The sequence below is a fragment of the Paenibacillus sp. J31R30 genome, from assembly GCF_059692115.1.
In genome coordinates this window covers 1-196,827 of the sequence record NZ_JCAUAV010000011.1, presented here as the reverse complement: position 1 = coordinate 196,827, position 196,827 = coordinate 1, and the positions used below count along the sequence as shown (strand labels likewise).

Sequence of the window (196,827 nt, the reverse complement as noted above, 5' to 3'; positions counted from 1 at the left end):
ATGATGGCGGAAGGGATCCACGCGTTCCCATCTCGAACACGACCGTTAAGCCTTCCAGCGTCGATGGTACTTGAACCGCAGGGTTCTGGGAGAGTAGAACGTTGCCAAGCAACAAGCAAGAGTCTTTCTGGATTTTTTCCAGAAAGACTCTTTTTTTTGTATCTGTAAATGTTGCTTTTTTAACCATACTAATCCTACGAGGAGGGATGACGATGAGGACAACAAGCAGCATGAGATGGATCAATAGGGTATGTCTTTGTTCGTTAGTAACACTGATGATGAATGGTTGCTCAACTAAAATCGATGAAGTGAAGGAGGGGACTAATCCACTTCACTCCTTAAGTCATGTAGGAAGCATGGAGCCTGTGCCTAATCAGGAACAGCAGAAGATGCCGGTCGTTGCGGCAACACCTTCTTTTCAAAAGCCTGCTAAACCACCGATCGTGAAAGGTATTTATGTGTCAGCCTGGTCCGCTGTAGGCAATAAATTCGAGCAATTGATAACATTAGTGGATCAAACGGATTTAAACGCAATGGTGATTGATGTTAAGAACGATTCCGGTCAGGTGACCTATCCCTCAGCGGTTCCTTTGGTCAATGAGATCGGGGCGAATAGCCACGTCATTATACAAGATATGAAAGCGAAGCTGCAGAGATTAAAGCAGAAGCAAATTTATACAATTGCAAGGCTTGTCGTGTTTAAGGATCCTTACTTAAGTAAGAAGAAGAGTACGTACGCTATGAAAAACAAAGACGGAAGTGTCTGGAAGGACCCGAAAGGTATCGCTTGGGTAGATCCTTTTAAAACAGAGGTGTGGGACTACAACATTCAAATAGCGAATGAAGTAGCTGCTCTGGGGTTCGATGAGATCCAATTTGATTATGTGAGGTTCCCTGAGAATGGGCAGAAGGTGGACCGGGAGGTTCAATTCGATAACCCGCAGAAGCTAAGTAAGGCGCTGGATATTGCCACTTTTCTGCATAAGGCAAAGGAACAGATCGGCGGGAAGGCGTATATTTCAGCGGATGTATTTGGATTAACGACGTCGTTACCCAATGATATGGGAATTGGACAAGACTGGGCGATGATCAGTAAGGAGGTTCACTTTATTTCTCCTATGCTGTATCCGTCACACTACACGACCGGGATTTATGGAGTGAAACATCCGGATTTGCAGCCCTACGCGATCATCCATCAAGCCATTAACGATGCCAAATGGAAAAATCAGCAGTTAGCCCATTCGGGAGGTCAGATCGCTCAGATCAGGCCCTGGTATCAGGATTTTACAGCGACATGGGTGAAGCCGCATAAGAAGTATGGTGCCCTCGATGTAAAAGAGCAGATTAAGGCGGCTAGGGAACAAGGGGTTGAGCAGTTCTTGTTATGGAATCCAAGCAGCACATACTCCTATCGTTAACGGAATTGACTTATTCAAGGTGAGGGGGAGCCGTGCGCTCGTCCTTTTCCTTGACACCAAAAATAGGCTTTTGTTAAGATTGCAATCATACGAAAGAATGTGCAAAAGCTTATGAATCAAGCTTTCTTCAGATAGAGGGCTTTAAGGAGGACATGGTACGCTGTGAGAGAAGATAAGTTTGGCAAGGAAGGCTTAACGTTTGACGATGTATTGTTAGTGCCGAGAAAGTCTGAAGTGTTCGGTAAGGAGATCGACGTTTCGACACAACTGGCACCTGGCGTGAAATTAAATATCCCTTTCATCAGCTCCGCGATGGATACGGTGACGGAGTCTGCGCTAGCGATTGCTATGGCCCGAGAAGGCGGTATTGGCATTATTCATAAGAATATGCCGATTGAGCTTCAAGCGGAGCACGTTGATCGGGTAAAAAGGTCCGAGAGCGGCGTTATTACAAACCCATTCTCCTTAACGCCTGAGCATCACGTTTATGACGCAGAAGAGTTGATGGCGAAATATCGGATATCCGGTGTGCCGATTGTGAATGAGAATAATCGTTTAGTCGGTATTTTAACGAATCGTGACTTGCGTTTTGTACATGACTATTCTATCAAAATCAAAGAAGTGATGACGCAGGAAGGCCTTGTGACAGCGCCAGTTGGAACAACGCTTCAACAAGCAGAGGGCATCCTTCAAAAGCATAAGATTGAGAAGCTGCCTTTGGTAGACGAGAATTTTGGTCTAAAAGGGTTAATTACAATTAAAGACATCGAGAAGGCGATTCAATTCCCTAACTCGGCGAAAGACACGCAAGGCCGCTTATTAGTAGGCGCAGCAGTTGGTGTATCCAAAGACGTGCTAGAAAGAGCCGCAGCGCTTGTGACAGCTGGTATTGACGTTATCGTCGTGGATTCTGCTCACGGACATCATATTAATATCGCAGAGACTGTGAAGAAGCTGAGAGCCCAATATCCAGAGCTTCCGATCATCGCTGGAAACGTAGCAACAGGCGATGGTACCCGTGATTTGATTAAAGCGGGAGCTTCTATGGTGAAAGTAGGGATCGGTCCTGGATCGATCTGTACCACACGTATTATTGCGGGGATTGGTGTTCCACAAATTACGGCGATTTATGATTGCGCACAAGCAGCAGCCGAATTTGGTGTTCCGATTATCGCCGATGGCGGTATTAAGTACTCTGGTGATGTGGTTAAAGCGATTGCGGCGGGAGCTAGCGCGGTCATGATTGGTAGTCTTTTTGCAGGGACAGAAGAGAGTCCGGGTGAGTCTGAGATTTTCCAAGGTCGCAGATACAAGGTTTACCGTGGAATGGGCTCCTTAGGTGCGATGAAGGAAGGCAGTAAGGATCGGTACTTCCAAGAGAACGAGAGCAAGCTTGTCCCAGAAGGTATTGAAGGTCGTGTGGCTTACAAAGGGCCAATGGCGGATACGGTGTATCAACTGGTGGGCGGATTACGTTCAGGCATGGGGTATTGTGGTGCACGTAACATTCAAGAACTCATTCATGATACGCAGTTCGTTCGCATTACGGGTGCAGGTTTGAAAGAAAGTCATCCGCATGATATCCAAATCACGAAAGAAGCACCGAATTACTCAATGTAGATGAGAGACTTTTAGCTCCGCTAAAAGGTCCCTATATTTTGTCACAATACGGATAAAATTGGAGGCGTGGGAGTTGAACCCACGTTTTCTTTTTTTTGTCTAATGGGGTGTGTTACAATATATCGTGTCATAACGGTTATCCAAACATTATCTAGGGAGAGTGAAATTGTGAGATTTTTAAGTTTTACAAAGAAAAAGGTTGCTTTGGTGTTAGGTGTTAGCTTAATTGCTCAATCCTTACTTTTACATATACAGCCAACCTATGCGGCGTCGCCTTCTCCTTCGGCAACTCCAAAGCCTGCTGCGGTGACAACACCTGCGCCTAATGCAGGAACAACGACTGCACCCGCACTGAATGAACCTCAAGTAGCAGCGAAATCTGCGTTAATCATGGAGGCAAGCACAGGAGCAGTCCTGTTTCAAATGAATGCAGACGAAGCTTTCCCTCCGGCCAGTATGGCGAAGATGATGACAGAGTATTTGGCGATGGAAAGCATTAAAGAAGGCAAATTCAAATGGGACTCACCTGTGACAGCTAGTAAGAATGCGGCAGATGTTATTGGCTCTGGGCAGTTGATTGCCGAGAATGAAACACTGACGTTCAAGGATATGTTTAATGCGATGTCCATCTACTCGGCGAATGATGCTTCTGTGGCTTTTGCTGAGTTGCTTGGCGGTACAGAAGAGAATTTCGCGAAAATGATGAATGACAAAGCGAAACAGCTGGGTATGTCGGATAAGGCTCATTTCATTAGCGCGACTGGACTTTCACGTGCTGACCTCAAGAATCCGCCTGCTTCTATTGAAGGTGAGACGAAGATGACAGCTCGCGATGCGGCGATTCTTGCTTATAATATTTTGAAGGACCATAAAGAAATCCTTGAGTTTACGAAGATACCTTCCTTGAAGCTGAGAGCGACAGATAAATCGGCGATGATCAACTGGAACTGGATGCTCGAAGGGAATTCAACAAACACCAATTTTAAAAAGTATGCGTATCAAGGTTTGGACGGTTTGAAAACGGGTTCTACGGATGATGCTGGCTACTGCTTCACCGGAACGGCAGAACGTAACGGTATGCGTATGATTACGGTAGTTATGGGGACGAAGACTGAACCAGAGCGTTTCAATGAAACACGTAAGCTGATGGACTATGCTTTTAATAATTTTGAGGTAAAACCATTCTTGAATGCGAAACAAACGATAGATTCTTTGAAAAGTGTGAACATTAAGAAGGGTGTACAACTGGAAGTACCTCTTGTTACGAAAACAGGTCTAACGTTCGTTGCTAGAAAAGGCGCGAAGGATACGGATTTCCAAGTGACGGCTGAGTCTGTTGAAGAGGCTAAACTTGTAGCTCCTATTGCGAAAGGCGACACGCTGGGGAAAGTAAAAGTTAGCTATAATGGTCAAGAAAAAACGGTAGATCTGATTGCAGATGGGGATGTTGAAAAAGGCAGCTGGATTCGCCTCTTGTTCCGCTCCATTAAAAACTTCTTCAGCGATATGTTCAATGGGATTAAAGGCGGCTCTTAGGCCAGAAAATGGGTTGTATATTACCCATCCTTCATGTAAAATTGTTGTTTAGAAGTTTATTATCGAATCGTGTAGGGAACTACACCGAAATTGCATAGAAGCTATAGGAGGAAATAAAGAATGGAAACAGGAACTTCCCGCGTTAAAACAGGTATGGCCGAAATGCAAAAAGGCGGCGTCATTATGGACGTTATGAACGCTGAGCAAGCTAAAATCGCAGAAGCAGCTGGCGCGTCCGCTGTTATGGCGCTTGAGCGCGTACCTGCAGACATTCGTGCTGCTGGTGGCGTATCCCGTATGGCTGACCCAACAATTGTTGAAGATGTGATGAAAGTTGTATCCATTCCAGTCATGGCGAAAGCAAGAATCGGGCACTTCGTTGAAGCTAAGGTTCTTGAATCCCTAGGCGTTGACTATATCGATGAGAGTGAAGTACTTACTCCTGCGGATGAAGTATTCCACATCAACAAGCGTGATTTCACTGTGCCTTTCGTATGTGGTTGCCGCGATCTTGGTGAAGCTTTGCGTCGTATCGGCGAAGGTGCTTCCATGCTTCGTACCAAAGGTGAGCCAGGAACAGGCAACATCGTTGAAGCCGTTCGTCACATGCGTACAATTCAAGGTCAAATTCGTAAAGTTCAAAGCATGTCTTTGGATGAGTTGATGTTCGAAGCGAAAACGCTTGGCGCTCCTTATGAGCTCTTGTTGCAAATTCACCAAACAGGTAAATTGCCTGTTGTAAACTTCGCAGCTGGCGGTGTTGCTACACCTGCTGATGCAGCGCTTATGATGCACCTTGGTTCTGATGGTGTATTCGTTGGATCTGGTATTTTCAAATCCGATAGCCCAGAGAAGTTTGCGAAAGCAATCGTTGAAGCGGTAACGCACTACACGGATTACAAAATGATCGCTGAAATCTCCAAAAACCTAGGTACCCCTATGAAGGGAATCGAAATTTCCAAGCTTCAAGCTTCCGAGCGTATGCAGGAGCGCGGCTGGTAATGACGAAGATTGGGGTTCTCGCGCTGCAAGGCGCGGTAGCGGAGCATATTCGTGGGATTGAAAAGGCGGGCGCAGAAGGTGTTGTTGTCAAACGCACCGAGCAGCTCGCTGAGCTTGATGGCATTATCCTTCCTGGCGGAGAAAGCACGACGATCGGTAAGCTCATGCGTACGTATGGCTTCATCGATGCGCTGCGTGATTTCTCCGCGGCAGGCAAGCCGATCTTCGGCACCTGCGCAGGGTTGATTGTCATCGCGAAAGAGATCACCGGACAGCCGGAAGCTCACCTTGAGCTGATGGACATTACGGTGGCTCGCAACGCGTTCGGTCGTCAACGCGAAAGCTTTGAGACGGACTTGCCGATCAAAGGCATTGACGAGAACGTTCGCGCGGTTTTCATTCGGGCTCCACTTATCGAGAAAGTGGGACCGGATGTGGATGTACTGGCCACGTATGACGGCCAGATCGTCGCCGCGCAGCAAGGGCATCTCCTTGCGGCATCGTTCCATCCAGAGCTGACGGATGATTTCCGTCTGCACAGTTATTTCCTAGACATGGTAAAGCAAAGCCAAGCATAATAAACGGTTCAAGCACCTCGAGTTAACCGGATTGCCGGTATGGGTGCTTGCTTCCATATACAAACCATTTTGCGCTAACGGAGGAATCTCCTTGTTTGATGTAAAGTTACTTCGAAGTGATTTAGCAGCTGTACAAGCTGCCATGCAAAACCGCGGCAAGCAGATCGAGGAGCTTAATGGTTTCACAGAATTAGATGTGAAGCGCAGAGAGCTGCTGCAAGAAACCGAGCAGCTGAAGAACCGCCGCAACACCGTGTCCCAAGAGGTAGCGGGTCGTAAACGATCCGGTGAAAATGCGGATGAGCTGATTCAAGAAATGAAAGTGGTCGGAGACCGCATTAAAGAGCTCGACGACGAGATTCGCGTCTTGGATGAGTCCTTACAACAAGTCCTACTCTCCATCCCGAATATGCCCCATGCAAGCGTTCCTGTGGGCCGTACAGAGGAAGAGAACGTGGAAGTTCGCCGCATCGGTGAGATTCCATCATTTGATTTCGAAGTGAAACCGCATTGGGAAGTGGCACAGGATTTAGGCATCTTGGATTTCGAAGCAGCGGCAAAGGTAACGGGCTCGCGTTTCGTATTCTACAAAGGGCTTGGAGCCCGCTTAGAGCGCGCCTTGATCAACTTCATGATGGACTTGCACAGCGATGAGCATGGCTATGAAGAAATGCTGCCTCCGTATATCGTCAACCGCGATAGTCTGACAGGTACGGGCCAGCTTCCGAAGTTTGAGGAAGATGTGTTTAAGGTGGAGAACTCGGAATATTTCCTTATTCCAACAGCGGAAGTACCGGTCACGAATTACCACCGTGAAGATATTCTAACGAATGAACAGCTACCAGTTAACTTCGTGGCGTTCAGTGCTTGTTTCCGTTCGGAAGCAGGATCCGCTGGTCGCGATACGCGTGGTTTAATCAGACAGCACCAATTCAACAAAATTGAGCTTGTAAAGCTTGTGAAGCCCGAAGACTCCTACGAGGAGTTGGAAAAGCTTACAGGGCATGCTGAGCGCGTTTTACAGCTGTTGAGGCTGCCTTACCGCGTGCTGTCACTCTGCACAGGCGATATTGGCTTCACGTCGGCGAAGACGTATGACCTGGAAGTATGGCTACCTAACAGCGGCGCTTACCGCGAGATCTCTAGCTGCAGTAACTTCGAAGACTTCCAAGCCCGCAGAGCGAACATTCGCTTCCGCCGGGATGCGAAGGCGAAGCCGGAATTCGTACATACACTGAATGGATCAGGCTTAGCTTTGGGCCGGACAGTCGCTGCGATTCTAGAAAATTACCAACAAGCGGATGGTTCAATCGTTGTGCCAGACGTGCTAGTTCCGTACATGAACAACGTGAAAGTCATCACGAAAAAATAAGACTTGCATCGAATTATGTTTATGTGCTACAATGCTTTTTGTCACTGCACAAGGTCGTCTCCCTAATCGGAGACGCCTATCGTGGAGAGGTGGTCGAGTGGTTTAAGGCAGCGGTCTTGAAAACCGCCGAGGTCGCAAGGTCTCCGTGGGTTCGAATCCCACCCTCTCCGTAGCCAAGGTAATACCTAACCAAAAAGTCATGCGATTCTCGAAATCGTGTGGCTTTTTTTGTTTTTATTTTTAGGAGAATAGGCACGTGGGCTTCTTTACAAAATCTACATTTTATTTTAACAAAAAGTGGGTATTTAGTAGGAGATGCTTTTCTTATAATGGGACGAGATCATCCATGATAAGAGGAGTGAAAAATGTGAAATTCAAGCTTAAAAAGTCAATCATATTAGCACTTATTACAGCGATCGTTTTTAACTTCGGGTATCTGCCAGGCGGAACATGGCCACAAGCAGAAGCGGCTGCAGCGAATCATATTGTCATTAGTGAAATATTTGGCGGTGGGGCTCATAATACAGATTCTCCCTACAAGAATGATTTCATTGAGCTTTATAATCCAACAAATAACCCGCAAAGCTTAGATTCATGGAGTGTTCAATTCCTAAAGGCCAATACAGCTGGTCAGGACACTACGACGAGTGTAACGGACAGTGTATATCGAGCAAAGGTATCTCTCACTGGAGATATTCAGCCTCATAGCTATTACTTAATTAAACTTGGCGTAGGACCTTGGACTTTAGGGTATAGCACGGGCTCCGGCAAAGAGATTGAGGGTGCCGATGCGACGGATACTGGCTTAAACATGAATAAGGATGGCGGGGTTGTTGCACTTCTGAGCAGCACAGCAGATTTTGATTTTAGTGCAAGCTCAGGAGGAAATATCGTAGATTTCGTTGGGTATGGAGGAGCGAGTATTTCCAGAGGTACACCTGCACCAGGTGGCAGTGCTCAAAAAAGTATTATTCGCAAAGCGGTAAATCCATCAGATGGAACTTTTTTAAGCACGCTCAGTGCTAACGGCTCAACTCCAGCAGGAAGTGGTCTTAATGCTGGGAATGGCTATGAGGTTGGGAATAATTCTTCAGATTTTGAAGTCACGGCCAATAAATCACAGGTGAATCCGCAAAATAGAGCTTCAAGAATAGAGCCATTTGCGACGGCATCGGCTAATCCTTCGGATAACACAGTTTCCATGGGTTCACTTGTGGCTATCGATTCTTCGAATGCTTCTTTTCAGCTGACAGCTACATATGGGGTACCCAAAGCTACGTTGATACCTAGCACTGATTTTACAATTAGCAATTTGCCAGATGGTTTATCCGTTTCGGCTACTGCTGTTGGAAGTGTCATGACGTTCACGATTACGGGACAAGCAAGTGCTGATGTCGTAGTAGATACGCCTTTGTCCATTACCCTGCTTCCTTCAGCCTTTCAAGGAGGGATCTACGGGCAATCTGATGCCATTACAGGAATAACCCTACTGAAGTTTGGAGGAGTTACCAAGGTAACAGGGACAGTCACAGATGCCACGGTCAAAATGGCTACATCCACGTCCGTATCGACAACAGACAATACCTTTGTCATTACGCTGGGAAATGGCATCGTGAAGAATGGTGCTTTAAGTCAAACCGATTACACGGTAACCGATAGCTCATCTTCGCTAAATGGGTTAACGATCACAGCGGTTGGCGATGGGAACAAAACAGTGACCTTTACAATCGGTGGAACAGCAGCATTGCCGTTTCTAAATGATTGTAATCTTGCGATTACGATGAAGAAAGAAGCTGTAACTGCGGGGGCTAGCGAAGATTCGGATGCGATTTCCGGGATTACTGTCAAGCGACCGGCAGCACCGCTACTTAACGATGCTGCCCGCAAAAATACGATTGTTACAGCACTAAAACAAGCCAATTCCTTTCATTCAGACGTCTATGATAAAAACTATAAGTACTCGGAAATGGCTGCTAAACCGCATAAATTCTTCCGTGGTAACAGCCCGTTATTTTATCAGGATTTAGGAACGATCATCCCTGTCCCGCAAGCTTGGTCAACGTGGAGCGGCGTCAACACGTGGATTGAAGGCGATGCACATACGCGTAATGTCGGCTTCTTCGATCATAATGACGGGCAACCTTATTTTGATCTAAATGATCCGGATGAATCGCTCGTAGCCCCATTCTATTTCGATTTGATCCGTTTTGTTGCAAGTATTTATAATACGAAAGATGATGTTAGCGGTACTAAGGAAACAAGCGCTGCGGATACTCGTCAAGCGGCTAAGGACTTTTTGGAGAAGTATAAATCAACGCTGGCAAGTGTTCAAGGAAACGATATCGAGGACACAGCTAAAATTGATGAAAATTTCTTGCTGTCAAACGGATTTACCAACACCGATTATATGTTGAAAATTTTCTACGGGAATTCGACGAGTGAAGGTCTACTAGATAATCTATCGAATAAAGATGTGCTTGACGTTAACGCGGCTAAGAAGGTCAAAGGACTTACAAAAGTGGTGAATAACAAACGTAACTTCGTAACAATAGCAACTCCGACAAGTTCGACAACGGCTGATGAGAAGCTGCTTGCCGTATCTTCTGCCGAATGGAATGAGATCAAAGACAACTGGTCTGGGTATGTGAACCAAACACGATTATCCCCAGCATCCAAGGACCAATTCTTTGCTATTAAAGATATTGCGCGGGTCATTGAAAAAGGACTTGGCAGCATCGGGGTTAGGCGCTATTTCGTATTAATTGAGGGTGCTACTACAGGAACGGATGACGACTTAGTTCTGGATGTAAAGCAGCAGAAAGCTCCTGCCTTGTTAGGGAACACTTTTGTGAATTTGGATTATTCAGCCTATCAAGGTAAAGACGCTTCCCGAGCGAAAAAAGCTTATGACGAGTTGTCTTCTGTTGATGATCCGTTCGTCGGTGAGTTGAACGGCGCTTCCAAAACGTTTTTGATTCGAAAAATCTCAGCCTTTGATCGAGATTACGATGATAGTAAATTCGTTGATTTTAATGCATACAAAGATTTCTTGAAGGCGTCCGCTATGGCCTATGCTTATGCGCATGCGCGTACTGATCGCAATTTGGGATACAGCTTTGAAGAAAATGCACTTACTGCGTTGAACACAGACTGGAGCACCATCAGAGATACGATAGTCAACCTAGGTGAAGACTATGCAAAGCAAGTGGAGGCTGACTACAATCAATTTAAAGCAGTGAGTGCTGCCAGTTTAATTGATATAGCAGATTTGAGTGCTTTATCGATCGTCGGGGGGACAATCTCACCTTCATTTGACAGCAAACAAACTTCCTATACGATGAGTGTTGGCAATAGCGTATATGCAATGACGGTAGCTCCAACAACCATTGACCCCGCGGCAACGATAACGGTAAACGGGACTTCTTATGTTGGGACATCACCACGCGCGGTGGATTTGGCTGTAGGCAGCAATGCGATCACGATTGTGGTTACAGCGCAGGATTTATCGACGAAGACGTATAAGTTGACGGTATCTCGAGATGGTTCCAGCGGAAGCGGGCTAGGGACAGTCCCAGCGGCACCAGCGGCGCCAAGTACAGTTGAGAAGGGCGACATGACGATCACGACAACGGATGTCAAAAGCACGTTAGACAGCGCTGGGAAGGCAACTGCCTCTGTAACCAGCAAGCAGGTGTCTGATGCTTTAGCTAAGGTAACCGAGGGGCAGACGGACGGCAAAGCTTCTGTCTTAGAAATCAAGACGGTTGTAGACCCCGCGGCGAAGCAAGCTGTGGTCAGTCTGCCAACCGAAGCTTTTGCGCTCATTGTAAGCAGCCCAACAGATACGCTTACGTTGTCAGCAGGACTTGGTCAGATTTCTTTAGACAAACAGGCCATGGGTGCTGTGCAAGGTGCCGCGACGAGCGGTACAGTAGATATTTCGATCCGTAAAGCTGATCTTCAGGCAGCAACGCAAGGTTGGACTCCGGCAGCAAAGGAAGCGCTGGAAGCAGCAGTGAGCGGCCGACCTGTCTTCGACTTTACGATCACAGCAGGCGGCAAAACGGTATCAAACTTCAATGGAGGTACAGTAGAGGTCCAAGTACCATATAAACCGACAGCTAATGAGGATACGAATGCCGTTGTTGCCTACTACATCGCTGATAATGGCGAGCTTGTAAAAGTGACGAACAGCTATTTTGATGCTGCTACAGGCACGTTAATTTTCAAAGTAAGCCACTTTTCACAATACGCAGTAGGGTATTCACCTGTAACGTTCGGTGATACGTCAGGGAGCTTCGCTAAGAGCTATATTACTTATTTAGCCGCACGCAATATTATCAACGGAACAGCAGAAGGCCAATTCTCGCCTAATGCACAAATCAATCGTGCCGATTTCACGTTGATGCTAGCGCGGATGGCTGGCGCGAAGCTAGACGGTTACAATGCGTCCAGTTTCCGCGATGTGAAGGCGGACAGCTATTATGCCCAGTCTGTCCAATGGGCATCCGAGAACGGTCTTACAAGCGGTGTAAGCGAGGGGATCTTCGCACCTGCTGCCAACATCACGCGTGAGCAAATCGTTACGATGATCGTTCGATTCGCAGCAATGCAGAAACTCAGCTTACCGCAAGCGGTGGCTGCCGCACCTTTTGCAGACGGTGCAGAGATTCCTGCCTTCGCTGTAGACGCGGCCAAAGCGTTGCAGCAAGCTGGCATTATTTCCGGGAAATCGGGCAATCGATTTGCGCCGAAGGATGTTGCTTCGCGGGAAGAAGCGGCGAAGATGCTGGGTATGCTTTTGCAGCAAATCGTTAAATAAGCAATCGCGAACAGCACTTACTCTTCAACACGGATTCGATTCGTGCTGGGGAGTAGGTGTTTTTTTACATGGATAAAAGACGAGCGGCTTCCGCATTTTAATCATGTGGAGGTGTTACCTATGAGCAAATCAGATAAGCCTAGCGTGGATCAAGCTGAACTCGTGAAAGAGTGGATGAACGTTATGCCCACCGTGTTGCAACCTGCTGATCAAACAAGGGTATGGGCAGATGAGGGCGATGCGGACGCCATCCGCGTGCACATTTTGACGGCGGGGCATACCGGCTATTCGTTTGATTTTAAAGTGACGTATATGGATGCCAGAGAAGTGAAGGTTGAGCTGACCGATGTGCAGCAAGGAACGACGCATATTGACGAGCGTGGTGATGTCGTACAGTCGTTAATCGATGATTACGTGCGTCATATTCATGAGTGTGCGCAGGCTTTGCAGAAGGTCACCAACGCTTAAGTAAGAAGGAGGACACCGTGATGACGAAGCAAAAGAGTCCGGATAAAAATTTGCAAAATGTGGCCAAAGATCTGGATGCCGATCCAGTCAACGCTCATAATGCGCAGCAGATCCAGCAAAAGGTCAATGATCATCGGCATCAAGATGCTCTAAATCACGAAGGAACAAACTCGTAAAAGAGAGGATGAGGCGCTATGTCTAAACCTAAAAACTATTCTGCTGGCGACAATCTCGTTAATAATGGCAATGTAAAGAACCGAAATAATCCGGGTGGAAATCAGGAGCCTTTATCCGGTTCTAAGAAAGTGAAGAATCAGAATCATCACGGCGGACACGCAGCAGAAGGCCATGGACACGGTGGATAACAGGCAACGAAATTTTTTCATTTAAAATGTTTAAGATTTTGTAAATCGGTCATACTATTATTGTCGGCAAGCAGAGAGGTGTGGTTCCGTTGGAGCAATTAGCGAAAGCGAAACAACCGTTGCAAAGAGGACTTTTCTACCTGTTATAATCAGGCTGGAGGGCGATGTGCTAAAGACACTTACCGTGTTTTATACGCAGATTTAACTTAAGTTTTATGAGTAACAAGGTTCAAAGAAATATCATCAATGCCGACGGAAAAAGAACCCTTAGGGGTTCTTTTTTTCTATGTCTATGGAGTAGTCGGAAGTTTCCTCAAAAGTCGTCTTCAACTGCTGTTTGCGATGCATTAACAATCGGATGCCTCCTATTGCGCAATCCTAGTCTTGTTAGCAGCTAATGGCTGTTTCTGAGCTGAGCTCTGAACGAACAGATAAGAGAGCAGTGCACTGCCGGCACCAAGTACGCCGAGTACAATAAAGCCTTGATTGAGCGAGAAATAGTCGCCGATGATACCCATGAGCACAGGCCCGACGAACATACCAAGACCATAAATCGCTTGGAAAAAGCCCATCGCCGTTGCACGCTTATCCGCAGGCATATGCTTAATGCTCATCCCCATGAGCAGGGTGAATGAAAGTCCGCGACCGAAGCCGGCAAACGCCTGTGTAATCATAAGCAGCCAGAGATGATGGGTGAAAGGTACCGTAAAAGTGAATATCCCCATGAGCAGAAAGCCAGCAACAACCATGCGTTTCTCCCCATAACGGATCGACCAACGCCTTCCGCCGAATAAAGAGGCTAGCGCAACAGGTACATTAGCGAATAACGAGAGCAGAGACAGCGAGAATTTATCCGCCCCAAGCTGCGTGGCATAAACCGGCGTGAAGCCGAAAACCGTAGCAAAGATCAGCACCTGAGATAAAATGGCGAGCAGAGAGACGAACAAGAGCGTGCGATCCGTAGCCACATTTCCGATCCCGCGCAAGGTGATTTTGGGCGCGTCTTTTTCTACTTTTTCGATAAGGAAGAAAGAGCCAATCATGCCCAGTAAACCAAGAATGGCCCCTAGGATGAACACCGACTCCCAACCAAGCTTGTCTGCGGCCCAGCCTGCACTAAGAATGCCAAGCACCTGACCGAGTGAGTTGAAAAAGGAGATCGTTCCGATCGCCTTGGTAGACTCTTCGTGCTTGTAATAGCTCGTGAAAAGCACCGTAAAATCAACCCAAGTCGCTGCGGCAGCCCCTGCTAGTGCGCGGAGGATCAAGATCCAAGTGAAATCGTGTGTGAACCACAGCCCGAGACCTGTAATGGCGGTGAAGAGAAGACCGAAGGTGATGAACAGTCTTCTTTTATGAAATCGATCCGACATAATGCCTACGGGAATGCGGAGCAGCATTTGTGAGATGCCATACATGCCGACAATCCAGCCAGCCAGCTGATGGCTTCCCCCGAGGAATTCCACGTAAGGCGCCATGATGGGAACGCTAGTGTACATCGACATCCAGAAGAGCATCGTGACCGCACAGAAGAGCGGGATGCGATAGGATGGTATAGAGCGAGTTGTTGTCATCGGAGTGAGTGCTCCTTTCGAATATAAAAAGGTGTTACTTCAGCTCGGCTGTATGAACGAATGAAGCCTCCTCTACGAGAGGCAGTAACAGCGCTAAGCCAGCTGCTTCAAATTGACTATACCATGTCATCTAATCTATGCATAGAAGTATAGAGCACACGAAACAGTCGCTAACCGCCCGCAAGCACCTTACCTCAACATACACCGAAAACACAAAAAAACTGCAAATTGATGCAGTTCCTCTATGTGACGGGCGAAGGTCGGTTCGAACACCTGAAGCATAGTATAGCAGCATTGCGTTCAGGTACGATTAACTAGAATCGTCCGATTGCGTCCCTCGTGCTTCGCCTGATACAAAGCCGCGTCCGTAAGCGCGTACAGCGTCTTTATATTGCGGGAATGCTCGGGAAAGCAACCGATACCTGCCGAAACCGTTACACAATTTGTGGCGATTACAGGTGTTAACCGCAGGTTGGCGTGCAAATTCTCTATAACGGAATAGGCGGTTTCTAAGTCTGTTTGCGGCAGCAGCAGGATGAACTCTTCTCCACCGTAACGGCCGCAAACATCCTGTTCTCTTGCTACAGTTCGCATCACGTCCGCCAATCTGCTCAGCGCTTTGTCACCCATTGTATGTCCGAATTTGTCGTTCAGCTTTTTGAAATGATCGATATCGATTATAGCCATTGCAAAAGGAATACCTTGTTCATGCCACGCTTCCATCAATTCGTCCACATGGCGGCGGTTCGCGAGACCCGTTAACTTGTCGGTTAAGGATTCTTTTTTCAAATCTGTTACTTCCCGTTCTAGCGCTTCCTTATAAAACGTGATCGTTTTTTTGATTTGGTCGGTTTCCGTATACCAGGAAGAAACACTGTCGAGCGTTTCGCTCTTCGCGGCATTGTCGATGAGCGACTCGGAGTAGGCTGCCAACTGCCGCAGCGGCCGCAGCAGCTTCCCAATTACAAACCATGCGAGCAGGATAATGACGGCTGCCATAGGCAGCACGATTAAACCAATTTGCTTTACTGCCTTTACGGCGGAAGCTTTTACGGCTGCAACTGGGGTTTGCGAGGCAACTCCCCAACCAGTAGACGGTACGATGGCGTAGCCTGCGAGTACTTCCGTTCCTTGTGTATCCGAAACACGTTTGCTGCCGCTTTTACCTTGAAGCAGTTCATGAACGATTTCGCTCTGTGAAGCGTCGTCACTAATTCGGTCTATATTCGGATGATAGAGTACATGTCCTTCCTGATCCGTTGCCCAGTAATAAGACCCGTCTTCCGACCAGCTTTCACCGGCAATTCGCGACAAAACATTATTGTCCTCCAAATAAATCGAACCGACCAAATTGCCGCAGAATCTCATCTTCTCGTCAAATACCGGAACCGACATGGCGACCACAAGTCGTCCTGTTGCTGCAACCATCGGAGTCGTAATGAAAGGCTCCCTTAAATTATAAGGCATACTGGGTAGAGCTGACTTTTTGCCAATGACATTCACATCCGGATAGCTGGCGACAAAAACTCCCGTCTCGTCGATGTAGACGGTCGAATTAAAGAAATGGTTATGTTCCGTGATCGAGAACACGTCCTTAATCAACTGCGGATTGTCGACACTGGTGGAAATAGCGCTCGATTTCGCTCTAAGATACCGCTTCATTTCTTCGAGCGCCTCATTGTCGGCATTCGCCATTTTCTTCGCGAAAGCCTCATTAGTTTGCAATACTTTTCGTTCCATCTGCTTGTATACAACGTTGTAGCTGAAAGCGATCATACCGCTGGCGGTCAGTATAACGAGAACAGCAGCAAGCGAAATGAGCCAGCCGCGCAGTGAAAAAGTGTTCATATCCTCACCTCTGATAGTCTGACTAGCCTCTCGGATTCAGCCAATCCGGAATGACTTGATGCGCTCCGAGACCAGTTTGGCGCTATTGTTCAGTGAATCGCTCAAATGGCTGATTTCATCCATAGCCGCTGCTTGCTGCTCCGTTTCTGCGCTGATCGTCATGGATACATCGGAAACCAGCCGCGATACGTCGGCAATAACCGTAATCAGCGCAGATAATTGCTCGCGCTTCTCGCTAACGAGGCCTAACTGCTTGACCGCGCTGCTGTTTGACTCATGAATGTTCGCGATTGAATGGCTGATTCCATCCAAAACCGCGATTGAATTAACCGCAGCTTCCGTTTGACCCGCGGTTGACAGCTTTGCGACTGCGATCCATTGCTGCGCTTTGTTGGTATCGTCGCGCAGTGACGTTACGATGGCATCCATGCTGCGGCAAATTTGAAGTGCAGTTGCAGCCATCTTACGGACTTCGGCTAAAGCCCCGCTGGATCGCTCTCCCAGTGCAAGTTGGGCTGCAAGCGAAGCAAAAGTCAAGAACTCCTTGCTTATCTGCTCCACATCAGCCACTTTGCTGCTAAACGACTCGACTAGGTTTGCTGCAGCGAGCAGACTATCCTTACGCTGCTCGGTATCCCTTACGAACGTTTCAACCGCCTTCAATTCCTCATGTTGGAGAGCAAGCGCTTCTGCTGAGACTTGTGTACACCGCTCCATCTCGGCGGCCATTTGAGCAAAAGCTGCGGACAGCTCGCCTGACAATTGCACACTCCGAACGGAATGCTCGTTCTGGCCGTTGCCGCTTTCCACGACACGGGTAATGGAGTAGGCGGCTTCATTAATGGATAATGAAGTTTCGCGGGTTGTCTCTGCAAGCACATTGGAGGCGGTAGACACACGCGAAAAGGCGGCCTTGATGTCCTTCAAACTTTCCCCGATGTTGTCCATCATCTTATTGTAGCTCGTTGTCAAACGTCCGATTTCATCCTTGGAACGATATTGCGACCGGTGGGTAAGATCACCTTGCGCTGCCTTCTCCATGATCTGCATAAGCCGGGTAATCGGCGTCAGAAGCAGCGAGGAGGAAAACCAGATGACCAGGCTGGCTGCGACGGCTAGAAAAAGCGAAAGCCATAGCACTTTTCTTTGGAGATCGTACACGAACGCATAGGCCTCTGATTCATTTTGTACCGTAATGACAGCCCAGCGGTCTGAAGCTCCCGGCAGCTTGACCGGTGTGTACGCCGCAACGAATTGCTTACGATTGCTGTCCTCGAAGCTGCCAGTGCCGGTTTCACCCTGCAGGACGTGTTTCGTCAGTTCGCTCAATGCTGGGTCCAGCTTGATGGGCTGCACTTCCGTTATTTCATTGCCTTTATCGTCCTTTACATTTTGGCCGTTCTGGTCTTTCTTCCAGATTACTTTCGTTGACGACTTAAAGTTGTACATTTCCTGTACGAGCATTTTGTCTGGGTGTGCGACAACAGTGCCTTCCCCATCAATAATAAAGCTAAAGCTCCCTTTGCCGAGCGAATTCCGTTCCACTAATGCTTGAAGCTCGTCCACAAGAATATCTGCGCCTATAAAACCAACCGTCTCTCCCGAGCGGCTTGTGATCGGCACAAAAATTGAAGTTATTGGCGCATTGCTGAACACAGAATAGTACGCTTTGCTCACGAAGCTCGGATGCCTCTCCTGTAATTGCTTGAACCACCACCGATCCCTGCGGTTCGTGAGAACCCCTTCTGAACGTGCTGTTTGCATCCCTTCCATATCCTGAATATACAGCAGCTCATATTGCGGATTTCGCAGCACCGCCCGTTCCAACGCCGATTTCTGCGCCTCCGTGTTAAAAGCGGCCACTTCCGGCTCATCCGCAATTTCATTAATGACGTCGAACGAGCCTTTGATATAAGAAGCGACATTGGATGAGAGAGAGGCGGCGAAAGCCCGATTCTTCTCTTCAATGGTCGCAGCATATTGTTTCGTCACAAACAGATAATGAAACAAAGTTGTAAAGAGCATAGGGACAACCACTAAAGTTAAAGTGATAAGGATGAACTTGCTCTTGAGTGATTTCATTATTCGATTCCCCCTTGACAGATTTGAAAAAAATAATGCAATCGTTCAACCCCCTATTCGACAAACTTCGCCAAATGTCCTTTTGATTTAAGTCCAGCCGTACGGCGCCCGACCCTAGCTTCACAAACGCAAAAAAGAACCGCACAATAGTACGGTTCTAGAGTCTTTATCCATGGCGCGCCCGATACGATTCGAACGTACGACCTACAGTTTAGGAAACTGTTGCTCTATCCTGCTGAGCTACGGGCGCATAGTATCGTCATTCTAACACGAGATGTTTTCGGGGTGCAACCATTTTAACCCAAGGACAAACATTACGCGTCTCTAAGCCTTCCCGCGTAATTTTCGGAAAAATTGCGTCAGCATCGTCGAGCACTCCTCTTGCAGAACACCACTAACCACATCGACACGGTGATTAAACCGGTCCTCCTGCAGCAAGTTCATCAACGTCCCCGCACAGCCTGCCTTCGGATCCACCGTACCGTAAATGACCTGCGGAATGCGCGCTTGCACGATCGCACCTGCACACATAGGACAAGGCTCCAGCGTCACATAGAGCTGGCAGTCCAACAAGCGCCATGCCTGCAAATGCTCGCTTGCTTGTTTAATTGCAATCATCTCCGCATGCGCGAGAGGATCTAAAGTTGTTTCCCGCAAATTGTAGCCGCGGCCAATGATTTGACCTTGATGGACGACGATCGCGCCAATCGGAACTTCGCGGATGGCTTCGGCTTTCAGCGCCTCTCCAATCGCTTCTCTCATCCAAGGGATATGTTCATCCATATGTTCATCCACAGGGGGACACCTCGCAATAATAGTTTATCCACATGTGTATAAAAGTCCGAACAAATATTCGTTGTTAACAAGCTGTGGATAACAATGTGGATAACTTATAAACCTGTGGATATTCAATCCACTACACATTCATACAATAAAAACATCGCCTATGCAAGGATTTTAGTTGAAAGAAATATCTAGGCTACGTATAATGGTGATATCAGTGGGACTTTTTGGGTCTTTCAGACCATAAACGATGAGCTTACATACAATGACACGGCAGGGTTCGACAATAGCAAACTTGTTGAAAAGCAAGGACGCAAAGCTGAGGGTCTACGGTTCTAATGAGCTATGGCAGCCTGGTTACCGAAAATCGATGTTTTTTTGATTAAGGTGATAGGCTGCTCCTTTAGGTGGGGGCAGTCTATTTTGTGCGGAGAAGTTCTGTAGAATCCATTGATAGAGGGAGGGTGTTGGTACACATGGCGATGAAGCAGGATGCGTTGAAGCGGTATGGGAGTAAAGAAGGATACGATGCGGAAGTATTGATTGATTGTAAGGCTGTTCTGTCCAAGGATGATTTCGTGTCTACAGGTATTCTTACCTATGCCCAAGGAGACATCATGGAGATCGAGTTCCCCGAATATGATGTTTTTCAGCTTGGAGACAAGGCGAAAATGACGTTATACACCAAATCGGGTCTATTCGTCCTTCAAACGACAGTCGTAGCGAAAGAACCTGGTTCACTCATTGTGATCAATCCACCTGAGAATCGAAAGAAGTTTTCGGAGAAACGGGAGTTCCCGCGGGTGACTGTGAAAAACATAGGTCAGATTATGGGTTTCCAGAATATCAAACAAAAAGAACTGCATGTCCTTGAAAATCCCATTGAACTATCCATTAAAAATATCTCGATGAATGGAATTGGGTTTACCATCAACGATAATTCCATGATCGATGGTATTCTTCATAAGAAGTGCTTGCTTCAAGTCGAGTTGGATTTAGGTTTTGAACTGCCGTGCAAGTTGGAAATTATACGGAAAGAAAAGCTGGAAGACAGCTACTATTACGGCGCCAGCTTCGAAAGCTATCCTGAGGAACAAAGCAATGCGCTGCGCGGGTTCATCCTACGTAATCAGATTGAAACCTACTTCGAGCAGAAGCGGGATGACGAGTTCAAAAAAGCAATGGAAAAAAAGACTGCAGCCAATCAATAGCTTGCAGGCTTTTTTTTGCCCTCCAAGTACTATATAATAAGAAGGATGATTTTCGAAAATTAAGGAGTTGTAACGACAATGGCTTTGAAAGCAGGTATCGTCGGTCTACCGAACGTAGGAAAATCGACATTGTTTAATGCAATTACACAGGCGGGGGCAGAATCTGCGAATTATCCGTTCTGTACGATCGATCCGAATGTTGGGGTAGTAGAAGTACCAGACGAGAGATTGCAGAAGCTGGTGGAAATCGTTGTGCCTAAGAGCATCGTTCCGACAGCCTTCGAATTCGTTGACATTGCGGGTTTGGTTAAAGGTGCGAGCAAAGGCGAGGGCCTTGGTAATAAATTTCTAGCACACATCCGTGAAGTCGATGCGATTGTGCATGTTGTACGTTGTTTTGAGGATGATAATATTACACACGTTTCTGGGAAAGTCGATCCGATTGGCGACATCGAGACGATTAATCTTGAATTGATTTTGGCAGATATTGAGTCGGTTGATAAAAAGATCGAGCGTTCGCGCAAAAACCTCAAAGGCGGCGACAAGAAAGTGGTAGCTGAAGTTGAGTGTTTGGAACGTATCAAAGAAGCCTTATATAATGATATGCCAGCACGCAGCTTGGATTTAACAGACGACGAGCGTCTTCTAGTTCGCGATCTGCATTTACTGACGATGAAGCCAGTGCTCTACGCGGCAAACGTGAGTGAAGATGAGGTTGCAACTGCGGACGACAATGCATACGTTAAAATTGTGAAGGAATTCGCTGAGAAAGAAAACAACGAAGTTGTTTCTATTAGTGCGAAGGTTGAATCCGAAATCGCTGAGCTGGAAGACGAAGAAAAAGCCATGTTCCTGGAAGAGCTGGGACTTCAAGAGTCCGGCTTGAATAGATTGATCAAAGCAGCGTATAGAAAGTTAGGCTTATACACGTATTTCACAGCTGGTGTTCAAGAGGTTAGAGCATGGACGATCCGTAAAGGAACGAAAGCTCCTCAAGCAGCAGGCGTTATTCATACGGATTTTGAACGTGGATTTATTCGTGCAGAGGTTGTTTCTTATAACGATTTGGCTGCTGCTGGATCCATGGCGGGTGCGAAAGAAAAAGGCCAAGTGCGCCTCGAAGGTAAAGAGTACGTGGTGAATGACGGCGACGTTATGCATTTCCGCTTCAATGTTTAATTGATAATAAAAACAAGAAAGGAGTGATCCCCTATGTTGGATCGACTTCAGTCCATTGTGGACCGCTATGAGAAATTAAGCGAGTTATTGTGTGACCCGGATGTAACGAGTGATACGAAGAAACTAAGAGAATATTCCAAAGAGCAATCTGATCTTCAGGAGTCTTACGATGCTTATAATGAATATAAGAGCGTGAGCGAACAGCTGGCTGATGCGAAAGTGATGCAGAATGAGAAGCTGGACGATGAGATGCGTGAAATGGTCAAAATGGAGATCGAAGAGCTTAGCGAGCAATCCGCTAAACTGGAAGAACATCTCCGCATCCTGATGATGCCGAAAGACCCTAACGATGACAAGAACGTCATCGTGGAAATTCGCGGAGCGGCAGGCGGCGATGAAGCAGCGCTGTTCGCAGGCGATCTTTACCGGATGTATACGCGTTACGCGGATGCGCAAGGCTGGAGAACAGAGATTCTCGATGCTTCCGTGAATGATTTGGGCGGATTTAAAGAGATTATTTTCATGATTACGGGTAAAGGTGCTTACAGTAAGCTCAAGTTTGAGAGCGGGGCACATCGTGTTCAACGTATCCCAGTAACAGAATCCGGCGGGCGGATTCATACCTCAACGTCAACGGTTGTGGTTATGCCAGAAGCGGAAGATGTGGAAATTATCATTCATGATGCCGATATTCGTGTTGATACGTTCTGTTCCAGTGGAGCGGGCGGTCAGTCGGTTAATACAACGAAATCCGCTGTGCGTGTTACACACGTACCAACGGGTATTGTGGCGACGTGTCAGGATGGTAAATCCCAGAACTCCAATAAAGAACAAGCGCTTCGCGTACTGCGCGCGCGTATTTCAGATAAAATGCGTGAAGAAGAAGAAGCGAAATATGCTGGCGAGCGTAAAAGCAAAGTCGGAACGGGCGACCGTTCAGAGCGTATTCGTACCTACAACTTCCCGCAAAGCCGGATTACCGATCATCGTATCGGCTTGACGTTACACCGCTTGGAAACCGTGTTAAACGGTGATATGGCGGAAATTGTGTCAGCATTAACGATTGCTGCACAATCCGATGCCTTAGAGGCGATGTAATGACGACTGCGAACATGACTGTGAGAGAAGCCTTTGTGAAGGCTTCTTCTTTTTTAGCAGAGCAAGGCGTCGCAGAGGCTTCGTCTTGCACGGAACTGCTGCTGCAGCACCTCTTAGGCGGCTGCACGCGCACGGAATTGCTGTTCCGCTGGTGGCAGGAACAGATGCCTGAAGAGCTGGTCGCCACATGGGACCAGCTAGTTGCAAGGAAGGCCGCGGGTGAGCCGGTGCAGTACATCACCGGTGAGCAGGATTTCTTCGGCCTTCCATTTGCTGTGGGGCCGGCCGTGCTAATCCCCCGGCCGGAGACCGAGCTGCTCGTGGAGGCGTTGCTCCACGAGGGCTCGCGTCTGTTCCCGCAAGGCGCTCCGCTCCTTGCGGATGTGGGCACCGGGAGCGGCATCATCCCGGTGACGATCGCGCACGCGCGCCCTGCGTGGCGCGTGGCAGCCAGCGACATCTCCGCGGCAGCGCTGGAGATGGCCTGCAAGAACGCGCAGCGCCATGACGTGGCTGCGCGGATCGAGTGGCTCGAGGGTGACCTCCTCGAGCCTTATATTGAGCGCGGGCTCGCGCCGGATATCGTGGTGTCGAACCCACCGTATATCCCTGATGGCGACCTGCCGGCGCTGATGCCCGAGGTGCGGCTATTCGAGCCGCACACAGCTCTGTTCGGCGGTGTCGAGGGACTCGACCTGTACCGCCGTATGGTCTCGCAGCTGCACCGGCTGCCGCGAATCCCGACCGTGGTCGGGTTCGAGGTGGGCATCGGGCAGGCGGAGGCGGTTGCGGCGTTGTTGCGCGCCGCAGCTAACTGGACGGAGATCCGCTTCGTGCAGGATCTCCAAGGGATCGATCGCCACGTGATCGCGATCCGCTCTCCCGAGTAGCCGATTGCTTCACCGATCGGCTGCTTTTCTTTCCGCTTATTTCCTCGGCGGACCAACTCTATCATTTTGCAAAAAATCATAGATTCATAGGTTTAGCCCCACCCACTATTGTCCATACTGGCTAGTAGATGACGGGAAAGGGGCTACTCTCCATGGTTAAGAGAACGGAGCGCCACTCAGTTAAGAGTCTATTATTCATTGCTTTTGCACTTATCCTTATGATTATGTGTTGGGAATCCAATCGTACGAACGCGGCGGTAATTTCGCCTACTATACCAGAGGAATCTATTCGTTTGCGCATTCTAGCAAATTCGGATTCTGCGCAAGACCAAGCTTTGAAACGTGAGATTCGTGATGCGATAATTGCTCGTATGGCGGAATGGGTCGTAGGACCGCATTCTTTGGACGAGGCTAGAGCAGTTGTGAATGCGCACTTACCAGAATTCGATCAACTCGTTGGAGAGATGATTGCATCACGCGGCTACAACTATCCGCATACAGTTGAGCTTGGGGTTGTCCCTTTTCCAACGAAAATGTACGGAAATGACGTCTACCCAGCAGGGGATTATGAAGCTTTGCGAGTTGTGATTGGTTCTGGAGAAGGCCAGAATTGGTGGTGCGTGCTGTTCCCGCCATTATGTTTTGTAGATTCTGTATCTGGAGAAGCAGTTGCTTCGGCTGCAGTCGTCGTAGCCAAAACAACGGATGAGAACGGCAAGGAAAAGCAGCCCGTGAAAGAAAGTAAAGCTAGTGAAACACCGTCTGCAAAGAAGAAAGACGCAGTGGCAAGTAAAGATAAAGCTGCATCGACGGAGAAAGTGGCAAAGAAAGACGCTAAAGTTGAGGTAGCAGCAGCTTCAGCTTCCACGACCGAAGAACCAGCTCAACCGAAAGTGAAGTTCTTTATTTGGGAAATGTTCAAAGCGATCTTTTCGTGGTTCAGCTAAATTCAAAAACCTGCAATTATACATCTTTATCTGATATTTTACGGCTACCTATTTCATTTCATATATGTAAGGATGAGAGTGATTGTGACAATCTACTGGAACGTGAATCAAGGCGAAGAGCGCGCGATAGCGCAGGATATAGATGAGGCGGCGAGCCTCTTGCAGCAGGGGGGAACAGTCGCCTTTCCGACCGAAACGGTGTATGGACTTGGTGCGGATGCGACCAATACCGCAGCGGTTAAGCAGATTTTTGCCGCAAAGGGGAGACCCTCCGACAATCCTCTGATTGTTCATATAGCTGATGCGAAGCAGCTCCCAGGCCTTGTTCAGCCAGATTGCATCACAAGCCATCACCAAACACTGATGAAGGCTTTCTGGCCCGGGCCATTAACCATTGTGCTACCTGTTATTGCAGGTAGCCTTTCGCCGTTAGTTACGGCTGGTCTGCAAACTGTTGGCATCCGAATACCGGATCATCCAGTTGCACTTAAGCTTCTGCGTGAAGCGGGACTTCCTATTGCAGCGCCAAGCGCGAATAGCTCGGGTAGACCGAGCCCGACAATGGCATCGCATGTACGTGATGATTTGGATGGCAAAATTGGCGGAATCGTAGACGGTGGTGCAACAGGTGTTGGTGTCGAGTCCACAGTTATTCAGCTTGTAGACGGCGTGTTACATGTGCTGAGGCCGGGTGGGGTGACTGCGGAACAGCTGCAAGCGGTTTTGCCTGACATGCGTATTCATGCCGCTGAGCCGACAGAGGTAGAAGCTGCCGATACGCCTCGCGCGCCGGGTATGAAGTATGCGCATTATGCGCCGAAGGGCTATATGCGCATTGTGCAGGGGGATGACGAGCAGGAAGTCTCCGCTTGGATTCAACGCGATATTGATGCTGCGAAGTTACGGGGGGAATCGACGGGTATTCTCACTTTCGAAGAAAGAGTACGGGGGTATCGCGCAGATCTCGTTCTCGCGTGCGGCTCATTATCTGAGCCAGATACGATTGCTCGGGAGCTATATGCCGCTCTGCGGGCTTTTGATCAGGAAGGCATAAGCTATATTGTTGCAGAAGGTGTTCCAGATTCAGGCATTGGCCGCGCGATTATGAATCGACTGTTGAAAGCAGCGGGTCATGAGCGGATCCGTCTCTAACATATAAGATTTTATAAGTTTCACGCCCTAAATTGTCTTATATTTCTGGTTAAACACTGTGAGAAGTCCAAGCAGGACGGCGTAGCCGTTTATTGTGACTAGCATGATTCCCAGTTTGTCCGCATATCTTGAGAAAGAATCGTGGACAAGGGGGATCGTGCTATGCTCGCATCTGGGGTACAAGTTGGGCAACTCATGACAATTGGAATAATGGCGATTGCTTTGGGCCTAGATGCTTTTTCGTTAGGAATTGGCATAGGAATGAAGGGCATTCGTTTGTTGGATATTTTGAAAATCAGCATTGTGATCGGCATTTTCCACGTGCTTATGCCACTTATGGGCATGTTTATGGGACAGTATGTCTCGCTCCTTCTGGGGAACGTTGCGACAGCTGCAGGGGGATGTTTACTTATTTTGCTCGGCGCGCATATGGTGTATAGCTCGATACGAGGGGAAGAAGCAACGGCTTTCGATCATCGAACGTTATGGGGGCTTATCATTTTCGCCCTTAGTGTTAGTATAGATTCGTTCTCTGTGGGCGTTTCTCTGGGGATGTTTGCTACGGACATCGTGCTTACAGTGCTCATCTTCGGTCTGTTTGGCGGATTGCTTTCGATAGCTGGCCTATTGCTAGGCAGACGGGTTAGCGGTTGGGTTGGGGAATATGGCGAGGCATTCGGCGGACTCATCCTATTAGGGTTTGGGATCAAGTTTTTACTATGATACAATATGGGGAGTTAGCTTTTGAAATAATAAGGTTTAAAATGCTTATATCGGGAGGATTTCATGTTGCGAATTCTATTTGTCTGTACAGGAAATACGTGCCGCAGTCCGTTAGCTGAAGGTTTGCTGCGTATGAGGGTGCATCAAGAGGGGCTTGCGGCGGAGGTTCGTTCAGCAGGTGTATCTGCGATGACGGGTGGTCCGATCTCGAGAAACAGCCAGTCGCTTCTTCACGAAGCGGGCTTTAAGGAATCTATCAATTCTCTAGCGATTGGCGCGGCGGATGTGGATTGGGCTGATCTGATCTTGACGATGACGACGGGGCATAAGCGTACAGTCATTCAACGTTATCCTCATGCGGTCGAGAAGACGTATACGCTCAAAGAGTATGTGGAAGACGATGCTCGTATTCTGAAGGCGATTGAAGAACGGGAGCAGCTTGCGACAGAGCTTCAGCTCAAACAGGCGCTATCTCAGACCGTATCCGTGGAAGAAAGAAGCCGCATGTATACGCTGGAAAATTCGATCCCCGATTACGATATTTCGGATCCCTATGGCGGGTCGCTGGCCGATTACCGGTACACTGCCGAGGAAATTGGTCGGAGCTTAGATAAATTGGTGAGAAAATTACGCTAAAATCAACAGCAAGCCTATAACTCTGTCTTCACTTGCATGAGATAGGTCAATATAGCTTTACACATCGCTGGGAATGCGATAAAATACAAGTAACAAGCAAGACTCAATGTAACTGGCGACGAGTGGGATTAACCACAATGGAGCATTGAGCTATACGGCCGGTCGCCTGGGCAAAAGAGCAACGCGCGTTTTCTAGCGTGTGCGCTCTTTTTTTCGTTTTTGGTGAGCTTTGGGATATAATAGGATGGTCGAATTCGAACAAGTCAAAAGGAGCGTTCTATTCATGAAAATTGCTTTAGGTGCTGATCATGCAGGCTATCGTTTGAAAGATGTTATCATTCCTTTTATTGAATCATTAGGTCATCAAGTGATTGATTTCGGATGCAGCTGCGGCGACTCCGTCGATTACCCAGATTATGCACTTCAAGTTTGCGAAAAAGTCGTTTCGGGAGACGCAGATAAAGGGATTCTGCTTTGTGGAACTGGCATTGGGATGTCCATTGCTGCCAATAAAGTTCCGGGAATCCGCTGTGCACTTGTGCACGATCTTTTCTCAGCGAAAGCGACGCGTGAACATAATGATACGAACGTGCTAGCGATGGGTGAGCGTGTAGTTGGTCCTGGCGTAGCGGAAGAAATCGTGAAAATTTGGCTGGAAACCGAGTTCTCAGAAGGTGTCCGCCACAAGAATCGTATTAACAAAGTACAGAGCATCGAAGATCGTTTCACGGTACATCCCTAGAGATGAGGGAGCCACAATGACAGATTCTATGTATGAACCTATAGCAGAAGCTTTGGAAGCGAACCTGCGTGAGCTGATTACAGTTGGCAGCCTGCGTCCCGGCAACATCTTGGTGATCGGCACGAGCACGAGTGAAATTCTCGGGCATCGGATTGGTACATCGGGTACGCTGGATGCGGCGAAGCCGATTTTTGAGACGGTTGCGCGTATCTGCGGCGAGTTCGGGCTGCATGCGGCTTATCAATGCTGCGAGCATCTGAATCGTGCGCTGGTTGTGGAGGAAGAGCTGCTGACGCTAGCGCCGCAGCTTGAGCCCGTCTCCGTGATTCCCGTGCCGAAGGCCGGGGGCTCCATGGCTTCCTACGCGTACAGACACCTCGCGAAACCGGTCGTTGTTGAGACGATTCAGGCGCATGCGGGCATCGATATTGGCTCCACGCTGATCGGCATGCATCTGCGCAGAGTCGCTGTTCCCGCAAGGCCGCCAGTTCGCCATATTGGCCAGGCTTATGTCACGATGGCATTCACTCGGCCGAAGCTGATCGGTGGTACTAGAGCTGTGTACTCCGCTGAGCTGGCGGATCAACTTTATCAACAAGCTGCACCTGATGCAGATTGCTAATATTTTATCTAACATCCTTAGGAGGAATTCCCTATGACAAACTTTTTGAGCAAACAAGATCCGAAAATCGTAGAAGCTATGAACCTTGAGCTAGGCCGTCAACGCGACAAAATTGAGCTAATCGCTTCCGAGAACATCGTGAGCCAAGCAGTCCTTGAAGCTATGGGTACTGTACTTACGAACAAATACGCGGAAGGCTACCCAGGCAAAAGATACTATGGTGGCTGTGAGTACGTAGACATCGTGGAAGACATCGCTCGTGACCGCGCGAAAGAGCTTTTCGGTGCTGAGCACGCGAACGTTCAACCTCACTCCGGTGCACAAGCGAACATGGCTGTTTACTTAGCTGCGCTAAACCCTGGTGACACGGTTCTTGGTATGAACCTTGCGCATGGTGGCCACTTAACACATGGTAGCCCTGTAAATGCTTCCGGTATTCTTTACAACTTCGTAGCTTACGGTGTAAGCGAAAAAGATTTCCGCATCGACTATGACGATGTTCGCAAAGCAGCTTTCAAACATAAGCCTCGCATGCTAGTAGCTGGTGCAAGTGCGTACCCGCGTACGATTGATTTCGAAGCTTTAGCATCTATCGCTAACGATGTAGGCGCATTGTTCTTCGTCGATATGGCGCATATCGCTGGTCTAGTTGCGGCTGGCTTGCACCCGAACCCAGTGCCACATGCACATTTCGTAACAACCACAACACACAAAACACTTCGCGGTCCTCGCGGCGGTATGATTCTTACGAAAAAAGCTTGGGCTGCAGCGATTGATAAAGCGGTATTCCCTGGTTCCCAAGGCGGACCTTTGATGCACACGATCGCAGCTAAAGCTGTTTCCTTCGGTGAAGCTCTTCAACCGGATTTCAAAGTGTACGGTCAAAACGTGATCAACAACGCTCAAGCTTTGGCAACAGCTCTTACAGCTGAAGGTATCAACCTAGTTTCCGGCGGTACGGATAACCACTTGATGTTGGTTGACTTGCGTAACCTGAACATCTCAGGTAAAGACGCAGAGCACGTTCTTGATGAAATCGGTATTACAGCGAACAAAAACGCGATTCCTTTCGACCCAACTAGCCCGTTCATCACAAGCGGTATTCGTTTGGGTACTCCAGCTGTGACTTCCCGTGGCATGGACGAAGAAGCGATGAAAACCATCGCGAAAGTCATTGCTCTTACGTTGAAAAACCCGAAAGACGAAGCTACGCTTGAAAAAGCTCGTGGCATGGTATCTGATCTAACGGCGCAATTCCCGCTTTACCCAGGATTGACTTACTAATTGTTAGAGATAAGGCCAGCTCATTGGAGCTGGTCTTTTTTTTTGAAATATCAGAATTTATAAGTTTTTGGGGTAAGCGAAGCTTGCCTCTTATTTATGTTCGGTTCACAGATAGCAAAAATGCAAAAGAGCATCCTTTTCAGAGGAATTGACTTGATCGTTTTAAATACATGCAAAAAGGCATCTTTTGGGGTCGAAAAGGTCAAAACAGAGCTGTAAATACAGAAATTGATGCCTTTTTGCATCAATTTTAGCCGAAATCGTGTATTTGATAGAGAGAAGTTGCACTTTTGCATTTCACAGTAGATGGAGAGTAGGCTGGTTACAGTTTGCAGCTTGGTTGGCGATAAAAACGACCTCTCTCGGGGTCCCCGCAAATTAATATCTAAACTCTGACCACTCTAGACAACGTGAACGACCATACATCCCCAAAACTTCAAACCATCTTACGAAAATATGAAACCTTTCAGTGTGTCGTACCCCTTACACTGATTCTGTACCAATGTAAACCCTTACACAGCTAGGAGAGGTGCGCATGAATTTTCAAGAATTGCTTCGGCCGGTGCCGGCCCAAGCGAAGTTCGAGCTAGAAGGATGGCATGTTTGGTGTGGATCGATGACACGAGATGAGGAGGGGAGGTATTACTTGTTCTACTCGCGTTGGCCTGAACGCGCTGGTTTTGAAGCCTGGGTCACGCATTCCGAAATCGCCTATGCGGTCGCCGACAATCCAATGGGACCGTTCCACCATGTGGATACGCTCTGGACCTGTAGAGATGGCGCAGCGAGCTGGGACAGGGATGTAGCGCACAATCCCGCGATTTTGCGCCACGGTAATCGTTATTATCTGTATTACATGGGGACGCATGGCCCCGATTTTGATCTCGACCAACCTGCCAATGAGGCAACATGGTGGACGTATCGCAACCACCAACGTATCGGTGTTGCTGTGGCTGACCATCCTGAAGGTCCATGGACGCGTGGGGCGTCGCCCGTGCTCGATGTCTCCCCAGGAGAGTGGGACGGACTCATGACGAGCAACCCTACGGTGTGTGAGACCGCTGACGGCCGTATCCTGATGATGTACAAAGGTGTGGCTGAGGGGCATCCTCCGAAGGGCGGTGCTGTTAACGCAGGTGTTGCCTTTGCCGATCATCCGCGGGGACCGTTCCGCAAGCAGCCAGAGCCGACGGTGACGAACCCAACGAATGATTGGGCGGTAGAGGACCCTTGCGTATGGTGTAAGGGCAATGGGTACTATGCACTGATGAAGGATTTTCAAGGTTATTTTACGAAATCTGAACGTGGCTCTGTGGCCTTATTTGAATCATCAGACGGAATTTCGTGGCGGCCATCGCGGCATGTACTGGCTTTTGATCTGCAAATTCCCTGGGCTCATCAGGTCGCACAATCCGTCCTCAGACTGGAACGCCCCCAGCTGTGGTTCGACGATAGCGGGGACCCTGCTGTCTTGCTGTGTGCCGTTCTTGAACGAGAGGGGAGTCGAACGTACAACATCCAAATTCCATTAGGAGGAGATTAATGATGAATTTGAAATGGCTTAGTCCGCTTCGCACGGTATTACCCGTATGCTTGTTGGCCACTGCGACGCTATCGACAATTTCACCCACCCCTGCTTCGGCGACTGCACCTGCTGGCTACACGTTATTTTATGCCGATGAATTTGACGACACCGCGATCAATGAGAACGACTGGATGTACCGCGACGCAGGGCCCTACTCACTGGGCTACAATCGCAAAGAGAACGTACGTGAATCGGGCGGCTCTTTGCACATTGATTTTAAACGTGAGCAGATTAATGGCACGTGGTACAACACTTGTGGGGGCTTAGTTTCGAAGAAGCTGTTCGGCTATGGCTACTATGAGACTAGAGCGAAGCTGTTTAATAGCACGACAGGGCTGCATTCTTCCTTCTGGAGTATGGGACTCAGCAATCATATCGCCGCTAATAACATAACCGGATTGACGGCCGAAATTGCTGCAGGTAATTTGCCATTTTATAATCAGGCAACGGAGATCGATGGCTTCGAGCATGACTCCGCCAATGGCTACTATGATACGGGGACGATCACGTATATTCCAGGCTACGGCTCGCCGCGTCAGCAAGTGAGCGTTACACCTGACGCGTGGCATGTCTATGGGTATGAATGGACGCCGACGGCAATTAAGTTCTACCTTGACGGTACAGTCGTCAATACGATCAATACCACAACGACACCGATGCCATTTGCGCCAGCGAATTTTTGGATGACAGCGTTGGGCTACAGGACAGTCTCGGACTACACGAAGCTGCCAGGTGAAAGTGAGTTCGATTACTTCCGTTTTTACGCAAAGAGCTACCCTAACGCCAACCTTCTGGGCAATCCTCAGATGGAGTTTACGGTAAAGGACACATCCAAGGGCTATACCGATCAAGATACGCCGAACTGGATTGAAACCTATGATAAAGATGCCAGCTTCATGACGACGACGGATGCGCATACAGGCACGCGTTCCTTAAAGCACGCGAAGGCCAGCAATTATCTGGTTACGACGAAGCAGAATCTCAACGGTATCGCCAATGGTACGTATCAGCTCAGCGCATGGGTGAAGAGCTCCGGTGGCCAGTCGCAGGCGATGATGCGTGTGCTGAACTACGGCGGAGCGGAGATGAATATGACGGTTCCCACAACCAGCACGTGGACGCAAATCACGTTGAATAACATCCCCGTGACCAATGGTCAGGCAACGATTGCCTTTACGTCCAATGCCACTTCGACACAGTGGATGCTCGTTGATGATGTGAACTTTAGCGAGGTGTCCGCTACGACGGTGTATGAAGCGGAGTCCTTACCCGTCACAACATCCTCTGGCGACTCTCAAGCGAATTACGCAGATGCACCTGCTAGCGCAGGATCATTCAATAATTTGAATGGCAACGGCGTAGGTGATTACGTGCAATACACAGTGAATGTACCGCAGACAGGAACGTATACCGTGTACGTTGGCAATCGCAAAGCGTTCAATAAAGGGATTTATCAGCTCGCAGTTAACGGCACAAATTTGGGTTCGACGGTAGACCAGTATGCCGCAACTTCTGGGTATACAGAGTCTAACCTAGGCACGGTCACGATTGGTACAGCTGGCAACCAGACATTCCGCTTCACAGTGACAGGCAAAAACGCGTCCGCCAGCACCTACAATCTCGCTTATGACTACATCACACTCGTCAAAAACTGATCAAGCCAAGCCGTCTCCCTCTCGGGAGGCGGCTTTCGCATTTCCGAAGATTTTAGACCATCTGCCAAAGATATGAAAAGGATTGGACGTTCCACAGCGCTACAATAAAGGTATAACCAACAGAGAGAGGAGAGGCAGCTCATGCATCGAACGATGAACCTGCTGCGAAGATACGGTGTGATGTATGCCCTATTAATTCCGGGCTTGCTGTACTTTGCGGTATTCAAATATGTGCCGATGGTGTACATCGCCGCTGCATTTAAGAACTATAACGTCCTGCAAGGACTATGGGAAAGCCCGTGGGTCGGCTGGCAGAACTTTCAGCTATTTTTCGATGGCGTGTATTTCAAGCAAATTATCGGAAATACCATTCTGATCTCGTTTTACAAGCTCATATTTTCGTTTCCAGCGCCGATTATACTCGCTTTAATGCTCAATGCCGTCACTTCAACGGGGTTCAAAAGAACCATCCAAACCCTGACCTACTTGCCTCACTTTCTGTCTTGGGTCATCATCTACGGCTTATTGGTGGCTTTCCTAGCACCTGGAACAGGGCTCGTTAACCAGTTGTTAACTGCCTTCCACTTAGACCGCATATCCTTCTTAACAGAGTCGGGTTTAATTCGATCGCTGATCGTCACAACGGACATCTGGCAGTCGGTGGGCTGGGGAGCCATCATTTACTTGGCAGCACTCACCGGTATTGATCCGAGCCTATACGAAGCGGCGACGATGGATGGCGCATCCCAGTCCCGGCAGTTGTGGCATATTACACTACCTGGTATTCGCAACGTCATCATCCTAATGCTTGTCTTGCGGCTTAGCGCCATACTCGATGTCGGTTTTGATCAAATCTTCATCATGCTCAATCCGCTCAATCAAGAGAAGGCCGACGTTATCGAGACATGGGTGTATAGGGTCGGTTTACAAGAGGGACGCATTGGACTTGCTACCGCTGTCGGGTTGTTTAAATCGGTGATCGGCTTCGTGCTTGTACTTGGTGCGAATCGGATTGCCAAAAAATTCGACGGACAAATCTGGTAGAAGGAGGAATCATCCATGCGTCACATGACTACCGGCGACCGACTCGCCCAAGGCATTAACTATTTGCTGCTCAGCCTGCTCGCTGCTTCCTGTGTATTGCCGTTCCTGTATGTCATCAGCGTCTCGCTGACACCGATATCCGAGTTCATTAAGAAAGACGGGCTGGTCATTATCCCGACGCATACCACATTGACTGCTTACCGAGAGATTATGCAAGGGGGCCGATTACTCGACGCCTACCAAGTTACCCTCTTTCGTGTCATTGTCGGTACGCTGCTGAACTTGGTGTTCACCGTCATTACAGCACTTCCGCTCTCCCGCAAAGCGTTGCCTGGTCGAAGCCCGTTCCTGCTTTTCATCGTATTCACCATGCTGTTCAACGGCGGTATTATTCCGGGCTACTTGCTCGTGAAAAATATAGGACTACTCAACTCGGAATGGTCACTCATCATCCCTGGATTAATCAATGCGTTCTATCTCATGATTGTAAAAAGCTTCTTCGAACAGCTGCCTGAGGCCATTGACGAGGCTGCTCGAATCGATGGAGCGGGTGAAATCTCCATTCTAGTCCGGATCGTTATCCCGCTTTCGGTTCCGATTATTGCGACGATTGGTCTTTTCTACGCCGTCTGGCACTGGAACAGTTATTTCGATGCCCTGCTCTATATCAACTCCCCAGAGAATCAGCCTGTACAGCTATTTCTAAGGCAGATCTTACTCGCCTCTGTGGCGATTAGTGGTGATGCAGCTGAAGCAGCTAACTCAGTGAACCCGATTTCGGTCCAAATGGCGTCCGTCGCCATAACAACTTTGCCCATTTTGGTCGTGTATCCGTTCATCCAGAAGCATTTTACCCGAGGTGTTCTACTTGGCTCTGTTAAGGGTTAATGAGTGGTCAATTCGAATGATATCTAGAGTCAACTCTTGATATAGCATGTATAATAGACTAAAGGGAGAGGTTCAAGATGAAAAAGAATCACGCAAGTGCGCTGCTTAGTATGACTGTGCTATTAGGTGTTATTGCTTCTGGCTGCAGCAAGGCCGAGAATACGGCTTCACCTAGCGCTAGTGTTGCTCCCACTACTGGAGCGACGCAAACGGCTAAGCCGCAGGAAGCTGACAAGAAGTATAAAGTTAGCTTTTACAACACGGTGGGTTATCGTTTAACAACACCAATGCCAGCGAAAGAGCAGGATCCGATCCGTCAAATGATCGAGAAAGATAACAATATGGATCTCGACATGATCATGGGCGGCGAGAACTGGAAGGATAAGCTCAACCTGCTGATCTCCTCCAATCAAATTCCTGACATCGTCTCCTTCCCAGACCGTGCCTCAGCGATTAAATACTACGATCAAGGCTTACTGGCCGATCTTGATGATTTGTTGAAGGAGTTCCCAGAGCTCCCGAAAGCATTCGATCCTTCGCGCCTCGAGCCTATGAAATACAAAGGACATACAATTGGTTTACCAGCTTCCGAAGCTGTTGGCGGTGTTAACGGTTGGTGGATCAACAATACTTGGCTCCAAAAGCTGAAGTTGTCTGTTCCTACGAATCCACAAGAGTTGCTCAATGTTATGAAAGCGTTCACTTTCAACGATCCAGACGGCAATGGCAAGAACGATACGTATGGCTACGTCGCGATGCTGCCGAAGGACGGCTCACTGGGTTACAGTACGAGTGGTGCGCAAGGCTTCCAGCAGATTTTCTGGATGTTTGGTGTGCAGCCTAACTTCGTGGATGTCAAAGACGGTAAGGTTGTTGTCTACAACACCGATGCGAAGACGAAGGAAGCGCTTACGTTCATCAAAGAAATGATCGATGCCAAAGTTGTCGACCCTGACTGGGTAACGATTGACGATGGACTCAAACGTGATAACAAGATGTACCAAGGCAAGGTTGGTATTATGATCGAAGACTGGCGCCGTTCGGAGCCTGCAGAAACGAAGAAAATGCAGGACGCTGGAGGCAGCGTGCCGGATTGGAAGCAAATCGCGCCTCCAAAGGGGCCGTATGGAGATCAAATTCTTGATGTGAAGCCATTCCAACAGTCGCTCATCGGGCTTTCGAAGGAAGCTTTGAAGGATGCTGGCAAAGCGAAGCGTGCTATGCAGTTCATTCAGTACTTGTACACCAATAAAGACGCTTATCCGTTCCTGGCTTATGGTATTAAAGATAAGTCATTTACTGTGACAAATGGTACCCCGAAGCTTATTGATAGATCCACCTACAACGAGAAGGAAATTGAGTGGCGCTATAATTATGCCTTCGTTCGCAAAGCGACGGACAGCGTATACTTCGACTTCCAGAAGCCTGATATCACGAACGCGAACCAGAAGATTAACACGAGCTATTTGAAAGAAAACAACGTAAATCCACGGGTGTTCGATGACCCAGCAGACCCAATGGCACAAGATCGCCTCAAGTATGCCAATGAGATGATGCTCAAATTCGTAACGGGCAAAGAGCCATTGACGAACTGGGACACTTACGTGAAGACACTACAGGACAAATTCAAACTGAACGATGCAATCGCGAATTATACGAAGCAGCTTCAGGGTGACGGTGTTATCAAATAAATAAATCGGGAAAAAGGGGAGATGCCTCCTCTTTTTCCACATTGTATAAGCTTCGAGGGGTGCGCACATGCGAGATTGGATCAAGAAATGGTTTCATAACATCTCCTTCCGACTGTTTCTGGTCTGTTTCGTCTTCGTGCTTAGCTCGGAGGCTATTCTAAGCGGCTTATCCTACCGCTATATTAAGAATGAAATTACGTCGAGTCAGCTCAACCAAGCGACACAGTTGCTGCATAAGGAAGAGGAATATATCGATCTTTACTTTCTTCTTGTGCAAAATACAATCGGTCAACTCTCCACTTCAGCTGCTTCGTGGCGCAACGATCTGACGGCTGCGCAAGCTGCCTTAGAGAATGCGTATCGGGAGAACTCGGTCATGCTGACAGACGTGTACGTGATTCGCAAGGATTTGTCCATTCTGGGTGGAAATCCTGTCACCAAGGTCATTAACGACCCTAGAGAAGACCGTGATCCCCTGTATAAAATGGCCTACAGTAACGCTTACGGGGCTGTGACGGTCAGCCAGCCGTACCAAAATTTCTTCTCTGGTTGGACGGTTACCTTTACCAAGGCGATAACCATTGCAGGAGAGCCGATGGCTGTGGCTGTTGATTTGAATCTGATTGCCATGCAGGAGCGTTTGCAGAAAATCGGTGGCGGCAGCAATGATTTGCAGTTAGGCATTATGGACAAAGAGGGACGTGTCGTCCTTGAGCCGGCAGGCAGCCGACTATTTAGTGTTGTCGAGCATCGCTTGCGATTCGACGGCCGGGATGGTCGGGAGCTTGTGGAGTCCAAGGACGATGTCTTTAAAGAGAATATGAATGGAACCGCCGTGACCATTATGAAGAGCATTAATCCGCGAACCAAATGGATTGTATTCGCCTTCTATGACGGAACGACGCTGCAAACCTCGCTCAAGCGCATGGAGACATTTTTCATAGGCTTGCTGCTGCTTGGCTTCTTGCTCAGTGCGTTAACGGCTGGGTTCGTAGCCCGTATGATTAGAACGCCCGTGTATTATCTTATTCGCAAAATAAGCCAAGTTCGTCACGGGGATTTGAACGTGAACATATCAAGCACACGCCGTGATGAGTTCGGCAAGCTGGCTGAAACGTTCGACGAAATGCTGCGTCAAATTAGGACTTTAATCGAGCACGTGAACCGTGGCGAGCGTAAGAAGAAAGAGTTGGAGATCGAGGTGCTCCAGTCTCAAATCAACCCTCATTTTCTGTACAACACGCTAGGGTCTATCTCTAATGTGGTCGCATTTGGCCGCTATCACGAGGTGGATAACATCATTGAGGCACTGATTTCGATTCTGGAATACGGGATTACGGAGTTCTCAGATCGAGTTAGCTTGGAGCAGGAGCTTCGGAATGTGAAGGATTATTTATATATCCAGAAAATCCGATACGATTGTGAATTTGAGCTGATCGAGGAGATCGATCCGATCACCTTACAGCTTCCTGTGCTGCGCATGGCGCTTCAGCCGATTGTGGAGAATAGCATTTTTCACGGGTACGCAGGCGGACGTAAATCAGGGGCAATCCGGTTATCCGCTGCTCGTCGGGACGGCAATCTCGTCATTGAGGTTGAGGATGAAGGCGTCGGCATGACGGCTGACAAAGCCACGGAGCTTCTGTTGGCGGATCCTGTGGAGAAAAATTTCGATCACCGTAAACGAATTGGCTTGTACAACATTCATCAACGAATACGTTTGAACTACGGGGAGCCTTATGGGCTTAGTGTATGGAGCGAACCAGGGCGTGGAACATGTGTAACACTTACATTCCCAGACGATACGTCACAAGAGCACGTGAAGCAGGAGGAACGAGGAAGGGGGGAGGCGCAATGAGAGAGGTGACTTGCCTCATTGTGGATGATGAACCGCCGATGGTGAAGCGGTTAGAGACGTATTTCGAGCGATGGACGGAGCGGCGGATGCCTTTTCGACTGGTTGGTCGTGCCTATTCAGGCGTTGAAGCCCTCGAGCAGGCTGAACAGCTGCGCCCTGATCTGATTATCACGGATATCGTGATGCCAGGGATGGATGGAATTGAGCTCGTGCGACAGCTTCGGGAACGTTTGCCTGGCGTGGAAGTCATCATCCTAAGCGCCTATTCCGACTTCGCTTATGCCAAACAAGCGATTGCCATGGGTGTGTTTGAATATCTGGTCAAGGTGCCTCTGCGTGAAGAGGATGTACGCACGGCTTTATCCAAAGCGCGTGACAACGTAATCGCTCGCGAGGAGAAGGAGCGGCGGCTGCAAAGTCTCAGCGGCTCGGTGAAGGAGAACTCGTATCGACTGCGTAAGCATCTCCTGGAAGAGCTGCTGCGCGGGGAAGTATCCGATCCTGTTATGGATCGCCGAAGCGCGGAGCTGGTGCCAGGCTTTGAGCCGCGGCAATATGGCTGTTTAACTGTTCGTTTTGATAACTACGAGGTGTTCTGCTCGGAGTACTCGCCAGCTGACCGCAACATGCTGAAGTACGGCATGCTGAATATCATTGAAGAAGTGCTGCAGGAAAAAGGGAGCTGTTTCGCTTGTGAGTTGCAGCAGGGCGTCATCGTTGCTCTTGCTACGATTCGGGCGGGCAGCGAACAATCGTTCGATCGAATCTGCTACGAGCTCGGGGAGAGTATTCGCGACGCGATTAAGACGTATTTGCGGATATCGGTATCCGTTGGCGTTAGCCGTATGCATCATGGTTGGGGGCATGCTTCAGCCGCTTATGACGAGGCCAAAGGTGCGCTTGCGGACACCTTCTATGCCAGCTTTGGCACGGTGGTTACGCCAAATCGGCGGATAGGCTACACCGAGAGCGACTGGCGTGAGCTGACAGAACGCTTCGAGCTTACGCTCGAGCGGATGAATACAAAGTCGAACGGTGAAGCGCTCACGCCGTTGCTTCATGTGCTGCACAGTCATCGCGTTATCCCAAGCAAGCTGCTCAGCTATGTCGAGGGCTGGTGTACGCGGCTTCGGCAGCGGCTGCTTCCTGCGGGGCATGCCGATTTAGCGGCTATGGCTGTATTTACGGATTGCACGCATCTGCATCAGCTCGTTGAACGGCTGCGCATCGAGTGGGAAAGGCTTCATGCACACGCAGAAGGGAGCGGTCTTCGCCCCGAAATGGTCAAAGCGATGCGTTTCGTTGAGGATCACCTAAAGGAATCGATTTCCCTCGGCGTCGTAGCGGAGCATATTCATTTGAATCCATCTTATGTGAGCGAGCTTTTCAAAAAAGAATTAGGGATCAATTTCACCGACTACGTCTCCAAACGCAGGATTGAGAGGGCTATTGAGCTGCTGCGCAAGAGTGATTATTCCAATTTAGAGCTGGCAGAGGCTGTTGGCGTTCATAATGAGAAGTATTTTTGTACCTTGTTCAAAAAAATAACCGGGACCTCTCCACAGAAGTTTGTAGCGGCAAGCTGGAGGGATTGACGAGGAGAGAGTTGCTTTGCTATCGAAGAAGGAAGCTCGAGATCAATTCGAAGAGTCGATTTATCATAATCCACCTGCCGCTTATAGGAGCGCTCCGTTCTGGTCATGGAACGACAAGCTGGAGCCAGAGGAGCTGCGCAGGCAGATTGGCGAGATGAAGCGGGCAGGGTTAGGCGGCTTCTTCATGCATACAAGGCAAGGGTTGCTTACAACGTACATGGGAGAAGCGTTTTTGGATGCGGTTGAGATTGCGGTGGAAGAGGCGAAGACCCAAGGGCTTGAAGCTTGGTGCTACGATGAGAACGGTTGGCCTAGTGGAACGGCGAATGGTGTTGTTCCGGCACTGGGATATGCGTTTCAGCAGAAGTCGTTGGAGGGTGTTCAGGTTAGGAATGGACACGATGAGAAAACCCTTCAACATCTCATAAAGCTGAGGCAGGAACCGGACTTTATGTACCTGCTTGTACGCCGAGAGAAGGATGCGAAATGGCGGGTGCAGGAGGCTTTTTCTGTCGAGCAGGCAGATGGGAGTTCTGTTGAAGACTGGGATGTAGGCATGGCCGTGATGTGCCGCGTCAATCCTTACTATATTGATATCCTTTCTGGAAAAGCGATCGAGGCGTTCCTTCAGGCATGCCACGAGGCTTATTTCCAGCGTCTGGGGGACCGCTTCGGCGAGGGCGGTATGCCTGGTATTTTCACAGATGAGTTTAAATTCTCAGGCATTCCTTGGTCGATTGAATTGGACGCCGATTATATCGAACGCTACGGGGAATCGTTGGCGAATGCCGTAGGATGGGTGTTGGCCGAGGTAGAAGAAGGCAATTCAGCCATGTTGGAAGCCGCCTATCGAGCGCGCTATCGGTTCTGGCATCTCGTGAGCGAACGATTCCAAACGTCTGTTCGTATCGTCGCTGATTGGTGCGAAGCGCATGGCTGGCAGCTGACAGGCCACTTCATGGGCGAAGATACCCTCATGGATCAAATGCAGTATACGGCTGGCGTGATGCCGCTGTATGAGCGGATGCATATGCCGGGCATTGATATGCTGGGGCGGACGCCGCGCAGTGTGCTGCTGCCTAAGCAGGCTGCCTCGGTAGCGCGGCAGTTAGGCAAGCCGTTCGTGATCACCGAAACCTTCGGTTGCTGTGGCTGGAACTTAAGCTTTCGCGAGATGAAAAAGATCGCCGAATGGCAGTTTGTCCTAGGCGTGAATCGACTGTGCCCGCATCTGCAATCGTACTCGATTCGCGGGGTTCGGAAGCGGGACTATCCGCCTTCGCTCTATATCCAGCAGCCATGGTGGGATGTCTATGGCAAGTTTAATGATTACTTTGCCAGGCTTACTTATCTATTGACCCTAGGTAAGGCTGTGCCGGGGGTTCTCGTGCTGCACCCGATGCGCTCGGCTTGGCTGCTGCAAAACGGGAAAGACAAAGCAGCTCTTGCGTATTTGCAGGATCGAATGGACGGGTTGGCAGAGCAATTACTGGCGCTTCAACGCGATTTCGATTACGGGGATGAAGTGCTGATGCGTGAGTACGGCAGCACCTCCTCGGACGGATTGCTACAGGTGGGCGAACAGCAATACGACACGGTAATCATCAGTGATGTGCTTACACTGGAATCTTCGACATTTACATTGTTAAAGCTGTTTGCAGAGGCTGGGGGAAAGGTCATCCTGGCGGGCGAAGCGCCTCGTTATTTGGTAGGTGTACGGAGCGATGAGCTGGCGTCTTGGTTCTTGAGCGATTGTGTGGTTCGTATTTCGGCATCCGAGGAGTTGGGTGAACAGGTTCATATACGTAAGGATTGGATACCTATAGAGGGTACCTCATCGGAAGCGCTGAGCAAACTCTATGTGCAGGAACGGCGAATGCCAGGTGTGACACTGCTGTATGCCGTGCATACAGGTGATACCGAGATGATCGAGTTGGAGATTCCTGTGTCGGATCGGCGAGTGTGGATTGAGCTGGATTTGGAAAATGGAGAAAAGGCTGAAGCTGATACACGCACGCTGTCGGTTAGCCTGAAGTTGGCACCAGGTGATTCGAGGTTCTTCATAGTGTGGGACAGCTTGGCTGCGCCGGAACAAGAATCAACTCCCACCAGACAATCGCATGCAGTTGCACCCTCACCCTCACCAATTGAGAAAACATGCTCAATCATAGAAGTGAACATGGAGGCTCCATGGGACTATGAGCTATCGGCACCTAATGTCCTGACATTGGATTATGCCGCTTATCGTTTGGACGGTGGCGAGTGGTCATCACCAACCTATGTGCTGAACATTCAGGAGAATTGTATCGCGTTGCAGCGACCAGTGCACATTGAGCTGGAGTTTATGTTCGAGACGGATGCCGAGCTTATGCGGCATACCGATCTTTCGCAGTGGAAGTTAGCTGTAGAACGTCCAGAGCACTGGGAGCTGGAAGTCAACGGGCAGCGGATTCGAGCCGAGGACACAGATGGTTGGTATGGTGGTGACCGCAGCTTTCCGACGCTGAGGATCGGTGACTATGTGCGGGAGGGTCGGAATCATATCCGCATGTCGGGAGCCTTTTACTGTAACGAGGATGTCTATCGGTTCTTCGGCGTGGCGGGTGCCAACTTGGCTCCGATTCGTAATAAGCTCACCTTCGATGTTGAAATCGAAAGCATCTATGTATTGGGCCCATTCGCTGTGAAACCGAATAGTGACTGGGAGCGGGCCGAGCGAGAGGCGTTGTGGACGGAAGGTCCATTTACGTTGACCACATTGCCGAAGCAGCTTCATTTGACGGATGTCACAAAGCAGGGACTGGTGTTCTACGCCGGTCGTATTAACGTAGGCAAAATCATCACCTTACCCGAGCATGTGTTGAAACGTATTCGTGATGAGGGCAGCAGGCTCGTCCTACAGTGGGATGGGATGCGTTGTCCAGCAATGAACATCTCAGCGAATGGCGGTTCCTCTCATACCATTCTATGGGGAGCCCATCAGCTAGACCTAACAGATGAAATAAAAGGCGATTCATTGTTGCTTCAAATCGAACTATTGACCAGCGGTCGAAATACATTCGGGCCACACCATCATCTAAAAGGTGAAGTGACCTTCGTCGGCCCGACTAGCTTTACCGACAAAATCGGTTGGGTTGACGCTGGCGCCGACAAGATTTGGACCGATCGCTACTGCTTTGTCAGCTGTGGGCTGATCGGGCTGCAACTCGCGCTCGTTTGATACAAGATAAACTCGAATAAACCCTTGGAAGGGCACGTTCTCAGATGGAGAGTGCGGCTCGCGAGGGTTTTTTGCTGTGATTTTACACCCTTTGCAAAACAGTCCAACTTGTTGGGTTCTACAGCAGATAAGTTGGATAACATATGATATAATGGACGAGGTTTGTCTGACCTACAAGCTTATACATAGGAGGAACATATGGGTAAAGTACATATTTGCGATCATCCGCTTATCCAGCATAAGCTTACTTATATTCGGGATGAGAACACGACAACGAAGGATTTCAGAGCGCTTGTCGATGAAGTTGCTACATTAATGGTTTATGAAATTACAAGAGATTTGCCTCTACAGCGAGTGCAAGTGAAAACCCCGGTTACAACAGCAGATTGCCATGTTATTTCGGGCAGAATGTTAGGACTGATCCCTATTTTGCGTGCAGGCTTAGGTATGGTTGATGGCGTGCTAAAGCTGATGCCAGCTGCAAAAGTAGGACATGTTGGTCTCTATCGTGATCCGGATACGCTTCAACCTGTTGAGTATTATGTGAAGCTGCCTACCGATGTATTGGAGCGGGATTTACTTGTTATTGACCCCATGCTCGCAACAGGCGGATCTGCCAACGCAGCGATTGAAGTGCTGAAACGCAGAGGCTGTACACGTATTAAGCTCATGTGCCTCATTGCTGCACCAGAGGGCGTAGCTTCTGTGCAAAAAGAACATCCTGACGTCGATATCTACGTCGCAGCCGTTGACGATCATTTGAACGATCATGGCTACATTGTGCCTGGTCTCGGGGATGCTGGGGATCGACTATACGGCACGGATTAATTTTTGAACAAAAGTAACGCTTACGAAGTCAGTTTTCCTGAAAGAAAACTTGAAGGAACTTAAGGGGAGAAGAAACCGATGAAACGTCTAAAAGTGATTACGATCTTCGGCACAAGACCTGAAGCTATCAAAATGGCTCCGCTCATTCTCGAACTGGAGAAGCACCCTGAGCAGATTGAATCCTTGGTTTGCGTAACTGCGCAGCATCGCCAAATGCTGGACCAAGTGCTTGATATTTTCAAAATCACACCAAACTTTGATCTTAACGTGATGAAGGATCGCCAAACATTGAATGAGATCACCATGCGCGTGCTGCAAGGCTTGGAGCCTGTGTTCCAAGAAGCAAAGCCAGATCTAATTCTTGTACATGGGGATACACTGACAACGTTCCTCGCGAGCTATGCAGCATTTATGCAGCAGATTCAAGTAGGTCACGTGGAAGCGGGTCTTCGTACGTGGAACAAATTGTCGCCATATCCAGAGGAAATGAACCGTCAATTAACAGGCGTTATCGCTGATCTGCATTTTGCACCTACACAGCAATCGGCAGATAACCTGCGCAAAGAAAATAAATCAGAGTCCCAAATTTATGTAACGGGCAATACGGTTACGGATGTATTTAAATATACGGTACAACAAAAATTTGATCATCCTGTATTGGAGTGGGCGGCTGGTCGCAAGTTGATTCTAATGACGGCGCATCGTCGGGAAGCTCAAGGTGAGCCTCATCGCCAAATTTTCCGTGCGGTGAAGCGTATTGCTGATGAGTTCGAGGATATTGCCATCGTTTATCCGGTGCATCCGAGCCCAGCGGTTAAAGAGCCGGCACATGAGATTCTTGGAAATCACCCACGCATTAAGCTAGTTGAGCCTTTCGACGTGTTCGAGTTCCATAACTTCTATCCGCATGCGCATATGATTCTAACGGACTCCGGTGGTCTGCAAGAAGAAGCACCTTCCTTTGGCGTGCCTGTTCTGGTTCTACGTGATACAACAGAGCGTCCAGAAGGCATTCAAGCAGGGACTTTGGAGCTAGTTGGAACAGATGAAGAAGTCGTCTATACACGTGCTCGTGCGCTGTTAACCGATCCAGATTTGTACAATAAAATGAGCCAAGCTGCGAACCCTTACGGAGATGGAAAAGCGTCAGAACGTATTGTTCAAGCGATTCTCCATCACTTCGGTAGGACTACGGAGCGCCCAGAAGCATTCTAACCGTGACAAAATCATGACAAACGCTACAGCGTACAGTTGGACTGTTCGGTTTGAAAATGCGCAAACCCTAGAGCCGCAAGGCTCTAAGGAGTTTTGTGAGATGTGACAAATGAAGTTCCGTCAATTGACAAAGTTAGCATGGCTTCGATACAATGAATGAGGATTCGTAGCAGATGAGCTACGAGACGCGTTTTCCCATGTGGAAAACACCCAGGAGGGTGCAATGAAACGGCCAAATTCCAATGATAATCCTTGGCGGGCAGTAGCGTTAACTAGTGCAATTGGCATAGACCTTGTCGTATGTTTGGCAGCTGGATATTTCTTCGGTGATTGGTTAAGTGGCGCACTAGGTGGACAGATCTGGTTGTTAGTCGGGTTTTTACTTGGGCTTGTAACCGGCATCATGAGCATTTACTTCATGATTAAGCGGTACGGAGGGCTATGATGGACGACTTTTCAGCCACTCTGAAAACGGTTCAAAATGTATTTCTTTTCTTTTTATCCTTTTGTTTGGCTGCATGGGCGCTTCTTGTCGATTACCGGATTTACGTTGCAGGGATAATGCTTGGAGCTTGTGCGAGTATGATCAATGCAAGGTTCTTAGCCTGGAAAATTAACAAGCTGGCAGCAGCTGCGATAGAGCAGAAAGGGCGCAAGGTAACCCTTGGTTTTCTGACAAGGGCAGCAGTCGCTGGGTTTGTCGGTTTGGTTGCCGTCAGGTATCCCGAACATGTTGCATTAACTACGACGATTGTTGGATACTTTTTTGCTCAATTGGCAACACTCGTACTGGGTATTCTTTCTATTAAGAAGTCTAAGAAGTAATTCCACGATGTAACTTCCACGGATGAAAGGGGTGAAAATGGAAAATATGGAACATAAGGTACCAGAGTTTGAGTGGTTAGGCATTCATTTCGATGCATCAGCATTGATGATGATCGGAATTACCACAGTTATCGTGCTTATTCTTGCAATTGCAGGCGCTAGCCGAGCATCCGTAACGAATCCTTCGAAACTTCAAAACTTCATGGAATGGACGATTGAGTTTGTAGAAGGCATTATTGGAAGCACGATCGGTTCCAAGCATGGCAAAGGATTTATTGCACTTGGTCTTACGCTCATCATGTATATCTTTATCGGCAACATGCTCGGACTTCCTTTCTCAATCGTAACGGAAGATCACGTATCTTGGTGGAAATCACCTACAGCTGATATCGCTGTTACAGGAGCCTTAACGATTATCGTTATCTTCATAAGTCACTACTTAGGGATAACGCGCAACACAAAGCATTACTTCGCGCATTACTTTGAGTTCAAAGGGGCAATGTTGATCCTTCATTTAATTGAAGTTGTATCCAAGCCACTTACGCTTGCGTTCCGTCTTTACGGTAACATTTATGCAGGTGAAATCATGATATCTGTCATTGTTGGAGCAGGTTGGTTTGGAATTGCGCCTCTCTTCGTATGGCAGGGCTTCAGTGTGTTCGTTGGTGCGATTCAAGCCTTCGTATTCACGATGCTGACCATGGTTTATATCTCACAAACATTGATTCACGAAGAAAAGCACTAAGCATTAGACTTACCTCGGGAAGTCTCGAGTCACTTATACAACAACAAAAACTTAAGAGTTTAAGGGAGGATTTTATCAATGGGAGCAATAGCATTAGTAGCAGCAGGTATCGTATTCGGTTTGGGAGCACTAGGTGCAGGTATTGGTAACGGTTTGATCGTAGGTCGCGCTTTGGAAGGTATTTCCCGTCAACCAGAACTTCGTGGTACGCTTCAAACAACAATGTTTATCGGGGTAGGTCTAGTTGAGGCAATGCCGGTCGTTGCATTGGTTCTTGCGTTCATCTTTATGGGAAAAGCTTAAGAAATCGTTTGGCGTTGATGGCCGTAGTCGCCACCACGCCTTCGTTTTGCCCACGTTATCAGAAGGGAGTGACGTTACTTGCATATTGAATGGTCCACATTTTTTATACAACTTATCGCGTTTTTGATTCTGTATGTGTTGCTTTCCAAATTTGCGTTCGGTCCTCTGTTTGGCATGATGGAAAAACGCAGACAATTGGTGAAAGATCAAATACAAACAGCTGAAGCAAGCCGTAAGCAAGCTGATCAATTGTTAGAGGAACAAAAGCAAGCGCTGCAACAAACTCGTAAGGAAGCTTACGATATTATTGAGCAAGCGAAGCATACTGGTTCCAAGCAAGCGGATGATATTATTCATGCTGCTAGTGCAGAAGCTTCACGTCTGAAAGACGAAGCCTTGAAAGATATCGAGAATGAGAAGAACAAAGCGGTTGCCGCTCTTCGCAGCCAAGTTGGCGCGATGTCCGTTCTGATCGCATCCAAAATTATTGAGAAACAAATCGACGAAAAGTCACAAGAAGAACTTGTTGAGCATTACCTCAAAGAGGTAGGAGGCAACGTATGAGTGACATCGTCGTAGCGAAGCGTTATGCCAAAGCTTTATTCGAAGTAGCGAAGGAAAAGAATATCATTTCCCAAGTTGAAGAAGAGCTTAAATCTGTAGCTAGTGCGATTAGGGATAATGCAGACTTGCAGAAGTTCCTGAACCATCCGAACATCGGGAATACCGCTAAGACGGACCTGCTGAAGCAGATTTTCGAAGGCAAAGTTTCCGAACCGGTGTGGAACACGCTGCTTGTCTTGATTGATAAAGGTAGACAGTCCATTGTTTCTGCTTTGGCGAATGATTATGCCAAAGTTGCGAATGAGGCCCTCGGTCAAGCGAGTGCGACTGTATACTCTGCATACGTACTTTCGGATGCACAACAAGCTGAGATTGCTTCACATTTCAGTAAAGTTACTGGTAAGACGATCCGTGTTTCGTCTGTGGTTGAGCCTAAGCTGCTCGGCGGCATTCAAGTACGTATCGGTGATCGTTTATATGATGGAAGCTTGGCAGGCAAACTTGATCGTTTGGCCAAAGCGTTAGTTTAATATAAGCACTGTAAGAATAGGGGTGAAGTTCGTTGAGTATCAAACCTGAAGAAATCAGCTCATTGATTAAACAACAGATTGAAAACTATAATTCCGATATCCAAGTAGTTGATGTAGGTACAGTCATTCAAGTAGGTGACGGTATTGCTCGTGCTCACGGCTTGGAAAACGTTATGGCAGGCGAGCTGCTTGAGTTCCCAAGCGGCGTACTAGGCTATGCTTTTAACCTTGAGGAAAGCAACGTAGGTATCGTTATTCTTGGACCTTACAGAGATATTCGTGAAGGCGACCAAGTTAAACGCACAGGCCGTATCATGGAGGTTCCAGTTGGTGAAGAACTTCTAGGCCGTGTAGTTAACTCCTTGGGTCAACCTGTCGATGGCAGAGGTCCAATCAACACAACAGCGTTCCGCCCTGTAGAGAACATGGCTCCAGGCGTAATGGCTCGTAAATCCGTACATGAACCAATGCAAACAGGTATTAAAGCGATTGACGCTATGGTACCAGTTGGCCGTGGTCAACGTGAGTTGATCATTGGTGACCGTCAAACAGGTAAAACGGCGATTGCGATCGACGCAATCATCAACCAAAAAGGCAATGGCGTAAAATGTATCTACGTTGCTATCGGTCAAAAACAATCCACAGTTGTAGGTGTTGTTGAAACCCTTCGTGCTGCTGGTGCGCTTGACTACACAATCGTAGTAACAGCTTCCGCTTCCGAGCCTTCACCGATGCTATGGTTAGCTCCATACTCCGGTTGTGCTATGGCTGAGTACTTCATGTACAAAGGCGAGCACGTTCTTATCGTATACGATGACTTGTCCAAACAAGCTGCCGCATACCGTGAGTTGTCTCTCTTGCTTCGTCGTCCACCAGGTCGTGAAGCTTATCCAGGGGACGTATTCTACTTGCACTCCCGTTTGCTAGAGCGTGCTGCGAAATTGAACGATGAGCTTGGCGGAGGTTCCATTACGGCACTTCCATTCATCGAGACACAAGCAGGCGATATCTCTGCATACATTCCAACGAACGTAATTTCCATCACCGATGGTCAAATCTTCTTGGAATCCGATTTGTTCTACTCCGGTCAGCGCCCAGCGGTTAACGTTGGTAACTCTGTATCCCGTGTAGGGGGCTCCGCTCAAACGAAAGCGATGAAAAAAGTTGCGGGTACACTTCGTGTTGACTTGGCACAATATCGTGAGCTTGCTGCGTTTGCTGCATTCGGATCCGATTTGGATAGAGCGACTAAAGCTCGTTTGGATCGTGGGGTTCGTACGCTTGAAATCTTGAAACAAGGCGTTCACCAACCAATGTCTTTGGAGAAGCAAGTTGCTTCCCTTTACACGGTTGTAAAAGGCCATGTGGATGATATTCCAGTTCAAGACGTAACGCGTTTCGAAGCACAATTCTTGGCTTTCTTGGAATCCAACCGTCCTGAAATTCTGCATAGCATTCGTGACACGAAAGATATTACTGCGGATAACGATAAAGCATTGGTTGATGCAATCAATACATTTAAAAAGAGCTTTGCAGTTTCAGAATAATTCATGATGGCAGAGCTTCATGCTCAAAGTGAAGCTCTTGCTACCATGTGAATCCTGGGCAGGCGGACGCCTGAATTCAGGTCTTCGAATGAAGGCTTTTCTAAGCCTCAAAAGAGAGGTGAGCAGGTATGGCAAAAGGAATGCGCGAGATTAAGCGCCAAATTAAATCCACACAAAGCACGAAGCAAATCACGAGAGCAATGGAAATGGTTGCAGCAGCTAACTTACGTAGAGCACAGCAATCAGCGGAAGCGGCACGTCCGTACTCCGAGAAGTTGAAGGAAGTGGTTGCAAGCATTGCAGCTGGCACCAAAGGCGTGAAGCACCCGATGCTACAATCACGTGAAGTGAAGAAAACGGCCTATTTGGTCATTACTTCCGACCGTGGTCTCGCTGGTGGTTACAATGCCAACGTGTTGCGTAAAGCAATGACTGAAATTCGTGAAAATCATAAATCAACAGCTGAGTACTCCGTCTTCGTAATCGGACGTAAAGGAAGCAATTTCTTCTCGAAACGAAATATTCCGATTGTTGAAGAAGTAACCGGTGTTCCGGATACGCCAAAATTCTCGGATATTAAGCCTGTTGCAACTGCAGCGGTGGCTAATTTCGTTAACGGCACGTATGACCAGCTGTTCCTGATTTACAACAAGTTCCAAAATGCAATTACCCAAATTCCAACCATGATTCGTCTACTTCCTATGGAAGATGTATCCGGCGTGGCTGCAGCTAGCTATGAGTATGAGCCGTCACCGGAAGGCGTTCTGGAAGTACTGCTCCCTAAATATGCTGAGACGCTTATTTACAGTGCTGTTCTGGAAGGTAAAGCAAGTGAGTTTGGCGCGAGAATGACAGCGATGAACTCAGCAACGAAGAATGCAACGAAGATGATCAGCAGCTACACATTGGCTTACAACCGTGCGCGCCAAGCTTCGATTACGCAAGAGATTTCGGAAATCGTAGCTGGAGCTAACGCGAACGCATAATGTCCACATAAGAATTTATATGTTTTCGACGAGTCGGAAAATTAAATTCTTATTGGGGAATAAACCATCCGCTTAACGCGGTCGAACATCTTCGAAAAGACCTCGATAGAGGTTTATCTCATAAACGGTCTCGATGGAGACACAAGCTTTACTTAGGAGGGAAACCATGAGCAAAGGGCGCGTTGTGAATATTACAGGGCCTGTCGTCGACATTGAGTTCGAACGCGGACAACTCCCTGAAATTCTGAATGCTATCAAAATTGAAAGAACCGAAGGTGGACAATCATCCACTATGACGGTTGAAGCGGCTGTTCACCTTGGTGACAACCTCGTACGTTGCGTAGCAATGTCCTCAACAGACGGACTTGTACGTGGTGCCGTAGCAACAGATACTGGCGCAGCGATTACTGTACCTGTTGGTGCAGCAACACTGGGTCGTGTATTTAACGTATTGGGCGATCCGATCGATGGTAACGAAACGGTTGACCGTACATTTACTAGCCCGATCCACAAAGAAGCTCCAGCTTTCGACAACTTGTCGACAAAATCAGAGATTCTTGAAACAGGTATTAAAGTTATTGACTTGATGGCTCCTTATGCAAAAGGTGGTAAAATTGGTCTCTTCGGTGGTGCCGGCGTAGGTAAAACGGTAACGATGCAAGAGCTAATTCACAACATTGCACAAGAGCACGGCGGTATCTCCGTATTTGCAGGCGTTGGTGAGCGTACTCGTGAAGGTAATGACCTTTACCACGAGATGAAAGACTCCGGCGTTATCGCAAAAACAGCGATGGTATTCGGTCAAATGAATGAGCCTCCAGGCGCGCGTCTTCGCGTAGCTTTGTCCGGTTTGACAATGGCTGAGTATTTCCGTGACGAAGAAGGAAGAGACGTTCTTCTTTTCATCGATAACATCTTCCGTTTCACACAAGCAGGTTCCGAGGTTTCCGCTTTGTTAGGCCGTATGCCTTCCGCGGTAGGTTACCAACCAACTCTAGCTACAGAAATGGGTCAATTGCAAGAGCGTATTACCTCCACGAAAAAAGGTTCCGTTACTTCCATTCAAGCGATTTACGTTCCTGCCGATGACTATACGGATCCGGCTCCAGCAACGGCTTTCGCTCACTTGGACGCAACAACGAACTTGGAGCGTAGTATCGCGGCTGCAGGTATTTTCCCTGCAGTAGATCCACTAGCATCATCTTCCCGTGTTTTGACACCAGAAATCGTTGGTGAAGAGCACTATAAAGTAGCACAAGGCGTTAAACAAATTCTTCAACGTTACAAAGAGCTTCTGGATATCATCGCGATCTTGGGTATGGATGAGTTGTCTGATGAGGACAAATTGGTCGTTACTCGTGCGCGTCGTCTTCGTCTGTTCTTGTCTCAGCCGCTTCACGTTGCTGAGCCGTTCAACGGATTCCCAGGGTTGTATGTACCAATGAAGGATACCGTGCGCAGCTTCAAAGAAGTTCTTGAAGGTAAGCACGACAATCTTCCTGAAGTTGCTTTCCACAACGTGGGAACAATTGAAGATGCGATTGCGAAAGCTAAAACGCTGTAAGTTGCATTTGCATATTCGCTAAGTTAGCTTAGGAAGGAGAATCCAAGTGAGTACATTCCTACTGGAAATTGTAACACCGGAACGTAAAGTGTACGCTGAACAAGTGGACATGGTTAGCGTGAAGGGTGCTGAAGGGGAGCTTGGAATTCTGCCGAATCACATTCCATTGGTCACTCCACTCAGAATTGCTCCGATTACTGTGAAGAAAACGGGCTCTAAAGACGAAGTCATCGCAGTGAACGGCGGTTTCATGGAAGTGCGCAAGGATAAGGTGGTTATTTTGGCGGAAAGCGCCGAGCTACCTGAACAAATCGATATCGATCGTGCGAGAGCAGCGAAAGAGCGTGCGGAGAAACGTCTTGCAGAAATTAAGCAAGATAACGTAGATTTCAAACGTGCTGAAGCTTCTTTACAAAGAGCATTGAATCGTATCGGTGTGTCCGGGAAATAAATACGTGGTTAAAAGCGGGGGAACTTCGGTTCTTCCGCTTTTTTGTGTTTAAGCGGCGACAAAAAAGCTGCCCCTCTCTAATGAGAGGAGCAGCTTCATAGCATTCATTTTAAGCGTGATGCCAAATGGTGGATTCCCCTGTTTTCGGGCAAGGAGGAAAGGTTTCGCCTGCTGTTAGTTGAATGCTTTGCCCGTCGGCATCGCGATAGCGACCTGTTTCGGTAACTTTGTCATTGGTTCTATGTTGGTGATTAGCATTTGATGCATTTGCCATAAAAATCAGTCCTTTCGATGATCAAAATAGGGTTTGCGACCAGAGCCTCAATGCCCAATGAATAGTATTACCCACCTATGTGTAATGCTACTCATACATGGGAAGAATTAATGTCGACGCCTAAACCCCTTTTTGTTATACTAATATAGGTGATTATTACCAAAACAACTGAAATCGTAAGGAATGCAAATATGAAATGGAGGCGGTTACATTCACATGATGTATACAAATAACTATGTAATCGTAGCGGTTTTTCTAGGGTTAGGTATTTTCCTCCCCATAGCAGCGCTGACGATTGGCAAATGGTTAAGACCGAGTAAACCCATCGATGAGAAGTACACGACGTATGAGAGTGGTAATGAGCCTGTAGGTGAGGGGCAAATCCGGTTTAACATTCGATATTATTTGTTTGCTTTGATGTTTGTCATCTTTGATGTGGAGACCGTATTCCTTTATCCATGGGCTGTGGCATTTAATCAGCTTGGGTTGTTTGCTTTAATAGAAATGTGTATTTTTGTAGCCTTGCTTGCCATAGGATTAATATACGCTTGGAAGAAGAAGGTGCTGCAATGGACTTCAATTTAGAGTCGATCTCTCCCGAAGAACGGGAAGAAATAAATCGCAATGTATTTATGACAACGCTGGAGCAGGTTAAAGCTTGGGCTCGCAGTAATTCGCTTTGGCCATTGACGTTTGGCTTGGCTTGTTGCGCGATTGAAATGATGGGAACTGGCGCATCTCACTATGATTTAGACCGATTCGGAGTCATGTTCCGTACGTCACCTAGACAATCAGATGTCATGATTGTGGCAGGGACAGTTACGAAGAAAATGGCTCCTTTGTTACGCCGTCTTTACGAGCAAATGCCTGAACCGAAGTGGGTTATCGCGATGGGGTCCTGTGCAACTGCAGGTGGACCGTACGTGAAATCGTATTCGGTTGTTAAAGGTGTCGACCAAATCGTACCTGTGGACGTGTATATCCCAGGTTGTCCGCCTAATCCGGCCGCACTTATCTATGGCATCAACAAGCTTCAGGAGAAGATTCGCTATGAAGCGAAGACTGGGAAGCAGGTGATCAATCGATGAGCGAGGAGAAAAAGCCGGAAGAAACCACGGTTCCGACTCCTCCTGTTGGTGAGGATGGGAAAGAGGAAGGTCAAGCAGGAAGCGCTGCTGAAGGCAGTGTAGAGAGCAAAGATGAAGTGAAAGCGGAAGCTGAAGCGGAGAGTATCGTTGAAAGCAAGACGGAAGATGCGGAAACGAATGCCGTAGGAAACACCGAGAGCAAGGCGGAAGCCACTGAGCCGCCGCAGACGGAGGCAGCTCCAGCGGCGAGCACGCCAGCCACGGACGCGGCAGCCGAGCGCGCCGCCGCAAGAGCCGCGCGCCTCGCGGCGCGCGCAGCCACAGAGGCGGGCGAGCCTGCGCCCGCCGCACCAGCAACGTCAGCGTCCGCAGACGCTGGCTCAGATGAAGAGAAGGCGGCCAAAGCCCAGGCCGCCGCAGAAGCCCGTGCCGCGCGTGCCGCAGCACGCGGGGCAAAGACTGAATCGGCGGAGCCAGCCGCGCCGAAGGAGCCTTCACCGAACCAGCCGCTGCTGGACAGGTTGGTCGCGATCTTGAAGGCCGAGGCAGGCGAAGAGGCCGTGGTTGATGCCTTCATCAACGAAAGGGACGCGCATCGCCCATACGTGATTATTCACAGCTCACGCTGGCCGCAGGCCGCGCTGACGCTGAGAGATCACCAAGAGCTGCGCTGCAATTATATGCGCAATCTCTCCGGTGTGGATCAAGAAACGCACCTCGAGGTGGCGTATCATCTGCTATCCCTCACACACAAGCATGAGTTTTGTGTGAAGGTGAAGACAGACCGCGAGCAAGCAAGCATACCTTCGGTAGCTGATGTTTGGCCGACGGCCAACTGGAACGAGCGTGAAGCCTTTGACCTTTTCGGCATCGATTTCCCTGGCCACCCGAATTTAGTACGGATCATGATGCCTGATGATTGGGTGGGTCATCCACTGCGCAAAGACTACGAACCGCTTGACCCGGAGGTGTAGCACGTGTTACGGACAGAAGAGCTCCTGTTAAACGTTGGTCCTCAGCATCCTAGTACCCACGGCGTTTTCCGCGTGATCGTCAAGCTGGATGGTGAAATTATTAGAGAAGCAATACCCGTTATGGGCTACTTACATAGAGGAACAGAGAAATTGGCTGAGAACCTCAGCTATACCCAGATCATCCCGTACACCGACCGCATGGATTATGTATCGGCGATGACGACCAACTACGTGTTAGTTAACGCGGTAGAGAAAATGATGCAATTAGAAGTTCCAGAACGTGCTGAATTCCTCCGATTAATCGTGATGGAGCTGCAGCGAATTGCGTCTCACATGGTGTGGTGGGGAACGTACCTGCTGGATATCGGGGCGATGAGCCCGTTCTTGTATGCGTTCCGTGACCGCGAAATTATTATCGATCTTTTCAACGAATTGTGTGGCGCACGTTTGACGTACAACTACATGCGTGTAGGCGGCGTGAAATGGGACGCACCAGAGGGCTGGATTGAGAAAGTACGGAAATTCGTTCCGTATATGTACGGCAAGTTAGAAGAGTATCACACGTTAGTCACCGGAAATGAGATCTTCCTTTCACGGATTAAGGGTGTAGGTAAATATGATGCCGAGACAGCTATTGCATATGGCCTTAGCGGGGCGAACCTGCGTTGTACGGGTGTAGATTGGGATATTCGCAAAACGCAGCCTTACAGCCTGTATAGCCGCTTCCAGTTCGATGTGCCTGTGCGTAATGGCGGGGATTGTTATGACCGTTACTTGATTCGTATGGAAGAAATGAAACAGTCCCTTCGTATCTTGGAACAAGCCTTAGACGTGTTCCCTGAAGGTGGCGAAACCATGGGCAAGGTGCCGAGAGTCATTCGACCGCCAGAAGGCGAAATCTATGCAGCCATCGAGTCTCCGCGCGGAGAAATTGGTTGTCATATTATTTCCCGAGGTAAACAAGAGCCTTACCGCTTGAAATTCCGCAGACCTTCCTTCGTGAATCTGCAAATATTGCCCAAGCTGCTGGTCGGCGAGTCGATGACCAATCTAATCACGATTTTGGGCGGCATCGATATTGTCGTTGGGGAGGTGGATGCCTAATGGTCAATCTTTTGGAGGAGAGTCTGACATGGACGAACTTCTTCGTATTCCTTTTTTGGGGCATCGTCATGCTGTTCCTCGTTCTCGGTTTCGTTACTTATGCGATCTACTTCGAGCGCAAAGTGATCGGCTGGATGCAGTTGCGGATTGGGCCGAACCGAACAGGGCCATTCGGGTTGCTGCAGAGCGTCGCTGACGTTTTTAAGCTTCTCATTAAGGAAGATACGATTCCTAAGAAAGCTGAGCGTGAGCTTTTCATTCTCGCACCGATTATTACCTTTATTCCGTCTTTTACGATCATTGCGACGATTCCTTTCTCGGATAGGATGTTCAATGCAAATTTGAACGTGGGATTGCTTTATTACGTAGCTTTAACTGGAATCTCAACCATTGGGATTATCCTTGGCGGTTGGGCATCCAACAATAAATACGCGTTGCTGGGCGGCATGCGATCCGCAGCTCAAATGATTAGTTACGAAGTTCCGTTAGTTATTTCGGTCGTTGGTGTGGTTATGATGACGGGCAGCCTGAATCTGCACACCATTGTTGATACTCAGACGGGCGGCTTCTGGCACTGGAATTTCATTCCGCAGATCCTAGGTTTCATCATTTTCGTGATTGCGGGCGTGTCCGAGCTTAATCGTACGCCGTTTGACTTACCTGAAGCAGAATCCGAGCTCGTTGCGGGCTACCATGTGGAATACAGCGGTTTCCGCTTCGCTTTTTTCATGCTATCCGAGTATGTGTACGTCTTCGTCATTGCTTCACTCGTCAGTCTGCTTTTCCTTGGTGGATGGCATGCGCCATTCGGGTTCCTTGATTTCATTCCAGGCGTCCTCTGGTTCCTGCTGAAATTCTCATCGGTCGTGTTCTTCCTCTTCTGGCTGCGGGCGACACTGCCACGGGTTCGAATCGATCAGTTGATGGGCTTTGGCTGGAAAGTACTGCTTCCACTAGCGCTGGTCAACATGCTAGTGACAGCGATTATCATGACCATCTTCTAAGCAAGGTTTAAGTTCATGCGCACGAAGTCAGTTTTCCTCCGGAAAACGTTAAGGAGTTGAAACACATGAAGGGCATTATGAAAGGTTTAGGCTTCACGTTCAAGCACTTGACTGAGAAGAAAGTAACGTACGCATACCCTGATGTTCCGATTAAAATGCCGGATCGCTTTCGTGGTATTCAATATTTTGATCCCGAGAAATGCATTGTGTGCAATCAATGTGCGCGTGTATGTCCGACGGAGTGTATTACGTTAACTGGAAAAGCGAACCCAGACCCTGAGAAAAAGGGGAAGGTCATTGATACGTATGACATCAACTTCGAAATTTGTATTCTGTGCGATCTTTGCACAGAGGTGTGTCCGACGGAAGCGATCGTGATGACGAACAATTTTGAGTTGAGCAGCTACAGTCGGGATGATTTGTTCAAAAATATGGAGTGGCTGAGCAACAACACACAAAACATTCGTCAAGAGAACAATTCTGCGATGCCTAAAGGGGGCGCGAAGAAAGATGTTTAGTGGACTCGGCGATTTCCTATCCAGCGGTACGAGCTGGGCGTTCTTCATCTTCGCGTTGCTCGCCATCGGCGGGGCAATCTTTATGATCTCTTTTACAAAAGTCGTGCACATGGTTATTGCGGTTGCCCTTACGTTCATTAGCTTGGCTGGCCTATATGTCATCCTTGAAGCGGAGTTTGTCGCTTTCGTGCAAGTCCTGATTTATGCAGGGGCGATCTCGATTCTGATGATTTTCGGTATTATGATGACAAAGCATAGACAAGGTGAAGACGAGGGACCCAAGCGTCCTTGGCATGAAGGCTTGGCTATTCTTGGCGCTGTGGGATTGTTCGGCGTTTTGTTCTATGCGATTCAGAAATCGACCTTCGTCTCTTCGGGGGCATTGGATGCTGGCAAGGATAACACACTCGAAATCGGGAAGCTGCTCTATAACGTGCATGTCATTCCCTTCGAAATCATGTCCGTGCTGCTGACGGTAGCGTTCATTGGTGCTATCGTAGTTGCGAAAAGAGAGGAGGATTAGCGTTGGGTAACTTAATTACTCCTTATCTTACATTGGCGGCGATCCTATTCTGCATTGGACTTTACGGTGCACTAACGAAGAAAAACGGGGTCATTGTCTTGCTCTCCATCGAGCTTATGCTCAATGCGGTGAACTTGAACTTGATTGCTTTCTCCAAGCTAGGGGATCATCCCGCATTAACGGGGCAAATTTTCTCCCTCTTTAACATTACGATTGCAGCTGCTGAGGCGGCTGTGGGGATTGCCATATTGATCACGATTTACCGGAATAAAGGTACAGTTGAAGTTACGGATTTGGATTCTATGAAGCGCTAGGAGGCTAACAAGGCTATGGTATCGGACTATTCACAGTACGCCTGGCTCATTCCATTGTTTCCGTTGCTTGCTTTTCTAGCGCTTACGGCGATGGGACGTCAACTTAAGGATTTAGGGATTTACATTAGTATTTTTGCGATGCTGTTATCCTTCATTGTCGCTTTGCTCATTTTCGTAGAGCGTATTGGCGGCAAGGTGGAAGACTATACGTGGGATAAAATGAACTGGCTGCAGGTGGGCGATTTCACGCTGAAAATGGGCTTTGAGGTAACGAACCTTAACTCCCTGATGCTTGTCATTGTCACACTCGTATCGTTGCTGGTTAACATTTATTCTAAGGGATATATGAAAGGCGACGAGCGCATTCACGTGTTTTTTGGGTATATTGCGCTGTTCTCCTTCTCCATGTTAGGTCTTGTTATCTCCGAAAATATGTTGGAACTCTACATCTTCTGGGAGCTTGTAGGGGTATGTTCCTTCTTGCTCGTCGGATTCTGGTACTTCAAGCCAGAGGCGAAGGCTGCCGCCAAAAAGGCATTCATCGTCACCCGTATCGGGGATGTAGGCTTATTTATCGCGATCCTGCTGTTGTATCTATACATGCCAGGGCATGCGCTTGATTTCACATCGATACATAATGCCTTCACAACGGGCAAAATCGACCCTACGATCGTCACGTGGATCGCTGTTCTGATTTTCATCGGAGCGATGGGTAAATCCGGGCAATTCCCGCTGCACACTTGGTTGCCTGATGCGATGGAAGGGCCAACGCCGATTTCGGCGCTCATCCACGCTGCAACGATGGTTGCTGCTGGGGTGTACCTCGTGGCACGGACGTTTGATATTTTCCACGCCTCACCGGATGCACTGATGGTGGTTGCCTATGTCGGAGGATTTACGGCAATTTTCGCAGCAACAATCGGTATTGCGCAGAACGATATTAAACGAATTCTCGCTTACTCGACCGTGAGTCAACTCGGCTACATGATGATGGCGCTGGGGATTGGTGTTTCGATTACGTCGGGCATGTTCCACTTGTTTACACACGCCTTCTTCAAAGCCCTGCTCTTCTTGGGCGCTGGTAGTGTGATTCATGCGGTTCATACGCAAAACATTAATGAAATGGGCGGCTTATCCCGCAAAATGAAAATTACGACTTGGACCTTCGCGATCGGAACGCTGGCGTTAGCTGGTATCTTCCCATTCGCAGGCTTCTGGTCGAAAGACATGATTCTAACCGAAGCCTACGAGCATAACCAGCTTCTGTTCTGGGTCGGTGTGATTGCGGCGTTCTTTACCGCTTTCTATATGTCACGCCTGTTCTTCCTTGTGTTTATGGGCTCGTCTAGAGCGAAAGAGCATGCTGTGGAGGATCACGATGATCACGGGCATGGGGATGATCACGCACATGAGCCGCATGAATCGCCGGCGTCCATGACGACGCCACTCATTATTCTTGCTGCGCTTGCTGTCGTTGCAGGCTTCGTGAATACGCCATTCAACGAATGGCTGGGGCACTGGCTGACAGGGCATGAGCATGAAGAGACGGCCAATTGGACGGTTATTATTTTGTCCACATTAGCGGGCTTGCTCGGCATTGGCTTGGGTTACCTGATCTATCTCAAACGCACCATCCCTCGGGACATCGTTTCGAGTAAAGTGCCTTGGCTGTACACGTTGCTTAATCGCAAATATTTCATCGATGAAATCTACGAGACGATCGTGGTCAAACCGCTTCGCGGTCTAGGGTTCATTTTGGAATTGATTGATATTTACATCATTGACGGGATTGTACGCTTAGTTGCTTTCACCGTGGTTAGTCTTGGACGCTTAGGCTCCCGACTCCAAAATGGTCAACTGCAGTCTTACGGGGTCATCATGCTACTAGGGATGCTGATTCTGGCACTTGCCATTGCAGGAAGGAGGTTCATACATGCCGGCTAACTTACCCATTCTTAGTATGATTGCCTTCTCACCTCTGCTTGGTGTGCTCGTGCTGCTCTTCATTCGAGGAGATCGTGGACGTCTGATCAAAACGGTAGGTATCGTTACCACGCTGATTCCGCTTATTTTGGCGGCATGGCTGTATGTGGACTATAACTATCAAGGGGATCCGCTTCAGTATAAGGAACAGCTCAATTGGATCAAAGTCCCATTAAACCACGAGGGTATTCAGCAAATTACACAATTCTTCTTCGAATTTAAATATTCGTTGGCTGTAGATGGCATTTCGTTGCCTCTCGTCTTTCTAACAGCGCTGATCTCGTCGATGGCTGCATTAGCGTCCGTTTACATCAAGAAGCGTTGGAAAACGTATTTCATTTTATTCCTTTTGCTAGAAACAGGTATGTTCGGTGTATTCATGGCGCAGGATCTCTTCTTGTTCTTCCTGTTCTTCGAAATTACACTGGTGCCAATGTTCTTCTTAATCGGAATTTGGGGCTATATGAACCGAGAGCAAGCGGCTAATCGCTTCTTGCTGTATAACGGACTTGGCTCCGCGATCATGCTGATTGCGTTTCTTATTCTGGTTACGACTGCTGGATTTAACCAAGATCCTTCGCAGACAGAAGCTATCATTTACTATAGCGGTGATATTCATACGATTGCACATAACCTGCTTCAGGCTCCTGAAGCTTATGTGAATCAAGCGAACACGCCGTTCTTTATGAGTCAAGCGATGAAATGGACCGTGTTTATCATGCTCTTGGTTGCTTTCGGGATCAAGCTGCCGATCTTCCCGTTCCATACGTGGATGCTGAAAGTACATACAGAGGCTCCGCCTGCAGTTGTAATGATTCACTCCGGGATTTTGCTCAAAATGGGGGCCTACGGCCTCATCCGTTTCGGGATTCTGTTCTTCCCGGCGGAAGCCCAGCAATGGGCGTGGGTGCTCGCGCTCCTCGGTGTCATTAACATCGTGTACGGTGCGCTTCTCGCGATGGTCCAAAAGGACTTCAAACTCGTACTGGCCTACTCGAGTATCAGCCACATGGGCATCGTCCTGTTGGGACTTGCTGCGTTCAACATTGCAGGTCTGCAAGGCGCCGTGTTCCAATTGATCTCACACGGTCTGATCTCAGCCCTGATGTTCTTGCTCGTCGGCAGCATCTACGAGCGAACCGAAACCACACAGCTCGATCGCTTGGGCGGTCTCGCTAAGAATATCCCATTCATCAGCGGTATTCTGCTGATTGGGGGAATGGCATCGCTCGGATTGCCTGGCTTATCCGGCTTCATCAGTGAGTTCCTCGCGTTCGTCGGACTCTTTGAAACACACCGCGTGTACGCGATCGTCGGTACACTGGGTATTATCTTCGCAGCGGTTTACGTGCTGCGCGGGGTACTGAACATCACGTTCGGCCCGAAGCAGCCGAGCTTACTGCAGCAAGGGATGCGTGACGCGCGGCTCATCGAGGCTGTGCCGATGATTACCTTGGTCGCGTTCATTCTCTTGCTGGGCGTGTACCCAAGCGTGCTGAGTCAGCCGCTTCAACAAACCATTGGCAGCTTGGATCAATTGATCCATAGCGTAGCCGGGAAGATAGGAGGTTAGTCCAGTGGAACAGATTAGACTCCATGCTGCTGATTTGATGTATCTGCTCCCTGAGCTTGCGCTGGTTGCTACCGCGATCATCCTATCTCTCTTGGATTTGGTCCTGCCGAACCGATTCAGTCGCTCGATTATCGGATGGTTGACCTTAGTCGGCATCGCGATTTCCGCCGTCTTCGTTGTCCTGCAGTTGAATCCAGACGAGGCGATTCAGCTTCTGAATCAAAGCTACCGCGTCGATGATTTCTCAAACTTACTTAAATTATGTACCCTCGTTGGCACTGGACTCATCGTTTTCATGAGCTTAGGCTTCGTGAAAGAGGATAGCATCCCGCATGTCGGAGAGTACTACTACTTCTATTTGCCTGCTGCGTTAGGGGCCATGATCATGTCATCCTCGGGTGATTTGATTACACTCTATGTAGGCTTGGAACTGCTCAGCATCACCTCTTACTTGATGGTTGCCATGAAGAAGAGAGATAGCAAGTCTAATGAAGGATCATTCAAGTATTTGGTGATGGGCGGTATTTCATCCGCTATTATCCTGTACGGCATGTCATTCCTGTATGGAATGGTTGGTTCTGCTAATCTGCAAGAGATTGGCACAGCCCTCCCGTCGTTGGTAGCTTCCTATGAGCCATTGCTCTACGTGGCGTTCTTCCTGCTATTAGCAGGCTTCGGCTTCAAGATCGCCGCTGCGCCATTCCACAGCTGGGCACCGGATGTATATGAGGGTGCGCCAACTCCGGTAACGGCTTTCTTGGCTGTCGTGTCCAAAGCGGCTGGCTTTGCCATCCTGTTCCGTGTCTTCTATGTCTTGTTCGGATTTAGCAGCTTCGAAGGAAGCCAATTGCAATCCGACGTGTTTCTCGCGATATCCGTTATGGCGGCGATTGCGATGGTGGTGGGGAATTTCATTGCCCTGAAGCAAACGAATATGAAAAGGCTACTCGCCTATTCGGGTATTGCGAATGCCGGCTACCTGCTCGTTCCAATCGGAACGTACTTCTCGGCCACGCATTATGCCAATTTCTCGGAATTCATTTTCTACTTAATTGCGTATATGTTTATGAATATCGGAGCTTTCGCTGTGCTGATGATTATCGAACAGGCTGAAGGTCACACCGAGGCCAAAGGCTTCGCAGGCTTGTACTACCGTGCACCTTTAACAGCCGTGGCGATGGTATTGATCATTCTTTCCTTAGCTGGTATTCCTGTATCAGGCGGATTCTTCGGTAAGCTTTACATTATTTTAGGAACGATGCAGACGCAGCAATACTGGCTTGGTGCCTTAATGATCGCAACCAGCGTGGTCTCGTTCTACTACTATTTCAGTATCGTCCGTCAAATGTTCATGCGCAGCGATTATGAGCCGGCAGCGATCAAAGTGTCCGTACCATTAGGCATAACCGTTTGGCTATGTACCCTAATCAGCGTGGCGCTAGGCGCGGTTCCGCACTTGGTGCTGAAAGCCATTGAGAGCGTCTTTACTTTGACAAAGGATTTCATCATCATGTAAATGTCTTACGAGAAGGCCCTTCCTACTTAAGTGTAGGAAGGGCTTTTCTAATTTCCAATCCCACTGCTTAACGGACATAGGGGTAGTTTTTTGCCGATAACGCTGTCCGTTACCAATGGAACTTGCCTATTTCCCTGGAAATAAAAGACTCGAGGGTCCATTATAGCTCGGCAGGCGGACAATTCCCAAAAAATATTTTTAAAAAATTTCGTCAGATCTGAACTTTTTGCGAAGATAAACCGTTATAGGTATCGAGAAGAAGTTTAATGTGGTATAGATATATAAGTAAATGACAAAAGAGATTTAATATGGGATAAAGGACCTGATGTGATGAAAAGTTTTCGATACTTAGGCTCCATGATAATGCTGCTGCTCGTCCTAGGACTAACAGCATTCGTGACCAACGTAGAGGCAGCGTACGCGGTGTCTTCGGATCCGATGAGGGTGAAACAAACCTATTTGGATATGATTCGCGTTGATCAAGCGTGGGCGGCGGCAGGAGATTCTCGTTCGCCGATTATAGTCGCCGTTGTGGATACAGGCGTTGATCTTGGGCATCCAGATTTAATTGGCAATTTGGTTGATGGTGTGAACTTGCTGCAGGCTTCAAAAAAGCCTTTTGATGATAATGGACATGGAACGAACGTAGCGGGCTTAATTGCCGCTGCGATTAATAACGATAAAGGTATTGCGGGAATCGCTCCCAATGCCAAGATTATGCCGATTAAGGCGCTAGAAGCAGATGGAACAGGCGGCGAAGCTAAGCTGGGAGAAGGGATTAAATATGCCGTCGATCACGGAGCGAAAATCGTTGTGCTTTCTTTAGGGTTGAATAAATATTCGGATTACTTGGCAGGTGTTGTGCAGTACGCTGAGGACCGTAATGTATTGCTTGTCGCAGCTGTTGGTAATGAAAGCACAAGTGTGAAATACCCCGCGGCCTATCCGACGGTATTATCCGTTGGCGGGGTGAGTCTGAATAAACTTGCTGATCCGCGGTCGAATTACGGCCCAGAGCTAGATGTTATGGCACCTTGGGATGTATACACGACCGCTCTTGGCGGGGGATATCAGTACCAAGATGGAAGCTCGATGGCTGCGCCTCAAGTAGCAGCCGCAGCAGCGCTAGTCTGGGGTAAATACCCAGGGATGACGGCGTATCAGGTGCGATCGCAGATCGAACAAACGGCGCAGGACTTGATGGCCAAAGGATGGGACGCTAAGACGGGTTATGGCTTATTGAACATCGAGAAAGCACTGACCGAGCCGTATAAGCAAGATCGGTTTGAGCCGAATGATCTAGCTAGTCAGGCAGCATCACTTCCAAATCATACGATGGTCAGAGCGAACCTTAGCTCGGGGCAGGATCAAGACTGGTATATAATTGATGCGGTTTACGACGGGTCCATCCAATTAGCTGTGCTTGCTGAAGATAGCGGCGCAGGAATTCGCGTGAATTTCGATTCGGGGCAGAGCTTTGTCGCGGCCAGTGGTGCAGATGCTAAGCCGTTCACGGTGGCTGTGACCAAAGGGCGCACGTATGTGCAGCTGGAGAACGTGGATCGAACACGGAAGACAGCTATGAATTACACACTCCGGACGGATTTTGTGATTTATACGGATCCTTTTGAGGATAATGATCGGCAGTATAAGGCTTTTACATTGCCAGAGCGCAGTCAGACTGTACGAGGTACTTTTCATGAAAAAGGAGATCTCGATTGGTTCGCACTAACGCTAGAACACTCGGGCACGATGCGCCTTCGACTATCAACGGATACAGGTCGGATTGATCCCATGCTTCTTTTCCAGAAAGAAGGAGAGAAGGGGGCGACGATCGATCAAGCTGGTGATGGTGGGATAGAGGTTAGCTCTCAAATGGAGGTCCTTCCTGGACAGTACTATATTCGTGTGAGTAATGTGAAGGACTATGCCGGACCGATTACGGGTGAATATACGTTAGAGATTGAGTATGATCCTAAATTAATTGACCCGAACGAACCGAATGACAAATCGTATCAAGCTACGTTTGCTGCGATGAATGCAGGGTATGAGGGTGTTTTTAACAAAAATGATGACGTCGATTGGTTTGAATTCCGGTTGACTTCAGATAGCTTGGCGCAAGTGCGATTAACGAATATTCCTACATCACGTACGTTATATGCCACCTTGTATAATAATTCCCTTCAGGAGCAAGGTACCTATCGTAGTGAGTCTGGTTCGAGTCAGCTCAATTTCGAGAAGCCTTTGCCTGAAGGAACGTATTATATTAAGCTCCAGGCCAACCAGTGGTTCATGAGTCAGATGTATCGCTTACAGTTGAATAGTTATGGGCTTGTCAGCGGGTATGTCGATATTGCCGGACATTGGGCGCAGGAGGCCATTAGCCAGCTTACCGAGCAAGGCATGATTAGCGGGTATGGCAACTATCGTTTTGCTCCTAATCAGTCGATTACAAGGGCAGAAGCCGCTACCGTGCTGTCACATGCTTTGCGTTTAACGAAACGCAAGGACTTACGATTTAGCGATGTAGCTGCTTCGCATTGGGCTTATGCCGACATTGCCAAAACGGTTCAGGCGTCGATCGTAGAAGGCTACCCGGATGGGACTTTTGATCCCGACGGAAAGTTGACCCGGATGGAAATGACACAAATGCTTGCACGCAGTATGAATATGACAGGGAAGCTGCGCGGCAATACGCCTTTTAGCGATGTGAGTGAATCTTACTGGGGCGTGGGCATTCTCAAACAGATGGCAGCCGATGGTTGGATCAGCGGATTTCCCGATGGTACCTTCCATCCGGAAGATCAAGCAACACGGGCAGAATTTGTGACTTTGCTGGCCAAAGTCGTCAACCGGTAAATCGAAGAGGAGTGACCTATGAACGAGACGGACAAATGGAGTGAAATGGCGCAATATGCGTCGTGGATGAACATGGCTAGTATAGCTGTCTATATTCTTTGTATCGGATTAGCGTGGTGGTCGCTGCAAGCGTTCCGCTTTGATGTTTTGCTGAGAAGGCCCAAAGGCGCACAAGCCATTATGCTGCAAATATTACTTTCGATCGGACTTGGGCAGTTGGTTGCAGGCTTTTTCATTCAGTATTTAGGTCTTTCATTGAGTTTCAGTAAGATGTTTTAATACGATTTCCCGAATAATGCAGAAGTTTGTTGTCAACAATGGATAATAGAACGGAATGAAAAACGCAAGAGGCTTCGAACTCTATGTAGGGCATCTCTGACTGCCAAAAGAACACAGTTGTATCTATGTGGCTCCAAATGATAAACTTAGGAAATGTGCAAAACCTGTCTTTTAAAATAAGTGCGCGGAGGGACCATGATGAGCAAAATTATCGTCCGCGGTGGCCGAAAGCTAGCTGGCAATGTAAAAATCAACGGAGCAAAAAATGCGGTACTGCCGATTATTGCGGCTTCCATTCTGGGGTCGGAAGGTGAAAGCGTCATCCACGATGCGCCTCCCCTTGACGATGTACTAGTCATTAATAAAGTATTACAAAGCTTAGGAATTGAAGTCGAATATAACCGTCAGGTGATTCGAGTTAAAGCTGGGCAGATTAATACCTGTGAAGCTTCCTATGATCTAGTCCGTAAAATGAGAGCCTCTTTCCTCGTGATGGGTCCTTTGTTAGCTAGGTTGGGTCAAGCGAGAATTTCGCTTCCAGGCGGTTGTGCGATTGGCACAAGACCGATTGACCAGCATCTCAAAGGCTTTGAAGCGATGGGTGCCGATATTGAACTGGGTCAAGGCTATATCGAAGCGAAAGTGAAAGGGCGCCTGAAGGGTGCCAAAATTTATTTGGATGTCGCCAGTGTAGGCGCAACCGAGAACATTATGATGGCTGCAACGCTTGCGGAAGGCACAACAACCATTGAAAATGCGGCAAAAGAACCGGAAATTGTTGATTTGGCCAATTATCTGAATGCGATGGGCGCTGTCATCCGCGGTGCGGGAACGGGTGTTATCCGCATTGAGGGTGTTGAGAAGCTTCGCGGCGCCGTACATACGGTGATTCCGGATCGCGTAGAAGCCGGAACTTATATGATCGCTGCGGCTATTACGGGTAGCGAACTGTATATGGAAGGCGCGATTGGTGATCATCTTCGTCCTGTCATTTCGAAGATGCAGGAAATGGGCGTGACGATCGAAGAAGATGAGAACGGCATTCGTGTTCGTGCTACAGGTCCACTGCGTGCAGTGGACGTGAAGACGTTGCCGTATCCGGGCTTCCCAACTGATATGCAGTCGCAAATGATGGCGCTGCTGATGGTGGCAGACGGAACGAGTCTTGTAACCGAAACCGTGTTCGAGAACCGGTTTATGCATGTGGATGAATTCGCGAATATGAACGCAAACATTAAAGTGGATGGACGTACAGCGATCGTAAGCGGTAACTCGAAGCTGCGTGGTGCGAAGGTATGTGCAACAGACCTGCGTGCGGGTGCGGCGCTCATTCTCGCGGCATTAGCGGCTGAGGGTGAAACCGAGATCACGGGTGTTCACCATATCGATCGTGGATATGTCGACATTACGGACGTTCTGCGTGAGCTAGGTGCCGACATTTATCGCTCGGTCCCACAAGAGATTGAACAGGAAGTGGCGGAGCTTGGATTTTTCAATATCCAGCCAACGCTAGCGTAATAGAAGAAGAACCATCGGGGAACGACCCTGATGGTTCTTTTTGTTTGGAGAGAAGTTCATACGGCAATTTAGCTACTTTGGTGGACTGACTCTCTCACACTCACTCTCACTCTCACTCTCACTCTCGCTCAAGCTCTCACTTGTACAGTCTAGCTCGCGTTTACTCTACTTTTATTTTTGCTCACGCCTTATTTCTACCAGTACTTACCTCTGCGCTTGCTCTTACTCTCTCTGCCTTCTTAGTACTTCTCAGACTCTTCTCAAGTTCTATTCTAGCAACCCCTCTCATAAGCTAAGACATACCAAAATTCCTGCTAGTAAACGCGCTTATGGAGGCTGCTCAGACATATGTTCAAAAAGAAACGCGTGCTCAGAAAAGAGGTCATCCTGTGGATGGCTGTTTGCTTATCTTCCATGTTGTGTGTCACTATCATTGTGCCTGGATTGCTAGTCAAGAAGATTCCGACCGACGAGGTATACCCCATCCCAATTACAGATTCAACTTTGCAAGAGACTAGTACCGAGCAAGGTCTGATGATCCCCGTGTATTTGACGAAACAGGCGACCGTTCAAACCGTTCCACTAGAGCAATATGTGAGAGGTGTGCTAGCTGCTGAAATGCCTGTTGATTTCGAACTAGAGGCACTCAAGGCGCAAGCAATGGCAGCTAGAACCTATGTTGTGCGTAGAGTTATAGAAAAGGATTACAGCAACATGCCGGTGAACGACGCGCTGGTGACGGATACGACAGCTCATCAGGCCTATTTAACGGATCAAGCGCTCAGAGAGAAGTGGGACAAGTCCAAGTACGAAGTGAATATGGCCAAGATTGATAGAGCCGTCAATGAGACCAAAGACAAAATATTGACCTATGGGCACGTTCCGATCAATGCGACTTTTTTCTCAACAAGCAATGGCTATACCGAGAATTCGGAAGAGTACTGGCCTTTCAAAAGTCCGTATTTGCGCAGCGTACCTAGTCCTTGGGATATCAAACTTTCCTCTCGCTATCAAGAAAGTGTTACGATCAGCTATAAGACTATGCTTCAGAAGCTAGGTGTGGCGAGCATTGCGACGACGGATACGAGCGCCAAAGGCATGAAAGTACTCTCTTGGTCTACCGGACATCGCATTAAAAGTATGACAATAGGAGGCAAGATTTTCTCTGGACGTGAGGTGAGAGAGAAACTAGGCCTAGCATCCTCTCAATTCGCTTGGAAATGGGCAGGCTCTCAAATTACGATTACCACTTACGGTTATGGCCACGGTGTGGGTCTCAGTCAGTGGGGGGCCAACGGTATGGCGAAGGAAGGGAAAACAGCCGAGGAGATCGTAACCTATTATTACACAGGCATCTCTATCGAAAATGCAGCTTCTTTTCTCCACAAATCATAACCTTGTAATGTTTCTATAAAAATATCTTTCTGGAAGTATAAAACCTTGGAATGTGTCAAGAATGGTTGATGAGGTGATAACCATGAGTGATAATAACAAAGGTTTTCAGAAAGAAGAAGCTCCTAAAACTGTTCAAGGAGCACAAGGTCCAACATCTGCATGGAAGAGGTTGCTTGCTAAGAAATGGGTATTCCCAGCGACGTATGTGGCAGCAGCAGCAATTATCTTAACCTTAATGTGGGTGTACCAGGGGGCAGGAACGAAAACAGTCAGCGAAGAAGATCTGGGTATTAAGGTTAGCAGTACAGAACAAACCGATAATCCGAGAGCACCACATGATGGGGCTGTCGCGGTTAACGGAACCACGGAAGCAATGCAATGGCCTGTCAAAGACAGAGCTGCTGTCGAAGTGGCGATTCCTTACTATGACACAAATGCATCCAATGATGTGAAAGCAGCGGCTATGATCGAATATCTCGATCAACTGACTCCGCACACGGCCATCGACTTAAAGGCAAAAGATGGTGCAGCCTTTGATGTTCTAGCAGCACTTGGTGGTAAAGTTACTGCTGTCGAGCAAAGCCCTGTTGTAGGTAAGCTGGTTGAGATTACACACAGCAACGGCCTGATCAGTATTTACCAAAGCTTATCAGACGTGAAGGTAACGAAAGGCGCTGAAGTGAAAAAAGGCGACATCATTGCCAAAGCAGGCAGCAACGATTTCGAGAAGGAAGATGGCGTGCATTTACACTTTGAAGTGCGTCAAGTTAGCGATAATGCAGCCGTTAACCCAGAGAGCCTCTTGAATGTGAAGCAATAAAATATAAGTGAAGGGCAGCGGGTACATACCTGCTGCTTTTTCCTATTTTTCATCCGATTTGGACCCGTATTAGCGGTAAAAGCTCAAATTGCCCCATTATTTTGAAAATAAATATGGGAAATGAGCTTGTCAGGCTTGGTTACGTAGAATATCTAGTCATGCCCCTCATATACTTTACCAAACTATCTCGAGTAGGGAGGCGAGGGGAGTGCACGATTACATCAAAGAGCGAACCATTAAGATTGGTACCTGTATCGTCGAGACCAAGAATACGGTTCGCACCATTGCTAAGGAATTCGGCGTTTCCAAAAGCACGGTGCATAAGGATTTGACGGAAAGACTACCGGAAATCAACCCAGACCTGGCCAATCAGGTGAAGCACATTTTGGAGTATCACAAGTCAATTCGGCACCTTAGGGGAGGAGAAGCGACGAAAATTAAGTATCGTAAGACCCGTAATCCTAAGCTTTCCGAAGTTTTGGTTACGGTTAAGTCCTAAGATACCCTTCATCCCGAGATGTTTCCTATGTTTCCTATAACTGGACGTGTCGAAATTTCACGGAAAAAGAGGAAAACATGCATTTATAGCGAATTTAGCTTATAATTAGAACTGTATATCAGAGCGCCGATTCTTCACGGGATGGACGGTAGGTTTAGGGAGGATTAATTAGAAATGTTCAGCAAGGATATTGGAATAGATCTCGGCACGGCAAATGTGCTTATTCATGTTAAAGGTCGCGGAGTTGTGCTTGATGAGCCATCCGTAGTTGCTATTGAAAGCGATACGAAACGCGTGCTGGCTGTAGGCGAGGAAGCCTTCCGCATGGTAGGTAGAACGCCTGGCAACATCATTGCCATTCGTCCATTGAAGGACGGTGTTATCGCAGATTTTGATATTACGGAAATGATGTTAAAGCATTTCATCGCGAAAATTGGGGGCAAGAATTGGTATTCTCACCCGAGAATACTGATCTGCGCCCCTACCAACATTACCTCGGTCGAGCAGAAAGCGATTCGCGAAGCCGCTGAGCGCAGCGGTGCTCGTGAGGTATTCATGGAAGAAGAACCGAAGGCAGCAGCAATTGGCGCCGGGATGGACATCTTCCAGCCTAGCGGTAATATGGTTGTTGATATTGGCGGAGGGACGACGGATGTTGCCGTGTTATCCATGGGCGACATCGTCACCTCCTCTTCCATCAAGATTGCTGGCGATAAGTTCGACACAGCGATCATGAAGTATATCAAAAATAAGTACAAGCTGCTTATCGGTGAACGGACAAGCGAAGATATCAAGTTGAAAATCGGAACGGTATATCCACATGGGCGCGATCAAGAGATGGATATTCGCGGAAGAGATATGGTATCCGGACTTCCTTTGACCATTACAATCCACTCCAGCGAGGTACAGGAAGCGCTATGGGATCCGGTTTCCTCCATCGTCACTGCGGCGAAGAGCGTGCTTGAGCGGACACCTCCAGAGTTATCTGCGGATATTATTGACCGTGGTGTTATTCTGACAGGCGGCGGCGCATTGCTGCATGGTCTTGATCAATTGCTTGCGGATGAGTTGAAAGTACCTGTATTAATCGCAGAAGATCCAATGTCCTGTGTAGTTAAAGGGACAGGAATTATGCTTGATAATTTAGATAAAGTAACCAAACGCAAATTTTAGTTAGATATACTATCTAAGAGGTGACTTGATGTTAAGAGGACTGTATACCGCGGCCGCAGGGATGATTTCTGAGCAACGCAGACACGATACCATAACCAATAACATTGCCAACTTGAATTCCCCAGGCTTTAAACAGGGTAATGCCTTGTCGCGTTCGTTTCCAGAAATGCTGATCTCTACGATTCGCGGTGGACAAGGTGCCTCACCAGCACCTCTTGGGAAGATGAGCTTAGGTGTGTTCTCCGAGGAGAGTATCTCTGTCCACACACAAGGTGATCTGCAGGAGACGCAGAATCCCTTCGACTTCGCACTCGTCTCTAACATTCAGCTGCCGGGAGTCACATTTGATGCAACAGGCAAATATGTAAACGAAGACGGCGAGCGGACGTTCCAACCGCAGGCGTTATTTACTGTCTTGAATCCGAATGGTGAACAGCGTTACTCCTTAAACGGGAAGTTTACTGTCGATGCAGCAGGACAACTTGTGAATGCGAATGGTGAACAAGTGTTGGGTCGAGATGGACAACCCTTGGTCTTGTTGGATGGAGCCGGGCAACCGATTTCCAATTTCAAAGTAACGGCTAAGGGTGAGTTCATGGACAGCGATGGACTTCCGATATTGGATGCGGCAGGAGCGCCGATTGGCTTGATGCTTTCGCGGGCAGAGAATCCGAATCTCTTGCTCCGCGAGGGGAACGGGTTAATGCGCATTAATCCGGGGGATGAAGCGACGATCACGCAAGTAGCGGCAGGCGATCAAGTTGAAGTACGTCAGGGCTTTGTCGAACGTTCGAACGTGGATTCCGCGCAATCCATGGTGGACATGATGTCGGCGCTGCGCGCCTATGAAGCGAATCAGAAGGTCATTCAATCGTATGATAAAAGTATGGATAAAGCAGCAAACGAAGTAGGACGCGTCTAAATCTAGCTTAGCGAAGGGGCCAACCATGAACAATTCCATGATCAACTCATCGGTATCCATGCACAGCTTACAGCAAAAGCTGGATATTCTCTCCAATAACATAGCAAACGTAAATACGAACGGCTTCAAGAAGAAGGAAGCCTCCTTCGAGGATGTCTTGACGAACGTTCAAGCGCAGCCCGAAGGCTTCCGTCAACAAGGACGCTTCTCGCCGCTCGGCTTTAACCAAGGATGGGGCTCTAGGCTCGTGCAAATTCAAACGAATTTGTCGCAAGGGCCTGTACAGTCGACGGGTAATCTAACAGACTTCGCCATCCAAGGCGATGGTTTGTTCGAAGTTGCTGTCAGCAAGGTGGACGAGAACGGTAATCAAGTGTTTCAACCAGCTTGGACCCGTAATGGGGCATTTAGCTTAACGCCGGATGGAGCTGGCGGGACAGTCCTCACGACCAAAGAAGGTCACTTCATCTCAGGTACGGACGGCAATCCGATTCACGTACCAGTTGGTTTCCGACCAGCCGTTGGGAAAGAGGGTACAATCCAAGGCTACAATGAACAGGATCCATCAGCAGCACCCGTGACATTAGGTCAAATCAAGCTTGTTCGTGTGGTACGTCCACAGCTGCTTCAAGATGTGGGGGATAACCTATATACGCTGCCAGCGGGGATTACCGCGGGTGAGAAGGCGAACATCTTGCAGGACGTGAACGGCGTGGCTGCGACAGAAGCGACTCGCGTTAACTTGCTGCAAGGATTCTTAGAGCAATCGAATGTGACACTCTCGGATGAAATGACAGACCTGGTTATTGTTCAACGCGCGCTTCAGCTGAATTCCCGGGCTATCACATCGTCCGATCAGATGATGAATATGGCTAACAATTTACGTGCTTGATCGTAGAAAGGTAGGGATAGGCTCGATGACGGATAAGCCTGCTCCAGTCAAGAAGAAACAGCCAAGGCCGAGATGGCAGAAGATCCTTTGGCTTATTTTCAAAATCATACGTATTCCTGTGCTCTGTGTTATAGCTATCTATGTTGGATTATGGGTGGGTTACACGAAGCTGGGACAACAGCCATCATCAGAAATCTTACATATTAGCACATGGCGGCATTTATACGATCTCGTTTTTGCAAATTAATTCGAACTCCCGCATGGGAGTTTTATTTTTATCCAAGCAGCGGTATAATGGATAAAGGCTTTATCTACCAAATCTTGAAATTTCGGATCGGATACTTAGGCGCAGGAGGAGTACCTTGAATATACCGAACATGCTCACGATCAGCAGGTTTGTACTAATCCCCGTGTACCTCGTGCTTTTTTTTAATGGCTATATCCGAACCTCCTTCATTATCTTACTTGTAGCTGGATTGACGGATATCTTAGATGGCTATATCGCTAGAACGCGTAAATTAATCACCCCTATGGGTGTCATGTTAGACCCGCTGGCCGATAAGTGTATGATGATTGCGGTTATCCTCTCCTTGCTCATCTCAGAGATGATTCCTTGGCAAGCAGCAGCGGCTATGTTCATACGTGACGCAGGTATGATTATTGGCTCTGCCTTTTTTCATTTCAGAGGGAAACTGACCGTTCCAGCGAACGTTATGGGGAAGTTAACGACGGTTCTCTACTATTTCGCCATCCTTTTCATTGTGTTTGAATTTACCTTTGCTATCTCGTATTTATGGTATGTGATCGGGGTCTCCTTCTTAACATCATTTATTTATATTTTCCAGTTCCTTCTATTAAATCGAGGAGCTAGAGCGAAATAACCATCACAGGCACAACGAAAAAAGAGCCTATGTAGGGGTCTGTGATACAGACCTTTACATAAGCTCCCCTTATATGAACCTTCAACTCTGCAGGATATGAAGGGACCTCCCTATTGTAAGTAATTCCCTTGTATTTTATACAAGTATTCGAAAGGAGCACGAACGCACGATGCTAGATATTAACCAAATTCAAGAGATCATTCCTCACCGCCCGCCTTTTCTGCTCGTTGACCGCATTTTGGAAGTCGAAGAAGGGGTTAGAGCTGTTGGGATCAAGAATGTTACCATCAATGACCCTTTCTTCGCAGGACACTTTCCCGGTTATCCGGTGATGCCAGGCGTTCTGATTGTTGAAGCCCTCGCGCAGGTTGGCGCTGTAGCCGTCTTGTCGATGCCTGAGTATAAAGGCAAAATCGGTCTATTCGCAGGCGCAGACGGCATTCGCTGGCGTCAACAGGTCGTGCCAGGAGATACACTTACGCTAGAAATGACCATCACACGGGTCAAAGGCAGCATTGTCAAAGGTCAAGCAGTGGCTAAGGTTGGTGACAAAGTGGTAGTCGAAGGTGAGCTTATGTTCGCCCTTGCTAATAAATAGCTCGTACTTATAAAGGAGATGACCTGACGACGATGACGCGTGTACAAACAGAGTATCAATTATGGCTCCAAGATCCAGCTGTCGATGAGCAAACGAAGCAAGAACTCCAAGCTATTCGGGAAGATGAGAGAGAAATCGAGGATCGCTTTTATAAAGATCTTGAATTTGGGACAGGCGGTCTCCGTGGGGTCATTGGCGCAGGTACGAATCGTATCAATGTGTACACTGTCGGACGCGCAAGCCAGGGCTTAGCTCAGTATGTAAATGGAACAGGTGCAGCTAACCCTGCAATCGTTCTTGCTTACGACTCTCGTCACATGTCTCCTGAGTTCGCTTTGGAATCCGCGCTTGTTTTCGCAGGTAATGGGATTAAAGCGTATCTATTCAAGACGCTGCACGCGACACCTCAGCTTTCATTTGCCGTCAGATACTTAGGCGCGACTGCGGGTGTTGTTGTCACAGCGAGTCACAATCCGCCAGAATATAACGGCTATAAAGTGTACGGGGCAGACGGTGGGCAGTTGGTGCCTGAGTTTGCAGAGCAAGTCATTGCTCACGTACAAAGCATCGATACCTTTGATAAAGTAAAGAAGCTGTCCCAGCAAGAAGCGGAAGCGCAAGGGTTGTTAGCTTGGTTAGGCGAAGATGTGGATCAGGCTTACATAGAGGCTGTTACGGCCGTTAGTCAAAATCCAAACGTCATTAAGGAAATCAGTGATGATTTCCGTGTGATTTTCACACCGCTGCACGGCGCAGGGAATATCCCTGTACGCGAGGTATTGAAAGCCGTAGGCTTCGAACAAGTGCGCGTAGTAGCGGAGCAAGAGCTGCCTGATGCGCAGTTCTCCACCGTGAAATCACCGAATCCGGAAGAGCGCGAAGCGTTCACGCTAGCCATTGCACAAGCGAAGGCATGGAATGCTGACATTATTATCGGAACCGATCCTGATGCTGATCGCATGGGGGCCGTCGTGAAGGATGCGAACGGTGAATATGTTGTCTTAACGGGTAATCAATCCGGTGCGATTATCGTGAACTATCTATTGGGAAGTATGAAAGAGCGTGGAACACTCCCTGCGAACGGCGTTGTGATCAAAACGATCGTAACCAGCGAGATGGGCGCAGTTATAGCAAATCATTACGGCATTCCAACACTGAATACGTTAACGGGCTTTAAGTATATCGGTGAAAAAATGTCGCAATTCGAACAAACGGGCGAGCATACGTACCTGTTTGGCTATGAAGAGAGCTACGGCTACCTGGCTGGCAGCTATGCAAGGGACAAGGATGCGGTCATCGCAGCCATGTTAATCGCGGAAGCTGCGGCTTACTATAAGAAGCAAGGCAAAACTCTATATGAGGTGCTTCAGGAGCTATACGAATCCTTTGGTTTCTTTTTGGAAAAACTGGAATCAAGAACACTCAAAGGGAAAGACGGCGTGGAACAAATTGGCCGCATGATGGAAGCTTGGAGAACGAATCCGCCAACTGAGATCAGCGGTACACGCGTAAGCTCCGCCCTGGACTACGCACAAGGCATTCACGGCTTACCTCGCGAGAACGTACTCAAGTTCAAACTAGAAGACGGTTCATGGTTCTGCTTGCGTCCATCCGGTACAGAGCCGAAAATTAAATTCTATTTCGCAGTGCAAGGGACAACAGGGCCTGAGGCTGCACAGCAGTTAGATGGAATCATTCAATACGTACTTAATCGTGTAGACGGATAGTGCAATAGGTGTACAAGACCTCTTCAGAACCTAAGTGAGGGATAGATCGTCTAATGAATGGCTGGATATGAAATCTACCATGCATTGGGCGTTTTCCCCACGTTTGGGGGCGGAGAGGTTTTCGAATGTATACGGGATCATAAAGTGAATAAAAGTAGATGCTCTAAGGAGTGGAAAAACGAGTGAATTTGTATCAAACCTGGAATAACCCGTTAAGAAATATTTTGTGGTGCATCGTGATCTTAGGGATGCTATGCTCCTTGCCGCTTGCCTACGCGCGTCACCAAACCGAGACCTCAGCGAATCAAGTTGAATTTGTTTTTGACTATCGCGACTTACTGGATATTTCGGATGTGCAGACGAATCCGCAGAGCTTTGTGAACGCAGAGCTGAAGAACATGAAAGCCGCGGGCATAAGCTCTATGGCTGTTTATGAAAGTACATTAGGGGAGTTCAAGGAGAGCCGTCGCATTGAGATGTATAGCTCGCGTGACGCGGCCATGCTGACCCAAACACTTGGCGATCCGAGTGAGAATTTCACCTATGTGCTATTCGCGGATAGCCAGACTCAGCAGAAGCTTGAACCGCTGATCCAGAAAACGTTTGCAGATCTTAAGGTTGGTGTGAAGCCGTGGAGCTTCAAGAATCGGAATGGTCTTATCATTCAGATGAGTATGGATGACGCCTCCATTAAAGCGATGGATCCTGATCCGATTACGCTGCAAATGTTGAAAGATCAAGGCTTCCAAATCGTCGTGCGATTAGCGAATCGCAGACCGTTCAACACTAATGAGATGGATGCCATGTTGAAGAAATTCCATGATCTTGGTGTGAAGCGAATCATCGTGGATGGGAATGAAGTCCCTGGGTATACCGAAGAGAATACAGAAGTTAATTTGAATAAAATGGCCGATTTGCTCCATAAGAATGGTATCGGACTCGCGGCTATTGAGTTGTTGAAGGAACCGCAAAAAGGGTTCAGCACATTAGCTAAACAAACGAATTACAACGTCGTGCGCCTGCACTCTTTTACAGAGAAGGATGGCGAGAAACTGACAGAGCCGCTCAAGAAATCGGAGCTTGCTGACCGTATTCAAGGGGTGTCTGACCGACTTGTACTAGCCGTGAAAGATCGGAATATCCGTATGGTGTTTCTGAATGCCAAACCGGTGAAAAGCTTAGATAAAGGCAAAGTTGTTGATCCGCTTTCGTCCTATTATGCAGCCCTGCAGGGCAAAGATGGCGCGATTCCGCGTATTCAAGACGTAGGCTTTACGCTAGGGCCAGCAGAGGCATTCGATGTACAAACAACAGGTTGGCAGAAGATTGCTCGTTTCCTCTTACTGTTAGGCGGACTTAGCTTGATTGTGTGGATGATTTCGTTCTTCTTGCCAGAATTGACGATTGTTTTCTTCGTTCTGGGCTTGCTTGGTTTAGTTGCCTTACATACGCTTTCGGCTAATCTGTATGCGCAAGGACTTGCGTTGGCGACTGCCATTAGCGCACCTAGCGTTGCGGTTATGCTGGCAATTCGATCGGTACGCTCAGGTGTTGCAGCGAAGTGGAAGTCAGGACTGGCTTACGGGTTATGGCAGCTGCTTCGAACATCGCTTGTATCATGTTTAGGTATTGTTTATGTCGTAGCGCTGCTGAATCATGTAACGTATTCCTTGGTGTTGCAGCAATTTAGAGGTGTTGGGATGCTGCATTTGCTTCCAATTGGCATTGTTGGTCTGTATCTCTTGTTCTTTAGTGAGAATAATACGTATAAGGAAAAGATCGCGAATATTCGAAAATTGCTTTCTTCCTATATAAGCGTGTTGTGGATCGTGATTGCAGGCGTAGCACTTGCTGCTGTCTTCTACTACTTGTCTCGTACGGGGAATGAAGGACAAGCTTCTTCTATTGAGAAGTTATTCCGTTCTTTCTTGGAAAATACATTAGGCGTGCGTCCGCGGACAAAAGAATTCTTGGTGGCACATCCAATCTTCTTACTGGGTGCGTACTTATCAGTTCGCTACCGCCATGCTGTTTATTTACTCTTCATCGGCGTTGTTGGCCAGCTTTCTTTAGTGGATACGTTTGCTCATCTGCATACGCCGCTGCACATCTCCCTGATCCGTATCTCTTACGGACTCGTGCTAGGTGCTTTGATCGGACTAGTCCTTATTGCAGCTTGGGAAATACTCGCAAGGAGTTGGAAACGATGGGTACAGCCCCAATTGTCAAAATAGCGTTATCCGGCTACTACGGCTTCGATAATAGCGGGGATGAGGCTGTGCTGCAGTCGATTTTGTTCGCTTTGAAAGAGCAAGGCGAGGCGCAGGGCGTTCAGATTGAACCTATCGTGCTTTCGGCTAATCCTGAGAAGACCACTGAGATGTATGGCGTGAAGGCTTATCATCGGATGAAGCCAGGCTCGCTTTTGAAAGCTTTACGTGAGTCTGATGGTCTAATCAGCGGCGGTGGCAGCTTATTACAGGATGCTACCAGCTCGAAGACGATCCCGTATTACTTGGCTGTTTTGAAAATTGCCCAGTGGCTCGGGAAGCCAACGTTTATTTATTCGCAAGGCATCGGGCCGGTGAGCCGGCCGATGTTCTTTGGCTGGATCCGCAGCGTGTTCAAGCGCTGCGCGATCGTGTCGGTCCGCGATACAGAGTCCGCGGACTTGTTGGGTAAGATGCGTCTCCCGCGGGAGCGCATCACGGTCGTGCCCGATCCGGTGATGGGCCTGCCCCTCCGGGAGGGTGTTGAAGGCGGTGGCGTGCCGGATGGTGGCACGCCTAGTACTAGTGCGGTGCGGACGATCGGCGTGTCCGTCCGCTTCTGGAACGAGGACCGCTCGGAGCTGGAAGCTCTCGCGCGGTCGTTGCAAGAGCTGCTCGCAGCACGCACGGATGTGCAGCTGCGGTTCTTGCCCTTCCACCTCCCCTCGGATGAGGTGGCGTCGCAGTTCGTGATCGACCGCTTGGGCGATCACGGCGGGCGTGCGGCGATGGTGCGTGGCATCACGCATCCGCAGGATATGCTCGCGCAGGTCGCGGGATGCGACCTGCTGATCGGGATGAGGCTGCATTCTTTGATTTATGCAGCCTCGCAGTTCGTGCCTATGGTAGGCATCTCGTACGATCCGAAGATCGACCAGTTCCTCCATAGGCTTGGCATGAAAGCCGCCGCATCGACAGCTCGCTTCGATGCGCAGGAGTTTACGAAGGAGGCGTTGGGCCTCCTCGATGCTCGCGAGCAGTGGGCGGCGTCAAGCCGCGCCGCCATTGAGCAGCTGAAAGCGCAGGCGCAGCTGCCCGCGCAGCGGATTATTTCCTTTTACAAAAGGAAATAATGTTCCTGCTTGCATCCACATTCCACCAACTAGCAACCAAAACGTAACCTACAACGTCAATAATAAGGAAGAGATAAGATGAGCTCGACTTCAGTAACGAATGGGCCAGCAGCACTGGCGTCCTTACAAGCTATACCGAAGGTGCGTATCTACGGCGTACCGATCTCCAAAATGAGTATGAAACAAACCGTCGATTACTTAGCCAAAGTGATCGAATCGAAACAGCCGCATCAGGTTATCACCGCCAATCCCATTATGGTCATGGCCGCGCAGGATGATCCTTCTTATTTGAAAATGATGCAACGCGCGGAGTTGATTGTTCCGGATGGAACGGGGGTCGTATGGGCTGCCGCTCGTGTTGGCCAACCTGTCGCTGAGAGAGTGCCAGGCTATGATTTGATTCATGAGCTCATGAAGGTCGGGGAGAAGAAGGATTGGAAGGTCTATTTACTTGGGGCTTCTGATGAAGTCATTCAAGCTGCGGCTGAGAAAATCCGCACGACATACCCGAAGATCAACCTCGTTGGAGTCCGTGACGGCTATTTCGGTGATGCCGAGGATGCGGAAGTGATAAGGGTGATTAAAGCTGCTGCGCCAGACCTGCTTCTAGTAGGAAGAGCCGCGGCGAATCAAGAGCCTTGGATCGGGAAATACAAAGAACAATTGGGTGTGCCGGTCATGATGGGAGTCGGGGGAAGTTTTGATGTGCTTTCGGGCAAGCTAAAACGAGCACCCGTTTTTTTTCAAAAATTACGTCTGGAATGGTTCTACCGCCTTCTTCAAGAGCCTTGGCGCTATAAGAGAATGCTTCTACTCCCGAAATTCGCAGTGAAAGTGATGCGTGACAAAGAGAACGTCACTAAATGATGAAAATATCTATGAAAATTGGCTGAAAACGGTCAATTCAGATGAATTTAGCAGTAGTATTTGCGACGGAATGGGAGTATAATTCATTTCGGCGGTTACCAGCCTGCCACCCATGACAAGAGGAGCTGTGAAGAAGACATGTATGGATTATATGCGATAGGGTTTATTGCTGCGTGCGTTATGGCGCTGTTGCTGACACCCCTGGTCAAAAAATTTGCCTTCTTGGTAGGAGCTGTTGATGCCCCGAACCATCGGAAGGTTCATACGCGAATTATGCCGCGTCTAGGAGGATTAGCGATTTTCCTTGCGTTCGTCGGAGCTTATTTCGTCGTCTCTCCAGCACTTGATACCGTGAACTCAGATGCTGCTTATGGACTTTTGCTCGGAGGCTTTGTGATTGTTCTCACAGGAGCCCTAGATGATCGCTTTCAACTATCACCCAAATGGAAACTGTTAGGCCAGCTCATCGCTGCCTGTATCGTTGTTTCCTTTGGACTCAAAATAGATTTGGTTAATATACCTTTCGGAGAAACCAATTTGCCGATTGGCTGGTTGAGTATCCCGATTACGATCTTATGGATTGTTGGCGTATCGAATGCGATTAACTTGATTGATGGCCTTGATGGCTTGTCAGCGGGTGTATCGGGTATCGCAACAACTACTATTCTCGTACTTGCCCTAATGATGGGTAATGTCACTGTTATTTTGCTTTGTTTGATTTTGCTAGGAAGTATCTCAGGCTTCATGTTCTTTAACTTCCATCCGGCCAAAATCTTCATGGGCGACTCCGGCGCCTTGTTCCTGGGCTTCGCCCTTGCAACGCTATCGATTCTCGGCTTTAAGCAAGCGGCCGTCGTTTCACTTTTAATTCCGATTATGATTCTAGGTGTGCCATTATCTGATACTTTCTTCGCAATGCTTCGCCGTTATGTGAATAAACTGCCGATCTCGGCACCGGACAAAAGCCACTTGCATCACTGTCTATTGCAAATGGGCTTCAGCCATCGTACAAGCGTCCTGATCATTTATGGAATTGCTGCGATCTTCGGTGGCAGCGCGGTAGTCTGCTCGGTGTTTATTTCCCAAGACTCCACATGGGGACTGATCATGATAATAGTAGCATTGTTCCTCGTTATGCTTGTAGGAGCAGAGGCGATTGGTATTATTAGCAAAAGCCGTAAGCCAGTAATCAACTTCCTGCAAAGGCTAATTGGTAAGCAAGTGCAGAGTGATCGCGTAGGTAAATAAACCATTTTTAGAATAGAGAGACCCCCATCTAAGTGATGGGGGTCTTTTTTGCTGAAAAATGTCAATATTGGTTGAATTGTAGAAGTTTTCAAGAAGGATGACTAAACAAAATGGATGCATTTGCCGATAACATATACATATCTATGTACAAGCTAAGTCAGCTTTAGAAAAAGGAGAGGTAGAAACATGTTTAAGATGCGCTTTTTTGCTTGGACGATGATTGCGGCCTTATTATTGACACTTATTCCATTTGCCGGTCCAGTTCAAGCCGCTGCGACGTTTTTTGTTCCGGATGATACGAATATTTCCCGAACTTCAAATGTAGATGAAAAAGAAACGGATTTAACAAAAATCACAGCATTAAAGCGGGAGAATGTATTTGTTACAACCAACAAAGAACTCACGATTAATGGTTCCTATCAGTTTGTTGCCAAAGACACAATGACCGTTAAAGTAGAGCAATTGCTATACGCGCAAGGTAAGTGGAACACAGATACCAATCGCACGACAACTAAGGGTGTTACCGCAAGCACCTCTAACCGATTCTCGGCAACGGCACTGCCGCTGTACTCGGGTTATAACCGAATTACATTCACAGGTATACAAGGTGGAATCAATAAGACAGATACCTTCTATGTGCTATATGATGAAGTGCCATACCTTGGGTATCTGAAAGTCACTTCTGGCTCTAACCCTTCAGCTAACCTGAATCAGGGTACCAGCATGGTTGTGGATACGGAACAGATTATTCTAGAAGGTAAAGCCCTGAATGCAACAAATGTATCCGTAAATGGTTACCAAGCTTCGATTCTGGATGATGGTACCTTTTTTGCGCCGGCGATTAAATTGAATCCAGGTACGAATACATTGAATATCATTATTTCGAATCCTAGTAATGAGTTGAAAGTTAGTAGAACAATTTATTACTTTAATGCTACGAAGCCTTATAACAAAATTGAAGTTGTTCATGAAGATGATTGGAACAGTTCAATTTTGAATACCGTTCCGATATTAACCGCTGATCATTCTCCTACCGCTGAGCAAGCAAGCCTTAATGTTGAAATGCTAGTGCCTTACAGTGCACAAGATTTTAAAACCAACGCTTCTGTTAAAATTAATGCGACTAACATTGGTGTCGATAAGGTTAATAGTACGCTTGTAGTTCCTGGAAGTGATGGGGTTACACCTGCGTACAAAATAGTAGATTTTACAACGAATTTATTTAATTTCCAACCAAGTACAAGTGGGGTTGGTTATGCCCAATTGCAGTCTGTATCTTTGGATGTTTATTATGATACCTTCCGAGGAGTTGCTAATAATTCATTTAAATATTTTCCGAATGATGTAGTTATTAATAATGTCTATCTTCTCACCGACAGCAGAGTAGGTTTGGCTCCTGTTGGAGGAGATCTATACAATATTGATCAAACATATACCAAAGTTCCGCTTGATCAAGCTGAGATTCAGAAGCCTGATTTCTACATCTTGGTAGAAACCAATAGAGATATTGAAGTAGTTGGTGGGGTTTCGAATACACCAGACCAGGGCAGCTCTCAGCTTTCTGGAAAACTTCTTCCAATTGGCATCGCGCCGCTTTCCATTGAGTATGTGGGTAATTATTACACCGATATTACTGATCCACTTGCACCAGTGGCTAGTCCAAACAAGAAAGTATATAAGGTTACTGGATTCCCGACCGGTAGTCAGTCCATATCACTCCAATATGCAGGCGCTATTTCTGATTACAAAGCGTCACTGACGTATGTTTCCAAAAACTTTATTTCCATTGAGAATTTAATTGATGGCCAAACGATTGAAATTGACTCACGCACGCTTCCAACTAATGGTGAAAACCTTTTAATCAAGGGTGCCTACGTAGGTTTTGACTATTTAACTGATCACGAGCTCTTTTTAAATGGACAACTGGTGACTCCGTTTGCTCTTGATGGATCCAATCGTTTTAATAATCTTCAGCTGCAGATTGGCGATACAAGACTATCACCACCGCTTCCCTCACTCTCTGTAGGGGAAAATAGATTAGTCTTTACTGGGACTTATACGAATGGTACGAGTGTCAGTGAAATCTCCAAAGAAATTCGGATTTACGTCGTAGACAAAAATGTGCCAGTCATTGAAAGGTTCCAACCTTCTGCATTACCAATTGGAGGCCGTGTTGCTTTCCAAGCGATGCCTATGTCTGACACGCTACTTTCACAAATTTTCTTTACAAGTCCGGATATGTTATTTGTTACGGAGAAAGGCAAATTTGTGACAAGTCGGAAAAGCTATGATTTGTCCTTTAAAGTCGGAGGCATTAATAGCATCGTAGTGAAAAGAGGAAGCGATCCGATTTTAACTTTGGATCCAGCAAGTATTCCAGACCCAGCTACTCCTTCTATTATTTCCAAGGCAGCCGTTGGCACTACACCTGCTTACGATTTGAGTGGGAGTAAAGATAATCTCGTCGTACGTTTAAATAACTTGATTTTCGACGCACCAGGCAGCCACGTATACACATTAGAATTAACGAATAAGACAGGCGCTAAGGTTAACCAAAGAGTAGAAGTAGAACGCGTATTAGAACCGTTCCGCATTCTATCTCCAGTAGCAACTGTTGGCAGCCGCATTGTTGTGAACAAGAACTTTGTACAATTTGATGTAGAAGCTGAAGGGGCAACAGAAGTAACGATTAATGGTGTTAAAGCAACGAAAAGACCAGATTTGAGCGATCGTTTCATCTATAACTTCATTGGTCTTAAACCGGATAAAGAAACAGCTATAAAGCTCGTGATTACACGTCCAGGGGGAGCACTGAATCAAACTGTAAATGTGTTCTACGCGAGTGCAATTCAAGAAGACACGGAGTTTATGGAAGCTATTAAAACCAAACATAGTGTCTTCAATAAAGGGCTTGAGCTTTCGTTTCCGAAAGGAACGATTCTGAAAGCCGATAGTCCTGCTAATGGTGTTACACAATTCTATGATAAAACCAATTTGCTCTTCGGTATTGCTGATCCAACAGATGGTGTTGTCGAGAGAAGGAACGATTACGGAAATATCATCAATCGCGATATCGATGCACGGACAGATGCCAGAGCGCCGTTAGGTCAGTCTGTTATTCGAATTCCTGACATTTTGGTTCAACGCTATATCTCCGAAATCAATAGAAGAAACTTCAGTCGTGTTTCTCCTGTCTACTGGATTTCAGGCGGTGTGGGTGAAGAAGGCGTTGTAGGTGCTGCTAATTACAAGCCTGCTACAGACGGTCTTACGCCTTACTCGGTTGAAGGGACATTTACATTGTTCCCATCCACGCGCAAAGTTGTTCCTACGAACAGAGGCGAGCTCACGCTGAAGTATGATCAAAGCGTAGTTGAGGCTGTAGGTACAACTGTAACGGTATTCTTCTTTAATGATAAGGGAGAATGGGTAAACCTAGGCGGGGAAGTTGATGCTAAAAACAACACAATCACAGTTCCGTTCGATGACTTCGGATACTATATGGTTACGAAATTAAAGTATGGATTCCCGGATGTAACGAATCATCCATGGGCTCGAAATGTACTTGAAGCACTTTTCTCTAAAGGTATAATGCCTAACCTACGTTTCGATACGTTTGGTACAGACGATTTAACAACGCGTGGCGAGTTTGCAACTATGCTTGTGAAGTCCTTGAACATTCCATTGAACTATGATAACAATCAAACATTCTTTGAAATTGGCCCTGGCGCACGTTCTTTGACATGGGATTACGCTCATATTGAGACCGCGGCACGGGTAGGTATTATTGCAGGTCTTGATAATCGTTTCTTCGGAGCTGATCTCAAGGTAACTCGTGAGCAAGCGGCTACGATGATCGCTCGAGCACTAGAGCTTAAGTTGGCTATTAATGATGCTAAGCTCGCGGCAAGCTTGTCTAAGCTGTATACAGACTCATCCCAGTTTTCCTACTATGCGATTCCTGCGATTGACGCTGTGAGTAAAGCAGGCATAATGGTAGGCAAGCCTAATGAGTTGGTAGCTGGTGAGAAGAAGCAAACCGTACGTTTTGATGCAACTGCCAATTTAACGCGCGCAGAGGCTGGTCAGATCGCTGTACGATTGCTGCAGAAGTATTCTAAAATGTTCCCGACGAACCTTAACTAAGGCTAGAACTAAGAGGTCTACCCAAGTAGAAATATAATTCTACTAGAGGGTAGGCCTTTTAGTTTTATTAGAATAGTCAGTATGTATTAGTGCTCATTTATGTAATCTTAAGTCAATCTTAAGCATTTCATAAGATTCAGGACATACTTCCTTTACAAATACGTCGTAAGCTATGAAGTATACTTTGTAAAAGTGAATTGAAGTAGATACTTCTCCTTATGGAAAATACTTAACAATGAAAAGATGTATATAGTATCGTATACTAAGTTTGTAGCAGAGGAGATAGACTGTAAGCTACACACGAAATGAAGAAGTAAAAACACTAAAAATGAACGAGTTGAAAATATTTTAAAGAACATCGCAACTTTTTGAAACATTATGCGTTTAATACTTTGAAACACCCAATGAATTAACAAACGTTATAGATTGGATGATTCACGCAAAAAAGTTCTTTACGATCTAGAATGATCAATGTATAATGTAAATTGGTCTAGGTTCCTATTTTATTTCATTACAGTTTACTAGTTTCAAATGTAGCTTGGATAGCTACAAGCGAACCTTAGTTATATTATGCTCTAACTCTGGAGGGGGGGTGAACAATAAGATGAGTGAATCGAGCTGGAATAAAGAACGAAATAACTTAAAAAATAAAACTCACGATATTCAAGGAGGAGAAAAAAAGGTTATGAAAAAAAGTTTAAAAGTAATCGCAACAGCAACTCTAGCATTCTCAATGTTCGCATCGGTGGCAATGGCTGCTGAAACAACTGGCACTACTACTACTCCTACAGCTACTACAACTGCAACAGCAGTTAAAACTTCCAAAGATTTTAAAGATCTTGCTGGTTTAGATGCAGGCTTGCTTGCTAAAATCGACGCTATGCTTGCTAAGAAGTATTTCGAAGGTACAGCTGATGATTCATTCGGTATCAAAGAAAACATGACTCGCGCACAATTCGCGAAAGTTCTTGTTCTAGTTGCTGGAATCAAAGTTGACGATACAGTTAAAACTTCCAGCTTTGAAGATGTAAAAGCTGACGATAAAGCTAACGGTTGGGCAATTCCTTTCATCGAAGCTGCTAAAAAAGCAGGTCTAGTTGACGGTAAAACTGACAAAACTTTTGATCCAGCTGCTAACGTAACTCTTGGTGAGTTCGCTACTGCACTTCTTAAAGGTCTTGGAGTTAAACCAGACACAACAGGTACTCCTTGGTACGCTGACGCAATCAAACAAGCAGTTGCACAAAAATTGCTTCCAGAAGGTACTGATGGTTCCAAATCAGCTACTCGTGCTGACCTAGTTGTTGGTGCTTTCACAGCTGACGCTGCTATCGCTAACGTTGGTAAAGTTTCCGTAACTGAAGCTAAAGCAACTGGTGTACAACAAGTAACAGTTAACTTCAGCAAAGCAGTTGACGATACTAAAGCGAAAATCGAATTGAAAAAAGGCAACTTAGCAGTAGCTACAACTGCAAAATTTGCAGATGATAAGAAATCAGTAGTATTGACTTTGACTAGCGTTAAAGTTACAGAAGGCAGCTACACAGCTACGCTTTCCGGTCTTGATGCAGCTGCAGTTGAAAAAACAACAGCAACATTCACAGCAGAAAACGAAAAAGTTGCAAAACTTAGCTTCGTAAATTCAAATGACAAAGTACCACAAGTAGCTGGCCTTGTACTTTCCATCAAAGCAGAAAACCAATACGGTGAGAATGCTTCCCTAAATGCTGGAAACTACTCAGTTTATGGAGTTCCGACTGCTGCAGCTCCATCAATTATTCGTAATGCAGATACAGGTTTGCTTGATCTTACAGTTAACACGTCTAACACTACAACGTTCCCAACTGAAATTGGTGTTCTACCAATCACTGTAAGCTTGAATCAATCATCTGTTTCCGTTTCCAAAACATTCAAAATCGGTATTTCCCAACAAGTTTCTAAAGTTGAAATTAAAGATGCAGCTTACCCAACTGGTAAAACAGCTCTTTCAGCTGAAGCTGATAAAGCAACTTATGATCTTGTAAGATATGACCAATATGGCTTTAAAATGGTTGCAGAAGCAGCAACTTCAATCGTTCCAGTTATTACACCAAGCGACCTAAATATCCTTACAAAAACAGTTGTTGCTGGAAACAAATTAGAAGTAGCTGTTGCAACTGGTAAAAAAGTTGACAAAACAGGTGACTACACTGTTACTTACTATGAAGGTGGAGCATCTGCTACAGCGAAACTTTCTCTTAAAGCAGGTACTGTACCTACTAAATTAGAATTCGGTACTTACACAGGTGTAATTGCTGAGAACGATACAGCTGCTAAGTATATCCCAGTTGTAGCATATGATGCTGAAGGCAAACAATTAAGCGCTCAAGACATCGTTGACAATGCAAGCAGCATCAACTTTACTGTATCAGGAGCAACTGTTGCTGATTCAGCAACTGATGCAACTGTTACTGATAACGGTATCGTGAAATACGGAGAGAACAAAGGTAAACTTAAACTAGGATCCATCATTGCAAAAGAGAGAGGCGTTGTATACCTATACATGTCTATCTACAATGCAAACGTTCAAACACAAGCTCAACTTCCTTTGACAGTAGTTGCTTCACGTACTCCTGAAAGTGTAGTGCTTTCTGGTAGTGAGCCAACGAAAAAAGCTTTGGGTAGCACTGTTGGTACTGCTTCAACAACTTTCAAAGTTCTAGTTAAGGACCAATATGGTGAAACTTTGGATACTGTAAACGCTGCTGCAATTGCTGCTAACTACACAGTAAACTTCAAAGTGGATGGGACTACTGCTAACGTAACTCTTAATGGCGCTGCTGTAGCTGCAGGAACTATTCCTCTTACTGATCTAGTAAACGGATTAAACGATAAAGAAATCAAGTTTGTTACCGCTGGAGCGACAGCAGGTAAAACATATGTTGAGATCTCCATCAAAAAAGATACTGCTGAAGTATCCCCTGCTTTCAAGAGAACTTTAGAAGTTATTACAAGTACTGATTTGACTTACAAAGCTAACACTTTGGCAGATCTTTATGCAATTACTGTAAATGACACTTCTAAACTAACAGCTCCATTCAACGAAAATGCTAACAGCAAATTTGCTAGAGGCGTAGCTCTTACTATCACTGATAAAGCTGGCGATACAGTAGCTGTTCCAGATGCTCTTAAAGCAGTTAAAACTGCTTACACATCTGATGCAAGTGTTGCGACAGTTTCCACAGCTGGTAAAGTACTAGGTCAAAAAGCTGGAACTACAACTGTAACAGCAGTAGTTTATAAAGCTAACGGAGAAACTCAAGATTTCACTTATACAGCAAATGTTAAAGCAGATGTACCAGTTGTTGCTACTTTGACAGCTAGTGCAAACGTGGCTTACAACGCTGCAAAAGAAGTTGAGTATCTACTTGGTGTTAAAGTTGTAGATAACTACGCTATTGAGTACAAATATGATGATAAAGGTACAACAACTGGCGCTACTCCAATGGCTGATGATGTAAACTATATCAAAGGTTACAATGTATTCTTCGGAGTTCAATACATTATCTCCAACGTTAAAGGTGGCGGTACTGTAGTTTACAACGCTACAACTAACAAATTTGATATTACAGGAACTGTTAATGAGTTTGTTGTAAAAGCAATCTCCAGCAATGGTAAAACTACAACAACTCTTGTAACTAACTAATTTTGTAATATTCTAATGATGGATGAAAGAGACCCTTCGGGGTCTTTTTCTTTTATTAAATAAAGGAGTTAAATTATGCGAGCCACCAAAAGTGTTATTATTGCATGTGCGTGTATATTAGTAGTTTTATCAATAATTACTACATCTCAAGCCGAAGCCCCATCACCTGGTACAACCGACCCGCTGATCACGCAAAGCTACTTCGAGCAGAACACCTTAAGCGAAGTCAAGGTGAAGGAGATCGTGGCCTCCGCGATCGCTGCTAGCGGGAGCAACGGAGGCACGGGCACTACCCCTACGACTGCGGCGAACATGAAAGTTGTCCAATTGCAGAATGGACAAACTTTATATGCCGGCGCAGGCGCAGAGTTTATCGTGCGAACAGGCAAGGTGCTGGCCGTGAGCAACGATGAGAACGGCATCCCGGATGTTACGGGAGGCAAAGACTTGGCAGCGGGGACGGAAGTCGCGCTGAATCATCTTTTGATTTTCCCGACAGAAGGCCGTGGTATTAAGCCTTCGCCGAAGAATGACACGTCTATTTATGTCATGGTACGCGGTGCATTTTTGATTTTGAATGCAGACGGTAGTAAGGTTACGCAGTAAGTGTTTACTATATTATTTTAACCAAACTGACAACTGCCTATGCGTTTCGTCTCGGTTTCGATCAGTATGGACATTAACAGCTCTAATTCCTTTTAAGGAGTTGGAGCTGTTTCTATGTTGAAACGTGAGAGCAAACTGTAATGCTTTGATTTATGCAATTGGAAAATACATTGTAATGAATGATTTATAGATTCATAGTATACTCAATTTGTAGCCGAGATGATACACGAATCAGTACACGAAGTGCTGCAAGGAAATGAAATCAACTACAGACACCTGGGAGGAATTACACATATGAAAAAAAGTTTAAAAGTATTAGCGTCCGCAACTCTAGCATTCTCAATGTTTGCATCGGTGGCAATGGCTGCTGAAACAACTGGCACTACTACGACTCCTACAGCTAGCACAACTGCAACAACAGTTAAGACTTCAAAAGACTTTAAAGATCTTGCTGGATTGGATGCAGGTTTGCTTGCTAAAATCGACGCTATGCTTGCTAAGAAATATTTTGAAGGAACAGCTGAAGATTCATTCGGTATCAAAGAAAACATGACTCGCGCACAATTCGCGAAAATTCTTGTTCTAGTTGCTGGAATTAAAGTTGACGATACAGTAAAAACTTCCAGCTTTGAAGATGTAAAAGCTGACGATAAAGCTAACGGTTGGGCAATTCCTTTCATCGAAGCTGCTAAAAAAGCAGGTCTAGTTGATGGTAAAACGGATAAAACTTTTGACCCAAGCGCTAACGTAACATTTGGTGAGTTCGCAACTGCACTTCTTAAAGGTCTTGGAATTAAACCAGATACAACAGGTACTCCTTGGTATGCTGACGCGGTTAAAAAAGCGGTTGAGCAAAAATTATTTGCAGAAGGTACTGACGGTTCCAAATTTGCTACTCGTGCTGATCTAGTAGTGGGTGCTTATGCAGCTGATGCAGCTATGGCAAACGTCGGCAAAGTATCAGTAACTGAAGCAAAAGCAACTGGCGTACAACAAGTAACAGTTAACTTCAGCAAAGCAGTTGACGATACGAAAGCGAAAATTGCTTTGACAAAAGGTAACGTTGCGGTTGCAACAACAGCAAAATTTGCTGACGACAAAAAATCCGTAGTTTTGACATTAACTAACGTTAAAGTTACAGAAGGCAGCTACACAGCTACGCTTTCCGGTCTTGATGCAGCTGCAGTTGAGAAAACAACAGCAACTTTCACAGCTGAGAACGAAAAAGTTACAAAACTTAGCTTCGTAAATGCAAGTGATAAAATTCCACAAGTAGCTGACCTAGTTCTTTCCATTAAAGCTGAGAACCAATATGGTGAAAATGCATCTTTGAATGGTAGTAACTACTCCGTATTCCCTGCTTCTACTGGCACACTAACACGTAACGCTGACACAGGTTACCTTGACTTGAAAGTAGATACTCACGACAGCGCACTTTATCCAACTGAAATTGGTGTCCTTCCAGTTACGGTTAGCTTAAATCAATCTGCTGTATCTGTATCCAAAACATTTAAAATTGGAACACAACAGCTAGTTTCTAAAGTAGAGCTTAAAGATGCAGCTTATGCAAATGGTAAAACTGCACTATCTACTGATGGCGATCAAGTTACGTTTGATATCACAAGATATGACCAATATGGTTATAAAATGGTAGCAGATGCTCCAACAACTAGTACGCCTGTTGTTACACCTAATGATATGAACGTTCTTGATAAATCTGTTGCTGATAACAAAGTAGTTGTAAAAGTAGCTGCAGGTAAAAAAGTTGATAAAACGGGTGAATACACTGTAACTTACTATGATGGTGGTGCTTCAGCAACTGCAAAACTATCCTTGAAAGCAGCAAGCGCGCCTACTAAATTAGAGTTTGGTACTTTCACTGGAACAATTGCAGAAGGTGATACAGTTGCTAAATACATTCCAATCGTAGCTTATGATGCTGAAGGTAAACAACTTTCTACACAAGATATCGTTGATAACGCTGCTAGCATTAGCTTCACAGTATCTGGCGCTACAGTTGCAACTACTTCAGATGTAACTAATGGTATTGTTAAGTATGGTGAGCATAAAGGACAATTGAAATTGGGTGCTGTAAGTGCAAAAGAGAGAGGCGTCGTGTACTTGTACATGTCCATCTATAACGGTAATGTTCAAACTCAAGCTCAATTACCAATAACAGTTGTAGCTCAACGTACACCTGAAAGTGTAGTTCTTTCTGGAACAACAGAACCAGCTAAAAAAGCTTTGAATACGGCAACTACAACTTACAAAGTATTAGTTAAAGACCAATATGGTGAGACTTTAGATACAACAACAGCTGGATATAAAGTTACTGCTAATGTTGAAGGAGCTACTTCTGCAATTACTATGGGCGATGTAGCAGTTACTGATGGAGCAACATTTACTGACCTTAAAGGTAAAGTGAATGATAAAGAGATTAAATTTACTGCGGGCTCCACTGTAGGTAAAACAACTCTTAAATTTACAATCACTAAAGACGGCGCTGAGGTTTCTCCGTCATTCAAGAGAACTGTAGAAGTTATCGAAAACAAAGATTTGACTTACTCCGCTAACACGCTATCCGATTTGTTCGCTATTCAAACAAACGATAAAGCGAAAACTGGCATCTTCGCTGATGGAACTCAAAGCAAATTTGCTAAAGCGGTAGCTGTTACTGTTAAGGACAAAACGGGCGATACTGTTGCAGTTCCAGACGCATTGAAAGCAGTCAAAACTGCATATGTTGCGGATTCTAACATTGCAACTGTGACACCTGATGGTAAAGTACTTGGTCAAAGAGTGGGTACAACTACTGTTACTGCTGTTATTAACAAAGCTAATGGCGAAACTCAAGACTTCACTTATACTGTAAATGTAAAAACTGAAGCACCTTTAGTTGCAACATTGACTGCTGATGCGTATGTTGATTATGACGGAGCAAAAGATATCGAACAATTAATTAATGCTAAAGTTGTTGATAACTATGGTGTTGAATACAAATACGTGACTGGTACAACTAATGTAAACAACATCAAGAATTACAACGATTTCTTCGGTGTTCAGTACATTATCTCTAATGTACAAGGTGGCGGTACTGCGAAAGTAGATGCAGGTAAGATTGTAGTTGATGGAACTGTGAGCGAGTTCGTTCTGAAAGCTGTTTCCAGCAATGGCAAAACAACAACAACTCTTGTATCAGTAACACCTTAATATTTCGTAATAACGAACGAGAAAGAGACCCTTCGGGGTCTTTTTTTCATAAATATCTACTCCATAATTTTACCCGAATTGACAACTTTCTATTCGTGTTACCTGTACGATTCTAGCCATACTAATCATTGTACCCAACAGAGAATGGGCAGCTGTTAAAGCGTGCATGATGACAACTAAAACTCTGAGGAGGCGTTTGGTTATGGCAAGAAGTAAAGTGGTTCCAGAGTCGAAAAAGGCATTGGATATACTAAAGTATGAGATTGCTGCTGAATTGGGCTTGCCAGTAGGTAAGCAAATGTCATCGATGAATGCTGATACGGAGTTTGCGACAGAACTTGGATCAATCCAGGCCTCATCAATGAAAGAAGACTACTGGGGACATATCACATCTAGAGATGCAGGTGCTGTGGGCGGTCGGATTACGCAGCGTCTGATTCAACGAGCCGAAGAAACGTTATTTACTCTGTAATCATTTATTAATAATAAAATGAACAAAGAGGTCAGCTACCGCTGACCTCTTTGTTCATTCTGTAGTTAAAATTCAAGTCGGAATATCCAATAAAAAATGAAAATATAAATTGACATTAGACGACAAATGAAGTAGGATGGTTTATTGAAGGTCAATATTCAATTTAACCTTTTCCTATTGGGGAAGGGTCATTTTAATGTTGTCTTTATTCATGATTTATAATATTTACCTAGTGCGGAATTCAAAGATCTTATCAGCGCATGAGCGCAAAAGAGGGATTCCGTTTGGCGTGAAAAGCTGCCGCTAAAGCCGGGCCCATTTTTTTTTATTATAGAGGCATCGAGTAGAAGCTTTTCAAACATACTAAATGTAATGTAGGAGGATGAATAATATGGCTCAAGTTCGTGGACGTCGTTTATTTACATCCGAATCCGTAACAGAAGGTCATCCAGATAAAATTTGTGACCAAATTTCTGACTCGGTTTTGGATGCATTTCTAGCTAATGATCCGAATGCTCGTGTAGCATGTGAGGTATCTGTAGCAACTGGTTTGGTATTGGTAATTGGTGAAATCACTTCGAAGTCTGAATATGTAGATATTCAAGCGATCGCAAGACAAACAATTAAAGACATTGGTTACACACGCGCGAAGTACGGTTTTGACTCCCAAACGTGTGCGGTTCTCGTTTCGTTGAACGAGCAATCTCCTGATATTGCACAAGGTGTGGATAGAGCTCTTGAAGCAAGAGAAGGTTCCATGTCTGATGAAGAAATCGAAGCAATTGGTGCTGGTGACCAAGGCTTGATGTTCGGTTTTGCTGTAAATGAGACGCCTGAGCTTATGCCTCTTCCGATCTCCATTTCTCACCAATTGGCTCGTCGTTTGACAGAAGTTCGTAAGAATGGCACTCTTCCATACCTGCGTCCAGATGGTAAAACACAAGTAACTGTTGAGTATATCGACGATAAACCTGTTCGTGTAGATGCCATTGTTGTATCCACACAGCATGATGAGAATACAACTTTGGAGCAAATCCAAAAAGATATTAAAGAGCATGTTATTACGCCTATCGTTCCAGCTCACTTGTTGGATGAGAACACAAACTATTTCATTAACCCAACAGGTCGTTTCGTTATCGGTGGACCTCAAGGGGATGCTGGTTTGACTGGTCGTAAAATTATCGTTGATACGTACGGTGGTTATGCTCGTCATGGCGGCGGTGCGTTCTCTGGTAAGGATCCAACAAAAGTTGACCGTTCCGGTGCTTACGCGGCGCGTTATGTTGCGAAGAACATCGTAGCAGCTGGTCTTGCTGAGAAATGTGAAGTTCAATTGGCTTACGCAATTGGTGTTGCTCGTCCGGTTTCCATTGCTGTGGATACGTTCGGTACGGCTAAAGTAAGTGAAGAGAAGCTTGTTGAGCTGATTCACTCCAACTTTGACCTTCGCCCAGCGGGTATCATTAAAGAGCTTGATCTTCGTCGTCCTATCTACCGTCAAACAGCGGCTTATGGCCACTTCGGTCGTAACGATCTTGATGTTCCTTGGGAGCGTACAGATAAAGCAGAAACATTGAAAGCACAAGCGTTAGAGCTTAAGCATTAGAATAGATTGAAGCCGTCCTTTTTGGGCGGCTTTTTGTTTGTAGTGGAAAATAAATTAACTTTAGTGATTTCATGTGATTGCAACTGCAATTTAGCTATGGTAGTATATGTCTATGTCATCTAATGCTATTACATAGGGAATTATGTTATGATGAATACTAGATATGTTCTGTTTTATTAGAAGAAGGGGGAGCGATATGTTAGATAATGATTTGAAAGACGCACTTACCGCTATACTTAAAGCAGAATTATCACCAGTAATTGAGAGGCTTGATGGCATTGATTCTCGATTAGATGGGGTAGACGCTCGACTAAATAGCATTGATTCTCGATTAGATGGAGTAGACGTTCGACTAAATAGCATTGATTCTCGATTAGATAGGCTAGAATTCGAACAAACCCAAATCAAACAAGCCGTACTAGAAACCAATGAGATCGTGAAGCGTCTGGAGGTTGTTCAAGAACAACAACACAGGATTATTGAGCTTCTCTCAGCGCGTTCGATTGAACAAGAGGCCAAACTAAAGAAAATTATTTGATCATATATTTTATATAAAAAAGCATCTCAAGCAGAGAGCAGACCCGGGGAGGGTTATGCTCTTTTTAGTTTTTGACGCTTATTTGGTGACATATGAATACAACATGGGGAATATCGTAACTTTTTCCATAGTTTAAGAGTCTATATAGTTATCGCATAAATGATAGACACTAGACTTAGATGACAAAGAGGAGTGGAACAGCAACGTGAAGGTACAGAAGCAAGTAGGAATAGCTGCGGTGGCTTGCGCTATGGTGTGGCAGTTAGTAGCGGGGATAACGGTGAACGCGGCGGGCACGAAGTTGACGTTGAGCTCACAAGAGACGATTACATCAGGCGCAATCATGAAAAATTACGTATGGACAACAACACGAAGCAATAAGGAAGTATCGGTGAACGCCAATGTGATCGAGGTTGATCTGACTAACCCGAACGTGAAGATAGACGCAATGGCAGGAACGAATAATCAGTTCACAAAGAATCAGAGCGTGCTTGGCATGGTAAAGGATACAGGTGCTGTAGCTGGCGTGAACGGTGACTTTTACAATACGCAGGCAGAAGGTGTACCAGAAGGCGCACAAATTACGAATGGTCAGGTGATGTCAACGCCGGCGAAGATCTCAGGTATGTACTCATTTGCCATTACCAAGACCAATCAGCCTATCATTGATATTTTTGATTTTCAGGGTAAAGTTACGGCTAAGGATGGCACACAGTTCGAGCTTGGCGGCGTGAACAAAACGTTCTACTGGGATGATAATGACGTTCCAATGATTGCGGATGGCTTATTCCTCTATACAAGTGCTTGGGCGATGACACAGCGCGCTGTGGATGGCACACACGTACCAACTGAGGCGCTCATCCAAAATGATATCGTCAAGGAAATCCAGATCGATACGAATGTGAAAATGATTGCTCCTGCAGATGGATATATCCTAAGAGGCTCAGGTTTAGCAAGGGAATTTATCGTCAATCACCTCAAGGTTGGGGATAAAATTACGACGAAATATGACATGGTACCACACGATGCGTCTAAGACGTATGATTGGAAGAACTTTAAAATGCTCATCGGCGGCAGTACTTTGCTAGTGGATGAGGCGAAGCCGAGCTATTTTACGCGGAATATTAATGATTTTAACGGATATAGTCCACTTTCACGGACAGCTGTTGGTTACTCGAAAGACTTAAAGAAAGCTTATATTATTACTTCTGACCGCAACGGTGCTAGTGCCGGTATGACGCTCCCAGAGCTGCAGCAATTCATGATTGATGCGGGTGTCTGGAGGGGAATGGTACTTGACGGCGGCGGTTCGACACAGATGGTTTCTAGGCCGCTAGGTGACGTGGATCCGAAGCTTTGGAACAAAACACAGAACGGCAATCAACGCGCCGTCGTAAATGGATTGGGTGTGTATTCTACAGCGCCGAAGGGTGAGTTGAAAGGTCTTATTTTAAAAGGACAATCCTTATTATTCATGAATGAATCCAGCACTTATCAATTTAAAGCTTATGATGATTTTTATAACCCTATAGCAACAACAGGCATTATTCCTCAGTGGAGCAGCACGATGGCCAATGGCTCGTTCAAAGATAACGTTTATACACCGACTATGCCTGGGAAAACGCAAATTGTCGCTAGATCAGGCAATGGATCCGCAACGATGGATGTCGAGATTGTCGGGCGTGATCAGATTACGTCGATGGCTTTTAGCTCCGGGACATTTTCGCTGACAGAAGGCGGCGATTTCAAGCTTCCAATTACCGTTACAACACGTAGTGGAGCAACGCGAGAACTACCCGCGGCATCTGCCACATGGGAGCTTAGCGGAGTGAAAGGGACGATTACTAACGGCGTTCTGCACGTAGATAGTACTGCAGGGGCGCAAACGGCTCAGGTCATTGCACGATACGATGGGTATAGTACAATGGTTACTCTTCCGGTAGGGCAGGAGAAGGTATGGTACGATTTAGATAAGTTCGCTGTGATGACAACAGGGGATAAATATCCGGCAGAAGTCGTTTCAACTGTAAATATTGCACAAAACAACGGAAATAAGAACTTGGAGATCTCTTATGATTTCTCGAAGGGACTAGGTACGAAAGCGGCCTATGCGAAGTTTAATAATGGGAACGGTGCGCCAATTGAGGGTGAACCTGAATTTATTACTGCTAAAGTCCTAGGCGATGGCAGCTTCAATTGGGTTCGTGCAGAGGTCATTGATGCTGATGGCAAGCTGAACTATGTGAGTTTTACAGAAAACATGAACTGGACAGGCTGGCGCAAGGTGACGGCCGATGTTTCAGATCTGAAGGCCCCTCTTCTAGTCAAAAGCATTTATGTCGCAAATCCCGCTAACGGACAGGATGAAAGAGCCGCTAAAGGGAAAATTAATATTGACGATATTTCATTTATTTATAAGGGGCAGCTACCTGCATTGCCGAAAAATGCAATTAAACTTACTGTAAATAAAAAGCAGGCAACCTTGAATAGTAAAGCGATGACTTTAGAGCAAGCACCGACAATCGTGAAGGACAATACGTTGGTTCCAATTCGTTTCGTCACAGAAGCTTTAGGTGGAGCGGTGAAGTGGGACGATAAAGAACGTAAGGTAACCGTTATTCGTGGTGATAAACTAATTGACCTGTGGATTGATCAACCGGATCTGCTTGTAAACGGCTTGCGAGTCACTGCAGAGGTGTCGCCAGCGATCATGAATAATGTGACCATGGTCCCATTACGACTGATTTCGGAGAGATTAGGCTTCAAAGTAGGCTGGGATCCCCAGAATTACGGAATTTCTATTGAATAAATAGTACTAGAAGTACACGGCAAACGGGAAGAACTATGCTACAATATGGGGTAGACAACTTACTACTATATGGTTTTATCAAAAAGGAGCTCGTTTCATGTGCAACCAGACGCTATAGACCAGGTCATTACCAATGCCATTAACGTCATGGAGAGCAGCAAGTATCAATTGTTTGAAATTGCTGAGTCATCACGCTTAGAGAAGGAGTCACTTGCTCGAGAGCTGAATGACATTAAGCATGAGACGGGTGTCACGATTGATCTCGTGGATATGTTAGAGAAAGAATACAAGAGGTCGCGGATCCGGCTGACGGAAGTTAGTCGTGATTTCAACAAGTATCGTGAAGAAGATATCAAGATTGCTTATGAAGCCGCTATCGCTTTTCAATTACAGCTAACCGTTGCGCGGGAAAAAGAGAATAATCTCAAGATCCGCCGCAATGACTTGCAGGTTCGCATGAAAAATGTGGACAAGCAGGTGGAACGCGCCGAAACGATCGTCTCTCAGATGAATGTGGCATTAGAATACTTATCAGGGGATCTCAATCAGTTAACACGTATAATTGAGTCTGCTAAGAATCGACAACTGCTGGGGCTGAAGATTATTTTGGCTCAAGAAGAAGAACGCAAACGAATCGCTCGAGAAATTCATGACGGCATGGCTCAAACCTTGGCGAACGTCGTGCTTCGGACTGAAATTGCCCATCGCATGCTCATGAAGGAAGATATTTCGGCGGTGAAGGATGAGTTAATCGATTTAAAGGGACAAGTCAGAAATGGCCTTGAGGAGGTTCGGAAGATTATCTTCAACCTCCGGCCAATGGCGCTCGATGATTTAGGGATTGTACCTACATTACGGAAATATGTGCAGGATTTCGAAGATAAATATCGAATCCACACACAATTCAACTTGGTTGGAAAAGAGACACGCATACCGTCCGGGTTAGAAATCGCGATTTTCCGATTGGTGCAGGAAGCTTTATCGAATGTAAACAAGCATGCCAAAGCAACCTTCTTGTCTGTTGAACTCACGTTAGAACCAGATCAAGTACAAATCTATGTTGTAGATAACGGAATTGGCTTTAATGTGCCGTTAACAGAACAAAGAATAGCCAAGGGAAATAACTTTGGTTTACTGGGAATGCGAGAGCGTGTAGAGCTGCTAGAAGGTACGATGGTTCTGGAGTCCGAGAAAGATTCAGGAACAAAAATTACGATGCTCATCCCTATCGGCGGCGTTGGAGAGAACAAGGAGGATAACTAGAATGGACAACACGGCGAGTCATAAACGCAATGTACATATTGTCATTGCAGACGATCATCAGCTATTTCGTGAAGGTGTAAAACGAATCATTAATATGGAAGATGATATGGAAGTTATCGGTGAGTGTGGCGATGGCATCCAAGTCATTGAATTGTGTAATCAAATCACACCAGATATTGTGCTCATGGACATTAATATGCCCCTTGAGAACGGTGTAATCGCAACAGAACGTTTGAAGCTAATCTTTCCTGATATCAAAGTCATCATTCTCTCTATTCATGATGATGAAAGCTATGTGTTTGAAACATTGCGTAAAGGGGCTTCAGGCTACTTGTTGAAGGATATGGAAGCGGAGTCGCTTATTAATGCGATTCGTTCTGTTGTTGCAGGACATGCCTACATTCATCCTAAAGTAACGGGCAAGCTTATTAATCAACTAAGACGTATGACGTATCTGGATGACGCTGGTGTAGTTGGAACAGGCACAGGCGTAAAGGATTCCGCGCTGAAATACATACATAATGCGAACAGCCCACTGACCAAGAGGGAAGCAGAAGTGCTTCGTCTTATGGCAGAAGGCAAAAGCAATAAGCTGATCGGTGAATTCCTGTATATCAGTGAGAAAACAGTGAAAAACCACGTAAGTAGTATTCTTCAAAAAATGGAAGTCGATGACCGTACACAAGCGGTAATTATTGCAATCAAAAATGGTTGGGTAACGCTGTAATTTCCACACTGTTCCCATTCCGCACTAAGAGGAACCCCCCTTTGCTCTGCCGCATACACTGCAGGTAAGGGAGGGACCCGCTATGTGGATTGGATTGCTTTGTATCTTCGGTTGCTATGGCGTGAGCATTGTCATGCTGCATCTCTTATTGGGTGCCCGTAAGGGGACCAAAAAGAAACCGGCTACTATTTTACTTGTTACCAAAAATAATCAAAATCAGATTGAGTGGGTTATTCGCTCGTTGTTTTTCTTTTCGCGTGTAAAAGGCAACCAAGTCAGAGCAACCATCATAGATGAGGGTTCGTCCGACGATACACGGGAGATTATTGAGCGATTATCTCAGACGTATGCGTTGGAGTTACGTTTACAGTCCGATTATGATGCGGTTGATCACTTTCTGAGTCAGCATGACGAAGATCCTGTTGTGCTTGTTCATCTCAGTAACAGGGAGGATCTAGTGAAGATCCCTGTTATTTGATGGTAAACGCTTTCAATAACGTATGATAAGAAGAGAGTACGGTGAGGAATGAAGGTTCAGATCTATGCGGTTCGCAAGGCAAATGTGTGGGAATGGCGATTTACAGTACACGCCCAGACAGATATTCAATATTGGTTCGAGCAACACGCAGCCGACGCCGGCCTCGTATTGTTCGAACCTTTTATTTCTTTAGGGCAGGGAGTACGACTGGTTGAGAGGTTAAGTAAGGAGCCAGGTGTAGCGGATAGTAAGGAAAGTGAGAGTAATTTACTAGAGAAGGTTAAGCGCGAGGCAATGGCGATAGGAATGACGAATGTGGCTGAGCTACGTTCGGATAGGGTGGGCTTAGGAAGTTGCCGTAGCGGGAATGTTCACAGCGTTAAGCTGTTGGCTAGCATATATATTAACCTTGTTGAAGCTTGCAGAGGGCGTTCCTTGCTGGTAGATGAGCTTCAGCAGCTAATTGAAGCATCTGGTGTAGCGTTAGCTGGGTTGGAGGCGTTGTGGCCGGCATACCTGCAGCTTGCCTACCTCAACGGCGATGTGGTGCTCACGAACGGCTTGAACATTCGAGAAAAGCGTGACTGGCGACGGTTGCTCAGGAAGGTTTCGGATTACGCGTGTAAACGCTGCGGAAGCGGGGCGGAGCGAATGTTCTGGTCGCCATGCTTGCATTGCGGACAAGCGTGTCCTTACTGTGAGGAGTGTCTCACAATGGGGCGGGTTCGCTCCTGTTCCTTGCTTGTTCTAGGAGGCTCAGCTGAAATGATCTCTGAGGGGGACGGCGTTGAAGAGTTACAAACATACATAGCACCCTGGGGGCTAAGTGATGCGCAAACCAAAGCTTCCCTTGAAGGGCTGAGCTATATTCAAGGAAAGCAAACCAGTGACCCAGGGAAGTTCCTCATCTGGGCCGTCACAGGTGCCGGGAAGACGGAGATGATCTTCCCGTTCATTCACTACACCGCCGCCCGTGGCGGGCGTGTCCTGATTGCAACACCACGCAAGGACGTGGTATTAGAGCTAGAACCGCGCATCCAGCGGGCGTTCGCTAACTACAGCGTGGTCACGCTGTATGGAGGCAGCGAGCAGCGCTGGGAGCAAGGGCAGATCACCATCGCAACCACGCATCAGCTGTTGCGCTTTCATCAAGCCTTTGACCTCGTCATCATCGATGAAATCGATGCCTTCCCGTATCACAACAACCCGATGCTCAGCCACGCTGCTGAGAACGTATGCAAGCCTAGCGGTACGAATATCTTGCTGTCGGCAACGCCTCCTGTGCTCATTAGGCGAGCTGCTGAGCGAGGGCGCTTACCGCATGTACGCGTACCCGTACGTTTTCATAAACATCCCCTGCCTGTCCCTCTGTTAATTTCTACTCCAACAGTAAGAAAATTCATCGCTGCACAAACCATTCCGTTGTCGATTCAATCCCGCTTGGAAGTTTCCATTGAACGTGGTGCGCAAGTTTTTATCTTTGTCCCCAATATCCAGCTCGTGGAGCCGATGGTCGAGCTATTGAGAAATAAGTTAAAACGTGATGAAACCATTGTTCGTGTGGAGGGAACCTCCTCCAAGGACCTGTCGCGTACCGAGAAGGTGCAGCTTTTCCGCAATCGGAAAATCCGTGTGCTGGTCACGACGACCATCCTTGAGCGAGGGGTGACCGTGCCCCAATCGGATGTTTTTATTTTGGACGCAGACTCAGGGTTATTCGACGAAGCTGCACTCGTCCAGATGGCGGGGCGTGCCGGGAGGTCGAAGGATGACCCGCATGGGAAGGTGTATTTTGCTGCTGCCGAAATCTCAAAATCCCAGAAAGAAGCCGTTAGGCAGATCCGTACAATGAATCGCATAGCCCGTAAACAGGGTTTTCTGCAAGGAGGCGTGTAATGAGCAAGTGGTGGAGACAAATGGAGAATGCGTTATTTTCGCTGTTAAGTCCCAAGAGAGATGCTTGTTTATTGTGTAAACAAATGTCCAGCTTAGAGAATGGCGAGCTAGGGCTTTGTCACACGTGCTACACACGAATTCCATGGATTCGTAAGGTAGTTTGTACATCCTGCGGAAGAGGTGAGTACTGTCCAGATTGTCGCCGGAAGCCGCATGCCCATTTCTCTAGAAATCGGAGTGCCGTCCGATATGATGAAGTGATGAAAGAGCTATTAGCCAGGTATAAATATCGAGGGGATGAACGCTTGAAGGCAGTTCTCGGCCATATGCTTGTTCACGCTTTTCAGCTGCTGCAGCTAGAGAGGGCGGCAACGCAGCTAATAGGAGCGGGTGAGGTGCGAGAGTACATCACTTACGTACCAGTTAGCGAACGGCGTATGCAAGAGCGTGGATTCAATCAAGCGGAGCAAATGGCTATAGAGCTGGGGAGGCGAGTCGGCTTTCCGGTCGTACGCTTGCTGAATCGTTCTAAGCATACCGATAAGCAAAGCTTTAAGAAACGTAGTGAGAGGCTAGACGATCTTGCACATGTATTTGAAGTCGCTGCCAATTTCGAGCGTGATATGGGTGGTCGAGGTGGAACGATAATCATTTACATCGTGGATGATGTGTACACAACAGGAAGTACAATGAGTCAATGTGCAATGGCTTTAAAAGAGGGTATGTCGATTCCTGTCGAAATTTATGGACTCACATGGGCGAGGTAATAGCAGTTTAGTCTTATTTTCACAAAAATAAGGATAGGCAAAAGCTGTCGAATTGCGGTAAACTGGAATTAAAAAGTGGAAACTGGGAATACTAAAAGGAGGCCATACGATGGGTATGAATGTGGCAAATTGTCCGCGTTGCGGAAAAATATTTGTGAAAGGCTTCGTAGAGCTTTGTCCGAATTGCTTGAAAGAGCAGGAATTACAATATGAGAAGTGTTTGAAATATCTGCGCGAGAACAAGGGTGTCAACATTACGGAATTAAGCGAAGCAACGGGCGTAACAATTAAGCAAATCACCAAGTTTGTTCGGGACGGGCGAATCTCCATTTATAATGCTCCGAATATGTCCTATCCGTGTGAGGTTTGTGGAACTCTCATTCGTGAGAACACGATTTGTGAATTATGTCGCCAGAAACTTGTGAAAGATGTCAGTAATCATGCAGCGGATCAACGGCGGGATGAAGAACGTAGACAGCAAGAGAATAAGGTGACCTTTAACATACATGAACGACTGAAAAATAAGCGTTAATTCGAAATAGGTCTACAGAGATATAAAGTTTCATATAGAAGATGCCGATAATAGTACTAACGATTATCGGTTTTTTATTTTTCCAGGTCAGTGAACATAGGAGTGTATCGGAATGAAAATAAATGAGAATAGCCGCATCGGCGCTGTGAATCCGTATAAGAAATCAGGAGAAGCGACTTCTGCGCAGTCAGTTGGTAAGAAGGGCAAAGTGAAGGATCAGGTTGAGATCTCTGCGGAAGCCAAGGAACTTCTAGGAGCTTCAGGGGCTGCTCGTACGGAAGAGCAAAGCCTCAGAATCGAATCATTGAAGAATTCAGTTTCATCTGGGACCTATCACGTAGATGCTAAGAAAATTGCAGAGAAGCTTCTTCCCTATTTGAAATAACTGTTTATAGATTTTTAAGGATTAGGAGATCGCCATGTCTATTCAACCGTTGATTACGATATTGGAACAGCTTCTTGAGGCGCATGAATCGCTGTTGGAGCTTTCCAGAGAGAAGACTCAGGAACTAGTCAGCAATAACGTAAATCAGCTTAATGTGATTGTTAATAAAGAGAGCAAGCTTGTAAGGCATATTAGCGAGCTGGATAAGCAGCGGTTACATGAAACCGGCAAGTACTTAATTTCGCGTGGCTATAACCCAAATCCTCAGGTAACGGTGAGTGACTTGATTAGGCTGATTTTCAAAGCGGAAGAGAAGCAAGCCCTTTTACACGCACATAAGCAGCTTATGGTTGTCTTGGTGAAGTTGAAAGAGATCAACACATCCAATCAACAATTGATTCAGCAATCACTTTCGTTTATAGATTATACGATTGATCTTGTGATGGGACCCTCTGAAGATGATGTCGTTTATCGGAATCCTGCCCAGCAGAAAAGTGATAAGCGAGCAGGGCTGTTTGACAGAAGGGCGTAGCTTCAAATTGTATCTGATTATGAACATCTAGGGGGAATAGCTGTGGGATCTACATTCTCTGGCATTGAAATTTCAAAGCGAAGTTTATTTGCACAACAAACGGCCTTACAGACGACTGGACATAACGTAGCGAATGCGAATACGCAAGGATATACGAGACAAAGAGTAAATATGGTTGCATCTCTCCCTTATGAACCTGCGAGCATGACAAGAAGCGCAGTTCCAGGTCAATTGGGACAGGGTGTTGAATTCGACCAAATCAAGCGAGTTCGCGAAAAGTTTCTGGATACGCAATTTTATGACGAGAACAAGACCTTAGGCGAGTGGACCATTCGCAGAGATACGTTAGAGAAGTTGGAAGCTATCGTGAGCGAGCCTTCTGATACAGGGATCAGGCAAGTGGTGGAGGGCTTTTGGAGTGCTTGGCAGGATGTCAGTAAGGAACCTGATAACTTGACAGCTCGTGCCGCGCTTAAGGAAAAAGCGTTAGCCATGACGGATGCTTTCAATCATACAGGGAAGCAATTGGATGATTTATCAGCGAATCTGACAAATAATATATCCGTTAAGGTTTCTGAAGCCAATACGATGTTGAAGCAAGTTGCCAATTTGAATAACGAAATATTTAAAATAGAAGGATTAGGCAATAACGCCAATGATCTAAGAGATCAGAGGGATCTATTAGTAGATAATTTGTCCAAAATAGTTAATATAACCGCAGTTGATACAACAGGCGGATATACGTTGAGAATGGGAAGCGTTGAGCTGGTTAATGGAATCAATGTAACGACCCCGCTTGATGCCAGTTCAGTTGCTGCTAATTTGCAATCCAATGATTTGCAGAGCGGCGAAATCTATGGAATGCTTGCTTCCCGAGATCAATATTTAGATAGTTATAAATTTCAATTCAATTCTATGGTGAAGGCTCTTGTCCAAGGTCCAGTAACGATAACTTTACCTGCAGGTGCAGTGATCCCCGCTGGCGCAACACTTACCGGCGCGACACCAGGAAGCACCTTAGCGGCTGATACGAAAGTAACGGTTAGCGGAATTAACGGTCTACACGCATTGGGATATACCTTGGAAGATCCTCCGAAAAGCGGAATCCCTTTCTTTACTTTAAAAGATGGCGCTACGGAGTTTAATGCAAACAGTCTCACTGTAAATCCAGAAATCGTCAAAAAAGTGGCTAATATTGCTGCTTCTTCTCGTACTTATGTGGATACAGATGGCAGTACCAAAGTAGTAAGAGGGAATAACGATATCGCGTTAGCATTAGCATCGTTCCAGAATCAGAAGTTTGACTTTGATCCAAGCTCTAACGGAACGCCGCTTTTGACTAGCGGTACATTCGACGAGTTTCTCCGTGCCATTGTAGGTCAATTAGGCGTACAGTCTCAAGAAGCAACGAGGCAAACAACGAACCAACAAGCACTAGTGGATCAGGTTGACTCGAGAAGACAGTCTGTTAGCGGTGTGTCTTTGGATGAAGAGATGGCGGACATGATTAAATATCAACACGCCTATAACGCTGCGGCTAGATCATTAACCACATTTGATGAAATGTTAGATAAAGTAATTAACAGTATGGGCACAGTCGGTAGATAATAATTAATTTGTATAAGGTGGGGATTCAATGCCAACTAGAATCACGCAAACGATGATTAATACCCAGATGGTTCGCAATTTGGGGACGAATCTCAATCGTATGGATAACCTGCAGAATCAGCTAGCAACAGGCAGAAGAATAAATAAACCTTCGGATGATCCGGTAGGACTAAGTTTTGCTATGAGGTACCGCAGTGAACTGTCCGCGAATGATCAATACCAAGCGAATGTGGAGTCGGCTACATCTTGGTTGGATTATACAGATTCAACGTTAGGCAAGACTAATGAGGTCCTGCAGCGAGTACGGGAGCTTACTGTATCTGCAGCTAATGGATCGAACCCTCAAACAGCAGAAGACGCTATTAATAGCGAGATCAAGCAGTTATACAGTCAACTCGTCGAGTTGGGCAATAGTGAATTTAATGGTAAGCATGTATTCAATGGTCAGTTGACAGATTTAGCGCCGTATACGGAGGACAATGCTGCAATAACCGATGCGGATAGCTCATCCATTCAATATGAAATTGGTGCAGGTGTACGGATTTCCGTAAATATTACAGGCGATCAAGTGTTTGGCAAATCAACAGATGCGGACAATGCATTTAAAATTATGCAAGATTTAATGACCGCAATGGGGACGAGTGATTTTAAGGGGATCAGTGATGGTCTAGCTCGCCTGGATACCAGAATGGAAAGCTTCTTATCTGTTCGCGCTGATGTAGGCGCCAAGATGAACCGTGTGGATTTATCGAATGAACGCCTGAAGGATATCAACACTAATCTCCAGACACTGCAAACTAGAGTAGAAGATGTAGATGTTGCTGAAGCAATGACGAACCTTAAAACTTCGCAGAATGTTTACGAAGCCTCCTTGTCGATAGGTTCTCAGATTATACGTCCAAGTCTAGTTGATTTTCTCAAATAAGGCGGTGTAGGTCATGTCGTCCGTACCATCGATTAGACTTGATATCCAGTCTGGCCAAATTGGCATAGATGCTCAGCGTGGGCAGTGGGATATTCGTCAGCCTAAAGCGGACATGGAGATGCATACCACTCCGCTAACCATGGAAATACGCTCCCCTCAAGGGGAACTGCACATTGATCAGAGTCGTGCTTGGGACGCGTTAGGGATGGGAAGCCACACGACTTTTATGAATCGGATTTACAGCGAGTCGAAGAATATAGCTCTACAGGGAATCGCAAGCATTGTAGAGAAAGGGAATCGACTGGCGGCTATTGAAAAGGGTGGTAACCCAATTGCCGATATGGCAGCAGAGCGGGCTTTTGAACCAAGCAGCATGAACTATCTAGGTGAGGCTTCTTATGATAATGTCGATCTTGATTATACGGCGAACAAGGTTGAGATCAATGTGAATCCAGGCAGTGTTGACATTCAGATCACGCCGCATCAAGCTGAAATATCTTACACACCTGGCAAGGTCTCGATCTATATGAAGCAATATCCGAAGGTTGAGATGATTCCTCCAGAGATCGACATGAAAGTATGATTGCTCAACAAAGTAGGGTATAGTTTGAACTGTAGATTGCCTAATCTATAGTTTTTTTGTTTATTCCAAACCACTAATCCGTATAGGAGTTGCCACTCATGAATATAACCACGTTGCAGTTCGGTGAAATAACCATCGCCGAGCAGGAGGTTTTCACATTCCCGCAGGGGATTCCAGGGTTTGAGCAGTTTATTAGTTATATCTTCATTCAACCCGATATGGAGTCGCCGTTTATCTTCTTACAGTGTGTGGATGATGGGAATGTAGCACTGTTATTAACGAATCCATTCGAGTTCTTCCCCGATTATGATCTGGAATTATCAGATAGTGTCGTTACTGAGCTGGGGATTGGAGGCAAGGAGGATGTGGCAGTTTGGTCAGTTGTGTCCGTAGGGGAAAAACTTGAAGAAGCGACTTTAAACTTATTAGCACCTATCATTGTGAATGTGAATACGAGGTTAGGGAAGCAGGTCATTCTACATGGCTCTTCCTACAACGCCAAACATAAATTGATGCAATCGGTTCCATCCGATGACAAATAAGGGGTGACAGGCATGCTTGTTCTAACTCGTAAAAAAGGTGAAGCTATTATGATTGGTGATAATATTGAACTTATCGTATTGGGTACGGAAGGGGACACAGTTCGATTAGGTATTTCAGCTCCCAAAAGTGTTGAAGTATTCCGAAAAGAAATCTACCTATCGATCCAGCAAGCTAACAAGGATGCCCTTGGCAGTGCATCAAATTATAACGGTCTCAATGAAATGTTCAAAAAAACGAGAAAAACAGAGTAAATAGGCTAACAATAGGCGAGAAAAAACGATATTAGAGTCATTATGAAACCAAATGTCGGAATTTCGCGAAAATAGGACTTCAGAAATAGTCGCCCCCTGTCGATATTAATAGTATGAGCGATTCCAAGGGCGGCCGACCTGGAAGAAACGCTAATCCACATGGATGTGGAATTCATATATTCAGGGAGGAATTACCAATGAGAATTAATCACAACGTAACAGCACAGAACACACACCGTCAATTATCCACTAACACAGCTAACCAATCTAAATCTATCGAGAAATTGTCTTCCGGTCTTCGTATCAACCGTGCAGGTGACGACGCAGCTGGTCTTGCAATCTCCGAAAAAATGCGCGGTCAAATCCGTGGTCTAGATCAAGCTTCCCGTAACGCGCAAGATGGTATCTCCATGATCCAAACAGCTGAGGGTGCATTGAACGAAACTCACGACATTCTTCAACGTATGCGTGAATTGGCTGTACAATCTTCAAACGGTACGAACACTGATGCTGACCGTAAAAGCATTCAATCAGAAGTAAACCAACTATCGGATGAAATCAACCGTATTGGTAACACAACTGAGTTCAATACACAAAAACTAATCAATGGTGCAAAAGACAAAACAGAAGCAACTGCTGCTGTTAAAGATGGCGCATCCATTGCAAAAATTGGCGCACTTGCCGACAAATTTACTGTTAGAACTACAGCAACTGCAGGTACTGGTGTAGGCGCAGCTGTTAGTGCAGCAGTAACAATTCATGATGGTACTGTTGGTAGCTACACAAGTGGTAAAGTAACAACAGGTGGAGCAGGTACTGAATTATCCGCTGCTGTTACACCTACAACAAATGAACTTACGGTTCAAATTGGTAATACAGTACGTACAGTAACATTTGCTGGTGGTGCAGACAACAATGCATTAGCAGCAAACATGCAAGCTGCACTTCGCACAGCTTTCCAAGCAACAGCAGCTGGTGCAGGTGGCGGAGCTGGGAATACTGGTGGACCAACAACTGATGCAGCTAATATTTCCGTAGCGATGGTAGGGAATAATCTTGTAATTACAGATGGTGCTTTAGACAAAGGTGCTAACAGTAAAATTAGCATCGTAGGTGGTAACGCAGCTACTGCTCTATTTAATGGAACTACTGGAGCAGGTGCAGACGTAGCTGCCAATGGTAATGCTGCTAACAATCAATTGGTTGTTAACTACACGAAAGACGGCGGAGCAACAACTAAATCAGTAACAGTAACATTAGCTAATGGTACTTATAACTCCCCTGATCTACTAGCGACAGAAATCGATTCGAAATTTGATGCAGCAGCAGCAGCAGATGCTGACGCTACAACAGTTGCAGGTGATGTTACATTCTCATCAACTGCAGCACTTGGAAGCTCGATCCAAATTGGCACTGCTGCTACAAGTGCAGGTAAAGGTAATGGAGTAACTTCCATCACTGGTGTAGCTGCTGGACTTTCTGGATTATCAAGCGCTACTCTAACAGCCGGTTTAGCAAAAAATGATACACTATCTGTCAATGTAGATGGTAACACTTACGCTGTGGCTCTGGCTGCTGGCGACTACACTGATAAAGACATTTTAGCAAGTGCCTTGAAAACAGGTATTAACACTCAAATCCAAGCATGGAATACTGCGAATTCCACACTCCCTCAAAGAGAGCTTGTTGATATCAAAGCACTTGCAGTAGCGGATACAGATCGTGTTCGCTTCGAAGTTACAAGTGGTAAACAAGGCGCAGCTAGCCAAATTACATTTGGTGCAGTAGCAGGAAGCTCAGGAGCTTCAGATCTTGGGTTTAATACAACTTCCGCTACAGGTGCTGACGGTAAAGATGCTTCCGTTAGCTTCCAAATCGGTGCTAACAGTGGTCAAGCTATGAATGTAGCTATTGCCGATATGCGTTCCAAAGCACTTGGATTGACTTCTAGTTCAAACGCAGCTGGACAAACAGATACACTATTGGATGGTAGCGTAGCTGATGTTACTTACGGAGCAAGCACAGTTAAAAATGGTTCTTCCACTGAGTATGTTCTTGACGTAAGCACAGCAGCATCTGCATCTAAAGCTATCACAATCATTAACAATGCAATCGAAGTTGTTTCCCAACAACGTAGTAACTTAGGTGCTGTTCAAAACCGTTTGGATCACACAATCAACAACTTGAACACATCTTCCGAAAACTTGACTTCCGCTGAATCCCGTATTCGTGACGTAGATATGGCGAAAGAAATGATGAACCAATCCAAAAACAGTATCCTTGCACAAGCAGCTCAAGCGATGCTTGCACAAGCAAACCAACAACCACAAGGCGTTCTTCAATTGCTTCGTGGCTAATCTTAGCCCTACGGAAGGGGACTCTAGACTCTCTAGAGTCTCCTTTTTTTATTCGTGAAACATTGAAAGGGTGAACAGTAGATGGATATTGCAGGTATATCTATGGTGATGAGCCAATCCAACTTAATGCAAGATGCGAGCCTATCCGTGATGAGAATTGCCATGGATACGGCGCAAATACAGGCAACGAATATGACGGAAATGTTAAGTCAGTCAAGTGCCATTCAGCGGTCCGTGCAGCCTCATCTTGGGGGTAGTGTGGACATTAGAGTGTAGAGTATCTTTATTTACTTAAAAGATTGATCACAATACGTTTACTGACTGTAGCAGGGCTTCTTTTTTATGAGAAGTCTTTTTTGCTATTCATAAAAGACAAGTTTCGACCGATAAACACAATATATGATTTCTACAGGGACACAGCTATGCGTGCTGTTAGTTTTATAGATGATGGAGGTATGGTCTGATGACGACAATCAATCGAATTAGCGGTATGGCTTCGGGGCTTGATACAGATGCACTCGTGAAGAAAATGATGGATGCTGAGAGTGTTAAGTTAAACAAGATGAAGCAAAATCAGCAAAAATATACCTGGCAAAGTGATGGTTATCGTCAATGGAATAGTGACTTGTTCGCTTTTAGAAGTAATACGCTTTTTAATATGAAGCTCTCAAGCACGTATAGTACATTTTCAATAACCACTACGAATACAGATTCAATGAGTGGAGTAGCTACAGCTGATGCGATTGAGGGAACTTATAGTTATGAAGTTTCGAAACTTGCCCAATCCGCAACTATGAAATCGAATCTCGTTGTTGATCAAAATGCAACTTTAACAAATACACCAACGAATCTGACGCTTAAGGTGACAAACCAAGCTGGCAAACAAATCACGGCAACGGTTGCAATTAGTGCGACAGATAAAATGGCTGACGTTCTTACGAAGATTAACGGGGCGAAAGATGCTTCTGGCAATAGTCTAGAGGTGAAGGCGATCTATGACGCTACACTCAAACAGTTTATTTTGAAAACGAAAGAAACTGGCGCTAACACAAAAATAGCGATTTCTGCGGATCAGGCTGGATTTTTAGATACAAAGCTCGGTTTTGCTGGGTCAGCTGCGGCTGATTATAAGAATGGTTATAACGGAAGTGCTGGTTCCTATGCGACAACTACGGCAACCAGTGGTTTGTCGAACGCCAATCTTGCTCAAGATGCGGTAGTTAAATTTAACGGTACTGAGGTAACTTCAGCCAACAATACGGTAAAAATAATGGGAGTCAATTACACGCTCAAGAATGTTACGACGACCGCCCAATCGGCTACTATTACGAAGGATATTGATGCAGAAGTAAAGAACATCAAAGATTTTGTAAGTAAATACAACGAAATGTTAGATAAACTCAACAAAGCAATTAACGAAACTGTCTACAAGGATTTTCAGCCTCTGTCCGACGAACAAAGAGCAGCAATGTCAGAAGATCAGGTTAAAGCATGGGAAAGTAAAGCCAAGAGTGGATTGTTTCGTAATGACAGCAGCTTAAAAGAATTGGTTAGTACTATGCGAAATCATATGACTTCTAGGGTTGATACTGGGAGTCAGTACAATTCGCTTTCCTCCATCGGTATCGCTTCAAGTAACTATTCGGATAAAGGAAAGCTTTATATCGATGAGACGAAACTACGCGCAGCGATTCAAGCAGATCCAGAAGCTGTTAAAAACTTATTCTCCCAACCTTATGCAGCGACAGACAGTGCAAAAACAGGATTGCTTGTCCGTGTATTTGATGATTTCCAAACAGCCTTTACGAAAATTAAGGATAAAGCCGGAAGTGCTGGAAGCAGCCAATATGATGAAAGTGTAATCGGGAAGCTTATGCAAAAGACTTTAAAGGATATTAACAGCGAGTCAGATCGCCTTACCGGGAAAGAAAAATCCTATTATGCGAAGTTTACAGCTATGGAAAAATATCTAACGGCTTACAATTCTCAAAGTAATTACCTTTCACAATCCTTATCTTCAAATAACGGCTAAACGTTAGATAGATCTTCATAATAGAACGTTTCCCACCGATATTAGTAATAACTATTATTTTAGGAGGTCTTTGCTTTGAGTATGAACCCATCGATTGGAAATGTTCCAAAGCCTAGCGTAAACATAGCTCCTGCAGCACCTAAAGTTTCGAGCAATGACGGCATTCAAAGTGTTCATGATTTAAAGCAAGCGCAAGCGCAAGGGCAGAATATTCCTATCAGTGAGCAACAGCTTGTAAAGGCTATCGAGCGAGCGATTAAAGCGGTAGAAGGTACTTCTACAACGCTTGATTTCTCAATTCACGAACAGACCAAGCATATTATTGTTAGAGTATTAGATAAAAGCAACGGCGAACTTATTCGAGAAATCCCGAATGAGAAATCGCTTGATTTCCTAGCTAGAGTTTGGGAAATGGCTGGAGCTATGGTAGATGAGCGCAGGTAATAAGCGAATAAGACAAGAATTTAGGGGGGTATTTGCATGATTTCGGCGCAGCAGAATAAATATATGCAAAATTCAATTCAAACAGCGAGCCCAGCTCAGCTGCTCATCATGTTATCAGATGGTGCCATCCGATATTGTAAGCAAGCCATTGAGGCACTCTCTCAGAAGAATTACCAAGATGCTAATAACTATTTGATGAGAGTTCAAGACATCATCCAAGAGTTTATTATCACTTTGGATAAGAAGGCGCCTGTAGCAGACGAGCTGTTACGCTTGTATGACTATTTCCTATTCCGCCTAGTCGAAGCGAATACGAAGAAGCAAGTGGAATCCGCCGAGGAAGTTTTAGGCTATCTAGTGGAACTGAAAGAAACGTGGGTTCAAGCAGCGAAGCTTTCTTTAGCATCGAAACATGGATAAGCTTATCCAAACGTTACAGCAGATAACGCAAGCAATCATCGCAGAGCTGGATCGGATGGATGATGAGCAGTTTGCAAGTTTTGTCGAGGAGAGGCAACTCATTATTGACCAACTTCAATCAATGAATCAGAGTTTTAATGATCAGCAAAAACTGATCATTAAGGACATTCTCCAATATGATGACGTGATTGTGAGACGCATGCAGCAATTAAAGGATGAAGCCAAAAGCGGAATCGATAAAATAGAACGAGCTCGTGTGCATAACAATGCGTATGAGCAACCTTATACCCAAGAAAGCTACTTCTTCGACAAGAAGAAGTAGCCTATCCACAGAAACCTTCTGCCGCGGCAGAAGGTTTTTTCTTTATCCCCTGTTTTCTTCAGCCGCCTCAGCAATCCGTGGATAAACAATCTGATCTGGCCCCAGCATGTGAATAAATGAACCCTTTCACCTCGAGTTATCCATATTTCTCTCATCACAGCCTGTGGACAATGTGCATAAACCTGTTGATAAGTTTGTTAATAAAGTGTAAATAATCCCGTCATGACAGGATTCTACAAATTCTGCAGTTATCCACGGCATGTATATACTTGAATTTTCTAAATATTCTTTCTTATTGAAAGTTAGAAATTGACAGGTCAAGCAGATTGGTGTTATAGTCAAAAAGAAAGGGCTTACATTTTGTTGAACTCTTTTTATATTTTTTAAAACGAAAGGATTGTGTACGTTATGCAAGGTAAAGTGAAATGGTTTAACGCAGAAAAAGGCTATGGTTTCATCGAGCGTGAAGATGGCGGGGATGTATTCGTTCATTTCTCAGCGATTCAGTCCGAAGGCTTCAAAACGCTGGACGAAGGTCAAGCTGTTGAGTTTGACATCGTAGAAGGCGCACGCGGACCACAAGCTGCAAACGTAAGCAGACTATAATTACTTGGCACGCGTTGTGCCATCGCATACACCTACGAACAAAGTCACCCTAGGGACTAACCTGGGGTGTTTTTTTATTTGATATCAAAAAAGTTTAGCTCGGAATTTAAAGGAATTATGAAGATGGGGTGGAATGTAGTATAATGTAAGAAGGAAGGGAGATGTTTAACTATGGAAATTAGCATTCGCGGAGAACACCTTGAAGTTACTGAAGCCCTCGGAGACTACGTCGACAAGAAGTTGAATAGACTAGAGAGGTATTTTGAAGCTCCCCTTACATCCGATGTACAAGTAAAGCTAAGTGTGGTTAAAGGTCTTCAGGCCATCGAAGTCAGCATTCCCCTAACAGGTGTGCTACTGAGAGCAGAAGAACGCAACAACGACATGTACGCATCCATTGATTTGGTTGTGGACAAATTAGAGCGCCAAATTCGCAAGCACAAGACCAAAACGAATCGTAAAATTCGCCAAGAAGGCGGCAAACGTGATTTGTTCAAGGTAGAGGTCGCAGCAGCTTCCTATATGGAAGAAGAAGAGGACTTCGAACTCGTACGTAACAAACGCTTCAATTTGAAGCCGATGGACGTGGAAGAAGCGATTCTCCAGATGAATATGGTGGGTCATAACTTCTTTGTTTTCTCGAATATGGAAACAGACACGGTCAACGTCGTGTACAAACGGGACGATGGCAAGTACGGCCTTATCGAACCAGCGATGTAATGCATAAACAAATTGCCTAATAAATTTATCACCATTCCTATACAAAATGATCAAGTGAGCTTAATTCGATAACATCGGGTTAAGCTTTTTCCTATAGTGAACAAAGTCGTTAATACCTCTATGCATGTTAGTAGCATCTCCATTTCATACTAAGAAATACGGGAAAGCATGGTTTCTAAGTCCTATTTATATAGGTTTTATAAGGAAGAGATAGCACGTTTGTTGCGACAAGACTGTCATAAGTGGTACAATTTAAGGATACGAACGCAATGGAAAGGGGTTCACCGATGCTAGGACTAGTGAAGAAAATTTTTGGTGATTCCAATGAACGGGAGATTAAACGGATGCTCAAGGCCGTTGACTACATCAACGAGCTTGAAGCCAGCATTAAACCGCTGACCGATGAAGAGTTAAAAGGGAAAACAATCGAGTTCAGAGAACGTCTTGAAAAAGGCGAAGAAATCGATGATTTACTGCCTGAAGCTTTTGCAGTAGTCAGAGAAGCAGGTATCCGTGTACTAGGAAAACGCCATTATGACGTTCAACTCATCGGAGGTATGGTGCTGCATGAAGGCCGTATCGCGGAGATGAGAACAGGGGAAGGGAAAACACTTGTTGGAACACTTCCTGTTTATTTGAATGCTTTGTTAGGTAAAGGCGTACACGTTGTTACTGTCAATGACTATTTGGCACAGCGGGATAGCGGCGAAATGGGTCAAATTTATGAGTTCCTCGGCTTAACCGTTGGGGTTAACTTGCATGACTTGTCACACGAAGAGAAGCAAGCAGCTTATGCTTGTGATATTACTTATGGAACGAATAACGAATACGGGTTTGACTACCTGCGTGACAATATGGTGCTGTACAAAGAGCAGATGGTTCAACGTCCGCTGTACTATGCGGTTATCGATGAGGTGGATTCCATCTTAGTCGATGAGGCAAGAACGCCGTTGATTATTTCCGGACAAGCCGCGAAATCGACGGATATGTACTTTACGGCTGACCGTTTTGTAGCGAAGCTGAAAGAAGAAGAGGATTACACGATCGACATCAAAGTACGTGCTGTAGCGCTAACTGAAGAAGGCGTAGCGAAAGCAGAGCGTGCATTTGGTATCGAGAACTTATTCGATCATCAAAATGTCAATATCAACCACCACATCACGCAAGCGCTCAAAGCTCGTTTCATTATGAAACGTGACGTAGATTACGTCGTTCAAGAAGAAGAAGTTATGATCGTTGATGAATTTACTGGCCGTATTATGACAGGCCGTCGCTATAGTGATGGGCTGCACCAAGCCATTGAGGCCAAAGAGCAGCTGAAAGTTCAGAATGAGAGCATGACACTTGCAACAATTACGTTCCAGAACTATTTCCGTATGTACCGCAAGCTAGCGGGGATGACGGGAACAGCGAAGACGGAAGAAGAAGAGTTGAAGAAAATTTACGGCCTTGAAGTTATTATCGTACCGACGAACCGCCCGATGATTCGTAAGGATCTGCCAGATGTGGTGTATAAGTCAGAGAACGGTAAGTTCAGAGCCGTTGTTGAACAAATCCTTGAGCGTCATAAGCTGAACCAACCGGTGCTTGTCGGTACAGTTTCCATTGAGAACTCCGAGAGGCTCTCCGAGATGCTTAAGAAGAAAGGTGTTCAGCACAAAGTATTGAATGCCAAGTACCATGCGGAAGAAGCGGAAATCGTTTCACGTGCGGGTCAACCAGGTTCGGTTACCATTGCAACGAACATGGCAGGCCGCGGTACCGACATTATGCTCGGTCAAGGTGTACATGAAGCAGGCGGCTTGCATATCATAGGTACAGAGCGTCATGAGAGCAGACGGATCGATAATCAGCTGCGTGGACGTGCAGGACGTCAGGGTGACCCTGGTTCCTCCCAATTCTACCTTTCACTTGAAGATGAGTTAATGAAACGATTCGGCGCCGAAAATATTATGGCGATGATGGATCGTCTGGGGATGGAAGAAGATCAGCCAATTGAAAGTAAATTGATCTCCCGTGCCGTAGAATCTGCGCAAAAACGCGTTGAGGGCAACAACTTCGACGTGCGTAAAGTCGTTCTTCAATATGACGATGTTATGAATCAACAACGTGAGATTATATATAAACAGCGCCGCGAGCTGCTGGAGTCCGAGAATATCCGTGAGGTTATTGAAGGCATGATCAGTGCCGTGATCGAGCGTATCGTAAAAGCGCACTGTCCTGAAGAAACGATTCCGGAAGAGTGGGAACTGCAAGAAGTTGCGAACTTTGTAAATAACAACTTGCTGCATGACGATGCTCAGATTACAGATCAAGATCTGTGGGGCAAAGAGCAAGAAGAAGTCATTGAGCAAATCAAAGCGCTTGTCAGCAAACGTTATGATGAGCGTGAGACGGAAATTGGCGCAGAGTTCATGCGTGAATTTGAAAAAGTTGTAGCGCTTCGTGCGGTAGACAGCAAATGGATGGATCACATCGATGCGATGGATCAGCTGCGCCAAGGTATCCACCTACGGGCATACGGCGGTACAGATCCGCTTCGTGAGTATCAATTCGAAGGCTTCGAAATGTTCCAAGAGATGATCGACAACATTCGTGAAGAAGTCTCGATGTACATCATGAAAGCACACGTACAGAGCAACCTCGAGCGCCAAGCGGTGGCAGAGGGTCAGGCTGTTGACACGAAGAATGAAGCAGGCGGTAAGAAACCATTGGTACGCGATGAAGAGCAACGTATCGGACGCAATGATCCATGTCCATGCGGCAGCGGCAAGAAATTCAAGCAATGCCATGGGCAAGGCATGTAGGGCAATCTAACAACCTTGTCTACGTACAAGCAAGAAGAATAAACGAGGTGTAAGACATGCTAGAACCAGAAGTGAAACAAGACTTAAGAGAAACAGCAAAGCGACTAACCGAATTACGGGGGTCTCTTTGACTTAGATCATAAGCTAGAAGCAATTGGGGACTATGAGGAAAAAATGGGCGCACCGGACTTCTGGGACGATAATGAACGTGCCCAGAAGACGATCGCTGAGCTCAACGTGATCAAGAGTGTCGTGGAGGAGTTCCAAGGCTTCACGAACGCGTTCGAGGATATTCAGGTCATGGTCGAACTCGAAGAAGAAGAGAGCGACGCGGGTCTTGTTAAAGACATCGAAACAGGCATCGCGGCGCTCGTCAAGAAGCTCGAGTCCTTCGAGCTTGGCTTGCTGCTCAATCAGCCGTACGATCGGCTGAATGCCATCCTGGAGCTGCATCCAGGCGCCGGCGGCACCGAGTCGCAGGACTGGGCAGAGATGCTGCTGCGCATGTACCGCCGCTGGGCGGAGAAGCGGGGCTACAAAGTCGAGGTGCTCGACTATTTGCCCGGCGACGAAGCCGGCGTGAAGAGTGTCACGCTGCAGATCACTGGCTTCAACGCCTACGGCTATTTGAAGGCAGAGAAGGGCGTGCACCGTCTCGTCCGAATCTCGCCGTTCGACGCCTCTGGCCGTCGTCACACCTCCTTTGCGTCGTGTGACGTCATGCCAGAGATCGAAGACGACACCGACGTAGGCGAGATCCGCTCCGAGGATCTCAAGATCGATACGTACCGCGCGAGCGGCGCCGGCGGTCAGCACATCAACACCACGGACTCGGCTGTGCGGATTACGCACATTCCGACTGGGGTCGTGGTGAGCTGTCAGCAAGAGCGCTCGCAGATTAAGAACCGCGAGAAAGCGATGAAGATGCTTCGTTCCAAGCTCTACGAGCGGAAGATCGAAGAGCAAATGAAGCATCTCGCCGAGATTCGCGGCGAGCAGTCGGATATTGCTTGGGGCAGCCAGATTCGCTCCTACGTTTTCCATCCGTACAGCATGGTGAAGGATCACAGAACCGCTGCCGAAACAGGGAACATTGGAGCTGTCATGGATGGCGATCTGGATACGTTCATTGATGCGTATCTGCGTCATCAAATACGCAAGCCAGAGTAATAGGACTACAACACCACACGAAATCATGTCTGCCCATGTGCCAGTGAGTTGATTTGGCGGGCTGTGCATGTATCACGTCATAAACGTTGATCCTACACCTAATGGGTGTAGGATTTTTCATGTAATTGAACGAAGGAGGACCACTCGTGTCCAGAAGAGAACCGCGAATTAAGATCGGAAGTCCTAGCCACACCGCATTCGAATACATACTGCTGATAGTCGGATCGCTGATCATGGCGGCTAGTTTTAATAGCTTTTTGAACCCGAACCAAATCGCAACAGGCGGGGTTTCGGGGATCTCCACCATTTTGCAGGAAGTCACCAAAATAAACCCTGCGTACACACAGTGGGCGCTCAATATTCCGATTTTACTATTAGCCATATGGTTGTTAGGGAAGAAATTCGGCATTAAAGCCATTGTCGGATCGGTCATTTTCCCGTTCTGTGTACTTATCACCAGCCATCTTGGCGTTCCTACACATAATCCACTGCTAGCTGCTGTATATGGCGGGATCGGTGTGGGTTTGGGATTAGGTATCGTGTTCAAAGGACGTGGATCCACAGGCGGGTTGGGCTTGGCTGCTCAAATGCTGCATAAATATTCAGGCCTAAGCCTCGGATTTTCAGTCGCCATTTTCGACGGACTCGTCATTATCAGCTCAGCGCTGGTGTTTACCCCAGAGAACGCGTTGTACGGGATGATCGGCTTATTTGTCACCACCAAAACCATTGATATCGTACAGCTCGGCTTCAACTATGCCAAAGTGGCCTTTATTATTTCGGATCATACGGATGCTATTCGGAAGGCGATTTTGTACGATTTGGATCGGGGCTTAACGGAACTCAGTGGTTCAGGTGGATTTACGGGAGAATCGCGGACGGTGATGATGGTGGTCGTGAAACAGAACGAAGTCAGTCGATTGAAAACACTGGTGCAATCTGTGGACCCGCAAGCTTTCGTAATTTTGAGTGAAACGAATGAAGTGTTGGGTGAAGGATTTAAACGCCACGCTTAGTGGAAGGTTGGAGTATCAAAGAAAGCCTCCTGTTAGGACTCAGGTTTCTGCTATCAATTGTGGAGAAGCCAGAGAGTAACGGGAGGTTTTTTACCTATTTGTGGATAACTTGTTGGCAATCTGTGTATAAACATTAAACTTGTCCACAGCATGTAGGTAATTATGTGAATAACTATGACTCTAATAACATAATTTGCCTTCTTGCTAGAGATTTTGGGATAATGGTTATCGTGCAGGGTGTATGGCGATGGATAACTACAATTTATAAACAAGGTCACTCAGCATTGAAATTCTCGGTATAAATCATTTTCTCATACACGTATTACACAGAAATGATGCATAATGTGCATAAGAGTGAATATAGTCAGATTATTCTGTGAATATAAACACAGTCGATTTCTGTCTGTCAAAGCCTTGAAATGTCTTGTTATTTTGCGAATTGAGATCCAAAGAACCAACAAAAAAATTCATTGAATTATTATGTATACGAATGTATAATAATACATATATTTTCGGAACATCGGGAGGGCATGGATATGAGTCAGAGCATTAGAGCGGCTATTATTGGAGCTACAGGGTATGGTGGTGCGGAATTGATTCGTCTTTTGCAGGCGCATCCACTTGTACATATTACATCCGTGATTTCAACATCGAATGCAGGAGCGCCGCTTGCGGAGCATTTTCCACATTTGCAGGAAGTGGTTGTGGATATCCTCGATGTCCTTGATGTTAACCTTATCGCAGGGAAAGCGGACGTTGTGTTCTTGGCCACACCAGCGGGTGTCAGCGCGGAGCTGTCGCCGAAGCTGCTCGCAGCAGGCCTGAAGGTTATTGATATTTCAGGGGATTTGAGATTAAAGTCGGCTAGCGACTATGAAAAATGGTACAAAAAACCGGCTGCTTCCGAAGAGGCACTGGCACGTTCGATTTACGGTCTATCCGAAGTGTTCGGGGACGAAGTGAAGGGCAGCGATCTAATCGCGAACCCAGGTTGTTACCCTACAGCGACATTGCTAGGTCTTATTCCTGCGGTTGAAGCGGGATGGATCGATCCATCTACGATTATTATTGATGCGAAATCCGGTGTATCTGGTGCAGGTCGAGGTTTGAGCCTGAGCGCACACTACTCCGAAGTGAATGAGAATTTATCGGCTTACAAAATAAATAAGCACCAACACATCCCGGAAATCGAGCAAGCGCTAAGCCGCATTGCAGGGAAACCGGTTGTGACGACGTTTACGACACACCTTGTGCCGATGACGCGCGGAATTATGGCAACGATGTATGCAACGCTAACTGGTGAGCATACAGCTGAAGAGTTCATCGAGAAGTATCGTCAGTACTATGAAGGCCGCAAATTCGTTCGGATTCGCCCGCTAGGGAAATATCCTTCAACGAAGGAAGTAACAGGTTCGAATTTCTGTGATATTGGCTTCGCTGTGGATGAGCGTACAGGGCGTGTTACGATCGTGTCGGTTATAGACAATGTCGTGAAGGGTGCTGCAGGCCAAGCGATTCAGAATTTAAATATTATGCAAGGCTGGGACGAGACGACAGGTTTGTTGTTCGCACCGGTATATCCATAACTAGAAGATGAGGATAGGTGAGTAGACGACCATGTCGGACCAAGTAAGCTTTACAGTTGTGCCAGAGGGCACTGTAACAACACCGAAGGGCTTTCGTGCAGGCGGACTGCACTGCGGATTGAAGAAGACGGAGCGCTATGATCTTGGCGCGATCCTGTGTGATGTACCCGCATCAGCGGCAGGCGTATACACGCTGAACGCGTTCCAAGCGGCACCGCTGCGCGTGACGCAAGAAAGCATCGCCCACAGCGGCAAGCTGCAGGCGATGATCGTGAACAGTGGCAACGCGAACGCGTGCACTGGACAGCAAGGCGAAGACGACGCTCGCGCTATGCGCGCGGCAAGTGCGAAGGCACTTGGCGTGGAAGAGTACCACGTCGGCGTAACGAGCACTGGCGTTATCGGCGAGCTACTGCCGATGGGTAAAGTACTGAGCGGCATCGAGCAGCTGCCAGCAAAGTTAAAGCTAGACGGCGGCGAAGACTTCTGCCAGTCGATCCTGACGACGGATCTCGTGCAGAAGATGACGTGTGTCCGTGTGGTGGTTGGCGGCAAAGAGGTTCACATTGCCGGAGCGGCAAAGGGGTCGGGGATGATTCACCCGAACATGGCGACGATGCTCGGTTTCATGACAACCGACGTCGCGATCGAGAGCGAATACCTGCAGCTGTTGCTAAGCAGGATTACAGATAATACGTTCAACATGATCACCGTTGACGGAGATACAAGCACCAACGACATGGTCGTGGTGATGGCAAGCGGGCTTGCCGGCGGAGACTCCCTGCATCCGGGGCACCCGGATTGGGATGCTTTCGCGGCAGGGTTCCAGTACGTTGGCGAATACCTCGCCAAAGCGATTGCGCGTGACGGCGAAGGCGCGACGAAGCTGATCGAGACGACAGTAATCGGCGCGGAGAGCGACGAAGCGGCTCGTAAGATCGTCAAGTCGATCATCGGATCTAGCCTTGTGAAGTCTGCTGTATACGGCGCTGACGCGAACTGGGGCCGGATCATTGCAGCTGTCGGATACTCCGGGCAGCCGGTGAATGTGAACACGGTCGATATTCGCCTAGGCGATATTGCGGTGTTGGAGCAATCGCGTCCTGTGAAGTTCGACGAGGAAGCGGCACTTGCTTATTTGAAAACAGATACGATTCAAATTCATGTGAATTTACATATGGGCGAAGGCAAAGCAACGGGTTGGGGCTGCGATTTGACCTATGATTATGTGCGAATTAATGCGGCTTATCGGACGTAAGGGGGAAAAAGAGCAGTGAAGAACAATTGCTTTGTTATGAAATGCGGAGGCAGCACGCTTGCGGCGCTGCCTAGTAGTTTTTTTGACGATATGCGTCAGCTTCAGGAAGAGGGCATCGTAACGGTTATCGTGCATGGCGGCGGTCCTGCTATTTCTGAAACGTTAGGGAAGCTTGGGATTGAATCCGGCTTCGTAAACGGTTTGCGCGTCACGAATGAAGCGGTACTCGACGTGGTCGAGATGGTGCTGTCCGGCCAAATCAACAAAGAAATCGTCCGCCGTATTCAATTAACAGGTGCGAAAGCGCTTGGATTGTCCGGTGTGGATGGACATTTGATCGAAGCGAAGCCAGTCGCGAACAGCCATGAAGTTGGTCTTGTAGGCGATGTGACGAAAGTCAATGCAGAGCTGATTCAAGGGATTGTCAGCATGGGCTACATTCCGGTTATCGCACCAGTTGGTCTGGGCGCAGATGGCGGACAGCGGTACAACATCAACGCCGATACGGCGGCAGGTGCTGTAGCTTCTCACCTTGGTGTGGAACAAATGGTCGTTGTGACTGATGTGCCCGGCATTATGAAGGTCGTGGATGGCGAGAAGCAAGTGCTTCCTGTCGTCAGCGTAGCGCAGATTGAAGAAATGATCACAAGTGGCGACATCTATGGCGGCATGATCCCGAAAGTTCGTGCAGCGATTGCTTGTATACAAGGGCAAGTGCAAGAAGTTGTTATCGTGAACGGTGCGGAACCGAACGTGTTAAGCAAAGTGCTGAAGGGCGATGGCATCGGCACGCGCATTGTACGGTAATTTTAATAACCCCATAAGGAGGGAATGTACATGACAGAACAAGGGAAAAGCTCGTTATTTCCAACTTACGCCAGATATCCGATTACGCTAGTGAAGGGTGAGGGCAGCCGACTGTGGGATGACACAGGCAAGGAATACATCGACATGATGAGCGGGATTGCTGTTGCAGCCCTTGGGCATGCACCAAAGGTTGTGAAAGAGAAATTGATCGAGCAGTTGGATCAGCTGTGGCATGTGGGCAACTTATTCCATATTCCGAATCAGGAAAAATTGGCTGGTTTATTAACAGACAACAGCTGTGCGGATGCTGTGTTTTTCTGTTCCACAGGCGCAGAAGCGAATGAGGCTGCGATCAAAATCGCCCGTCGCTACTCGCAAAAAGTGCTAAACAACGGTAAGTACGAGATCATCACGTTCAACATGTCCTTCCATGGGCGTACGATTGCTACATTAACAGCTACTGGCCAGGACAAAGTAAAGGAAGGCTTCCTTCCGCTTCCAGAAGGCTTTGTCTATGCTGATTATAACGATATCGAGTCTGTGCGCCGTCTCGTGAATGATAAGACTTGTGCAGTTATGCTCGAGTTCGTGCAAGGGGAAGGCGGCGTATTGCCAGCTGATCCGGAATTCGTGAAGCAATTGGCTGAGCTATGCAAAGAGCATAATTTACTCCTGATCGCGGATGAAATTCAGACAGGTGTAGGTCGTACGGGCAAGCTTTTTGCCTATGAGCATTATGGTGTAGAGCCGGATATTTTCACATTAGCCAAAGGTCTTGGCGGTGGATTCCCGATCGGTGCAATGTTGGCAAAAGGGTACTTGGCGGAAGCTTTCAGCGCAGGCAGTCACGGTTCGACTTTCGGTGGTACACCGATTGCAACTGCAGCGGCCCATGCGACGTTAAGCACCATTATCGACAATCAATTGACGGAACGTGCAGCTGAGCTAGGCGAGTACACGGTGAAGAAGTTAGAAAGCAAGCTGGCGGGCAATCCGCTGGTGAAGAGTATCCGTGGCATTGGCCTTCTCATTGGTATTGAATGTACACAGCCAAGTGCCGAAATCATTACCGAGATTCACAAGCAAGGCGTGTTGGTCATTCCAGCAGGCCCGAACGTAATTCGTTTGGTGCCAGCGTTAACGATACCGCAAGAAGATTTGGATCAAGCGTTAGAAGTCGTGTGCGGTGTCCTCTCCCAGAAGGCATCCACCATCAGTGGCGTCTAACCGAAGTTTAATGAAGAGAGGTTGGATCACATGAATAGCATGGTCAAGGAAGAACTGGCTGCCCAGTTAAAGGGCAAGGATTTTCTTGCTTTGGTTGATTATACAGCGGAAGAAATCGAATATTTGATTCACTATGGCATCGAGCTGAAGCGCAAGCAGAAGGCAAGAGAGCCGCATGCCGTACTAGCGGGCAAAACGCTGGGCATGATTTTTGAGAAATCCTCGACGCGTACGCGTGTGTCCTTTGAAGTGGGGATGTACCAACTGGGAGGCCAAGCGCTTTTCCTGAGCAAAAATGATTTGCAGCTGGGCCGCGGAGAGACGGTATGGGATACCGCTCAAACCTTGTCCCGTTACTTGGACGGAATCATGATTCGTACTTACGAGCACCGTAAGGTGATCGATTTGGCTCGCGGAGCGACGGTGCCTGTCATTAACGGCTTAACCGATCATGCGCACCCATGCCAAGTGATGGCGGATTATCAAACTGTTTTGGAGAAAAAAGGCCGCTTAAAAGGTATCAAAGTCGCCTATATCGGCGATGGCAACAACATGGTGCACTCCCTGATGATGGGAGCTAGCAAACTCGGAATGGATTTCGCAATTGCTTCGCCAGAAGGCTATGATGCGGATAAAGAAGTGATTCGCCAATCCAAGGAAAATGCGGCTGAAACAGGCGGAAGCCTGCTTGTAACCCGTGATCCTCGCGAAGCGGTTGAAAATGCGGACATTATCTACACGGATGTATGGGCGAGCATGGGTCAAGAAGCAGAGCAGCAGGAGCGGGAAATCGCCTTCAAAAACTATCAAGTAAATGAAGCTTTGGTGAAATATGCGAAGCAGGATTACCTATTCATGCACTGCTTGCCTGCACACCGCGGGGAAGAAGTGAGCGAGGGCGTAATCGACGGCGGGCATTCCATCATTTTCGACCAAGCTGAGAATCGTCTTCATGCGCAAAAGGCTATTATGGCCGCGACAATGATATAATTTAAATTTATTATAGTGAGAGTAGAAACGGAGCGAATAGTAGACATGGCTAAGGAAAAAATCGTACTCGCTTATTCAGGCGGTTTGGATACATCGGTTATCCTCAAATGGTTAAAAGAAACTTACGACGCAGAAATCATTGCCTTCACAGCGGATATCGGGCAAAAGGATGAGCTAGACGGGTTGGAGGAAAAAGCGCTGGCAACTGGTGCATCCAAAATCTACATCGACGACCTTCGCGCTGAGTTCGCTAAGGATTTTATCAACCCGATGTTCCAAGCAGGTGCTCTTTATGAAGGGCAATACCTGCTCGGCACGAGCATTGCGCGTCCTTTGATCGCGAAGCGTATGGTTGAGATCGCTCGCGCTGAGGGCGCAACAGCGATTGCCCATGGTGCAACTGGTAAAGGTAATGACCAAGTGCGTTTCGAGCTTACAGCAGCAGCGCTAGCGCCTGAGCTTTCCGTGATCGCGCCTTGGCGTTTGGAAGAATTCCGCGAGCAGTTCCCAGGCCGCGCAGAGATGATCGCTTACGCGGAGAAGCACAACATTCCGGTAACGGCATCCGCAGCGAAGCCATATTCGACAGACCGCAACTTGCTGCACATCTCCTTCGAGAGCGGCATGTTGGAAGATCCTTGGTTTGACGCGGCAGCTGACTCCAACAAAGGCATGTACGTGCTCAGCGTAGCGCCAGAAGACGCACCAGATCAAGCGGAGTACATCGAGCTTGAGTTCGCAGCTGGTGATTGCGTAGCGATCAACGGAACGAAGCTTTCCCCACTAGAAGTGATGGAAACGTTGAACGAAATCGGCGGTAAACACGGTATTGGTCGTGTGGACATGGTTGAGAACCGTTTCGTCGGCATGAAGAGCCGTGGCGTGTACGAAACTCCGGGCGGTACTATTCTTTTCACCGCTCACCGCAAAATGGAATCCCTCACGATGGACCGCGACGTTATGCACCTTCGTGATTCCTTAATCACGAAATACGCATCGCTTGTATACAATGGCTTCTGGTTCGCACCTGAGCGTTTGGCGATTCAAGCGCTTGTATCCGAGAGCCAAAAGAACGTATCCGGTACAGTTCGTTTGAAACTGTACAAAGGTAATGTGATGGGCGCTGGCGTGAAAAGCCCAGTATCCCTCTACAATCCGGATATCGCTACAATGGAAGCTGATCCAACGAAAGCTTACGATCAAGGCGACGCAACTGGCTTTATCCGCTTGAATGCACTGCGTTTGAAAGTTGGTTCCGGCGTGGAACAAAACGCGAAGAAGTAACATTTCAAATAGCTGCTCAGCCGTGGGCTTTCCCTTTGTGGAAAGCCTTTGGGCTGTCCATAAGGTTATCTCATAAAAGTTTATGTAGGTATGTGAAAACGAGAGGGGTCATGCAAGGTGTCTAAGCTTTGGGGTGGACGTTTCACGAAACAAACCGACCAATTAGTCGAAGAATATACCGCATCCATTACATTTGATAAAGAGCTTGCTGAGGAAGATATCGAAGGCAGCTTGGCGCATGTGACGATGTTGGGCAAATGCGGCATCTTGCCAGCGGAAGATGTAGAAAAAATCAAAGACGGCTTACTGCAAGTGCAGGGCATGATTCGCCGCGGCGAGCTGGAATACACGATTCAGAATGAAGATATTCACATGAATATTGAGAAAACCTTGATCGACCTGATCGGTCCTGTCGGCGGCAAGCTGCACACGGGCCGCAGCCGTAACGATCAGGTGGCAACGGACATGCATCTCTACCTGCGCAAGCGCGTGGTTGAGTTCGTTGGCTTGCTTATCAAGCTGCAGGAAGCTTTGCTTGAGAAAGCGAAGGCTAATCTAGATACGATTATCCCGGGGTATACGCATCTGCAGCGTGCGCAGCCGATCTTGTTCGCGCATCACATGATGGCCTATGTCAGCATGTTCCAGCGTGATCTTGAGCGCTTGCAGGACAGCTACAAGCGCGTAGACATGCTGCCGCTCGGCGCTGGCGCGCTCGCGGGCACGACCTTCCCGATCGACCGCCATTTCGTGGCGGAGCAGCTCGGGTTCGGACGCGTGTACGAGAACTCCCTGGATGCGGTCAGTGACCGCGATTTCATCCTGGAGTTCCTCTCTAACGCGTCCATGATCATGATGCACCTTTCTCGCTTCAGCGAGGAAATGGTGCTCTGGTCTTCGACCGAGTTCGCGTTCATCGAACTCGATGATGCGTTCTGCACCGGCAGCTCGATCATGCCGCAGAAGAAGAACCCGGACGTAGCGGAGCTCGTCCGTGGTAAAACAGGCCGCGTCTATGGCAACTTGTTCGGTCTGATGACCGTACTCAAGTCGCTGCCGCTGGCGTACAACAAGGACATGCAGGAAGACAAAGAAGGCATGTTTGATACGGTTCGTACCCTGCAAGGCGCGCTGCAATTGTTTGCGCCGATGGTATCGACGATGAAGGTGAATACCGAGCGTATGCGTCAAGCTGTGAACCAAGACTTCTCGAATGCAACGGATATTGCGGATTACCTGGTGAATAAGGGTCTTCCTTTCCGTCAGGCGCACGAAGTGATCGGCAAAACCGTGCTGTATTGTATCCAAAACAAAAAATACTTGCTCGATATGAGTATCGAGGAGTTCAAAACCTTCTCCGAGCTATTCGAGTCTGATATTTATAAGGTGCTTCAACCAGAGCAAGTCGTGAATGCGCGTAATGTCTACGGCGGTACAGCGAGCAATCAAGTGAGCGAGGCCATTGGCCGTGCGGAGCAAGTGCTGGCAGAGTCGCAGGCGTGGTTGCATGACTTTTTAGAGAAAAGCAAATAGTCTTCCATATCTTCAATTAAAAAAGCTCTTCCCGTCATCCATCGGATGCTCGAGAGGAGCTTTTTTGCATGCTTATCTACCTTTAACCTCAACATATCCTGTGTCCGTTCGAACCGTAACCTTATGACTGCCATTGCCGATCGAACCCTTTGCTTTGTTGTGGCCTGTTCGTTGAACAGTTACACCTGGCACATCCAGATTCGTACTGCCTGTGTCCGTACTCAGATCAAAGCTTGCATCTGTAGGTGCAGGGTCTAGCTGCAGGCGTACAAATCCAGTGTCCGTTTCCATCGCAACGGTATCCCCAAGCTCACGAAGCGTTGCTGTAATGCTGCCCGTATCGGTTTTGAGCTTCATATTGCCTTGCCCGTCATTGAGCTGAATACTGCCAGTGTCTGTTTGCAGATTCACATTTTTTCCTTCGTAACGGTCAATTGTAATGTTTCCAGTATCCGTACTGGCAGTTAGCTTTTCAGCCTTCACTTCTTTGAAGGAAATACTGCCTGTATCTGTGCTTACCGTAATTGCCTTGTACAGCTTGTCAGGCAGACTCACTTCTGTGCGTAAACGAAGGCGCTGACCGTTGAATAAGCTTTTAAACTCCGTAAGGTCGAAGCCGAAGTCAATGTGTGCCTTTTTATTCGTACATACATCTACTCGCCATGTATTCGCACCCTCTGTTGTAGCCTCGACTGTGCAATTCTGTGCATTTTCGGATCGCGCAGCACCCACTAAACGAACGCTAATTTCATCCGAGTTGCTCGGAATGAAAGTGACGCCTGAGATATCATTGTTAATGATCAGGGAATCGATACTGGCTGCGGGTATTTTCTTCTCTACATCAAGTGTTGCAACACCGGTCTCAAAATCCAAAGACTGGAAGGAAACTGCGGCTCCAATCAGGCCTATCGCAAGGCAGATAAAGCCAGTCACTAAGAAAAATTTCACTTTAGTTTGCATGGCTTAAACCCCCTTAATCAATTTGGCGTTGAATTGGATGTACTTCCAGCTGATCTTGAAAAACTGCTTGAGCAGCCAAGAGCTTAGCGTAGTGATGATAATGCCTAAGCCGAAGCAGGCGAGCAAGCTGAATGAAATGAATTGGAAGTCACTGCCCGTGGTGCCAGCTAAGCTGGTGAGCACGCCGATGACAGGTGCGACCAGAAGGGCAAAACCTGCTGCAAATAAAGCGATCATTGCGGCGCAAACCCCTAGCCATGGACCCACAACGAACATGAGATTAAAGAAGCCGAGCATAATGGAGATAATGATCGCTTTAATCCCCGTATCTGGTTTAGCCGCTGGGTATGGGGGCGGATAAGATGTGTTATACACCGGAGGGTAAGTAGGTGGAGACGTCTGTGTATAGTCAGGCGGTTCCCAAGCCTCAGGGGCCTGTACAGGTTTCTTAGGGCCGATGGCCGGTTCGGGCTGCTTTACATAAGGTATAGCTGCCTCTTCCTGCTCTTCACTCCCATAAGGTGTTTCCTCAGCCTGCAGCGCATCAGCTTCAAACGAACTCATTGAACGCTTGTATGCTTCCTCTTGCACAGGTGTAGCCTCTTTTTGAGCGTCCCAGTTCGGTACCCGCGGATAGCCGAGAGACTGTGAAATCTCATCTTCATGCTTGCCATTTTCAACGGCTTTTTGAAATAACTCTTCATACACTTTAAGTATATTTTGGCGCTCCTTCTCAGGAAGTCCGCGCAGGCGATAGTTCAATTCTTTGAAATAATCCACTTTGCTCATCGTTATGCCTCCTTCAATCCTCTTTCGATAGTCTTATCATAAAAGAAAAAAGTCATAATGACGTAGTAACTACAGTCACATGACCTTCATGATTTCATCACATTTATTGTTTATCATTGGATAGCGAGTGTACTCACGCCATCTTCCACCATAGGCTGTTTGGGCGCAGGCTCTTCTGACCGGATGTCTTTGCGGTTGGCCGCGATAACCGTAGGCACAGGTGAATACTGATCCTTGGAGATTAACTCTTTGCTGACGATGATGCCGTTTTCTCGCTTGATCCGATAGGTTTCAACCTTGTAACCGACTTTTCCTGTGCTGATCGGGCGTTCTAAGCCTGGTGTCATGTTCGGATTGTTCACATATTTAATCGGGGGCTGAATGGTTTCAATAATTTTGGAGTCGATGTCATAGGTGATGGCAGGCGTCTGATGACCAAAAAGCTTGACTGTTACGGCCGTATCCGTCGTTATGGTGCGGATCCATACGTAGCTGTTCGTATTATTACGAAATTTGAAATTAATATAACCGTTAGCAAATGTAGCATCTTGCCCAAGAGGGACGTAATTGACAGGGAGTGAATGATTTCTCCGCTCCACAATTTCAAGACCGCTGCGCAAGACGGCGTTGTAGAGCGTCGAGGATACTTGGCAGATTCCGCCGCCGATCCCGGGGACGAGGTTCCCGTTGAGGATGACGGGTGCTTCCTTGTAGCCGAATTTGGCTTCTGTCTGTGCAATGATTTTGCTGTAATCGAAGGTTTCGCCTGGTGCCATTAAGTAATCTTGAATCGATGTAGCGGTTACTCGAATATTGTGAACCCGCCCTTCACCTGAAGTGGGGAACACAGTCGTGAATTCGGAGATTTTGCCATCGATGCCTTGCTGTTTCAAGGTGGCTAGTGTGACGGTGGGGCTCAGCTCGTACACAGGCAAAGATAGCCCAATTGGTGCGGTATGCGCTAAAGTGCCTAGAGAAGGAGCGATGCTTAGCAGCTGCTCTTGCAAGTGCGCGGTATCAATTCTTAACACATTTCGCTCGGGTTCGTACGCAACCTGATCATGCGATTTGAGAAGCCGCTTGGCGGCAATTGGCTGTTTGGTATACAGCTCTTTCCAAGCATCCTTGACGGTGTCGTTCAGTTTGGAGGAATCTACAGAGACATTCAGTGGAATAGTGGCATTTCGTAGGTTCCAGCGCGCTTTAATACGCACAAACGGTGAATCGCTGGTTAATTGTTGGAAGGATTGGGTGAGAAGGCTCTTGTCATAGCGAATGCCTAGTTGTCCAAGGGACAGTTCTTTGGCGGGAATTTCCGGATATGATGTGTGTAAAAGAACAGGAAAAGAGGACAGTCGTTTCATGCGCTGCTCGGATTCAGTTTGAAAAGCGGCATAGGACATTCCACCTACACGCCAGCCAGCAATGGTGACGTTAGCGGGAAAGGTAGTTTGAGCTCCATATATATAAAGTGCAATGCCGCACGTGACGAATAAACCAAGAGCGATAGCGGAATAGAGGATGAGATTTCTGAATGAGCGTGTCATGAAGAGCCACTCCTTTACATACGAATGTGATACGGCCTGTCTCTCTATATGTATCAATCTTGATGCCAATTTAGTACATAATCCTGTTTCGGCTAAAATATGTACAAACCATGGTATAATGACGGTATTCCCCATGAATTTCAAAGAGGATTTAGAAGGATTTTCAGCTTTTGTGTCGAATGGATATAGGCTATCTATATAATTAGGATGTGATATTGTGATCGAAATGCAGGACGTATGGAAAACATACGCCAACGGGACGCACGCATTAAGAGGCATTAATGTAAAAGTGGACCGCAATGAGTTTGTCTATGTGGTTGGACCTTCAGGCGCAGGTAAATCTACTTTCATGAAGTTGATGTATAGAGAAGAAAGACCAACGAAAGGTCAAATTTTCGTAAATGGTTTCAATTTAGAAAAGCTTAAACAACGCAAAATTCCCTACGTGCGTCGAAATATCGGCGTTATTTTCCAAGACTATCGTTTACTTCCGAAATTATCTATTTTTGAAAATATAGCTTTCGCCATGGAAGTTATTGAGGCACCTAAGAAGCAAATCAAGAAACGCACCATGGAAGTTCTGGAGCTCGTTAAGCTAAAAGATAAGGCAAACTCACTCCCATCGCAGTTATCAGGCGGTGAACAGCAGCGTGTTGCTATTGCCCGGGCAATAATAAACAGCCCATCCGTCATTATCGCCGATGAACCGACAGGAAATTTGGACCCTGAAACGTCATGGGGCATTATGAAATTGATGGAGGAAATTAATTTCCGCGGTACCACAATTGTCATGGCTACGCACAACAAAGAAATCGTGAATACGATGCGTAAGCGCGTGATTGCGATTGAGAATGGCCTTATTGCTCGCGATCAATTACGGGGGGAATATGGCTATGAAGATTAGTACAGTTTCTCGACATCTGCGAGAAGGTACGAAAAATGTCGTGCGGAATGGTTGGATGACGTTCGCGTCGATAAGCTCCATTGCGATTTCTCTGTTTATTCTTGGTGTTTTCGTACTCATAACTTTAAATGTGAATGATGTAGCTACCCAAATTGAGCAACAGGTCGAGATCAACGTGTACCTGGAGGTTAACACCGCTCAGGATCAAATCACGGCACTTCAAACGCAAATCCAAGCGATCCCTGAAGTGAAAACGATTAAGTTCGTTTCGAAGGCAGAGGGACTTGTCTATTTGCGCGAAAAGCTTGGCGACAGCGGGAAAGCGCTCTTAGATGGCTTTGAGGGAGATAACAATCCGTTGAACGATGCGTTTACGATCGAAGTGGACGATCCGCGGAATGTGGCCATTGTTGCGGACCAAATCTCTGCGCTTAACATCGGCAAGGATCCTAAGCCTATTTACAAAGTGAATTATGGCAAAGGCACTGTCGAGGCGCTGTTTAAAGTAACGAAGATCGCGCGTTGGATCGGGATTGGCATCGTTGTGTTGCTATCCTTTACAGCGGTATTCCTTATTGCCAATACGATCAAAATTACGATTTTGGCTAGAAAACGGGAAATTTCAATCATGAAGCTCGTGGGTGCGACGAATTCCTTTATTCGTTGGCCGTTTTTCATAGAGGGTGCATTGCTTGGCTTTATTGGCTCTGCGATCCCAACAGCCATCATACTTGCAGGCTATTGGAAATTGCTCAACTTAAGTTCATTGAATTTGAATTTGTTGATGATTAAATTAACACCGTTCGAAAATATTGCACCAACGATGACAGTGCTTCTAATCGGCTTAGGTATCGTGATTGGGGTATGGGGTTCCCTAATCTCTGTCCGCAAATTCCTTCGCGTTTAGTGGAAACCTTGAATGAAACTGGGGCAGAGTGTTCCTCTTGCCTCCTTTTTCATCTTTTCTTTGTTTTTTCATTTTCATAGATTCATAGATTCCTAGTCATAGAACGTAATAGATTCAAACCATACATGCAGCAGATAACGCTTGAAAATGGGGAGGCTACGTGCTTGAAGAAGAAAATTCTACCTATCGTGTTGACATTTGGAATGGCCATATCGCTAACCATCCCTCATGCAGCTAGCTATGCCGCTTCGGCAACGGACAAAATTGACCAGCAGTTGACGCAGCTTAAGAAGCAGAAGGCGGAAGCGCAGCAGAAAGCCAATAACGCCCAGAATCAAATCACTGCGGTCCAGTCAGAGAAGGATCAGACGACGAAGGATATGAATGCCCTCGTTAATCAAGTCAATGAAGCCAGCAAAAAGCTGACACAGCTAAATGAACAAATAGACCAAGTGTCGAGTGCTCTTGAAGCGAGCGCTAAACAATTGGATGAGGCAGAGGCACGCGTAGTAAGCCGCGATAATATGTTGAAATCCCGCGTGCGCTTGATGTATATGAATGGTTTCGTTTCATATATGGACGTGGTGCTGAGCGCAACGAGCTTCTCTGATTTCTTGAATCGGGTTGAAGCTTTGAAATCTATTGTCAATCAAGATAAAGAAATACTAGAGTCCAATTTGAAAGATAAAGAGACCGTCATGCAGAAGAAGGCTGACACCGAGAAGCAGCTGGAGAACGTGAAGGGGCTTTACGCGGAAGCGGATGCGCTGCGAGACGATCTGCAAGCAAAGGAAAAGGCGAAAGAAGTAAAAATTGCCTCCCTTACCAAGAAAGAAAGAGAGCTCGAGGAAATCTCGGAAGAAAGCGATAAGATGATTACGCAATTGGCGAAGCAAGAGGCGGATTTGCAAGCGAAGAAGCGGGCTGCAGAGAATGCGAAGTCTCCTTTTACCTATTCGGGCGGGAAGCTCGGATATCCACTGGCATCGCAAGCGCCAATTACTTCTGATTTCATTGCTCGAATTAATCCCGTTACAGGCAGAGCAGAGAACCATAAAGGTATCGACTTAGGGACAGCGAAAGGTACGCCAATCTTAGCTGCGGAGAATGGTTCAGTCATTTATGCGTCTTGGATGAACGGCTATGGGAACTGTGTCATTGTGGACCATGGAAATGGTCTCTGGACGTTATATGGACACATTATGAACGAGGGGATTTATGTCAAAGTCGGGGATGTCGTGAAACGAGGTCAGAAAATTGCTGGCGTCGGCTCCACGGGGCAGTCCACGGGGAATCACTTGCATTTTGAAGTAAGGAAGAATGAAGTGCCTACCGATCCGAAACCGTTCCTAAGATAGGACAACTTGGTTATAAAAGGGGTAAGGCTTGTCATATACTACAAACAGGCCAACTCAAATTCGGTTTTAGGAAAAAGGTGGTGAATCTCGCTTTGCAATTCAAAGGTCGTACGGTCATCGTATTTGTTTTGTTAGCTATGTTTGCAAGCAGCATTGTTACATTAACGATTGTAGATCCATCCTTCACTTGGGGACAGAAAGAGCAAACTACGGGTGGGACAGCGACTTCGGTATCCGCTTCGTCCGGTCTCTCAAGCAAGGATTTAAACAAAATTGCAACGACGTTTCAACTGATTGAAAGTAAGTATTTAAAGCAGCCTGATCATGATCAACTGGTGAATGGCGCGATTAATGGGATGTTGGAATCGTTAGAAGATCCGTTCTCCGTGTATATGGATCAGAAGGAAGCGAAGCAGTTCGATGAGAGCATTACCTCTTCCTTCCAAGGCATCGGGGCTGAGGTGTCGCTCGAGGATGGTAAATTCGTTATCGTTTCCCCGATTAAGGGTTCACCTGCAGAGAAAGCGGGCATTCAATCCAAAGACGTCGTACTCGCTGTCAACGGCGATAAATTGGACGGGCTTACTTTGAATCAAGCGGTCATGAAAATCCGCGGACCGAAGGGGACGCAAGCCAAGCTGGATTTATTGCGCCAAGGGACAGGAGATCCAGTACAAGTCATCGTGGTGAGAGACAATATTGATGTTGAAACCGTCTACGGTGAAATGATGCAGGATCAGATTGGCAAAATCGAGATTCGTCAGTTCTCCTCGAACACGGCAGTTCGTTTTGCAGAGGAACTGAAAACCCTTGAGGCCAAAGGGATGAAGGGACTTGTCATCGATGTTCGGAATGATCCAGGCGGTCTACTGAACGTTGTTGTTGATATCGTGAATCCATTCGTGAAGAGTGGAGCTTCCATCCTTCAAGTGGAGAATCGAGACGGTAAGCGAGAGCCAACGCCTTCCACAGGGAAAGGCAAGAATTATCCTGTCACCGTATTGATCAATAAAGGAAGCGCGAGCGCATCGGAGATCTTAGCAGGCGCATTCCAAGAAGCGGTGGGCAGTAAAATTGTTGGGGAAACGTCTTACGGCAAAGGAACCGTTCAAGTGACGTTTGAGAAAGAAATGGGCGACGGCAGCAATATTAAGATGACGGTGTACAAATGGCTGACGCCAAATGGCAACTGGATTCACAAAAAAGGGATTACGCCGGATATCCCGATCGAGCAACCCGCCTATTTCAAGGCAGCGCCGCTTACGAAGAAAGAAGTGCTCAAGCAAGACAACAACAGCGATGACGTGAAGAATTTGCAGTTGATGCTTGCTGGCCTTGGCTTCAATCCAGAGCGGACAGATGGCTATTTCAGCGACAAAACCGTGCTGGCAGTCAAAGCGTTCCAACGGACGAATGACTTGCCCGTGACTGGTGAGGTAGATGCGAATACAGCCGGCAAAATCGAAAAAGCGATTTTAGAGCAAATCCGCGACCCGAAAAACGATTCGCAATTGAAAGCTGCCGTCTTTCAGATTCAGAAGCAACTCGGGAAATAAGGACCGTAAGTTAATGGAAATTGTTCATAGCGGCAGGAAATAAGCAATAACAGTCGAAATAATGTAGGAAGGTTGCTTAGGCGGCCTTCCTATTTCTTTTAACCGAGGAGCCTAGATTCGTATGGATGTGTGGTTTCAATTATTGGACAGAATGCTGCTGGCTATGGGGCAGTTGTTTGCGAATCCTTTCTACTATATAGGCATAGTATTTATTGTTTTACATTACAGAAAGCAAATTCAAATGGAACGGAAGCTGTTTCACACGCGTCTTCATTCCTTATTGAACGAAACATGGCGTGTTGTACTGTGGGGCTGGTTAGGCGGACTGGGAGCCTCTGTAGCACTTCTGTTCGTAGGTGTTAATATACAACTAGATGTTGTGGTCGTACTTTGGATCGTGACGATCATTCTGATGATACTTCGTATCCGTTTCCTCTGCTTAGCATATGCCGTAGGGATTCTAGGGATCGCCCAAGTGATCTTTTCTTGGTTTCCTAATGCGGAAGGTCTACGCGAGTCCTATGCGTATCTGGAGGCCATAGCGAGTGCGGATATCCCATCCCTTTTAGTGATTGTAGGCGTGCTGCATCTCTTAGAGGGGGTGCTCGTTAGTTTACAGGGAGCTAGAATGGCGACGCCGCTGTTTCTTGAAGGGAAGCGGGGGCAGATGATTGGCGGACAGCAACTGCAAGGCTTCTGGCCAGTCCCGCTGTTTCTCCTCGTTCCGATGGCTGGCGGGAGTGAACTGAGCTTGCCGTGGCAAACCTTGTTTGCCTCTAACCTTAGCGCAGGCTGGACGATGCTTGCGTTCCCAGCGATGATCGGCTTCACGGAGCTGACGATTTCGAAGCTGCCGAGAAGACAGGCTCGCTTCAGCGCTAATTTGCTCTACGTATACGGACTCATCCTGCTAGGTGCGGCTGTTGCTACACACTACTGGACGCCGCTAGTGCTGCTAGGCGCGATTCTAAGCATTCTACTGCATGAAGGGATGCTGTTCTACAATCAATGGGTAGAAGCGAAGCGGACGCCCTTCTACATCCACTCCGAGCGTGGTCTTATGGTACTCTCTGTCGTTCCGAACAGTCCTGCTGAGGAGCTAGGTATTGGCATCGGTGAGATCATCCACAAGGTCAATGGATACAAAATCAAGACGAAGACAGATTTACACGCGGCCATGGGGATCAATTCCGCCTTCTGTCGTCTGGAAATCTTGAATGATCAAGGTGAGGTGCGATTCCTGAAGCGAGGTATTTTTGCCGGTGATCACCATCAGTTAGGCATTATTCTGGCTCCGGATCAGGATGTGCTGTATTTCTTAGAGCAGCGTCCGATGCATCTGTTTAGCTATTTGCGAAGCAAATTGACAGGCATATTGCCCAATAATTCGACGAAGTCCATGTAAATAACCCCAAAAAGCCCTATCTCCACTACGCAGTGGAAATAGGGCTTTTTTATACGTGCTTACATGGCGACTTATTGGGCCGGCGCTGTAGGTGCGATATCGTTCCGCAACACAATAATTTCTACACGTCGATTTTTACTGCGATTCGCATCGTTAGAGTTGGCTACTTTGGGCATGGTGTCCGCATAAGCAGTGGCAATGAATTTGTGATCGTCGAGATTCGCTGTATCGCTGAAATAGCGAAGCACAGAAAGAGAACGGGCAAACGACAACCCCCAATTATCCCGATAGGGAGAGCCCGGTGCAAGGGGTAAATCATCCGTATGACCTTCGATGCTAACCTTGCTCTTCAAAGTCGGGAAAAGCGAAGCTAGCTTTTGCAGAATCGGGAAGGATGGCGCCTTCAGATCGGCTTTTCCCAGGTCGAACAGGAATAAGTCGTTGAGCGTGATCGCCACACCGCGTTCCGTATCACTGGCGGATACTTGCGCTTCTAAATTTTGATCCTTAATATACGCTTGCACTTGTTTCAGAAGATCCTGGAGCTCTTTCTCACGCTTTTCTTTTTCGCTGTCCTCGGTCTTCGTCTTGTCATGCTCTTCTTTCTCTTCATCCTGATTCCGGTTCGTGAAATCCTTGTCCTTACTGTCCGCATCCCCTTGTTTCGGGGTCATCGAGCCGCTGATGCCATGGTTTTTATCCAAGATGGAGTCAGCTTTTTGGAATTGGAGGTTTAAGGCTTGCGCCAAAACGGCATACTTTTGAACATCCACTTTACTCATCGCATACATAATAATGAAAAATACAAGCAGCAGCGTAATTAAGTCAGCGTAAGTAATGAGCCATCTTTCATGATTAACATGCTCTTCTTGTCTCTTACCGCGCCTCGCCATTAACGTCATCCTCCTCTACGGCTTTTTTGGATTTATCATGGAGGAAGGAGTTCAGCTTTTTCTTAATCAATTGCGGGTTTTCACCAGCCTGCAGGGCAAGAATGCCCTCTAGCATTAATTCCATTTCATTGACCATTTCTTTACCACGGACTTTGATTTTGGTAGCGATTGGCAAGTAAACTAAGTTAGCGCTCATAACACCATAGAGAGTAGCTGTAAATGCAACGGCAATGGCAGGGCCGAGGGAGGAAGGATCCTCTAGATTGCCTAGAACGTGTATGAGCCCCATGACCGTACCGATAATCCCCATTGTAGGCGCATATCCGCCACCGGCTTCGAATACCTTTGCCATATTATTAACTTGATGTTCAATGGCGTCCATTTCGAGCTCAAGAATTTGTCTAGTCAGTTCGGGGTCTGTTCCGTCTACAACCATGAGCAATCCGTCCTTCAGGAACGGGTTCTCGTGCTCTTGAGCGCGTTGCTCTAGGGCAAGTACACCTTCTCTGCGCGCAATCGAGGCCATATCAACAATTTCATTAATGGTTGTTGCAGGATCTCTTTTGACTTGCATGAAGGCAATGCCGAGTGCTTTGGGGATTTTGGCTAAAATAGAGCCAGGGAAGCTCACGGCGACTGCACCGAAGGTTCCGCCGAACACGATAAGCATTGCGCTGGGGATGATCAAAGAGTTGATATGACCGCCGTCCCACATATACCCGCCGATTAAACCTGCCAAACCTAATAGTAATCCTAATACTGTTGTCAAATCCATGACTGTACCACTCCTAATTAGCATAAAAAGAATAGGTTCCAAAACACGCAAAAGCCGTCTTGAGTAAGGATAAAACAGAGAAAGCTGTTTGCATCCATGATTCAAAAATAGTATAATGGAAAAACGAGAACAAACATTCTTATGTTGGATAGATATTGCAATCCTTCATATATGTACGACAAAGTTCCATAGACTTCTATATCGGAATGTCGAATGGGAAAGTTTATAGGATAAAAGTTCGATTTATTTCGACAATGAGGGTGATAATGGATGAGTGAACTCGTCATGAGCTCTAAGAAATTTGAGCTAGTATCAGATTTTCTTCCGCAGGGGGACCAGCCTCAAGCCATTGAGGAGATCGTGCAGAGCATAGAAGCCGGCAACAAGCATCAAACGCTGCTCGGTGCAACAGGAACAGGGAAAACGTTCACAGCTGCACAAGTGATAGCGAAACTTAACCGACCAACCTTGATTATTGCCCACAATAAAACCTTAGCCGCACAGTTGTGCAGCGAGTTTAAAGAGTTTTTTCCTCATAATGCGGTATCCTACTTCGTTAGTTACTATGATTACTACCAACCAGAAGCCTACATTGCCTCCTCCGACACTTACATCGAGAAAGATTCCAGCATCAATGAAGAAATCGATAAACTTCGTCACTCGGCGACAAGTTCCTTATTCGAACGCCGCGACGTTATTGTTGTTGCCAGCGTGTCGTGTATTTACGGCTTGGGGTCACCAATGGAATACGGTAATTTACTATTATCGTTACGGGTAGGGATGGAGAAGTCACGGACTGAAATCTTGCATCGACTGGTGGATATTCAATATCAACGCAATGATTTGAACTTCGTTCGCGGTACGTTCCGTGTGCGTGGAGATGTTGTAGAGATTTTCCCAGCCTCACATAGCGAACACGCGGTACGAGTAGAGTTATTTGGCGATGAAATTGAGCGGATTACGGAGATTAATGTTCTCACAGGCGAAATTATTGGTCAGCGTGATCATATTGCCATTTTCCCGGCTTCTCACTTCGTGACGCACGAGGATACAATGAAGCGTGCGCTCGTGAACATTGGCCGAGAGCTCGAGGAACGTTTAGCTGAGTTGAGAGAGCAAGGAAAGTTGCTGGAAGCACAGCGTTTGGAACAGCGTACACGCTACGACATGGAAATGATGGAAGAGATGGGATTCTGCTCAGGGATTGAGAATTACTCAGGGCCGCTGACTTTCCGTGAGCGGGGGGCAACACCTTATACGCTGATAGATTATTTCCCAGATGACATGCTGTTCATGGTAGATGAGTCTCATGTTACGTTGCCGCAAATTCGCGCGATGTTTAATGGGGATAAAGCACGGAAGGATGTACTGGTCGATCATGGCTTTAGGCTGCCTTCTGCTTTGGATAATCGTCCATTGCGTTTCGAGGAATTCGAGGAGAAGGTCAGTCAGATTTTATATATATCCGCAACACCAGGACCGTATGAGCTAGAACATTGTCCGACAATGATCCAACAAATTATTCGCCCAACAGGATTGTTGGATCCGATTATTGAGGTTCGACCAACCAAAGGTCAAATTGATGATCTGATTGCGGAAATTCAAGACCGAGTTCGCAAAGACGAGCGGGTGCTTGTGACTACTTTGACGAAGAAGATGTCGGAGGATTTGACGGATTACTTCAAGGAAATCGGCATTAAGGTGCGTTATTTGCATTCGGATATTAAGACTTTTGAACGGATGCAGATTCTACGGGATTTGCGCTTAGGAACTTTCCATGTGCTAATCGGGATCAACCTTCTCAGAGAAGGTCTCGATTTACCAGAGGTTTCGCTTGTCGCTATTTTGGATGCGGATAAGGAAGGCTTCCTGCGTTCCGAGCGTTCGTTGATTCAAACGATCGGCCGTGCAGCGCGGAACTCCGATGGTCGCGTCATCATGTACGGGGATAAGATCACCGATTCTATGGAGAAAGCGATATCGGAAACCAACCGTCGTAGAGCCTTACAAGAAGCCAACAACGAGAGGCTGGGGATCACGCCGCAGACGATTGCGAAGAAAATTCGTGATGTCATCGAAGCAACCAAGGTTGCTGAACAGAAGTCAGATTATCTGGCGGATGTGAAGGGTGCTAAGATGTCCAAGAAAGATCGCGCATCCCTCATTGAGCGCTTAGAAGTTGAGATGAAAGAGGCGGCGAAGAATCTGCAGTTCGAACGAGCAGCACAACTGCGTGACGCCATTATGGAAATGAAAGCTGATGCTTAGATAAGGGTTCAGCTTCACATAGGAGAGGAAGGGTATCTGTGTCTAGAGATCAGATCGTTATTAAAGGAGCTAGAGCTCACAATCTTAAAAATATTGATGTCACCATCCCGCGTGATAAGTTCGTTGTTCTTACGGGCTTGAGTGGATCGGGGAAATCATCACTGGCCTTTGATACGATTTATGCGGAAGGGCAGCGGCGCTATGTAGAGTCGCTGTCTGCCTATGCGCGTCAATTTCTTGGGAATATGGATAAACCGGATGTCGATTCAATTGAAGGCTTATCACCAGCTATTTCGATCGACCAGAAAACCACAAGCCGTAATCCACGTTCCACGGTCGGAACGGTAACAGAGATTTATGATTATCTGAGACTTTTGTATGCTCGTATCGGGCGGCCGCACTGTCCTACCCATGGTATCGAGATTACTGCGCAGACCGTGGAACAAATGGTAGACCGGATTATGGAGTATCCGGAGCGTACGAAGATTCAAATCCTAGCTCCGCTTATTTCGGGACGTAAAGGCGAGCATTCCAAGCTGTTTGTGGATGTTCAGAAGCAAGGGTTTGTGCGGGTACGTGTTAACGGGGAAACCATGGACCTTTCAGAGAAAATTGAGCTCGACAAGAATAAGAAGCACACGATAGATGTGGTCGTCGACCGCATAGTGGTCAAGGATGATGTTCAAACACGTTTGGCCGACTCCCTTGAAACAGCGCTGAAATTAGCCAATGGTCGTGTCATCGTGGACATTATGGATCAAGAAGAACTGTTGTTCAGCCAGAACCTCGCATGTCCAGAGTGCGGATTCAGCGTGGAAGAGCTTGCACCGAGAATGTTTTCTTTTAACAGCCCGTTTGGTGCTTGTCCAGATTGTGATGGTTTAGGCAGTCAGATGATTGTCGACCCGGATCTTCTTGTTCCTGACATGAAGTTAACGATCGAAGAGGGTGCATTTGAAGCGTGGGCAGGCAGTACGTCCAACTACTATCCGCAGTTTCTTGCTGCTGTTTGTGAGCACTATGGCATTCCGCGCAATGTACCGGTATCAGACATAAGCAACGATCAAATGAAAGTGATCCTCTATGGAACGGGCGGCGAGAAAATCCGTTTCCGTTATGAGAACGATATGGGCGCCTCCAAGGAAGCGTTAGTTCCTTTTGAGGGGATCATTCGCAACTTGGAACGCAGATTCAAGGATACTTTCTCAGAGGGCATTCGCGAGCATATCCAGACCTACATGAGCACAAAGCCTTGCCCGAAATGTAAAGGACACCGCTTGAAGCCTGAAACACTGGCCGTAACGATTAACGGTAAGAATATCTCGCACGCAACCTCCCTTTCCATCGGAGAAGCGGAAGAATGGTTCAAAGGACTGAATCTGAACGAGCGTGAGCTGACGATTTCGAATTTGATCCTCAAAGAAATTAGAGCACGTCTAGGGTTCCTCGTGAACGTCGGGCTTGATTATTTGACGATGCACCGTGCGGCAGGTACCCTGTCAGGCGGAGAGGCGCAGCGGATTCGATTGGCTACGCAGATCGGTTCGAGCCTTATGGGCGTCCTGTACATCCTCGATGAGCCGAGTATTGGTTTGCATCAGCGGGATAACACGCGACTAATCCAAACGCTTGAGCACATGCGTGATCTTGGCAACACACTCATCGTCGTTGAGCATGATGAAGACACGATGATGGCGGCCGATTACATCATTGATATCGGTCCCGGTGCCGGAATCCATGGTGGACAGGTTATTGCCCAAGGTACACCAACAGAGCTGATGAAGGATGAGAATTCCTTAACAGGTCAGTATTTGAGCGGCAAACGATTCATTCCAATTCCTGCTGTTCGACGCAAGCCCAATGGCAAATGGATCGAAGTCAAAGGCGCCAAAGAGAATAACTTGCGCAACGTATCGGCCAAAGTACCATTAGGGGTATTCACTTGTGTGACTGGCGTATCAGGTTCAGGCAAAAGCACCTTGATTAATGAAATTTTGTTCAAAACGCTGTCCCGTGATCTGAACGGTGCCAAAGTTCGCCCAGGCGAGCACAAGGAAATTGTCGGACTCGAGCATATTGATAAAGTCATCGACATTGATCAATCGCCAATCGGACGCACTCCGCGCTCCAATCCAGCAACCTATACCGGCGTATTCGACGATATCCGTGATGTATACGCCAATACAAACGAAGCGAAGGTGCGTGGCTATAAGAAGGGGCGCTTCAGCTTTAACGTGAAGGGCGGCCGTTGTGAGGCTTGTCGCGGAGATGGCATCATTAAGATCGAGATGCATTTCCTTCCTGACGTTTATGTGCCATGCGAAATTTGCAAAGGCAAACGCTACAACCGCGAGACGATGGAAGTGAAGTACAAGGGCAAGAGTATTTCTGAAGTGCTCGAGATGACGATCGAGGACGGCTGCGAGTTCTTCAAGAACTTGCCGCGTATTCATCGTAAGCTGAATACGCTTCTCGATGTCGGGCTGGGCTACATGACCCTCGGCCAGCCCGCAACCACGCTGTCAGGCGGCGAAGCCCAGCGTGTGAAGCTCGCGGCGGAGTTGTACCGCCGCAGTACAGGCAAGACGATCTACATCCTGGATGAGCCCACGACGGGGCTCCACATCCATGATATCGATCGTCTCCTGAAGGTCCTCCACCGCCTCGTGGATAGCGGTGAAACGGTATTGGTCATCGAGCATAACCTCGATGTCATCAAGACGGCGGACCACCTCATCGATCTAGGACCCGAAGGTGGTAACCGCGGGGGCTTGATCGTGGCGGCAGGTACGCCAGAGGATGTCGTGAAGGTGGCCGGGTCGTATACCGGCCAATATTTGAAGCCGATCCTCGAGCGGGATCGCGTGCGTTCAGAGGACTACGCGAAGCGACTGGATGTCCTAGAAGGCTCCGTTAGCTAGAAGCGAACAATAAGCTTGGAATGAGGCGATTCATTTGTCAATTCCAAGCTTTTTATTTTGTGAATTGTGTAAAATCCCTACGATTTTGCTAAGACTTAATTGAATGATACAGGCTTCGACAATTTAACCCTCTATCCATTGTTATGGAAGTAAGCCTATAATATTAGTAAGAAACAGTGAACATCTCCCTCTACCTAATTATGAACATGATGATTGAGAGATATAGCAGTTCTAATTTAATTCACGTTGTGGAGGCTAGTATTCATGAAACCGACGTTAGAGCTTCAGGAAATTGTATCTGCTTTAGGGATTGATCCTTTCCGTTTTCTAGCATGGCAGGAAAAAGAGCTAGCCTACACCCAGACGTCCGAGTTTTCGGAGGACGAGGAACATAGAGACGCATTAGCCGGGTAAGACCCAATGACATAAGATTCGATTGTTTAAGCCCGTACGGTACTTGCCGTACGGGCTTTGCTGTTTTAAACGATGAACGTCACTCTTACAAGGAAATATCAGTAGAGTTCGAGTTATAAATAATCGCTCGGATGGACATTTTATACGTACAAGGGATATTTAAGAAATAGGGATACATATGCCCCGAATTGAGCCAGAACCAAACAAAAGGTGACAAACTTGTTACACATCGATGCAAGGACTTGCATCTCGTGTCCAATCGAGCTAACATAGTATTAAAATAGCAGGACGTGTGCCTTGCACCGAGTTACTAAAGGAGGTTTCACCATGTTATTCGCAGAAGCAGCTGAAGCATCAACGAGCACGTATACAAGCTTTGATATCTATGTGTTGATCTTCACAGTCATTATTGCAATTGCAGTTATTAGACAATTGATCAACCCTAGAAGAAATCTGTTTGCGCTTGGTTTTGGAACCGTATCTCTACTCGTATTCCTTTTCATGGATGTTATCATGATCAAAGGCTGGTAGTACATACAAGCAAACCAAAAAGCCCATAGGATGTTAGATCGTAAGATCTTCAGCCTGTGGGCTTTTTTTGTTCACGCTATTTTACCCCTGAAGTGGCTGTCTTGAAGGCCAAATAGGAAAGGGAACAAGAATACGTTATTAGACAGTAAAATGGATGATATCAACAACAAAGGGAACCACAGTACCTTATTTCTTCGAATATCGTCATAATTGACGAAAAAGAAGCATAGCGTACTCAGGTTCCCTCTGGAGGAAAGTTAGGCCGATTTGAACAAAATAGAGCCTCTACGCTCCCTTTCGATAATAATTCCTATACGAAAGGTGATACGCAGATTACACCCACCACATTTCACCAAGTGGTTCCTTGATGAGTACTTGCTGTAGGTTTTGAACGGCTTTGGAGAAGCCTTCGTCAACGGACATCAAGCCGTCTTCGTGCTCAATACTAACGACATAGTCATAACCAACCAGACGCAATGCGCTGATGATGTCTGCCCATACCTTCATATCGTGACCGAAACCAACGGAACGGAACTGCCAAGCGCGATCCAGCATGTTTGTGTAGGACTGCATGTCCGTTACGCCGAAACGGTTCGTGTTGTTGTAATCATGCGATGTATCCTTCGCGTGGAAATGGTGAATCGCGTTCGCGCGTCCAAGGATTTGTACAGCTTGTACCGGATCAATCCCCTGCCACCACATGTGGCTCGGATCAAGGTTAGCACCAATCGCCTCACCAGCAGCTTCGCGAAGACGAAGCAGTGTAGCTGGCGTATGGACGGAGAACCCACCGTGCAGCTCAAGTCCGATTTTGATATTGCGATCAGCAGCAAATTTACCTGTTTCTTTCCAGTAAGGAATGACTTTGTTCGTCCACTGCCAGTCCAAGATTTCTTGGAAATCGTTCGGCCATGGCGCTACCGGCCAGTTCGGATACTTCGCATCCTCATGGTCACCCGGGCAGCCGGAGAACGTGTTTACGACAGGTACTTCAAGGCGCTCAGCCAATTCAATCGTCTGTATAATAGCATCGTGAAACTCTTTCGCGATGTGCTTTTGCGGGTGCAGAGGGTTACCGTGAGCGCTTAGTGCGCTAATCGTCAAGCCGCGGGACTCTACAGCTTGTTTAAAAGCTTTTAGCTTTCCTGCATCAGCAAGAAGCTCACTTGGGTTGCAATGTGCGGTACCTGGATAGCCGCCAGTTCCAATCTCAACAGCGTCCAAGCCTTTCGCAGCAATATAATCCAGCGCTTCCTCGAAAGGTTTTCCACCGAATAGAACCATAAACACGCCTAACTTCATTTGGTTACACCTCCATAATTGATAAAACAATCAGATCAAATTATACCACTATCATCCAGCAAAATGAAGCAAGCCCTTGTAGATGCGAAGCACCGTATCGTAATTCGAGCTGTAAATAATGACCGAGAACGTAACGAGTGTCTGCGTAACGAAACAACGGAAATAGAAGTATGCTTTGGATACCTTTTTCTTATTCACGGTTGTCAGTTTAAAGATATTCTCGATAGCGATAATGAGGCCATGGTACAGCCCGTAGAAGAAGTACAGCCAGGTAAAGCCGTGCCATAAGCCCATGAGCACCATGATCAAGATGGAGAGGCTTGCGGTTAGCCCGACAGAAGGCGTTTTGCGCGAGAAGAACATGAAGATATGGTCCCGGAAAAAATCCCCCAGCGTCGCGTGCCAATTCCGCCAAAACTGCGTCATGGAAGGCGAGAAGAGAGGCTTTTTAAAGTTCTCAGGCATCGTATACCCCATTAATCGCCCGAAGCCTATGGCCATATCGGAATAGCCGGAGAAATCAAAGTAAATGAGCGCGTAGAACCAGATTAATAGGAAGATAGATTGATGGGTGTGAAGCTCTTGCTGTAAGACATGGTCGAACACCTTAGTCATCCAGGTGACGGCGACGATCTTCTTAAATAAGCCTAAGATAATACGCTTAATACTGTCTTCAAACAGCTTGGCATCGACGGTGTAGGGCTTTTTGCTGTCGGCCATGAAATCACGGAATTTCAGAATCGGCCCTGAGGTAAAGGTCGGGATGAACAATAGATAATTGGCATAATCAATGGCCGGCACTTCGCCTTCTTTTCCAAAGAAATATGCGAAATAATACGAATCAATCACTTTGAGAACGTTGTAAATGAGACCTAAATAAATGATGGCGTCGAACAGGGGACTGCTGAAAACACCCATAACGAAAAAACGAACACCGAGAAAGACACCGACGATATTCGCGGCGATACCGAAAATGAAGGTAGCTTTCCGCCAAATCGTCGTCCGGCACAGATACACAAACCCGAAATAATTAATAATCGTAAAAGCAGCATAGAAAACGACCAGCTTCTTACTAAACAACAGTAGAAAGCACAGGCTGAATATGATCATCAAAATGCGCTTATTATCCGCCCACTTGCGGGTGAGCATCAGAACGGCAATCATGCCACTCATCGCGACCATCGCGTTCATGTGCATATAAAACATAGCTAAAGAACTCCTCGCTTGCTAGAAATGCTGAATACGGATGCTGGATTCGCTGGTTCCAAGGCTAAATCTTAGAACTTTTCGTAGATGAATAATCCCTTGCCGGTAAAATAAATGAAAACCAAATATAGCATCACGAGGTAGATGAGGATTTCGACGGTTTTCCTAAGGAATTTAACCAAGTGTCAACCTCCTTCGTAAATAACGGTGCGCCATCTTCCCGGTTCAGGTGAACAAGGTCATGGAAATAACGCGGTTCATAAGTATGCATCAGATCGAGAGTAGGTACGTTCTTGGCTTTAAGCTGGGTGTTAACCGAATCCTTAAGTGAAGCGATATAAGGCGGATCGGCGTAGCCTTTGTTCCATGGCATCCAAATCACACGCAGCGCAAGCTCATGCTCATCGGCATACTGGAGAACCCATTGTAAGGCATCCAGATTATCTTGGAAATCCTTCAACGTCATGGCTCCGAAGCGTTTGTTGTAGTCATCCCACTTGGTCTTGAGGGCTGCGTCGTCTTTGTGACCTGGATATAGTTCTTTATCAATCCAACGCGGCTCGTAGGCGAGACTGCCTTTGATTAAATTGCGAGCCAACTCTCCGCCTGAATCTCGGAAGTAATCGCGGTAGGTGTACACATATGGCTGGTACCACGGCTTGAACCACTGGTAGGTAGGATCTGTCTCCAGGGCGTCGAGCATAGTATGCACATCGATCCCGATAACAAGCTCCTCTTTCACCTGATAGAGGTTGTCTTTCAGGATCCCCTTCAGATCCGTCAGCTTCCCGTAGGAAAGCCCCATCTCGACCAAATGAGCGTCTGACTTCTCTTCGATATAAGCACCCGTAACGGCTGAATTACCGAAGAAAACCGGACCCGTATGGGACCAGCTATGGTGGTAGAGCGTTTTGGTAAAGTCGTTTTTGTAAAAACGGCGTGAAGACGCCATCGGGTTCCACCAAGAGATGAGCAGGTCGGAGACGACGATGGCGAGCAATAGGCCGAGTGCAAAGCTATTTTTTTTGAGAAAAGCAGCGGTTGCTTTCAATAGGATCACTCATTATCTTCGTAGTGGTTAAAATGAAACCCAAGGACTCGTTCGTAGATCACGAGAACCCTGGGGTAATTGAAGTCAGGATTACAAAGCCTTCTCTTGCCAAGCATGGAACTGCTCACGGAACGTGGCAGGCCATTGCTGCTCATCTAGGCCGTATTGTGCCAAGAACGCGAACGCCCAGCGCTCAATACCGAAGCCTACGCAGCCTGTAACGGCGTTGCGTTTGCCCATTTTAATATTAAACGCATTTCCGAACGTGTTGCTATGGAAATTAACAGAGGAGCAGGCGATCGACTTCTTCACATGTGGAATCGTCAAGCGAAGCTCATATTTCATCTCCTGATTGCGCTGGAAGGACGCTTTCACTTGGAAATCGTTCGTGAAGAACGGATCGTTCGCGATCTCCAGTAAGCTGTCCACTTGCCATTCTACCGCCAACTCTTTCAAATACTCGATCGATTTCAAGCGGTTTTCTTTCACAAACTCAGGCTTGCCGACGAAAATAATTTCACGCATCGAGAAGTCGAGCAGGCGACCGAAGTCGGAGTGGTTTTTGGATTCAAAACGATGACATTTAGCAATCGCAGTTACGACAATGCCGTCGCCTTCTAGGGTTTCATTCTCAAGCCCTTCATAGCAGTGGTAGCACGTCGAAGGGTTCATCATGAAGTTAGGCTTCACCATGTTGTTGTCCAACGCCAATGGCTTCTCTTGGTCCCAACCGCCAGCTTCACGGATCGTTTGGGAGAACGCCTCGATGACATCTAGATCCTCACGCAGATGCGTAACGAAATGGATGTGCTCAGGGAACGAGGTGAAGTGATTCGTTTTATTCAACGTATGGCTGTTGATGACCGCTGGATATTGCTCCTCTTGTACACCTTCGAACCGTCTAGCAATCTTGCTAACGAAAGAGTAGTCAAGGAAACGCATCAAGCTGGAGAATGGCTCACGGAAAATGAAGAGGCCAGGCTCTAACACTTTAATTGCTTTACGCTCAGCGAGCTCAGCGATAATATCGCCTTCATAAGGCGTGTCCACTTTATTTTCAAACAAAACATTTTCTTTAAAACCGAAATCGCCATGGGAGAAACGCTCGATGAGGCGCTCAACTCGAGCAGTAATCCCTTCATCGCCGTTAGGTGAGTTGTGGGTGATGATAATGTCTCCATCGATTAAAAGGATTTCTTGAATGTGCTCATCGGCAAAAGCAGATGCGTATTTGACTTGACCGTGTTGGCTTTCAGCTAGGCCTGCCAATGAAATTTTAACTGTACTCATGAATCCGTTACCTCGCAGTCTTCTTGGAAATAAATTCGGCAATTTCATTCACCGTGTTCATCGGATAGAGCATTAAATCTTGATTCGTTACTTGCAGGTTGTACGTTTTTTCAATGTGAGCGATGAGGGCAGTCGCCCCTACGGAATCAATAAACCCATAATCGAACAAATGAACATCCACATCGAAATCGTCATCGTCCTCGGCAATTTCGTAACGCTCGCGAATATGCTGTTCTAGCTCTTCTAATAAGTTGGACATGGGGAAGCCTCCTGATTTAAGTCAAAGTAGGTATATCTAATAAGGTTACTGCGCATTCGCGACAGGGCCGGTAAAAGTAAGTGTCGTGACGTCACCGTATCGGGTTAACGTGTACGTTTGCGAAGCAGAGTCATATAGGACCTTAACATCTGGTGACGTTTCGAAGTTGAGCACACTAGGGCTGAAGAATTTGATTTGCTGCAGACCTGCTGATTCAAGCTTCAAATGATGCGATCTTCCTTCACTTGTTAGGCTAAAAGGGACATTCGACCGCACAACATGAAACTGCTGTGCCGAAGGGCCGATGTGAATATCAGTCTTTTTCGCTAATCCGAGATACAGTTTACTATCTATATGGGTATAGATATTTGAATCGCTTTGCAGGGAGTAGAGGGCTAACTTATCACCCTTTTCAATGATGACCCCTAAGGTGGCAGCATACTCTTGCGCTAAGCCTGGCACTCCCGATGAATCAGGTGTCAACGTAGCATGGAAGTGCGGACTGCCTCCGCTGAGTCGATCCTTGAATCGATCCCACAGGTAGGAGCCCCAAGATTGGCTGATCGTAACATCACTTTGCATAGCGGTTAAGAACGATTGAGCCATCTGTGTTTCAGACATAAAGTTATAATCATGCTTCGTGCGAAGCTTGTCAAAGTAATCAGCGAATTCCGTTAGACTAGCCACCAACGCAGGATCCGGGAAATGGTATTCAATATGCTCGAAATAATCAATCGGCATATCAAGCTTGGCCATCGACTCGAACACGTCCGTGTTGACATTGTCACCCGTAAGCCTCAGAACCGGTGTAGGTGCATGAATGAGCATCGTCGTGTCGGTCTTTTCTTTGTCATCTTGCAGAAGGAAGGGAAGCGACCAAATGGCTTCAGGACGAGCCAGAACAGGTGATTCGGAAGGTAAGAACCCGAAATTGTACCACATGCCTTTCTCTTTCTCCGAGACGAAGGTCTGATTCCAAGCCTCATTATTAACGCGCCACGTGTGCTGGTTCGTACCAGGATGCAGCCAAGGAATACCAAGCTTATCAAAAGCTTGGTGATGAAGACTGAACTCAGCTCTTTCGTCATCAGCACTCTTAAAATTATGCACAAATGTATGCGGATTTAGTTGTAAATGGTTCTTCTGTGCATATTGAATGAACTCGTTTAACTCCGCTTTATAAGGAAAGTGAGGGTCATCGATCGACACGGGAGATCCGAATTCGATACCACCCATAATAAGATCGTCGTTGCCATCATGATTGAGATCGAGCCATAAAGGGACGGAATAATGTCCAGCAACCAAAGCATGGTTGCCTACTTGGTTCAAGGTTGTCCCTGCGATGGGACCTACATCTGCCCAAGCGCCACCGATCTCTTGGGTGAACACTTGAAGGTCCCCATCGCTGCTGCCGACCACGAGATCTGGTCGGCCGTCTTGATTGATATCACGCACCGCTGGCGCGGCGTGCGTGGCTTTGTTGGGCAGCGTGATGATTGCGCTGCCTTTCGGTTCAAGATCCAGGGCCGCTGCGCTGCGGCCCTGATACAGCCACACTCGCCCATCGGCTGCGCCTAGGACGAGGTCGAGCTTGCCGTCGCCGTTCACATCGGCGACGGATGGCGCTGCAGGCCCTCCGGGCTGCTGCAGCGGGGTACCGCCCGCGAGCACGGGCGCGGGCTGCCCGAACCTGCCGCTAGCGAGCTGCGGCAATAGCTTTACCGCGCCGGACTCGTCGGAGACGACGAGGTCCGTGCGGCCATCCCCGTTCACGTCGGCGGCGTGAACGGCACTGTAAGGGCTGAGCTGGAGCGGCGCGCCGCTCTCCAGCAATACCTTCGTAGGCGCGCCGAACGTGTCGGGCAGCGCCATGCCCTTCGGAGGCGGCTCGCTTGCGTAAGCCGCCTCATCCTTGCCCAGATTCGTGTAGACATACACGAATCCATCTGAGCTGCCGGCCAGCAAGTCCGTGCGGCCGTCGCCGTTCAGATCCGCGGCGGCAGGGTACGCGCGGTACGGCAGTTCAATCGTGCCTGCGAGCTCGCGATAATCGGGGTATGTGGCTTGCCGCAGCGGAATGCCGGCAGCCATTACGTGCAGGCCGCTCGCGTAGCCGGAGCCGGGCAGCTCACCGACGAACGACGGCTTCGCGTTCGTTCCTGTGTTGAGCTGCACCGTCACGCTCTCGCGCCATTCACCCCAGTAGAAGGCGCTGCGCACGAGCGTAAACGAGGGAACCTCGTTGTACTCCTTCAGCTTCTCCGCCCAAGCGATACCGTCTTTTTGCCCGATCGACGGCATCGCCTCAAAATGGTTCTGGAAAGCCATCGCGGGCCTTCCATATGGCCCCAGACTCTTCTTCACGCTGTACCCGAGCGTTTCCTTAGCGACATAAGCTAGCAGCTCACTACGATACTGCATATTAGCCGCCGCCCAAGCGAAGTTAAAAAACGGCTCAATCGGCATCGCTCTTTTATTGAAGTAAGTTGTTCCTGGTGTTGCCTTGCTTGTCGCTTGGTATTTCTCTGCGAGCTGGGCAAAGCCTAACTTTGGATCGAATCCGCTCTTCATATCAAAGCCCGTAGGGAAGTACCGGTTCGGCAGGAAATTACTGCTGATAAGCACGGCGCCTTTGCCAACGCGGTTTTGCATCACCAGAGAAACCGGGGTCTTGGACTCCATCGGGTTAGTCATGTTAACAACAGAAACACCTGCAGAAGGTGTAAAGCCGTATCCAAGGTTAAAACCAGGCATATCGTCCATCGTATTATGTTGAAGATAACTAGTTGTAAATAATTGAAACGTTTGTTGAATCCCATGCAGATTGACTGGCACCTGCGGGTAGCTGAGCGTCAGAGAATCTCCAGACAGGAGAGTTGAACCGAATTTGCTCAGAGGCACCTTTTGTAAATCTACAAGCCCGGCAGCACCTAGAAAATCGAGTGGAAACCGATCTGCATACTCATTTTCCAATAATAAATGGCCGCCTTGCTTCACGAAAGCCATGAGCTTTACCGCTTGTTCAGGCCAAGTAGGATCTAGCGCAAGAGTTGGATCCAAATACAAGGCATCGTACGTGCGAAGCTGACGGGTTGAGAACGTGAGTAAACTTTTTCTATCAATTTGAACGCCTGCTTGTAAGGTTTGCTCGAAATTACTATAAGCGGCGGTATCATAAGAATCCCCGCTCGTTGCGTAAAGAAGCTTAGTTTCCTCGACTTTTGGCAAAAATAGAAGGGTGAGCACAAGGACTAAGACGCCTAGGCTTAACCCGATCAGTAGTTGACGTACACGAATTTTCGACAAATTCAAAAGGATCCCTCGATTGCTAGAAAGGTCACTATCCTTGCCATTATAGCATTCATAGATACGTTTGTTAACTTCTAAAGGTCCCACTTTCCTGCCGTATTGTCGGATATTGGCTATATTGGAGATATCCACGCCCTAGATTCCTGCCTATTGTTTCTGTTACACTAAAGAGAAGAGTTGAGGATTACCGAGGATTGATATTGAAAGGATTTGCTGCCATGCGTACGATACGCAGAGAAGATGTAGAATTATTGGCCCCTGCGGGGGATTGGGATTGTTTGCGAGCGGCTGTTGCCAATGGGGCGGATGCCGTGTTTTTTGGTGTGGAGAAATTCAATGCGAGAGCGAGAGCGCATAACTTTACGATGGCTGAGCTGCCGGATATTATGTCGTTCCTTCATCTATATGGAGTACAGGGCTTCCTGACGTTTAACATTCTCGTGTTCGAGGAAGAGTTGAACGATGCGAAGCAGTTAATTGAAGCGTGTGTTGACGCAGGCGTAGATGCGGTAATTGTACAGGATATGGGCTTGGTTAAAATGATTCGCGAAATCTCCCCAGATTTCCCGATTCACGGCTCAACGCAGATGACGATTACATCGCCTGAAGCTGTTGAATTTACGAAACCGTTCGATATCGAGCGCGTTGTTCTAGGTCGTGAGAATAACCTGAAACAAATCAAGCAAATCGGCGATCAAGCGAAGCTTCCGATGGAAGTGTTCGTGCATGGTGCCCTATGCGTGTCCTATTCTGGACAATGCTTAACCTCCGAAATGTGGGGAGGTCGTTCCGCTAACCGGGGAGAATGCGCGCAGGCTTGCCGTTTGCCGTATGATCTGATGGTTGATGGCGTGCAAAAGCCGATGGGTGACGTCACGTATTTGCTGTCGCCAAAGGATTTGGCGGCGATTGAAATCGTGCCGGAGCTGATCGAAGCGGGTGTTCGTTCGTTTAAAATTGAAGGGCGTCTGAAGACCCCTGAATATGTAGCTAATGTTGTGAGCAAATATCGCAAAGCGATCGATCGTTATTTCGATGGGCAGGATGCGCGTCCGTCTAAAGAAGAAGTGCGTGAGCTTCAGCAAAGCTTCTCACGTGGTTTTACCGTTGGGTTCCTGCAAGGAACCAACAACAAGCAGTTAGTTGACGGCACGTTTCCGAAGAGCCGAGGGGTTTTCGTGGGCCGCATCAAGCAGATCCTGCGCGATGGTGTGATCTGTGAGCTTGAAGCTCTGTTGAAGCGCGGTGATGGTCTGGTCTTCGACGCTGGGGATCCGACGAAGAAGGAAGAAGGCGGGCGCATCTACGATTTGCGCCGCAAGGGCGAGAAGCTCGAAGGCGAAGCCGAGGGTGGATTGATCGAGATCGTCATGGGACGCAACGATGTAGAGCTTGGTCGTTTGCATGTTGGCGACCGTATCTGGAAGACGAATGATCCTGCGCTGGACAAGCGTTTGCGCCAGACGTTTGAGACCGACAAGCCTTACCGTACTTTCCCGGTAAGTGTGAAGGTCAGCGGCGTCCAAGGCGAGACGCTGAAAAGCTGGTGGACGGATGTGAAAGGCGGTCACACCGTCTTCGTACAATCCGAGCTTCCGCTGGTTCGCGCGGAGAAAAGACCGATGGACGAACAGCTCTTCACCGAGCAGTTCGGTCGCCTAGGCGGCACGATTTATGAGCTTGCCGAGCTGGATGTCCAGCTTGTGGGCGAGCTTATCGTGCCGATGCGTGAGCTGAACAGCATGCGCCGCATGGCTGTCGAGTTAATGGAAGACGAGCGGCAGAAGCCGCGCGCGTACATCAAGCGAGACGTCGGCGTTTATGACGACGTGCCGGCTTCTGTGACAGAGCATCACGCGGCGGTTACAGCCGTTAATGCACCTGCATTATCGTCCGCGGATCGCAGCGCGGTCGAGTTGACTGCTTTGTGCCGTAACCTGGATCAGGTGAAGGCAGTACTGGCAACGACGGACGTTGGCTTGATTTACGCTGATTTTGAATTTATTAAGCAGTTTCCTGCGGCCGTTGAAGCTGTTCATGCTGCTGGGCGCAAAATCGCCCTCGTAACACCGCGGATTCATATGCCAGGGGAAACGGGCTATTTTAACAATATACTGAAGCTGAAGCCGGATGCGGTTCTGATTCGTAATACTGGCGCAGCCTTCTATTTCTTGAAGCATCGCTTGGAGAATCCGGATGCACCGCACCCGCAGCTGATCGGTGATTTCTCACTGAATGTGGCGAACCATAAGACCGCAGATTTGTTCTTGGCTGCCGGGCTTTCGAAGGTTACGCCTTCGTATGACTTGAACATTCAGCAGATGGTTGACTTGCTTCGCCGCGCTGAGACGTCCAAGCTTGAAGTCGTCATTCATCAGCATATGCCGATGTTCCATACGGAGCACTGCGTGTACTGTACATTCCTGAGCGAAGGCACAGACTTCACGAACTGTGGTCGTCCATGCGAGGAGAAACGTGTGTCCTTGCAGGACCGTGTAGGGATGTCCCATCCTGTTCGCGTAGATGAAGGCTGCCGGAATACCGTGTACAACGCGGTAGATCAATCAGGTGCGGAGTATTTGAACCACTTTATGGATCTGGGTATCCGCTCCTTCCGTGTAGAGTTTTTGGAAGAGACGCCGGAGAAAGTAACGGAAATTCTTGATCTATACCGCCGCGCGATCGACGGTCAAATTAACGGCACGCAAGTGTGGCGTTCGCTGAAGGCGACGAACCAGTTGGGTGTAACAAAGGGTACTTTGGTGAAATAAGTAGCTACAGATACAGAACGATCTCTAAACCGCCTCGCGACGATTATGTCGGGGGTGGTTTTTTGTCGTGTTGGTGGGGAGGGCAAATAAGAACTCGGCGAGTCCCTATTCCAGTTAACTCCGCGTAAAAACCACCAAATCACAGCCAAAAAGCACTTAGGAATGCAGAGCCGCTGCCCTCCCTTGAAAATTCCTATAATCTGTGGGGTAAAACCTAAAGATCGTAGGGTATGAAACCATCGAGGCAAGCGTTATAATAACTCGCGAAAGCGCTTTATTTTGAAAACTATACATAAATAAGGGTGGTGCATCATGCCTACACATAAGCAAGAAACAGATCTTTGCTGGCTTCGATACGCGCAAATTGACGAGGCCGCATTACTAGAAACCTACCGAACCTGGTGTCAGGAAATTGTCACCTATACGATATCCGAAGTCTTTCAGACGGCTGCGCATGAGCTGCATGAAGGAATTACAAGTTTGCTGGGCGTAGCGCCTATCCATTCGGAAACTCCGACGAAATCGCACTCGATTCTGCTTGGCGTACAGGATCAGACGACTGCGTTTGAACATCTCTTAGATGCCGAGCGAGTGACAAGCATACAGGAAGACGGTTACCTGATTCAAAAGGTAGAAGCGCTCGGGCATAGCTATCTCGTCCTCATCGGCGGCTCCGATAAAGGTGTGCTTTACGCAGTGTTCGAACTGTTGCGCAGGCTTCAGTGCGGAGAATCCCTTGAGCAACTCAGTATAGTTCAGAATCCCACTAACCGACTGCGAATGATGAATCAATGGGATAACATGGACGGCAGCATAGAACGTGGATATGCGGGTCGCTCCATTTTCTTCGAGGATAATACCATCATCAAGGACCATACACGCATTCGTGAGTACGCTCGCTTGCTCGCATCCGTAGGCCTTAATGCGATCTCGATCAATAACGTGAACGTACATCGCCAGGAAACGATGCTGATCACAGAGACTTTTCTCCCTGAGGTAGCTCAGATTGCAGCGGTATTCCGTTCGTACGGGATCACTTTATTTCTCAGTGTGAACTATGCGAGTACGATGGAAATTGGCGGGTTGACAACGGCGGATCCGTTGGATAACGACGTCATCCTCTGGTGGGAAGAGAAAGCAGCCGAGATTTATCAATACATCCCTGATTTCGGCGGTTTTCTAGTGAAGGCGGACTCCGAATTCCGCCCAGGTCCTTTCACTTATGGCCGCGATCATGCGGACGGTGCCAATATGCTGGCGAATGCGCTTTGGCCGCACGGCGGTCTGGTCATTTGGCGGTGCTTCGTCTACAACTGCCTGCAGGATTGGCGGGATCGTACAACGGATCGCGCGCGAGCGGCCTATGATCATTTCACGCCACTGGATGGGAAATTTCAGGATAATGTCATTTTGCAAATTAAAAATGGTCCGATGGACTTCCAAGTACGCGAGCCAGTGTCTCCACTCCTCGGAGGCCTGCGCAGCACGAATCAAATGCTGGAGCTGCAAGTCACGCAGGAGTACACGGGGCAGCAGAAGCATGTTTGCTTCTTAGTACCGCAATGGAAAGAAGTCATCGACTTTGATACTTATGCGCAAGGTGAAGGCTCGACGACGGCTGAAATTGCTAGCGGCGCTTTATTCGGACGAGCGCATGGCGGCTTCGCGGCAGTGTCCAATATCGGAGATGATTGGAATTGGACGGGTCATGTATTAGCGCAAGCCAATCTATACGGATACGGCCGCTTAGCGTGGGATCCTAGTCTTGCTGCGGAAGCTATTGCGCAAGAATGGATCATGATGACGTTCAGCCGGCAGCCAGAGGTGGTTGCAGCACTATCGGACATGATGCTCCGTTCTTGGAGCATTTATGAGAAATATACAGCGCCACTCGGTGTAGGCTGGATGGTTAATCCAGGACATCACTACGGTCCGAATGTGGATGGGTATGAATATGCCAAATGGGGGACCTACCATTTTGCGGATTGTCATGGTATTGGCGTCGATCGCACCTTGAAATCGGGAACAGGCTACACGGCCCAGTATCACGCGCCACAGGCAGAGCGATACGAATCCTTGGCGCAGTGTCCGGATGAGTTGCTGTTATTTTTCCATCATGTGCCGTACACCTACCAGTTGAAATCCGGTAGAACGGTCATCCAACACGTGTACGATACTCACTTCGAAGGCGTAGAGGAAGCGGCTGGGTTGGTTGCTGCATGGACGTCGCTTCAGGAGCACATTGATGAAGTACGTTATGACCAAGTGCTGCAGCGCCTTCAGGATCAAGCTGAGCATGCGAAGGAATGGCGCGATGTCATTAATACGTATTTTGCAAGGAAATCGGGGATTCCGGATGAGCAGGGGCGTACGATTTACTAAAGCCTTATTTTTATTCCATCCGATTGAAGGAGGTCATACTACGTGACAGAAAGCCAGAGAGATATAGCGTCGTTATATAAGAAATTCGAGCGTTTTTTCGATATTGGAGCAGCTGTGAATGCGAAAACCATTGAAACGCAGGCCGACCTCATCAAACGGCATTATAATAGTGTAACCGCTGAGAATGAAATGAAGTTTGCCGAGATCCATCCCGATCCAGACCGCTACACGTTTGGGGTGGCAGATGCGATCGTTGATTTTGCAGCTAATCAGAGGAAAAAGGTAAGAGGTCATACGTTAGTTTGGCACAACCAAACACCAGACTGGGTGTTCGAGGGAGCGAACGGGGAGCCAGCCACAAGGGAGCAGCTTCTGACCCGGATGCAGCAGCATATCGAAACGGTCGTGAAACGTTACCGCGGCCAGGTCTACGCGTGGGACGTTGTCAATGAAGCGATTGAAGATTCTACAGAAATCACGCTGCGTAAATCCAAGTGGCTCGAGATTATAGGTGAGGACTACATCGCGAATGCCTTCCATTTCGCACATCAAGCTGATCCTAATGCGGTCTTGTTCTACAATGATTACAATGAAACGAATCCTGTGAAACGGGAGAAAATAGCTGCTCTTGTGTTGTCTTTAAAAAACCAAGGCGTACCGATCCATGGTATCGGCATGCAGGGACATTGGAACATTCATGGTCCTTCCATAGAGGAGATCCGAGATGCTATTGAGCTGTATGCCTCGCTAGGGGTACAACTGCAAATTACAGAACTAGATCTGTCGGTGTACGAATTCACGGACAGACGAACCGATCTCACAGAGCCAACCTCGGAGATGTTAGAGCTGCAGGCAGAGCGCTATGGGCAAATTTTTGAGCTATTCCAGACATACCGGAGCAGCATTACGGCAGTCACCTTCTGGGGCGCGGCGGATGATTACACATGGCTGGATGATTTTCCAGTGAAGGGGAGGAAAAACTGGCCGTTTCTTTTCGATCGTAATCACGCACCGAAGAGGGCTTTTCACCGGATCATGAAATAGCTATGCAAATAGACCTTTCCAACCCATAGTTGTCAGATCATGACAGAGTGGGATACAATAGACAACATCTAGATTGCTCGTATAGATACCCTGCGAGTCCGGCTATGTACCGGACTCGCTTTTCCATTTTAGTTACCAAGGGAGTGAAAGTCATGAAGCTGCAAGTGATGTTAGTCGATGATGAGCAATATGTCAGGAAAGGTTTACTCGGCCTAATCGACTGGGAGTCCTTGGGGTACTGTGTCAGCCACGAAGCGGATAATGGAAAAGATGCGCTGCGAATCATTTCGTCCAGGCAATCAGAAATTGATGTAGTGATCACCGATATACGAATGCCAGTTATGGATGGCTTAAAGCTAATAGAAGAAGTAAAACTTCGTAATCTTAGCACGTGCAAGTTTATTATTTTAAGCGGTTACAATGACTTCACCTATGCGCAATCTGCTATTCGCTTTGGTGTGAGTGACTATATTTTGAAGCCAATTGAAGAAGAGGATTTGGAAGAGACCTTACGGAAGTTGGCGCAGCAAATTAAGGAAGAGCGAATACAGAAAGCAATTAGCGGGCGATTAACGCTGAAGGGCTTGTTCGAGCAATTAAGTAGAGGCGAGCAGGCGGCCAAAGCGGTGATGGAGCTGGATGGTCGGGTTCATTTGTCCAAAGGAACCGTGATGCGTTATGGCATTGTCGAAATGAACCGGGGGCTATCCGAGGAGAGCGACGCGACGGACTACCAGATCAAGGACGATGTCAGTGTCGTTGCCGAGGCCTTGCAAACGCTGGTTGATGTGCCGAGCGATTTTGTCGTTCAGCTGCGCAACCATCAGTGTGCTTTTCTCATTTGCTCGGACGCGCTGAAGTTGTACAGTGGCAGCTATGAACGATTTGGCGCAGCGCTGCAGGGCCTGTTGGCAAAGAGATTGCAAGCTGGCGTTACCCTTTATTTCGGCACCAGCGTGAAAGAGATGAAAGCACTCAGTGAGTCTATTCAGACAGCTAACGAGCTGTTGCAGTACAAGTATGTGAAGGGAATGAAGGATGTTCTCTTCTATGAAGTAGCTTCTAAAACAGCGCTAAGCTATTCGGAGCCAGATGCCAGCTTATTTCATCGCATTCAGGAAGCTGTTGGCGAGCAGGAAACGGAGAAGATTAAAACAACCATCGCGAAGCTCTTTGTTGAAATCGAAGCCAAATCACTGGCCAAAGACGCGATTCGTACGATTATCAATCGCTATGTGCACAGCATCGTAGGAACGCTGCAGGGGATGCAGGGACCAACGGATCTGCTAGTTAATCTCAAGCCCATGCTGAGCTGGGATGCACAACCGCTTTCTTTTAGCGAGCTGCAGCACTTATTCATTTCTTTCATGATAGAAAGCTCACGTATGATGGAGCAATTACGCGGTGAGCAGACGAAGGGCAGTATTCACAAGATTAAGAGCTACATTGAGCACCATTACCAAGAGAATATCAATCTCAAGAGTATTGCGGCTGAATTTTATATGAATCCGGTGTACGTCGGACAATTATTCAAGAAAACGTATGGCCAGTATTTCAATGAATTTCTGCTGTCCATCCGTATTGGCGAAGCCAAGAAGCTGCTGCGTCAAACCGATTTGCGGATTTATGAAATTGCCGAAAAGGTAGGCTTTAATAACGCTGACTATTTTGTTGCGCAATTTGAGAAAATGGAGGATATGCCTCCGTCCGAATATCGCAAAAAACTACTGACCAAACAAGGCGGCCATTCCCATGAAAAATCGACGATTCCAACTAAATAATATACGTTTGCGCAACAAGCTGTTGATGCTGTACTTTCTAAGCGTATTTATCCCGATTTTATTGACCAACGTAATTTTTTATCAAGTGACAACCCATAATGTTCAGCAGCAGAAAACGGAAGATATCTCTTTAAATTTAGATAAATTGAAGGATGAATTTCGCGCCAAGATCGACAATGCGGTTGGGATTTCATCCGTTTTTTATACAGATGGTCTCTTGAATGATGCCCTGGAGCACACATACGTTGAAACCATCGATTATGTACAAATGTATAACTCGCAGTTGGCGACCAACATTAATAAGTACAATTTGGTGTATAGCGAAATTAAAGGCATTCAGATGTATACCAACAATCCAACGATTATCGACTCAGGCGGCTTACACCCGCTGACGGATATTATTCGGGATACGGAATGGTATCGGAGCCTGCAGAAGGTGTTTGCTAAAGGACAACCCTATCCGCTCGTTATGCGTAGCGATGACAATGAGAGCTCGTACAGCGGACTTAGCGTCATCCGTCAAATGAACAACTTCGTAAATGCGAACACCTATAGTAAAATACTCAAAATTGAGATGAGTCCTGACGCGATTAAGGTGATGTTTAGCAACCAAGCGCTGCAGGGAAATCTGTATTTGCTGAACGCCGAAGGGGATATTCAGTATACGACAGACACGAAGCTGGACTGGATTCGGGGTAAAACCAATTTCCGCAGCGTCGCAATCCCTAAGGATGCCATTCAATTGGAGCGCGATTATAGTACCAACTATTTGAAGGATTGGCGTATCGTGCTCGTTTCCGATGGGCATGTCCTAGATGCAGTGCGCAAATCTAAGCAATTCGTCGTTTATTTAGCCTTACTTAACTTATTACTGCCGACACTTGTCATTGTATGGATCTCATCTTCCTTGCATACACGTCTAGTTCGTATTCTTGTTCATATGAAAAAGGTGAAAAACCAGCATTTCGATCTCATTAATGAGCCGGAAACAAAGGATGAAATCGGCCAGCTGGTGCGGGAATTCAACCGAATGACCGTGCAAATTAAGAGCCTCATTGATGATGTGTACATTGCAGATATTCAAAAGAAGGATCTGGAGCTGAAACAAAGGCAGTCACAGCTGCACGCCTTGCAGAGCCAGATTAACCCTCATTTTCTCTTTAATGCGTTGGAGACGATTCGTATGCGCAGCTTGATCAAGCAAGAAAATGAGACAGCCAAAATCATTAAGAATATGGCCAAAATGTTTCGCCGTTCGCTGGAATGGGGCGGGGAATGGGTCACGTTCCGTGATGAGCTGGATTTGATTCTATGCTTCCTAGAAATTCAGAAATACCGTTTCGGTGATAAGCTAAGCTACCGCTTCGAGGTGGATGAGTCTGTCTATAGCTGTAAAATCCCCAAAATGACCTTGCTCCCCTTCATTGAGAATGCTAGTCTTCACGGGATTGAGCCCTTGCAAGGCCATGGCACCATTGAAGTGAAGGCGACTCGAAATGGTGATCAAGTCCACTTTACGATTGCTGACACCGGCATTGGGATGCCTAAGGAGAAAGTGGATTTATTGAACGCTTATATGGCCAACGGCGAAGATGTAAGTGGACATGTCGGTATGAAGAATGCTTTTATGCGACTGAAACTATATTACGGCAACGCAATTGATGTACAAATTAGCAGTGAGGATGGCGTCGGGACCATTGTGAAGATTTCTACGCCTGTTCAAGCAAACGGGAATGATCGACCACCTATGCTTTACTAAGAAGATACTAAACTTTACAGGGTAATCAAGATGAGAGCGGTTTTATATAATGAAAGTGCTTACAAGAAAGAGTTGAGAGGGGAGTTTCACAAGAATGAAAAAGTTGAAATTAGTCACAATGGGCACATTGTTAGCGCTTTCGTTAAGTGCTTGTAGCAGCTCGAATTCAGCAGATCCTGCTGCTTCCAAAACACCAAGTAGTCCTAGTGGCACAGCCGCTGCAACGGAAGAACTCAAACCAGCTACGTTCAGTTATTTCTTGTTTAACGCAGGAAAGAACATGAACACGAATGAAACTCCAATCGGTAAAGAGCTAGAAAAGCAAACAGGTGTCAACTTCAAGGTTGAGAATCTTGTTGGTGAATCCAAGACGAAGTCCGGTGTTATGATTGCCGGTAATGAGTTCCCGGATGTGGTTCAGCCTGAGGGAGAAATCGATAAGTTTATGGATGCAGGCGCATTCATTCCGCTTGATGATTTAATCGCCAAATACGGTCCGAACATCAAACGCGTGTATGGTCCTTATTTTGATAAAATGAAGCAAAAAGATGGCAAGATTTATCACCTGCCATTCAGTGCGAATCAGGGCTTTGCCCCTAACCCGAACGTTGACCAAGGCGCATTCTGGATTCAACGCGGCGTATTGAAAGAGCTTGGTTATCCGAAGCTTACGACACTTGATGAATACTTCAATGCTATTAAGACATATAAGGACAAGCATCCACAAGTGGATGGCAAGGATACGATCGGGTTCTCCGTCATGACGTATGACACGAACTTCTTCACGATCACGAACCCTGCGTTCCATCTAGCTGGCTATCCGAATGACGGTGGACTGCTGATCGATTTGAAAACGAATGAAGCAAAAAGCAATGCCATTGATGAAGCAACTACAAAGCGTTGGGTGAAAAAGCTCAATGAAGTCAATACAGCAGGTCTGTTTGATAAAGAGTCCTTCACAATGAACAAAGATCAGTATTTGGCGAAATTAACTTCCGGCCGCGTGCTTGGTTACTTCGCGTATGACTGGCAAGTTGGCGATGCACGTAACAACTTGGCCAAAGCTGGCGTAGATGACAAGCGTTATGTTGCACTTCCAATCGTGTTTGACAAAGGCGTTAAGGACCAATACTTGGATCCGCCTTCCTTCGTAAACAATCGTGGTATCTCCATTTCCAAAAGCGCGAAAGACCCTGTTCGCATCATCAAATTCTTTGACAACATGCTGACAGAAGATAATCAAATCTTGCAGCAATGGGGTATTAAAGGTCAAACGTATGAAGTGGACGACAAAGGGAAGTTCTTCCGTACGGATGAAGAAATTGCGAAAATCAAAGATCCTAAGTTCTATGAAGATTTCGGTTTGAAAATGTTCGCGTACAACTGGCCTCGTTACGGTAACTTCTCTATTGTTAAAGGCGATAACGCATTTGACCCTAACAAGCAGCCAGCGGTTGCTGAGAAGAACTATACGGATGGCGACAGAGCACTTCTAAAAGCGTACAATGCGAAAGTATTTACGGATATGTTTAGTAAGCCTGATTCCCGTCCATGGTACCCTGCTTGGAGTATCAACAAAGGTCAAGGCACACCTGAGCAAATTTTCGAGCAAAAAATGGGTGATCTTCAGAAGAAAGCTTATCCTGAAATGATTCTAGCGGCTGGCACAGACAAGTTCGAGAAAGCTTGGAGTGACTATGTGGCTCAAGCAAGCAAGCTTGATATCAAAGGCTACGAAGCATTTATTACAAAAGTTGTGAAAGACCGTGTTGCAGGTAACTGGGCGAAATAAGGAATAAGACATTAAGTATTAGGGATGCATGGCACATGAGCGCAGGTTAGTGTCATGCGTCCCTTCTATAACTAAAACTAACTAGATAAAAGGCATTACTGGAGGAGAGAGTGATTTTCTATGGAGAGCCTTACAAAAGAATCCCTAACGGACAGACCAGCGCTATCCGAGAAATCAACAGGGTTAGCTTTATTTTTTCGTAAGCTAGGTAAACAAAAAGTACTGATGGCCATGTCGCTGCCTTTTCTTATTTGGCTGTTCATTTTCAAATATGTGCCGCTTTGGGGCTGGTCGATCGCCTTTCAAAAGTATCGTCCTGCCAAAAAGTTCTCTGAGCAAACCTGGGTTGGATTCGACCAATTTAAATTCCTATTCCAAGACGAAGGCTTCCTTCGTGTTATGCGAAATACATTGGCCATGAGCACGATTAATCTTGTGTTAGGCTTTGTTACAGCTGTTACTCTAGCTATTCTTCTCAATGAATTGCGTAAAGTTATTTTCAAACGCTTTGTACAGACGATCAGTTATTTGCCCCATTTTATTTCTTGGGTTGTGGCAGCAAGCATTGTCTCCGGAGCATTGTCGACGGATGGCGGTATTATTAATGAAATCTTATTGAAAGCCCATTTGATTAGCGAACCTATTTTATGGCTTGGCAAGGGCGAATATTTCTGGGGAATTCTCGGTGCCTCTGAAGTGTGGAAAAACGTCGGTTGGAATACCATTATTTATTTGGCCGCAATGACGACGATTGACCCAGCGTTGTATGAATCCGCAGAAATGGACGGAGCCAACAGATTTCAGCGCATCGTGCATATTACTCTACCTGGGATTAAACCGGTTATTATCATCTTACTAATCATGAATTTAGGTCACATTCTTGAGTCTGGCTTTGAACCGCAGTATTTACTCAAAAATGGGATGAACATAGATTATGCAGAAAATCTCGATATTTTCGTACTCAATTACGGCATCAACTTGGGTAACTTCTCGTTGGCGACAGCAGCAGGCATTTTCAAGACAGTGGTTAGTTTTATCTTCTTGATTAGTGCGAATCAGATTGCCAAACGTGCTGGTGAAGCCAGATTGTTCTAAAATTTAGAGAGTATGTGTTTCACACGATAACTCGGCTAAATTTCTAGAGAAACGTACCCGTCCATGGAGGACTGAGCAGTCGTTTATTTTGACCCATTTCACAAGGAGGTATCAGCTATGGAAGCTGCGCAACATACAAGCTCGAGCCGGCGGAATACGCACATAGGTGATCGTCTGTTCGATATTTGTAATATCATTTTTATGATCTGTCTCGTCATTGTTACGCTGTATCCCTTCGTCAATACGCTTGCAGTAGCGTTGAACGATGCGAATGATGCAGTTCGCGGAGGTATTTATCTTCTTCCTAGAATGTGGACATTCGATAACTTTAAATATGTATTTAACGAAGCCGCAATCGTGCATGCATTTTTCATTTCAGTGTTGAGAACTGTGCTGGGTACAGTAGTTACGGTGTTCTGCTCCGCAATGGTTGCCTACACGATGTCGCGTCAAGAGTATGTGCTTCGTAAGTTCATAACGGTTGCATTTATTTTCACCATGTATTTCAGCGGCGGACTAATTCCAGGATACCTGCTGATTCGGGATCTTGGTATGTTAGGAAGCTTCTGGGTGTATATCATTCCAGGTATGATCGGGGTATTCAATTTAATTATTATCCGTTCGTTTATTGAAGGACTTCCTGATGGAATTATGGAAGCGGCTCGTATTGATGGTGCGAATGATTTCTCCATGTTCATGCGGATTGTTCTTCCACTCGTTGTTCCTGTATTGGCAACAGTTGCGCTATTTAGCGCAGTCGGTCAATGGAACTCTTGGTTTGACGTCTTCTTGTACAACTCGTCGAATGAGAATTTGAGTACGTTACAGTACGAGTTGATGAAAATATTGCAGAATACGAATACGCAAACGTCGCAAACTGCGGCCGATATATTTGCTAGCAGCGCGAACTCAGGGGCAACTACGGTAACCCCAACGTCGATCCGCTCTACAATGACCATCGTGGTGAGTCTACCTATTATTATGGTGTATCCCTTCTTGCAGAAGTACTTTGTAAAAGGCATGACCGTTGGCGGAGTAAAAGGATAAAAGATACAGCAAAGCCCCTAGGCATATAGCATGTCTGGGGGATTCTTATTAGATAGGAGGCATTTCAAATGCAAAAGCAAGTGATGGGCGCATCGGCTAAGGGAAACTGCCGCAATCTATTTGGGGAGTACGGATATGCGGAAGCGGATATTCAGAATAAATTACAAGACGTGTGGAACCAATTGTTCCACGGCGATGAGGATACAAGAATCTATTACGAAGCCGGTGAGGCTGGGGCTTATTTGCTGGATACAGGCAACCTGGACGTCCGAACGGAAGGCATGTCCTATGGGATGATGATAGCCGTTCAACTGGATCAGAAGGATGTATTTGATCGCATTTGGAAGTGGACGCATACCAACATGCTGATAACCGAAGGCAACAATGCGGGTTATTTTGCTTGGTCGTGCAATACCGACGGTTCTAAGCGATCAAACGGTCCAGCGCCGGATGGGGAAGAATATTTTGCTTTGTCGCTGTTCTTTGCTTCGCATCGCTGGGGCGATGGGGAAGCACCGTATAACTACAGCGAGCAGGCACGCGAGTTGCTTCGGACGTGTATTCACAAAGGAGAAGACGGTGTAGGTCAGCCGATGTGGAATCCAGAGAATAAGCTGATCAAGTTTGTTCCAAACTGCGAATATTCGGATCCATCGTATCATCTTCCACATTTCTATGAGTTGTTTGCTGAGTGGGCACATGAAGAGGATCGATCGTTTTGGAAAGAGGCTGCGGAAGCTAGCCGAGCTTATATGCAGATCGCTTGCCACCCGGAGACGGGCTTGGCACCCGAGTATGCGCATTACAATGGCACGCCGAACGATGATCGCGGCTATGGTCACTTCTTCAGCGATTCCTATCGTGTAGCGGCGAATATCGGGCTGGATGCGGAGTGGTGCGGCGGCTCCAAGTGGCATACCGATACGGCGAATCGCATTCAAGACTTTTTCGCGGATAAGTCGTCAGAGGATTATCGCCGGTACCAAATCGACGGGACACCTTTTGAGGAGAAGGCCCTGCATCCTGTTGGCATCATTGCTACCAATGCAATGGCCTCACTTGCAGTACCAGACGGCGCACATGCCCGGGCATGTGTAGACTTATTCTGGCAGACGCCGGTTCGCACAGGTGTAAGACGGTATTATGATAATTGCTTGTATGCTTTCAGCGTGCTGGCATTGAGCGGGAATTTTAGAATCTGGCTGCCTAAATAGCCACTTGGTAGACAACGAACTCGGTATTCCTTTTTCAAAGGGGGGCCGAGTTTTTCTCATTTCTATTTTATGCAGGATGATATAATAGATTTACTGAACGACTACAATCGAAACATGTTAGCATTTTTGAACGAGAGGTTGAGGGAAGTCTATATGGAGCCTAATGGGGCTGTCAAAAGAATTGATTTTCTGAACTTAGCGCCGTACGTTCGCTTCGCACACGAGCATGCAGGCGAGGACGACTATCGAGTTCCGCCTAGGGTCATTTACGATCACGAAATGATTCTAATCACTTCGGGCACGTGTGTGTTTCAACTGGAAGATCAGTCTTATACATTGGAAGCGGGAGACCTGCTTTTTATAAGGCCACATTTGAAGCATTCCTACTATGTACCCAAGGGGAAGTCGTTTCGCTATTTCGCTGTCCATTTTGATTTGATGTATATGGGGGAGCAATTGGATTTTTCCCCTATTGATGTCTATGTGAAACTGGATTATTTCCATTTGGACTACATCCCTGTGGAGGAAGAACTCACGGAGCGCCCTTTGCTCGAGCTCGACGAGGTCTGGTTTCCGCATCGCATGCGTGTATCGGATCTCTTAGCCTATACCCAAACCTTCCAACGGATGGTTCACTCGTTCACTTCGAAGCCATTGGGCTATCCCATCCTGCTGCGGTCACAGCTTCTGCAGATTCTGAGCTATATGGTCAATGACCTAGCTACGGATAACGGCATTAGCGGCGAATCTGCTCACCGAACCGAGATTACCGAAGCCATTCGCCACATGCAGGATCACTACGCTGAAATGATGGATCTCAATGCGTTGCCGCTAGCTGGGAGCCTCTCGCCGAACTATTTCCGTAAGTTATTTAAGGAAGCAACCGGTCGAACGCCGCTTGAATTTCTCACGCATCTTCGTATAGAGAAAGCCAAAGAATTGCTGCAGACGGGCGCTAACTCCATCAGCAAAATTTCCGTCATGGTCGGGTACGAAGACATCCACTACTTCAGCAAACTATTTAAAAAGCTGGAAGGGATGTCTCCCAAGAACTATGCAGCCTCTTTGCGTCGAACCTATAATGAGTAAGCGCATAGAGTGTTGAATTTTACAAATGCGATCGTTGAATTGACCAAAGCTTTCGTCGTTTTTTCCAGCTAGAATGGAGGAAAGTGGAAGGGGGCAGTTCACGATGACAGTGGAGCAAACAGCTAAAACGGAAGTGGCGGTTTACTATTTCCCGAATTATCATATCGATGAGATTAACGAAGAGCGGCATGGAAAAGGGTGGAACGAATGGGCCCTTATGAAGGGGGCAACGCCGCGTTTCCCAGGACACCAGCAGCCCAAGGTGCCGCTTTGGGGCTATGAAGACGAGGCTGATCCGGCGGTCATGGCACGCAAAATCGATGCGGCAGCCGATCATGGTATCGACAGCTTTATTTTCGACTGGTATTGGTATGATGATGGGCCGTACCTCCATGGTGCATTGGAACGCGGGTTTCTCAAAGCTGAGAATAATGACAGGCTCAAATTTTCTTTAATGTGGGCGAACCATGACTGGATGGAGATCATGCCGGCAACTCGGCACAAGCCGTATCCCATTCTTGCCCAAGGAACGGTCACTGAACAGCAGTTTATTGAGGCGACCAACTACATGATTGAGCACTATTTTCATCATCCCTCCTATTGGCGCGTGAATGGGGGCTTATATTTTTCGATTTATGAACTGATGAATTTGGTAAAAGGACTCGGTGGAAACCTATCTGAGGTACGTCGGATTCTGGATGATTTCCGCAGTCGAGTGAGAGCGAGCGGCCTAGGCGAGCTTCATCTCAATGCGGTCGTTTGGGGCATTGCTAACCTGCCTGGTGAAGACAAGATCGTTGATGTGAATGGATTTCTAGCGCAGCTTGGATTTGACAGCATCACATCTTACGTCTGGATTCATCACGATGAAATTCCGAACTTCCCTGGAAGCGATTACACGGAGTATCGGGACATTGCGATTCAAAATTTCGAGAAATTCACGTCGGACTATGAGCTGCCCTACTTCCCGAACGTCTCTATGGGATGGGATGCCAGTCCGCGTACCGTGCAATCGGATGTGTATGATCTCCTCGGCTATCCGCACACGCCAATTTTGACGAACAATACACCAGAGGCGTTTAAAGAGGCACTTTCCTTTGCCAAAACGTTTATAGAACAACATACGGAGCCCCGCATCCTTACCATTAATTCGTGGAACGAATGGACCGAGGGCAGTTATTTGGAGCCGGATACCGAGCATGGATACGGGTATTTGGAGGCAATCCGCGACGTTTTTAGAGGATAAATGGAACAATGAGATTGTCTGGCTCTGGGGAGGGAAACGGAGATGAGTTTCAATGATGGAGATCAATTGAGCCAAGATAACGCGCTTAGGGAGCCACGGAAAGGATTCGAAGATCGGACGGAGCTGCTAGATGAACCGGGACGTCTGCGCGAGCAGGCGGAGCGGGACGGGTATTTATTTTTTCGGGGATTGCTACCGAAGGACAGAGTAATAGGACTGCGTCGGCAGATACTCAATATATTGAAGAACCAGGGATTGCTCGCTGGCGGGCATGAGATCATGGATGGAATCGCAGATCTGGAAGCTGTATCCAGGCTGCTGCCGAGTGGGGAATTTGGAGTTGGTGTATCGGAGGATATCTATTTGGAGATTCAGAAGCTAGAGGATTTTCATGCCCTCGCCCATGACCCCTCCCTGCTTCGTGTGTATCAAATATTATTTCAAGATGAACCGTTTCCGCATCCGCGCAATATTTGCCGCTTAATGTTACCTCATTCAGCCATGAAACCGACGCCTCCGCACCAGGATTTTATACACATTCAAGGTACGGCGGAGACGTGGAGCTGCTGGATTCCGCTGGGGGATTGTCCCCGGGAGCTCGGTGGTCTTGCGATGCTTGAGCGCAGCAATCAGCTTGGAGTTCTTGACGTGACCAGTCATTCCGGAGCGGGCGGGCTGGCAACAATATTGTGCGGGTATGATCTCCAATGGGCGTATGACGATTACTATTCTGGCGACGTAATCGTCTTCCACAGCTACACGGTGCATAAGGCTATGCCTAACTTGTTAGGCAGCAAAATCCGTCTCTCCTGCGATTATCGCTATCAGTCCGCTCATGAGGTCATCGACGGCAGCTCGCTTCTGCCGCACGGTCCCTATACATGGGAGCAAGTATACGAAGGCTGGAGGAACGATAATTTTCAATTTTACTGGAAGGATAAAAACCTTGCCTTCTCTGAGTGGGATGAATCCATTCGCTGGCAGAAGGATAAGATTTGTTGATTTGAAGAGTGAGAATTGAATTGCAAAACGCTGGTTTTCTCTTGTGCGTATACAAGAAAGATCAGTTTTTTTGTTTTGTCACAAGATTGCTTCCATGGGATCGACGAGACGACGTTGACTGCTTCCTGTATATGGAATCGGTTCAACAGCCGTCTCACAACTGACGATACTCGCTCGGTGTAAATCCGGTCATTTTTTTAAATACCTTATAGAAATATTTCTCATCTTGAAACCCAACCATACCAGCCACCTGATTCGCTTTATAAACACCCTCCTTCAACAGGGCGCGGGCAACATTCATCCGATGCTCTAGCAAATAGGTATGGAAGTTTTCGCCGGTTTCGTCTTTAAACAGCTTACTGAAATAAGAAGGGCTTAAATTGACGTGCTGCGCAACGCTATCCAGTGTGATATCGCCCCCATAATGCTGTCGAATATACAGCTTCGCTTTCTCCATCAACGCATGGTTACTGCCGCCGTTCCTAGGCATGGAATCCGCTGCAGCAGCTGAGAACGCCTCAAAGATCAGGTCGAGCTTCCCGCTGAACCATTCCACGACGTGATCCACGCTGTCACAAGCATTCACTTCTTGCGACAGCAAGAACTCCTCGCCAAGCACCTCCTCAGGTTGAAGGCCGAGCTGCCTCAAGTGTTTAAAAATCACCAATATCAATTGAAAGTTGAGACGTGTAAAATGGGCAGCATCGACAGCGAAAGAGGGCGTGCTACGGTAAGGCTTCAGCAATTCTTGAATGGAAGCGAGTGCCAGCTCTGGCTGTTTTCGTTCAAAAGATGACAATAGCTCTTGATCGCATTTCAGAGGGATGGAGCCGACCGTCTGCTCGTTCTTAATAGGCACTAACCCCGCTATGAATACATGATTGCCGCCTCGGATGAGACGCTGAAGAATGGCTTTCTGAGAGGCTTCATAAGAAATCTTGAGATGGCTTAGCTCACGAATGCTAGTACCAATGCCTACTGTAACCGTCTGTTTGGTATACCGTTCTATACATGTGCAAAGCTCCTCGCCGACTCGTTTTAACTCAGCTTGGCCCTCCGCCGCAACATCGTCGTTATAATTCAGCACGAATCCAATCCCATCCTCAGTGTCAAAGGGATAGTGCACAATTTCTTGTGCGTCCAATGCTTCAGAAGCGATATTTTCCACGGAAAATTTGATCAGCTCCCGATCTCTTAAGTTAAGCTCATGTGAAAGCTTGGCGTAATGATCCACACTAAGGCATACAACACTGAATAGCGGATGGGCAAAATGGATCTCCAACTCCTGAAATTTACGCTGTAAATACAGTTCCCCGAAGGAATCGTCTCTGGTCAGTGATCTGAAAAATTGCTTCCGCATCGACTGAATGCCGTGATGGGCGATCATTTCCATCTTCGACAAAGACTCTTGCTGTATCTCGCGTGATCGCAGCGACTGCCGAACGCTATTCACAGCGTCGAGCAGCTCCCCATCTTTGATCGGCTTCAGTAGATAATCAATGGCACCGAGTTGAACAGCCTGCTTCGCATAGGAGAATAGATCGTAACCGCTAATAAACACGAATGCTGGGGTTAGCTCCAACTGCTTCGCTGTGGACATGAGCGTTAATCCATCCATGCCCGGCATACGGATATCCGCGATAACCAATTGGTAGTCGCCCTGCCGCAGCATCTCAAGTCCCTCGATGCCATCTTTCGCTTCAGCAATCATCCCAGCATGTAAGTTGCGAAGCTGCATGACGACGGATTCTCGAACCAATGCTTCGTCATCAATGACTAGAATGTTCATGATAATCAATCCTTTTGTCTGTAAGGTAGGGTGATTTTGACCATCGTATGTGAACCAAGTTTGCTAGACAGCTTAATGCCGTAGGCCGGGCCGAAAAAATACTGGATCCTCGTATGCACGTTCGTCATGCCAATACGTTCGCTTCCACCCGATGTTTCAGCAGGCTGAAGCGAGTTGTTCTCCAGATTCCGATTAATCGCATCCAGTTGGGCTTCTTCCATGCCTAGTCCGTTATCGTAAATATAAATGAAGCATTGCTCTTCGAAGATTTGCCCTGAAATCCGAATCTCACCTTTATCTCTTTTGAGCTCTAGCCCATGATAAATCGCATTTTCAATAAAAGGCTGGAGCGTCAGACGAAGAATCGGTACCTCCAGCAATCGTTCGTCGATATCATAATGGACGGTGAATCGGTCCGAGAACCGGCGCTCTTGCAGAAATAAGTAACTTTGGATATATTCGAGCTCTTTGTAAAAGGGTACAATAAAGTCGCCTTTACTCAGGTTGTACCGGAACATGTCGGATAGATGCTGGACCATGATCGAGGCGTTGACAGAGTCCTTTTTGTCGCTAACCGCTTTAATAGAAGACAAAGTGTTGTATAGAAAATGCGGATTAATCTGATTTTGCAGCGCCTTTAATTCTGACTCATTACGCAATATCGTGAGCTCGTATTTCGTTTCAATCAAATCCTTGAGCTCAGCGACCATCGTATTGAAGGTTTCGCCAATCATACCTAACTCGTCTTCTCTCTTCAGTTGAATGCGGGTTGAGAAATCGCCGTGCTGGAAGGAGCGGAAGGAGCGCATCAGTTTTTTTAAAGGTTTCGTAATCCATTGTGAGAATAAGAAAGCCATGAGCAGCGCCAACATCATGAGTACTAATAACAAGAAGAGGGTGCTTTGTTTCAAGTAGGCACTCTTCTTCTTTAAAGCGCTTACAGGGAGAATAGAAACAACTTTCCACTGGTTTTGTGGTGAGATCCGATAGGTAACGATCGACTCAGTCCCTTCAACGTTCGCGTTTATAGAGCTCGAGGTAGAAGGTCCTGCGTTGAGACTTTGATTTAAGCGAGTAATCCATGCGTCACTAACCTTACGGTTGGTGTAGATCAGCTGTCCATTCTTACCGAGTACAAGGACCGTCTCTTCGGCATCCGTTTCCGTATTGGTAAATAGCTGTTGAATACGCTCCATATTCTGATCGATAACGAGGACACCTTTGGGTTGATTACCTGGCGAAGAAATGTCGAGAATCGAACGGGAAACCGAAATGACAGACTGGCGTTCGCTTTGACCAACGGCTAGAAACTCGTTCACATGTGGCTCCTGAAAGAGCGGAACACCTTGCAGATTAAGCGTTTGGGTAAACCACTCGTCGTTCTGCACCCTATACAGATTGAGTGAGCCGATGCCTCTTTTATTCGCAAAAAATTTGGCTTCACCGTTCAGCGAGAACAGAGTAATGGAATCAAACCGGTCGTTGCTTTGCAACAGCGTATTTAGAAAATCATATACACGGTTATAGTACTCCATGTACGTTGGGTTAATTTGATTGGCCTCCGTAGTCAGCACCTGCAGTACGTCTTGCAGATTCGGATAGACATACATGGATTGGCGGGTTAAATAGCTAATATTTTCATCCAAGTTGTTGGCGATCTGATCGATGATGCGTGATTTGTAGCGAACGAAGTCGCTTTCCACGATGCCTGCCGAAATTCGATACGAGACAAGCCCAAAGAATGAAACAGGAAGCAGTGTCAATACGATGAGAATAGATAGCAGCTTATATCGGATCTCTTTACGAAATGGTTTACGGATGGCGGTTAGGAAAGCCAAGGGAGAGTTCATCGCGCGCATTCACCTGCCTGCCTAAGGTTGTTATTTTCTCATCTTACTAGGAATTAAGTGAATGAACAACGGAAGAGAGGTGTGTTTCAATAAGTTCGTAAGCGATTCCACCTTTTCAGAGAAAATTACGCCTATCTGGAAAAACACCTCGATAGTATGATGAGGCTAGAACCAGTTCCAACACTTTATTCCGGGGGGATTACAAATGAAAATGACGATGAGAAAATCGATGTTCGTGCTATTGGCATCCGCACTTACAGTAGGTTTGACGGCATGCAGCAGCGGTTCGAGCAGCTCGACAAGCACAACGAGCGGAGGCGACTCTACACCAATTACACTCAAGTACGTTTCGTGGATGTCGAAAGGTGAAGATAAACCGATTTTGGCAGAATTCATGAAGAAATACCCGAACATCAAAGTAGAAGATACTGTACTCGACGGCCAAAAATACGATCAATTGCTTAAAACCAAGTTCCTTGCTGGCGATGGTCCGGACGTGTACTTGTTTATGAAATCTGCCCAATACGCATCTTACGTCAAAGAGGGTTGGCTGATGGACGTATCCAATGAGCCGGGCACGGCAACCCTTAAGCAGTCTAAAGAATTGACCAGTTACTATACGCAGGATGGCAAAATTTACGGTTCCATCGTCAACGGCGGCGGTGAGCTATGGCCGATTTACTATAATAAAAAGTATTTTGACAAGCTGGGCATTAAGGCTCCAACGACGCCGGAAGAGTTCTACGCCATTTCGGCCAAAATCAAAGCAGATGGCAAAGAACCGGTCGTGTTCGGCGGCAAAGACGGATGGCCATTCCGCATCATGTTTGACCCTTACCGCAACGCAGAGAATTTCGGCAAATATCCAAACTATAATGACGCTTTGTACAAAGGCGAAGTCAAGCCTTCTGACCTCTACAAGAACACCTTTACGGAGTTCGGCAAATGGGTGAGTGAAGGCATCGTCGCGAAGCCGAGCTTAACGCTGACATACGACCAGAGCGTGCAATACTTCGTAGACGGTAAAGCGGCTATGATTCCGCAAGGCCCATGGTTGACAGGTCTGGATCCGATAAAGAACGCGAACAAAAACGATTTTGAGTTAGGCGCATTCGTCTACTCTTATGCACCAGTGAACGGCAAGATTCATCTGCTTGGCGCCGCAGACCGCTCGATCGGTATCAACGCGAAGACGAAGCATGCAGATGCAGCTAAGAAACTATACAACTTCTTCTTGGAGAAAGAGAATGTTACCAAATATCTGGAAAGTCAAGGTCTTACTACCTTGCTGCCAGGTGTGAATGTCAAAGTCGATGCCGTATTAAAACCGCTGATGGATCTGTCGAACGACGCTTCCAAGGTCGAGTACCATTTCACAGCAGGCGCAGTGACCTTCCCGCCAGCATGGGACAGCATCACATGGGCTAGCTATCAGAACATTTTGGCAGGTCAATCGGTAGATTCAGAACTGAAGCGAGTCGATACGGAATTCGCGAAGCTGAAGGATCAAGCGATTAAGTAAAATAGAAATAATAAATAGCGGAGGGCAGAAGGCGCGATTCCATGCTGATCTCCGCTATTATCAAAGGATATTCTGGGAGTGCTAACGATGAACCTACCCTTTTTCAAACGTAAGGAATTGTTATATGCGGCTTTGTCAGTCGTCCCTGCCCTGGTGCTTTTTCTCGTTTTCGTCTATTATCCGCTCATCCAAACCTTCATCTACGCATTGACAGATTGGAACGGCTACAGCCAAACGTTCAACTGGGTAGGCTTTGACAATTTTAAAAAGGTGTTCATGGAGGCGGAGAACCGCAAGGTTTTCTATAATACGCTTTACTTTTCATGTTTGAGTATTCTTTTCGGTACAATCATTCAATTAACCATAGCGGTCATCTGTCATCAGAAATTCAGAGGTAACAAGCTTGCCGTTACCCTCATTTATATACCAGCTGTTATTAGTCCGATTATTGTTGGCCTCACGTGGAGCTCCTTGCTGCAGTATACGGGTTTGCTGAATCATTTCTTGGAATCGTGGGGTTTTGGTTCTTTAGTGAAGGATTGGCTGGGTGACCCGACTCTCGTCAAAAACACGCTCATCTTCGTGAATCTCTGGCAGTACACAGGTATGGGGATGGTTATTTTCCTATCTGGCATGAACAGCATTCCGAAAGACATTCATGAAGCAGCCATGCTGGACGGCGCCGTGATGTTTCGCAAATTCCGTTCGATCACGCTGCCGCTCCTGATGCCATTCGTTACGATGAATTTGTTTATCGGGATTACGGGCGGACTGAAGGTATTCGAGCTCCCATTCGTCATGACGAACGGAGGCCCCGCCAATGCTTCCAAATCAGTGGTCATGTCCATTTATGAGAATGCGTTCCAATATCAAAGGTTCGGCGTCGCCAGCGCGATCGGCATCGTGTTCTTTCTGTTTATCGCCGTCGTAACGCTCTTTCAACTTAGAGTCACAGGCAGAAGGGAGGTTGAATACTGATGGCGATTCGTTTGGACCATCTGATGAAAGGGTTAGGCATCGCGCTGTTAGCTGTCGTCGTCATCGTTATCAGCGCACCCGTTCTGTATGTGTTTGTATCGAGTTTAAAAACGACGGTTGAAATCAACCGGGTTGTGCTCATTCCTGAACAATTGTATTGGACCAATTACTTTAATGTGTTTAAAAATAAGCTCGTGCTTCACGGCATATGGAACTCGGTGTTCATTACCACGGTATCCATGGCTGTTGCCGTCGCTGTATCCTCGCTCGCCGGTTATGCGATTGGGCGGAGACCGGAGCGGATGTTTCGGCTGCTCTACCTTTTCTTCTTGAGTGCCATGATGATCCCGGTCGGCTCTAGCTTGGTGTCGCTTTATACGATTATCAAAAGCATGGGATTGATTAACTCAGCGTTCGGATTGATCCTGATCTACGCCGCTCAGGCCATTCCAATGGGCATTCTGCTGTACAGCGGCTTCGTGAAGACGATCCCGCGCGAGCTGGACGAGGCAGCGACAATCGACGGTTGCGGCTTTTACCGCAGATTCAGCACGGTGTTGTTTCCGCTTATGAAGCCGGTGTCTATCACTTTTATTGTCATTTCGTCCATTGGTATTTGGAATGATTTCCTCATGCCGCTGTTATTCATCACTTCAGAAGTCAAAAGAACGCTGCCGCTCGCCGTCTATTCATTTACGAGCTCACATGCGGCGGATTTGGGGGGCATCTTCGCGATGCTGACGATTGCCGTCGTGCCGCCAATTTTATTTTTCGCTTTCATGCGCAATTATTTCTTTGAAGGACTGACCGCAGGTGCGGTGAAAGGGTAATTAAACTTAGTAAAACGGAGGGGGAAGCTGATGTTGAATCATGTGAAACCGCGTTTGAAGAAAGTGCCTTTCCTGTTTTTCATTCTGGCTTCAGTAATTTGTCTATTGGCAAGCAGCTTTATCCGGACTTCAAGCGCGAAGGCAACGAACCCGAATGACAGTTTAATCGGCGCGATTCGGTGGGATGGACAAATTAGCAATCAAGCCACCGGCACCCATGCCAGTGTAGGTACGGAAGAAGAAAGGGCTCTTGGAGCGAATAAATGGCATTTCAGGCTGCCTTTCTACGGGACAGAACCGACGGCAAATTCCGTGATTATGGACGGAACGCAGCAATCGGTCATGGATCAAGAGATTGCCTATGCCAAAGAAGCGGGCATTGACTATTGGGCGTTCTGCTGGTATCCGAGCAGCACCGGCTTGCAGATGCAAAGAGATCGGTACTTGGCCAGCGCATATAAAAATGATATCAAGTGGTCAGTGATCCTGTTCACCAATCCGATGAGCTCCACCGACGTCGATTGGCTTGTAGAAAGGTTTAAGGAGCCTAATTATCAGAAGGTGCTGGGCGGCAGACCGCTAGTCTATGGTTTCAATTATCCGGATCTAGTTTCTGCGTCACTCGTGACGGAAATTAGAACGAAAAGCGCGGCACAAGGGGTGCCGGATCCATATATCGTGGCCATGGATTTTAGCGCAGGCGGCGCTTCAAGCTTCGCAAATCTGATCGGAGCGAATGCGATCAGCAGCTATGTCACACCAGGCAGCAGCGGATTGGCTTTCTCTTCGCTGACTGCGAACGAACGCAGCAACTGGGACACTTGGAAGAATACTGGCAAGAAGGTCATTCCATGGGTGACCGCAGGTTGGGATCCTCGTCCAAGAATAGAATTATCTCCTCCCTATGCGTGGGGCAGCTATGGTGCTAGCGATTGGGCCTCAAGAGCAACACCGTCCGAATTGGCAAGCGAGCTGCAGAGCGCGATCAATTGGAATGGCGCAAACACGAGTACTGCGGAGGCTAATGCTGTTTTGATGTATGCGTGGAATGAATACAGCGAAGGCGGTTATATCAGTCCGTTGAAATCGGGCAATGGCGTGAACAGGGATTTGCTGGACGCGGTAAAGAGCGTGACGACCTCAATTAGTGCGACAAGTGGCAATCCAAGTTATTCCTCATTCGTGACTGGTAAAACGCTCTCGGGCACGCTAAGAAACAATTTCAACGACTTCGTGGGCATGAAAATTACGGTCGGCAGTTCTCCGATAACCGTATATGAATTGGGAAGATACTACGTGTCTGGCAACAGTGGCAACCATTTGCTCAAAATCGTCAAAGCCTCGGATAATACCGTTATCGGCAATACGATTATTAACATGGGAGCAGGCACGGCGGACGCGAACGGATTCAAATATGCAGCGCTGTCCAGCCCGGTTACACTTGCAGCGAATACATCTTACTTTATCGCTTCATCCGAGACAGTTGGCGGGGATCAATGGTACGACTATAACTCGTCTCTCACGACATCGGGTGTTGCAACGATAAACTCCGCATACTTCAGACAGTTCGACGCAAATTCGAACGATGTAAATAATACGTACGGCGCAGGCGGCAATAGCTACGGCCCTGTTAACTTCAAATACACCGGCGGCAGCGCTCCTGCGAATCTAGCCTTGAGCCGTAGCTACAGTTCCTCTTCTAACTGGGATGGGACTCAAACGGCAAACAAGGCATTTGACGGCAGCTCCTCTACGAACTGGCAGGCGGGCTCTGGTACTAGTTTCAGCGGGCAATGGCTGGAGGTTAATTTCGGTTCGAATGTGACGTTCAGTAGAACAGTTATTAAGGAGTATCTAGACAATCGGACGACAGGCTACCGGATTGAATATTGGAATGGTTCCAGCTGGCAGACGGCTTATACGGGCACGACGATCGGAACGAATAAGACCGATACGTTTACGGCCGTAACAGGCAGCAAAGCTAGAATCTATTTCACGAGCGGCTCCTATACGCCAATCATTTTCGAGTTTGAAGTTTACAGCCAATAGTCGGCGGCATCACACCGCCAAGTAATAACCGTCGGCACTCTTAGTGCTGGCGGTTATTTACTTTGTGACTTACCATGACATTCGTTCACAATTCGGACACAATTTTTTAATCTATTTTTCAGATTTGCTTAAGGTTGGTTTATTGTTCCACCCGTATAGTGATGATGAATAATACGAACGCACAGAAATGGGGGATCTTGGATGCTAGAGGTCAAACAAGTCAGCAAGCTGTACGAAAATGATCGCGGCGTGCATAACATCGACTTCTCGATGCAGCGCGGTGAAATCGTCGGCTTCTTAGGGCCGAATGGTGCTGGCAAAACAACGACGATGCGCATGATTACAGGTTACCTGAATCCAACGCATGGTCAAATATGGGTGGATGGTCACTCCATGGCTGACAACCCGAAGAAGGCGCGCCGCAAGATCGGCTACTTGCCTGAAACACCGCCCTTGTACCCAGAGATGACGGTACAGTCCTACCTGCGCTTCATCGCGAACCTGCGCGATGTCCCTGCGCGCGAGCAAAAGCTGCGTGTCGGCGAAGCCATCGACAAGCTCGGACTGCAAGGTCGCGAGAAGCAAATCATTCGCTCCCTCTCCAAGGGCTATAAGCAGCGCCTCGGACTCGCGCAAGCGATCCTACATCAACCGGATCTGCTTATCCTGGACGAGCCTACGTCTGGCCTCGATCCGAAGCAGATCATCGAGATCCGCCAGCTCATTCATGAGCTGGGCGAGAACCACACCGTGCTGCTGAGCACGCACATCTTGCCTGAAATTAACGCGATTTGTAACCGCGTTCTCATTATTAACCAAGGCCGCGTCGTCCTAGACGAGCGCCCAGAGCATCTCGGCCGCACAATGGGCGAGACGTTCGAGGTGTCGCTCGAGGTCAAAGGACCTCGCGAGCGAATCTTGACCGAGCTGCGCAGCCTGCCGTCCGTAGGCGCAGTCAAGGAAGTCGACGCGCCGGCAGCGGCACTCGACGCACCAGCTGCTCTTGTTTCCTCAGAGGCAAGCGAAGCCGCCTCTCCAGCTACCGCTGACGCATCAAGCGAGTCCGTGAAGCTCCTCGTCACCTCCGCAGATCGCTCAGAGGACATTCGCGAAGCGTTATTCTACCACCTCGCGAGCGCAAGCTTGCCGATCCTAGCGATGAAGCGGGAAAGCCTCAGCCTAGAGGATATCTTCCTCAAGCTGACGACGGACGAGCCGGCGGCACCTGAACTTGTTCCAACCGAGGAGGATGACACCGATGCGTAGAATTTGGGCGATTTGCTCCAAAGAGTTACAAATGTATTTCTTCTCGCCAGTTGCGTATGTGGCGTTTGCCTTCTATGTGCTGTTGTCGAGCTTCTTCTTTTACATTAACTTTGTGGCCGGACAGCCGCCGATTGTGGATGCGCGCTCCATTGTGGGCAATACCACCTTCATCTATCTGTTCATCATCCCGTTATTAACCATGCGTCTGGTAGCGGATGAGTTCCGCCAAGGTACGGATGAGCTGCTTCTAACCTCACCTGCCGGAATTAGTGAAATCGTGCTGGGTAAATATTTGTCCGCATTAATCGTGCAAGTTGGACTAGTGGCGATCAGCTTGGTGTATCCACTTATCATGTCATCCTTCGGTACACTGGATATGCCTGTCACTTGGTTGTCGTACCTCAGCATGTTCTTGCTAGGCTGTGCCATGATGGCGATTGGCTTGTTTGCATCCAGCTTGTCCAATAATCAGATGGTGGCGGGGATTACAGGCTTTGTTATTTTGCTGTTGCTGTGGCTATTAGATTGGGTGAGCAGCAGCATGACGGGTAAGCTGAAGGATTACGTAGGTCAATTCTCATTGACAAGCCACTTGGGCAACCTCCAAAAAGGCGTCTTCCACGGCGGCGACATCCTCTTTTACATCACATTAACAGCTGTGTTCCTGGTTCTTTGTATACAAGTCCTTGAAAGAAAGCGTTGGAGGTGAGCGGAATGAATAAGTGGATACGGGGAACTAATGCGACTGTTTTATCAATCGCCGTTATCGGCATTTTCATACTTCTGACAATCTTCCTACACTCGCTTAAGGGCTTTCAGGTCGATTTGACGAAAAATAAAAATTTCACGCTCTCGGAGCAAACAACCGCTGCACTCAAAAATCTCAATCAAGATATTCACGTCATCGCATTCACGAATAATGGGGATGGCAATGATTTTGTGACGCGTCAAGTCACGGATATGGTGGCTGAGTATAAGAAGCAAAGCAGTAAAATTACGTACGACGAGTACGATATGCTGAAGCAGCCTTCGATGGCCAAGCAGTATGGTGTGGACCAAGGCGGAACGATTATTTTCGAATTGGGCTCCAAAAAGCAAAACATCAACTTCTACGAACTGTTCGTCGGACAACAGGATGGCTCCTATACCTTCTCTGGTGAAGAGAAGTTCACACAAGCGATTCAAAGTCTGACGTCTACAGAGAAACATACGGTTTACTTGCTTTCTGGCCATCAAGAGTATCCAGCCTCTGCTATGAGTATTTTCAAAAGCAGCCTGGCTGCTGCAAACTATGACGTGAAGGATCTGAATCTTTACGTGGAAGGCAAAATCCCAGATGATGCGCAAATGCTCATGCTGCTTGGGCCGACTAACGATTTGAACGATAAGGAAGCAGAGCTCATTCAGACGTATTTGAAGGGTAAAGGTAAAATTTACATCGCGCTAGGCTTCAACAAGGATATGACGACGAAGTGGAAAAACATCGATGCCATCATGAAGACCTATGGTGTTCAGGACCAGCATGCGATTGCGATTGAAACGAAGCAAACGTCCTTGTATGACCCGTTAACGATCATTCCAGAGTACGGCTCACATGATATTACGAACAAATTATCCAGCAATAATTTGATTACGATGCTCTCCTTGGCTGTTAGCTTGAATGCTGACGAAAGTGCTCCGGACTACACCAAATCGCTGTTGTTGACGACGACGGACAAAGCTTATGGTGAAACGGACATTAACCTGCTGGCACAGAACAAGACGAAGCAGGATGCGACAGATGTCAAAGGACCGTTGAACTTGGGGTATGCCATCTCAGACAAAGATAACAAGCCTAAGGCCGTTATTCTTGGTGGTTCTACATTCGTGTTGGATGAAGATATTCAGAATCAAGGGAATAAAGACTTTGCTTTGAACAGTATTGGTTGGCTGCAAGAACAAAAAGACCAAATTACGATCCGTCCACGACAAGGAGATGCGTATCAACAAGCGATGATTACGCCTAGCCAAGCGAATACGATTTTCCTCATTACAATCGTGTTCTTACCACTCTTGTTCCTCGTTATTGGCGGCTTGATCTGGTGGAGGAGGAGAAGAGGATGAAACGGTTTATTCCAACGATTCTGTTAGTCGTCATTTGCATCGGTGGTTTCTGGTACGCCTCAAGCAAAGACTTCTTCCAAGAGAAGAAAGATGAACCCAAGTCCCTTCTAACCTTGAAGCAAGAAGATGTGAAGGCTGTCTCGGTGAAAACGGAGGAGCAGCAGATAGAGCTAAGCCGCACGACCAATGGATGGGATATGCAAAAGCCAGCGGCTGCGCCAATCAATTCGAATCAAGTCGACTCTTGGTTAGATATGTTAGGTCTGGTGACGTCGACCAAGCTGGTGGAGGATCAGGCGTCCAATTTAGCTGAATATGGCTTAGATAAGCCGGTAGGGACTTATGAAGTCACCTTGAAGGACGGCTCTAAGCAAGGATTACTCGTCGGGACAGCACTCCCGATCGAAGGATTCTCCTACGTTCAGGTGGAAGGCTCTCCGGCCGTGTATCAAGTCAGTGATCAATCGCTCACCTCACTGAACAAAGCGCCGGCCGACTTTGCCGATACAAGCCCGATTCAGCAGGAGAACGACAAAGTACAAAGTGTCAAGTTGACATGGAAAGGCCAGTCATGGACACTTTCCAAGACAGATAAAGATAAAGTCGCTGCGGATGCGAACTGGAAGCTGGGGGACAAAGAGTTGAAAGGCACGGATGCAAGTCCGCTGCTGGATCAGCTAATCTTCTTGCATAGCAGCGAACTTCCTCAAGTGGCAGCTCAGAAGCCGACTACGGGCGGAGAGCTTAAAATGGAGATTGCATTAACGGTAGACGGGAAGGACGTTATCGACGTCTACGAGGGTAAATTGAGCGGAGAACAAATTTGGCTTGCTAAGCAGGGTGGGCAGTGGGCCTACGCGCTGACAGCCGAGGAAATTCAGCAAGTAGCAGATGCTTATGCGGGTAAACCTGCACAGCCTGCTTCCTAATGAGAAAACTGCTTCCTACAGTGATTCTGCTGTGGTGAAGCAGTTTTTTTGTTATTCCGACATAAAACGGCATTTTTTGGGAAAAATAGCAGAGAGGAAAGGAGGTCACATGCACATGTACAGCACGCAAGAGAATCAAGCTATTTCTGGTAAAGAACTTTCGTATCTGACGGATACCTTCAAGAATGAAGAATTGTTAGCGAAGCTTTGTGTACAAGGCGCGGTGAACAGCCAAAGTCAGTCCTTGAAGCAAACCTTGTCTCACCTGTCTCAAGAACGATTGCAAAATATGAGTATCCTGATCAACGCCCTGCAACAACAATCTGGCATGACCCACTAATTCGAACCTACAAGGAGGTGCAAGACGCATGTATCAGCAAAATTCTCAACAACAGCAAGTCGACTTAGAAGATCTAGACTTTGCCAACTTCGTCCTGTCTGAATTGAAGCGCAGTGCGCGTGAATATACAACGGCGGCCTTGGAAGCTGCTAACCCTGGCATTCGACAGACCTTCGAAACATTATTGCAAAAAACATTGGATGATCAAGCCCTTGTTTTTCAAGAAATCCAGAAGCTTGGCGGTTATCAAATTCAACAGGCTGAGCAGCAGATGATAGAGCAAGAATTGCAGAAACAGAGCCAGACAGCGATTCAGGTACAATCCATCGTCCAACAGCATGTGAGTAGAGCGGCTTCGGCCAGCTACACCCAGCCAGATCGGAGTTCCGTGCAGTCGACGCAGTCGCAGCAAGAGCCACAACCACAGCAGCATCAGGTGTACCAAACGCAATCTCACCAGACGGAACAACAGTACCAACAAAGACAACCGTACAATCAGCAACAGGCACAACAAAGTCAACAGCTGAATCAAGTTGCAGCCCAGCACCAGGCGCCAACACCTACACCTACACCGTCGTTCCAGCCTGTTAATTATGCCAGCCAGTACCCGAATGCGGTATACAACAATCAACAAGGCCGAGGCCAAGGATACACACCAAGTCAGACACAACAGCAATCCTCCTATAACCAAACCCAAACACGGGGCTACCAAGATCAAAGCCACGAGCCAGCCAGCTATGGTCGTGGGCCTCAGGGGTATGCGGCTTCTTCCAACCATACAAATGAGCACACAGGAATGACGGGGACCGGCAGACCTGCGCAAGCACGCATCGTTTCCCGTACACAGCTTGGCATGCCATCTTCGAGTTCCGAAGGGAACGCCTATACGAATAGGTCGCAAGAGGGTAATAAATATAACTTCTAATCAAGCGTAATCACGCTTAAACTGTACTGAGACATCCTGGCCTTCCATTGGCAGGGTGTCTTTTTGCGTTTTGCTCCAATTTGTCCCACTATTTTTCTAATTCAGGAATGAGTACGGCTTGGCACACATATATAAGGAACATAGGATGTCCAAACTTAGGGAAAAGGGAGCTTAAGCTGATGAAAAAAACATGGGTATATGGTGCGGCTACTTTGGTGGTATTGGGAGCATTAACAACAGCATGCGGTTCCAAAGATGAGGTCATCCCATCCGTTGCAACTGGGACGAAGGATGCGGGAACCACTACGGTTCAAGTGAAGACGGAGACAGCGGGTACAGGAACGAAAGCATCTACGACGAGTGCAAAGCCAGCGATTGATGCCAGCTACAAGGTGGATGGGAAGAATGTCACAATCACGTATCAAACGTCCAATTTTAAATTGTCGGAAGAAGACATGAATAAGGCCAACGTACTGGGAGAAGGACATCTCCACCTGTATGTGGATGGCAAGCAGAAGGCGATGATCGGTAAGACAGGCCCATTAACGCTCACGAATTTAACAACAGGTGCCCATGAAATTAAGCTTGAACTTCAGCAAAATGACCACAAAGAAATCAACGTTGAGAAGATTCTTAACATTGTCGTCAAATAACGAACATTTGTGCGTATTCCTGCGTAAATGAAGCTTCTATGAAGATCAGACACGTTCAGTTGCATATTCCTTAAAAAGACGGGCTAATAGCCCGTCTTTTGTCATTTGACACGTTTGTACACGTAGCATAGACTGTTCATAGTATGGCAGAACTGCCGCCTAATCGGAGGGAAACAATTGATCGTCGATATACGTAAGTGGAAGCATGTATTTAAGCTCGACCCAGACCGGGAGATCTCAGATGAGGCGCTGGATCGCCTCTGTCTGTCTGGCACAGATGCAATTCTCGTAGGCGGCTCTTCAGGGGTCACGTTCGACAATACGGTGGATCTCCTTTCACGGATCCGTCAATACGAGGTGCCCTGTGCGTTGGAGATTTCGAATCAGGAAGCGATCGTGCCGGGGTTTGACCTCTTTTTAATCCCTGTTGTGCTGAATGCAGATGATCCGAAATGGATCGTGGGACAGCATCACGAGGCGCTCAAGGAATATGGCGCTTTGCTGAATTGGGATGAGATCGTAGCTGAAGGCTACATTATATTGAATAAAGATGCGACGGCAGCTCAGCTGACTTCAGCGCGAACCGACTTGGATGCTAAGGACGTAGCAGCTTATGCGCGTATGGCGGACAAGCTTTTTCACATGTCGATTGTGTATTTGGAATACAGCGGTACCTTTGGTGATATGGAGCTCGTTCGCAAGACGCGCCAGGTGCTGGAGAATGCTCGATTATTATATGGCGGGGGAATAGACTCCCTAGAGAAAGCGCAACAAGCAGCCGAAGCAGCAGACACCATTGTAGTCGGCAACATTATATATAGTGACTTGGAGCAGGCGCTTCAGACCGTGAATGTGAACTTTGATAGAAATGGAAGGTAACCCTAACGTGAATGAAACTGTCAATATTTTAGAAGCAATCAAAAAGTTGAACCCTCAGCAGCGCAAAGCTGTAGAAGCCGTGGATGGCCCTCTATTAATTATGGCTGGAGCGGGAAGCGGCAAGACGCGTGTGCTCACACATCGGATTGCTTACCTCATTGGCACGCGCAAAGCGGCGCCGTGGAACATTTTAGCGCTAACCTTTACGAACAAAGCAGCACGCGAGATGCAAGATCGTGTTAGTAAACTGGTGGGTGGCAGTGGAAGTGATATTTGGGTCTCCACGTTTCACTCGATGTGTGTGCGTATGTTGCGCAAAGACATTAATCGGATCGGCTTTTCCTCAAACTTTACGATACTAGATTCAGGTGACCAACTGTCGGTTATCAAAACTTGCTGCAAAGAGCTCAACATTGATACGAAGAAACACGAGCCCAAAACATTCCAGGCGGCCATCTCAACTGCCAAAAACGAACTTATCTCTCCTAAACAATTTGAAGACAAAATCGGTGACTACTTCGACGGGCTGACCTCGAAAATTTATACCCTGTATCAAAAGAAGCTAAGAGCGAATAACTCCTTAGATTTCGATGATTTGATTATGGCGACGATTCATTTGTTTAAAGAAGTGCCAGAGGTGCTGGAGTTTTATCAAAACAAATTTCAATATATCCATGTCGATGAGTATCAGGATACGAACAGAGCGCAGTATATGCTGTGCCAAATGATCGCGTCCAAACATAAACGCATTTGCGTCGTTGGGGACAGTGACCAATCCATCTACCGTTGGCGTGGAGCGGATATTAGCAATATCCTTAATTTCGAGCAAGATTACCCGAACGCAACGGCTATTCTATTGGAACAGAATTACCGCTCGACTTCGAATATTTTGCAGGCGGCGAATAAAGTCATTGCGAACAACACAGGTCGTAAGCCGAAAAATCTCTGGACGGATAAAGAGGGCGGCGTACCGATTAAGCTGTATCAAGCCGATACCGAGTATGAAGAAGGTTACTTCGTTACGAATGAAATCAATAAGAATAAATCGAACGGAAAGAACTTCGGCCATCACGCAATCTTGTATCGTACGAACGCTCAGTCCCGGGTGATCGAGGAAATTCTGATTAAATCAGATATCGCCTACACCATCGTCGGCGGGGTCAAGTTCTATGATCGTAAAGAGATTAAAGATATTTTGGCTTACTTGAGACTCATTTCCAACCCGAACGATGATATTTCCCTGAACCGTATTGTGAACGTGCCGAAGCGGGGCGTTGGGGATACGACGATGGACAAAGTGGCGGATATGGCTGGGCGCAGAGGGATTTCCCTATTTGCCATGCTGGAGGAAGTGGACTCACTCGAAATCAATACGAAGGCGAAACATGCCCTTGCTGATTTCCGCGAAATGGTAGATAACCTCAATCGCATGGTGGACTATCTGTCCGTCACCGAGTTGACCGAGAAAATTCTCGAGATGTCTCAGTACCGCGTGGAAATGCAGCGCGAGAACACGATCGAATCCAAGGCTCGTCTCGAAAATATTGAGGAGTTCCTGTCCGTGACCATGGACTTCGAGAAGCGCAATGAGGACAAATCCCTCATTTCCTTCCTCACAGACCTGGCGTTGATCGCGGATATCGATACGCTTGATAAAGACAAGCCCGAAGAAGAGCAGGACGCTGTCGTCCTCATGACGATGCACAGCGCCAAAGGACTGGAGTTCCCGGTTGTCTTCATCATCGGGATGGAAGAAGGCGTCTTCCCGCACAGCCGTGCGTTCGCCGACAACGAAGAGCTCGAAGAGGAGCGCCGTTTGGCCTATGTCGGCATCACGCGCGCTGAGCAAGAGCTGTTCCTCACGTGCGCGCGCATGCGCACGCTCTTTGGCCGCACCGCTGCGAATGCGCCGTCGCGATTCCTCCAGGAGATTCCGAAGGAACTCCTGGAGAGCGTATCCGCTGGCGGTTCCAGCGGCGGGTTCTCCCGAGGTGGCCGTTCCGGCGGCACCTCGTCCTGGGGCGGCGGCAGCGCCGCTGCATCGAGCCGTGGCACGACCACCGGCTCGTCTACCTGGGGCACGCCGTCCTCTTTCGGGGGACGGCCAAGCACTGGCCCTGCCGCAGGCGCGGCTGCGCCAAGCCCTGCGGCCGCGTCGAGACCGGCTGCGTTCCGGGCTCCGCAGCCTGCCGCAGGCGGCACGACGGACTACAAAGCCAGCGACCGCGTGTCGCATGGCAAGTGGGGCGTCGGCACCGTCGTGTCCGTGAAGGGCTCGGGTGATGACACCGAGCTGCAAATTGCTTTTCCGGCGCCTGTTGGCTTGAAGCGCCTGCTCGCGAAGTTCGCTCCGATAACGAAAGTGTAGGAGCGCCCTGCCTTGCCCTTTAACAATCCCATTTGAGAGAGAGGAAGAGCCCGCCATGACCGATAAACTCGCGGCAATGAAAACCCTCATCCAAGAAATCAACAAGCATAACCATAACTATTACACGCTGGATCAACCCACGATTTCCGACGCGGAGTGGGATGCACTTTATGATAAATTGGCTAAGCTGGAGCAGGAGACAGGGGTCACCCTGCCTGCTTCCCCAACCCATCGGGTGGGTGGAGAGCTGCTCAAAGGCTTCGAGCCTCACCGCCATCTAGCCCGTCTCTGGAGCTTGGACAAAGCGCAGAACGCTGACGATTTGGCAGCTTGGCATGCACGTGTTCTTAAGTTGATCGCTGATTACAATAGCAAGAACCCAGAAACGCCTCTGCCAGACCCGTCGTACGTAGTGGAGCTTAAGTTCGATGGACTTACCCTGAACCTTACGTATGAGCAAGGTCAGCTGGTACAAGCCTCCACACGTGGAAACGGGACAGTTGGCGAGGGCATTTTGGCCCAAGTCAAAACGATTAAATCGATCCCGCTGGAAATTCCGTACGATCAAGGGACGATTGAAGTGCAAGGCGAGGGCGTCATGTTCTTGTCTGTCCTTGAAGCGTACAACCAGACGGCTGCAGAGCCGCTCAAAAACGCGCGAAATGCCGCAGCTGGTGCTTTGCGCAATCAGAACCCCAAACTAACCGCAGAGCGCAAACTGAACGCTTTCTTCTATAATGTGGGCTATAGCAGTGATCTCCAATTTGAGAATCATGCGGATATGGTGCAGTTCTTGCGGGATAACCTATTCAAAATCAGCAATCGCACGCGATATTTCTCCACGATTGAAGAAGTCAGCGGAGAGCTGGAACGGATCGCGGAAGAGCGGTCCAGCTTCGACTTCCTCATTGATGGAAGCGTCGTGAAGCTGACAGATATGCGCACAAGAGAAGTATTCGGCTATACGGAGAAATTCCCGCGTTGGGCGATTGCGTACAAGTTCGAAGCCGAAGAAGCGACGACAACGCTGCAAAGTGTTTCTTGGGAAGTCGGCCGCACAGGTAAAATAACACCACTAGCCCGCGTAGAAGCCGTTGATCTCGCAGGCGTGACGGTACAGAACTGTACGCTCAACAACGTCGGCGACATTGAGCGCAAAAACCTCAAACACGCCCTCGGCAGCCTCGTCTACATCCGCCGTTCGAATGACGTCATTCCGGAGATTCTCGGTAAGGTAACCGAGGAGAATGACGGCGAGGAAATCGTGGCACCGACACATTGCCCGTCCTGCGGCAGCGAACTCGAGATGCGCGGCGCGCACCTCTTCTGTCTCAACCGTCTCGGCTGCAGTCCGCAGCTCGTGGGCCGGATGGCGCACTTTGCTTCGCGCGATGCGATGGACATTGAATTTTTCAGCGAGATGACCGCTTCACAGCTGCATCAAGAGCTGGATGTCCGCGATCCTGCGGATCTATACACCTTGCAGTTCGACGATCTCGTCAAGCTCGATCGCTTTGGCGAGAAAAAGGCGCGCAATCTCCTTGCCGCCCTCGATAAGAGCAAGTCCCGCGATCTCGCGTCTTTCCTGTATGCACTGGGCATCCCGAACTCGGGCAAAACCACCACGAAAGTACTGGCCGATCACTATCGCAGCCTTTCGCGCATCATGGAAGCAACGACAGAGGAGCTTATCACCCTTCCCGACGTGGGCGGTATCGTAGCGGAGAGCATTCACTCGTTCTTCCGCGATCCTGTGATGGTATCCAGCATTGAGCGTATGCTAGCAGCAGGCGTGAACCCCGTTGCAGAAGAAGCTCCGGTCATCGTGGCTAGTGAAGATAACCCGTTCTTCGGCAAGACCATCGTCCTCACAGGAACACTTTCCTCCATGGGGCGGGATGAATGCGCCAAAAAGCTCGAAGCAAGAGGAGCCAAAATCACCGGCAGTGTTTCCAAAAAAACCGACATCGTGATCGCCGGCGAAAGCGCGGGCAGTAAGCTAACTAAAGCGCAAGAGCTTGGTATTCGAATCATTGAAGATGAGCATGAGCTTCTGCAACTGCTAGGTGAAGCCTAATCTATATAGAAGTGAGGTGACAGTGCCATGCCCAAAATGCTACATATCGTAAACGGAGATTCGTTCGGCGATAAGCTGCGCGCATCTGGTATCGGTGGTGAGATTTTGGTGTGGCGCGAGTCACTCTATGAGGGACCTATCGGCATGCAAATGTCAGATAGCGTCCTTCTATCTATAAGGGCTTCTTATATGAATCTCCGATACAGCATTCCGGAGGACACATTCAAAGCGCAGACTATACAGCAGGAAGCGAAACTAGATACCCTCTCGTACGAAACGGACGAGGTTGTTCTATGGTTTGAACATGATCTATATGATCAACTGATGCTGTGTTATTTGCTTTCTAGAATCGCTGAATCACCTCGTCGTTCCTTTCAACTGGCGTTGATATGCATAGATCGCTTCCCTGGAGTTGACCCATTCTATGGTCTAGGGCAGTTAACTATTGATCAAATCCTTCATCTGCATGGCGCTTGGTTGCCTGTGAGCGAAGACCAGCATTCCCTTGCTTGCAAGGTCTGGACAGCCTATTCGGCTTCTGAGCCTTTGTCTATGGCTGCTTTATTAGAAGAAGACCTATCGGCACTCCCCTTTCTTAAAAAGGCCTTAGCGGCCCATACAGCTCGATTTCCTTCTATGCAAAATGGCTTGTCAGCCATTCAGCAGCTGACGCTTGAGCTGTTAGGGGACGATGAGGTATCGATTCTGTCCTTATTTCAAAACATATCAGAGCAAGCCAGCCGTTATGGCTTAGGTGATTTGCAATTCTTTGGCATCCTGGAGGGGCTTTGGCATTGTGAAAATCCCCTAATCCAAGTGCTTGGTGGAGATAAGCTCCCAAGGTATGGAGAAGCGTGGCCGCCGCAATTTGAAAATTATCGAGTAAAGATAACAGAAATGGGTAAACTTATTCTTGCCTGCAAATGGGATCAGATCTTTTTGAATGGGATCGATGAATGGATTGGTGGCGTTCATTTACTCGGTACGAAGGATGTTTGGCGCCGAAATACAGTAACTACAGGCTTTTCCAAGCTGTAAGATAATGGATGTAAAAAGTCGCTTGCATTTCGTTTTGAAACCTGATAATATATGTTCTTGTCACCGCAAGAGCGATACATTAACGCTTTAAACGGTAACGCAATAAAGCTCTTTGAAAACTGAACAAATGAATGAAACAAATCAGCAAATTCAGTCACGTAAGTGACTACAATTGAGATTGCAAAATCTCGCTAGCTTCAAATGAGCAAGTCATCTTTCTATTATGGAGAGTTTGATCCTGGCTCAGGACGAACGCTGGCGGCGTGCCTAATACATGCAAGTCGA

162 protein-coding genes, 2 tRNA genes, 2 rRNA genes and 2 riboswitches are annotated in these 196,827 nt (G+C 47.3%); of the genes, 147 read left to right on the top strand and 19 right to left on the bottom strand.

Annotated features, from left to right (window positions below; all coding sequences use genetic code 11):
- From rrf to AC58QO_RS27070, 12 genes are all read left to right on the top strand, one after another.
- Nucleotides 1–110 (top strand): 5S ribosomal RNA (gene rrf / locus AC58QO_RS27125); the annotation flags it as partial.
- Nucleotides 111–212: 102 nt separating this feature from the next.
- Nucleotides 213–1,418, top strand: a complete 1,206-nt coding sequence (locus AC58QO_RS27120) for a putative glycoside hydrolase (RefSeq protein WP_497271034.1) — start codon at nucleotides 213–215, stop codon at nucleotides 1,416–1,418.
- 162 nt (nucleotides 1,419–1,580) lie between these two features.
- A complete protein-coding gene (guaB, locus tag AC58QO_RS27115) occupies nucleotides 1,581–3,038 on the top strand; it encodes an IMP dehydrogenase (protein ID WP_497271032.1) in 1,458 nt (485 codons plus the stop codon).
- Between the two features lie 168 nt (nucleotides 3,039–3,206).
- Nucleotides 3,207–4,574, top strand: coding sequence for a D-alanyl-D-alanine carboxypeptidase family protein (locus AC58QO_RS27110; protein ID WP_497271030.1), 1,368 nt, complete (start codon nucleotides 3,207–3,209; stop codon nucleotides 4,572–4,574).
- Between the two features lie 120 nt (nucleotides 4,575–4,694).
- Entirely contained in the window at nucleotides 4,695–5,576 is an 882-nt protein-coding gene (gene pdxS, locus AC58QO_RS27105; RefSeq protein WP_065854409.1) for a pyridoxal 5'-phosphate synthase lyase subunit PdxS, read from the top strand.
- The gene (gene pdxT / locus AC58QO_RS27100; RefSeq protein WP_497271028.1) at nucleotides 5,576–6,154 is read left to right on the top strand and encodes a pyridoxal 5'-phosphate synthase glutaminase subunit PdxT; all 579 of its coding nucleotides are present in this window, start codon (nucleotides 5,576–5,578) and stop codon (nucleotides 6,152–6,154) included. The genes pdxS and pdxT overlap by 1 nt, the downstream gene beginning before the upstream one ends.
- Nucleotides 6,155–6,245: 91 nt before the next feature.
- A complete protein-coding gene (serS, locus tag AC58QO_RS27095; RefSeq protein WP_497271026.1) occupies nucleotides 6,246–7,526 on the top strand; it encodes a serine--tRNA ligase in 1,281 nt (426 codons plus the stop codon).
- 83 nt (nucleotides 7,527–7,609) lie between these two features.
- A tRNA-Ser gene (locus AC58QO_RS27090) sits at nucleotides 7,610–7,696 on the top strand.
- 197 nt (nucleotides 7,697–7,893) lie between these two features.
- Nucleotides 7,894–12,348 (top strand): DUF2252 family protein, encoded by a 4,455-nt coding sequence (locus AC58QO_RS27085; RefSeq protein ID WP_497271024.1) that lies wholly within the window; start codon nucleotides 7,894–7,896, stop codon nucleotides 12,346–12,348.
- A gap of 120 nt (nucleotides 12,349–12,468) precedes the next feature.
- A complete protein-coding gene (locus AC58QO_RS27080) occupies nucleotides 12,469–12,816 on the top strand; it encodes a hypothetical protein (protein WP_497271022.1) in 348 nt (115 codons plus the stop codon).
- A 20-nt stretch (nucleotides 12,817–12,836) separates the two neighbouring features.
- Nucleotides 12,837–12,992, top strand: coding sequence for a hypothetical protein (locus tag AC58QO_RS27075; RefSeq protein ID WP_497271020.1), 156 nt, complete (start codon nucleotides 12,837–12,839; stop codon nucleotides 12,990–12,992).
- Nucleotides 12,993–13,010: 18 nt separating this feature from the next.
- On the top strand, nucleotides 13,011–13,181 hold the full coding sequence (locus AC58QO_RS27070) for a small acid-soluble spore protein P (protein WP_497258940.1): 171 nt from the start codon (nucleotides 13,011–13,013) through the stop codon (nucleotides 13,179–13,181).
- Between the two features lie 365 nt (nucleotides 13,182–13,546).
- On the opposite strand, the gene AC58QO_RS27065 is transcribed toward AC58QO_RS27070, so the two are convergent.
- From AC58QO_RS27065 to tadA, 5 genes are all read right to left on the bottom strand, one after another.
- Entirely contained in the window at nucleotides 13,547–14,755 is a 1,209-nt protein-coding gene (locus AC58QO_RS27065) for an MFS transporter (RefSeq protein WP_497271018.1), read from the bottom strand.
- 300 nt (nucleotides 14,756–15,055) lie between these two features.
- Nucleotides 15,056–16,603, bottom strand: a complete 1,548-nt coding sequence (locus tag AC58QO_RS27060) for a sensor domain-containing diguanylate cyclase (protein ID WP_497271016.1) — start codon at nucleotides 16,601–16,603, stop codon at nucleotides 15,056–15,058.
- A 36-nt stretch (nucleotides 16,604–16,639) separates the two neighbouring features.
- The gene (locus AC58QO_RS27055; RefSeq protein ID WP_497271014.1) at nucleotides 16,640–18,685 is read right to left on the bottom strand and encodes a methyl-accepting chemotaxis protein; all 2,046 of its coding nucleotides are present in this window, start codon (nucleotides 18,683–18,685) and stop codon (nucleotides 16,640–16,642) included.
- A 173-nt stretch (nucleotides 18,686–18,858) separates the two neighbouring features.
- Nucleotides 18,859–18,935, bottom strand: a tRNA-Arg gene (locus AC58QO_RS27050).
- A 74-nt stretch (nucleotides 18,936–19,009) separates the two neighbouring features.
- Nucleotides 19,010–19,468, bottom strand: a complete 459-nt coding sequence (gene tadA / locus AC58QO_RS27045; protein WP_497271052.1) for a tRNA adenosine(34) deaminase TadA — start codon at nucleotides 19,466–19,468, stop codon at nucleotides 19,010–19,012.
- Between the two features lie 278 nt (nucleotides 19,469–19,746).
- A riboswitch (cyclic di-GMP riboswitch) is annotated at nucleotides 19,747–19,833 on the top strand.
- A 111-nt stretch (nucleotides 19,834–19,944) separates the two neighbouring features.
- On the opposite strand from tadA, the gene AC58QO_RS27040 reads away from it, so the two are divergent.
- The 31 genes from AC58QO_RS27040 to AC58QO_RS26890 all read left to right on the top strand — a co-directional run bounded on the left by AC58QO_RS27040 (nucleotide 19,945) and on the right by AC58QO_RS26890 (nucleotide 53,046).
- Nucleotides 19,945–20,679: a PilZ domain-containing protein gene (locus AC58QO_RS27040; protein ID WP_497271012.1), complete on the top strand. Its 735-nt coding sequence runs from the start codon at nucleotides 19,945–19,947 to the stop codon at nucleotides 20,677–20,679.
- A gap of 78 nt (nucleotides 20,680–20,757) precedes the next feature.
- Nucleotides 20,758–21,858, top strand: a complete 1,101-nt coding sequence (ychF, locus tag AC58QO_RS27035) for a redox-regulated ATPase YchF (RefSeq protein ID WP_497271010.1) — start codon at nucleotides 20,758–20,760, stop codon at nucleotides 21,856–21,858.
- 33 nt (nucleotides 21,859–21,891) lie between these two features.
- Nucleotides 21,892–22,956, top strand: a complete 1,065-nt coding sequence (gene prfA / locus AC58QO_RS27030; RefSeq protein WP_497271008.1) for a peptide chain release factor 1 — start codon at nucleotides 21,892–21,894, stop codon at nucleotides 22,954–22,956.
- Nucleotides 22,956–23,846, top strand: a complete 891-nt coding sequence (prmC, locus tag AC58QO_RS27025; protein ID WP_497271006.1) for a peptide chain release factor N(5)-glutamine methyltransferase — start codon at nucleotides 22,956–22,958, stop codon at nucleotides 23,844–23,846. Before prfA ends, prmC begins: the two co-directional genes overlap by 1 nt.
- Before the next feature lie 152 nt (nucleotides 23,847–23,998).
- Nucleotides 23,999–24,793 (top strand): stage II sporulation protein R, encoded by a 795-nt coding sequence (spoIIR, locus tag AC58QO_RS27020; protein WP_497271004.1) that lies wholly within the window; start codon nucleotides 23,999–24,001, stop codon nucleotides 24,791–24,793.
- An 84-nt stretch (nucleotides 24,794–24,877) separates the two neighbouring features.
- Complete coding sequence (locus tag AC58QO_RS27015) at nucleotides 24,878–25,945, top strand: L-threonylcarbamoyladenylate synthase (RefSeq protein WP_497271002.1); 1,068 nt, start codon at nucleotides 24,878–24,880, stop codon at nucleotides 25,943–25,945.
- Between the two features lie 162 nt (nucleotides 25,946–26,107).
- Complete coding sequence (locus tag AC58QO_RS27010) at nucleotides 26,108–26,668, top strand: manganese efflux pump MntP (protein ID WP_497271000.1); 561 nt, start codon at nucleotides 26,108–26,110, stop codon at nucleotides 26,666–26,668.
- 63 nt (nucleotides 26,669–26,731) lie between these two features.
- Entirely contained in the window at nucleotides 26,732–27,304 is a 573-nt protein-coding gene (locus tag AC58QO_RS27005; protein WP_497270998.1) for a low molecular weight protein arginine phosphatase, read from the top strand.
- A gap of 98 nt (nucleotides 27,305–27,402) precedes the next feature.
- Nucleotides 27,403–27,483, top strand: a riboswitch (ZMP/ZTP riboswitch).
- A gap of 104 nt (nucleotides 27,484–27,587) precedes the next feature.
- A complete protein-coding gene (gene rpiB, locus AC58QO_RS27000) occupies nucleotides 27,588–28,046 on the top strand; it encodes a ribose 5-phosphate isomerase B (protein ID WP_436233390.1) in 459 nt (152 codons plus the stop codon).
- 16 nt (nucleotides 28,047–28,062) lie between these two features.
- A complete protein-coding gene (locus tag AC58QO_RS26995) occupies nucleotides 28,063–28,668 on the top strand; it encodes a TIGR01440 family protein (RefSeq protein ID WP_497270996.1) in 606 nt (201 codons plus the stop codon).
- Nucleotides 28,669–28,701: 33 nt separating this feature from the next.
- A complete protein-coding gene (gene glyA, locus AC58QO_RS26990) occupies nucleotides 28,702–29,952 on the top strand; it encodes a serine hydroxymethyltransferase (protein WP_497270994.1) in 1,251 nt (416 codons plus the stop codon).
- A gap of 535 nt (nucleotides 29,953–30,487) precedes the next feature.
- Complete coding sequence (locus tag AC58QO_RS26985; RefSeq protein ID WP_497270992.1) at nucleotides 30,488–31,495, top strand: glycoside hydrolase family protein; 1,008 nt, start codon at nucleotides 30,488–30,490, stop codon at nucleotides 31,493–31,495.
- Nucleotides 31,495–33,192 carry a family 16 glycosylhydrolase gene (locus AC58QO_RS26980; RefSeq protein WP_497270990.1) on the top strand — a complete coding sequence of 566 codons (1,698 nt, stop codon included), beginning with the start codon at nucleotides 31,495–31,497 and terminating at the stop codon, nucleotides 33,190–33,192. The genes AC58QO_RS26985 and AC58QO_RS26980 overlap by 1 nt, the downstream gene beginning before the upstream one ends.
- A gap of 141 nt (nucleotides 33,193–33,333) precedes the next feature.
- Entirely contained in the window at nucleotides 33,334–34,236 is a 903-nt protein-coding gene (locus AC58QO_RS26975) for an ABC transporter permease (RefSeq protein WP_497270988.1), read from the top strand.
- 15 nt (nucleotides 34,237–34,251) lie between these two features.
- On the top strand, nucleotides 34,252–35,124 hold the full coding sequence (locus AC58QO_RS26970) for a carbohydrate ABC transporter permease (protein ID WP_497270986.1): 873 nt from the start codon (nucleotides 34,252–34,254) through the stop codon (nucleotides 35,122–35,124).
- Between the two features lie 77 nt (nucleotides 35,125–35,201).
- Nucleotides 35,202–36,815 carry a type 2 periplasmic-binding domain-containing protein gene (locus AC58QO_RS26965; RefSeq protein WP_497270984.1) on the top strand — a complete coding sequence of 538 codons (1,614 nt, stop codon included), beginning with the start codon at nucleotides 35,202–35,204 and terminating at the stop codon, nucleotides 36,813–36,815.
- Between the two features lie 67 nt (nucleotides 36,816–36,882).
- Complete coding sequence (locus AC58QO_RS26960; protein WP_497270983.1) at nucleotides 36,883–38,673, top strand: cache domain-containing sensor histidine kinase; 1,791 nt, start codon at nucleotides 36,883–36,885, stop codon at nucleotides 38,671–38,673.
- Nucleotides 38,670–40,268 carry a response regulator gene (locus tag AC58QO_RS26955; protein WP_497270981.1) on the top strand — a complete coding sequence of 533 codons (1,599 nt, stop codon included), beginning with the start codon at nucleotides 38,670–38,672 and terminating at the stop codon, nucleotides 40,266–40,268. Before AC58QO_RS26960 ends, AC58QO_RS26955 begins: the two co-directional genes overlap by 4 nt.
- Nucleotides 40,269–40,284: 16 nt before the next feature.
- Nucleotides 40,285–43,488, top strand: a complete 3,204-nt coding sequence (locus tag AC58QO_RS26950) for a glycosyl hydrolase (RefSeq protein ID WP_497270979.1) — start codon at nucleotides 40,285–40,287, stop codon at nucleotides 43,486–43,488.
- A 198-nt stretch (nucleotides 43,489–43,686) separates the two neighbouring features.
- A complete protein-coding gene (upp, locus tag AC58QO_RS26945; RefSeq protein WP_497270977.1) occupies nucleotides 43,687–44,316 on the top strand; it encodes a uracil phosphoribosyltransferase in 630 nt (209 codons plus the stop codon).
- Between the two features lie 78 nt (nucleotides 44,317–44,394).
- Nucleotides 44,395–45,531 (top strand): non-hydrolyzing UDP-N-acetylglucosamine 2-epimerase, encoded by a 1,137-nt coding sequence (gene wecB / locus AC58QO_RS26940; protein WP_497270975.1) that lies wholly within the window; start codon nucleotides 44,395–44,397, stop codon nucleotides 45,529–45,531.
- 223 nt (nucleotides 45,532–45,754) lie between these two features.
- The gene (locus AC58QO_RS26935; protein WP_056611689.1) at nucleotides 45,755–45,976 is read left to right on the top strand and encodes an AtpZ/AtpI family protein; all 222 of its coding nucleotides are present in this window, start codon (nucleotides 45,755–45,757) and stop codon (nucleotides 45,974–45,976) included.
- Nucleotides 45,976–46,356, top strand: a complete 381-nt coding sequence (locus AC58QO_RS26930) for an ATP synthase subunit I (protein WP_497270973.1) — start codon at nucleotides 45,976–45,978, stop codon at nucleotides 46,354–46,356. The genes AC58QO_RS26935 and AC58QO_RS26930 overlap by 1 nt, the downstream gene beginning before the upstream one ends.
- Before the next feature lie 46 nt (nucleotides 46,357–46,402).
- Nucleotides 46,403–47,101: a F0F1 ATP synthase subunit A gene (gene atpB / locus AC58QO_RS26925; protein ID WP_497270971.1), complete on the top strand. Its 699-nt coding sequence runs from the start codon at nucleotides 46,403–46,405 to the stop codon at nucleotides 47,099–47,101.
- A 78-nt stretch (nucleotides 47,102–47,179) separates the two neighbouring features.
- Nucleotides 47,180–47,404, top strand: coding sequence for a F0F1 ATP synthase subunit C (atpE, locus tag AC58QO_RS26920; RefSeq protein WP_028556930.1), 225 nt, complete (start codon nucleotides 47,180–47,182; stop codon nucleotides 47,402–47,404).
- Nucleotides 47,405–47,482: 78 nt separating this feature from the next.
- On the top strand, nucleotides 47,483–47,968 hold the full coding sequence (gene atpF / locus AC58QO_RS26915; protein WP_236290479.1) for a F0F1 ATP synthase subunit B: 486 nt from the start codon (nucleotides 47,483–47,485) through the stop codon (nucleotides 47,966–47,968).
- Nucleotides 47,965–48,498, top strand: a complete 534-nt coding sequence (locus AC58QO_RS26910) for a F0F1 ATP synthase subunit delta (RefSeq protein ID WP_497270969.1) — start codon at nucleotides 47,965–47,967, stop codon at nucleotides 48,496–48,498. Before atpF ends, AC58QO_RS26910 begins: the two co-directional genes overlap by 4 nt.
- Before the next feature lie 32 nt (nucleotides 48,499–48,530).
- Nucleotides 48,531–50,045 carry a F0F1 ATP synthase subunit alpha gene (gene atpA, locus AC58QO_RS26905; protein ID WP_068669599.1) on the top strand — a complete coding sequence of 505 codons (1,515 nt, stop codon included), beginning with the start codon at nucleotides 48,531–48,533 and terminating at the stop codon, nucleotides 50,043–50,045.
- 128 nt (nucleotides 50,046–50,173) lie between these two features.
- Nucleotides 50,174–51,031 carry an ATP synthase F1 subunit gamma gene (atpG, locus tag AC58QO_RS26900; RefSeq protein ID WP_029195659.1) on the top strand — a complete coding sequence of 286 codons (858 nt, stop codon included), beginning with the start codon at nucleotides 50,174–50,176 and terminating at the stop codon, nucleotides 51,029–51,031.
- A 166-nt stretch (nucleotides 51,032–51,197) separates the two neighbouring features.
- Nucleotides 51,198–52,595, top strand: coding sequence for a F0F1 ATP synthase subunit beta (gene atpD, locus AC58QO_RS26895; protein ID WP_497270966.1), 1,398 nt, complete (start codon nucleotides 51,198–51,200; stop codon nucleotides 52,593–52,595).
- A 46-nt stretch (nucleotides 52,596–52,641) separates the two neighbouring features.
- Complete coding sequence (locus AC58QO_RS26890; RefSeq protein ID WP_497270964.1) at nucleotides 52,642–53,046, top strand: F0F1 ATP synthase subunit epsilon; 405 nt, start codon at nucleotides 52,642–52,644, stop codon at nucleotides 53,044–53,046.
- A 109-nt stretch (nucleotides 53,047–53,155) separates the two neighbouring features.
- On the opposite strand, the gene AC58QO_RS26885 is transcribed toward AC58QO_RS26890, so the two are convergent.
- Nucleotides 53,156–53,320 (bottom strand): hypothetical protein, encoded by a 165-nt coding sequence (locus AC58QO_RS26885; protein WP_497270962.1) that lies wholly within the window; start codon nucleotides 53,318–53,320, stop codon nucleotides 53,156–53,158.
- A 219-nt stretch (nucleotides 53,321–53,539) separates the two neighbouring features.
- Between AC58QO_RS26885 and AC58QO_RS26880 the strand changes: the two genes are divergently transcribed.
- The 67 genes from AC58QO_RS26880 (at nucleotide 53,540) to argH (ending at nucleotide 131,079) form a co-directional block, all read left to right on the top strand.
- Nucleotides 53,540–53,905 carry an NADH-quinone oxidoreductase subunit A gene (locus AC58QO_RS26880; RefSeq protein WP_497271050.1) on the top strand — a complete coding sequence of 122 codons (366 nt, stop codon included), beginning with the start codon at nucleotides 53,540–53,542 and terminating at the stop codon, nucleotides 53,903–53,905.
- Nucleotides 53,890–54,408 (top strand): NuoB/complex I 20 kDa subunit family protein, encoded by a 519-nt coding sequence (locus AC58QO_RS26875; protein ID WP_497258862.1) that lies wholly within the window; start codon nucleotides 53,890–53,892, stop codon nucleotides 54,406–54,408. Before AC58QO_RS26880 ends, AC58QO_RS26875 begins: the two co-directional genes overlap by 16 nt.
- On the top strand, nucleotides 54,405–55,382 hold the full coding sequence (locus AC58QO_RS26870) for an NADH-quinone oxidoreductase subunit C (RefSeq protein ID WP_497270960.1): 978 nt from the start codon (nucleotides 54,405–54,407) through the stop codon (nucleotides 55,380–55,382). Before AC58QO_RS26875 ends, AC58QO_RS26870 begins: the two co-directional genes overlap by 4 nt.
- A gap of 3 nt (nucleotides 55,383–55,385) precedes the next feature.
- Nucleotides 55,386–56,486, top strand: coding sequence for an NADH-quinone oxidoreductase subunit D (locus tag AC58QO_RS26865; protein WP_497270958.1), 1,101 nt, complete (start codon nucleotides 55,386–55,388; stop codon nucleotides 56,484–56,486).
- Nucleotides 56,486–57,490, top strand: coding sequence for an NADH-quinone oxidoreductase subunit NuoH (gene nuoH, locus AC58QO_RS26860; RefSeq protein WP_497270956.1), 1,005 nt, complete (start codon nucleotides 56,486–56,488; stop codon nucleotides 57,488–57,490). The genes AC58QO_RS26865 and nuoH overlap by 1 nt, the downstream gene beginning before the upstream one ends.
- A gap of 65 nt (nucleotides 57,491–57,555) precedes the next feature.
- The gene (nuoI, locus tag AC58QO_RS26855) at nucleotides 57,556–58,008 is read left to right on the top strand and encodes an NADH-quinone oxidoreductase subunit NuoI (protein WP_497270954.1); all 453 of its coding nucleotides are present in this window, start codon (nucleotides 57,556–57,558) and stop codon (nucleotides 58,006–58,008) included.
- Nucleotides 58,001–58,531, top strand: a complete 531-nt coding sequence (locus tag AC58QO_RS26850) for an NADH-quinone oxidoreductase subunit J (protein ID WP_497243363.1) — start codon at nucleotides 58,001–58,003, stop codon at nucleotides 58,529–58,531. Before nuoI ends, AC58QO_RS26850 begins: the two co-directional genes overlap by 8 nt.
- Nucleotides 58,532–58,533: 2 nt before the next feature.
- Entirely contained in the window at nucleotides 58,534–58,845 is a 312-nt protein-coding gene (gene nuoK / locus AC58QO_RS26845; RefSeq protein WP_436240115.1) for an NADH-quinone oxidoreductase subunit NuoK, read from the top strand.
- 15 nt (nucleotides 58,846–58,860) lie between these two features.
- Nucleotides 58,861–60,789, top strand: a complete 1,929-nt coding sequence (nuoL, locus tag AC58QO_RS26840; RefSeq protein ID WP_497270952.1) for an NADH-quinone oxidoreductase subunit L — start codon at nucleotides 58,861–58,863, stop codon at nucleotides 60,787–60,789.
- On the top strand, nucleotides 60,779–62,401 hold the full coding sequence (locus AC58QO_RS26835) for a complex I subunit 4 family protein (protein ID WP_497270950.1): 1,623 nt from the start codon (nucleotides 60,779–60,781) through the stop codon (nucleotides 62,399–62,401). Before nuoL ends, AC58QO_RS26835 begins: the two co-directional genes overlap by 11 nt.
- A 37-nt stretch (nucleotides 62,402–62,438) precedes the next feature.
- Nucleotides 62,439–63,917, top strand: a complete 1,479-nt coding sequence (locus AC58QO_RS26830; protein WP_497271048.1) for an NADH-quinone oxidoreductase subunit N — start codon at nucleotides 62,439–62,441, stop codon at nucleotides 63,915–63,917.
- A gap of 330 nt (nucleotides 63,918–64,247) precedes the next feature.
- Nucleotides 64,248–66,776: a S8 family serine peptidase gene (locus tag AC58QO_RS26825; RefSeq protein ID WP_497270948.1), complete on the top strand. Its 2,529-nt coding sequence runs from the start codon at nucleotides 64,248–64,250 to the stop codon at nucleotides 66,774–66,776.
- 18 nt (nucleotides 66,777–66,794) lie between these two features.
- The gene (locus tag AC58QO_RS26820) at nucleotides 66,795–67,055 is read left to right on the top strand and encodes a DUF1146 domain-containing protein (RefSeq protein ID WP_497270946.1); all 261 of its coding nucleotides are present in this window, start codon (nucleotides 66,795–66,797) and stop codon (nucleotides 67,053–67,055) included.
- Nucleotides 67,056–67,253: 198 nt separating this feature from the next.
- Nucleotides 67,254–68,573: a UDP-N-acetylglucosamine 1-carboxyvinyltransferase gene (gene murA / locus AC58QO_RS26815; RefSeq protein WP_497271046.1), complete on the top strand. Its 1,320-nt coding sequence runs from the start codon at nucleotides 67,254–67,256 to the stop codon at nucleotides 68,571–68,573.
- A 348-nt stretch (nucleotides 68,574–68,921) separates the two neighbouring features.
- Entirely contained in the window at nucleotides 68,922–69,968 is a 1,047-nt protein-coding gene (gene spoIID / locus AC58QO_RS26810; RefSeq protein ID WP_497270945.1) for a stage II sporulation protein D, read from the top strand.
- Nucleotides 69,969–70,050: 82 nt separating this feature from the next.
- On the top strand, nucleotides 70,051–70,788 hold the full coding sequence (locus AC58QO_RS26805) for a peptidoglycan DD-metalloendopeptidase family protein (RefSeq protein WP_497270943.1): 738 nt from the start codon (nucleotides 70,051–70,053) through the stop codon (nucleotides 70,786–70,788).
- Nucleotides 70,789–70,996: 208 nt separating this feature from the next.
- Complete coding sequence (gene spoIIID, locus AC58QO_RS26800) at nucleotides 70,997–71,287, top strand: sporulation transcriptional regulator SpoIIID (RefSeq protein ID WP_057313422.1); 291 nt, start codon at nucleotides 70,997–70,999, stop codon at nucleotides 71,285–71,287.
- A gap of 174 nt (nucleotides 71,288–71,461) precedes the next feature.
- Nucleotides 71,462–72,460 (top strand): rod shape-determining protein, encoded by a 999-nt coding sequence (locus AC58QO_RS26795; protein WP_436233409.1) that lies wholly within the window; start codon nucleotides 71,462–71,464, stop codon nucleotides 72,458–72,460.
- A 28-nt stretch (nucleotides 72,461–72,488) separates the two neighbouring features.
- The gene (locus AC58QO_RS26790) at nucleotides 72,489–73,382 is read left to right on the top strand and encodes a flagellar hook-basal body protein (RefSeq protein WP_497270941.1); all 894 of its coding nucleotides are present in this window, start codon (nucleotides 72,489–72,491) and stop codon (nucleotides 73,380–73,382) included.
- Between the two features lie 25 nt (nucleotides 73,383–73,407).
- Nucleotides 73,408–74,274, top strand: a complete 867-nt coding sequence (locus AC58QO_RS26785; RefSeq protein WP_497270939.1) for a flagellar hook-basal body protein — start codon at nucleotides 73,408–73,410, stop codon at nucleotides 74,272–74,274.
- Nucleotides 74,275–74,299: 25 nt separating this feature from the next.
- Nucleotides 74,300–74,521: a DNA-directed RNA polymerase subunit beta gene (locus tag AC58QO_RS26780; protein ID WP_497270938.1), complete on the top strand. Its 222-nt coding sequence runs from the start codon at nucleotides 74,300–74,302 to the stop codon at nucleotides 74,519–74,521.
- 115 nt (nucleotides 74,522–74,636) lie between these two features.
- On the top strand, nucleotides 74,637–75,155 hold the full coding sequence (locus AC58QO_RS26775) for a CDP-alcohol phosphatidyltransferase family protein (RefSeq protein WP_497270936.1): 519 nt from the start codon (nucleotides 74,637–74,639) through the stop codon (nucleotides 75,153–75,155).
- 169 nt (nucleotides 75,156–75,324) lie between these two features.
- A complete protein-coding gene (fabZ, locus tag AC58QO_RS26770) occupies nucleotides 75,325–75,753 on the top strand; it encodes a 3-hydroxyacyl-ACP dehydratase FabZ (protein WP_497270934.1) in 429 nt (142 codons plus the stop codon).
- Nucleotides 75,754–75,776: 23 nt separating this feature from the next.
- Complete coding sequence (locus tag AC58QO_RS26765; RefSeq protein WP_497271044.1) at nucleotides 75,777–77,480, top strand: phospho-sugar mutase; 1,704 nt, start codon at nucleotides 75,777–75,779, stop codon at nucleotides 77,478–77,480.
- Between the two features lie 182 nt (nucleotides 77,481–77,662).
- A complete protein-coding gene (locus AC58QO_RS26760; RefSeq protein WP_497270932.1) occupies nucleotides 77,663–79,714 on the top strand; it encodes a DUF5693 family protein in 2,052 nt (683 codons plus the stop codon).
- Nucleotides 79,687–80,823: a polysaccharide pyruvyl transferase CsaB gene (gene csaB / locus AC58QO_RS26755; protein ID WP_497270930.1), complete on the top strand. Its 1,137-nt coding sequence runs from the start codon at nucleotides 79,687–79,689 to the stop codon at nucleotides 80,821–80,823. Before AC58QO_RS26760 ends, csaB begins: the two co-directional genes overlap by 28 nt.
- Nucleotides 80,824–80,901: 78 nt before the next feature.
- Complete coding sequence (locus AC58QO_RS26750) at nucleotides 80,902–81,690, top strand: WecB/TagA/CpsF family glycosyltransferase (RefSeq protein WP_497270929.1); 789 nt, start codon at nucleotides 80,902–80,904, stop codon at nucleotides 81,688–81,690.
- A 138-nt stretch (nucleotides 81,691–81,828) separates the two neighbouring features.
- The gene (locus tag AC58QO_RS26745) at nucleotides 81,829–82,938 is read left to right on the top strand and encodes a glycosyltransferase family 4 protein (protein ID WP_497270927.1); all 1,110 of its coding nucleotides are present in this window, start codon (nucleotides 81,829–81,831) and stop codon (nucleotides 82,936–82,938) included.
- Between the two features lie 186 nt (nucleotides 82,939–83,124).
- Nucleotides 83,125–87,084 carry an S-layer homology domain-containing protein gene (locus AC58QO_RS26740; RefSeq protein ID WP_497270925.1) on the top strand — a complete coding sequence of 1,320 codons (3,960 nt, stop codon included), beginning with the start codon at nucleotides 83,125–83,127 and terminating at the stop codon, nucleotides 87,082–87,084.
- A 604-nt stretch (nucleotides 87,085–87,688) separates the two neighbouring features.
- Nucleotides 87,689–90,769, top strand: coding sequence for an S-layer homology domain-containing protein (locus tag AC58QO_RS26735; protein WP_497270924.1), 3,081 nt, complete (start codon nucleotides 87,689–87,691; stop codon nucleotides 90,767–90,769).
- Between the two features lie 75 nt (nucleotides 90,770–90,844).
- Complete coding sequence (locus AC58QO_RS26730; protein ID WP_497270922.1) at nucleotides 90,845–91,375, top strand: hypothetical protein; 531 nt, start codon at nucleotides 90,845–90,847, stop codon at nucleotides 91,373–91,375.
- A 294-nt stretch (nucleotides 91,376–91,669) separates the two neighbouring features.
- Nucleotides 91,670–94,585, top strand: coding sequence for an S-layer homology domain-containing protein (locus tag AC58QO_RS26725; protein ID WP_497270921.1), 2,916 nt, complete (start codon nucleotides 91,670–91,672; stop codon nucleotides 94,583–94,585).
- Between the two features lie 202 nt (nucleotides 94,586–94,787).
- Nucleotides 94,788–95,057 carry an alpha/beta-type small acid-soluble spore protein gene (locus AC58QO_RS26720; protein WP_497270920.1) on the top strand — a complete coding sequence of 90 codons (270 nt, stop codon included), beginning with the start codon at nucleotides 94,788–94,790 and terminating at the stop codon, nucleotides 95,055–95,057.
- Nucleotides 95,058–95,448: 391 nt separating this feature from the next.
- Nucleotides 95,449–96,663 (top strand): methionine adenosyltransferase, encoded by a 1,215-nt coding sequence (gene metK / locus AC58QO_RS26715; RefSeq protein WP_497270918.1) that lies wholly within the window; start codon nucleotides 95,449–95,451, stop codon nucleotides 96,661–96,663.
- Between the two features lie 196 nt (nucleotides 96,664–96,859).
- Nucleotides 96,860–97,201 (top strand): hypothetical protein, encoded by a 342-nt coding sequence (locus AC58QO_RS26710; RefSeq protein WP_497270916.1) that lies wholly within the window; start codon nucleotides 96,860–96,862, stop codon nucleotides 97,199–97,201.
- A gap of 205 nt (nucleotides 97,202–97,406) precedes the next feature.
- Nucleotides 97,407–100,010 (top strand): stalk domain-containing protein, encoded by a 2,604-nt coding sequence (locus AC58QO_RS26705; RefSeq protein ID WP_497270914.1) that lies wholly within the window; start codon nucleotides 97,407–97,409, stop codon nucleotides 100,008–100,010.
- A gap of 99 nt (nucleotides 100,011–100,109) precedes the next feature.
- Nucleotides 100,110–101,273, top strand: a complete 1,164-nt coding sequence (locus AC58QO_RS26700) for a sensor histidine kinase (protein ID WP_497270912.1) — start codon at nucleotides 100,110–100,112, stop codon at nucleotides 101,271–101,273.
- 1 nt (nucleotide 101,274) lies between these two features.
- Nucleotides 101,275–102,000 (top strand): response regulator, encoded by a 726-nt coding sequence (locus AC58QO_RS26695; protein ID WP_497270910.1) that lies wholly within the window; start codon nucleotides 101,275–101,277, stop codon nucleotides 101,998–102,000.
- An 82-nt stretch (nucleotides 102,001–102,082) separates the two neighbouring features.
- A complete protein-coding gene (locus AC58QO_RS26690) occupies nucleotides 102,083–102,478 on the top strand; it encodes a hypothetical protein (protein WP_497270908.1) in 396 nt (131 codons plus the stop codon).
- A 48-nt stretch (nucleotides 102,479–102,526) separates the two neighbouring features.
- Nucleotides 102,527–104,374, top strand: coding sequence for an ATP-dependent helicase ComFA (locus tag AC58QO_RS26685; protein ID WP_497270906.1), 1,848 nt, complete (start codon nucleotides 102,527–102,529; stop codon nucleotides 104,372–104,374).
- Nucleotides 104,374–105,141, top strand: a complete 768-nt coding sequence (locus AC58QO_RS26680; protein WP_497270904.1) for a ComF family protein — start codon at nucleotides 104,374–104,376, stop codon at nucleotides 105,139–105,141. The genes AC58QO_RS26685 and AC58QO_RS26680 overlap by 1 nt, the downstream gene beginning before the upstream one ends.
- 109 nt (nucleotides 105,142–105,250) lie before the next feature.
- Nucleotides 105,251–105,673 (top strand): flagellar protein, encoded by a 423-nt coding sequence (locus AC58QO_RS26675; RefSeq protein WP_497270902.1) that lies wholly within the window; start codon nucleotides 105,251–105,253, stop codon nucleotides 105,671–105,673.
- Nucleotides 105,674–105,785: 112 nt separating this feature from the next.
- Nucleotides 105,786–106,058 carry a flagellar biosynthesis anti-sigma factor FlgM gene (gene flgM, locus AC58QO_RS26670; protein WP_497270900.1) on the top strand — a complete coding sequence of 91 codons (273 nt, stop codon included), beginning with the start codon at nucleotides 105,786–105,788 and terminating at the stop codon, nucleotides 106,056–106,058.
- A gap of 34 nt (nucleotides 106,059–106,092) precedes the next feature.
- Nucleotides 106,093–106,590 (top strand): flagellar protein FlgN, encoded by a 498-nt coding sequence (locus tag AC58QO_RS26665; RefSeq protein ID WP_497270898.1) that lies wholly within the window; start codon nucleotides 106,093–106,095, stop codon nucleotides 106,588–106,590.
- Nucleotides 106,591–106,632: 42 nt separating this feature from the next.
- Nucleotides 106,633–108,198 carry a flagellar hook-associated protein FlgK gene (flgK, locus tag AC58QO_RS26660; protein WP_497270896.1) on the top strand — a complete coding sequence of 522 codons (1,566 nt, stop codon included), beginning with the start codon at nucleotides 106,633–106,635 and terminating at the stop codon, nucleotides 108,196–108,198.
- Between the two features lie 28 nt (nucleotides 108,199–108,226).
- Nucleotides 108,227–109,123, top strand: a complete 897-nt coding sequence (gene flgL / locus AC58QO_RS26655) for a flagellar hook-associated protein FlgL (RefSeq protein ID WP_497270894.1) — start codon at nucleotides 108,227–108,229, stop codon at nucleotides 109,121–109,123.
- Nucleotides 109,124–109,136: 13 nt separating this feature from the next.
- Nucleotides 109,137–109,706, top strand: coding sequence for a DUF6470 family protein (locus tag AC58QO_RS26650; RefSeq protein WP_497270892.1), 570 nt, complete (start codon nucleotides 109,137–109,139; stop codon nucleotides 109,704–109,706).
- Between the two features lie 98 nt (nucleotides 109,707–109,804).
- Entirely contained in the window at nucleotides 109,805–110,248 is a 444-nt protein-coding gene (gene fliW / locus AC58QO_RS26645; RefSeq protein ID WP_497270890.1) for a flagellar assembly protein FliW, read from the top strand.
- 12 nt (nucleotides 110,249–110,260) lie between these two features.
- Complete coding sequence (gene csrA, locus AC58QO_RS26640; RefSeq protein WP_497270888.1) at nucleotides 110,261–110,500, top strand: carbon storage regulator CsrA; 240 nt, start codon at nucleotides 110,261–110,263, stop codon at nucleotides 110,498–110,500.
- 197 nt (nucleotides 110,501–110,697) lie between these two features.
- Complete coding sequence (locus tag AC58QO_RS26635) at nucleotides 110,698–112,857, top strand: flagellin N-terminal helical domain-containing protein (RefSeq protein WP_497270886.1); 2,160 nt, start codon at nucleotides 110,698–110,700, stop codon at nucleotides 112,855–112,857.
- A gap of 81 nt (nucleotides 112,858–112,938) precedes the next feature.
- Nucleotides 112,939–113,133 carry a YjfB family protein gene (locus AC58QO_RS26630; RefSeq protein ID WP_497270884.1) on the top strand — a complete coding sequence of 65 codons (195 nt, stop codon included), beginning with the start codon at nucleotides 112,939–112,941 and terminating at the stop codon, nucleotides 113,131–113,133.
- A 187-nt stretch (nucleotides 113,134–113,320) separates the two neighbouring features.
- A complete protein-coding gene (gene fliD / locus AC58QO_RS26625; RefSeq protein WP_497270882.1) occupies nucleotides 113,321–114,889 on the top strand; it encodes a flagellar filament capping protein FliD in 1,569 nt (522 codons plus the stop codon).
- Nucleotides 114,890–114,970: 81 nt separating this feature from the next.
- Nucleotides 114,971–115,333, top strand: a complete 363-nt coding sequence (locus AC58QO_RS26620) for a flagellar protein FlaG (RefSeq protein ID WP_497271042.1) — start codon at nucleotides 114,971–114,973, stop codon at nucleotides 115,331–115,333.
- A 36-nt stretch (nucleotides 115,334–115,369) separates the two neighbouring features.
- On the top strand, nucleotides 115,370–115,753 hold the full coding sequence (gene fliS / locus AC58QO_RS26615; RefSeq protein ID WP_056611533.1) for a flagellar export chaperone FliS: 384 nt from the start codon (nucleotides 115,370–115,372) through the stop codon (nucleotides 115,751–115,753).
- Nucleotides 115,746–116,075, top strand: coding sequence for a flagellar protein FliT (gene fliT / locus AC58QO_RS26610; RefSeq protein WP_497270880.1), 330 nt, complete (start codon nucleotides 115,746–115,748; stop codon nucleotides 116,073–116,075). The genes fliS and fliT overlap by 8 nt, the downstream gene beginning before the upstream one ends.
- Nucleotides 116,076–116,483: 408 nt before the next feature.
- Nucleotides 116,484–116,681 carry a cold shock domain-containing protein gene (locus AC58QO_RS26605; protein ID WP_028556842.1) on the top strand — a complete coding sequence of 66 codons (198 nt, stop codon included), beginning with the start codon at nucleotides 116,484–116,486 and terminating at the stop codon, nucleotides 116,679–116,681.
- Nucleotides 116,682–116,852: 171 nt separating this feature from the next.
- The gene (hpf, locus tag AC58QO_RS26600; protein ID WP_497270878.1) at nucleotides 116,853–117,401 is read left to right on the top strand and encodes a ribosome hibernation-promoting factor, HPF/YfiA family; all 549 of its coding nucleotides are present in this window, start codon (nucleotides 116,853–116,855) and stop codon (nucleotides 117,399–117,401) included.
- Nucleotides 117,402–117,688: 287 nt separating this feature from the next.
- Nucleotides 117,689–120,208 (top strand): preprotein translocase subunit SecA, encoded by a 2,520-nt coding sequence (gene secA / locus AC58QO_RS26595; protein ID WP_497271040.1) that lies wholly within the window; start codon nucleotides 117,689–117,691, stop codon nucleotides 120,206–120,208.
- 56 nt (nucleotides 120,209–120,264) lie between these two features.
- A protein-coding gene (prfB, locus tag AC58QO_RS26590) for a peptide chain release factor 2 (RefSeq protein WP_497270876.1) occupies nucleotides 120,265–121,378 on the top strand; the annotation gives its coding sequence in 2 pieces (ribosomal slippage) (nucleotides 120,265–120,336 and nucleotides 120,338–121,378; 1,113 coding nt in all).
- A gap of 146 nt (nucleotides 121,379–121,524) precedes the next feature.
- The gene (locus AC58QO_RS26585; protein ID WP_497270874.1) at nucleotides 121,525–122,394 is read left to right on the top strand and encodes a YitT family protein; all 870 of its coding nucleotides are present in this window, start codon (nucleotides 121,525–121,527) and stop codon (nucleotides 122,392–122,394) included.
- 536 nt (nucleotides 122,395–122,930) lie between these two features.
- Nucleotides 122,931–123,980, top strand: a complete 1,050-nt coding sequence (gene argC, locus AC58QO_RS26580; RefSeq protein ID WP_497270872.1) for an N-acetyl-gamma-glutamyl-phosphate reductase — start codon at nucleotides 122,931–122,933, stop codon at nucleotides 123,978–123,980.
- 31 nt (nucleotides 123,981–124,011) lie between these two features.
- Nucleotides 124,012–125,238, top strand: coding sequence for a bifunctional glutamate N-acetyltransferase/amino-acid acetyltransferase ArgJ (gene argJ / locus AC58QO_RS26575; RefSeq protein WP_497270870.1), 1,227 nt, complete (start codon nucleotides 124,012–124,014; stop codon nucleotides 125,236–125,238).
- Between the two features lie 36 nt (nucleotides 125,239–125,274).
- Nucleotides 125,275–126,045 (top strand): acetylglutamate kinase, encoded by a 771-nt coding sequence (argB, locus tag AC58QO_RS26570; protein WP_497271038.1) that lies wholly within the window; start codon nucleotides 125,275–125,277, stop codon nucleotides 126,043–126,045.
- A gap of 30 nt (nucleotides 126,046–126,075) precedes the next feature.
- Entirely contained in the window at nucleotides 126,076–127,272 is a 1,197-nt protein-coding gene (gene argD / locus AC58QO_RS26565; protein ID WP_497270868.1) for an acetylornithine transaminase, read from the top strand.
- Between the two features lie 30 nt (nucleotides 127,273–127,302).
- Nucleotides 127,303–128,262, top strand: a complete 960-nt coding sequence (argF, locus tag AC58QO_RS26560) for an ornithine carbamoyltransferase (RefSeq protein ID WP_497270866.1) — start codon at nucleotides 127,303–127,305, stop codon at nucleotides 128,260–128,262.
- A gap of 45 nt (nucleotides 128,263–128,307) precedes the next feature.
- Nucleotides 128,308–129,546 (top strand): argininosuccinate synthase, encoded by a 1,239-nt coding sequence (locus AC58QO_RS26555; RefSeq protein ID WP_497270864.1) that lies wholly within the window; start codon nucleotides 128,308–128,310, stop codon nucleotides 129,544–129,546.
- Between the two features lie 117 nt (nucleotides 129,547–129,663).
- Nucleotides 129,664–131,079 carry an argininosuccinate lyase gene (gene argH, locus AC58QO_RS26550; protein ID WP_497270862.1) on the top strand — a complete coding sequence of 472 codons (1,416 nt, stop codon included), beginning with the start codon at nucleotides 129,664–129,666 and terminating at the stop codon, nucleotides 131,077–131,079.
- A gap of 72 nt (nucleotides 131,080–131,151) precedes the next feature.
- On the opposite strand, the gene AC58QO_RS26545 is transcribed toward argH, so the two are convergent.
- The 3 genes from AC58QO_RS26545 to AC58QO_RS26535 all read right to left on the bottom strand — a co-directional run bounded on the left by AC58QO_RS26545 (nucleotide 131,152) and on the right by AC58QO_RS26535 (nucleotide 134,375).
- Nucleotides 131,152–132,039, bottom strand: a complete 888-nt coding sequence (locus AC58QO_RS26545) for a DUF4097 family beta strand repeat-containing protein (RefSeq protein WP_497270860.1) — start codon at nucleotides 132,037–132,039, stop codon at nucleotides 131,152–131,154.
- A gap of 3 nt (nucleotides 132,040–132,042) precedes the next feature.
- Complete coding sequence (locus AC58QO_RS26540) at nucleotides 132,043–132,828, bottom strand: DUF1700 domain-containing protein (RefSeq protein WP_497270858.1); 786 nt, start codon at nucleotides 132,826–132,828, stop codon at nucleotides 132,043–132,045.
- 113 nt (nucleotides 132,829–132,941) lie between these two features.
- Entirely contained in the window at nucleotides 132,942–134,375 is a 1,434-nt protein-coding gene (locus AC58QO_RS26535) for a VanW family protein (protein WP_497270856.1), read from the bottom strand.
- Between the two features lie 217 nt (nucleotides 134,376–134,592).
- Between AC58QO_RS26535 and ftsE the strand changes: the two genes are divergently transcribed.
- From ftsE to AC58QO_RS26510, 5 genes are all read left to right on the top strand, one after another.
- Nucleotides 134,593–135,279: a cell division ATP-binding protein FtsE gene (gene ftsE, locus AC58QO_RS26530; protein ID WP_310501025.1), complete on the top strand. Its 687-nt coding sequence runs from the start codon at nucleotides 134,593–134,595 to the stop codon at nucleotides 135,277–135,279.
- Nucleotides 135,269–136,186 carry a permease-like cell division protein FtsX gene (gene ftsX, locus AC58QO_RS26525; protein WP_497270854.1) on the top strand — a complete coding sequence of 306 codons (918 nt, stop codon included), beginning with the start codon at nucleotides 135,269–135,271 and terminating at the stop codon, nucleotides 136,184–136,186. Before ftsE ends, ftsX begins: the two co-directional genes overlap by 11 nt.
- A 164-nt stretch (nucleotides 136,187–136,350) precedes the next feature.
- On the top strand, nucleotides 136,351–137,544 hold the full coding sequence (locus AC58QO_RS26520) for a murein hydrolase activator EnvC family protein (protein ID WP_497270852.1): 1,194 nt from the start codon (nucleotides 136,351–136,353) through the stop codon (nucleotides 137,542–137,544).
- Nucleotides 137,545–137,636: 92 nt separating this feature from the next.
- Nucleotides 137,637–139,100, top strand: coding sequence for a S41 family peptidase (locus tag AC58QO_RS26515; protein WP_497270851.1), 1,464 nt, complete (start codon nucleotides 137,637–137,639; stop codon nucleotides 139,098–139,100).
- A 121-nt stretch (nucleotides 139,101–139,221) separates the two neighbouring features.
- Nucleotides 139,222–140,505: a serine protease gene (locus AC58QO_RS26510; protein WP_497270849.1), complete on the top strand. Its 1,284-nt coding sequence runs from the start codon at nucleotides 139,222–139,224 to the stop codon at nucleotides 140,503–140,505.
- 71 nt (nucleotides 140,506–140,576) lie between these two features.
- Here the strand turns inward: AC58QO_RS26510 and AC58QO_RS26505 are convergent, their stop codons facing one another.
- Both AC58QO_RS26505 and AC58QO_RS26500 read right to left on the bottom strand, forming a co-directional pair.
- A complete protein-coding gene (locus AC58QO_RS26505) occupies nucleotides 140,577–141,398 on the bottom strand; it encodes a flagellar motor protein MotB (RefSeq protein WP_497270847.1) in 822 nt (273 codons plus the stop codon).
- Nucleotides 141,382–142,173, bottom strand: a complete 792-nt coding sequence (locus AC58QO_RS26500; RefSeq protein ID WP_497270845.1) for a flagellar motor protein — start codon at nucleotides 142,171–142,173, stop codon at nucleotides 141,382–141,384. The genes AC58QO_RS26505 and AC58QO_RS26500 overlap by 17 nt, the downstream gene beginning before the upstream one ends.
- Nucleotides 142,174–142,443: 270 nt before the next feature.
- On the opposite strand from AC58QO_RS26500, the gene uvrB reads away from it, so the two are divergent.
- The 4 genes from uvrB (at nucleotide 142,444) to AC58QO_RS26480 (ending at nucleotide 148,307) form a co-directional block, all read left to right on the top strand.
- Nucleotides 142,444–144,441, top strand: a complete 1,998-nt coding sequence (gene uvrB / locus AC58QO_RS26495) for an excinuclease ABC subunit UvrB (protein ID WP_497270842.1) — start codon at nucleotides 142,444–142,446, stop codon at nucleotides 144,439–144,441.
- 38 nt (nucleotides 144,442–144,479) lie between these two features.
- Nucleotides 144,480–147,362 (top strand): excinuclease ABC subunit UvrA, encoded by a 2,883-nt coding sequence (uvrA, locus tag AC58QO_RS26490; protein ID WP_497270840.1) that lies wholly within the window; start codon nucleotides 144,480–144,482, stop codon nucleotides 147,360–147,362.
- Nucleotides 147,363–147,626: 264 nt separating this feature from the next.
- Entirely contained in the window at nucleotides 147,627–147,776 is a 150-nt protein-coding gene (locus AC58QO_RS26485) for a hypothetical protein (protein WP_497270838.1), read from the top strand.
- A 327-nt stretch (nucleotides 147,777–148,103) separates the two neighbouring features.
- Nucleotides 148,104–148,307 (top strand): hypothetical protein, encoded by a 204-nt coding sequence (locus tag AC58QO_RS26480; protein ID WP_497270836.1) that lies wholly within the window; start codon nucleotides 148,104–148,106, stop codon nucleotides 148,305–148,307.
- Between the two features lie 333 nt (nucleotides 148,308–148,640).
- Here the strand turns inward: AC58QO_RS26480 and AC58QO_RS26475 are convergent, their stop codons facing one another.
- From AC58QO_RS26475 to AC58QO_RS26450, 6 genes are all read right to left on the bottom strand, one after another.
- A complete protein-coding gene (locus AC58QO_RS26475; RefSeq protein ID WP_497270834.1) occupies nucleotides 148,641–149,609 on the bottom strand; it encodes a sugar phosphate isomerase/epimerase family protein in 969 nt (322 codons plus the stop codon).
- A 51-nt stretch (nucleotides 149,610–149,660) separates the two neighbouring features.
- The gene (locus AC58QO_RS26470; protein ID WP_497270832.1) at nucleotides 149,661–150,815 is read right to left on the bottom strand and encodes an MBOAT family O-acyltransferase; all 1,155 of its coding nucleotides are present in this window, start codon (nucleotides 150,813–150,815) and stop codon (nucleotides 149,661–149,663) included.
- A 133-nt stretch (nucleotides 150,816–150,948) separates the two neighbouring features.
- Complete coding sequence (locus tag AC58QO_RS26465) at nucleotides 150,949–151,866, bottom strand: hypothetical protein (protein ID WP_497270830.1); 918 nt, start codon at nucleotides 151,864–151,866, stop codon at nucleotides 150,949–150,951.
- 90 nt (nucleotides 151,867–151,956) lie between these two features.
- On the bottom strand, nucleotides 151,957–153,156 hold the full coding sequence (locus AC58QO_RS26460; RefSeq protein ID WP_497270828.1) for a class-II aminoacyl-tRNA synthetase family protein: 1,200 nt from the start codon (nucleotides 153,154–153,156) through the stop codon (nucleotides 151,957–151,959).
- A gap of 7 nt (nucleotides 153,157–153,163) precedes the next feature.
- On the bottom strand, nucleotides 153,164–153,415 hold the full coding sequence (locus tag AC58QO_RS26455; protein WP_173117126.1) for an acyl carrier protein: 252 nt from the start codon (nucleotides 153,413–153,415) through the stop codon (nucleotides 153,164–153,166).
- A gap of 45 nt (nucleotides 153,416–153,460) precedes the next feature.
- Entirely contained in the window at nucleotides 153,461–156,856 is a 3,396-nt protein-coding gene (locus tag AC58QO_RS26450) for an FG-GAP repeat domain-containing protein (protein WP_497270826.1), read from the bottom strand.
- Between the two features lie 86 nt (nucleotides 156,857–156,942).
- Here AC58QO_RS26450 and AC58QO_RS26445 point away from each other — a divergent pair, with 86 nt between their 5' ends.
- The 12 genes from AC58QO_RS26445 to AC58QO_RS26390 all read left to right on the top strand — a co-directional run bounded on the left by AC58QO_RS26445 (nucleotide 156,943) and on the right by AC58QO_RS26390 (nucleotide 174,946).
- Nucleotides 156,943–159,495 (top strand): U32 family peptidase, encoded by a 2,553-nt coding sequence (locus AC58QO_RS26445; protein ID WP_497271036.1) that lies wholly within the window; start codon nucleotides 156,943–156,945, stop codon nucleotides 159,493–159,495.
- 312 nt (nucleotides 159,496–159,807) lie between these two features.
- On the top strand, nucleotides 159,808–161,877 hold the full coding sequence (locus AC58QO_RS26440; RefSeq protein ID WP_497270824.1) for an alpha-glucuronidase family glycosyl hydrolase: 2,070 nt from the start codon (nucleotides 159,808–159,810) through the stop codon (nucleotides 161,875–161,877).
- A gap of 42 nt (nucleotides 161,878–161,919) precedes the next feature.
- Nucleotides 161,920–162,921, top strand: a complete 1,002-nt coding sequence (locus tag AC58QO_RS26435) for an endo-1,4-beta-xylanase (protein ID WP_497270823.1) — start codon at nucleotides 161,920–161,922, stop codon at nucleotides 162,919–162,921.
- A 152-nt stretch (nucleotides 162,922–163,073) separates the two neighbouring features.
- On the top strand, nucleotides 163,074–164,702 hold the full coding sequence (locus tag AC58QO_RS26430) for a response regulator transcription factor (RefSeq protein WP_497270821.1): 1,629 nt from the start codon (nucleotides 163,074–163,076) through the stop codon (nucleotides 164,700–164,702).
- Nucleotides 164,674–166,461 carry a sensor histidine kinase gene (locus AC58QO_RS26425; RefSeq protein ID WP_497270819.1) on the top strand — a complete coding sequence of 596 codons (1,788 nt, stop codon included), beginning with the start codon at nucleotides 164,674–164,676 and terminating at the stop codon, nucleotides 166,459–166,461. Before AC58QO_RS26430 ends, AC58QO_RS26425 begins: the two co-directional genes overlap by 29 nt.
- Nucleotides 166,462–166,555: 94 nt before the next feature.
- Entirely contained in the window at nucleotides 166,556–168,253 is a 1,698-nt protein-coding gene (locus tag AC58QO_RS26420) for an ABC transporter substrate-binding protein (protein WP_497270817.1), read from the top strand.
- A gap of 120 nt (nucleotides 168,254–168,373) precedes the next feature.
- Nucleotides 168,374–169,348 (top strand): ABC transporter permease, encoded by a 975-nt coding sequence (locus AC58QO_RS26415; RefSeq protein WP_497270815.1) that lies wholly within the window; start codon nucleotides 168,374–168,376, stop codon nucleotides 169,346–169,348.
- Between the two features lie 117 nt (nucleotides 169,349–169,465).
- On the top strand, nucleotides 169,466–170,395 hold the full coding sequence (locus tag AC58QO_RS26410; protein WP_497270813.1) for a carbohydrate ABC transporter permease: 930 nt from the start codon (nucleotides 169,466–169,468) through the stop codon (nucleotides 170,393–170,395).
- A 68-nt stretch (nucleotides 170,396–170,463) separates the two neighbouring features.
- Complete coding sequence (locus tag AC58QO_RS26405) at nucleotides 170,464–171,609, top strand: family 8 glycosyl hydrolase (RefSeq protein ID WP_497270811.1); 1,146 nt, start codon at nucleotides 170,464–170,466, stop codon at nucleotides 171,607–171,609.
- Nucleotides 171,610–171,762: 153 nt separating this feature from the next.
- Nucleotides 171,763–172,698 (top strand): AraC family transcriptional regulator, encoded by a 936-nt coding sequence (locus AC58QO_RS26400; RefSeq protein WP_497270809.1) that lies wholly within the window; start codon nucleotides 171,763–171,765, stop codon nucleotides 172,696–172,698.
- Between the two features lie 103 nt (nucleotides 172,699–172,801).
- Entirely contained in the window at nucleotides 172,802–173,944 is a 1,143-nt protein-coding gene (locus AC58QO_RS26395) for a glycosyltransferase WbsX family protein (RefSeq protein ID WP_497270807.1), read from the top strand.
- A 42-nt stretch (nucleotides 173,945–173,986) separates the two neighbouring features.
- Nucleotides 173,987–174,946 carry a phytanoyl-CoA dioxygenase family protein gene (locus AC58QO_RS26390; RefSeq protein WP_497270805.1) on the top strand — a complete coding sequence of 320 codons (960 nt, stop codon included), beginning with the start codon at nucleotides 173,987–173,989 and terminating at the stop codon, nucleotides 174,944–174,946.
- Nucleotides 174,947–175,100: 154 nt separating this feature from the next.
- On the opposite strand, the gene AC58QO_RS26385 is transcribed toward AC58QO_RS26390, so the two are convergent.
- Together AC58QO_RS26385 and AC58QO_RS26380 are read right to left on the bottom strand one after the other, a co-directional pair.
- The gene (locus AC58QO_RS26385; protein WP_497270803.1) at nucleotides 175,101–176,735 is read right to left on the bottom strand and encodes a response regulator transcription factor; all 1,635 of its coding nucleotides are present in this window, start codon (nucleotides 176,733–176,735) and stop codon (nucleotides 175,101–175,103) included.
- 5 nt (nucleotides 176,736–176,740) lie between these two features.
- The gene (locus AC58QO_RS26380; RefSeq protein WP_497270801.1) at nucleotides 176,741–178,585 is read right to left on the bottom strand and encodes a sensor histidine kinase; all 1,845 of its coding nucleotides are present in this window, start codon (nucleotides 178,583–178,585) and stop codon (nucleotides 176,741–176,743) included.
- 205 nt (nucleotides 178,586–178,790) lie between these two features.
- Between AC58QO_RS26380 and AC58QO_RS26375 the strand changes: the two genes are divergently transcribed.
- From AC58QO_RS26375 to AC58QO_RS26300, 16 genes are all read left to right on the top strand, one after another.
- Entirely contained in the window at nucleotides 178,791–180,107 is a 1,317-nt protein-coding gene (locus AC58QO_RS26375; protein WP_497270799.1) for an ABC transporter substrate-binding protein, read from the top strand.
- Between the two features lie 87 nt (nucleotides 180,108–180,194).
- Nucleotides 180,195–181,085, top strand: coding sequence for a carbohydrate ABC transporter permease (locus AC58QO_RS26370; protein ID WP_497270797.1), 891 nt, complete (start codon nucleotides 180,195–180,197; stop codon nucleotides 181,083–181,085).
- Nucleotides 181,085–181,915, top strand: a complete 831-nt coding sequence (locus AC58QO_RS26365; protein WP_497270795.1) for a carbohydrate ABC transporter permease — start codon at nucleotides 181,085–181,087, stop codon at nucleotides 181,913–181,915. Before AC58QO_RS26370 ends, AC58QO_RS26365 begins: the two co-directional genes overlap by 1 nt.
- A gap of 30 nt (nucleotides 181,916–181,945) precedes the next feature.
- Complete coding sequence (locus tag AC58QO_RS26360; RefSeq protein ID WP_497270793.1) at nucleotides 181,946–183,964, top strand: galactose-binding domain-containing protein; 2,019 nt, start codon at nucleotides 181,946–181,948, stop codon at nucleotides 183,962–183,964.
- Between the two features lie 201 nt (nucleotides 183,965–184,165).
- Nucleotides 184,166–185,230: an ABC transporter ATP-binding protein gene (locus AC58QO_RS26355; protein WP_497270791.1), complete on the top strand. Its 1,065-nt coding sequence runs from the start codon at nucleotides 184,166–184,168 to the stop codon at nucleotides 185,228–185,230.
- Nucleotides 185,223–185,939: an ABC transporter permease subunit gene (locus AC58QO_RS26350; protein ID WP_497270789.1), complete on the top strand. Its 717-nt coding sequence runs from the start codon at nucleotides 185,223–185,225 to the stop codon at nucleotides 185,937–185,939. The genes AC58QO_RS26355 and AC58QO_RS26350 overlap by 8 nt, the downstream gene beginning before the upstream one ends.
- A gap of 5 nt (nucleotides 185,940–185,944) precedes the next feature.
- Entirely contained in the window at nucleotides 185,945–187,333 is a 1,389-nt protein-coding gene (locus AC58QO_RS26345) for a GldG family protein (RefSeq protein WP_497270788.1), read from the top strand.
- A complete protein-coding gene (locus AC58QO_RS26340; protein WP_497270786.1) occupies nucleotides 187,330–188,262 on the top strand; it encodes a DUF4340 domain-containing protein in 933 nt (310 codons plus the stop codon). The genes AC58QO_RS26345 and AC58QO_RS26340 overlap by 4 nt, the downstream gene beginning before the upstream one ends.
- A gap of 115 nt (nucleotides 188,263–188,377) precedes the next feature.
- Nucleotides 188,378–188,602, top strand: a complete 225-nt coding sequence (locus AC58QO_RS26335) for a hypothetical protein (RefSeq protein WP_497270784.1) — start codon at nucleotides 188,378–188,380, stop codon at nucleotides 188,600–188,602.
- A 28-nt stretch (nucleotides 188,603–188,630) separates the two neighbouring features.
- Nucleotides 188,631–189,527, top strand: a complete 897-nt coding sequence (locus AC58QO_RS26330; protein WP_497270782.1) for a spore coat protein — start codon at nucleotides 188,631–188,633, stop codon at nucleotides 189,525–189,527.
- Nucleotides 189,528–189,706: 179 nt separating this feature from the next.
- Nucleotides 189,707–190,180, top strand: coding sequence for a hypothetical protein (locus tag AC58QO_RS26325; protein WP_497270780.1), 474 nt, complete (start codon nucleotides 189,707–189,709; stop codon nucleotides 190,178–190,180).
- A 177-nt stretch (nucleotides 190,181–190,357) separates the two neighbouring features.
- On the top strand, nucleotides 190,358–191,059 hold the full coding sequence (gene pcrB, locus AC58QO_RS26320; protein WP_497270778.1) for a heptaprenylglyceryl phosphate synthase: 702 nt from the start codon (nucleotides 190,358–190,360) through the stop codon (nucleotides 191,057–191,059).
- On the top strand, nucleotides 191,049–193,427 hold the full coding sequence (pcrA, locus tag AC58QO_RS26315; RefSeq protein ID WP_497270776.1) for a DNA helicase PcrA: 2,379 nt from the start codon (nucleotides 191,049–191,051) through the stop codon (nucleotides 193,425–193,427). The genes pcrB and pcrA overlap by 11 nt, the downstream gene beginning before the upstream one ends.
- Before the next feature lie 55 nt (nucleotides 193,428–193,482).
- The gene (ligA, locus tag AC58QO_RS26310; protein ID WP_497270774.1) at nucleotides 193,483–195,504 is read left to right on the top strand and encodes an NAD-dependent DNA ligase LigA; all 2,022 of its coding nucleotides are present in this window, start codon (nucleotides 193,483–193,485) and stop codon (nucleotides 195,502–195,504) included.
- A gap of 27 nt (nucleotides 195,505–195,531) precedes the next feature.
- A complete protein-coding gene (locus AC58QO_RS26305; protein WP_497270772.1) occupies nucleotides 195,532–196,542 on the top strand; it encodes a DUF1835 domain-containing protein in 1,011 nt (336 codons plus the stop codon).
- A gap of 220 nt (nucleotides 196,543–196,762) precedes the next feature.
- Nucleotides 196,763–196,827 (top strand): 16S ribosomal RNA (locus AC58QO_RS26300); the annotation flags it as partial.

Bases quoted from the DNA above. Each gene is read 5' to 3' on its own strand.
- AC58QO_RS26720 (WP_497270920.1), top strand. From the start codon at position 94,788: ATGGCAAGAAGTAAAGTGGTTCCAGAGTCGAAAAAGGCATTGGATATA.
- AC58QO_RS26410 (WP_497270813.1), top strand. From the start codon at position 169,466: ATGGAAGCTGCGCAACATACAAGCTCGAGCCGGCGGAATACGCACATA.
- pdxT (WP_497271028.1), top strand. From the start codon at position 5,576: ATGACGAAGATTGGGGTTCTCGCGCTGCAAGGCGCGGTAGCGGAGCAT.
- rpiB (WP_436233390.1), top strand. From the start codon at position 27,588: ATGAAAATTGCTTTAGGTGCTGATCATGCAGGCTATCGTTTGAAAGAT.
- argD (WP_497270868.1), top strand. From the start codon at position 126,076: ATGACAGAACAAGGGAAAAGCTCGTTATTTCCAACTTACGCCAGATAT.
- glyA (WP_497270994.1), top strand. From the start codon at position 28,702: ATGACAAACTTTTTGAGCAAACAAGATCCGAAAATCGTAGAAGCTATG.
- nuoH (WP_497270956.1), top strand. From the start codon at position 56,486: ATGGTCAATCTTTTGGAGGAGAGTCTGACATGGACGAACTTCTTCGTA.
- AC58QO_RS26510 (WP_497270849.1), top strand. From the start codon at position 139,222: ATGGATGTGTGGTTTCAATTATTGGACAGAATGCTGCTGGCTATGGGG.
- AC58QO_RS26635 (WP_497270886.1), top strand. From the start codon at position 110,698: ATGAGAATTAATCACAACGTAACAGCACAGAACACACACCGTCAATTA.
- AC58QO_RS26650 (WP_497270892.1), top strand. From the start codon at position 109,137: ATGTCGTCCGTACCATCGATTAGACTTGATATCCAGTCTGGCCAAATT.
- AC58QO_RS26390 (WP_497270805.1), top strand. From the start codon at position 173,987: ATGAGTTTCAATGATGGAGATCAATTGAGCCAAGATAACGCGCTTAGG.
- AC58QO_RS26730 (WP_497270922.1), top strand. From the start codon at position 90,845: ATGCGAGCCACCAAAAGTGTTATTATTGCATGTGCGTGTATATTAGTA.
- fliD (WP_497270882.1), top strand. From the start codon at position 113,321: ATGACGACAATCAATCGAATTAGCGGTATGGCTTCGGGGCTTGATACA.
- AC58QO_RS26880 (WP_497271050.1), top strand. From the start codon at position 53,540: ATGTATACAAATAACTATGTAATCGTAGCGGTTTTTCTAGGGTTAGGT.
- AC58QO_RS26420 (WP_497270817.1), top strand. From the start codon at position 166,556: ATGAAAAAGTTGAAATTAGTCACAATGGGCACATTGTTAGCGCTTTCG.
- AC58QO_RS26545 (WP_497270860.1), bottom strand. From the start codon at position 132,039: ATGCAAACTAAAGTGAAATTTTTCTTAGTGACTGGCTTTATCTGCCTT.
- AC58QO_RS26415 (WP_497270815.1), top strand. From the start codon at position 168,374: ATGGAGAGCCTTACAAAAGAATCCCTAACGGACAGACCAGCGCTATCC.
- AC58QO_RS26740 (WP_497270925.1), top strand. From the start codon at position 83,125: ATGTTTAAGATGCGCTTTTTTGCTTGGACGATGATTGCGGCCTTATTA.
- AC58QO_RS27070 (WP_497258940.1), top strand. From the start codon at position 13,011: ATGTCTAAACCTAAAAACTATTCTGCTGGCGACAATCTCGTTAATAAT.
- AC58QO_RS26885 (WP_497270962.1), bottom strand. From the start codon at position 53,320: ATGGCAAATGCATCAAATGCTAATCACCAACATAGAACCAATGACAAA.
- AC58QO_RS26830 (WP_497271048.1), top strand. From the start codon at position 62,439: ATGTATCTGCTCCCTGAGCTTGCGCTGGTTGCTACCGCGATCATCCTA.
- AC58QO_RS26910 (WP_497270969.1), top strand. From the start codon at position 47,965: ATGAGTGACATCGTCGTAGCGAAGCGTTATGCCAAAGCTTTATTCGAA.
- AC58QO_RS26470 (WP_497270832.1), bottom strand. From the start codon at position 150,815: ATGTTTTATATGCACATGAACGCGATGGTCGCGATGAGTGGCATGATT.
- AC58QO_RS26395 (WP_497270807.1), top strand. From the start codon at position 172,802: ATGACAGTGGAGCAAACAGCTAAAACGGAAGTGGCGGTTTACTATTTC.
- AC58QO_RS26340 (WP_497270786.1), top strand. From the start codon at position 187,330: ATGAAACGGTTTATTCCAACGATTCTGTTAGTCGTCATTTGCATCGGT.
- AC58QO_RS26850 (WP_497243363.1), top strand. From the start codon at position 58,001: ATGTTTAGTGGACTCGGCGATTTCCTATCCAGCGGTACGAGCTGGGCG.
- AC58QO_RS26930 (WP_497270973.1), top strand. From the start codon at position 45,976: ATGGACGACTTTTCAGCCACTCTGAAAACGGTTCAAAATGTATTTCTT.
- fliT (WP_497270880.1), top strand. From the start codon at position 115,746: ATGGATAAGCTTATCCAAACGTTACAGCAGATAACGCAAGCAATCATC.
- AC58QO_RS26780 (WP_497270938.1), top strand. From the start codon at position 74,300: ATGACGGATAAGCCTGCTCCAGTCAAGAAGAAACAGCCAAGGCCGAGA.
- AC58QO_RS27040 (WP_497271012.1), top strand. From the start codon at position 19,945: ATGGCGATGAAGCAGGATGCGTTGAAGCGGTATGGGAGTAAAGAAGGA.
- AC58QO_RS26355 (WP_497270791.1), top strand. From the start codon at position 184,166: ATGCTAGAGGTCAAACAAGTCAGCAAGCTGTACGAAAATGATCGCGGC.
- AC58QO_RS26325 (WP_497270780.1), top strand. From the start codon at position 189,707: ATGAAAAAAACATGGGTATATGGTGCGGCTACTTTGGTGGTATTGGGA.
- AC58QO_RS26820 (WP_497270946.1), top strand. From the start codon at position 66,795: ATGAACGAGACGGACAAATGGAGTGAAATGGCGCAATATGCGTCGTGG.
- AC58QO_RS26430 (WP_497270821.1), top strand. From the start codon at position 163,074: ATGAAGCTGCAAGTGATGTTAGTCGATGATGAGCAATATGTCAGGAAA.
- AC58QO_RS26665 (WP_497270898.1), top strand. From the start codon at position 106,093: ATGTCTATTCAACCGTTGATTACGATATTGGAACAGCTTCTTGAGGCG.
- argC (WP_497270872.1), top strand. From the start codon at position 122,931: ATGAGTCAGAGCATTAGAGCGGCTATTATTGGAGCTACAGGGTATGGT.
- AC58QO_RS26385 (WP_497270803.1), bottom strand. From the start codon at position 176,735: ATGAACATTCTAGTCATTGATGACGAAGCATTGGTTCGAGAATCCGTC.
- AC58QO_RS26975 (WP_497270988.1), top strand. From the start codon at position 33,334: ATGCATCGAACGATGAACCTGCTGCGAAGATACGGTGTGATGTATGCC.
- atpB (WP_497270971.1), top strand. From the start codon at position 46,403: ATGGAACATAAGGTACCAGAGTTTGAGTGGTTAGGCATTCATTTCGAT.
- AC58QO_RS26630 (WP_497270884.1), top strand. From the start codon at position 112,939: ATGGATATTGCAGGTATATCTATGGTGATGAGCCAATCCAACTTAATG.
- AC58QO_RS26695 (WP_497270910.1), top strand. From the start codon at position 101,275: ATGGACAACACGGCGAGTCATAAACGCAATGTACATATTGTCATTGCA.
- hpf (WP_497270878.1), top strand. From the start codon at position 116,853: ATGGAAATTAGCATTCGCGGAGAACACCTTGAAGTTACTGAAGCCCTC.
- tadA (WP_497271052.1), bottom strand. From the start codon at position 19,468: ATGGATGAACATATCCCTTGGATGAGAGAAGCGATTGGAGAGGCGCTG.
- AC58QO_RS26960 (WP_497270983.1), top strand. From the start codon at position 36,883: ATGCGAGATTGGATCAAGAAATGGTTTCATAACATCTCCTTCCGACTG.
- AC58QO_RS26365 (WP_497270795.1), top strand. From the start codon at position 181,085: ATGGCGATTCGTTTGGACCATCTGATGAAAGGGTTAGGCATCGCGCTG.
- spoIID (WP_497270945.1), top strand. From the start codon at position 68,922: ATGTTCAAAAAGAAACGCGTGCTCAGAAAAGAGGTCATCCTGTGGATG.
- AC58QO_RS27010 (WP_497271000.1), top strand. From the start codon at position 26,108: ATGCTCGCATCTGGGGTACAAGTTGGGCAACTCATGACAATTGGAATA.
- AC58QO_RS27005 (WP_497270998.1), top strand. From the start codon at position 26,732: ATGTTGCGAATTCTATTTGTCTGTACAGGAAATACGTGCCGCAGTCCG.
- AC58QO_RS26785 (WP_497270939.1), top strand. From the start codon at position 73,408: ATGAACAATTCCATGATCAACTCATCGGTATCCATGCACAGCTTACAG.
- AC58QO_RS26790 (WP_497270941.1), top strand. From the start codon at position 72,489: ATGTTAAGAGGACTGTATACCGCGGCCGCAGGGATGATTTCTGAGCAA.
- argF (WP_497270866.1), top strand. From the start codon at position 127,303: ATGAATAGCATGGTCAAGGAAGAACTGGCTGCCCAGTTAAAGGGCAAG.
- AC58QO_RS27055 (WP_497271014.1), bottom strand. From the start codon at position 18,685: ATGAAATCACTCAAGAGCAAGTTCATCCTTATCACTTTAACTTTAGTG.
- AC58QO_RS26460 (WP_497270828.1), bottom strand. From the start codon at position 153,156: ATGAGTACAGTTAAAATTTCATTGGCAGGCCTAGCTGAAAGCCAACAC.
- atpG (WP_029195659.1), top strand. From the start codon at position 50,174: ATGGCAAAAGGAATGCGCGAGATTAAGCGCCAAATTAAATCCACACAA.
- uvrB (WP_497270842.1), top strand. From the start codon at position 142,444: ATGAGTGAACTCGTCATGAGCTCTAAGAAATTTGAGCTAGTATCAGAT.
- AC58QO_RS26970 (WP_497270986.1), top strand. From the start codon at position 34,252: ATGCGTCACATGACTACCGGCGACCGACTCGCCCAAGGCATTAACTAT.
- AC58QO_RS26475 (WP_497270834.1), bottom strand. From the start codon at position 149,609: ATGAAGTTAGGCGTGTTTATGGTTCTATTCGGTGGAAAACCTTTCGAG.
- AC58QO_RS26935 (WP_056611689.1), top strand. From the start codon at position 45,755: ATGAAACGGCCAAATTCCAATGATAATCCTTGGCGGGCAGTAGCGTTA.
- AC58QO_RS26980 (WP_497270990.1), top strand. From the start codon at position 31,495: ATGATGAATTTGAAATGGCTTAGTCCGCTTCGCACGGTATTACCCGTA.
- fliS (WP_056611533.1), top strand. From the start codon at position 115,370: ATGATTTCGGCGCAGCAGAATAAATATATGCAAAATTCAATTCAAACA.
- AC58QO_RS26750 (WP_497270929.1), top strand. From the start codon at position 80,902: ATGAGCTCGACTTCAGTAACGAATGGGCCAGCAGCACTGGCGTCCTTA.
- pdxS (WP_065854409.1), top strand. From the start codon at position 4,695: ATGGAAACAGGAACTTCCCGCGTTAAAACAGGTATGGCCGAAATGCAA.
- AC58QO_RS27065 (WP_497271018.1), bottom strand. From the start codon at position 14,755: ATGACAACAACTCGCTCTATACCATCCTATCGCATCCCGCTCTTCTGT.
- flgM (WP_497270900.1), top strand. From the start codon at position 105,786: ATGAAAATAAATGAGAATAGCCGCATCGGCGCTGTGAATCCGTATAAG.
- wecB (WP_497270975.1), top strand. From the start codon at position 44,395: ATGAAACGTCTAAAAGTGATTACGATCTTCGGCACAAGACCTGAAGCT.
- AC58QO_RS26505 (WP_497270847.1), bottom strand. From the start codon at position 141,398: ATGGCGAGGCGCGGTAAGAGACAAGAAGAGCATGTTAATCATGAAAGA.
- AC58QO_RS26795 (WP_436233409.1), top strand. From the start codon at position 71,462: ATGTTCAGCAAGGATATTGGAATAGATCTCGGCACGGCAAATGTGCTT.
- nuoI (WP_497270954.1), top strand. From the start codon at position 57,556: ATGAAGGGCATTATGAAAGGTTTAGGCTTCACGTTCAAGCACTTGACT.
- pcrA (WP_497270776.1), top strand. From the start codon at position 191,049: ATGGAAGGTAACCCTAACGTGAATGAAACTGTCAATATTTTAGAAGCA.
- AC58QO_RS26685 (WP_497270906.1), top strand. From the start codon at position 102,527: ATGAAGGTTCAGATCTATGCGGTTCGCAAGGCAAATGTGTGGGAATGG.
- ligA (WP_497270774.1), top strand. From the start codon at position 193,483: ATGACCGATAAACTCGCGGCAATGAAAACCCTCATCCAAGAAATCAAC.
- AC58QO_RS26455 (WP_173117126.1), bottom strand. From the start codon at position 153,415: ATGTCCAACTTATTAGAAGAGCTAGAACAGCATATTCGCGAGCGTTAC.
- AC58QO_RS26540 (WP_497270858.1), bottom strand. From the start codon at position 132,828: ATGAGCAAAGTGGATTATTTCAAAGAATTGAACTATCGCCTGCGCGGA.
- AC58QO_RS26535 (WP_497270856.1), bottom strand. From the start codon at position 134,375: ATGACACGCTCATTCAGAAATCTCATCCTCTATTCCGCTATCGCTCTT.
- AC58QO_RS26680 (WP_497270904.1), top strand. From the start codon at position 104,374: ATGAGCAAGTGGTGGAGACAAATGGAGAATGCGTTATTTTCGCTGTTA.
- murA (WP_497271046.1), top strand. From the start codon at position 67,254: ATGAGCAAAATTATCGTCCGCGGTGGCCGAAAGCTAGCTGGCAATGTA.
- AC58QO_RS26825 (WP_497270948.1), top strand. From the start codon at position 64,248: ATGAAAAGTTTTCGATACTTAGGCTCCATGATAATGCTGCTGCTCGTC.
- AC58QO_RS27075 (WP_497271020.1), top strand. From the start codon at position 12,837: ATGACGAAGCAAAAGAGTCCGGATAAAAATTTGCAAAATGTGGCCAAA.
- AC58QO_RS26835 (WP_497270950.1), top strand. From the start codon at position 60,779: ATGCCGGCTAACTTACCCATTCTTAGTATGATTGCCTTCTCACCTCTG.
- AC58QO_RS27120 (WP_497271034.1), top strand. From the start codon at position 213: ATGAGGACAACAAGCAGCATGAGATGGATCAATAGGGTATGTCTTTGT.
- fabZ (WP_497270934.1), top strand. From the start codon at position 75,325: ATGCTAGATATTAACCAAATTCAAGAGATCATTCCTCACCGCCCGCCT.
- atpD (WP_497270966.1), top strand. From the start codon at position 51,198: ATGAGCAAAGGGCGCGTTGTGAATATTACAGGGCCTGTCGTCGACATT.
- AC58QO_RS26380 (WP_497270801.1), bottom strand. From the start codon at position 178,585: ATGAACTCTCCCTTGGCTTTCCTAACCGCCATCCGTAAACCATTTCGT.
- AC58QO_RS26605 (WP_028556842.1), top strand. From the start codon at position 116,484: ATGCAAGGTAAAGTGAAATGGTTTAACGCAGAAAAAGGCTATGGTTTC.
- AC58QO_RS27080 (WP_497271022.1), top strand. From the start codon at position 12,469: ATGAGCAAATCAGATAAGCCTAGCGTGGATCAAGCTGAACTCGTGAAA.
- AC58QO_RS26805 (WP_497270943.1), top strand. From the start codon at position 70,051: ATGAGTGATAATAACAAAGGTTTTCAGAAAGAAGAAGCTCCTAAAACT.
- nuoL (WP_497270952.1), top strand. From the start codon at position 58,861: ATGGTATCGGACTATTCACAGTACGCCTGGCTCATTCCATTGTTTCCG.
- AC58QO_RS26985 (WP_497270992.1), top strand. From the start codon at position 30,488: ATGAATTTTCAAGAATTGCTTCGGCCGGTGCCGGCCCAAGCGAAGTTC.
- AC58QO_RS26425 (WP_497270819.1), top strand. From the start codon at position 164,674: ATGAAAAATCGACGATTCCAACTAAATAATATACGTTTGCGCAACAAG.
- AC58QO_RS26400 (WP_497270809.1), top strand. From the start codon at position 171,763: ATGGAGCCTAATGGGGCTGTCAAAAGAATTGATTTTCTGAACTTAGCG.
- AC58QO_RS26735 (WP_497270924.1), top strand. From the start codon at position 87,689: ATGAGTGAATCGAGCTGGAATAAAGAACGAAATAACTTAAAAAATAAA.
- AC58QO_RS26870 (WP_497270960.1), top strand. From the start codon at position 54,405: ATGAGCGAGGAGAAAAAGCCGGAAGAAACCACGGTTCCGACTCCTCCT.
- AC58QO_RS26360 (WP_497270793.1), top strand. From the start codon at position 181,946: ATGTTGAATCATGTGAAACCGCGTTTGAAGAAAGTGCCTTTCCTGTTT.
- AC58QO_RS26330 (WP_497270782.1), top strand. From the start codon at position 188,631: ATGTATCAGCAAAATTCTCAACAACAGCAAGTCGACTTAGAAGATCTA.
- AC58QO_RS26875 (WP_497258862.1), top strand. From the start codon at position 53,890: ATGGACTTCAATTTAGAGTCGATCTCTCCCGAAGAACGGGAAGAAATA.
- atpE (WP_028556930.1), top strand. From the start codon at position 47,180: ATGGGAGCAATAGCATTAGTAGCAGCAGGTATCGTATTCGGTTTGGGA.
- metK (WP_497270918.1), top strand. From the start codon at position 95,449: ATGGCTCAAGTTCGTGGACGTCGTTTATTTACATCCGAATCCGTAACA.
- flgL (WP_497270894.1), top strand. From the start codon at position 108,227: ATGCCAACTAGAATCACGCAAACGATGATTAATACCCAGATGGTTCGC.
- AC58QO_RS26440 (WP_497270824.1), top strand. From the start codon at position 159,808: ATGCCTACACATAAGCAAGAAACAGATCTTTGCTGGCTTCGATACGCG.
- fliW (WP_497270890.1), top strand. From the start codon at position 109,805: ATGAATATAACCACGTTGCAGTTCGGTGAAATAACCATCGCCGAGCAG.
- spoIIR (WP_497271004.1), top strand. From the start codon at position 23,999: ATGGTTAAGAGAACGGAGCGCCACTCAGTTAAGAGTCTATTATTCATT.
- AC58QO_RS26555 (WP_497270864.1), top strand. From the start codon at position 128,308: ATGGCTAAGGAAAAAATCGTACTCGCTTATTCAGGCGGTTTGGATACA.
- AC58QO_RS26725 (WP_497270921.1), top strand. From the start codon at position 91,670: ATGAAAAAAAGTTTAAAAGTATTAGCGTCCGCAACTCTAGCATTCTCA.
- secA (WP_497271040.1), top strand. From the start codon at position 117,689: ATGCTAGGACTAGTGAAGAAAATTTTTGGTGATTCCAATGAACGGGAG.
- AC58QO_RS26995 (WP_497270996.1), top strand. From the start codon at position 28,063: ATGACAGATTCTATGTATGAACCTATAGCAGAAGCTTTGGAAGCGAAC.
- AC58QO_RS26710 (WP_497270916.1), top strand. From the start codon at position 96,860: ATGTTAGATAATGATTTGAAAGACGCACTTACCGCTATACTTAAAGCA.
- AC58QO_RS26405 (WP_497270811.1), top strand. From the start codon at position 170,464: ATGCAAAAGCAAGTGATGGGCGCATCGGCTAAGGGAAACTGCCGCAAT.
- AC58QO_RS26335 (WP_497270784.1), top strand. From the start codon at position 188,378: ATGTACAGCACGCAAGAGAATCAAGCTATTTCTGGTAAAGAACTTTCG.
- AC58QO_RS26350 (WP_497270789.1), top strand. From the start codon at position 185,223: ATGCGTAGAATTTGGGCGATTTGCTCCAAAGAGTTACAAATGTATTTC.
- AC58QO_RS26370 (WP_497270797.1), top strand. From the start codon at position 180,195: ATGAACCTACCCTTTTTCAAACGTAAGGAATTGTTATATGCGGCTTTG.
- ychF (WP_497271010.1), top strand. From the start codon at position 20,758: ATGGCTTTGAAAGCAGGTATCGTCGGTCTACCGAACGTAGGAAAATCG.
- AC58QO_RS26345 (WP_497270788.1), top strand. From the start codon at position 185,945: ATGAATAAGTGGATACGGGGAACTAATGCGACTGTTTTATCAATCGCC.
- AC58QO_RS26445 (WP_497271036.1), top strand. From the start codon at position 156,943: ATGCGTACGATACGCAGAGAAGATGTAGAATTATTGGCCCCTGCGGGG.
- AC58QO_RS26480 (WP_497270836.1), top strand. From the start codon at position 148,104: ATGTTATTCGCAGAAGCAGCTGAAGCATCAACGAGCACGTATACAAGC.
- argJ (WP_497270870.1), top strand. From the start codon at position 124,012: ATGTCGGACCAAGTAAGCTTTACAGTTGTGCCAGAGGGCACTGTAACA.
- prfA (WP_497271008.1), top strand. From the start codon at position 21,892: ATGTTGGATCGACTTCAGTCCATTGTGGACCGCTATGAGAAATTAAGC.
- AC58QO_RS27060 (WP_497271016.1), bottom strand. From the start codon at position 16,603: ATGAACACTTTTTCACTGCGCGGCTGGCTCATTTCGCTTGCTGCTGTT.
- AC58QO_RS26745 (WP_497270927.1), top strand. From the start codon at position 81,829: ATGTATGGATTATATGCGATAGGGTTTATTGCTGCGTGCGTTATGGCG.
- AC58QO_RS26690 (WP_497270908.1), top strand. From the start codon at position 102,083: ATGTGGATTGGATTGCTTTGTATCTTCGGTTGCTATGGCGTGAGCATT.
- csrA (WP_497270888.1), top strand. From the start codon at position 110,261: ATGCTTGTTCTAACTCGTAAAAAAGGTGAAGCTATTATGATTGGTGAT.
- argB (WP_497271038.1), top strand. From the start codon at position 125,275: ATGAAATGCGGAGGCAGCACGCTTGCGGCGCTGCCTAGTAGTTTTTTT.
- AC58QO_RS26375 (WP_497270799.1), top strand. From the start codon at position 178,791: ATGAAAATGACGATGAGAAAATCGATGTTCGTGCTATTGGCATCCGCA.
- upp (WP_497270977.1), top strand. From the start codon at position 43,687: ATGGGTAAAGTACATATTTGCGATCATCCGCTTATCCAGCATAAGCTT.
- AC58QO_RS26955 (WP_497270981.1), top strand. From the start codon at position 38,670: ATGAGAGAGGTGACTTGCCTCATTGTGGATGATGAACCGCCGATGGTG.
- AC58QO_RS26485 (WP_497270838.1), top strand. From the start codon at position 147,627: ATGAAACCGACGTTAGAGCTTCAGGAAATTGTATCTGCTTTAGGGATT.
- ftsX (WP_497270854.1), top strand. From the start codon at position 135,269: ATGAAGATTAGTACAGTTTCTCGACATCTGCGAGAAGGTACGAAAAAT.
- csaB (WP_497270930.1), top strand. From the start codon at position 79,687: ATGGGTACAGCCCCAATTGTCAAAATAGCGTTATCCGGCTACTACGGC.
- AC58QO_RS26965 (WP_497270984.1), top strand. From the start codon at position 35,202: ATGAAAAAGAATCACGCAAGTGCGCTGCTTAGTATGACTGTGCTATTA.
- AC58QO_RS26620 (WP_497271042.1), top strand. From the start codon at position 114,971: ATGAACCCATCGATTGGAAATGTTCCAAAGCCTAGCGTAAACATAGCT.
- AC58QO_RS26305 (WP_497270772.1), top strand. From the start codon at position 195,532: ATGCCCAAAATGCTACATATCGTAAACGGAGATTCGTTCGGCGATAAG.
- AC58QO_RS26675 (WP_497270902.1), top strand. From the start codon at position 105,251: ATGGGTATGAATGTGGCAAATTGTCCGCGTTGCGGAAAAATATTTGTG.
- AC58QO_RS26500 (WP_497270845.1), bottom strand. From the start codon at position 142,173: ATGGATTTGACAACAGTATTAGGATTACTATTAGGTTTGGCAGGTTTA.
- prmC (WP_497271006.1), top strand. From the start codon at position 22,956: ATGACGACTGCGAACATGACTGTGAGAGAAGCCTTTGTGAAGGCTTCT.